This window comes from Providencia sp. JUb39 (assembly GCF_012272845.1).
Lineage (GTDB): Bacteria > Pseudomonadota > Gammaproteobacteria > Enterobacterales > Enterobacteriaceae > Providencia > Providencia lanzhouensis.
On record NZ_JAAWXD020000001.1, the window covers coordinates 2590671 to 2821356 of the forward strand.

The 230686-nt window shown below is 43.1% G+C and carries 223 protein-coding genes and 9 tRNA genes (2 of these 232 only partly in view); 65 read left to right on the plus strand and 167 right to left on the minus strand.

Translation table 11 applies throughout. The features are described from left to right. Both menD and HFU86_RS11995 read right to left on the minus strand, forming a co-directional pair. Positions 1 to 753 carry the 5' end (the start) of a 2-succinyl-5-enolpyruvyl-6-hydroxy-3-cyclohexene-1-carboxylic-acid synthase gene (menD, locus tag HFU86_RS11990; RefSeq protein WP_187129337.1) on the minus strand. Its footprint begins 927 nt before the window's first position, so only the first 753 of its 1680 coding nucleotides appear in the window; the start codon lies at positions 751 to 753; the stop codon falls past the left edge of the window. Positions 754 to 910: 157 nt separating this feature from the next. After that, positions 911 to 2236, minus strand: coding sequence for an isochorismate synthase (locus tag HFU86_RS11995; protein ID WP_187129338.1), 1326 nt, complete (start codon positions 2234 to 2236; stop codon positions 911 to 913). A gap of 716 nt (positions 2237 to 2952) precedes the next feature. Here HFU86_RS11995 and HFU86_RS12000 point away from each other — a divergent pair. Both HFU86_RS12000 and HFU86_RS12005 read left to right on the plus strand, forming a co-directional pair. Next, on the plus strand, positions 2953 to 4164 hold the full coding sequence (locus tag HFU86_RS12000; RefSeq protein WP_108478589.1) for an alpha-xenorhabdolysin family binary toxin subunit A: 1212 nt from the start codon (positions 2953 to 2955) through the stop codon (positions 4162 to 4164). An 11-nt stretch (positions 4165 to 4175) separates the two neighbouring features. Next, entirely contained in the window at positions 4176 to 5186 is a 1011-nt protein-coding gene (locus HFU86_RS12005; RefSeq protein ID WP_132495434.1) for an alpha-xenorhabdolysin family binary toxin subunit B, read from the plus strand. Positions 5187 to 5265: 79 nt separating this feature from the next. Here HFU86_RS12005 and nuoN read toward each other — a convergent pair whose 3' ends face one another. The 14 genes from nuoN to HFU86_RS12075 all read right to left on the minus strand — a co-directional run bounded on the left by nuoN (position 5266) and on the right by HFU86_RS12075 (position 22228). Continuing rightward, entirely contained in the window at positions 5266 to 6777 is a 1512-nt protein-coding gene (nuoN, locus tag HFU86_RS12010) for an NADH-quinone oxidoreductase subunit NuoN (protein WP_132495436.1), read from the minus strand. Positions 6778 to 6786: 9 nt separating this feature from the next. Further along, positions 6787 to 8310 carry an NADH-quinone oxidoreductase subunit M gene (gene nuoM, locus HFU86_RS12015; protein WP_187129339.1) on the minus strand — a complete coding sequence of 508 codons (1524 nt, stop codon included), beginning with the start codon at positions 8308 to 8310 and terminating at the stop codon, positions 6787 to 6789. A 19-nt stretch (positions 8311 to 8329) separates the two neighbouring features. Next, a complete protein-coding gene (gene nuoL, locus HFU86_RS12020) occupies positions 8330 to 10186 on the minus strand; it encodes an NADH-quinone oxidoreductase subunit L (protein WP_036952752.1) in 1857 nt (618 codons plus the stop codon). Continuing rightward, positions 10183 to 10485, minus strand: a complete 303-nt coding sequence (gene nuoK / locus HFU86_RS12025; protein ID WP_006660292.1) for an NADH-quinone oxidoreductase subunit NuoK — start codon at positions 10483 to 10485, stop codon at positions 10183 to 10185. Before nuoK ends, nuoL begins: the two co-directional genes overlap by 4 nt. Beyond that, positions 10482 to 11027 carry an NADH-quinone oxidoreductase subunit J gene (gene nuoJ / locus HFU86_RS12030; RefSeq protein WP_036952750.1) on the minus strand — a complete coding sequence of 182 codons (546 nt, stop codon included), beginning with the start codon at positions 11025 to 11027 and terminating at the stop codon, positions 10482 to 10484. Before nuoJ ends, nuoK begins: the two co-directional genes overlap by 4 nt. A 12-nt stretch (positions 11028 to 11039) precedes the next feature. Next, a complete protein-coding gene (nuoI, locus tag HFU86_RS12035; RefSeq protein ID WP_004259834.1) occupies positions 11040 to 11582 on the minus strand; it encodes an NADH-quinone oxidoreductase subunit NuoI in 543 nt (180 codons plus the stop codon). A 14-nt stretch (positions 11583 to 11596) separates the two neighbouring features. Then, positions 11597 to 12574, minus strand: coding sequence for an NADH-quinone oxidoreductase subunit NuoH (gene nuoH / locus HFU86_RS12040; protein WP_036952747.1), 978 nt, complete (start codon positions 12572 to 12574; stop codon positions 11597 to 11599). Continuing rightward, positions 12574 to 15306 carry an NADH-quinone oxidoreductase subunit NuoG gene (gene nuoG, locus HFU86_RS12045; protein WP_187129340.1) on the minus strand — a complete coding sequence of 911 codons (2733 nt, stop codon included), beginning with the start codon at positions 15304 to 15306 and terminating at the stop codon, positions 12574 to 12576. Before nuoG ends, nuoH begins: the two co-directional genes overlap by 1 nt. Before the next feature lie 88 nt (positions 15307 to 15394). Continuing rightward, positions 15395 to 16756: an NADH-quinone oxidoreductase subunit NuoF gene (gene nuoF, locus HFU86_RS12050; protein ID WP_036952742.1), complete on the minus strand. Its 1362-nt coding sequence runs from the start codon at positions 16754 to 16756 to the stop codon at positions 15395 to 15397. Then, positions 16753 to 17325, minus strand: a complete 573-nt coding sequence (gene nuoE / locus HFU86_RS12055) for an NADH-quinone oxidoreductase subunit NuoE (protein WP_230086728.1) — start codon at positions 17323 to 17325, stop codon at positions 16753 to 16755. Before nuoE ends, nuoF begins: the two co-directional genes overlap by 4 nt. 2 nt (positions 17326 to 17327) lie before the next feature. Next, positions 17328 to 19130 (minus strand): NADH-quinone oxidoreductase subunit C/D, encoded by a 1803-nt coding sequence (nuoC, locus tag HFU86_RS12060; RefSeq protein WP_181477305.1) that lies wholly within the window; start codon positions 19128 to 19130, stop codon positions 17328 to 17330. Positions 19131 to 19204: 74 nt separating this feature from the next. Beyond that, positions 19205 to 19879, minus strand: a complete 675-nt coding sequence (locus HFU86_RS12065; RefSeq protein ID WP_004912254.1) for a NuoB/complex I 20 kDa subunit family protein — start codon at positions 19877 to 19879, stop codon at positions 19205 to 19207. Between the two features lie 18 nt (positions 19880 to 19897). After that, positions 19898 to 20341 carry an NADH-quinone oxidoreductase subunit A gene (locus HFU86_RS12070; RefSeq protein ID WP_036952734.1) on the minus strand — a complete coding sequence of 148 codons (444 nt, stop codon included), beginning with the start codon at positions 20339 to 20341 and terminating at the stop codon, positions 19898 to 19900. Between the two features lie 978 nt (positions 20342 to 21319). Then, on the minus strand, positions 21320 to 22228 hold the full coding sequence (locus HFU86_RS12075; RefSeq protein WP_036952731.1) for a LysR family transcriptional regulator: 909 nt from the start codon (positions 22226 to 22228) through the stop codon (positions 21320 to 21322). An 810-nt stretch (positions 22229 to 23038) separates the two neighbouring features. Here HFU86_RS12075 and HFU86_RS12080 point away from each other — a divergent pair. Further along, positions 23039 to 24253, plus strand: a complete 1215-nt coding sequence (locus HFU86_RS12080) for a pyridoxal phosphate-dependent aminotransferase (protein WP_036952728.1) — start codon at positions 23039 to 23041, stop codon at positions 24251 to 24253. Between the two features lie 778 nt (positions 24254 to 25031). Here the strand turns inward: HFU86_RS12080 and HFU86_RS12085 are convergent. Continuing rightward, the gene (locus tag HFU86_RS12085; protein ID WP_132495442.1) at positions 25032 to 25412 is read right to left on the minus strand and encodes a hypothetical protein; all 381 of its coding nucleotides are present in this window, start codon (positions 25410 to 25412) and stop codon (positions 25032 to 25034) included. Between the two features lie 174 nt (positions 25413 to 25586). On the opposite strand from HFU86_RS12085, the gene yfbR reads away from it, so the two are divergent. After that, complete coding sequence (gene yfbR / locus HFU86_RS12090) at positions 25587 to 26168, plus strand: 5'-deoxynucleotidase (RefSeq protein ID WP_036952723.1); 582 nt, start codon at positions 25587 to 25589, stop codon at positions 26166 to 26168. A 95-nt stretch (positions 26169 to 26263) separates the two neighbouring features. Here yfbR and HFU86_RS12095 read toward each other — a convergent pair whose 3' ends face one another. The 5 genes from HFU86_RS12095 to yfbV all read right to left on the minus strand — a co-directional run bounded on the left by HFU86_RS12095 (position 26264) and on the right by yfbV (position 30612). Further along, a complete protein-coding gene (locus HFU86_RS12095; RefSeq protein WP_051422684.1) occupies positions 26264 to 26683 on the minus strand; it encodes a hypothetical protein in 420 nt (139 codons plus the stop codon). 156 nt (positions 26684 to 26839) lie between these two features. Continuing rightward, positions 26840 to 28669: an SLC13 family permease gene (locus HFU86_RS12100; protein ID WP_187129341.1), complete on the minus strand. Its 1830-nt coding sequence runs from the start codon at positions 28667 to 28669 to the stop codon at positions 26840 to 26842. An 87-nt stretch (positions 28670 to 28756) separates the two neighbouring features. Continuing rightward, positions 28757 to 29431: a sugar phosphatase gene (locus HFU86_RS12105; protein ID WP_132495446.1), complete on the minus strand. Its 675-nt coding sequence runs from the start codon at positions 29429 to 29431 to the stop codon at positions 28757 to 28759. A gap of 69 nt (positions 29432 to 29500) precedes the next feature. Further along, positions 29501 to 29995, minus strand: a complete 495-nt coding sequence (locus HFU86_RS12110) for a YfbU family protein (RefSeq protein ID WP_036952716.1) — start codon at positions 29993 to 29995, stop codon at positions 29501 to 29503. Between the two features lie 161 nt (positions 29996 to 30156). Further along, positions 30157 to 30612 carry a terminus macrodomain insulation protein YfbV gene (yfbV, locus tag HFU86_RS12115; RefSeq protein WP_036952713.1) on the minus strand — a complete coding sequence of 152 codons (456 nt, stop codon included), beginning with the start codon at positions 30610 to 30612 and terminating at the stop codon, positions 30157 to 30159. 636 nt (positions 30613 to 31248) lie between these two features. On the opposite strand from yfbV, the gene ackA reads away from it, so the two are divergent. The 3 genes from ackA (at position 31249) to HFU86_RS12130 (ending at position 35817) form a co-directional block, all read left to right on the plus strand. Then, on the plus strand, positions 31249 to 32451 hold the full coding sequence (gene ackA, locus HFU86_RS12120; protein WP_036952711.1) for an acetate kinase: 1203 nt from the start codon (positions 31249 to 31251) through the stop codon (positions 32449 to 32451). Between the two features lie 81 nt (positions 32452 to 32532). Then, positions 32533 to 34662, plus strand: coding sequence for a phosphate acetyltransferase (gene pta, locus HFU86_RS12125; protein WP_207910770.1), 2130 nt, complete (start codon positions 32533 to 32535; stop codon positions 34660 to 34662). Between the two features lie 138 nt (positions 34663 to 34800). Continuing rightward, positions 34801 to 35817, plus strand: a complete 1017-nt coding sequence (locus HFU86_RS12130) for a hypothetical protein (RefSeq protein WP_255425976.1) — start codon at positions 34801 to 34803, stop codon at positions 35815 to 35817. 157 nt (positions 35818 to 35974) lie between these two features. Here the strand turns inward: HFU86_RS12130 and yfcD are convergent, their stop codons facing one another. After that, positions 35975 to 36517, minus strand: coding sequence for an NUDIX hydrolase YfcD (gene yfcD / locus HFU86_RS12135; protein WP_187129342.1), 543 nt, complete (start codon positions 36515 to 36517; stop codon positions 35975 to 35977). Positions 36518 to 36787: 270 nt separating this feature from the next. Here yfcD and HFU86_RS12140 point away from each other — a divergent pair, with 270 nt between their 5' ends. Next, positions 36788 to 37693, plus strand: coding sequence for a TIGR01777 family oxidoreductase (locus HFU86_RS12140; protein WP_187129343.1), 906 nt, complete (start codon positions 36788 to 36790; stop codon positions 37691 to 37693). Between the two features lie 18 nt (positions 37694 to 37711). Here the strand turns inward: HFU86_RS12140 and HFU86_RS12145 are convergent, their stop codons facing one another. The 13 genes from HFU86_RS12145 to pdxB all read right to left on the minus strand — a co-directional run bounded on the left by HFU86_RS12145 (position 37712) and on the right by pdxB (position 48581). After that, on the minus strand, positions 37712 to 38284 hold the full coding sequence (locus tag HFU86_RS12145) for a UbiX family flavin prenyltransferase (protein WP_187129344.1): 573 nt from the start codon (positions 38282 to 38284) through the stop codon (positions 37712 to 37714). A 140-nt stretch (positions 38285 to 38424) separates the two neighbouring features. Further along, positions 38425 to 38571 (minus strand): hypothetical protein, encoded by a 147-nt coding sequence (locus tag HFU86_RS12150; RefSeq protein WP_187129345.1) that lies wholly within the window; start codon positions 38569 to 38571, stop codon positions 38425 to 38427. A 95-nt stretch (positions 38572 to 38666) separates the two neighbouring features. Beyond that, positions 38667 to 38876 carry a hypothetical protein gene (locus HFU86_RS12155; protein ID WP_187129346.1) on the minus strand — a complete coding sequence of 70 codons (210 nt, stop codon included), beginning with the start codon at positions 38874 to 38876 and terminating at the stop codon, positions 38667 to 38669. A 38-nt stretch (positions 38877 to 38914) separates the two neighbouring features. Next, positions 38915 to 39205 carry a hypothetical protein gene (locus HFU86_RS12160; RefSeq protein WP_132495456.1) on the minus strand — a complete coding sequence of 97 codons (291 nt, stop codon included), beginning with the start codon at positions 39203 to 39205 and terminating at the stop codon, positions 38915 to 38917. A 279-nt stretch (positions 39206 to 39484) separates the two neighbouring features. After that, the gene (gene purF / locus HFU86_RS12165; RefSeq protein WP_036952698.1) at positions 39485 to 41002 is read right to left on the minus strand and encodes an amidophosphoribosyltransferase; all 1518 of its coding nucleotides are present in this window, start codon (positions 41000 to 41002) and stop codon (positions 39485 to 39487) included. Positions 41003 to 41016: 14 nt separating this feature from the next. Continuing rightward, positions 41017 to 41520 carry a colicin V production protein gene (gene cvpA / locus HFU86_RS12170; RefSeq protein ID WP_132495458.1) on the minus strand — a complete coding sequence of 168 codons (504 nt, stop codon included), beginning with the start codon at positions 41518 to 41520 and terminating at the stop codon, positions 41017 to 41019. Between the two features lie 177 nt (positions 41521 to 41697). Further along, positions 41698 to 42402, minus strand: a complete 705-nt coding sequence (gene dedD / locus HFU86_RS12175; protein WP_187129347.1) for a cell division protein DedD — start codon at positions 42400 to 42402, stop codon at positions 41698 to 41700. A gap of 5 nt (positions 42403 to 42407) precedes the next feature. After that, entirely contained in the window at positions 42408 to 43697 is a 1290-nt protein-coding gene (gene folC / locus HFU86_RS12180) for a bifunctional tetrahydrofolate synthase/dihydrofolate synthase (protein ID WP_187129348.1), read from the minus strand. Beyond that, positions 43687 to 44655: an acetyl-CoA carboxylase, carboxyltransferase subunit beta gene (gene accD, locus HFU86_RS12185; RefSeq protein WP_108478580.1), complete on the minus strand. Its 969-nt coding sequence runs from the start codon at positions 44653 to 44655 to the stop codon at positions 43687 to 43689. The genes folC and accD overlap by 11 nt, the downstream gene beginning before the upstream one ends. A gap of 160 nt (positions 44656 to 44815) precedes the next feature. After that, positions 44816 to 45523 (minus strand): DedA family protein, encoded by a 708-nt coding sequence (locus tag HFU86_RS12190; RefSeq protein ID WP_132495464.1) that lies wholly within the window; start codon positions 45521 to 45523, stop codon positions 44816 to 44818. Between the two features lie 35 nt (positions 45524 to 45558). Further along, positions 45559 to 46374, minus strand: coding sequence for a tRNA pseudouridine(38-40) synthase TruA (gene truA / locus HFU86_RS12195; protein ID WP_036952686.1), 816 nt, complete (start codon positions 46372 to 46374; stop codon positions 45559 to 45561). After that, positions 46374 to 47384, minus strand: a complete 1011-nt coding sequence (locus HFU86_RS12200; protein ID WP_187129349.1) for an aspartate-semialdehyde dehydrogenase — start codon at positions 47382 to 47384, stop codon at positions 46374 to 46376. The genes truA and HFU86_RS12200 overlap by 1 nt, the downstream gene beginning before the upstream one ends. Before the next feature lie 72 nt (positions 47385 to 47456). Then, positions 47457 to 48581 (minus strand): 4-phosphoerythronate dehydrogenase PdxB, encoded by a 1125-nt coding sequence (pdxB, locus tag HFU86_RS12205; RefSeq protein ID WP_187129350.1) that lies wholly within the window; start codon positions 48579 to 48581, stop codon positions 47457 to 47459. A 266-nt stretch (positions 48582 to 48847) separates the two neighbouring features. On the opposite strand from pdxB, the gene HFU86_RS20180 reads away from it, so the two are divergent. Next, positions 48848 to 49711: a hypothetical protein gene (locus tag HFU86_RS20180; protein ID WP_336431770.1), complete on the plus strand. Its 864-nt coding sequence runs from the start codon at positions 48848 to 48850 to the stop codon at positions 49709 to 49711. An 11-nt stretch (positions 49712 to 49722) separates the two neighbouring features. On the opposite strand, the gene HFU86_RS12215 is transcribed toward HFU86_RS20180, so the two are convergent. Beyond that, positions 49723 to 50520, minus strand: a complete 798-nt coding sequence (locus tag HFU86_RS12215; protein WP_187129352.1) for an AraC family transcriptional regulator — start codon at positions 50518 to 50520, stop codon at positions 49723 to 49725. 98 nt (positions 50521 to 50618) lie between these two features. Here HFU86_RS12215 and HFU86_RS12220 point away from each other — a divergent pair, with 98 nt between their 5' ends. Further along, positions 50619 to 51539 (plus strand): DMT family transporter, encoded by a 921-nt coding sequence (locus tag HFU86_RS12220; RefSeq protein WP_187129353.1) that lies wholly within the window; start codon positions 50619 to 50621, stop codon positions 51537 to 51539. Positions 51540 to 51630: 91 nt separating this feature from the next. On the opposite strand, the gene HFU86_RS12225 is transcribed toward HFU86_RS12220, so the two are convergent. Further along, the gene (locus tag HFU86_RS12225) at positions 51631 to 53067 is read right to left on the minus strand and encodes a sensor histidine kinase (RefSeq protein WP_036952669.1); all 1437 of its coding nucleotides are present in this window, start codon (positions 53065 to 53067) and stop codon (positions 51631 to 51633) included. Next, positions 53064 to 53732, minus strand: coding sequence for a transcriptional regulator TctD (gene tctD, locus HFU86_RS12230; RefSeq protein ID WP_132495474.1), 669 nt, complete (start codon positions 53730 to 53732; stop codon positions 53064 to 53066). Before tctD ends, HFU86_RS12225 begins: the two co-directional genes overlap by 4 nt. A gap of 374 nt (positions 53733 to 54106) precedes the next feature. Here tctD and HFU86_RS12235 point away from each other — a divergent pair, with 374 nt between their 5' ends. From HFU86_RS12235 to HFU86_RS12245, 3 genes are read left to right on the plus strand one after another with little or no spacing between them, the layout of a single operon-like run. Continuing rightward, positions 54107 to 55081: a Bug family tripartite tricarboxylate transporter substrate binding protein gene (locus tag HFU86_RS12235; RefSeq protein WP_108478573.1), complete on the plus strand. Its 975-nt coding sequence runs from the start codon at positions 54107 to 54109 to the stop codon at positions 55079 to 55081. A gap of 10 nt (positions 55082 to 55091) precedes the next feature. Beyond that, positions 55092 to 55523 (plus strand): tripartite tricarboxylate transporter TctB family protein, encoded by a 432-nt coding sequence (locus HFU86_RS12240; protein ID WP_036952661.1) that lies wholly within the window; start codon positions 55092 to 55094, stop codon positions 55521 to 55523. Between the two features lie 10 nt (positions 55524 to 55533). Then, the gene (locus HFU86_RS12245) at positions 55534 to 57042 is read left to right on the plus strand and encodes a tripartite tricarboxylate transporter permease (protein ID WP_036952658.1); all 1509 of its coding nucleotides are present in this window, start codon (positions 55534 to 55536) and stop codon (positions 57040 to 57042) included. A 103-nt stretch (positions 57043 to 57145) separates the two neighbouring features. On the opposite strand, the gene HFU86_RS12250 is transcribed toward HFU86_RS12245, so the two are convergent. After that, complete coding sequence (locus HFU86_RS12250) at positions 57146 to 57616, minus strand: DMT family transporter (protein WP_132495476.1); 471 nt, start codon at positions 57614 to 57616, stop codon at positions 57146 to 57148. Between the two features lie 102 nt (positions 57617 to 57718). On the opposite strand from HFU86_RS12250, the gene HFU86_RS12255 reads away from it, so the two are divergent. Continuing rightward, a complete protein-coding gene (locus tag HFU86_RS12255) occupies positions 57719 to 58645 on the plus strand; it encodes a LysR family transcriptional regulator (RefSeq protein ID WP_187129354.1) in 927 nt (308 codons plus the stop codon). Between the two features lie 85 nt (positions 58646 to 58730). Here HFU86_RS12255 and HFU86_RS12260 read toward each other — a convergent pair whose 3' ends face one another. From HFU86_RS12260 to fabB, 3 genes are all read right to left on the minus strand, one after another. Beyond that, positions 58731 to 59054, minus strand: coding sequence for a hypothetical protein (locus HFU86_RS12260; protein ID WP_187129355.1), 324 nt, complete (start codon positions 59052 to 59054; stop codon positions 58731 to 58733). Between the two features lie 113 nt (positions 59055 to 59167). Continuing rightward, entirely contained in the window at positions 59168 to 59422 is a 255-nt protein-coding gene (locus HFU86_RS12265; RefSeq protein ID WP_132495480.1) for a hypothetical protein, read from the minus strand. Between the two features lie 164 nt (positions 59423 to 59586). Beyond that, a complete protein-coding gene (gene fabB, locus HFU86_RS12270) occupies positions 59587 to 60798 on the minus strand; it encodes a beta-ketoacyl-ACP synthase I (RefSeq protein ID WP_036952643.1) in 1212 nt (403 codons plus the stop codon). A gap of 201 nt (positions 60799 to 60999) precedes the next feature. Between fabB and mnmC the strand changes: the two genes are divergently transcribed. Next, complete coding sequence (gene mnmC / locus HFU86_RS12275) at positions 61000 to 63030, plus strand: bifunctional tRNA (5-methylaminomethyl-2-thiouridine)(34)-methyltransferase MnmD/FAD-dependent 5-carboxymethylaminomethyl-2-thiouridine(34) oxidoreductase MnmC (RefSeq protein WP_336431771.1); 2031 nt, start codon at positions 61000 to 61002, stop codon at positions 63028 to 63030. Positions 63031 to 63095: 65 nt separating this feature from the next. On the opposite strand, the gene HFU86_RS12280 is transcribed toward mnmC, so the two are convergent. The 11 genes from HFU86_RS12280 to hutI form a co-directional block, all read right to left on the minus strand. Continuing rightward, positions 63096 to 63629, minus strand: a complete 534-nt coding sequence (locus HFU86_RS12280) for a GNAT family N-acetyltransferase (RefSeq protein WP_108478569.1) — start codon at positions 63627 to 63629, stop codon at positions 63096 to 63098. Between the two features lie 4 nt (positions 63630 to 63633). Then, the gene (locus tag HFU86_RS12285; RefSeq protein ID WP_036949376.1) at positions 63634 to 63906 is read right to left on the minus strand and encodes a YfcL family protein; all 273 of its coding nucleotides are present in this window, start codon (positions 63904 to 63906) and stop codon (positions 63634 to 63636) included. A gap of 30 nt (positions 63907 to 63936) precedes the next feature. Next, complete coding sequence (locus HFU86_RS12290; protein ID WP_036949374.1) at positions 63937 to 64485, minus strand: elongation factor P hydroxylase; 549 nt, start codon at positions 64483 to 64485, stop codon at positions 63937 to 63939. A gap of 17 nt (positions 64486 to 64502) precedes the next feature. Beyond that, positions 64503 to 65306 carry a TSUP family transporter gene (locus HFU86_RS12295; protein ID WP_132495486.1) on the minus strand — a complete coding sequence of 268 codons (804 nt, stop codon included), beginning with the start codon at positions 65304 to 65306 and terminating at the stop codon, positions 64503 to 64505. A 176-nt stretch (positions 65307 to 65482) separates the two neighbouring features. After that, positions 65483 to 66571: a chorismate synthase gene (aroC, locus tag HFU86_RS12300; protein ID WP_132495488.1), complete on the minus strand. Its 1089-nt coding sequence runs from the start codon at positions 66569 to 66571 to the stop codon at positions 65483 to 65485. Between the two features lie 116 nt (positions 66572 to 66687). Next, positions 66688 to 67620: a 50S ribosomal protein L3 N(5)-glutamine methyltransferase gene (gene prmB / locus HFU86_RS12305; protein WP_036949367.1), complete on the minus strand. Its 933-nt coding sequence runs from the start codon at positions 67618 to 67620 to the stop codon at positions 66688 to 66690. A gap of 193 nt (positions 67621 to 67813) precedes the next feature. After that, positions 67814 to 69202, minus strand: coding sequence for an amino acid permease (locus HFU86_RS12310; RefSeq protein WP_132495490.1), 1389 nt, complete (start codon positions 69200 to 69202; stop codon positions 67814 to 67816). A gap of 115 nt (positions 69203 to 69317) precedes the next feature. Then, positions 69318 to 70850, minus strand: a complete 1533-nt coding sequence (gene hutH, locus HFU86_RS12315) for a histidine ammonia-lyase (RefSeq protein ID WP_132495492.1) — start codon at positions 70848 to 70850, stop codon at positions 69318 to 69320. Between the two features lie 12 nt (positions 70851 to 70862). Then, positions 70863 to 72542, minus strand: coding sequence for a urocanate hydratase (gene hutU, locus HFU86_RS12320; protein ID WP_132495494.1), 1680 nt, complete (start codon positions 72540 to 72542; stop codon positions 70863 to 70865). Between the two features lie 311 nt (positions 72543 to 72853). Continuing rightward, positions 72854 to 73585, minus strand: a complete 732-nt coding sequence (gene hutC, locus HFU86_RS12325) for a histidine utilization repressor (RefSeq protein WP_187129357.1) — start codon at positions 73583 to 73585, stop codon at positions 72854 to 72856. 172 nt (positions 73586 to 73757) lie between these two features. Next, positions 73758 to 74993 (minus strand): imidazolonepropionase, encoded by a 1236-nt coding sequence (hutI, locus tag HFU86_RS12330; protein ID WP_132495496.1) that lies wholly within the window; start codon positions 74991 to 74993, stop codon positions 73758 to 73760. 279 nt (positions 74994 to 75272) lie between these two features. Here hutI and smrB point away from each other — a divergent pair, with 279 nt between their 5' ends. Next, the gene (gene smrB, locus HFU86_RS12335) at positions 75273 to 75818 is read left to right on the plus strand and encodes an endonuclease SmrB (RefSeq protein ID WP_036949350.1); all 546 of its coding nucleotides are present in this window, start codon (positions 75273 to 75275) and stop codon (positions 75816 to 75818) included. Between the two features lie 42 nt (positions 75819 to 75860). On the opposite strand, the gene sixA is transcribed toward smrB, so the two are convergent. The 4 genes from sixA to HFU86_RS12355 all read right to left on the minus strand — a co-directional run bounded on the left by sixA (position 75861) and on the right by HFU86_RS12355 (position 80671). After that, positions 75861 to 76346, minus strand: coding sequence for a phosphohistidine phosphatase SixA (gene sixA, locus HFU86_RS12340; protein ID WP_132495498.1), 486 nt, complete (start codon positions 76344 to 76346; stop codon positions 75861 to 75863). A 234-nt stretch (positions 76347 to 76580) separates the two neighbouring features. After that, positions 76581 to 78791: a fatty acid oxidation complex subunit alpha FadJ gene (gene fadJ / locus HFU86_RS12345; protein ID WP_187129358.1), complete on the minus strand. Its 2211-nt coding sequence runs from the start codon at positions 78789 to 78791 to the stop codon at positions 76581 to 76583. Then, positions 78791 to 80110, minus strand: coding sequence for an acetyl-CoA C-acyltransferase FadI (gene fadI / locus HFU86_RS12350; RefSeq protein WP_132495502.1), 1320 nt, complete (start codon positions 80108 to 80110; stop codon positions 78791 to 78793). The genes fadJ and fadI overlap by 1 nt, the downstream gene beginning before the upstream one ends. Before the next feature lie 264 nt (positions 80111 to 80374). Then, on the minus strand, positions 80375 to 80671 hold the full coding sequence (locus tag HFU86_RS12355; RefSeq protein WP_132495504.1) for a YfcZ/YiiS family protein: 297 nt from the start codon (positions 80669 to 80671) through the stop codon (positions 80375 to 80377). A gap of 352 nt (positions 80672 to 81023) precedes the next feature. Between HFU86_RS12355 and fadL the strand changes: the two genes are divergently transcribed. Next, positions 81024 to 82307: a long-chain fatty acid transporter FadL gene (gene fadL / locus HFU86_RS12360; RefSeq protein WP_187129359.1), complete on the plus strand. Its 1284-nt coding sequence runs from the start codon at positions 81024 to 81026 to the stop codon at positions 82305 to 82307. A 525-nt stretch (positions 82308 to 82832) separates the two neighbouring features. On the opposite strand, the gene mlaA is transcribed toward fadL, so the two are convergent. After that, positions 82833 to 83582 (minus strand): phospholipid-binding lipoprotein MlaA, encoded by a 750-nt coding sequence (mlaA, locus tag HFU86_RS12365; protein ID WP_132495825.1) that lies wholly within the window; start codon positions 83580 to 83582, stop codon positions 82833 to 82835. Between the two features lie 392 nt (positions 83583 to 83974). Here mlaA and HFU86_RS12370 point away from each other — a divergent pair. Together HFU86_RS12370 and HFU86_RS12375 are read left to right on the plus strand one after the other, a co-directional pair. Beyond that, positions 83975 to 84046, plus strand: a tRNA-Arg gene (locus HFU86_RS12370). 168 nt (positions 84047 to 84214) lie between these two features. Next, entirely contained in the window at positions 84215 to 84535 is a 321-nt protein-coding gene (locus HFU86_RS12375; RefSeq protein WP_255425977.1) for a hypothetical protein, read from the plus strand. Between the two features lie 26 nt (positions 84536 to 84561). On the opposite strand, the gene HFU86_RS12380 is transcribed toward HFU86_RS12375, so the two are convergent. After that, a complete protein-coding gene (locus HFU86_RS12380) occupies positions 84562 to 84978 on the minus strand; it encodes a GNAT family N-acetyltransferase (protein WP_132495510.1) in 417 nt (138 codons plus the stop codon). 209 nt (positions 84979 to 85187) lie between these two features. Here HFU86_RS12380 and HFU86_RS12385 point away from each other — a divergent pair, with 209 nt between their 5' ends. Continuing rightward, positions 85188 to 86423: an SLC13 family permease gene (locus HFU86_RS12385; RefSeq protein WP_108478558.1), complete on the plus strand. Its 1236-nt coding sequence runs from the start codon at positions 85188 to 85190 to the stop codon at positions 86421 to 86423. A 49-nt stretch (positions 86424 to 86472) separates the two neighbouring features. On the opposite strand, the gene HFU86_RS12390 is transcribed toward HFU86_RS12385, so the two are convergent. Next, on the minus strand, positions 86473 to 87210 hold the full coding sequence (locus tag HFU86_RS12390) for a cyclase family protein (protein ID WP_108478557.1): 738 nt from the start codon (positions 87208 to 87210) through the stop codon (positions 86473 to 86475). A 156-nt stretch (positions 87211 to 87366) separates the two neighbouring features. Further along, positions 87367 to 88209 carry a MetQ/NlpA family ABC transporter substrate-binding protein gene (locus tag HFU86_RS12395; protein ID WP_187129361.1) on the minus strand — a complete coding sequence of 281 codons (843 nt, stop codon included), beginning with the start codon at positions 88207 to 88209 and terminating at the stop codon, positions 87367 to 87369. Between the two features lie 242 nt (positions 88210 to 88451). Here HFU86_RS12395 and HFU86_RS12400 point away from each other — a divergent pair, with 242 nt between their 5' ends. The 5 genes from HFU86_RS12400 to HFU86_RS12420 all read left to right on the plus strand — a co-directional run bounded on the left by HFU86_RS12400 (position 88452) and on the right by HFU86_RS12420 (position 94829). After that, entirely contained in the window at positions 88452 to 89585 is a 1134-nt protein-coding gene (locus HFU86_RS12400; protein ID WP_187129362.1) for a CMD domain-containing protein, read from the plus strand. Positions 89586 to 89589: 4 nt separating this feature from the next. Further along, the gene (locus HFU86_RS12405) at positions 89590 to 91050 is read left to right on the plus strand and encodes an FAD/NAD(P)-binding protein (protein WP_187129363.1); all 1461 of its coding nucleotides are present in this window, start codon (positions 89590 to 89592) and stop codon (positions 91048 to 91050) included. Positions 91051 to 91053: 3 nt separating this feature from the next. Continuing rightward, positions 91054 to 92067 (plus strand): methionine ABC transporter ATP-binding protein, encoded by a 1014-nt coding sequence (locus HFU86_RS12410; RefSeq protein WP_187129364.1) that lies wholly within the window; start codon positions 91054 to 91056, stop codon positions 92065 to 92067. Next, positions 92064 to 92732, plus strand: coding sequence for a methionine ABC transporter permease (locus HFU86_RS12415; protein WP_132495518.1), 669 nt, complete (start codon positions 92064 to 92066; stop codon positions 92730 to 92732). The genes HFU86_RS12410 and HFU86_RS12415 overlap by 4 nt, the downstream gene beginning before the upstream one ends. Positions 92733 to 93101: 369 nt before the next feature. Next, positions 93102 to 94829 carry a potassium/proton antiporter gene (locus HFU86_RS12420; protein WP_132495520.1) on the plus strand — a complete coding sequence of 576 codons (1728 nt, stop codon included), beginning with the start codon at positions 93102 to 93104 and terminating at the stop codon, positions 94827 to 94829. 246 nt (positions 94830 to 95075) lie between these two features. Here the strand turns inward: HFU86_RS12420 and HFU86_RS12425 are convergent, their stop codons facing one another. The 7 genes from HFU86_RS12425 to HFU86_RS12455 form a co-directional block, all read right to left on the minus strand. Then, on the minus strand, positions 95076 to 95369 hold the full coding sequence (locus tag HFU86_RS12425; RefSeq protein ID WP_036949379.1) for a helix-turn-helix domain-containing protein: 294 nt from the start codon (positions 95367 to 95369) through the stop codon (positions 95076 to 95078). A gap of 1392 nt (positions 95370 to 96761) precedes the next feature. Next, positions 96762 to 96837: transfer RNA gene (locus tag HFU86_RS12430), tRNA-Val, on the minus strand. A gap of 21 nt (positions 96838 to 96858) precedes the next feature. Continuing rightward, a tRNA-Lys gene (locus HFU86_RS12435) sits at positions 96859 to 96934 on the minus strand. Positions 96935 to 96978: 44 nt separating this feature from the next. After that, positions 96979 to 97054, minus strand: a tRNA-Lys gene (locus HFU86_RS12440). A 41-nt stretch (positions 97055 to 97095) separates the two neighbouring features. Continuing rightward, positions 97096 to 97171: transfer RNA gene (locus tag HFU86_RS12445), tRNA-Val, on the minus strand. A gap of 31 nt (positions 97172 to 97202) precedes the next feature. Continuing rightward, a tRNA-Val gene (locus HFU86_RS12450) sits at positions 97203 to 97278 on the minus strand. A gap of 27 nt (positions 97279 to 97305) precedes the next feature. Further along, positions 97306 to 97381: transfer RNA gene (locus HFU86_RS12455), tRNA-Val, on the minus strand. 355 nt (positions 97382 to 97736) lie between these two features. Between HFU86_RS12455 and gltX the strand changes: the two genes are divergently transcribed. The 4 genes from gltX to HFU86_RS12475 all read left to right on the plus strand — a co-directional run bounded on the left by gltX (position 97737) and on the right by HFU86_RS12475 (position 101105). Then, complete coding sequence (gene gltX, locus HFU86_RS12460) at positions 97737 to 99158, plus strand: glutamate--tRNA ligase (RefSeq protein ID WP_132495522.1); 1422 nt, start codon at positions 97737 to 97739, stop codon at positions 99156 to 99158. Between the two features lie 193 nt (positions 99159 to 99351). Further along, positions 99352 to 99427 (plus strand) — tRNA-Ala (locus HFU86_RS12465). Positions 99428 to 99476: 49 nt separating this feature from the next. Further along, positions 99477 to 99552: transfer RNA gene (locus HFU86_RS12470), tRNA-Ala, on the plus strand. Positions 99553 to 99764: 212 nt separating this feature from the next. Further along, entirely contained in the window at positions 99765 to 101105 is a 1341-nt protein-coding gene (locus tag HFU86_RS12475) for a flavin monoamine oxidase family protein (protein ID WP_132495524.1), read from the plus strand. A gap of 22 nt (positions 101106 to 101127) precedes the next feature. On the opposite strand, the gene HFU86_RS12480 is transcribed toward HFU86_RS12475, so the two are convergent. The 4 genes from HFU86_RS12480 to zipA all read right to left on the minus strand — a co-directional run bounded on the left by HFU86_RS12480 (position 101128) and on the right by zipA (position 105977). Further along, positions 101128 to 101343 carry a DUF3820 family protein gene (locus tag HFU86_RS12480; RefSeq protein WP_108478551.1) on the minus strand — a complete coding sequence of 72 codons (216 nt, stop codon included), beginning with the start codon at positions 101341 to 101343 and terminating at the stop codon, positions 101128 to 101130. Between the two features lie 81 nt (positions 101344 to 101424). Continuing rightward, the gene (locus tag HFU86_RS12485; protein WP_036949543.1) at positions 101425 to 102609 is read right to left on the minus strand and encodes a NupC/NupG family nucleoside CNT transporter; all 1185 of its coding nucleotides are present in this window, start codon (positions 102607 to 102609) and stop codon (positions 101425 to 101427) included. A 242-nt stretch (positions 102610 to 102851) separates the two neighbouring features. Then, entirely contained in the window at positions 102852 to 104888 is a 2037-nt protein-coding gene (ligA, locus tag HFU86_RS12490) for an NAD-dependent DNA ligase LigA (RefSeq protein WP_187129365.1), read from the minus strand. A 45-nt stretch (positions 104889 to 104933) separates the two neighbouring features. Next, complete coding sequence (gene zipA / locus HFU86_RS12495) at positions 104934 to 105977, minus strand: cell division protein ZipA (protein ID WP_187129366.1); 1044 nt, start codon at positions 105975 to 105977, stop codon at positions 104934 to 104936. A gap of 219 nt (positions 105978 to 106196) precedes the next feature. Here zipA and cysZ point away from each other — a divergent pair, with 219 nt between their 5' ends. From cysZ to crr, 5 genes are all read left to right on the plus strand, one after another. After that, complete coding sequence (gene cysZ, locus HFU86_RS12500; protein WP_187129367.1) at positions 106197 to 106961, plus strand: sulfate transporter CysZ; 765 nt, start codon at positions 106197 to 106199, stop codon at positions 106959 to 106961. A gap of 254 nt (positions 106962 to 107215) precedes the next feature. After that, positions 107216 to 108172: a cysteine synthase A gene (gene cysK, locus HFU86_RS12505; RefSeq protein ID WP_132495532.1), complete on the plus strand. Its 957-nt coding sequence runs from the start codon at positions 107216 to 107218 to the stop codon at positions 108170 to 108172. A gap of 355 nt (positions 108173 to 108527) precedes the next feature. Beyond that, positions 108528 to 108785 carry a phosphocarrier protein Hpr gene (ptsH, locus tag HFU86_RS12510; protein ID WP_006658608.1) on the plus strand — a complete coding sequence of 86 codons (258 nt, stop codon included), beginning with the start codon at positions 108528 to 108530 and terminating at the stop codon, positions 108783 to 108785. Between the two features lie 136 nt (positions 108786 to 108921). Then, the gene (ptsI, locus tag HFU86_RS12515; RefSeq protein WP_132495534.1) at positions 108922 to 110649 is read left to right on the plus strand and encodes a phosphoenolpyruvate-protein phosphotransferase PtsI; all 1728 of its coding nucleotides are present in this window, start codon (positions 108922 to 108924) and stop codon (positions 110647 to 110649) included. A gap of 48 nt (positions 110650 to 110697) precedes the next feature. Next, complete coding sequence (crr, locus tag HFU86_RS12520; protein WP_006658610.1) at positions 110698 to 111207, plus strand: PTS glucose transporter subunit IIA; 510 nt, start codon at positions 110698 to 110700, stop codon at positions 111205 to 111207. A gap of 109 nt (positions 111208 to 111316) precedes the next feature. Here the strand turns inward: crr and cysM are convergent, their stop codons facing one another. The 5 genes from cysM to cysP all read right to left on the minus strand — a co-directional run bounded on the left by cysM (position 111317) and on the right by cysP (position 116086). Then, a complete protein-coding gene (cysM, locus tag HFU86_RS12525; RefSeq protein ID WP_187129368.1) occupies positions 111317 to 112201 on the minus strand; it encodes a cysteine synthase CysM in 885 nt (294 codons plus the stop codon). 81 nt (positions 112202 to 112282) lie between these two features. Further along, the gene (cysA, locus tag HFU86_RS12530) at positions 112283 to 113371 is read right to left on the minus strand and encodes a sulfate/thiosulfate ABC transporter ATP-binding protein CysA (RefSeq protein ID WP_187129369.1); all 1089 of its coding nucleotides are present in this window, start codon (positions 113369 to 113371) and stop codon (positions 112283 to 112285) included. 2 nt (positions 113372 to 113373) lie between these two features. Next, complete coding sequence (gene cysW, locus HFU86_RS12535; RefSeq protein ID WP_187129370.1) at positions 113374 to 114234, minus strand: sulfate/thiosulfate ABC transporter permease CysW; 861 nt, start codon at positions 114232 to 114234, stop codon at positions 113374 to 113376. After that, entirely contained in the window at positions 114234 to 115064 is an 831-nt protein-coding gene (cysT, locus tag HFU86_RS12540; protein ID WP_036949525.1) for a sulfate/thiosulfate ABC transporter permease CysT, read from the minus strand. Before cysT ends, cysW begins: the two co-directional genes overlap by 1 nt. Further along, positions 115064 to 116086 carry a thiosulfate ABC transporter substrate-binding protein CysP gene (gene cysP / locus HFU86_RS12545; RefSeq protein WP_187129371.1) on the minus strand — a complete coding sequence of 341 codons (1023 nt, stop codon included), beginning with the start codon at positions 116084 to 116086 and terminating at the stop codon, positions 115064 to 115066. Before cysP ends, cysT begins: the two co-directional genes overlap by 1 nt. Positions 116087 to 116365: 279 nt before the next feature. Between cysP and HFU86_RS12550 the strand changes: the two genes are divergently transcribed. Both HFU86_RS12550 and HFU86_RS12555 read left to right on the plus strand, forming a co-directional pair. Next, positions 116366 to 116551, plus strand: coding sequence for a type II toxin-antitoxin system HicA family toxin (locus tag HFU86_RS12550; protein WP_132495542.1), 186 nt, complete (start codon positions 116366 to 116368; stop codon positions 116549 to 116551). 54 nt (positions 116552 to 116605) lie between these two features. Next, positions 116606 to 117022 carry a type II toxin-antitoxin system HicB family antitoxin gene (locus HFU86_RS12555; protein WP_036949521.1) on the plus strand — a complete coding sequence of 139 codons (417 nt, stop codon included), beginning with the start codon at positions 116606 to 116608 and terminating at the stop codon, positions 117020 to 117022. A 50-nt stretch (positions 117023 to 117072) separates the two neighbouring features. Here HFU86_RS12555 and HFU86_RS12560 read toward each other — a convergent pair whose 3' ends face one another. The 3 genes from HFU86_RS12560 to HFU86_RS12570 form a co-directional block, all read right to left on the minus strand. Beyond that, positions 117073 to 117969 carry a Dyp-type peroxidase gene (locus tag HFU86_RS12560; protein ID WP_036949519.1) on the minus strand — a complete coding sequence of 299 codons (897 nt, stop codon included), beginning with the start codon at positions 117967 to 117969 and terminating at the stop codon, positions 117073 to 117075. Between the two features lie 236 nt (positions 117970 to 118205). Further along, positions 118206 to 118790, minus strand: a complete 585-nt coding sequence (locus HFU86_RS12565; protein WP_036949518.1) for an RpoE-regulated lipoprotein — start codon at positions 118788 to 118790, stop codon at positions 118206 to 118208. 102 nt (positions 118791 to 118892) lie between these two features. Next, entirely contained in the window at positions 118893 to 119324 is a 432-nt protein-coding gene (locus HFU86_RS12570) for a GNAT family acetyltransferase (RefSeq protein ID WP_036949558.1), read from the minus strand. Positions 119325 to 119460: 136 nt separating this feature from the next. On the opposite strand from HFU86_RS12570, the gene hemF reads away from it, so the two are divergent. Continuing rightward, positions 119461 to 120384, plus strand: a complete 924-nt coding sequence (gene hemF, locus HFU86_RS12575) for an oxygen-dependent coproporphyrinogen oxidase (RefSeq protein WP_187129372.1) — start codon at positions 119461 to 119463, stop codon at positions 120382 to 120384. Between the two features lie 149 nt (positions 120385 to 120533). Continuing rightward, complete coding sequence (locus HFU86_RS12580; RefSeq protein WP_132495546.1) at positions 120534 to 121664, plus strand: M4 family metallopeptidase; 1131 nt, start codon at positions 120534 to 120536, stop codon at positions 121662 to 121664. Between the two features lie 171 nt (positions 121665 to 121835). Here the strand turns inward: HFU86_RS12580 and rluF are convergent, their stop codons facing one another. The 22 genes from rluF to trmJ all read right to left on the minus strand — a co-directional run bounded on the left by rluF (position 121836) and on the right by trmJ (position 148790). Further along, positions 121836 to 122714: a 23S rRNA pseudouridine(2604) synthase RluF gene (gene rluF, locus HFU86_RS12585; protein ID WP_187129373.1), complete on the minus strand. Its 879-nt coding sequence runs from the start codon at positions 122712 to 122714 to the stop codon at positions 121836 to 121838. Positions 122715 to 122841: 127 nt separating this feature from the next. Then, positions 122842 to 124320, minus strand: a complete 1479-nt coding sequence (der, locus tag HFU86_RS12590) for a ribosome biogenesis GTPase Der (protein ID WP_036949510.1) — start codon at positions 124318 to 124320, stop codon at positions 122842 to 122844. Positions 124321 to 124449: 129 nt separating this feature from the next. Next, positions 124450 to 125622 (minus strand): outer membrane protein assembly factor BamB, encoded by a 1173-nt coding sequence (gene bamB / locus HFU86_RS12595; RefSeq protein WP_108478542.1) that lies wholly within the window; start codon positions 125620 to 125622, stop codon positions 124450 to 124452. A 21-nt stretch (positions 125623 to 125643) separates the two neighbouring features. Continuing rightward, positions 125644 to 126267, minus strand: coding sequence for a tetratricopeptide repeat protein (locus HFU86_RS12600; protein WP_187129374.1), 624 nt, complete (start codon positions 126265 to 126267; stop codon positions 125644 to 125646). Between the two features lie 10 nt (positions 126268 to 126277). Further along, the gene (gene hisS / locus HFU86_RS12605) at positions 126278 to 127555 is read right to left on the minus strand and encodes a histidine--tRNA ligase (RefSeq protein ID WP_132495550.1); all 1278 of its coding nucleotides are present in this window, start codon (positions 127553 to 127555) and stop codon (positions 126278 to 126280) included. Between the two features lie 213 nt (positions 127556 to 127768). Then, positions 127769 to 128890, minus strand: a complete 1122-nt coding sequence (gene ispG / locus HFU86_RS12610; RefSeq protein ID WP_036949502.1) for a flavodoxin-dependent (E)-4-hydroxy-3-methylbut-2-enyl-diphosphate synthase — start codon at positions 128888 to 128890, stop codon at positions 127769 to 127771. A 178-nt stretch (positions 128891 to 129068) separates the two neighbouring features. Continuing rightward, a complete protein-coding gene (gene rodZ / locus HFU86_RS12615) occupies positions 129069 to 130019 on the minus strand; it encodes a cytoskeleton protein RodZ (protein WP_132495552.1) in 951 nt (316 codons plus the stop codon). A gap of 199 nt (positions 130020 to 130218) precedes the next feature. Continuing rightward, on the minus strand, positions 130219 to 131364 hold the full coding sequence (locus HFU86_RS12620) for a bifunctional tRNA (adenosine(37)-C2)-methyltransferase TrmG/ribosomal RNA large subunit methyltransferase RlmN (protein WP_442959170.1): 1146 nt from the start codon (positions 131362 to 131364) through the stop codon (positions 130219 to 130221). 225 nt (positions 131365 to 131589) lie between these two features. Next, positions 131590 to 132015 (minus strand): nucleoside-diphosphate kinase, encoded by a 426-nt coding sequence (ndk, locus tag HFU86_RS12625; protein WP_036949497.1) that lies wholly within the window; start codon positions 132013 to 132015, stop codon positions 131590 to 131592. A gap of 288 nt (positions 132016 to 132303) precedes the next feature. Continuing rightward, positions 132304 to 134625, minus strand: a complete 2322-nt coding sequence (gene pbpC, locus HFU86_RS12630; RefSeq protein ID WP_132495554.1) for a peptidoglycan glycosyltransferase PbpC — start codon at positions 134623 to 134625, stop codon at positions 132304 to 132306. Between the two features lie 112 nt (positions 134626 to 134737). Beyond that, positions 134738 to 139777 (minus strand): alpha-2-macroglobulin family protein, encoded by a 5040-nt coding sequence (locus tag HFU86_RS12635; RefSeq protein WP_187129376.1) that lies wholly within the window; start codon positions 139775 to 139777, stop codon positions 134738 to 134740. Positions 139778 to 140017: 240 nt separating this feature from the next. Further along, a complete protein-coding gene (locus HFU86_RS12640) occupies positions 140018 to 140470 on the minus strand; it encodes an enhanced serine sensitivity protein SseB C-terminal domain-containing protein (protein WP_036949492.1) in 453 nt (150 codons plus the stop codon). 113 nt (positions 140471 to 140583) lie between these two features. Beyond that, entirely contained in the window at positions 140584 to 141879 is a 1296-nt protein-coding gene (gene pepB / locus HFU86_RS12645) for an aminopeptidase PepB (protein WP_036949490.1), read from the minus strand. A 242-nt stretch (positions 141880 to 142121) separates the two neighbouring features. Next, complete coding sequence (iscX, locus tag HFU86_RS12650; RefSeq protein WP_006661301.1) at positions 142122 to 142322, minus strand: Fe-S cluster assembly protein IscX; 201 nt, start codon at positions 142320 to 142322, stop codon at positions 142122 to 142124. A 7-nt stretch (positions 142323 to 142329) separates the two neighbouring features. Beyond that, positions 142330 to 142662, minus strand: a complete 333-nt coding sequence (fdx, locus tag HFU86_RS12655; RefSeq protein WP_132495558.1) for an ISC system 2Fe-2S type ferredoxin — start codon at positions 142660 to 142662, stop codon at positions 142330 to 142332. 2 nt (positions 142663 to 142664) lie between these two features. Continuing rightward, positions 142665 to 144515, minus strand: coding sequence for a Fe-S protein assembly chaperone HscA (gene hscA, locus HFU86_RS12660; protein ID WP_187129377.1), 1851 nt, complete (start codon positions 144513 to 144515; stop codon positions 142665 to 142667). Between the two features lie 12 nt (positions 144516 to 144527). Beyond that, positions 144528 to 145049 carry a co-chaperone HscB gene (gene hscB, locus HFU86_RS12665; RefSeq protein ID WP_132495562.1) on the minus strand — a complete coding sequence of 174 codons (522 nt, stop codon included), beginning with the start codon at positions 145047 to 145049 and terminating at the stop codon, positions 144528 to 144530. 112 nt (positions 145050 to 145161) lie between these two features. Continuing rightward, positions 145162 to 145485, minus strand: coding sequence for an iron-sulfur cluster assembly protein IscA (gene iscA, locus HFU86_RS12670; RefSeq protein ID WP_036949483.1), 324 nt, complete (start codon positions 145483 to 145485; stop codon positions 145162 to 145164). A gap of 204 nt (positions 145486 to 145689) precedes the next feature. Continuing rightward, entirely contained in the window at positions 145690 to 146076 is a 387-nt protein-coding gene (gene iscU, locus HFU86_RS12675) for a Fe-S cluster assembly scaffold IscU (protein WP_036949481.1), read from the minus strand. A 24-nt stretch (positions 146077 to 146100) separates the two neighbouring features. Then, a complete protein-coding gene (locus HFU86_RS12680; protein WP_036949479.1) occupies positions 146101 to 147315 on the minus strand; it encodes an IscS subfamily cysteine desulfurase in 1215 nt (404 codons plus the stop codon). A gap of 128 nt (positions 147316 to 147443) precedes the next feature. After that, a complete protein-coding gene (gene iscR, locus HFU86_RS12685) occupies positions 147444 to 147941 on the minus strand; it encodes a Fe-S cluster assembly transcriptional regulator IscR (RefSeq protein ID WP_036949477.1) in 498 nt (165 codons plus the stop codon). Between the two features lie 117 nt (positions 147942 to 148058). Beyond that, on the minus strand, positions 148059 to 148790 hold the full coding sequence (gene trmJ, locus HFU86_RS12690; protein WP_132495566.1) for a tRNA (cytosine(32)/uridine(32)-2'-O)-methyltransferase TrmJ: 732 nt from the start codon (positions 148788 to 148790) through the stop codon (positions 148059 to 148061). Positions 148791 to 148914: 124 nt separating this feature from the next. Here trmJ and suhB point away from each other — a divergent pair, with 124 nt between their 5' ends. Then, positions 148915 to 149718: an inositol-1-monophosphatase gene (gene suhB, locus HFU86_RS12695; protein ID WP_132495568.1), complete on the plus strand. Its 804-nt coding sequence runs from the start codon at positions 148915 to 148917 to the stop codon at positions 149716 to 149718. Positions 149719 to 149800: 82 nt separating this feature from the next. On the opposite strand, the gene HFU86_RS12700 is transcribed toward suhB, so the two are convergent. Continuing rightward, positions 149801 to 150952, minus strand: coding sequence for a 3-phenylpropionate MFS transporter (locus HFU86_RS12700; protein ID WP_187129378.1), 1152 nt, complete (start codon positions 150950 to 150952; stop codon positions 149801 to 149803). A 130-nt stretch (positions 150953 to 151082) separates the two neighbouring features. Continuing rightward, the gene (gene glyA, locus HFU86_RS12705) at positions 151083 to 152336 is read right to left on the minus strand and encodes a serine hydroxymethyltransferase (RefSeq protein ID WP_132495572.1); all 1254 of its coding nucleotides are present in this window, start codon (positions 152334 to 152336) and stop codon (positions 151083 to 151085) included. A gap of 350 nt (positions 152337 to 152686) precedes the next feature. Here glyA and hmpA point away from each other — a divergent pair, with 350 nt between their 5' ends. Beyond that, the gene (gene hmpA / locus HFU86_RS12710; RefSeq protein ID WP_187129379.1) at positions 152687 to 153886 is read left to right on the plus strand and encodes an NO-inducible flavohemoprotein; all 1200 of its coding nucleotides are present in this window, start codon (positions 152687 to 152689) and stop codon (positions 153884 to 153886) included. Between the two features lie 186 nt (positions 153887 to 154072). On the opposite strand, the gene glnB is transcribed toward hmpA, so the two are convergent. From glnB to HFU86_RS12735, 5 genes are read right to left on the minus strand one after another with little or no spacing between them, the layout of a single operon-like run. Beyond that, positions 154073 to 154411, minus strand: a complete 339-nt coding sequence (glnB, locus tag HFU86_RS12715; protein ID WP_004921424.1) for a nitrogen regulatory protein P-II — start codon at positions 154409 to 154411, stop codon at positions 154073 to 154075. A gap of 12 nt (positions 154412 to 154423) precedes the next feature. After that, positions 154424 to 156046: an NAD+ synthase gene (locus HFU86_RS12720; RefSeq protein WP_187129380.1), complete on the minus strand. Its 1623-nt coding sequence runs from the start codon at positions 156044 to 156046 to the stop codon at positions 154424 to 154426. Between the two features lie 41 nt (positions 156047 to 156087). After that, positions 156088 to 157428: a two-component system response regulator GlrR gene (gene glrR, locus HFU86_RS12725; protein WP_132495578.1), complete on the minus strand. Its 1341-nt coding sequence runs from the start codon at positions 157426 to 157428 to the stop codon at positions 156088 to 156090. Further along, positions 157425 to 158237: a two-component system QseEF-associated lipoprotein QseG gene (gene qseG / locus HFU86_RS12730; RefSeq protein WP_132495580.1), complete on the minus strand. Its 813-nt coding sequence runs from the start codon at positions 158235 to 158237 to the stop codon at positions 157425 to 157427. The genes glrR and qseG overlap by 4 nt, the downstream gene beginning before the upstream one ends. Positions 158238 to 158239: 2 nt before the next feature. Then, positions 158240 to 159679 (minus strand): sensor histidine kinase, encoded by a 1440-nt coding sequence (locus HFU86_RS12735; protein ID WP_036949462.1) that lies wholly within the window; start codon positions 159677 to 159679, stop codon positions 158240 to 158242. Positions 159680 to 160701: 1022 nt separating this feature from the next. Here HFU86_RS12735 and HFU86_RS12740 point away from each other — a divergent pair. From HFU86_RS12740 to fbpC, 6 genes are all read left to right on the plus strand, one after another. Next, positions 160702 to 161328, plus strand: a complete 627-nt coding sequence (locus HFU86_RS12740; RefSeq protein ID WP_036949460.1) for a response regulator transcription factor — start codon at positions 160702 to 160704, stop codon at positions 161326 to 161328. Positions 161329 to 161375: 47 nt separating this feature from the next. Next, positions 161376 to 162902 (plus strand): MASE1 domain-containing sensor histidine kinase, encoded by a 1527-nt coding sequence (locus tag HFU86_RS12745; RefSeq protein WP_187129381.1) that lies wholly within the window; start codon positions 161376 to 161378, stop codon positions 162900 to 162902. A 106-nt stretch (positions 162903 to 163008) separates the two neighbouring features. Beyond that, positions 163009 to 164334, plus strand: coding sequence for an MFS transporter family glucose-6-phosphate receptor UhpC (gene uhpC / locus HFU86_RS12750; RefSeq protein ID WP_187129382.1), 1326 nt, complete (start codon positions 163009 to 163011; stop codon positions 164332 to 164334). A gap of 27 nt (positions 164335 to 164361) precedes the next feature. Further along, a complete protein-coding gene (locus HFU86_RS12755; protein ID WP_187129383.1) occupies positions 164362 to 165393 on the plus strand; it encodes an ABC transporter substrate-binding protein in 1032 nt (343 codons plus the stop codon). Positions 165394 to 165649: 256 nt separating this feature from the next. Beyond that, positions 165650 to 167728: an ABC transporter permease gene (locus HFU86_RS12760; RefSeq protein ID WP_187129384.1), complete on the plus strand. Its 2079-nt coding sequence runs from the start codon at positions 165650 to 165652 to the stop codon at positions 167726 to 167728. 16 nt (positions 167729 to 167744) lie between these two features. Continuing rightward, positions 167745 to 168785, plus strand: a complete 1041-nt coding sequence (gene fbpC, locus HFU86_RS12765) for a ferric ABC transporter ATP-binding protein (protein WP_187129385.1) — start codon at positions 167745 to 167747, stop codon at positions 168783 to 168785. A gap of 139 nt (positions 168786 to 168924) precedes the next feature. Here fbpC and purL read toward each other — a convergent pair whose 3' ends face one another. Then, positions 168925 to 172812 carry a phosphoribosylformylglycinamidine synthase gene (purL, locus tag HFU86_RS12770; RefSeq protein WP_187129386.1) on the minus strand — a complete coding sequence of 1296 codons (3888 nt, stop codon included), beginning with the start codon at positions 172810 to 172812 and terminating at the stop codon, positions 168925 to 168927. A gap of 268 nt (positions 172813 to 173080) precedes the next feature. On the opposite strand from purL, the gene mltF reads away from it, so the two are divergent. Then, on the plus strand, positions 173081 to 174739 hold the full coding sequence (gene mltF, locus HFU86_RS12775; RefSeq protein WP_187129387.1) for a membrane-bound lytic murein transglycosylase MltF: 1659 nt from the start codon (positions 173081 to 173083) through the stop codon (positions 174737 to 174739). Here mltF and tadA read toward each other — a convergent pair. Continuing rightward, a complete protein-coding gene (gene tadA, locus HFU86_RS12780; RefSeq protein WP_187129388.1) occupies positions 174736 to 175248 on the minus strand; it encodes a tRNA adenosine(34) deaminase TadA in 513 nt (170 codons plus the stop codon). The genes mltF and tadA overlap by 4 nt on opposite strands. Positions 175249 to 175335: 87 nt before the next feature. Beyond that, on the minus strand, positions 175336 to 175983 hold the full coding sequence (gene leuE, locus HFU86_RS12785; protein WP_187129389.1) for a leucine efflux protein LeuE: 648 nt from the start codon (positions 175981 to 175983) through the stop codon (positions 175336 to 175338). Positions 175984 to 176174: 191 nt separating this feature from the next. Here leuE and HFU86_RS12790 point away from each other — a divergent pair, with 191 nt between their 5' ends. From HFU86_RS12790 to HFU86_RS12805, 4 genes are all read left to right on the plus strand, one after another. After that, complete coding sequence (locus HFU86_RS12790) at positions 176175 to 176624, plus strand: XRE family transcriptional regulator (protein WP_108478528.1); 450 nt, start codon at positions 176175 to 176177, stop codon at positions 176622 to 176624. A 519-nt stretch (positions 176625 to 177143) separates the two neighbouring features. Continuing rightward, complete coding sequence (locus HFU86_RS12795; RefSeq protein WP_187129390.1) at positions 177144 to 177389, plus strand: DinI-like family protein; 246 nt, start codon at positions 177144 to 177146, stop codon at positions 177387 to 177389. Continuing rightward, positions 177386 to 177676, plus strand: a complete 291-nt coding sequence (locus tag HFU86_RS12800) for a hypothetical protein (RefSeq protein ID WP_187129391.1) — start codon at positions 177386 to 177388, stop codon at positions 177674 to 177676. The genes HFU86_RS12795 and HFU86_RS12800 overlap by 4 nt, the downstream gene beginning before the upstream one ends. Positions 177677 to 177775: 99 nt before the next feature. After that, a complete protein-coding gene (locus HFU86_RS12805; protein ID WP_187129392.1) occupies positions 177776 to 178843 on the plus strand; it encodes a glycosyltransferase in 1068 nt (355 codons plus the stop codon). Between the two features lie 101 nt (positions 178844 to 178944). Here the strand turns inward: HFU86_RS12805 and HFU86_RS12810 are convergent, their stop codons facing one another. The 30 genes from HFU86_RS12810 to HFU86_RS12955 form a co-directional block, all read right to left on the minus strand. After that, complete coding sequence (locus tag HFU86_RS12810) at positions 178945 to 179400, minus strand: tail fiber assembly protein (RefSeq protein WP_187129393.1); 456 nt, start codon at positions 179398 to 179400, stop codon at positions 178945 to 178947. Then, a complete protein-coding gene (locus HFU86_RS19785) occupies positions 179387 to 180499 on the minus strand; it encodes a hypothetical protein (RefSeq protein ID WP_255425978.1) in 1113 nt (370 codons plus the stop codon). The genes HFU86_RS12810 and HFU86_RS19785 overlap by 14 nt, the downstream gene beginning before the upstream one ends. A gap of 5 nt (positions 180500 to 180504) precedes the next feature. After that, on the minus strand, positions 180505 to 181164 hold the full coding sequence (locus HFU86_RS12820) for a DUF2612 domain-containing protein (RefSeq protein ID WP_187129394.1): 660 nt from the start codon (positions 181162 to 181164) through the stop codon (positions 180505 to 180507). Then, the gene (locus HFU86_RS12825) at positions 181161 to 182348 is read right to left on the minus strand and encodes a baseplate J/gp47 family protein (RefSeq protein WP_187129395.1); all 1188 of its coding nucleotides are present in this window, start codon (positions 182346 to 182348) and stop codon (positions 181161 to 181163) included. The genes HFU86_RS12820 and HFU86_RS12825 overlap by 4 nt, the downstream gene beginning before the upstream one ends. After that, positions 182341 to 182685, minus strand: a complete 345-nt coding sequence (locus HFU86_RS12830; RefSeq protein ID WP_187129396.1) for a hypothetical protein — start codon at positions 182683 to 182685, stop codon at positions 182341 to 182343. The genes HFU86_RS12825 and HFU86_RS12830 overlap by 8 nt, the downstream gene beginning before the upstream one ends. Then, positions 182682 to 183374, minus strand: coding sequence for a Gp138 family membrane-puncturing spike protein (locus HFU86_RS12835; RefSeq protein ID WP_187129397.1), 693 nt, complete (start codon positions 183372 to 183374; stop codon positions 182682 to 182684). Before HFU86_RS12835 ends, HFU86_RS12830 begins: the two co-directional genes overlap by 4 nt. Positions 183375 to 183377: 3 nt before the next feature. Further along, the gene (locus tag HFU86_RS12840; RefSeq protein WP_187129853.1) at positions 183378 to 184193 is read right to left on the minus strand and encodes a baseplate hub protein; all 816 of its coding nucleotides are present in this window, start codon (positions 184191 to 184193) and stop codon (positions 183378 to 183380) included. After that, on the minus strand, positions 184186 to 184479 hold the full coding sequence (locus tag HFU86_RS12845) for a phage baseplate plug family protein (RefSeq protein ID WP_187129398.1): 294 nt from the start codon (positions 184477 to 184479) through the stop codon (positions 184186 to 184188). Before HFU86_RS12845 ends, HFU86_RS12840 begins: the two co-directional genes overlap by 8 nt. Beyond that, a complete protein-coding gene (locus tag HFU86_RS12850; RefSeq protein ID WP_187129399.1) occupies positions 184479 to 185009 on the minus strand; it encodes a phage baseplate protein in 531 nt (176 codons plus the stop codon). Before HFU86_RS12850 ends, HFU86_RS12845 begins: the two co-directional genes overlap by 1 nt. Beyond that, positions 185006 to 187093 (minus strand): hypothetical protein, encoded by a 2088-nt coding sequence (locus HFU86_RS12855; protein WP_187129400.1) that lies wholly within the window; start codon positions 187091 to 187093, stop codon positions 185006 to 185008. The genes HFU86_RS12850 and HFU86_RS12855 overlap by 4 nt, the downstream gene beginning before the upstream one ends. An 82-nt stretch (positions 187094 to 187175) precedes the next feature. Continuing rightward, entirely contained in the window at positions 187176 to 187634 is a 459-nt protein-coding gene (locus HFU86_RS12860) for a hypothetical protein (protein WP_187129401.1), read from the minus strand. 50 nt (positions 187635 to 187684) lie between these two features. Then, positions 187685 to 188137, minus strand: coding sequence for a phage tail fiber protein (locus HFU86_RS12865; protein WP_187129402.1), 453 nt, complete (start codon positions 188135 to 188137; stop codon positions 187685 to 187687). Positions 188138 to 188147: 10 nt separating this feature from the next. Then, positions 188148 to 189635, minus strand: a complete 1488-nt coding sequence (locus HFU86_RS12870) for a DUF3383 domain-containing protein (protein ID WP_187129403.1) — start codon at positions 189633 to 189635, stop codon at positions 188148 to 188150. A gap of 9 nt (positions 189636 to 189644) precedes the next feature. Further along, positions 189645 to 190160 (minus strand): phage gateway protein, encoded by a 516-nt coding sequence (locus tag HFU86_RS12875; protein WP_187129404.1) that lies wholly within the window; start codon positions 190158 to 190160, stop codon positions 189645 to 189647. Continuing rightward, on the minus strand, positions 190150 to 190518 hold the full coding sequence (locus HFU86_RS12880; RefSeq protein ID WP_187129405.1) for a phage collar protein: 369 nt from the start codon (positions 190516 to 190518) through the stop codon (positions 190150 to 190152). Before HFU86_RS12880 ends, HFU86_RS12875 begins: the two co-directional genes overlap by 11 nt. Further along, the gene (locus tag HFU86_RS12885; protein WP_187129406.1) at positions 190518 to 190976 is read right to left on the minus strand and encodes a hypothetical protein; all 459 of its coding nucleotides are present in this window, start codon (positions 190974 to 190976) and stop codon (positions 190518 to 190520) included. Before HFU86_RS12885 ends, HFU86_RS12880 begins: the two co-directional genes overlap by 1 nt. Next, positions 190976 to 191407 (minus strand): DUF4054 domain-containing protein, encoded by a 432-nt coding sequence (locus tag HFU86_RS12890; RefSeq protein WP_187129854.1) that lies wholly within the window; start codon positions 191405 to 191407, stop codon positions 190976 to 190978. Before HFU86_RS12890 ends, HFU86_RS12885 begins: the two co-directional genes overlap by 1 nt. A gap of 2 nt (positions 191408 to 191409) precedes the next feature. Continuing rightward, positions 191410 to 191751: a hypothetical protein gene (locus HFU86_RS20185; protein ID WP_154634582.1), complete on the minus strand. Its 342-nt coding sequence runs from the start codon at positions 191749 to 191751 to the stop codon at positions 191410 to 191412. A 56-nt stretch (positions 191752 to 191807) separates the two neighbouring features. After that, positions 191808 to 192875: a major capsid family protein gene (locus HFU86_RS12900; RefSeq protein ID WP_187129407.1), complete on the minus strand. Its 1068-nt coding sequence runs from the start codon at positions 192873 to 192875 to the stop codon at positions 191808 to 191810. Continuing rightward, the gene (locus tag HFU86_RS12905; protein ID WP_187129408.1) at positions 192875 to 193372 is read right to left on the minus strand and encodes a structural cement protein Gp24; all 498 of its coding nucleotides are present in this window, start codon (positions 193370 to 193372) and stop codon (positions 192875 to 192877) included. Before HFU86_RS12905 ends, HFU86_RS12900 begins: the two co-directional genes overlap by 1 nt. Continuing rightward, complete coding sequence (locus tag HFU86_RS12910) at positions 193372 to 194631, minus strand: DUF2213 domain-containing protein (protein ID WP_187129409.1); 1260 nt, start codon at positions 194629 to 194631, stop codon at positions 193372 to 193374. The genes HFU86_RS12905 and HFU86_RS12910 overlap by 1 nt, the downstream gene beginning before the upstream one ends. Next, complete coding sequence (locus tag HFU86_RS20190) at positions 194628 to 195341, minus strand: phage minor head protein (protein ID WP_187129855.1); 714 nt, start codon at positions 195339 to 195341, stop codon at positions 194628 to 194630. Before HFU86_RS20190 ends, HFU86_RS12910 begins: the two co-directional genes overlap by 4 nt. Before the next feature lie 37 nt (positions 195342 to 195378). After that, positions 195379 to 196881, minus strand: coding sequence for a phage portal protein (locus tag HFU86_RS12920; protein ID WP_187129410.1), 1503 nt, complete (start codon positions 196879 to 196881; stop codon positions 195379 to 195381). 4 nt (positions 196882 to 196885) lie between these two features. After that, entirely contained in the window at positions 196886 to 198283 is a 1398-nt protein-coding gene (gene terL, locus HFU86_RS12925) for a phage terminase large subunit (RefSeq protein ID WP_187129411.1), read from the minus strand. A gap of 198 nt (positions 198284 to 198481) precedes the next feature. Continuing rightward, complete coding sequence (locus HFU86_RS12930) at positions 198482 to 199501, minus strand: terminase small subunit (RefSeq protein WP_187129412.1); 1020 nt, start codon at positions 199499 to 199501, stop codon at positions 198482 to 198484. An 81-nt stretch (positions 199502 to 199582) separates the two neighbouring features. Then, a complete protein-coding gene (locus tag HFU86_RS20195) occupies positions 199583 to 199855 on the minus strand; it encodes a hypothetical protein (RefSeq protein WP_154634574.1) in 273 nt (90 codons plus the stop codon). Between the two features lie 402 nt (positions 199856 to 200257). Next, positions 200258 to 200710 carry a lysis protein gene (locus HFU86_RS12940; RefSeq protein ID WP_187129413.1) on the minus strand — a complete coding sequence of 151 codons (453 nt, stop codon included), beginning with the start codon at positions 200708 to 200710 and terminating at the stop codon, positions 200258 to 200260. 1 nt (position 200711) lies between these two features. After that, positions 200712 to 201194 carry a TIGR02594 family protein gene (locus tag HFU86_RS12945; RefSeq protein WP_187129414.1) on the minus strand — a complete coding sequence of 161 codons (483 nt, stop codon included), beginning with the start codon at positions 201192 to 201194 and terminating at the stop codon, positions 200712 to 200714. Continuing rightward, positions 201191 to 201559, minus strand: a complete 369-nt coding sequence (locus HFU86_RS12950; RefSeq protein WP_006661482.1) for a hypothetical protein — start codon at positions 201557 to 201559, stop codon at positions 201191 to 201193. The genes HFU86_RS12945 and HFU86_RS12950 overlap by 4 nt, the downstream gene beginning before the upstream one ends. Further along, positions 201559 to 201972: a putative holin gene (locus tag HFU86_RS12955; RefSeq protein ID WP_006661481.1), complete on the minus strand. Its 414-nt coding sequence runs from the start codon at positions 201970 to 201972 to the stop codon at positions 201559 to 201561. Before HFU86_RS12955 ends, HFU86_RS12950 begins: the two co-directional genes overlap by 1 nt. Before the next feature lie 146 nt (positions 201973 to 202118). Between HFU86_RS12955 and HFU86_RS12960 the strand changes: the two genes are divergently transcribed. Next, positions 202119 to 202628 (plus strand): hypothetical protein, encoded by a 510-nt coding sequence (locus tag HFU86_RS12960; protein ID WP_187129415.1) that lies wholly within the window; start codon positions 202119 to 202121, stop codon positions 202626 to 202628. A gap of 206 nt (positions 202629 to 202834) precedes the next feature. Here the strand turns inward: HFU86_RS12960 and HFU86_RS12965 are convergent, their stop codons facing one another. From HFU86_RS12965 to HFU86_RS13015, 11 genes are all read right to left on the minus strand, one after another. After that, on the minus strand, positions 202835 to 203386 hold the full coding sequence (locus HFU86_RS12965; RefSeq protein WP_006660872.1) for a DUF1133 family protein: 552 nt from the start codon (positions 203384 to 203386) through the stop codon (positions 202835 to 202837). Between the two features lie 34 nt (positions 203387 to 203420). Beyond that, positions 203421 to 203732 (minus strand): Ref family recombination enhancement nuclease, encoded by a 312-nt coding sequence (locus HFU86_RS12970; protein WP_187129416.1) that lies wholly within the window; start codon positions 203730 to 203732, stop codon positions 203421 to 203423. Between the two features lie 11 nt (positions 203733 to 203743). After that, positions 203744 to 204337 carry a DUF1367 family protein gene (locus HFU86_RS12975; protein ID WP_187129417.1) on the minus strand — a complete coding sequence of 198 codons (594 nt, stop codon included), beginning with the start codon at positions 204335 to 204337 and terminating at the stop codon, positions 203744 to 203746. Positions 204338 to 204515: 178 nt separating this feature from the next. Then, a complete protein-coding gene (locus HFU86_RS12980) occupies positions 204516 to 205544 on the minus strand; it encodes a P63C domain-containing protein (protein WP_108477982.1) in 1029 nt (342 codons plus the stop codon). 185 nt (positions 205545 to 205729) lie between these two features. Beyond that, a complete protein-coding gene (locus HFU86_RS12985; protein ID WP_187129893.1) occupies positions 205730 to 205879 on the minus strand; it encodes a hypothetical protein in 150 nt (49 codons plus the stop codon). 198 nt (positions 205880 to 206077) lie between these two features. Further along, positions 206078 to 207448 carry a replicative DNA helicase gene (locus tag HFU86_RS12990; RefSeq protein WP_187129418.1) on the minus strand — a complete coding sequence of 457 codons (1371 nt, stop codon included), beginning with the start codon at positions 207446 to 207448 and terminating at the stop codon, positions 206078 to 206080. Beyond that, positions 207445 to 208035 carry an ATP-binding protein gene (locus HFU86_RS12995; protein WP_187129419.1) on the minus strand — a complete coding sequence of 197 codons (591 nt, stop codon included), beginning with the start codon at positions 208033 to 208035 and terminating at the stop codon, positions 207445 to 207447. Before HFU86_RS12995 ends, HFU86_RS12990 begins: the two co-directional genes overlap by 4 nt. Then, entirely contained in the window at positions 208028 to 208837 is an 810-nt protein-coding gene (locus HFU86_RS13000) for a helix-turn-helix domain-containing protein (protein WP_187129420.1), read from the minus strand. Before HFU86_RS13000 ends, HFU86_RS12995 begins: the two co-directional genes overlap by 8 nt. A 1-nt stretch (position 208838) precedes the next feature. Next, on the minus strand, positions 208839 to 209063 hold the full coding sequence (locus tag HFU86_RS13005) for a hypothetical protein (protein WP_006814777.1): 225 nt from the start codon (positions 209061 to 209063) through the stop codon (positions 208839 to 208841). A 16-nt stretch (positions 209064 to 209079) separates the two neighbouring features. Then, positions 209080 to 209535 carry a toxin YdaT family protein gene (locus HFU86_RS13010; RefSeq protein ID WP_187129421.1) on the minus strand — a complete coding sequence of 152 codons (456 nt, stop codon included), beginning with the start codon at positions 209533 to 209535 and terminating at the stop codon, positions 209080 to 209082. A 47-nt stretch (positions 209536 to 209582) separates the two neighbouring features. After that, complete coding sequence (locus HFU86_RS13015) at positions 209583 to 209831, minus strand: helix-turn-helix domain-containing protein (protein ID WP_187129422.1); 249 nt, start codon at positions 209829 to 209831, stop codon at positions 209583 to 209585. Between the two features lie 103 nt (positions 209832 to 209934). On the opposite strand from HFU86_RS13015, the gene HFU86_RS13020 reads away from it, so the two are divergent. From HFU86_RS13020 to HFU86_RS13070, 11 genes are all read left to right on the plus strand, one after another. Beyond that, positions 209935 to 210687, plus strand: coding sequence for a LexA family transcriptional regulator (locus HFU86_RS13020; protein WP_187129423.1), 753 nt, complete (start codon positions 209935 to 209937; stop codon positions 210685 to 210687). A 465-nt stretch (positions 210688 to 211152) separates the two neighbouring features. Next, entirely contained in the window at positions 211153 to 211485 is a 333-nt protein-coding gene (locus HFU86_RS13025; protein WP_187129424.1) for a hypothetical protein, read from the plus strand. An 11-nt stretch (positions 211486 to 211496) separates the two neighbouring features. Next, on the plus strand, positions 211497 to 211745 hold the full coding sequence (locus HFU86_RS13030) for a hypothetical protein (protein WP_255425980.1): 249 nt from the start codon (positions 211497 to 211499) through the stop codon (positions 211743 to 211745). 10 nt (positions 211746 to 211755) lie between these two features. Continuing rightward, a complete protein-coding gene (locus tag HFU86_RS13035; protein ID WP_187129426.1) occupies positions 211756 to 212040 on the plus strand; it encodes a hypothetical protein in 285 nt (94 codons plus the stop codon). A 12-nt stretch (positions 212041 to 212052) separates the two neighbouring features. Then, a complete protein-coding gene (locus tag HFU86_RS13040) occupies positions 212053 to 214059 on the plus strand; it encodes a hypothetical protein (protein ID WP_187129427.1) in 2007 nt (668 codons plus the stop codon). Then, positions 214059 to 214559 (plus strand): siphovirus Gp157 family protein, encoded by a 501-nt coding sequence (locus tag HFU86_RS13045; RefSeq protein WP_006660855.1) that lies wholly within the window; start codon positions 214059 to 214061, stop codon positions 214557 to 214559. The genes HFU86_RS13040 and HFU86_RS13045 overlap by 1 nt, the downstream gene beginning before the upstream one ends. Before the next feature lie 44 nt (positions 214560 to 214603). Further along, positions 214604 to 214783, plus strand: coding sequence for a hypothetical protein (locus HFU86_RS13050; RefSeq protein ID WP_006814785.1), 180 nt, complete (start codon positions 214604 to 214606; stop codon positions 214781 to 214783). Positions 214784 to 214808: 25 nt separating this feature from the next. Beyond that, the gene (locus HFU86_RS20200; protein ID WP_006660853.1) at positions 214809 to 215039 is read left to right on the plus strand and encodes a hypothetical protein; all 231 of its coding nucleotides are present in this window, start codon (positions 214809 to 214811) and stop codon (positions 215037 to 215039) included. Further along, positions 215036 to 215629, plus strand: coding sequence for an HNH endonuclease signature motif containing protein (locus HFU86_RS13060; protein ID WP_187129428.1), 594 nt, complete (start codon positions 215036 to 215038; stop codon positions 215627 to 215629). The genes HFU86_RS20200 and HFU86_RS13060 overlap by 4 nt, the downstream gene beginning before the upstream one ends. After that, the gene (locus HFU86_RS13065) at positions 215623 to 215793 is read left to right on the plus strand and encodes a hypothetical protein (RefSeq protein WP_187129429.1); all 171 of its coding nucleotides are present in this window, start codon (positions 215623 to 215625) and stop codon (positions 215791 to 215793) included. The genes HFU86_RS13060 and HFU86_RS13065 overlap by 7 nt, the downstream gene beginning before the upstream one ends. 417 nt (positions 215794 to 216210) lie before the next feature. Next, entirely contained in the window at positions 216211 to 216477 is a 267-nt protein-coding gene (locus HFU86_RS13070; RefSeq protein ID WP_255425981.1) for a hypothetical protein, read from the plus strand. On the opposite strand, the gene HFU86_RS13075 is transcribed toward HFU86_RS13070, so the two are convergent. Further along, complete coding sequence (locus tag HFU86_RS13075; RefSeq protein WP_187129430.1) at positions 216474 to 217874, minus strand: tyrosine-type recombinase/integrase; 1401 nt, start codon at positions 217872 to 217874, stop codon at positions 216474 to 216476. The genes HFU86_RS13070 and HFU86_RS13075 overlap by 4 nt on opposite strands. A gap of 216 nt (positions 217875 to 218090) precedes the next feature. Between HFU86_RS13075 and HFU86_RS13080 the strand changes: the two genes are divergently transcribed. Further along, positions 218091 to 218351: a YfhL family 4Fe-4S dicluster ferredoxin gene (locus tag HFU86_RS13080; RefSeq protein ID WP_187129431.1), complete on the plus strand. Its 261-nt coding sequence runs from the start codon at positions 218091 to 218093 to the stop codon at positions 218349 to 218351. Positions 218352 to 218528: 177 nt separating this feature from the next. Here the strand turns inward: HFU86_RS13080 and acpS are convergent, their stop codons facing one another. The 11 genes from acpS to rpoE form a co-directional block, all read right to left on the minus strand. Continuing rightward, complete coding sequence (acpS, locus tag HFU86_RS13085) at positions 218529 to 218912, minus strand: holo-ACP synthase (protein WP_036949441.1); 384 nt, start codon at positions 218910 to 218912, stop codon at positions 218529 to 218531. After that, positions 218912 to 219643 carry a pyridoxine 5'-phosphate synthase gene (pdxJ, locus tag HFU86_RS13090; RefSeq protein WP_132495600.1) on the minus strand — a complete coding sequence of 244 codons (732 nt, stop codon included), beginning with the start codon at positions 219641 to 219643 and terminating at the stop codon, positions 218912 to 218914. The genes acpS and pdxJ overlap by 1 nt, the downstream gene beginning before the upstream one ends. Before the next feature lie 285 nt (positions 219644 to 219928). Further along, the gene (recO, locus tag HFU86_RS13095) at positions 219929 to 220654 is read right to left on the minus strand and encodes a DNA repair protein RecO (RefSeq protein ID WP_132495602.1); all 726 of its coding nucleotides are present in this window, start codon (positions 220652 to 220654) and stop codon (positions 219929 to 219931) included. 11 nt (positions 220655 to 220665) lie between these two features. After that, the gene (gene era, locus HFU86_RS13100; protein ID WP_036949437.1) at positions 220666 to 221574 is read right to left on the minus strand and encodes a GTPase Era; all 909 of its coding nucleotides are present in this window, start codon (positions 221572 to 221574) and stop codon (positions 220666 to 220668) included. Beyond that, the gene (gene rnc, locus HFU86_RS13105; RefSeq protein WP_036949435.1) at positions 221571 to 222251 is read right to left on the minus strand and encodes a ribonuclease III; all 681 of its coding nucleotides are present in this window, start codon (positions 222249 to 222251) and stop codon (positions 221571 to 221573) included. Before rnc ends, era begins: the two co-directional genes overlap by 4 nt. A 282-nt stretch (positions 222252 to 222533) precedes the next feature. Next, positions 222534 to 223499, minus strand: a complete 966-nt coding sequence (lepB, locus tag HFU86_RS13110) for a signal peptidase I (protein WP_187129432.1) — start codon at positions 223497 to 223499, stop codon at positions 222534 to 222536. Positions 223500 to 223516: 17 nt separating this feature from the next. Further along, on the minus strand, positions 223517 to 225313 hold the full coding sequence (gene lepA, locus HFU86_RS13115) for a translation elongation factor 4 (protein ID WP_132495826.1): 1797 nt from the start codon (positions 225311 to 225313) through the stop codon (positions 223517 to 223519). A gap of 290 nt (positions 225314 to 225603) precedes the next feature. After that, the gene (gene rseC / locus HFU86_RS13120; RefSeq protein ID WP_132495606.1) at positions 225604 to 226068 is read right to left on the minus strand and encodes a SoxR-reducing system protein RseC; all 465 of its coding nucleotides are present in this window, start codon (positions 226066 to 226068) and stop codon (positions 225604 to 225606) included. Between the two features lie 3 nt (positions 226069 to 226071). Next, positions 226072 to 227022, minus strand: coding sequence for a sigma-E factor regulatory protein RseB (gene rseB / locus HFU86_RS13125; RefSeq protein WP_036949430.1), 951 nt, complete (start codon positions 227020 to 227022; stop codon positions 226072 to 226074). Continuing rightward, the gene (gene rseA, locus HFU86_RS13130) at positions 227022 to 227645 is read right to left on the minus strand and encodes an anti-sigma-E factor RseA (RefSeq protein ID WP_187129433.1); all 624 of its coding nucleotides are present in this window, start codon (positions 227643 to 227645) and stop codon (positions 227022 to 227024) included. Before rseA ends, rseB begins: the two co-directional genes overlap by 1 nt. 57 nt (positions 227646 to 227702) lie before the next feature. Then, positions 227703 to 228281, minus strand: coding sequence for an RNA polymerase sigma factor RpoE (rpoE, locus tag HFU86_RS13135; protein WP_006661282.1), 579 nt, complete (start codon positions 228279 to 228281; stop codon positions 227703 to 227705). Positions 228282 to 228712: 431 nt separating this feature from the next. Between rpoE and nadB the strand changes: the two genes are divergently transcribed. Beyond that, complete coding sequence (gene nadB / locus HFU86_RS13140) at positions 228713 to 230314, plus strand: L-aspartate oxidase (protein WP_036949425.1); 1602 nt, start codon at positions 228713 to 228715, stop codon at positions 230312 to 230314. 39 nt (positions 230315 to 230353) lie between these two features. Here the strand turns inward: nadB and trmN are convergent, their stop codons facing one another. After that, positions 230354 to 230686 carry the final stretch of a tRNA(1)(Val) (adenine(37)-N(6))-methyltransferase TrmN gene (gene trmN, locus HFU86_RS13145; RefSeq protein ID WP_187129434.1) on the minus strand. The gene runs 402 nt beyond the window's last position, so 333 of the gene's 735 nt are visible here — the last part of the coding sequence; its start codon lies off the right edge, out of view; the stop codon is at positions 230354 to 230356.

Consider the following 230686-nt stretch of genomic DNA (forward strand, 5'->3'; position numbering starts at 1 on the left):
CACATCACCGATAACTGGCCAGCCCAGTTCTGCCGCCCATTTTGCAACAAGCTCCCCATCACTGCTGCTCATACGCCCTGCGATCACGACCCCTTTTTTCTGACGCCAGAAATACCAGTCAGCCACTAATGCGACAGTATGGGTTAGAGGTTCGCTTAGCCATGGGTGAGACGATTGCCACCAATCACCTAAACTGGCTTGCCACTCAGTTTCCCCTTCAGTTTCACCATACAGAGGTTCAGCAAAAGGACAGTTCACATGGAATGCCCCATGACGCAGCTGATTCATCCCGTTATCTAGCGCAGAAACCAGCCACTTCGCTGAAATATCGCGCGTGGGTCTTGGTAGCATTAAACTTTCGAACGGATGGCTAGCAAAAATATGGGTTTGGCGGATAGCCTGATTGGCACCGCAGTCAATTAATTCTGGCGGTCTGTCTGCCGTGAGGAAAATGACTTTCTCCCCCGTTAATCCAGCTTCTATCAGTGAGGGATAAAGGTTAGCGACTGCCGTCCCTGAGGTGACAATCACGCCAACAGGTTCTCCACTCGCTTTCGCAAGCCCAAGAGCAAGATGACCTAATCCGCGCTCATCAAAGTGCGTATGGCAATGAAGTTTTGCATTATTCACAGCGGCTAACGTTAACGGCGTGGAGCGAGAGCCGGGAGCTATGCAGATATTTTTCATTCCGTGACGGGCTAGCGCCTCAATAATTACCTCAGCCCAACGGAGATTAAATGCTGAATTCGACATAATGTGCTCGGTAACTTATTCATGATGCTGAGTGTAATAGGATTGAGAAAAATTTCTTGATCTCAAAACAATTTTTCATGAACTAATTGAAAATAAAAAAGAAATAACCATTTTGGCTATAGGGTTTTTAGGCTGTTTTTTCATTGTGCTTGGTTTTTCATTGCGTTTTAAGTAAGGATTTCAGCCCAGCCGCTTTGTTTTCAATTTCTTCCCACTCTTGTTCAGGATCTGAACCACTCACAATCCCAGCGCCTGAATAGAGGGATATCTGGGGACCATCAATTTGAGCGCAGCGCAGAGAAACCGCAAATTCACTGCGATTTAAACTGACAAAGCCACCCGTTCCTGCATACCAACCACGAGAAAATGGCTCGTGCTCGGCAAGGAATTCACGAGCAACGCGACGGGGTAAGCCGCATACCGCTGCCGTCGGTTGTAAACGTTGCAAACAATCGCTGTCTGAGGGCGCTAATAGGGTCGCGGCAATGGAGCGATATAAATGTTGGATTTTTCTCAGGCGGATCACCTTCGCGGGGGAAACATCAATACCCGTTACCGCACCTTGTAATTGCTGACAAATATCATCAACCACCACTAAATTTTCATGCTGATTTTTACTGTCTTCCATTAACCATTTGGCATTTTCAGCCGCAATCCCATCATCAACATGGTTAGCAACCGTACCGGCTAGTGCTTCAGAATTAAGTTGAGTGCCTTGGCGCAAGTAAAGACGCTCTGGGGTCGATGACATAAAGCCGGAGTGCGCACTAAACGCCATCATAAAATGGTAGCAATGGTGATTCACTTTTTGGCTAGCAGATAAAAACTCTGCCGCAGTTATGGGCTTAGATAGTGACAATTTGGTTTCCCGTGCCATCACCACTTTCTCCATTTTACCTGCACGCATATCGTGAATTGCCCCAGTGAGTAACGCACACCATTCATCATGATCGGGAATATGCTGCTGCCCAATGATTTGAGTGGATAATGGGGATACGCTATTCGATACCGAATTTAGCTGCTGTAAAAAAGCAATAGCGGCTTGGAGATCCTGAGCACCATCAATATTTAGAGCAACAGTCACCGTTGAGCGCAAGCGGAAGATTTCTAATCGAGGTAGAAAATAGAATGCGGATTCTCGCTTAAGGGTTTCACTGATACCTTCGCCCACACCATTCCAACCATTGAGCCCCCATAATCGCATATCAGGGATTTCAGTATGCTCGGAGATAAATTGCTCAGCATCCGTGATAGCATTAAATGATTTTACTGTGCCTAACGCACTGCATTCCTCTGAGCCAGTACGGTGATACCAATAGAATTGAGGGTAGCTATCTTGGGACGATAACCACGCTAATCCCGGAAACGCCTCTTTTGCATCCATCTTCCACGCTAAGCGGGTATATTCGTTAGGATTGAGTACTAATGTAGACAAATGGGTCAGAATTTCAGCTAATAATTTATCAATTTTTGTTTTTGTCACTTTAGATTCCCACTGCACCATCACAACGACATCGATTTACTTACAATTATTATATATCGCAATGTAATTTATTAATACATTCATTATTAATAGCACAAGATGTTTAAAAAACCGTCAGATAGAAATCAAAAATGATAAGCTTACGGCATGGGAGCATTTTCAAAATCATGTCATATCAAACTGTTAAATAAAGTCTCTCACCCTTCTTATTTGTATAACTCCACTATCAACTTGTGAATGAAATATAAAATTTCAATAATTCACCTTATAAACCATTTTTATTCTTTAATTAATTCTAGATATTGAATCCTAATTAAGATTAATTACTTATTATTTGAAATCATAATATTCAATTTAAGAACTTAGTGATGGCCCTATATCTAAATTTTAAAATTGTAATTTATGTAATAAATGAATATTTAAAACTACAACCAATGAGTTATTTTTTAGCGCTGATTTTCATTTTTTAATATCAACATAAGCCCTGCGTTTCTAGTAGGTTATGAGTTATAAATTTGAACGTTATAAGCTCCTTGTTTATTACTATTAAAAACTTATTTCGATAAAAATTTTGTAGCAACTAGAAATTCATCATCATTAAAATCTTATAACCATTAAAAACGAAACGTAAAACAATACATTAATCATCAAAGCAACAAGATAATTAGCTCTCTAACTTTATCATTCCATCTTATTTAATTAATTGGAAATCCAGAATGAATACTCAGTCTAACTATGACAGAATTATTGAAAAGGAAAACATTGGCGATGCAACATTGGCATTGTTAACCAATCAAGACTCCTTATCCGCAAGATCAGCAGGTATATTCACCCTAGAAGATTTAATTAATATTCACCGACACGTCCAGTTTGCGTTAACCCTTCCTATCAAAGAAATTGATATTTTAAAATGGTTCGGCATTAATGATAAAAATGATTCATTACTACCAGCTAGTGAATTAACTGAGACGATTCTGAGTATTCGTAAACACGCTAACACCTGGGATAACGTTGAACTCAAAGTGAAAGAACAATCCATTGATTTGTCATTAACAAGTCGTAACATCATACAAACTGGTGATCAAATTCTTGAATATATTAATCACATGCCGATTATTCAAAAAATCTCAGATAGCTTAGAGGATTTATCTGAAAGCGATTTAAACCAAATCACCTATCAAAATGACGACCAACAAATTGCCACTGAACTTTTAAGCATTTTGCAGTTAATTAAAGGAGATATAAAACAGCAATCGATTAAAACCATTAAAATTAAAAACACAGTCTCAGATTTTCGTGCTCATATTACCGGTGGATATCTTTCAGACTACACCCATGTAGATTCATTACTCTTCACAATAAAAGGACTATATCAACAATTAGAATCTAACGAGGATCCCAGCAATAACGAGTCATTTTATAAAGAGCTTATCGCCTTTAAGAAAAACGAACTATACCAATTAGAGCAGGAATATAGCCACTTTGTTAAGCTTTGCTTTACAGGTCTTGCGGGGGGCATTATTGGTTTAGTGATTACAGGCAGTATTTTTGGTGTAAAAGCAGAAAATATCCGTGATAGGAAAAATAAATTAATCAAAGAAATCGAAGGAATAAATCATAAGTTACATCAAGAGCAGCTACTACAGAAAACTATCTTTGATATTCAAATTAATTTACAAAAAATTGAAAGTTTATTTAAAGATGCACGTCTAGCTATTGACCACTTAGATTATATGTGGCTCGTAATCCTCACAGAGATTAAACAATCTATTGATATATTTGCAAGGATAAACAATGCAGAAAAACTGATCCGGTTTATCACGCAATTCAAACGTATCATCACATCTTGGACTTCTATTCAAGACTATTCAGTTCATTTGATTAAGCTATTTGATGAGCTACAAATCAATGAAAAAAACTCACAATAAAAGGCGTTAATATGCATGATAACCTCGATTTACCTATGTTACCCTCCATTGATATCTACCAATTAAGGTGTATTTCAAATAGCATTAGCTCTTTTAATAAAAATATTCTTAACTACGACTATATTATTTATGGTCGAATTCAAAAAATCGCAATTAAGATTGAAAGACTCAATGAACTGATTAGAAACTCTGTTCCCATTCTAAAAATCAAACTAAATTATATTATTAAAAATGATGATTATGCATTGCTGACATATGAAAATAATGATGATGATCTATCCGATATTCGCCGAAAAATTGCAATTACAGGCTTTGTCGATGACTTAATGGATGTCAAATTTGAACTTGAAAAGCTTATTTCAAAAACACGCTATACATTAGAATCATTAATAGTTTTTCATCTAAATGAGCCTAACAAACTGAAGCATTCTCAATATACCAAACAAAAAGAGTTTCTCGTTAACTCTAAAAATAGTAAGCAATCTAAGGTTAATGAATTAAATAACAATCTCTCTGTGATCCTCGCAGCAGAAGATATTATATTAAAGCATAAAATTACAGATTTCTTTGACCGATATTTTCAAGGGAAAGAGCTTATTGATTCTATTGATATCCAACCCAATAAAAAAGATATTCTGAAAGCGGCTATTAGTTATATTCGTAATTTATTAACGATGGTGGATGATGGGCTCGAGTTTAGTCAACTTGTTGATGTAAGGATCTATATCAGTGACCAAATTATTGAGGCGCGTGAAGAAATAAATACGATAGATAATAATATATTTCGACTCTCGCAGCTCATGAGCTATGCCAATGATATTAATCAGATAGAAGCCCATAAACAGACCATTATCACTCAAGCCGGCGCTTTAAAATCTTATTGGGAGTCTTGGTGCGGTTTTATGAGTGAAAAAGTCTCAGAGGAGTGTTTGAATTTCGACCAAATTAAAACCGTTAGCCAAATGCTAATGACCTATTTGAACGATATTGAGTACCAATATCAACGACAATTACCGGATTAAAAAAATCCCCGTTACTGTTAAGTAACGGGGATTTTATCGGAACTGACTTGTTGACTAAAACCTAGCTGTTTACTAGAACTTAGCTAAGTGCTGGCAGTGTCGATGTTGCAATATCAATAATCGGTTGTGGCCACAGACCAAACACAATAACCGCTATCGCACACAGCGCTGCAAACACAGTTCCCAACGTCATTTTTTCTGGTCCAGTATAGCGGTCTGCATGTTCTGCATCACGGCTATATAAGCTCGCCATAAAGCGCAAGTAGTAGAACAATCCGAGTGCACTACCTACCACCACAGCCCCTGTCAGCCACCACAATTGTGCGTATACGGCCGAAAGGATGGCATAGAACTTACCAATGAACCCAAGCGTAATAGGAATACCCGCTAGAGATAACATCATTACCGTCATCACCATCGCCAAGACTGGCTTGTGCCAGAATAAGCCGCGGAATGCACTGAAATCATCTTGGTCATCACCACGGTATGGGCTAGAAATTACGCTAACCACACCAAACGCCCCCAAGCTCGCTAACAAATAGCTCACCAGGTAGATAGCAATGGTGACTTGTGCCAATTGAGCATCAACACGCATTGCCACTAACGTAACCAGTAAATACCCCATATGAGCGATAGATGAGTAACCAAGCAGACGCTTCGCACTCTTCTGAGTCAATGCCAGTAAGTTACCAAACAAGATTGACGCAATCGCAATCACACCAACAACCGCTAATAATGTATCTGTTTGTGCGATGCCATCAACATGCGTAATTGGTGCTTCTAAGAAGATGCGAACCAACACCGCAAAGATAGCGATTTTACTGCCTGTTGCTAAGAAAGCGGCAACGGGTGCAGGCGCACCTTGATAAACGTCTGGCGTCCATAATTGGAATGGGAACAACGATAATTTAAAGCCGAAGCCCACAATCATCATACCTAAACCAACTAAAATCAGTGGCGCGTGAATGCTGCTATTCGCTAAACTTTGACCGACGACGCTGAAGCTTAAGCTACCTGATTCTGCGTATAATAAAGCGATACCAAACAGCAGGAATGACGACGCTGCTGCGGATAACACCATATACTTGATACCCGCCTCTAAAGTACGGCTACGTTCAAAGGTATAAGCAACCAGACCAAATAGTGGAATAGAGATCAATTCAATACCGATGAACATCGAAGCCATATGGTTCGACATTCCCAGCAGAACGCCACCCGTCACCGCAATGCTCAATAAGAGGTAAAACTCTTCTTTATTATCATTAAAGCCTTCTAGCCAATGATAAGCAAAAATAGCGGTACCCATACCTGCGATCAGAACCAGTCCTGAGTAGAACAGTGCAAAACCATCAACTAACAGCAATGAAGTCACTGCTCTTGGCAGTAATGCTTCCTCGCCCACTGGTGTAGGAATGGCATAGCCGTTCACCCAAATCAGTGAAACAAATGTCAGGAGAAAGCCAACAACCGTTATTGCGGCACTGGTTAAATGATCTCGCCGCCACGCAATTGACAGCATCACAATCACTGCGGTCAATCCAGAAAGGATTAACGGCAGCATTGCTAACAATTCTAAAGTTGTTATTGTCATGGCGAATTACTACCCTTGTGTTGAAAGTGAAGCAGAATACAGGTTATGCAGTGTTTCCATCGAACCCGCAGACGTATCTAAGATAGGTTGTGGGTAGAAACCAATGATAACCAATAAAGCCGCCAGAACCAGTAAAACACCAAACTCGCGAGCCGTTAGCCCTTTCAGTTCAGTCTCTGATTTCGGCGTTCCGTAGTAAGTCTGCTGCATCATCCATAGTGCATAGATAGAGGCAAACACCACACCAAACACCATAATGCAGGTCACTAATGTGAATTGGTTGAAGCTACCGAAGAAGATCATGAATTCGCCGATAAAGTTACCTGTGCCCGGCATACCTAAGGTTGCTGCGGCAAAGAACAGGGATAAACCCGGTAACCATTTGATGCGCTTCCATAATCCACCCATCATGCGCATATCACGAGTCTGAGTACGTTCGTACAGCTGGCCACTGATAATAATCAGTGCCGCACCCGACAGACCGTTAGTGATCATTTGCACCACAGCACCTTGATAGGCCAGTGTCGATGCTGCATAGATAGCCACGGTCACAAAGCCCATGTGCGATAAGCTACTGTACGCCGCTAAACGTTTAATATCCGTCTGTTTGAATGCTAACCATGCACCGTAGAAGATACTGATCACACCCAGCGTCATTGCCACTGGTGTAAATTGCAGTGAAGCTTCAGGGAACAGTGGCAGTACAAAACGTAATAAACCGTATGCGGCTGTTTTCAGCATGATACCGGAGATATCGACAGAACCCGCCGTTGGCGATTGTTCTTGGGTATCTGCCATCCACCCATGGAATGGCACTAATGGCATTTTTACTGCGAAAGCAATAAAGAAGCCCAGCATCAGCAAGAAGCCCGCCGTACCTGACAACGCACTTTCAGTACCTAGCAACGCGTTATAGTCGAATGTCAGCTCATTGAACGCAATCCAGTGAAGGATAACTAAGCCGATAATCGCCACCAGCATGATCAAACCGCTGACTTGCGTATAGATAAAGAACTTTGTTGCTGCCTTAACATGCTGACGGTTACCTGACCCTTTGTGTCCCCAATTCGCAATCAGGAAGTACATCGGGATCAACATCATCTCCCAGAAGAAGAAGAATAAGAACAGGTCAACCGCCGTGAAGATCCCCATCACACCTGCAATAATCCATAGCAGGTTAAAGTGATAGGCACCTTGGTTCTCTTGCTGCTCGCTCCACGAACTAAGGATTGAAAACGCGCCCATAATGGCAGTTAACACCACCATCAACAGCGATAATCCATCAACCGCTAACGAGAAATTGATACCCAGCGCAGGGATCCATTCCGTTGAGTATGTATTTTGCCACTCTGGAATACCTTGCGGGTTAACCAGCGAATAATCCCCTTGCGCCCAAAATAGTACCGCAAGGATAAGCGTGATCCCCATCGTCCCCAGCGCAACCCAACGAGGTGCGCGGTGACTGAATCGGTCGGCCTGCCAGCTTAGCAGGGCACCGATAAAGGGAATAAGTATTAGCCAATATAATTGCATGGCGCAATGTGTCCCTTAATTAAACCAAAAGCAGCAGAGCAAGAATCAGCACTGCACCCAGCCCCAGAGAGGCAACATACCAACGGATCTGACCGTTTTCACTCACTGCTAGCCCTTTGTTTGCCCAACGTGAAAGATGTGCAGGGATATTCATCAGTGAGTTAATCGGATCGCTTTCGAGTAACCATGCAATTCCTTTGAAAGGTTTTACAAAAATTACATCATACAACCAGTCGAAGCCCCATGCGTGGTACCACCACGTTGAGAAGAAACGACCAATCGCAGTTTTCGCAATCGCATCAACGATAGAGCGTCTAAACAGATAGAGGAACGTCGCAATCAACAGACCTGCGATAGCAAACCCACCCGAGATAGCTTCGATAAACAGTTTACCGTCTTCAGCTTCCATAGGTTTTGCAGGGAATACGCCCTCTAATGGCTGGTGGATCATCGCCCCCACGAAGGTTGCAAGGATTGCCAAAATAGCCAGTGGTACAGTGTGAGTGATGCCTTTAACTTTATGTGCTTTGATTTTAGCTTCACCGTGGAAGACGATGAAAATCATACGGAAGGTGTAAATTGCGGTCATTAATGCACCGATAATACCCGCCCATAACAGCACAGTTTGCCCATCCACTTTCGCGCCCCACAAGATGGCATCTTTACTGTAGAAACCAGAAGTAAACAGTGGCAACGCGGCCAATGCACTACCACCGATTAACATCACAATATAAACGAATGGAATTTGCTTACGCAGCCCACCCATTTTGAAGATGTTTTGCTCGTGATGACACGCGATGATCACCGAACCTGCGGACAGGAACAGTAACGCTTTGAAGAAGGCGTGCGTCATTAAGTGGAAAATTGCCGCATCCCATGCTTGTACGCCCAGAGCCAAGAACATGTAACCAATCTGGCTCATAGTCGAGTAAGCAAGAACACGTTTGATATCCGTTTGAACCAGTGCTGCGAAACCTGCAAACAGCAATGTAACCGCACCCACAACACCCACTAAATGCAGAATGTCTGGGGTTAATAGGAACAGACCATGAGTACGCGCGATTAAGTACACACCCGCAGTAACCATGGTTGCGGCGTGGATCAGTGCAGATACTGGCGTTGGACCCGCCATCGCATCGGCTAACCATGTTTGTAATGGCAGCTGAGCTGATTTACCTACCGCACCACCTAATAACATCAGCGTTGCCCAGTTCAGCATCGATAAGCCTTCTGGAGACAACTGAGTCGCACGTTGTGCCATTTCGCTGAAGTTTAAGGTACCCAATTCGTTGTACAGGATAAACATGCCGATAGCCAAGAACACGTCACCGATACGGGTCACGAAGAAGGCTTTCATTGCCGCTTTACCGTTCTCTGGGTTGGTGTAATAGAAACCAATCAACAGATAACTGCACAGCCCTACCCCTTCCCAACCGAGATACATCAGCATCATGTTATCGGCCAGCACTAATACCACCATGCTCGCGATAAACAGGTTCGTGTAAGTGAAGAAACGTGAGTAACCTTCCTCGCCACGCATATACCAAGAGGCATACACATGAATAAGGAAGCCCACACCCGTTACCACACCTAACATGGTCAGAGAAAGACCATCAAGGGACAGGCTAAATGGGATGGTGAAATTACCCACAGACATCCAAGTCCATAACATTTGTGGGTATGGCTCATATCCACCATTAGCTAAAACAGGTTGGGCTAAAAACTCAGAACCTGCATAAAATGCAACTAGAGCGGCCAGACCCACTGAGCCTGCACCGATAATCGCGGATACATTTTCTGACCAACGACCGCGGGAAAATGCGAGAAGCACAGACCCTAACAGCGGGAACAGAATCGTTAAATAGAGTAAGTTCATTCGCGCATCTCACTGACTTTATCAATGTTCAGGTTTTGACGATGACGATGGAGTTGCAGTAACAACGCCAATCCAATACTCGCCTCCGCTGCCGCCAGAGTGATTGCCAGAATATACATAATCTGACCATCTGGTTGCCCCCAAAAACTGCCCGCGACCACAAAGGCTAATGCCGTTGCGTTCACCATGATTTCCAGTCCGATCAGCATGAAAAGCAGGTTGCGGCGAATAACAAGACAGCTCAGTCCCATTACAAAGATAATTGCCGCTAAAATCAGACCATGTTGAAGAGGTATCATTGTTTCTCCCCCGCATTACGGCTGTTGCTGACAAGATCAGCGCTGTTTTCTGAACGGTCACGACCCACGTGGAAGGCAACAACCAGACCCGCGAGTAATAATAACGATGCTAATTCAACGGCTAAGACGTAAGGACCAAACAAGCTGATACCCACTTCTTTCGCTGTGATAATCACACCTTCCGTTTTTTCTTGGTGAGAAAGGCTGGTGATCCCATACACTAAAATGCCCAGTAAAACGGCAGATAGCACTGCGGGACCAATCCACGTTTTCGGTGTTAACCAAGCGCGCTCTTGTTCTTGTACTGAGCGACCTAAGTTCAACATCATCACCACGAAAACAAACAGAACCATAATGGCGCCAGCGTAAACGATAATCTCCAATGCGCCGGCAAAATACGCACCGAGCGAGAAGAACACCATTGACAGTGCCAATAGAGAAACCACCAGATACAGTAGCGCATGCACTGGATTGGTATTAGTAATCACCCTCAAAGTTGCTAGAACAGCAACTAAACCGGCGATATAAAATGTAAATTCCATGAATATCGCTCCTTACGGCAACAGGTCTTTGACGTTGATAGGTTTCGCTTCGTTATCCGCTTCGCCTTTATCTTTGCCTGCGATCGCCATACCTGATTTACGGTAAAAGTTATAATCAGGATATTTACCCGGTCCTGAAATCAACAGGTCGTTTTTCTCATAAACCAGATCCTGACGACGCCAATCTGCCATTTCGAAATCTGGCGTCAATTGGATTGCCGTAGTTGGACAAGCCTCTTCACACAGACCACAGAAAATGCAGCGAGAGAAGTTCACGCGGAAAAATTCGGGATACCAGCGTCCATCTTCGTGCTCGGCTTTTTGCAGTGAGATACATCCCACTGGGCAAGCAACCGCACACAAGTTACACGCAACACAACGCTCTTCACCGTCAGGATCGCGCGTTAGCACGATGCGCCCACGGTAACGGGGTGGCAGATAAACCGGCTCTTCTGGGTACATTTGCGTTTCCCGTTTATCGAACGCATGTAGACCCACCATCCAAATACTGCGTACTTGGGTGGCGAAACCGACCAATAACTCTTTTAATGTCATGGTTCAATCACCCCTTACTGAGCGTTGTATAAAATCACTGCTGCGGTACCCAGCAGGTTAAGCAGTGTCAGCGGCAGACAAATTTTCCAGCCGAAGGACATTACTTGGTCATAACGTGGGCGCGGTAATGAAGCACGGATCAAGATGAACATCATCATGAAGAAGGCTGTTTTAATCGCAAACCACAGGAAAGCAGGCAGGAATGGACCATGCCAACCACCAAAGAACAGTGTCACAATCAGCGCGGACACGGTCACGATACCGATATATTCACCCACGAAGAACAGACCGAATTTCATACCGGAATATTCCACATGGTAACCGTCGGCAATCTCTTGTTCCGCTTCTGGCTGGTCAAATGGGTGACGGTGACATACCGCAACCCCCGCAATCGCAAACGTGATAAAACCAAAGAATTGTGGGATCACGTTCCACATACCCTCTTGGGAATTCACGATATCGATTAAGTTGAATGAACCCGCTTGCGCGACCACACCCATCAATGACAAGCCTAAGAACACTTCATAACTCACCGTTTGAGCCGATGCACGCATCGCACCCAATAAGGAGTATTTGTTGTTACTTGACCAACCGGCGAACAGTACCGCGTACACCGCCAGACCTGCCATCATCAGGAAGAATAAGATCCCGATATTCAGGTCAGCGACGTGCCAAGTCGGGCTGACTGGCACAATGGCAAATGCTAAGAACAGAGAACAAAATGCGATAACCGGCGCAAGCGTAAAGATTTTCTTATCCGCGAACTCTGGGATCCAGTCCTCTTTAAACAGCATTTTGAACATGTCGGCAATCAGTTGTCCCATTCCAAATGGACCCACACGGTTAGGACCGTAACGGTTCTGGAATAGACCGAGAATACGGCGTTCGCCGAGACTCATGTATGCCCCGCAGGTCACGACAACCAGCAAGATAACAACCGATTTAAGGATGGAAATTAGGACTTCCATCACCGCAGGAGAAATCCAATCCATCATGCGCCCCTCCGCAGATTATTCACTGACACGCCCGCCATTACCGGAGCAATTCCTGGCATACCCAGAGGTAAACCGATTTGACCCACAGCAAGGTGCTGACTAATGCGCACTGGCAGATTAAAGGTTTGACCTGCATGACTAAATTCAGCTTTCACGCCAGCATTTAGACCGAGTGTCGCCGCATCTTGCGCGTTCAACATGATATAAGGCTCTGGCATACGCTGCTGGATAACATCAGAACGTTGTGAGGTTTCATCACTACCAAATAGATGATAGTAAGGCGCCACAACCCACTGTGCTTCGCCGCTTTGGTAAGCCGCAGGAACCTCAGTGAAGTACGCCAATTTGCTTTCTTTCGAATTGAATAAACGCACACCCGGATCACCGAACAGTAAGTGTCCGCCCACCTCTGCTTGGAATTTGTTCCATGCTTGTGGTGAGTTCCAGCCCGGCGCCCATGCAAATGGAATTTGCTGACGTGGTGCTTTCGGTTGGTTATTCCCTTCCATTGAGAACGCAAATGGTGAGTCGATATCTTGCGGTTGACGCGGTTCATGAACCGATTTGTCTGCCAGCATTGCCGTACGACCGCTGTAACGATGCGGTTCACGTGCCAGTTTCTGCCCACGAATGCGGAAAGAGGCTTTCGGTGCCGTATCTCTAATGCCCGCAAATTGTGGCAGAGCTGCCACACACTCTTCGATAACGTGGTCTAATTGCGACCAATCTGCATCACGTTGCTGCGCTTCAGTTTGCAGTGAATGCATCCAGCGCCAGCTTTCGTTCATTACGATGCTGTTATCGTAGTAAGTTGGGTCAAAGACTTGGAAGAAGCGTTGAGCACGACCTTCTTGGTTGATAAGCGTACCGTCTGCTTCAGCAAAACTTGCCGCAGGCAGGACTAATGTCGCTTTATCCATGATGTCCGTGTGCTGGTGGTCTGCCACGATCAGGTGCTTCAATTTCGCTAATGCGCTATTGACAGCATCCACGGTGCTATGACGGTAAAGGTCATTTTCCATCACGATAGCCACATCCGCTTCGTTAGCTTCAATGCGTGAGAATGCATTTTCTAATGGCAATGCGTTCATCATCGCAAGACCAAAGCTGTTGGCATGAGACGCGACATAAGACAGACCGACGTTCGCCCCCTTCGCTTTCAGTGCAAATGCGACGTTAGCTGCGGCTTCGATCATCGCATCACTAGCGCTATGGCTACCACTGATAATCAGAGGTTTTTTCGCACCCGCTAAGGCTTGAGCTACGGTTTCTACTTTCGCTTTCACATCAGCCGGTAAATCATTTACCGCCGGTGCGTCACCGTTGATCAGGTTAGCAATCGCAAAACCGAAACGTGCTTGATCAGCCACTGGCGCACGGTAGTTGTATGCGGCTACATCATCTAAATGCGTGTCATCCACGTTAGTGATAAATAGAGGATACTTAGCGTGTTGACCAATGTTTTGAATCGCTGCGATTTGCCAGTCAGCCACTTTTTGTGCTGCTGCCATTTCACGGGCTTTACCTTTCACCGCTTGGCGAACAGATAATGCCATACGGGCGCCTGTCTGAGTTAAATCTTCACCCAGAACTAACACCGCATCATAACCTTCGATTTCACGCAATGTTGGGGTGTAAACACCGCCGTTTTGCAGGATGTTTTGCATCAACGCTAAGCGGTGCTGTTCATCCTTAGAAATACCAGAGTAGAAGTTTTCAGCACCCACTAAAGCACACAGTGCATAGTTGCTTTCGACGCTAGCACGTGGAGAACCGATACCAATCACTTTCTTCGCTTGATTGATGATCTGCGCACCACTTTGCATTGCTTCAATCGCCGAAACCACCTGCTGTATGCCATCTTTGGTTAACAGCGCTTGGCGAGGACGGTCTTTACGGTTCACGTAACCATAACCAAAGCGACCACGGTCACACAGGAAGTAATGGTTTACAGAACCGTTATAACGGTTTTCAATACGGCGCAGTTCACCATAACGCTCACCTGGGCTGGTGTTACAACCGATGCTGCACTGTTGGCAGATACCCGGTGCAAATTGCATATCCCATTTACGGTTATAGCGTTCTGAGTGCGTTTTGTCGGTGAATACCCCTGTTGGGCACACTTCAACGAGGTTACCGGAAAATTCACTTTCCAGCGTGCCGTCTTCAGTACGACCAAAGTAGACATAGTTATGCGCGCCATACACACCTAAATCGGTGCCATCCGCATAATCTTTGTAGTAACGAACGCAACGGTAACACGCGATACAACGGTTCATTTCATGACTAATGAATGGACCGAGATCTTGGTTTACGTGCGTGCGTTTTGTAAAACGATACTTACGCATAGTATGACCAGTCATCACCGTCATATCTTGTAAGTGGCAGTTACCACCCTCCTCACAGACTGGGCAGTCGTGTGGATGGTTGGTCATCAGCCATTCAACAACACTTTCACGGAATTGTTTGGCTTCTTCATCATCGATTGAGATGTAAGTGCCTTCCGTTGCCGGTGTCATACAAGACATCACGAGACGACCACGAGTGTCATCTGCGTTTTGATACTGCTTCACCGCACACTGGCGGCAAGCGCCAACGCTTCCCAGCGCCGGATGCCAGCAAAAATAAGGAATATCTAGCCCCAACGATAAGCAGGCTTGTAACAGGTTTTCAGACCCGTTTACGTCATATTCTTTGCCGTCTACATATATCGTAGCCATAGTCAGCATGCTTCCCAAAGGCCCGCTTTAGCAGGCGTTAAACATAAATACGTTCTTCGTCAAAAATTCGTTTAGCGGTTGCTCAATCGCTAAATGCTTACCAACGCTGCTTGAGCAGGTTTGGCTGGATCCCGGCAATCTGCACGATGTTGCGCAGATCTTTTTTCGAGATACCCGCTTCGAACTCTCCACGGAAATATTTGATGGCGCTTTGTAATGGCTCAACCGCACCCGGTGCGTGTGCACAGAAGGTTTTGCCTGGTCCTAAGAAACGGCAAAGTTGTTCAAGAGTTTCGATATCCCCTTCTTGACCTTCACCTTTTTCTAATGCCTGTAGAATTTTTACGCTCCAAGGCAGACCATCACGGCACGGTGTACACCAACCACAGGATTCACGCGCGAAGAAGGTTTCTAAGTTACGTACTAAAGAAACCATGTTGATTTCGTTATCGACTGCCATCGCTAGCGCTGTACCTAAACGACTGCCTGCTTTTGCAATATTTTCGAAATCCATCGGTAAATCGAGGTGATCGTTGGTCAGGAAGTCAGTTCCTGCACCACCCGGTTGCCATGCTTTGAGTTTTAATCCATCACGCATACCGCCCGCGTAGTCTTCTAAGACTTCACGTGCCGTTGTACCAAATGGCAGTTCCCACAGACCCGGATTTTTCACGCGTCCAGAAAAGCCCATCAGCTTAGTGCCCGCATCTTTACTTTTGCCCGCGCTTAAATCGATATACCACTGGTCACCATGCTCTAGAATTGCTGGCACGTTACAGATAGTTTCAACGTTATTAACGCAGGTCGGTTTACCCCATGCACCTGAACTTGCAGGGAATGGTGGTTTAGAGCGTGGGTTTGCACGACGACCTTCAAGGGAGTTAATCAATGCGGTTTCTTCACCGCAGATATAACGACCTGCACCGGTATGCACGAATAGCTCAAAATCAAAGCCCGAACCGAGAATATTTTTACCTAATAGACCCGCTGCTTTGGCTTCTTCGATGGCACGACGCAAATGTTTAGCCGCTTCAACATATTCGCCACGTAAGAAGATATAACCACGATACGCTTTCAATGCATAAGCGCCGATGATCATCCCTTCCACTAACAAGTGTGGCAGTTGTTCCATCAATAAACGGTCTTTGTAAGTGCCCGGTTCCATTTCATCCGCATTACATAAGAAGTAACGCAGTTTCATGTTTTCGTCTTTCGGCATTAAGCTCCACTTCAGACCCGTCGAGAACCCTGCACCACCACGACCTTTCAGTCCGGCGTCTTTGACAAGGTTAACCACTTCATCAGGAGCCATGCCTTTAAGGGCACGTTCAACACCTTTGTATCCGTTTTTACTGCGATACTCATCTAACCAGACTGGCTGCGCGTCATCGCGTAGGCGCCAAGTTAATGGATGAGTTTCCGCGGTACGGATCACAGGGTTTGCGGAGAAGTTTGTCATGGATACTGCTCCAGTAGCTTTTGAATATTTTCAGGCTGCACATGACTGTGGGTATCGTCATCGATCATCATCGTTGGACCCTTGTCACAGTTACCTAAGCAACAGGTTGGCAGCAGCGTAAAGCGACCATCAGCGGTGGTTTGACCTGGGCGAATACTCAGCTGTTTAATAATTTCAGCTTCTAAGCCTTGGTAGCCCGTAATATGGCAAACAACGCTGTCGCAATAACGAATAATGTGGCGACCCACTGGTTGACGGAAAATTTGGCTATAGAATGTTGCCACGCCTTCTACGTCACTCGCAGGGATGCCGAGAACTTCTGCGATAGCGTGAATTGCGCCATCTTCGACCCAGCCACGATTTTTTTGCACAATTTTCAGCGCTTCAATTGACGCCGCGCGTGCATCTTCGTAGTGGTGTTTTTCCCCTTCAATTTCCGCACGCTCATGTTCAGTTAACACAAAACCGTGATTAACTTGCGGTTCGAAGGTATTCACCACGTCAGACTGGCTGTTACAGCCGCATTGGCCAGTGCCACATTGACCTTGTTTATCTTGTTCATTATGCATGGTTAGCGATCCACATCCGACATTACAAAATCGATACTACCCAGATAGACAATTAAGTCAGAAACCAAGCTACCTCTGATTGTCGCCGGAATTTGCTGCAAGTGCGCATAACTCGGAGTACGAATACGTGTACGGTAGCTCATGGTGCTGCCGTCACTGGTTAAGTAGTAGCTGTTGATCCCTTTGGTTGCTTCAACCATCTGGAATGATTCGTTAGCTGGCATTACCGGCCCCCAAGACACTTGTAAGAAGTGGTTGATCAGGGTTTCGATATGCTGCAATGTGCGCTCTTTCGGTGGCGGCGTTGTCAGTGGATGGTCAGCTTTAAATGGACCTTCAGGCATATTCTTCAGACACTGCTCAAGAATACGGATACTTTGACGCATCTCTTCCACTTTGATCATTACGCGGTCATAGCAGTCACCGTTATGGGCGATTGGAATGTCGAATTCAAAGTTTTCATAACCTGAATAAGGACGTGCTTTACGTACGTCAAAGTCCACACCCGTTGCACGCAAGCCTGCACCTGTCACACCCCACGCTAATGCCTCTTCCTTGGTGTAAGATGCCACACCAATAGAACGACCTTTCAAAATGGAGTTTTTCAGCGCAGAAGTCACATAGGATTCTAGACGTTTCGGTAACCAGTCTAATAATTCACGCAGTAATTTATCCCAGCCACGCGGTAAATCGTGAGCAACCCCACCGATGCGGAACCAAGCTGGGTGCATACGGAAACCAGTGATTGCTTCAATGACGTTGTACACTTTTTGTCTATCAGTAAACGCAAAGAACACTGGCGTCATCGCACCAACGTCTTGAATATAGGTACTGATATACAGTAGGTGACTGTTGATACGGAACAGTTCAGACATCATCACACGGATAGTTTTTACGCGATCCGGTACTTCGATACCTGCCAGTTTTTCAACCGCAAGAATGTATGGCATTTCATTCACACAACCGCCGAGGTATTCGATACGGTCGGTATAAGGAATGTAGCTATGCCATGACTGACGCTCACCCATTTTTTCCGCACCACGGTGGTGGTAGCCGATGTCGGGAACGCAGTTAACAATCTCTTCGCCATCCAATTGCAGCACGATACGGAATGCACCGTGAGAAGATGGGTGGTTTGGCCCCAAGTTCAGGAACATGAAATCTTCGTTTTCATTTCCGCGATCTAAGCCCCACTCTTCTGGTTTGAAAGTTAATGCTTCCATTTCCAGATCTTGCTTTTGCTTAGTCAGAACAAATGGGTCGAATTCCGTGGCGCGCGCAGGGTAATCTTTGCGCAGCGGGTGACCTTCCCAGCTTGGAGACATCAGCAGGCGACGTAAATTCGGGTGACCTTGGAAGGTGATCCCGAACATGTCCCACACTTCACGCTCATACCAGTTGGCATTTGGGAATAAAGAAACCACTGATGGCACGTTTAAGTCTTTCTCGTTAAGAGCCACTTTCAACATGATATCGCGATTTCGGTCAATGGAAATGATGTGGTAGAACACACTAAAGTCCGCTTCAGGCAGACCTTGGCGATGAATACGCTGGCGTTCATCGACTCCGTGTAAGTCGAACAACATCACATAAGGTTTAGGTAGTTTCTGTAAGAAATCTACAATTTCCAGTAATTGTTCACGGCGTACCCAAACGACTGGCATGCCAGTGCGGGTTGCTTGAACTGAAAAGGCATCCGGGCCAAATTGGTTGCGCAGTTCCAGAAGCACAGGATCATTAATGTGATCTTGTGTCTGCCATTCTGGCTGATTATGACTCGCTTGCGCTATCTGATCTGTCATCATTCTTCACCATAACGCTTGATCAGGTTTATTATTTCGCAACAACATTGCTCTGTTACGCTGTATGGCTAAAAGCCTTAAATTTCGTCAGGGGTACGCAGGTTGGTTACTGCAATACGTTCACCGTGTTTTCTTTCTCTTTCTGACTGCATATTCGCACGATAAACACCCTGATCACCGACAACCCATGAAAGTGGGCGACGTTCTTTGCCGATGGATTCTTGTAACAGAAGGAGAGCCTGCATATAGGCTTCAGGGCGTGGCGGGCAGCCTGGAATGTACACATCCACGGGAATAAATTTGTCGACACCTTGAACAACAGAGTAGATGTCATACATCCCACCGGAGTTCGCACATGAACCCATGGAGATAACCCATTTTGGTTCAAGCATTTGGTCATAAAGGCGCTGGATGACGGGAGCCATTTTGGTAAAACAAGTTCCCGCAACAACCATAAAGTCGGCTTGACGAGGAGAAGCACGCAGTACTTCCGCACCAAAGCGGGCTACGTCATGAACAGCCGTGAACGACGTCACCATTTCTACATAGCAACATGAAAGACCGAAGTTGTATGGCCACAGGGAGTTTTTACGTCCCCAGTTCACCACATCATGAAGTGCATGGGATAATTTCCCCATATACACGCTGTTTTCAACTTGCTGCTCAAGAGGATCAGTAACAATTTCTTGAGTTTGCAGTGGGTAACGGTCGTTCTCACCGTTCGGATCTATGCGGGTGAGCGTATAATCCATTGTATAATGCCTCGCTTTTTACTGCGGATGACGATTGCTGATTTTAATAACTTCACTAGGACCTTTAACTGCGCGACGTGAACGGATTGGAGTCCAATCGAGTGCACCAACGCGGATCAGATAAAATAATCCCGCCAACAATACCAAGATAAAAATAGCGGCTTCGATGAAACCGACCCATCCCGCTTCGCGGATGGCGACAGACCATGCAAATAAGAACATAGCCTCCACATCGAAGATCACGAAAAACATCGCGACCAAGTAAAACTTGGCTGACATACGAAGACGAGCACTACCGACAGAGTCAATACCTGACTCGTAGGGAACATGTTTTGTTCTGGCTTTAGCGCGGCTACCCAAGAAATGACCTGCGGTCAACATGAAAGCGCAAAGACCAATAGCGCCGAGAAGGAATATAGCAAAGCCCCAGTTATGGGCTAACTCTAGGATTGATGTAGACATACTCGTTGCTTACTCATTACTTATGGCACTTAACTGCTCTTTTTATAACACGGCAGTATTGCACCACAATTGCCCAGTTAATCGAGAAGAAAGACTAAAATTGACCTCTAAACTAAAAGATCCCCCAAACTAAAATCAGCCTGACGACTGCTGTTTGGTTTGCCCTTCTCTCACTACATTTTATTTTGCTCAAATGAGACAAAATAACCGTATTTATTACAAATAATTCACACGTCAAAAACATTTGTGAAACAAAAATAACTCATTAACTGCTAAAACGTGTCAGTGTTACTATACACAAATAAACACGCAAAGTAGTCTAACTGATTATTCGCTTTTACTACACTATTATCTCAGGAAAAACCTGTCTTAACAGACGAAAAAATGTGCTTTTTATTTGATCTAACGCACAGATTTATTGAAAAAATACTCAATTTGTTTACATAACATCCGAATTTAATTTAATAAGCGATAACGAATTTTTATTCATCATACCCACTAAGCCACTGACTACTCTCAGCTATTTTATCAATTCAGCAAATAAATTTTGTTAAAAGCGTAACAAATCGTTAACTAACTAATGAATTTCATGTTATGCCATATACATCACAATTATTTCATGCTCTTACGCGTAAATCCATACTCAATAAGTGGTTAATTCGTGTGTTTTGTCACCTATTGAGCAGAAACATTGTTCACTATTTTGTCACCTGAACTTTAAGTAAAATATCGTACTGGCAAAATCCCCTTCTTCCCCTATTAACCACTTAATGAGTATGGTCAGTAAATTTCAGTTAAAAACAATTTGATAACAATATAAATGCGTAAAATAGTCAGGTCGGTTTTAAGGAAGAATATAAATGGAAAAAAAACGGCTGAGCCAGAATTAACTGACTCAGCCGGATAAACATATTTTGATTTATTTGACACTTATCTTTGATAAAAATCCTATTTTATCGATAAGGACAGTTCTCTATCTTATTGAGCGCCGTTCTCAACTTGTTCAGCGACAGAATAAGAGATTTTTTTGTTTTCAATTGCATTAAAAACAGTGAGCACGAAATCTTTTTGCTCATCCGCATTTTTATATAGCCAGTACTGAATATCTGGCAAGCGAGGTAAGCCATCTGACTCACCTAAAACACGCAGATCCGCATTTTGCATTTCCATTGGACGTGCAGTTACTCCAACTTCAGCATTCACCGCTGCGCGAACAGCAGGTAATGATGCAGCTTCATAAGCTACATGCCATGGTAATCCCGCTTCATCTAATGCATGAGTACATAACTTACGGTATGGGTTAGTTTCATCCATTACCACCAATGGGATTGGCTCATTTGGGCGTAACTGAAAATCAGGTGCGCTGTGCCATAAAATCGGGACAGTTCTTAATGCTGTTTTTGGGTGCTGAGGAATACGACTTGTCGTTAATGCTAGATCAATTTCATGATTATCTAACATTGACTCAATAAACTGAGCACGTTTAATTCTCACTTCTACCGCGATGCGTGGAAATACGGAGGCAATACGGTTTAGTAAGAACGGTAATAAGATATCGACTGTATCGTCGGATGCCCCGATACGCAATTCGCCATCTGCATCGTTATAGGTTAAAGATGCGGTGGCATCATCATTAGCGCGTAAAATTTGTCTCGCATAACCGAGTAATTGCAAACCGTGGGCGGTTAACAGCTTATTACGCCCGTGACGTGCAAATAATTCACGACCAACTAATTGCTCTAAACGTTGCATCTGCTGACTAACAGCGGACTGGGTTCGACATACTGCGGCGGCAGCAGCGGCAAAAGTGTTAAGATCAGCCACTGCGACAAATGTGCGTAGTAAATCGAGATCTAAGTTCATTATGGGACGATTGGAATTTATCATCGTACATTCTCTTTATATAATTTTATGATACCTGGTGTTTCTGCTCTCCTCCGTGAGAATCAGCGAGTCTTAAAAATAATCCAACTTTTTGCATTTCTAATCCGTAGATCTGCATTTATTGTATTCAATACTCTATATTGCTATATCTATTTGATAATTAACTTAAACAGCTTAATTATCCAATTAGTGTTTTAAATTTCTATCAATTAAAGCGGGGTTGATTAACGTAAAACTCAATAAGCGCGAAATAATTGAAGAAGACTAAATAGTAACATATTTAATGTAGTTGCAATTATTTTAATGTAAGCTGTTTATGTAACATATGATGTAAATTAACAATTTTATTAATTATCAATACACTAAACATTATAACCACGGTTTCACTAAGAATATTCTCATTAAAATAATCAATATTGCTAACAAAAAAAGTCAAAAAGCACCCAAAATGCCCCGACCAATAGTTAAATTTATTTCTAATTTAATGATTTAAGATGCAAACTTACAGAGTGATACAATTTTTGTTACTTTGTCATTATGCGACTTTTCTGCCATTTTTTTATAACTCATCCACTGACACACTCCAAAACAACGATAATTATCAGAATTAGATTCTGACTTAATTACTATAATTGGAACCATCATCTAACTTATTCAATACTTTAAGATAGCACATATCTGATTTATGTCTAAACCAACCTTTTACACCAAAAATTATCTAGCATCTTCAAAAGCTTCCGAGGGAGGAGTACAGTAGATAGTAACGCCGGAAGTCCCCTATGATTGCTAGCCCGTTAGGGTAACGAGAGAACCATGAATACGATAATGAAATCCAATAAGCTTGATAATGTTTGCTATGACATTCGCGGGCCAGTTTTAAAAGAAGCTAAACGCTTAGAAGAAGAAGGCAATAAAGTCCTAAAACTGAACATTGGTAACCCGGCACCGTTTGGCTTTGAAGCACCTGATGAGATCCTCGTTGATGTCCTGCGCAATCTGCCAAGCTCACAAGGTTACTGTGATTCTAAAGGCTTATATTCTGCGCGTAAGGCAATTGTTCAACACTACCAAGCCCGTGATATCCACGATATGACGGTTGAAGATGTCTATATTGGTAACGGTGTTTCTGAATTAATCGTTCAAGCAATGCAAGCGCTATTAAACAATGGCGATGAAATGCTGGTTCCAGCCCCTGACTATCCACTCTGGACAGCGGCTGTTTCGTTATCGGGCGGTAATGCTGTTCACTATATGTGTGATGAGCAACAAGGCTGGATGCCGGATATTGACGATATCCGCAAGAAAATCAGCCCACGTACCCGCGGGATTGTCATCATCAACCCAAATAACCCAACTGGTGCGGTGTACAGCAAAGAACTATTAATGGAAATTGTCGAGATTGCTCGCCAGCATAGTTTGATTATCTTTGCCGACGAAATTTACGATAAAATTCTGTATGACGATGCGCAGCACCACTCTATCGCAGCATTGGCTCCTGACTTACTGACAGTGACCTTTAACGGGTTATCAAAAACCTACCGTGTCGCAGGTTTCCGCCAAGGTTGGATGGTATTAAATGGTCCGAAAAAGCAGGCCAAAAGTTATATTGAAGGCTTAGAAATGTTAGCCTCCATGCGCTTATGTGCTAACGTGCCAATGCAACACGCTATCCAAACAGCATTAGGTGGCTACCAAAGTATCAGCGAATTTATCCAACCGGGTGGTCGTTTATATGAGCAACGTAATCGTGCATGGGAATTGATTAACCAAATTCCTGGTGTCTCTTGTGTTAAACCACAAGGCGCCCTGTATATGTTCCCGAAAATTGATATTAAACGTTTTAATATCCACGATGACCAAAAAATGATCCTTGACCTGCTACTGCAAGAAAAAGTGCTATTAGTTCAGGGAACTGCATTTAACTGGCCACATCCAGACCATTTCCGTATTGTTACCCTGCCTTATGCAGATGACTTAGAGATGGCAATCACCAAGTTTGGACGCTTCCTTAGCGGATATAAGCAGTAATTAGAGCATTATTAAGATTTTTATGAATAAATAGCTCCTCAGTGGGCTATTTATTTTTGATAGCCTATAAAATAAAATATTACTGTTATAAGTAATTAAAATGACCCATCCTATAATCAAAGTTATCTCACAATACTTTAAATCATTTAAGTGTGATTAATTTCAGGGTGAGCAGGAAAATAGAACAGTCCTAAAAGAACCATTCTATTTATTACATATCATCTCTTAATACGACTATCTTTATCTGATATTTAAATGATAGAAATAAGATAAACTGCCGCAAGAAAAAACAATACTAATATTACAGGGAAGTATTTCATAAAAACCTCGATTAGCTGACAAGTTAGAATAATATCGATGATTATAAATCATTCTTCCCTTATATCAATTAATCGTTTAATAAATTAATTTCCATCTATTTAGGAGTATCTTTATAAGATTGACTGAATTCCTATTTATATATAACAATAAACCCATCCTTGGATTAACCATATGCTACAGCTATTAGAATGTATAAACACCACATATATTTTTTTAGCATAACCATTTATGGGTTAAATCTCTAAAAACCCAAAGCCATTCAAGTTAATATACTCCGCATGACCCTGTTTATTTCTTTTTTCGCCCTACTTTACATTAAGCTTATGGTTAGCCAAATTATGTTTAACGACTGTTAAACCCTCACACTAGACATTTTCAAAGGTAATATATATCAACCTTGTTTCAAATACTTTACCGATGTTTCTCGCAATAGCTATTTGATTGAAAAAAGAAAAACTCAGTAATACATAGACATTTTTGTCGAAAAAGTTCCTGATACTGGGTATGTAACATTTAATTGCTTGTTTTTGCCATCAACGGATAATTTAACTCGCCCTATTTTTTTATCTTCCTCACCAATTGAGCAAAAAAATCCATCAGGCGTAGTATAAGAACCCGACAACGTTACAATATGAACACGCCAGTAATCACTTGTTTGTCCAACATCATGTTGAATAATATATTCAAATGCATTTTCAATCAGTTCATTATTTTGTATACCCCCAAGTGAAATTGAAGCCAATCTAATTGAAGTGTGCTGTAAATTAGCCATCAATATCTCTTCTCCCCAATGGTTTTCAAATGAGGCAATACCACCACTTAGTTTTTCTATGTTCATACATCCTCCTTTTTAGATAGAGTCTCATCATAGCGGTATTTAAGTAACCTTAAACCACTTGTATTTATTAGTTTTTTATAAGAAAAGCCCTCTTAAGCCTGACAAAATAAACTTACCAGCCTCATAAATTTTGAGATATAATTTAGACCATCACCGGATCACTGAAGAGGGATTATGAGTTATTTTTTTGCCCACCTTGCTAGAATGAAACTTATTCATCGCTGGCCACTCATGCGCAATGTGCGTACCGAGAATGTCTCCGAGCATAGCTTACAAGTTGCCATGGTAGCACATGCTCTTGCGGTCATTAAAAACCGCAAATTCGAGGGAAATGTCAACCCTGAAAAAATTGCGCTATTTGCCATGTATCATGATGCCAGTGAAGTCATCACTGGTGACTTGCCAACGCCAATTAAATATCACAATCAGCAAATCGCCCACGAATATAAAAAAATCGAGAAATTTGCCCAACAAAAATTGTTGGATATGCTGCCAGAAGAGTTGCAAGACGATTTTAAATGCTTACTGGTAGAAGATCTGCAATCCGAGGAAGAACATTTTATTGTAAAACAGGCAGATACCTTATGTGCCTATTTAAAATGTTTAGAAGAGCTATCCGCAGGTAATAGCGAATTCAAGTTAGCCAAAAGACGTCTTGAAAAAATGTTAGCGGAGCGCAATAGCCCTGAAATGGAATATTTTATAAAAACGTTTGTACCTAGCTTTACTCTGTCTTTAGATGAAATAAGCAATTAATATATAAGTAGTGGTATGCGATGCCCACTTATATAGTATATTTATTGTTCTACCAATCTAAAAACTTCAAGTCTAAACTCGTCTAACAAAAGAGCTTAATCAACCTTTTCTAATTTTACATTACAACCTATCATTACAGAGAATGCAATATAAAATGTTTTTGCATCCCCATTAATACCCAATATTACAAACTCAGAATCATCAATTGAAATAGTACAACGTAAAGGTTCTTTCGTTTCATAAACCTCTCCACTCTTCGTGACTAATTTTAATGACCAAAAATCATATGAATCTATTTTATTTCGCTCAAATAATATAGTGAACACCTTTTTCAGTTCAGCCTTATTCGGAATGTCATATATTTCTTTTGAAGTTAACAGTTTTTTAGTTATATCAAAATAACCAGAGACAAAGTGAGTTAACACAACATGTGATAAATCCTCCCCCCAATAATTTTCAAAATCGCAATAACCGTAAACAAACTTCTCATTACCCCACGATTCATTTTTACTCATATCATCCGCCTATAATTAATAGATATTGAATTGAGGAGAATATCAACAAAAGATTTATCATTAAAATATATTAAATATTATAAATTTATTATTTTTAATATAAAAAGAGCCCTAATATATAATAGAGCTCTTTATTGATACTATTTTTGTATTTACTTAAAAAGGAAATAAGATAGGAATAACTGCCACACTGATAAACATTACAATTATCGTAAATGGCACGCCGATCTTCAGAAAATCTGCAAATTTATAACCACCGGGACCCAATACCAATGTATTCACAGGGGAAGAAACAGGGGTCATAAACGCAGCGGATGCCGCAATACCAATCACCATCGCAAAAGGTAATGGAGAGACATCCATTTGATGCGCGGCGGCAATCGCAATAGGCGCCATAAGTACCGCAGTAGCCGTATTGGAAATAAATAAGCCTATCGTCGCGCATAAAATAAACAGGCAGACTAGCATCACATGAGGACCTAATCCGCCAGCTACCTTCATTAGTGCATCTACCGCAAGGGCTATCCCCCCGGTTTCTTGTAAAGCGATAGCGAATGGCATCATGCCAACAATCAAAATAATACTCGGCCAATGTATCGATTTGTACGCGCTTTCCATATCAATACAGCGAAATTTTCCCATTAATAAACAGGCAATCAACGCTGCAATAAAGTTAGGGATTTCATTGGTCACCATCATCGCCACCATGAGCGCAAGGCAAAATAACGCATGAGGGGCTTGTGAAGAGGCAGGGGCAACAGCTTCGACTTCGGCGGCTAAGTTCAATACGATAAAATTACGCGGTTTTGTTGATAGAACACGGATCAGCTTCCAGTCTCCAATGACCAGTAAAATATCCCCTAAGCGCAGAGGTTCATCCACCAGCTTTCCATCAAGGGCCTTTCCATCACGGCGGATCCCGACGATGTTTAAACCATATCGGGTACGAAATTTAATCTCTCGTAAACTTTTACCTAGCAATTCCGAGTCCGGGTTCATGGAAACTTCCGCCATCCCCACATCCCTTGATTGCTCGGAAAAATAATCCCCACGCAAAATCATCGGCTCAAGAAGCTGTTCACTGCAAAATTGGCGCAGTTCATCGTCAGTCACTGAAATATCAATTAGCAAAACATCACGCTCACGTAGCTCCGTTCCCCCCGTTGCACTCACCATCACACGGCGAAACTTACGCCAGCGCTCAATCCCCACAACGTTTGCACCATAACGGGAACGCAAATGAAGCTCATCAAGCGTGTGTCCAATCAGTGAAGAACCTTTACGAATCGCTAATCGGCGGGCACGCCCAGCCAGTTTATAATCGCGGATCAAATCACGAAAACTACGTTGATATTTAACAGGTTGTTTATCCGGTTCATTGCTACCCAACCAACGGCGAGTCAGCCACATATAGCCAATACCCGCGACTAAAATAAGAAGTCCTATTGGGGTGATTGAGAAAAATTGAAAGCTGGGTAATCCTTCGCGAACTAATTCACTGTTGACCACCATGTTGGGTGGTGTTGCGACTAATGTCATCATGCCGCTGATTAAGCCAGCAAAGCCCAGCGGCATCATTAATCGACTTGGTGAGGTTTTCATCCGTGCTGCGACACTGAGCACCACCGGAATAAAGATAGCGACCACGCCAGTGGAGCTCATAAATGCACCGAGCCCCGCCACCGTCATCATTAAAAAGACGAGCATTTTACTTTCGCTGCTGCCTGCAACTCGGACGAGCCACTCCCCCATTTGGTAGGCAATTCCGGTACGAACCAGACCATCACCGATGACAAACAGAGCGGCAATCAACAAAACGTTAGGATCCGCAAAACCCGCCGTTGCCTGTTGTAAGGTCAGTGTATCGCTTAATACAAACGCCACAATGACTAATAAGGCAACCACATCCATGCGGACTTTATTGGTAGTAAATAGAACAACCGCGATCAATAGTAGGGTTAGCACCCATAGCAATTCTCCGTTCAAAGTATCCCCTTTCGACGAAAAAAAACAGGCTAAAGATTTTAGTTAGTTAACCATGTTTTTCAGAGGATTTCTTTGATTAGATCTCAATTAGACGTTTTTCGACACGAAAAGCTCAAAATAGCCGTTATCGTCAGGACCTGTCACGGAAATTTGTTCTAATGTACTAATAATCGCAGAGATTTCATCTCTTCTTGGCATGCCTTCTGGATCATGAACCGCAATAACTTGGCAGCCCGCACTTAATGCTGAATGGATCCCCGCTGGCGCATCTTCAAAAGCAATGCACTCTTCAGGAGGCAGTTCGAGGCTTTTCGCCCCTAATTGGAAAGGTTCTGGGTCTGGTTTACCTTTCGAGACTTTTTCAAACGTGACCCAATGTTTAGGTTCAGGTAAACCCGCTGCTGCTCGGCGTCCGTGAGCAATGGGTACTGTACCTGATGTCACAATCGCCCAAGGGGCACCTAATTTATTCAGTAAAGATAACAGTGCTATTGCACCTGGCAGTGCAACAACCCCCTCCATATCTTCACTTTCCATCTTCTCTAACCAACGAAAATGGCTTTGCAGCTCTTCTTCGCTTGCATTAGGTAGGAAATGGCGCAATGTGGTCATTGCAGGTTTTCCATGGATATAGTCGATAATCGCTTGCTTATCTTCACCAATTCTATCGCCGAATAAACACCAACAGCGCTCAACAACAGCGAGTGAATCCGCCAACGTGCCATCGAGATCGAATAAAAAACCTTTTGCTTTTAACTTCACATCAAACCCTTTTTCAGAAAATCGTGCTACCTAATGCAAGACGTAAATGTGTCTACCTAAAAAGATAGGTTAAGCATTGAGAATTTGAGAAACCTCAACCGCTGAAAGGTGATATTGGCGAGGGCAAGCTTGCCAAATTTTCAGCATTCTTAAATATTTATCCCACATTGGTGTTTGTGAGTTAAAGCCATGAGTTCCGCTATCGAAATGGGTATATCGCCCTTCTGTATTAACCATAAAGCGCACATAACTCAGATAACGCGCTTCCGTTGCAGCATCAAAGCCCAAAAACTGCACACGACGGCCATCCACACCATGTTTATCTTCCATGTTGCCGTAAGAAACTTGCAGCGCATGGTACATTTCCATCACTTCAATAACTGTACGACACGTTTGCTCGCTGAGTTCACCAAAATCCCTATCCAGCTCGCGCATTTGTAAACCAAATCCACGCTCAATGATAGTTTGCAGACGGCGGTAACGCTCCGCGTTATCTGGGTCTAACATGGTCATCATTTTATATTGATTGGATAAAATTAAGCGTTCAGCATTGGTCATTTCCATCACAGCTCTCCGTAGATAATTTTCTGCAATCTTCGCATTCAATGTTGATAATGCACAGATTAAATATCACTTTTATTGATCTAAACAGTTATTTTGCGTTAATTACTGTTAAATAAAGGTTTGTTATCAAATCGAATGCTAAATAAGGTTCAATGAACCGTTTAGATATCTTCCATAAAGGTATGATCTAACTGATTGAACGCTTTTTTCAAAAGTTCGGCTAGCGCCATATAGTCAGGCTGCTGCTCAACGGGTGCCATCGCGATTCCCGCTTCGGTAAATTTATCGCGAATTTCATAGAACCAGCTTAATAACCCTGCCGGTAATGGTGTGACGGCACGCTTACCTAACCACCATAATCCTTGCATTGGCAAGCTGCAGGCAAATAATGCCGTTGCGACAGCTGGACCTAACTGCCCGCCTAACGCAATTTGCCAAGCCAGCGTAAATATCGCAATGGGCGGCATAAAGCGGATCCCAAACCGAATCGCTTTATTGATACGTAGTTCAGGAAACAGTGGCGTTAGCTTTTTTTCCATAGGGAAAACCTTCAGATAGTGATTACCTAATCTGAAGCGTTTGAAAAAACCCGGAGGGGTACTCTGCATTGTGCTCATCAATTAATTTCCTACTACCATTAATTTCCTACTGCCATTCATTTTCTGCTGCTATTCATTTCTGGATGTCATCACAAAAACAATATCAATCTATGGCTAGCTTACGTCAAATTGAGCGTGAACGCACACTCAGTTTTTAAGTTAATTTTCACAAATTTAGCTTTAATTAAGCTAACTTAAATGAAACCCGCTATTCTCTTGAATACGTAACTCACCGCTATAACTACACTTTATATGGCATTTATGATTTTAATCAACCAAACGCCCTATTTTTAAAAAAAACGTATAAAATATAAAATAGTTTTAGTAGAATCGACCGTAATTAGAATTACTGCCGAACTATGTTACTTAATAGTTCTCTTTAATAAGTAAACAACAGTGATATATTGGGGTTCTGCGCGTTATTTCAACACGATACTGTGACTTATTTTTCACAGTTATTTAACAGCATCACGTAACGTTTGCGCGAGAAAACCCTGTAAAATCATCGACCCATGTACTTTTTTGCACATATCATGATATCAATCATGAATTGGTCGGATATAAATGCGCTAGGCTCTAGCGAATTACATTTTTCAACTAAGTCTGTGTGTCCTCATAACGGGCTTCACAACATCAACTAAGATAGGTATTTCCATGTCAAGTAAGCTGGTACTGGTTTTAAACTGCGGTAGCTCCTCACTGAAATTTGCAATCATCGATCCGACTAATGGAGATGAATTTCTATCAGGTTTAGCTGAATGTTTTAATTTGCCTGAAGCTCGCATTAAATGGAAAATGGACGGTGAAAAACATGAGGCACCTTTAGGTGCAGGCGCTGCACATAGCGAAGCACTGAACTTCATCGTAAACACAATTCTTGCTGCGAAGCCTGAATTGTCAGCTCAAATTTCCTCTATTGGTCACCGTATTGTTCATGGTGGCGAGAAATTTACTTCTTCTGTTGTTATTGACGATGAAGTTATCGCGGGTATTAAAGCGGCAATCCCATTCGCGCCGTTACATAACCCAGCTCACCTTATTGGTATTGAAGAGGCGAGAAAATCATTCCCTCATCTGATCACCAAAAACGTAGCAGTATTCGATACAGCGTTCCATCAGACCATGCCTGAAGAAGCTTACCTGTATGCACTGCCATACGAATTATATTCCGAGCACAGCATCCGTCGTTATGGTGCGCACGGTACTAGCCATTTCTACGTTTCTCGCGAAGCGGCGAAAAAACTGAACAAGCCAGTTGATGAACTGAACGTTATCACTTGCCATTTAGGTAATGGTGGTTCAGTATCTGCTATCGTTAACGGTAAATGTGTTGATACATCAATGGGTTTAACTCCATTAGAAGGCTTAGTCATGGGAACTCGTAGCGGCGATATCGACCCTGCGATTATTTTCCACTTGCATGATTCATTAGGCATGAGCGTTGACCAAATCAACAAAATGCTGACCAAAGAATCTGGCTTACTGGGCTTAACTGGCGTGACTAGCGACTGCCGTTATGTTGAAGATAACTACGGCACTAAAGCGGATGCAACCCGTGCAATGGATGTGTTCTGCCACCGTTTAGCAAAATATGTTGGTGCGTACAGCGCGCTGATGGAAGGTCGTCTTGATGCAATCATCTTCACTGGTGGTATCGGTGAAAACTCTGCACAAGTGCGTGAAATCACGCTGAAGAAACTGGCAATTCTTGGTTTCGAATATGACCACGAGCGCAACTTAGCAGCACGTTTCGGTAAAGAAGGTGTTATCACCACCGACAACAGCCGCCCGGCACTGGTTATCCCAACCAATGAAGAGTTGGTTATTGCCCAAGATGCTGCACGCTTAACAGCATAAAGACTTTCTTGCCGCCAGCCTTATGCTGGCGGTACTGCTTTAGAGTAACCAAAAAACGAGGTTCCTGTGTCCCGTACAATTATGCTAATTCCTACTGGCACCAGCGTTGGTTTAACCAGCGTTAGTCTGGGTGTCGTCCGCTCAATGGAACAAAAAGGTGTCCAACTGAGCGTGTTTAAACCTATCGCACAACCACGCGTTTCCGGTAATAAAGACCAAACCACCGAAGTTTTACGTTCTCACTCCAGCATCACGACCATTGTTGAGCCTTTAACAATGGAATATGTTGAGTCTCTGCTGACTTCATCGAAGAAAGACATTCTGATGGAAGAGATCGTGGCTCGCTACCACGACCACACCAAAAATGCAGAAGTGATCCTGATCGAAGGTTTAGTCCCAACTCGCAAGCACTCTTTTGCTCAATCATTGAACTACGAAATTGCTAAAACCCTAGGTGCTGAAATTGTCTTTGTTACTGCACCGGGCAATAGCTCAATCCAGCAAATGCAAGAGCGTTTAGAGCTGGTTCGTAACGAATTTGGTGGCCAACGTAATGAAAGCATCATCGGGGTTATCGTTAACAAAGTTAACGCACCCGTTGATGAGCAAGGTCGTACTCGCCCTGACCTGTCTGAAATCTTTGATGATTCAACCAAAGCGACAGTAGCAAATATCGATGCCAAAGCGCTGGAGTGTTTAAATCTGCCCGTTTTAGCGTCAATTCCTTGGAACTTTGACCTGATTGCAACTCGTGCAATCGACATGGCAAAACACTTAAATGCAAAAGTCGTTAACGAAGGTGAAATCAATACTCGCCGCGTAAAATCCGTCACTTTCTGCGCACGTAGCATTCCACACATGCTTGAACATTTCCGCCCAGGTTCATTATTAGTGACCTCAGCGGATCGCCCTGACGTACTGGTATCTGCCTCTTTAGCAGCAATGAACGGCGTAGAAATCGGTGCTATCTTATTAACAGGCGGTTATGATATCGATGCACCTATTCGCAAACTTTGTGAACAAGCATTCGAAACTGGCTTACCTGTGTTTATGGTGAACAGCAACACATGGCAAACTTCGCTGAATCTGCAAAGCTTCAGCCTTGAAGTACCTGCTGATGACCATGAGCGTATCGAGAAAATTCAAAACTACGTAGCTCGCCACATTAGCAGTAACTGGATTGAATCTCTGGTTGCTGATTCTGAGCGCCCTAACCGTCTGTCTCCTCCAGCGTTCCGTTACCAGTTAACTGAACTGGCTCGTAAAGCAGGCAAACGTATCGTCCTGCCTGAAGGTGATGAGCCACGTACCGTTAAAGCAGCATCGATTTGTGCTGAACGTGGTATCGCGACCTGCGTATTGTTAGGTAATCCTGATGATATCCGCCGTGTTGCAGCATCTCAGGGTATCGAATTAGGCGCTGGCATCGAAATCGTTGACCCAATTAAAGTTCGCGAAGAATATGTTGCACGCTTAGTCGAACTGCGTAAGAGCAAGGGCATGACCGAAGTGGTTGCTCGTGAACAATTGGAAGATAACGTTGTTCTGGGCACATTGATGCTGGAAAAAGGCGAAGTGGATGGTCTGGTCTCTGGTGCGGTTCATACCACCGCAAACACCATCCGCCCACCACTACAGTTAATCAAAACTGCGCCAGGTAGCTCATTAGTTTCTTCTGTATTCTTTATGCTGCTGCCAGAGCAAGTATTTGTTTATGGTGACTGTGCGATTAACCCAGATCCAACAGCAGAGCAACTGTCTGAAATCGCAATTCAGTCTGCGGATTCAGCAAAAGCCTTTGGTATCGAGCCTCGCGTTGCGATGATTTCATACTCAACGGGTAATTCTGGTGCGGGTAGCGATGTTGAGAAAGTGCGTGAAGCAACACGTTTAGCGCAAGAAAAACGCCCTGACCTGATGATCGACGGCCCGTTACAGTACGATGCAGCGGTAATGGCAGATGTGGCTAAATCTAAAGCGCCAAACTCACCAGTTGCAGGTAAAGCAACGGTGTTTATCTTCCCAGACTTGAACACTGGTAATACGACCTATAAAGCAGTACAACGTTCTGCTGACTTAGTCTCTATCGGTCCAATGCTGCAAGGTATGCGTAAACCTGTTAACGACTTATCCCGTGGTGCACTGGTAGACGATATTGTTTACACCGTTGCACTGACTGCGATTCAAGCGGTACAAAACGAAAACGCATAATCTTAGTTATTAAGTATTGAGTTAAAAGGTCAATCCAGAAATGGGTTGACCTTTATTTTTTCATCGCTATCTGAAAATAATGTTCCTCCCATTTCATATCATTAACCTCTATATTTTCACAAAAAATTGAGGTTAATTATGATTCTTCCCCATAGAGTTCGTATTAAGTTTGAACAGATAAAACTAACAGATCATTTTAAAAACACCGCTGAGAATGAGTTTTCCCGCAATATAATTGGCATTAAAAATATCCAAGAAGCCGAAAAAGGTGTCTGTTATGGATTAACACATGCTTTCTTATTTTATGCCCATGCAAATGATGAAACGAGATATATAAAAAATCTGGCATACGCATTAAAAAAAGCACATAACCACAAAGAAAATACTCGTCACTATCGCACTTTTTTAAATGATGCTTTCTATCAAATTATTTATAAACAAGCATCAGTTGACTATGCCCTTCACATTGACAACGCCATGAAAAAGTTTGATTTTTCAAATGATAGCAGTGAATTAAAACAAAAAAATATGCTTATTTACATCAGTGAAATCTTTTTTAAAAATAGCGCATTGTTACTCGATAATATAAAAGAAGATGATGCTATCAACTTTAAAAAAGCATTACATCAGCTATATTCTTATGCATATTCCACATCCGCAAACGCCAGGGAGGATATATTAAAAGGAAAAAGCCACTTTGAATGTCATTTAATAAAGCTAACTGCTCGAGAAATTAAGAAAAAATGTTCTAACCTTGTACAAGATGACTTATCACTGAACGGCATTAAACCATTTTTTGAACTGGTTAAAAATCACCAAAAAAAAATCATTAAGTACCAAATAATACAAAAAAATAGCCAATATAATATAAAGTATGATACCTATACGATTATTGATAATAATATAAAATTAAATCCGCAAAATTATATAACCTTCGAGCAATTCAAACAGCGTATTAATAATCGACTACAGCAACAGAAGGATACCATTTGTGATTTTATTACTAGAAATCATGCCATGGGGATCACAATTAAACATATCAACGATAAAGTTATATTCAAGTTCTTTGAACCTAATAAAGGCCTTTATATAACAGAAAATAAAAAAAGTTTTTTAATCTCATTGAAAAAACAATGTCTCAGCAAGCATGCTTAGTGAATGCTCAAAACGAGAAAATCATCGAGATTAATACCTCCTACGCCGATAAACTTCATCAATATCCGCTATCCAATAAAATCAAAGAACCTAAATTTTATAAATCATAAAAATACAAAAGGGCTACTTCGGTAGCCCTTTATTCAATACCCGTGTTTTACTCTGGGCTTGCACAACTAATCGCCTTATCCGCTTCATTATTACGTGTTAACCATAATGAAAGTGCTTTGAGTGAATCTGGCGTGAACTCATCGCAACGAGCAGTAATTTCCTTCGGTGTCAACCAGCTTACTTCCGCGACTTCACTTTCTTGCAAAGCAAAAGGACCGTGGCTCACACAACTAAATAACCCACCCCACACACGGCAAATTTCATTTTCATAGTAGAAAGTGCCATGCTCTGCAAACGGAACGCCAGCAATCCCCAATTCTTCTTCAGCTTCGCGCTTAGCTGATTCAAGAATCTGTTCATCTTGTATCACGACACCGCCCGCCGTGGCATCCAAAAGCCCTGGGTAGAAATCTTTAATGTCTGTTCTTCGCTGCACCAGAATTTTACCCATGCCATCGTGCACCACGATATAGGTCGCGCGGTGGCGTAAGTTTTCTGCACGCATTTGGCTACGAGTTGCTTGCGCTATTACATTATTATCTTCGTCAACGATATCTACCCATTCGACGAATTCGGTCTGTTGTTCCATCCTGAAAACCTTATTTAGCTTGCCCACCAAAATACTTTGATACAAGGTATTCTTTTCGCATATATGTTGCAAGGGATCCTAACCAAATTTGACCTTGCTTTCCATCACAAAAATCAATGCATCTCTTTAAGATACAGTACAAAATTCTTTTTTTTGAAGCGTTAACTGAAACCCAACAATTCCCATTTGCAAATGCTATAGTTATCTTTACAGGGTGGTAAAAATTGGATTATTTAAAGTGTGATAGCGCTTTAAATAGGGGGATAAAAAATGAGAATTCTAATAACAGGCGGAACAGGGTTAATTGGTACCCAACTGGTTCAAACGTTAGTGATGCATTCACATCAGGTCACCGTGTTAAGCCGTTCACCACAAAAAGTATACAGTTTATTTTGTAAAGCCGTTGAATGCTGGACAACCCTTCAAGATAAAACCTCTCTTGATGGCTTTGATGTGGTCATCAACCTTGCCGGTGAACCTATCGCAGAAAAACGTTGGACGGCAGCACAAAAACAGATCCTTTGTGATAGCCGCTGGAAAATTACGCAGCAATTGACGAATTTAATCAAAGCTAGTCAAAACCCGCCGAGCGTATTCCTGTCAGGCTCTGCCGTTGGTTACTATGGCGACCAAGGTCAATCCGTCGTGACGGAAGAAGATCAACCCCATGATGAATTTACCCATCAACTAGCTGCTCGCTGGGAAGCTATCGCCCAAGAAGCACAATCGGATAAAACCCGAGTTTGTTTACTACGTACTGGATTAGTTTTATCCCCTAACGGCGGTTTGCTCGCTAAAATTCTGCCTATTTTTAAAATGGGTGCTGGTGGACCGATTGGTCACGGAAAACAATTTATGCCGTGGATCCATATTAACGATATGGTGAAGGCGATTTTATTCCTAATGGAGACGCCAATCCTCTCCGGCCCATTTAATATGACCTCGCCTTACCCTGTCCATAATGATCAATTTGCCGCCATGATGGGGGATGTCACCAACCGCCCTTCCTTTATCCGCACCCCTGCATTTGCAGTCAGAGGTGTGCTTGGGGAATCCGCGACATTATTACTTGGTGGACAACAAGCCATACCTAAACGTTTAGAAGAGGCGGGCTTTGAATTTGAATTTATTGAGCTGAGAATTGCACTTGAAGATTTGTTAGCACCAAAATCATGATTATTTTAAAAACAGGCACTATTTAGCGCCCTGCCAACGGGTAAATAAATCTTGTTCAAGCTCGATATCAAATTGGTCAAGAACGCGATTAACAGTCTGGTTAACAATATCTTGAATAGATTGAGGCTGGTGATAAAACGCAGGCATTGGGGGCATAATCACCGCTCCCATTTCTGCGGCTTGTACCATCAATTTCAAATGGCCAATATGCAGTGGTGTTTCACGCACGCCCAGCACCAACTTTTTCCCTTCTTTCAAAACGACATCTGCGGCACGGGTAACTAACGTGTCTGTATAGCTGTGAACGATGCCAGAAAGAGTTTTCATGGTACACGGCATGATTACCATACCCACAGTACGAAAAGAGCCTGAGGAGATAGCAGCGGCGATATCGCGGCTATCATAAACATGGTCCGCAAGCTGTTGTACATCTTTAACACTGAATTCTGTTTCCAGTGCTAATGTCTGACGCGCAGCTGCACTCATCACTAGGTGGGTTTCCACATCTTTCACAGGTTTGAGCACTTCCAACAATCGAATTCCATAGATTGCTCCACTCGCGCCTGTTAACCCAATGATCAATTTTTTCATGTTCAGCCCCAATTCACGTAATTTCTTGCATTATATATTAAATATCGTGAAGTAGTGAGTGAGGAACCTTATGTGGCCTTAAGGAAGGTAAAGACAATAAAAATAGAGAGCTGATTTTTCAGTTCTCTATTCTAGACAGATTAGTTCGATTGGGTTGATGCTTTTTTCTGTCCTGCTATTTCAGGAGCTCTAGTCTTAAAATGTTTAGATGTTAAAGCCTTAGCATTAGATAGCACCAATAATCGTAACTCTTCAGTAGTTAACCGTTTAGTTTTACCGTTATTCATATTTAGCCTCTAAAAATAAATATGCATAAACATATTGAATGCAGCAATAGTATTATTGCTCTTACTGTTTAAAATTCAATTAGAAATAATCTAATTCATTGTTCTTCAATGTTTTCTCTGAATAGATTTAACTGAGCCAACTGTAATTCTTCAACAGTTGCATACATTACTAATTCATTTTCTAATAACTTAAAACCAAACTTTTCATAATACGAAATCAATTCTGGATGAGGCTCTATAATATAAACCCCTTTACTATCTGAATATTGTGACAAAAAAAACATCGTAGCCACAATAACAAACATTGTTAGTCGCCCTGATAGCGGATGATGGGGATTATTTCTCACAAACGATTCAATGAGAGAATGTGTAACTCACCATTTTCAGAGGCATAAATACCCAGCATGGCACCATCAATATTAGATTCATCATCTAACCTGATCCCTAGGTGAAAACTACTCTCACCCAGATAATGCGGAAATTTATCTCTCCAATTCAATATTGAGCGTTCATCTCTAGTTAAGGATTCAAAATCATCTTCACAAAGGGCATCGACTTTTAAACCTAATTGAGTGCTATCTATGAATTCTTGCAATAATTCAATCGTTTTAGAAAGATTAGATGTTAATGACAAAGTTCACTCCTAAATCTCGAATTTAATATTCAACATTTAAATACAGAGCAAAACTTTACTCACTGAATAAGCAGTCATCAATAAAGGAAACTTGAACGGAGGGTAATTCAGACTAACTTCATTTTCAGCTTAGTTTTAGATTTAATCCTCTAAATAATTCATGTTGTAGCTAGGCGACAAGTTAGCTAATCCCTAGGAGCATACACAAGTATGTGACTAGGGTTAGCTAATGCAGCCAACAACGCTACAGCGTGAAGTATGACGAGGATTCCCTAACGTTTAGCCTTCGTTGTAAATCTCTAAATCCTCAACATCACTCTGATCTTTCAACTTCAACTCATCATCTTTGCGCAGATTTTCTAGATAGTCTAAATAGCTTTGGTCGATATCTTTGGTCACGTAGATGCCATCAAATACTGAACATTCAAATTCATTGATTTCCGGATTTTCTTCACGAACCGCATCAATGAGGTCGCTGAGATCTTGGAAAATTAGACCATCTGCGCCAATCAGCTTACGAATTTCATCCACTTCTCGACCATGTGCAATCAACTCATTCGCATTTGGCATATCGATTCCGTAGACGTTAGGGAAGCGAACTTCTGGTGCGGCTGAAGCAAAGTAGACATTCTTTGCACCCGCTTCACGAGCCAGTTCAACGATCTGTTCTGATGTGGTACCGCGCACAATAGAGTCATCCACCAGCAGAACGTTTTTATCGCGAAACTCTGCACGGTTAGCATTCAGTTTACGGCGCACGGATTTACGACGTTCTTGTTGCCCAGGCATGATAAAGGTACGTCCAACATAACGGTTTTTCACAAAACCTTGGCGATACGGTTTATCTAGGATATGGGCGATTTCTAACGCGATATCGCATGAGGTTTCAGGGATTGGGATCACCACATCAATATGCAGGTCTTCCCATTCACGAGCAATTTTCGCGCCCAATTTTTGCCCCATACGTAATCTTGCGTTATACACCGAGATTTTATCGATAAACGAATCTTGGCGAGCAAAATAAACATATTCAAAAATACACGGTGTCAACTGCGGGTTCTCTGCACATTGGCGGGTAAATAATTTGCCATCTTCAGTGACATATACCGCTTCGCCTGGTGCAACATCACGTAGGAATTCGAAACCTAAAGTATCGAGTGCCACACTTTCAGAGGCAACCATGTATTCATGTTCGCCAGTCGCTAGAATACGGCGACCAAGGACTAATGGGCGAATACCGTGAGGATCACGGAATGCCACCATCCCGTGACCAATAATCAATGCCACGCAAGCATAGGCACCACGGATTTTTTTGTGCATTGATGCTACAGCACTAAAAATGTTGTCGGGTTCGAGAGGAAAATGATCAAACTTATCTAACTCGTATGCTAATACGTTTAGAAGAATTTCGGAGTCTGACGTGGTATTCACATGGCGACGTGCTGTTTCAAATAGGCTCCGAGCAAGTTCGTGAGCATTTGTCAGGTTACCATTATGTGCAAGGGTTATACCAAAAGGAGAGTTAACGTAAAAAGGCTGGGCTTCAGATGCGCTGGAGCTACCCGCAGTTGGATAACGCACATGCCCAATACCCATCGAGCCTTGAAGGCGCAGCATGTGGCGCGTTTCAAAGACGTCTTTTACTAAACCATTTGCTTTACGCAAACGGATATTGTTTTTACCATCAATAGTCGCAATACCCGCTGCATCTTGCCCACGATGCTGCAGCACCGTTAACGCATCATAAATTGATTGGTTTACCGGTGAAACACCGGCGATACCGACAATACCGCACATTTAGTCTTTCCTCATCAGCCAGACGGAGAGATATTCTCCGGTAGGAAACTTGACGCATTTTGCAGGTAGTCAAAAAACCACCTAATAATATGACTGAACTGCGGAATAAGCTGTGAACGATGCCAATCCTCACTTTGAGGAAGCGGTGTAAATGTATCGAGAAAGAACAACAGCGCCGATACAATTAATACCCCACGCAACGCACCGAAGCAGATCCCCAGTACACGATCTGTACCCGATAATCCGGTTTTTTGCACTAATGAGCTAATCACATAGTTCACCACTGCACCGACGATCAATGTCGCGATAAACAGTGCTGCAATCGCAATACCATTACGAACTAAGACATCTTCAAAGTTCGTAAAGTAGCTCGCTAAGTAAGGATAAAACGTGCTTGCTACGAAGAACGCGCAACCCCAAGTGATTAACGATAATGCCTCACGTACAAATCCACGGATCAGGCTTACCAGTGCCGAGAAGCCAATAATGGCGATAATTGTGTAATCAATCCAGACCATATTTCATTCCAAAATTCGCATTCACGTCAGCGGCGAATGCATTCTAACAGAAAACGAAAACGTTTGCGTAACCATTTTTCATTGAATTTAAAAAAATCAGCGGCGAAAAGAAAAAATCATAATCGCCGCAGTAAGTTACTAAATACCCTTATTTTTTAGGGATAACTGAATGTCAATTTAAGGCTTAAAGGCTTGGATTATCCCTTTTGTACCCGTAATTGTGTTCAGTTCAGGTAAAGCTGACTCAAGCTTCTGCCTTGATGCTTCTGGCCCCACATAAATACGGGTTAATTTGTTGTTCACCGGTTGCGCTGGCACCGTATAAACCTGATACCCAGACAATCTTAGCTTCGCCACAATTTCTTCAACCTTGCTGGCATTATTGAGGGCAATCACTTGCACCACATACGCTTTACCTTGAGGTTCTTGTTTTGGCTCTGGTTTCGGTTCCGGCTTTGGTTCTACCTTAGGCTTAGGCTCAGGTTTTGGCTCTGGCTTAGGCTCCGGTTCTACCCGTGGTTTTTCTGGAGTGACATTAGCTGGAATGGCGCTTCCATTTTGATTCACCACGTTTTGACTATTATTACTTTGATTTGCACTGTTTGCGGCTACAGGAGGCTGCTCACTTTGCTTTTGCTCAGTGATGGCTTCCGATAACATCGCTTCAGAAGTTCCTTCAGAAGAAGCGGTCGATGCGCTGTGTGTAATTGGCGCAATAGACTCTATATCTTCTTCATCACCCGGTTTGGGAATAATCGGAATGGCTGCAAATTCATTTTCATTGTATTTCTTATCGCCATCCAGTAATGCGGGCAATACGATGACCCCTGCGGCGACTAAAACAATGACGCCAGCAAGACGATTTTGGAATTTACTAGCCACTGGCTTTATCCTTCTGTTTTCTCTAATAACATCATGACATGAGCTACGGTATGGAATGACCCACACACCACAATCACATCTTGTGGTCGCGCATCCGCACATGCTTGTTGCCAAGCTGCTTCCACGGAATCAAACTCATGGGCACCGTCAACATGCTGACTAAGCTCAGTCACATCTGCACCACGAAACTCTCTTAGCGGTGCAAGATACCAGTCAGTTACTTGCTGGGATAAACAGGTTAATGTCCCTTGAATATCTTTATCCCCCAGCATTCCCACCACCGCACGAATTCGACGACCTTCTGTCACCGGTAATTGCGCGAGTTTGGAGACTAAATAGCCTGCTGCATGAGGATTATGGGCTACATCCAAAATCATTAACGGGTGTTCGCCAATGATCTGAAAACGTCCCGGTAACTGAGCCGTACTTAAACCTTGGTGAATAGCTTGGTCAGTGATTTTCTGTGCTAGCTGGGCATCAATCTCCATCAAGCAGCTGATCACACCCATCGCGGTTGCTGCATTAGCCAACGGCACATTCGGTAAGGGTAAATTAGCCCATGAACGCTGAGAACTTTCCCAAGACCAATGTTGCCCCTGCTCTTGGTAATACCAATCCTTGCCACGACGAAACAGCATAGTGCCTATTTTATCGGCATAAGCGCCTATAGAAGCCGGCATATCAGGCTCGCCCACCACACCATAATGACCTTGACGGAAAATACCCGCTTTCTCATGACCAATATGCTCGCGGTCAGAACCTAGCCAATCGGTATGATCAAGCGCAATGCTGGTGATTGCCGCAATATCTGCATCCACTACATTGGTTGCATCAAGGCGACCGCCTAACCCTACTTCAAGGATCACAATATCTAACTCAGCTTGCTTAAATAATTGTAGTGCAGCTAAGGTGCCATATTCAAAGTAGGTTAATGAAATATTTCCACGCTGCGCTTCGATAGTCGCAAATGCTTGGCAAAACTCACTTTCAGTAAGCTCTTTACCTTGGATTCGGACGCGTTCCGTGTAGCGTACTAAATGTGGAGAACTGTAGACCCCTACTTTCAAACCCGCAGCCATCAAAATAGATTCAAGTGTATGGCAGGTTGTGCCTTTACCGTTTGTGCCGGTGACAGTGATGACGCGAGGAGCAGGTTGAGTGAGATGCATTTGACGGGCAGCTTGCCCTACTCGTTCCAACCCCATATCAATATTTTGGCTATGCAGGTCAGTGAGATAAGAAAGCCAAGCCTCCAATGGAGACTTGGCTGTAGGAATGATTAGATTACTCATCATCTTTTTTATGTTTAGCGCCTTTTGCTTTATCTGCACCATCGACAGCATCAGCAAGGTCAATTTCCACGTCAACCACTTCAACAACCAGCGCTGGTGCGGTGTTCAGACTTGGTTGGTTGGTTAACATCGCTAGGACATCAGCCAGACGATCACGCATATCTTGACGACGCACGATCATGTCAATTGCCCCTTTTTCCAGCAGGAATTCACTGCGCTGGAAACCTTGAGGTAATTTTTCACGAACGGTTTGTTCGATAACGCGAGGACCCGCGAAGCCAATCAGTGCTTTAGGCTCAGCCACGTTGATATCGCCCAACATTGCTAAACTTGCAGAAACACCACCCATGGTCGGGTCAGTCAGTACAGAAATGTACGGTAAGCCACGTTCTTGCATTTTCGCCAGCGCAGCACTGGTTTTCGCCATTTGCATCAGAGACAGCAGCGCTTCTTGCATACGCGCACCACCACTGGATGAGAAGCAAACTAATGGACAGTTATCTTCCAACGCTTGTTCCACAGCACGGACAAAACGTGCGCCCACAACCGATGCCATTGAACCACCCATAAAGGAAAATTCAAACGCTGCCGCAACAACAGGCATCTCTTTGAGCGTACCTTTCATCACGACGATAGCATCTTTTTCACCCGTCTCTTTCTGGGCGGAGCTAATTCTGTCTTTGTATTTTTTAGAGTCGCGGAATTTGAGCACATCTTTTGGCTCTAATTCGCTACCTAATTCCGTTGTTGAGTTTTCATCAAGGAAAGATTCAAGGCGTTGGCGAGCATGAATTCGCATATGGTGGTCACATTTTGGACACACTTGTAGGTTACGCTCAAGCTCAGCACCGTAGAGGACTTGCCCACAGCTATCACATTTAGTCCAAACACCTTCAGGGATGTTTGCTTTATGGGATGGGGTTGAAGTACCTTTTTTTAAAATTTTCTCAATCCAGCTCATTAATGGACCTTTTTGTCTGATTGCACTCTGACGACACTTCAAATAATACCGCCCCTGAATTTCAGATGGTGGTTATATAAGAAGCATCTATCAGTATGTTATTTTTTGCCATTAAACCACAATGATATCTCACTGTAGATAAAAACTTTTTTCAAACCGATTATTGGTTATCGTTTTTTTGCGTCACCACACTATTTTCTTTTGCCACTGCATTTTTTTCTTTTGCAGCAGCTCGACGGTGGCGAATAATTTCAATGACACCCGGCAGAATCGAAATAAAGATAATCGCGACTATCAGTAATTTCAAATTCTTTTGTACTATCGGTAGATCACCGAATAAATACCCTGCATAGGTAAAGAGTAACACCCATAATAACGCACCTGCCACATTATAAAAGGCAAAATGACGGTAAGACATTTTACCCATACCCGCAACGAAAGGTGCAAAGGTTCTCACGATAGGCACAAAACGCGCCAAGATAATTGCTTTTCCGCCATGTTTTTCATAAAACTGATGGGTTTTATCTAAATAGCTACGACGGAAAATTTTTGAATCTGGGTTTTTAAACAGTTTTTCACCAAAGATACGTCCAATGGTGTAGTTCACTGCATCACCAATAATTGCCGCAATAATCATCAACAATACCATGACGTGTACGTTTAAATCATTACTTGGCAATGCTGCTAACGCACCCGCGACAAATAATAATGAATCCCCGGGAAGGAAAGGCGTAACCACCAACCCCGTCTCACAGAATAGGATCAGGAATAAAATTCCGTAAACCCAAACACCATATTCGGCGACCAATTCCGCAAGATGCACATCAATATGTAAAATAAAATCAATGATAAAACTGATAAACTCCATGGGGTTCCTCATGTGGAGATTTATATTAACGACCTTTACAGCAGCTCATCCGCGAGAAATAGAGGCCCCATCACATTCTGTGGTAGGTCAAATTTTTCAGGATAATCCACGCTCACTAAATACAGTCCTTCCGCTTTGGCTGTCGCCGCCGCTTTCGTTCTATCTTTTAATTCTAGAAGATGTGCCATCCAATCAATGTCTTGATTCCCACAGCCTATCTCCAACAAACTGCCAACAATATTTCTCACCATATGGTGTACAAACGCATTGGCTTTAATATCCACAACCACATAGTTTCCGTGACGCGTTACATTAACGTGCATCACATTACGCCAAGGGCTTTTTGACTGACATTGCACCGCACGAAATGAGGTAAAATCACGCTCCCCCAGCAATGCTTGTGCCGCTTGGTGCATACGCTTTTCATCAAGGGGAAAATGAAAGTGCGTGACACCATTCGATAAAATTGCAGGTCGATAACGGTGATTAAAAATCACATAGCGGTATCGACGTGCAGTTGCACTAAAACGCGCATGAAACTCATCATCCACAGGTTTACACCAGCGAACAGCTATATCATCAGGAAGATGGGTATTTGCCCCCATCGTCCAGGCAGCCTCTTTGCGGTTAGCTGAAGTTTCAAAATGCACCACCTGCCCAGTCGCATGAACACCTGCATCCGTACGTCCTGCACAATTGACAGTGATTGGTTCCGCGGCAATTTTAGACAGGGCAACCTCAAGGCAGCCCTGTACACTTTTCACTTCTTGCTGGCGTTGCCAACCATAATAACGGCTACCGTTATACTCAATTCCGAGGGCAATGCGATGCAACTTTGGAGACTCCGACATTAGTAATACAGCTCCTGAGCCAGTTTTTCTGCTGTCTCAACTGCCATCAGCGCGCCGCCAAAACGAACGTTATCCGCCACTGACCAGAATTGTAAAATTTCCGGTATACCATAGTCGTTACGAATACAGCCAATGCTTAAGAAATCATTACCTGATGCGTCAGTCACTTGAGTTGGATAATCACCCTCTTCTGAGACCTGAATATCATCAAAACGTTCAAATTCTTCACTCGCTTCTTCTGCGCTAACTGGGCGTAGTGTCTCTAAGTGCACCACTTGCGCATTACCATAAAACACAGGTGACTGAATAAAGCTTACGGAGACTGGCAAACCGTCGTCTTGCAGCACTTTACGCACTTGCTCAACTAAACGGCGCTCTTGCACAACACTGCCTTCAGCATCCGCTAATAATGGCAGCATGTTAAAGGCTAATTGCTTAGTAAAACGCCCTTCTTCCGCAGGGATACCATTCAATAAACGTGCGCTTTGACCTGCTAATTCATCAACGGCAGCTTTACCGTACGCTGACATCGATAGCATATTGGTCAGAGTAATACGCCCTACACCAGCCGCATCCACTAATGGTTTGATAGACGTTAGTAGCTGGCTAACATAACTGTCTGCCACCGAAATAATATTACGATTACGATAATCCGCTAATACTTGCGGGTTAACACCCGGTACCACTAACGGTACATCAGGATCTAACGCAAAAACACCGCTGTTATCAATCACAATGCAGCCTTCTTGCGCCGCTAATTCCGCATACTGTGCCGCAGCTTCTTCGCCTGCCGCGAAAAAGGCAATTTGCGCCTGCGACCAATCGAAGTCCGTAACATCTTGCACTTGATAGCTTTTACCGTTGAAGCGAATACTCTCCCCTGCACTGCGCTCACTGGCTAGTAAATAAAGCTCACCAACGGGAAACTCTCTTTCTTGAAGCAGGGAAAGAATGCCTTCGCCCACTGCGCCGGTTGCCCCGAGTAATGCAATATTCCAACCTTCTGTCATGGTTTTTCCTCTAAAAAATCAAAGTGAAACAAGCTGTGATTAGTCGCTTATTTCACCTAAAAGAATCTGTTATTAAATTTTTGCGTTAAAGCCTAATTCGATCAGTAACTGGGCTGTCTCTTGGTTATCGCATTGAACTGTTAACGATGACCATTCACGGCGTTCTTGGTAGTGTTTACGTAATTTATCGAACTCACCGGAAATGCCAGCCACTGCGCGCAACGATGCATCATCACGGCGCACATCATACACGAGATGCACTAATCTTTTGAGCTGGCTTTGCGTTAATTTACCATTGAAATTAATGCAGTCGATATCCGGTTTCGGTAACAGCGATGCCAAAGATACATTCGCAGGCTTACCTAGGAATTCGCAATAAGCTTCAAAGACTTGGGTTGTTCCTCGTGCTTTACCCTCTAAAGTATAGCCTGCAATATGCGGCGTACCGATATCCACATATGCCAGTAATTCTGTATCCAGATCAGGCTCAGGCTCCCACACATCCAATACCACACTCAGCGGTTTACCTTGCTCAAGCAACTGTAATAGCGCTTGGTTGTCCACCACTTCACCACGACTTGCATTCACCAAAATGGTGCCGTCACGTAGATTGGCTAGTCGAGACTCATTCATTAAGTGGAAAGTTGAATATTCGCCCTCCATATTGAGCGGCGTATGGAAGGTTAAAATGTCAGCCTGCTCCAGTAGCGAATCGAATGGAACAAAAACTTCTTGGTCACCTTTATCTGCTCGAGGAGGGTCACATAATACGGTATTCACGCCCCACGCTTGCAGACGTTTATACAAACGCCCTCCCACATTACCAACACCCACTATCCCCACGGTTTTATCGCGCAAATCAAAGTTATCGCGTTCCGCCAGCATCAGTAATGCAGAAAAAACATACTCAACGACAGCAATGGCATTGCACCCTGGCGCTGAAGAAAATCCAATATTGGCCTCGGCAAGCCACTGGGTATCAACATGGTCAAACCCTGCTGTTGCCGTGCCGACGAATTTTACTGGCGTATTGCTCAGTAATGATTTATTCACTTTGGTAATTGAGCGCACCATTAATGCATCTGCATCAGTCAGTTCCTGTTCTGGCACTGGGCGCCCTGGTACTGCTTTAACTTCGCCTAGCTCACTAAATAGTGTTTGAGCATATGGCATGTTTTCATCAACCAAAATTTTCACGGAATTCGTCCCAATAGAATGTGTGTCATGCCCGATTTGGCTGCCACACTATACTCCAAATCGTCGATAGGCTGAATCATTTACATGACAATGCTTTTGGTTGAAATTGATAATCTATTCGGCGACATTTCATTTTTCTTTTTATTAAACAATCTTACAGATGAGTCTGACTATCTAATCTAAAGAATTTCATGTTTAATCAGCAAAACCACATTAAAAGTTATTCATTTTTCAGGAAAGCATTTATTTTGAAAGGCATATTGATTGTGAAAAAAGTATTACTGTCGCTCCCCCTAATGTGTTCGTTTTATGCCTATGCTGGCGACCTAAACTGCTCGACGGACACCATCGCCATCAACAACTTTAATAATTTCGTCTTTGCCCAAGAGCGCCCATTTAACGACTCGTTAAAAGAGATGAATTTACACACCACCAGTCAAGATGATTACATCAACAATACAGTTCAAACGAAGTTTGATGATTGTGGAGCTCTAATCGAGTTAACTAGTCATGAAGTTGTCAAATTCAGCATCCACGACAGTGTATCCGTCAAATCTATTGACATGAGCATGAAAAAAAATGGTCACGGTTGGGATTACAAATCCGCATTTAAACTGTCTGTTATTAATCAAGATAATGTTGAAAAAACTATCTTGCAGCAAAAAATGAACGGGAAGTTTTTCACTGATCAGAATGGAAAAATAACCGAAGCCAAAGATTCTTCTTATACAACGACGCTCGACAAAGAGCGCATGTTAACGAGAGCTGTCACCACTTTTTTAACAGATGATAAGGGAAGATTGTCTGAATCCAACCGAGTCAGTACGCTAGAAAATGATAGTGTGAAAACAGCCTTCCTCTATGATGCGAAAAATCGCTTAGTTCGCATGCAGTCTGACTCAACCGTCAAAGAGTTTACCTATGATGATGATGACAGAATGTTAACCAACAAAACCATTGAAGAATTTTTTACCACCGAAACAACCGCGACCACCTGTAACAGCTGGAATACGTTAGGAAGGTGCACCGACGCGGAAAAAAAGATCACCACATTAATTAAAGATGAACACGGAGGGAAAGATAGCGTGTACAACTACCACGCTAATATCAAATACAATTATGTATATTGATTTTCCCTCTACTATGGGGTCAACTCTTTCATCCGAAACCGGTCTGGAGTGACCCCTGAAATTTGCTGGAACATCGCAATAAATGCAGATGCCGAGCTATACCCCACATCCAAAGCAACTTCATGGACACTTTTACCTTTATCCAATCCAGCCACTGCATGTAAGTAACGTAGTCGCTGGCGCCACTCGCTGAATGACATACTCAGCTCTTGTTGGCAACGGCGAGATAATGTTCGCTCCGAGGTATAAGCCCGCTTTGCCCACTGGGCAAGCGTTGTATTATCCGCAGGATCTTGCTGTAGCTCCGCTAAAATCGGCGCTAACAATTTATCTTTGCTGGTGGGTAAATAGGTATCTTGGCATGGCGAAATAGCAAATTGGTCAATCAATACCTCCCCCAAACGAATATCCTGCTCGGTTTCGGGCTGAACAATGCCCCGTTGATACATATCCGTCATGATCGTATGGAAAATGGGGCTTAATCGCACAACACATGCCTTACTGGCAAGTCGCGGTGTATAAGATTGGGCAAAATCAATAATCCGAAATTTGACACTCTGCTTATTAAAACTCGCATGTTGGGTATTAGCGGGGATCCAGATGCAAAACTCTGGCGGTGCCATATAATGTTTGCCTTCCACTTCCATTTCCATAATCCCGCAGACCACATACAGCAATTGACCAAAGGTATGGGAATGGGATTTGTATTCGGTTTGCTGGTTGATTTGTTCATGACGCAAGGCAATAAATTCAGGCTCAATAATATTGCATTCGTTAATTTGCAGAACATCATTTTTTAAATTATTCATAGGCTGTCTGAAAAGCGTTATCGATTGTCTGAATATCAGTATATATAATATTTCGGACAGATGTATACTCCTGTGACTGATTAGGGAGAACGTTGTTAATGAAATATTTCCTGTTTCCGCTGACCGCGGTTTTATTATGGTCCATAAATGCCATCGTCAACAAAGCCGCTGCAACGGCGATTGACCCTGCTGCCATTTCGTTTTATCGCTGGGCTCTGGCATTTTTAGTCATGACCCCATTTGTTCTGCGCTCGGTACTGCGCCACGCCAAAGTGGTTAAGCAACATTGGTGGCAACTGGCCATCTTAGGTGCTTTGGGGATGATGCTGTATCAAAGTTTGGCTTACTATGCCGCACATACGGTAAGCGCGACATTTATGGGGGTTATGAACTCATTTATTCCGCTATTAACTGTGGTGATCAGTATTTTTGTTTTGAGGGTGATCCCAACCGTTGGGATTGTTGTTGGTTCCGTTCTGTCTCTGTTTGGATTGGCTTGGTTAGTCAGTCAAGGGAACCCAAGTTCATTACTGGATAATGGATTGGGTCAAGGTGAATTGCTGATGATCGTCGCTTCCGCCGCTTATGCCTTGTACGGGGTATTAACTAAGCGTTGGTCTATTCAGCTATCGAGTTGGGATTCACTGTACGTACAAGTCTTCTTTGGGGTTTTATTATTAATTCCAAACTTCTTGATGGCAGATGATGTGAGCCTTAACAGCAATAATATCGGGTTAGTTTTATTCGCAGGGATTGCCGCATCGATTCTGGCTCCAGCAATGTGGATCCAAGGCGTGCTCCGCTTAGGCGCCAATACCACCTCTATCTTTATGAACCTCGCGCCGGTATTTACTGCCATTATCGCGGTATTCACACTTGGGGAAGAGTTAAAGAGTTACCACTTAATTGGGGGCGGAATCGTGTTACTCGGTGTGATGTTAGCTCAACAACTGCGCACCCCGCTCACTCAGCTATTTTCTCGCAAGAAAAAAGCGTTAGAAGAAGAGACTTGCCAGTAAGCCACATTAATAGTTCGATTGATTAAAAGCCCCATAAATCTACTTCAATGTTATGGGGCTTTGTTTATTTTATGTCTAATTGGTTTTACCACTAAGCTTTCTTCGGTGCCCGGCTCGCCTTCAAAGTGATACGTACCAACAGGCCTCCGAGATGCTCACTCTTTAACAGCTGCAATTCTGATCCGTGATAACTGGCGATATCTTTTACAAGCGCCAAACCCAACCCTGAACCTTCCAGCCCTTTGGCATTATTCAAGCGCATGAAGGCTTTTAATGAGCGGTGAATATATTTATTTTCGATACCAGGTCCTGAGTCTTCAATTTCCAACTTGATCATCGACTTATGACTTTCATCTGCAATAATACGTACCGTAACAACTCCCTTCTCTGGGGTATATTTAATCGCATTATCGATTAAGTTCGCACACATTTCCGCCAGCAAAATAGCATCCCCTTTCACCCAACAATGTTCTAGCCCCTCATAGCCTAAATCAATCTGCTTACTTTCGGATTGCCCTAAGCGGGTAAAACAGACTTGCTGAACAATTTCGACCAAATTAACTGCACGATAAAGCCTGATCGCCTCTTTTTCGTGCTCTTTTAAACGGGCAAGCTGCAATAACCGATCAGTTAATACAATGGTGTTATCCAAAGTTTTATTAATCGCCTGCAAACTTTGCTGTTTCTGTTGCTCATCATCGCTATTAAGAGCCACCGAAACTTGAGTTTTTAATACGGCTAACGGGGTTTTTAATTGATGGGAAGCATCTGCACTGAAACGCTCTTGGCGTTTTAACATACGCCTTAATCGCTCCACATAGCGGTTCAATGCATCCACCAGAGGCGAAAGTTCTGACCATGGCAACACATTCGGGATTGGAGTTAGGTCATTCGCGGCACGACCCAACATGAGATTAGAAAGTTTTTTCAACGGTGTTAATAACTTACGTAATAGCAAATACGCCAATATCAGTGTCACAACCACCACAGTACCTTGGCTCATCAAAGCCGAGATCAGCAATTGATTGGCAAAATCTTGCCGAGCATACACCGTTTCAGCGACGCGGATCTCCACCATGCCTTGGATCCCACCTTCATTAATCGGTTGGAAAAAGGTCGCTACGCGAATGGGAAGCCCCATATATTCCGCATCATAAAAGTAGACTAAGGCCGTGTAATGTTGAGAGCGCATCCAGTAAGGGGGGATTGGTGGTAGGTCATCATAGCCAGAAATGGTTTCCCCATGAGGGGCGATGACTTGGTAAAACAGACGGTCATTGTTGTTCAGTTCAAAGCTATCGAGTACCACGTAAGGCACATTCACGGAAAGATGTTCATCCACAACTTGTAATCGCTCCGCCACCGTTCTCGCCGACGCCAGTAATGTCCGGTCATAGGCGAGGTTTGCGGCGTTTTTAGCACTATAATAGTGGGTATAAACGGAGAAACTTCCCAACAAAATGAGGGGGATACCGAAGAAAAGCAGCAACTGATGAAAGAGAGAGCGTGGATGAGAGACTAATTTCATACACTACACTGCTCTAATCGGTATCCCAATCCGCGTAAAGTATTGATATTAATATCTGAACCCGCGAGTTTTTTACGAACTCGATGTACATACAGTTCAATACTTTGTAAATTGGCTTCATCCGACAGTGAGAATACCTGTTCAAATAATTGTGTTTTTGAAACAGGTCGCCCTCTGCGATGAAAAAGTGTATTCAATACCGCGTATTCTCGCGGGGTTAAACCTAGCGGCTCCGCCTTCAGTGAAAAATAACCCTCGTCATGAAAACAGAGATCACCGAAACATTGGTCGCTATTCGCATTCCCTTGGCTACGACGTAATAGCGCGCGCACTCGGGCTTCTAACTCGGCAATATCAAAGGGTTTAGTCAGGTAATCATCCGCCCCTGCATTCAGCCCTTTTACCCGGTCAGCCACATCTGAATTCGCCGTTAATAGCAGCACAGGTGTTTCTTGATGCCGCTTGCGCATCTGGGCTAATACATCCAAACCACTCATCCGTGGCAATGAAACATCCAATACCACCAACGAATAATTTTCAGTTTGTAATAACTGGTCAGCACTATAGCCATCACTGGCAATATCAACAGCAAATCCCGATGCGGTTAAGGCTTTTTGTAACCACAATGACAACTCGTCATGATCTTCAACCAATAACATTCTCATCCGTCGCCCACTCATTATGATTATTTATGCGTATAAGTTGGCACTCTCTCGATTGAATGAAAAGTGTTAAACATGATTTTTACCAAAGCTATCACAACTATCCTTCGTTAACCTGCTGCCATAAATAAAAATTAACATTAAATTAACAAATATAAGAAGGGATAATATAAAACAATCTGATATGTATCACATAAAAATAATTTTGTTTGTTAATGAAAGGTAAATGAAAGGTTCTCAATACAATGATGAGTGGCGAACAAACATCGCCCACAGTTATTTATCTACAAAAACATATTCATCTACAACGGCATATCCATAACGACATAACCAACAACAACCAAGTAACTTAATTATTGTCTAGTGAGGAATGAAGTATGAAGAAGTTCACAATCAATACCTTAGCTGCAGCAATTTTTTTAGTTGGCGTTAACCAAGCAATGGCGTTACCCGAAAGAACCGAATGTATTGCCCCAGCCAAACCTGGCGGTGGCTTTGACTTAACCTGTAAACTCGTTCAAGTCTCCATGCTGGAAACCAAAGAAATCGAAAAACCGATGCGTGTAACTTACATGCCAGGTGGAATTGGTGCCGTTGCCTACAATGCCATTGTGGCTCAACGCCCAGCTGAGCCGGGAACCATCGTCGCATTCTCTGGTGGCTCCTTACTCAACCTTGCACAAGGTAAATTTGGTCGTTACAACGAAAATGATGTTCGCTGGCTAGCGAGTGTTGGCAGTGACTATGGCATGATTGCCGTGCGTGCAGACTCCCCTTATAAAACCTTAGGCGAACTGATGGACGCCTTCAAAAAAGATCCAAACAGCATTGTCTTCGGTGCAGGTGGCTCCATCGGTAGCCAAGATTGGATGAAAACGGCGTTGCTCGCCAAAGCGATCGATTTAGACCCACGAAAAATGCGCTATGTTGCTTTCGAAGGCGGTGGCGAAACACTGACAGCCCTGTTAGGTAACCATATCCAAGTGATCTCCGGTGATATCAGTGAAATGACCCCCTATATCAGTGACGGAAAAATCCGCATCCTTGCGGTATATGCGGATAAACGCCTACCGGATGGGCTCGCTAATATCCCAACCGCTAAAGAGCAAGGCTATGACATAGTTTGGCCAATCATTCGCGGATTTTACATGGGACCAAAAGTGTCCGATGCGGATTACAATCAATGGGTTGAAGCCTTCCAAAAATTACAACAAACCGACGAATTTAAAAAGCAGCGTGAATTACGAGGCTTGTTTGAATACAACTTATCGGGCCCAGAACTGGACGCTTACGTGAAAAAAGAAGTTGAGAACTACCGTGAGCAAGCGCGTTCCTTCGGGTTAGCAAAATAACGGAGTCACCATGAGCCAACGCATATTTGCCATAGTCTGGCTAATACTGTGTGGTATCGGGCTATATATCGGCTGGGGCATCCAAAGTGAGTTTACCTATGAACCACTGGGCCCCCGCCCCTTCCCGATTGCCATACTGTCATTAATGACCCTGTGCGCACTCGCACTCCTGCTGGGTCGCCAAGAAGCGGTTGAATGGCCAAAGCCCTATGTCTTGCGCCGTTTAGTCTTGTTAATCATTGCATTAGTTATTTATGCATGGGCGTTTGAGTGGTTAGGATTTCCATTATCGACCACTTTGTTGACCATCAGCGTTGCCCTGTTATTTGGTGCAACCCCGATAGCCGCCCTGATTTCCGGTCCAATCCTAGGCATTTCCCTATTCTATGCCTTTGACCGATTACTCGATGTGACATTGCCAATCGGCGAGCTTTTTAGCTAAGGAGAAAAGTATGGAAACGTGGATGTATTTATCTCAAGGCTTTGAGGTCGCGCTGATCCCTCAAAACATTATGATTGGGCTGATTGGCTGCTTTATCGGTACCATTGTCGGTATGTTACCGGGTCTTGGCCCAATTAACGGTGTCGCAATTCTATTGCCATTGGCATTTGCACTAAAGTTACCGGCTGAATCTGCCCTAATTTTGTTGGCAACCGTTTATTTAGGCTGTGAGTATGGAGGACGAATTTCCGCCATCCTATTGAACGTTCCCGGTGACGCTGCGGCGATCATGACCACGTTAGATGGTTATCCGATGGCGAAGCAAGGTCAAGGCGGTATCGCGCTCTCGATTTCTGCCGTCAGTTCATTTATCGGTTCCACTATTGCGATTGTTGGGATCATTTTATTTGCACCTTTACTGGCACAATGGTCACTCGCATTTGGTCCTGCTGAATATTTCGCATTGATGGTTTTTGCTATCGCGTGTTTAGGCAGTATGATGAGCCAAAATCCCGTCAAATCGCTACTCGCAGCGTTGATTGGTTTGGCGCTAGCAACTGTCGGTGTCGATGCCAACTCTGGGGAATACCGCTTTACCTTTGACAGCGTTAACCTATCCGATGGCGTCCAGTTTATCGTCGTGGTTATTGGTCTGTTCTCTGTCAGTGAAATATTACTCATGCTAGAAAGCACGGCAACAGGACAAGGATTGATCCGCAAAACGGGTCGAATGTTATTTAGCAAGAAAGAAGCCAAGGCCTGTGCTGGTCCAACGTTACGCTCCTCATTTATTGGCTTTTTTGTGGGGATTTTACCGGGTGCAGGGGCGACTATCGCTAGTGCCATCACCTATATGACAGAGAAAAAAATTGCGGGGGATAAAGGGACATTTGGTGAAGGGGATGTTCGCGGTGTCGCGGCACCTGAAGCCGCCAACAACGCCTCTGCCTGTGGGTCATTTATTCCGATGTTAACCCTCGGTGTTCCGGGTTCAGGCACGACGGCAGTAATGATGGGGGCGCTGACTCTGTATAACATCACCCCAGGTCCAGGCATGTTTACTGAACAACCACATATCGTTTGGGGATTAATTGCTGCACTGCTTATCGCTAACGTCGTGTTGTTGGTAATGAATATTCCGCTCATCGGTTTATTCACTCGTATGCTCACCGTGCCACTGTGGTTCTTAGTCCCTGCCATTGCTTGTGTCTCTGCGGTGGGCGTTTACGCCGTACACAGCACCACTTTTGACCTACTGTTAATGATGGGGCTTGGGGTCTTCGGCTATATCTTGCGGAAGATGAATTTCCCGCTATCTCCGCTGATCCTCGGGTTTGTTTTGGGTGAAATGTTAGAACAAAACCTGCGACGCTCGTTATCTATCAGTAATGGGGATTTTAATATTCTCTGGAGTAGCACTATTTCTAAGAGCTTATTAATTCTGGCGGTGCTGGTTCTGGTGTTACCACCGATTGTGAAGCTTATTCGCAAACGTCGCCATCAAACCGCGCAAGCCTAATTCCAAATTGTACGTTATGACTGTCAGGCTTCGCCCCATGAAAATGGGGCAGGTCTACTGATAAATCCCCCTAGTAAAAATGCATTACTTAGGTGCGATACCATTACTTTCGTGAAAATTGGACGCATAAAACCCCTAGAATCACTAAACCAATACCCACCACTTTCTCAATTGGAATGGGATTTCGATTCATGCCAAACCAGCCAAATTGCTCAATAAGCGCGGAAATAATTAATTGACCCGCAATCACCAAAACAAAGAATGTCGTACTGCCAATCTTAGGGACTAAAATCAAAGCCGAAGTGAGATAGAGCATCCCTGCGATACCACCAAACCAGATCCAGATGGGTTGATTAAATAACTCGGTACTAAAATGGGGTTTTGGTACTTTAAAAATAATTAATAGTGGAATTAACACAATTAAACTGATCACAAGCGATGTCGCGCTCGCCCACAATGGGTGACCTAATTGCCGAGCAAGTATGGCATTACTTGCTGCTTGGATTGGTACAACTGCACCTGCCAATAATGCAACAAAGGCAAGTATGATACTTGTGATTGAAAATGCTGACATCGAAACCTCTTCATTAATATTGACTTAAGTTGATTGGTTGCCATAGTAAAGAGAGATAACGACATTGGAAAATGAACAATTTTATAAGGCACTATTCGTAGGATGAATAACTTAAGAAAATTAGATTTAAATCAACTCGTGACGTTGTCAGTCTTATTACGGGAACGTCATGTCAGCCGAGCGGCAGAAGCTTTACATAAAAGCCAGCCCGCGGTCAGCCATGCATTAAATCAATTGAGAGACATTTTTCAAGACCCATTATTGGTTCGCCGTGAAGGCCAATATCAATTAACCAGCAAAGCTGAGTCTCTTTGTCTCCCATTAAATGAAGCATTAAACCAGTTAGATGGTTTGATTGCCCAAAAACAGTTTTCTCCACTCAGCTGCCAAAGACGCTTTAATATCGCGATGTCCGATTATGGCGCGGCTTTAATTACTGTAAAACTGGTTTCTTATTTACGCAAATATGCACCCAATATTGACCTCAATATCTGGCATTGTAGTCGGGAAGAAATGCAAAATAAATTGCATGAAGGGAGCTTAGATTTAGCATTCGGTATATTTAATACTCTAGATTACTCGTTACGAAATCAAACTGTTTTTACTGATAAATTTGTCAGTCTCGTTGATCATCAGCTCGGTTCACAAGGCAAAATGGATTTAGTTGATTGGCTATCCCATCCCCACATTTTAGTGAGTATGAAGCCTTTTGATGCTAACGAAATAGACCATCAACTCCAATTAATTAACCAACAGCGCCGTGTTGCCGTGACTGTGCCTTACTGGCAAATTGCCCCCCAATTATTAACAGGAACTGACTTGATCCTAACGGTGGCGGAAAAAGCGATACCTCAATCCATGTTAGGCAAGTTTACGTTATTTGCGCCGCCACTACCTCTTCCTGATTTGGATTTCCAAATGGTATGGCACCAACGTAGTGATACTGATAAAGCATTAGAGTGGTTTAGAGGCATTATCGCTGAACAATTAAAAGATGACCGCGAGTTTTATGGCGAAAACGAGGGTTAACAAGGGGCAGGATTTCTACTATCTATCAGAATTTATAAAAAAAGCGAAAGCCTTGGCTCTCACTTTTTTCTTCACTTGACCTATCCTAGATGTCTTGTTTCGGATAGCCCTGCTCACGTAACCATTCGCGACCCACATCAATGGTTGGTGTTTGTACAATAAAGACAAACAAGGCACCGATCATACCGCCTAACAATGCACCGCCTAGAAAACCACCTGAAAAGAAACCAAAGAAAAACAGCATAAAAGCTAATACAGCAGAAAGTAAAACCGCGAGTCCAGTGAGTTTCCAATATTTTGCGCCCATGCGTTTTTTATCTTCTTTTAGGCATTGACGAAATAGGCGTCCTTGCTCTTTTCTCTCTAATCCTGCTAATTCCGGAACACTCTTCGCCGTCCAATACGCCATCTTTTTTACCTTTCTTTTTGATTAAATGCTGTGTCATGCATTTATAAACAATTTGGCAATAAAAGACTCGTGGATAATTCTGATAACCTTAAATAGCGATAAGAAACGACGTGCTACTTAACGTCATTTTTTCCTAATGTGTATAATTTAGTATCATGAAAATCCAGCTCCTCGGCTATCACTTCTTCTGGGATATTTACATTCAGCCTTTGTAGCACCTTTTCTTTATGCAATGGGAATGGCATGTCAACATTACGCACAGTTTTTAGCAACGCACTGAATTTACTGCGAATGTAGTTAACGACTACGGTACCTAAAATCTTAATATCCTGCTTTAAAACCGCCATATTAAATCGAGTTATGTTCATTTTAATTCCTCAACGTGAATGAATATTTGAGTCGATATCATGTCACTATTTTCATTACGGTAATTTAATAAAATGATGATTATGGTGGCGGCAATCATTAAGCCATAAAAAAAGCGAGAGCCTTGGCCCTCGCTTTCTATTTAGTGCATTTCAGTGAATGAAACTTACGCTTTGTATTTGCTCATCACTAACGTTGCGTTAGTACCACCGAAACCGAAGCTGTTAGACATCACTGTGTTCAGCGCTTGCTCAGTTGGTTTGGTGATGATGTTCAAGCCTTTCGCTTTCTCATCTAAATTTTCAACGTTAATGCTTGGTGCGATAAAACCATGCTCTAACATCAGCAAGCTATAAATCGCTTCTTGAACGCCCGCTGCACCTAAAGAGTGACCTGTCATCGCTTTGGTTGCAGAAAGTGCTGGGCAATCATGACCAAACACTTCTTGGATAGCTTCTAACTCTTTAGTATCACCGACTGGCGTTGAAGTACCGTGTGTGTTGATGTAATCGATTTTATCAACACCCTGCATTGCCATTTGCATACAACGCACTGCGCCTTCGCCAGATGGAGCCACCATATCAGCACCGTCTGAAGTTGCGCCGTAGCCAACAACTTCGGCGTAAATGTGTGCGCCACGTGCTAATGCGTGCTCTAACTCTTCAACCACGACGATACCGCCACCGCCTGCAATAACAAAACCATCACGGTCTTGGTCATACGTTCTTGATGCTTTTGATGGAGTTTCGTTGTACTTAGTCGACAGCGCACCCATTGCATCGAACTCACACGTCATTTCCCAGCTCAGTTCTTCACCGCCACCCGCAAACACAACATCTTGTTTACCCAGTTGGATCAGTTCAACCGCGTGACCGATACAGTGCGCAGAAGTTGAACATGCAGAGCTGATTGAGTAGTTAACGCCTTTGATTTTGAACGGTGTTGCTAAGCAAGCAGAAATACCGGAAGCCATTGCACGAGTCACCATATATGGGCCCACACCACGCAGACCTTTTGCACGCATACCGTCAGAACCAGCTACTTGGTTACGTGGGGAACCACCACCAGAGCCAACAACAACACCCGTACGCAGGTTAGACACTTGGTCTTCCGCTAAACCTGAATCTTTAATCGCCTGTTCCATTGACAGGTAAGCATAGACAGAGCAATCACTCATGAAACGGCGGACTTTACGGTCAATCAGACCTTCAGTATCCAGCTTTACATCACCCCAGACATGGCTACGCAGCCCTGCCTCTTTAAATTCTTCTGAGAAAGTGATCCCGGAACGACCTTCCTTCAGAGAAGCCAGTACTTCTTCCTGGTTATTACCAATGCTGGAAACAATACCTAGGCCAGTTATGACTGCACGCTTCATTCGTTACCTCATGTCTATAATTATATGATTACGGGATTACAGGTGTCACTTTAGCTTACACTTGTACGCTGAACAAGTCCGATCAGGGTAAATATTTGTATTTTTTTTATCATGACACAAATAAGGCTTTTATGTGACGGTAGCCTTACAGTGATATCAGCGTTAGAATTTGAATATGATTTTGCAATAACGGGCTTAAACGTGAAAAAGACAGCTGTACAAACCGCTCACCTCAGTTGGAATGAGGAAGGCACACCGATTTCAGAACAGTTTGAAGACATCTATTTTTCTAACCAAAATGGCTTAGAAGAGAGTCGCCATGTGTTTTTGCAGGGAAACCATTTTCCACAGCGATTTCTAACACACCAAGATGAAACTTGTGTGATTGCCGAGACAGGATTTGGTACCGGATTGAATTTTCTCGCTTTATGGCAGGTCTTCAATCAATTCAAAACCGAAAATCCCAATGCAAAATTACAACGATTACATTTTATTAGCTTTGAAAAATACCCGTTATCAAAAGCCGATTTAATCGCCGCGCACCGTTGTTGGCCTGAATTAGCTGAGCTCTCAGAGCAATTGTGTGAACAGTGGCCACCCGCCCTACCCGGTAACCATCGAATTATTTTAGAAAATGGCGCAATCACCCTCGATTTATGGATTGGTGATGTAAATACGCAAGTATCCATACTTAATGACAATTTAAACAACAAGATAGATGCATGGTTTTTAGATGGTTTTGCACCGTCCAAAAATCCGCAGATGTGGAGCGAACAGTTGTTCGCTGCAATGGCAAAATTTGCGCGTAAAGGCGGTACATTTGCCACCTTTACGGTAGCCGGATTTGTCAAACGCGGATTACAACAAGCGGGCTTTACTATCATGAAGACCAAAGGATTTGGTCAAAAGCGTCAAATGCTGACGGGAGTACTAGAAAATAATCTGACTCGCCCGATGGCACCTTGGTTTGCGCGTCAACCCGCATCTCATACTGATGATATCGCGATTATTGGCGGTGGAATTGCCAGCCTCGCCTTAGCCAATTCACTCAAAAAACGCGGGGCGAATGTCACGATTTATTGTCAAGACCAGCATGTCGCGCAAAACGCATCTGGAAACCGTCAAGGCGCAGTCTACCCTCTCTTAACCGGGAACGATAATGCCTTAGAACGCTTTTTTGTCAGTGGTTTCCCGTTTGCAACTCGTTTTTATCAGCAACTTAGTACGCAAGGTATCGAATTTAATGGGCAATGGTGCGGGGTAAGCCAAATGGCGTATAACCCTAAATCCACAAAAAAAATCGATAACATGCTGCAAACTGACTGGCCAGAAGAATTTGCCGTTGGTAAAGATAGGCAACAACTCAGTGAACTTAGTGGTGTGGATGTCAATCATCGAGGTATTTATTACCCTACTGGTGGCTGGATCTGCCCTGCGCAATTATGCGAAAGCTTAGCGCAAAAACTCACTGAAGAAGGCGTTAATTTCCACTTTGGTCTGTCAGTCACCGACTTACAGCACTCAGAGGAAAGCTGGGAACTGACATTCGATAACCAGCAAACTGCCCATCATCAAACCGTGGTGATTGCCAATGGCCACTTACTGAATCAGTTTGAGCAAACGAAAAACTTACCTATCACGCCTGTGCGTGGTCAAGTCAGCCATATCCCAACAAACCCGGCATTGCAGCAATTAAAAACCGTGCTGTGCTTCGAAGGCTATATGACACCAGAAGATGCTACAAACCAGCATCACTGCTTGGGGGCTAGCTACCAACGAGATAATTTGAGCCTTGAATACTCCGAGGAAGAGCAGAAAGAAAATCTGCAAAAGCTGCTCACCAGCCTACCGGATGTGGATTGGGCGTCGCAGGTGGATATCTCCGACCAACAGTCACGCCAAGGGATCCGCTGCGTGATCCGCGACCATATGCCACTACTTGGTAATGTGCCTGACTTCGATGCCCTGATGCAGCAATATGCGAATTTCCCCGAGCAACTTCACCGTCAACAACCTGTTGAACTCTCTCCAGCCTATCCTAATCTGTTTGTGTTCGGAGCATTAGGAGCACGAGGGCTTTCCACTGCACCACTTTGTGCTGAAATCCTCGCCGCTCAAATTTTTGACGAGCCGATGCCTGCCGACGATGACGTGCTTGCCGCATTACATCCAAATCGTTTTTGGGTGAGAAAACTGCTGGCGGGACGTCCAATCACGACGAAAGAGGCGTGAACAAAAGAAGCATAAACGAAAAAGGGCTTCCATTTGGAAGCCCTCAGAACGAAGTAATATTGAGATTAATTCACGCTCAACTGCATGGCACAGCGATCAATGCTTTGAAACCCTGCATCCACTTCGTGTTGCAAGATATCTTGTAATTCGCGCGTCAATTGCGCCTCTTCCATTATCGAAAAACCAAGGCGCTGATAATACGGCGCATTCCACGGAATATCACGAAATGTGGTTAGTGTAACCTGACCAATCTGTTGGGACTGAGCGAACTCAATAACCTGCTGAATAAGCCGCTTACCTAAGCCCTGCCCTTGCGCTGACTGCTGAACTGAAAGCTCCACAATATGCAGGCTATCGCTCAAATGCTCCGCCATAATAAAACCAACAGGCTGATCATGATTATCCACAGCGAGCCACTCTAAGCCATTCGCAATACACTCAATATGGTTTTCTTCCGGTTGAACTTCACCTTGGGCAATCCAATCAAACTTCGAATGCCCAGCAAAAGTCTGCCCCGCAGACGCTTCTACCTCAGGTAAAAATTGGGCATCTTCATGGGTTGCTAATCGAATAGAATACATGCGGTCAATAGAGTCCATAAAACTAACGCACGGTATCTAACAATGTTTTCCACATGCCCAGCACCAAAATTTGGTCTGGCGGGGTCAATTCACCTGCTTTGATGGCGTTTTGGATACTCAGCTCAACGCGCTGATACAGTGCATCAACACTGGTTTCGTTCTCTTCTTCCAGCTCTGCTACAGCAAGGGTTAAGTGACCACGCAGATAGCCACCAGCAAACAGCTCATCATCGCTGGCATGTTCAACCATATCATCAATTTTTGTCAGTATGCGTGTTTCAAAATCCGCAAGCATGCTTAATCCTTACTGTAGTGAGTGATTCTATTAGGCGAAAATATCTTCCGGATAAGGGAACAATTCCGCGCAAAGTGGGGGTGTATTGTAAAACGATTGTAACGCATTAATAAAGCGCAGTGGTCTCTCTGGAATACCTTTTTCAAGGTACTCCATCACTTGACCATGCACTTTGCGCATAAAGGCGATACGGTCAGGTTCAAAATCCCCTTCCAAGTTGTCACAACTCACATTAAATGGGATACCTGTTGCCACACAGAAAAACCAATCCAATGCTTGAGGTTTGATTTCGACCACTTCAAAGTCACACTGAGTTTTTTCATCGCGACCATCTGGGCAGTACCAATAACCGTAATCCACTTGCTGGCGGCGTTTTTCCCCCGCAATGCACCAGTGAGAAATTTCATGGAGTGCACTGGTAAAAAAGCCATGTGCAAACACAATTTGGTTGTATGGTGTGGTGTCATCGGCAGGTAAATAGACAGGCTCATCGTCCCCTTTTACCAATTTGGTATTGTACTCTTCGCCGAAACACTGTTCGAAAATATCAATAAGTTGCTGATAATGATGTTGGGTCATGGAACGCTTAAATTATCTTAAAATAATGTGAGAAACCAAGCTTTAATCTCGTCACCGTGGCTGTCATTTAACAGCTTAATACTCATTAAGAGTGAAATCACGACGATCATCGGCCTGATAAGTTTTTGTCCTTTGGTTAACACTAAGCGAGCGCCAAGTCTCGCACCAACCATTTGGCCGGCAAGCATAACAAAACCGAGTACCCAAAGAACATGACCTCCGATAATAAAAAAGATCAAAGATCCGAAATTGGAGGCGAAATTTAACAATTTAGCATGGGCGGTAGCTTTGGCGAGGTTATACCCTAATAGCAGGACATAAGCGAGCGCTAAAAATGAGCCAGTTCCTGGACCAAATGCCCCATCATAAAAGCCGATACTCATCCCCGCAGCAACCCCAAAGATTGGCATGCTGACGCGCTGAGGTCTATCTTGCACACCCAAAGAGGGTGTGAGTAAGAAATAGAGCCCGACACAGATGACCATTACAGGTAACAGCTGTTTCAAAAATGCGGTATCGATGGATTGAATTAAAATTGCCCCGAGCATTGCCCCTATTATGGTCATGACCACCGGGAAAATTTGCTCTCGCAAATTAATGGCTTTACGTCTTGCAAAATAGAGTGTGGCAGAGAATGAACCGCCAATGGCTTGTAATTTATTGGTCGCCAAGGTTTCGACAGGGGTGATCCCCACAGAAAGCAGCGCAGGAATCGTCAGTAAACCACCGCCCCCAGCGATAGAGTCAATAAAACCAGCAAGTAGAGCGACAAAAAACAGCAGAGCGTAAACTTCAGGCGCAACGGCGGTAAGCCAATCCATTTCACATTCCAGATAAGTAAACTATCACGATGCAGATTTGTTATTTATTGGTTATCTTATTGAAAGTTAAGCAATATCACAGCCCGGATGGATTATAATCGAGGTTTCATCCTAACCTTTAACTCACAGTGGATACCCTTGCCAAGCAAGAATATCCACTGAAAAACGTCAATGACTTATTCGAATGGCGCCATTGCTGGCACAACATCCGCACATTGCCCACGGTGACGCAAAAAGTGATCCATCAGCACAATCGCCATCATGGCTTCCGCGATAGGCACCGCGCGAATGCCCACACAAGGGTCATGGCGACCTTTGGTGATCATCTCAACCTCTTCACCATCACGATTCAAGGTTTTTCCTGAAACGGTAATGCTAGAGGTCGGTTTCATGGCGATATGGGCAATAATCGGCTGGCTGCTGCTAATGCCCCCTAAAATTCCGCCTGCGTGGTTAGATGTAAAACCGTGGCGGGTGATTTCATCGCGGTTTTCACTGCCTTTTAAGCTCACCACACCGAAACCATCGCCAATTTCAACGCCTTTTACTGCATTAATGCTCATCAGCGCATGGGCGATGTCGGCATCTAAGCGGTCAAAAACTGGCTCGCCTAAACCCGCGGGAACGTTCTCAGCCACAACGGTGACTTTTGCACCAATGGAATCCCCCTCTTTTTTCAAGCCACGTAACAGCTCATCAAGGGCATCCAATTTACTTGGATCAGGGCAGAAGAATGGGTTTTCTTCGACAATCGACCAATCTTTAATTTCACACTCTACGCTGCCCATTTGGGTCAGACATGCACGAATTTGAATGCCAAATTTCTCTTGCAAGTATTTCTTGGCAATCGCCCCCGCAGCAACACGCATCGCTGTTTCACGAGCAGATGAACGCCCGCCACCGCGATAATCGCGCAGACCATATTTCTGTTCATATGTGTAATCGGCGTGCCCTGGACGGAACACGTCTTTAATCGCACCATAATCTTGGGAACGTTGATCAGTATTTTCAATTAATAGACCGATACTGGTGCCTGTCGTCACACCGTTAAAAACCCCCGATAGGATTTTCACTTGGTCAGGTTCACGGCGCGCAGTGGTATAGCGCGATGTGCCTGGACGACGGCGGTCTAAATCTATTTGTAAATCTGCTTCGGTCAGTGCTAATCCCGGCGGAACACCGTCAACGATGCAGCCTAATGCTAGCCCGTGTGACTCTCCAAAAGTGGTCACACGAAACAGTTGCCCAATTGAATTTCCAGCCATTCCCTGTTTCCTATTTGCTTGCGATTCTTATACTTGTTAAGAAATATGATGTTATGCGTAATTATTATGTTTTATTTGATTATGCCGAGTAACGCAACTCTTTATTAATTAATATATTAATCAATATAAAGAGCAAAGTGCTCGTGATGTTCCACCAATTGTTCACGGGTTAACATAAATACGCCGTCACCACCAAATTCAAAATCTAGCCAGATAAATGGAATATCTGGATATTGGTCAATCAGATGCACCATGCTGTTACCCACTTCGCACACCAAAATCCCCTCTTCAGTTAAGAAGCGCGGAGCGTTAGCGAGAATGCGGCGAACCAGTTTCAGACCATCGCTACCAGCCGCCAACGCCAGCTCAGGCTCGACACGGAACTCTTGTGGCAGATCGTCCATATCTTCGGCATCCACATACGGCGGATTGGTGACAATCAGGTCATATTTAACGTCTGGCATATCTCTGAATAAATCAGAACGAATTGGGATCACCCGGTGCTCTAAACCATGATTCGCAATGTTTTGCTCCGTCACAGCCAAGACATCCGTAGAGATATCCACGGCATCCACTTCGGCTTCAGGGAATTCATGGGCGCAGGCAATCGCGATGCAGCCACTTCCCGTACACAGGTCGAGGATGGTTTGTGGTTCATCAGATAATAAGCCCACAAAATGGTTGTTAATCAGCTCACCAATTGGCGAACGCGGGATCAGCACTCGCTCATCCACATAGAATTCATGTCCACAGAACCACGAACTGTTAGTCAGATAGGCAACTGGAATACGATCATTGATACGGCGTAATACGCGCTCAATAATGCGGTGACGCTCCGTTGGAGTCAGGCGCGAAGTTAGTAGCTCATCCGGTAAATCCAGCGGTAAATACAGGCTTGGCAAAACTAACTGTAAAGCTTCATCCCATGGGTTATCGGTGCCGTGACCATAATAGATATTGGCAGCATTAAAGCGGCTCATGGTCCAACGTAAAATGTCTTGAATGGTATGAAGTTCTGCGACGGCTTCATCAACGAAGATCTTTTCCAAGAAGGGATTCTCCTGCCTGTGGATTAAAAGGGAAAATTTGAATGGCTAAAGTTTGCCACGAAGTGAAAGACAAATCAGCAGATTAATGTAAGAAAATACGCATATAAGCACTTGTTTGCGCATTTTGGCGCTAAAAATAACCGCGCCCCGGATTTTCATCAAGGGCGCAGTGTTTATCATGATATTAAAAACGTTACGCTAATTCTTCGACTTCTTTCTCGGTTTCTTCCGGTTTTTTCACCCATACCGCGTAAGCAATAGTGAGTAACAACAACCAACCAATCCCCACATACAGCGCAATTCGAGTACTTTCGAAATAACCTAATACACCGAAAATAAACACCATAAAGGCAATTGCAAGGATAGGCGCAACTGGCCACATCGGCACTGGGAATTTCAATTGCTGAACTTGCTCTGGCGTCATCTTACGGCGCATCGCAAATTGTGCCAGTAAAATCATGAACCAGACCCAAATCGTGGCAAACGTGGCAATCGAAGCGATCACTAAGAACACATCTTCAGGGATCAGATAGTTCAGAACCACACCAATAAACAGCACCAGCACCATGACTAACACCGTCATCCATGGCACCCCATTTTTGGTTAACTTAGTGAATGATTTAGGCGCCTGCCCTTCATGAGCCATGCCGTACATCATGCGACCTGCACCAAAAATGTCACTGTTAATTGCCGAGATGGCAGCGGTGATCACCACTACGTTCAAGATATTCGCCGCAGCTGAAATACCTAAGCTATCAAAAATCTGCACAAACGGGCTGCCATTTTGACCAATCTGGTTCCATGGGTAGATGCACATCAGTACAAACAGCGTTAATACGTAAAACAGTAAGATACGTACAGGCACCGCATTAATGGCTTTTGGAATGGTCACTTCTGGGTTTTTGGCTTCGCTCGCCGTGATCCCGATGACTTCGATTCCACCAAAAGCAAACATCACCACCGCAAATGAGGCTATGACCCCGCCTATGCCATTTGGCATAAACCCGCCATGGTCAAATAGGTTTGATACTCCAACCGCATGTTCAGAGGCTTGACCAAAACCAAACATCATAATGGCAGCACCGCCGACGATCATCGCGACAATCGCCCCCACTTTAACTATCGATAACCAAAATTCCATTTCGCCGAATGTTTTTACATGGCACAGGTTAATAGCACCAATAAAGCAGATAATACTGAGTACCCAAATCCACTGAGCCACATCAGGGAACCATAATTTCATATAGACCCCAAATGCCGTGACGTCAGCCAAGCAGACAATTAGCATTTCAAAAACATATGTCCAGCCTGTGAAAAAGCCCGCTCGCGGACCTAAATAGTGGCTAGCATATTGAGAGAATGACCCTGCCAATGGGCTGCGAACCGCCATTTCACCGAGCGCGCGCATCACCATAAAAACAGCCGCGCCCCCAATAATATAAGCCAGTAAAACGGCCGGACCGGCAGTTTCAATGGCTTTGGCTGAACCATAGAATAACCCCGTTCCTATTGCTGAACCGAGGGCCATAAATCGGATGTGGCGCGCAGAAAGCCCACGCGCAAGTTGTGATGTGCTTTGCATGTTGTGTCCTTCGTATTTTTATCAGTCGTTTCGAAGAGAATTCGCAGCCGATACATAGTCGGCTGCTTCTAAAACACTTACTTATAGGAACTATCGGTATATGAACGACAGGTTTTTATAAATGAAAAACCGAGTTTGCTGCAAATAACGTGGCAAGTTTATGTTGATCAATAAGCGAGATAGCTGCCTCGATATCCGGCGCGAAATAACGGTCTTTATCGTAATACGCCACTTTATCACGCAGAGTTTTACGGGCTTTTTCCAGTTTTTCGCTCGATCTTAAGCCATCGCGGAAATCCATTCCCTGACACGCAGATAACCATTCAATGGCTAAAATGCCTGTCACGTTTTTCGCCATTTCCCATAAACGGCGACCAGCTGCTGGTGCCATGGAAACGTGGTCTTCTTGGTTGGCGGATGTTGGTAAGCTATCCACGCTAGATGGATGCGCTAATGCTTTGTTTTCACTGGCTAATGCTGCTGCCGTCACCTGTGCAATCATAAAGCCAGAGTTTACGCCACCATTGTTAACTAAGAATGGCGGTAATTGGGACATGTGCGTGTCCATCAACATCGCAATACGGCGCTCTGATAATGCACCAATTTCGGCTAATGCCAGCGCGATATTGTCCGACGCCATAGCAACTGGCTCCGCATGGAAGTTACCGCCAGAAATAATGTCGCCATTATCGGTAAACACCAGCGGGTTATCAGATACCGCATTAGATTCAATTAAAATCACTTCTGCCGCTTGACGGATTTGCGTTAAACACGCGCCCATCACTTGAGGCTGACAGCGTAATGAATACGGGTCTTGGACTTTCGAACAATTTGCGTGAGATTGGGACAGTTCGCTGGTTGGCGATAACACATCGCGGAACAGCGCAGCCACATCAATTTGACCTTTTTGACCACGAACTTCTTGGACTCGCGCATCAAATGGCTTGCGTGAACCTAATGTCGCTTCCACGCTTAACGCCCCACACACAATGCCGGATAACAGCAGGTTTTCCGCTGCAAACAAGCCTTTTAACGCAAACGCCGTCGAGGTTTGTGTCCCGTTCAATAGCGCTAAGCCTTCTTTAGCTTCCAGAGTTAATGGTTTCAAGCCCGCTTTTTCTAACGCTTTTTTCGCCGGTAGCCATTGGCCTTCAAAGCGCGCCTGCCCTTCACCAATCAGAATTAAGCTCATATGTGCTAGCGGTGCTAAGTCACCCGATGCGCCCACTGACCCTTTTGCAGGAATATACGGGTAGACTTGTGCGTTAACCAGTGCAATCAGCGCTTCAATCACTTCTAAGCGAATGCCTGAGAAACCACGCGCAAGGCTGTTTATCTTTAATACCATAATCAAGCGAACCAGATCATCGTCCAGTGGCTCGCCAACACCAGCCGCATGGGACATCACAATCGAGCGCTGTAAAGATTGCAGATCTTTGCTGGCAATACGAGTGTTAGCAAGTAAACCAAACCCGGTATTGATCCCATACGCGGTTTTATCTTCCGCAATGATTTGATTTACGGTCGCAACGCTTTTGGCGATAACGCTGTGAGCATGTTTATCTAACGTGACGGTCACTGGCTTTTGGAAGACAACGCGTAATTCGTCGAGTGTCATTTTCCCCGGATGGATAGTTAATTTAGTCATCAATGGCACTCCTTAACGTGTTTTTAGCATAGGTAGGTTTAAGTTTTTCTCTTTAGCGCATTCGATAGCGATGTCATAGCCCGCATCCGCATGGCGCATCACCCCTGTCGCTGGATCATTGTGCAGTACGCGAGCAATACGCTCCGCTGCCGCATCTGTACCATCACAGACAATCACCACGCCAGAATGTTGAGAGAAGCCCATTCCAACGCCGCCACCATGGTGTAATGACACCCATGTCGCGCCGCTCGCCGTATTTAATAGCGCGTTGAGTAACGGCCAATCAGACACTGCATCCGAGCCATCTTTCATTGCTTCAGTTTCGCGGTTTGGACTCGCTACTGAGCCTGAATCTAAATGGTCACGGCCAATAACAATCGGCGCAGAGACTTCGCCGCTTCTAACCATTTCATTGAACGCTAAACCTAACTTGGCGCGATCCCCCAAACCAACCCAGCAAATACGCGCTGGTAAGCCTTGGAAACTAATACGCTCACGCGCCATGTCCAGCCAACGATGCAGATGTTTATCGTCTGGCAGTAATTCTTTCACTTTGGCATCTGTTTTATAAATATCTTCAGGATCCCCTGACAGCGCCACCCAACGGAATGGACCAACACCGCGGCAAAATAGTGGACGAATATAGGCTGGAACAAACCCCGGGAAATCGAACGCATGTTCAACGCCCATTTCCAATGCCATTTGACGAATATTGTTACCATAATCGAATGTTGGAATGCCTTGGGCTTGGAAAGCCAACATCGCTTTCACATGTTCCGCCATGGATTTTTTCGCCGCCAACGCAGTGCCTTGTGGGTCTTTCACGCTCTTTTCGCGGTACTCATCCCAGCTCATACCAATCGGCAGATAGCCATTGAGCGGGTCATGAGCACTGGTTTGGTCGGTAACCATGTCAGGCTTAATGCCACGACGAACCATTTCAGGTAAAACTTCAGCCGCGTTAGCACACAGTGCGATAGAAACAGCTTTGCCTTCTGATGTGTACTTTTTAATGCGCGCTAATGCGTCATCCAGATCGGTCGCTTGTTCATCCACATAACGGGTTCTTAAGCGGAAATCGATGCGGCTTTGCTGGCACTCAATATTTAATGAGCAAGCCCCTGCTAACGTTGCCGCTAATGGCTGTGCGCCACCCATCCCACCTAAACCGGCGGTTAATACCCAACGCCCAGTGAGATCACCATTGTAATGTTGGCGTCCCGCTTCAACGAAGGTTTCGTAGGTGCCTTGAACAATTCCTTGGCTACCAATGTAAATCCAGCTTCCTGCGGTCATTTGACCGTACATGGCTAAGCCTTTTGCATCCAACTCGTTGAAATGCTCCCAATTCGCCCAATGTGGTACAAGGTTAGAGTTAGCGATTAATACGCGAGGCGCATTTTCATGGGTTTTGAATACGCCGACAGGCTTCCCTGATTGCACCAGCAGGGTTTCATCGTCATCTAGCTGTTTCAGGGATTCAATAATTTGGTCATAGCATTGCCAGTTACGGGCTGCGCGACCAATCCCACCATAAACCACAAGCTCATGGGGATTTTCTGCCACGTCAGGATCGAGGTTGTTCATCAACATGCGCAGTGGTGCTTCTGTCAGCCAACTTTTAGCTGTTAAGGTTGTTCCACGAGGTGCTCGAATTTCAATATTACGATATTTGTTATTTAACTTTGTCACGAATATACCCTCACTTAGATGCGTGTTTGACTTATTGCGTCTCCTTATAGATATAGTTGTATATACATGTACAATCAATTTATTTTTTAACAATTGTGATGACTAAAACAGACTCTAGTGAAAGATATTATTCATTAAAAACAATGAAATAAAAAAACACCCTTTGATTTTACTGATGTTTTTTTATTCTAAATCTGCCTACCAGATCACATTTAGTTCACAGTTATTTTACATTTATCTTAGGAATGATAGAGGTCAGCACAGCCATAATGGCTGCGCTCATGTCGACGGAATGGTCTTATGTCATACCACTAGGAAGAAAAACTGCCTTTGAGTTTATATCGATGACCGGGAAACAATAACTTCGTACTGGTCACGATATGGCTTTGTGACCATGTTCGGCGGGTAATTTGCAGGCAGGATGCGCCCACATGCACTTGCAAAAGCCGAGCACTGCGGTCATCCGCCTCTACCGCTTCAACAATATGCTCACCCTGAGTCAACGGCGCAACACGGGATAAATAATCGTGGGGAGTGATGGTCAGAAAGTCTTGTTCCAGATAATCCGGTGCTGCCAGCGCATTCACAAAACGATCTTCAATTTGCACAGGAATATCATTCTCCAAATGGACAATCACGGAATGATAAACCGGCGTTTCTGGGGAAATATTTAACTCTTTTGCCAGTGTGACTGATGCACTGACTTTTTCTAACTTGTTAATTTTGCAGCTGTATTGATGATTTCTGGCTAGGATCTCATCTTCAATGCTGTGGATTTCAAACAAAGCGGATTGCCCTTTAGGTTCGGCAACAAAGGTGCCAACCCCTTGAAGACGCACCAATAACCCTTCAGCGGTAAGCTCCCGTAAGGCTCGGTTTGCCGTCATTCGGCTACAATCAAACTGCACAACTAACTCGGCTTCTGAAGGCACACGGTCGTTGGCTTGCCACTCTCCTGCTTGTATTTTTTCAATAATTGACTGCTTAACTTGCAAATACAATGGAACAGGAGTTTTCAGCTTCGGTTTTTTTTCGGCTGTCACGTTTATTTCCAAATAAGTAATGTGTGTGAGTCGTCAACATTGAAAATCAATCAAAATAATTACTGCCTATAGTGGAGATGATATTCTTAGGCCGCAATCAGAACTTTATGAGCAAATAATATTATAACCTGAAAAACAGAAACGCTTTTTCTATTTTAACTAAAATAAACCATTAATTTTTATGGGTGACTTTTCCTTGATAAACACGCTGATTTAATGGATTGCTGCCCTGTTCATAAATCATTTCTACCGGATCTTTGGCATTCCATACCACAAAGTTAGCTTGATAGCCGACGCGTAATTGCCCAAGGCTATGTTCTCGCCCTAATGCTTTTGCTGCATGGCGTGTCACTCCTGCCCAAATTTCTTCAGGGGTTAATCTAAATAATACCGCCGCCATATTCATCACCATACGCAGTGAGGCAAATGGGCTGGTACCTGGATTAAAGTCCGTGGAGATGGCCATAGGTACTTGGTTTTCGCGTAATAATTCAATCGGCGGTAGTTTAGTTTCACGTAAAAAATAGAACGCACCGGGTAATAATACTGCCACAGTTCCACTGCGTTTGAGGGCTTGAATACCTTGAAGGTCTAAGTATTCAATATGGTCGACTGATAGCCCGTTAAATTCTGCCACCAGTTCACTTCCCCCTAAATTAGAGAGTTGCTCCACATGTCCTTTTACTGGAATTCCTAGTTTTTTCGCTGCTAAGAATAATTTCTCGCTTTGTTTAAGAGAAAATCCAACACTTTCACAGAACACGTCCACGGCATCAAATAGCCCTTTTTTCCATAGCTGCGGCATAATTTCATCGCAAATAAGGTCAATATAATCGTCAGCTTTACCTTTATATTCTGGCGGAACTGTATGCGCGGAAAGTAATGTCGAGCTCACGTCGATCGGATAAGCTGCAAATAATCGTTTTGCCACTGACAGTTGTTTCTCTTCATTTACAAGATCTAACCCATAACCCGATTTCATTTCAACAGTGGTGACGCCTTCACGGATCAACGCTTCTAAACGCGGTTTCGACACCTCATATAACCCATCTTCACTCATAGCTCGTGTAGAGCGAACGGTAGAATTGATTCCGCCACCTTGTGCGCTAATTGTTTCATAGGAGACGCCATTCATACGTTGTTCCCACTCTGCGGCTCGGTTACCACCAAACACTAAGTGGGTATGGCAATCAATTAGTCCCGGCGTGATTAAGCGACCTTCAACATCAATGATGTGGCAGCCGTTAGCATCAACTTGGTCGCTTGGGTGAATGGTAATGATCTGCTCACCACGAATGATTAAATCGTGATTTTCCAATAACCCATATGCCGTTCCAAGTTCACTATTCATTGTGGCGATCCGCCCGTTACGCCAGATCACATCATTTGCGTGTGCTTTAAATAACATAAATCATCCCATGGCAGCAGAAGCCCTAATTGGCTTCACATATAAAAGGTACAGATATAAACGTATAGATATGTATATACAATTAGACTACTTATCGGTCTGTTGTCAATGTCTACTCTCGTAAAAGTTATAAATTTGTTACGTAGCGCTAAAAATATTCTATGATAACCGTTCATGGGAAAAATGGGTTACACTACGATCCGTTTTGTGGATCCGTTTTGTGGGTTCTGTTTTGCCCATCCAAGAAAGCATCATTTATTAACAATTGATTTATAAACAATGACTAAAAATAAATTCGCCTTAGAAGACGGCGACATCAATCTCTTTAAAGACGCTATTCAAGGTGCTAAGAAAATTCACCAAGACCAAATAGTGCATGCCCCTATTCGTGCGAAAGTCACTCAACCATCCAGTAAGAAAGTTCAGCAAGAACAAGTGGATGCTTCGTTTTATTTTTCTGATGAATTTCAACCACAGCTAGATAATGAAGGTCCTACTCGTTATTTAAGACCGGATGCCAACCCGTATGAGCTGAAAAAATTACGTCGTGGAGACTATGTGCCGGAGTTATTTCTGGATCTCCATGGATTAACCCAAATGGAAGCGAAACAAGAAATTGGCGCGTTAATTGCAGCCTGTAAGCGGGAAAATGTCCATTGTGCCTGCATTATGCATGGACACGGTAAGCATATTTTGAAGCAGCAAACACCTCTATGGCTTGCCCAACATCCTGATATTGTCGCTTTTCACCAAGCCCCTAAAGAGTGGGGTGGCAATGCTTCGCTGCTATTATTAATTGAAACGACTGAGAGTGCTCGCCGTTAAGCACTCACTTCGTTTAGTTTTCATCCCCAAGGATGCTCAAACTTAAGATTGGGTCAACGAAATCTGCGATGGGCTGAGCATCCATTCTAAGTGACACTTCATCTGCTCAGTATCCACCTCAACGCATGCAATCGTCGATGTTGTAAACATTGGCGGTGCTTCGTGGGGACATAACTCCGAGACCAAATAGCCGACCAGTGGCAGGTGCGAAACCACCAAAACTGCCTTGGCACCACTAAATGCATAATCTCGAATTTGAGAGGCAACCCAATCCGCATTTCCTCCGGGGGTTAGCCCTTCCATGATTTGCGCTTGCGCTGGCAACGATAATTCCTCACGCATCACTTGTAATGTCTGTTCCGCGCGCAAATAGGGGCTCACTAATACGGTATCAATTTGAGGTTGGCGGGCTTTTAGCCATTTCGCCATCAGTACCGAATCATCTTTTCCCTTTTGGGTTAATGGTCTCGCTGAATCACTCGCCGCCTGGATTGCAGCATCACCGTGACGCATAATATAAACTTGCATAATCCACCATCTGTGCCGCAGTCCCACAGGAGAATGCGGGTCTTTTTGTTAAGATAATTATTGTTAAAGATAACCATCAGTTGGGGTGAGGAGAGATTCTGCAACAAACCCGTTGCAAATAAAATGATTTACATTGTTTTTTACTGACATTTTTTGTCATTCAGTCATAAAAAAACCTGATAACCACAGCGTTTAACTGTGGCATCAGGTTGATTAGACAGCGATTATCGCTTATTAAATATCACTATTTTCTTCCGCTGAAGATGCATTTTTTTCATGATCATTCACCGGATAAAACGTGCGGTTAGACTGTGCCATTTCAATCAATAAGTCGCATGGCACAAACTTATCACCATGTTTTTCCGCTAAGTGTTGCAACGTTTCCACGGTTTTACTGAGGCCAAGGCTATCCATATAACGGAAAGGTCCCCCAAAGAATGGCGGGAAACCAATTCCAAATACCGCACCAATATCCCCATCTCGCGCGCTACGGATAATCTTCTCATCTAAACAACGTGCAGCCTCATTGAGCATTAACATAACGCAGCGTTGAGCAATATCCGTTTGGTTCGTTGACGTTGAGGGGTGAATGTTAATCAGTGAATAAATACCCTGGTCAACTTGACGTTTTGTGGATTTTTTCCAGAAAGCCAGCTTACTTTTTGGCTGCCCGTAAACATAAAAACCACGACCGTTTTTCTTCCCTTTACGGTCATCGTTGACCACTTTGTCGAGAGCATCAGGGGCTTTAAAGCGGTTGCCAAAACGTTCAACGAGAATCGGTAAAATTTTGGTTCCAACATCAATACCCACTTCATCAAGTAGATGGAAAGGTCCAACAGGGAAACCAAATTTCACTAATGCCTTATCAATATGGTCAATCGCCTCGCCTTCCACAAGACATTGCGCCGCTTCACACAAATAAGGTGCCAGAATACGGTTCACATAAAAGCCCGCATCATCACCAACGACGATGGCGGTTTTACCTTGGCGCTTAGCAAAGGCAACCGTGGTTGCGATGGTAGTGGCATCCGTTTGCTGATGAGGGATCACTTCCACCAGCGGCATTTTATCCACAGGACTAAAATAGTGCAGCCCAATCACTTTCTCTGGATGAGGGCTGCCTTCCGCAATACGATGGATAGGTAACGAAGAGGTATTTGAGGCAAAAATCGCTTTGCCGTCTGACATTTTTGCGGTTTCTTGCACCATTTTACGTTTCAGTGCCAGATCTTCAAACACAGCCTCCACTACAATGTCTGCTGACTCTAATCCTTGATAGATCAATGTTCCCGAGATTCGAGCCATAATCGCATCCCGCTCCCGAGGCTGTAAGCGCTTTTTACTCACTCGCTGAGAAAGCAGATCCCAGCTATAACGCAGAGCTTGAGCGATACCCTTGTCCGAAATATCTTTAATGCGTACCGGATATTTACCCAATACCGCACTCACATAAGCGATCCCGCCCCCCATCAAGCCACCACCAAGCACACCCACTTGTTTGATAGTTTTTGGTTTAGCGTCCGCCCCAGTTTCATTTTTCAATGCGGTAGAGGCAAAAAATAGGCTACGTAATGCGGCAGATTCTGGTGTCATCGCCAGTTCACCAAACGCTTTGGCTTCTTCGGCGAATCCCGTTTTTAGCCCGCTATTCATACCCGCTTTCACCACCTGAATAATCTTTTCTGGTGCCGGATAGTGTCCTTGGGTTTTACTTAATGTTTTCTCTTTCGCGCTGGAGAAAACTTTATTACGCAATAGCTTGCTACTGAGTAAACGCTGTTGCCAAGGGAGAGGTTTACGTTTTACGCCCCCTTTCTGCGCCAGCTCAACCGCCGTGTCCAGTAGAATCGAAACCGGAACTACGTCATCGATTAATCGCATTTTTAACGCTTGCTTACCTTTTAATTGGCGTCCTGTCAGCATCATGTCTAAGGCATTTGGGATCCCAATTAAACGCGGTAAGCGCTGAGTGCCGCCAGATCCTGGCAGTAACCCTAGCTGCACTTCTGGTAAACCCAGTTTGGTTTTATCGTCATCAGAACAAATGCGCGCATGGCAAGCGAGCGCTAACTCCAAGCCACCACCTAGGCATGCACCGTGGATAGCTGCAATAATCGGCAGCGGATAATTTTCAATCTTATCGAACAGAGTGTGCCCCTGCTTAGATAGCTCACTCGCCTGCTCTTTACTGGTGCAGTTAGCTATCATGCTAATATCTGCTCCTGCGATAAAACTGTCTTTTTTACCGGAGGTGATCACCAAGCCTTTCAGACCAGATGTCGATTGTGCTTGCTGTAAAATGGCATGAAATTGCTGTGCAAACTCCGCCTTTAGGGTGTTCACTTTTTCATTAGGAACATCAATATAAATCACCCCAACATTGCCATTTACTACCTTTAACGTGAATGCAGGTTCTGTGATGACTGCTGAATGTTGCGTCATTATTCTGCCTCCAAAATCATTGCCACACCAAGCCCACCCGCCGCACAAGCGGTAGTTAGCCCAAACCCGCCACCACGTCTACGTAGCTCATTCAATGTTTGAGTCACCATTCTCGCCCCTGTCGCGGCAAAAGGATGACCATAAGCAATAGAACCGCCCAGCACATTAAATTTGTCCATATCAATTTCCCCAATCGCCTTCGACAAGCCAAGCTTTTCCTGGGCAAATTTTTGACTGGCAAACATTTGAATATTGGAGAGTGTTTGAGCTGCGAACGCTTCGTGCATATCAATTAAAGTCAAATCTTGCAGAGAAAGCCCCGCTCTTTGTAAGGCAATAGGTGTGGCATAGGAAGGTCCCAGTAGCATATCTTCCCACACATCAATTGCCGAGAAAGCATAACTTTTGATGTACCCTAACGGGGTATAACCTAATGCTTTTGCTCGAGATTCGGTCATCATCAACACAGCAGCCGCCCCATCCGTTAATGGCGTACTGTTGGCTGCGGTAACGCTACCGTGTTTTCTATCAAACGCAGGTCTGAGTTTCGCATAGGAAGCGAGCACGGAATTTTCACGAACGTTATTATCCTGCGAGAATGCCTGCTTGTAAGGTGGCATATATGCGGTCATGACTTCTTGCTCTAACACGCCGCTTTTCCAAGCTTTGGCAGCCAGCAAATGAGAACGATGGGCTAATTCATCTTGTTGCTCACGGCTAATATGGTAACTTTTCGCCATCTGTTCGGCGGTGTCTCCCATGCGTAACCCAGTGGAGTATTCCGCGACACCTGGTGCAACTGGCGCTAAATCTTTCAGACGCAATTTACTGATAAGCGATAATTTTTGCCCAAATGATTTGGCTTTGCTTAGCGCCAATAGTGTGGCTGCGAGCTTTTTTGATACGCCGATAGGCAGCACAGAGGATGAATCTGCGCCACCCGCGACACCCACGGAGATATCCCCCACCATCATGCTTTGCGCGACATTCACAATCGCTTGAAAGCTGGTCGCACAAGCGCGAGAAACACTGTAAGCATCCGTCGATACGCTCATACCCGTACCCAACACAATTTCTCTCGCAATATTAGGTGCTTCAGGCATTTGAACCACTTGTCCAAAAACCAATTGCTCAATAATCGACGGGTCAATATCACTACGATGCAATAGTTCTGCAACGACGGTTTTGCCTAAATCCACAGCGGGAATATTGAGATAAGCGGTAGATTGCTTAGCAAAAGGCAAACGTAATCCACTAACGATAGCAATCCTTTCTTTTGTGGCATGCTTATTATCGCCATGGTGGGAGAGTTGATTCATGGTCGCTCCTGCTAAAAGAAAAATAAGTAGAATTGTTGTGATTAAATTAAGAGGTCTGACCTGTATCGATTGTTAACATATTCTTCACATTTATCAATCAGCGTCGATAAAAAATGCGAGCTCACACACAAGTTACAATTAATTGGCAATAAAGAGGGGAAATTAGGTAAGTTTTGAGTAATAAAAAACCCATTCACTTCTAAAAATGACGCATCCGCGAAATAATAGAGTTAATGGGCTTTAAAAAGGAATTCAAACGTTTGATTAACGCAAGCCTAATTGGAAAATCAGACTTTCTGCTTCACAGCTAAATGTAAAGTTAGCCGATAACTCTACACCACCCGCAACGGGGTTGATTGAGTGAGCAATTTCACACGGTTCAGACTCAACAGATTTGGCTTTTTCTGTGAGTGTTTTCAGCATCGCTTCAGCTTCTTGCTGAGTCGCAAAAACATGCTGATACGATGCGGTGCAATCTTTATTTTCCAGAACTGTACCCACATCTACACAGCAGCACGCAGCTGTTTCATCCGCGCTACAACGTTTAATCGCATCAGTCATTTTATTCTCCCAATGAACAAACTGTTAAGTAAGTATCATAACGCTGAAAAAGTGCCAAACACTAGTGATATCAAATTTAGTTGCTAATAATTCAATATAAGTTTGATCTAGCTCCTTATATGAGCACTTATTACTCGTTAAGCTCACACAAATGTTGCCATTTTGTTAATTACATCGCATTTTCGAAAAGAAAAATCGCACAAAAACAAAACAACCTTGCAACATCCCCAGTGGTCAGACCTATACTCATTGAACTGGTCTGATTTGTCGTAGAGGCAAGCGACCCTACAATTCAGCGCTTCTTGCGATAGAAGTCGCTTATTTAAATAAAACATACAAGAGGGTTTTGGTCATGAACCAGAAAAACCTATTTGCTCGATCAGCTTTAGCAATCGCAGTGGCTGTTATTTCTTCCAATGCAAGTGCAGCTGGTTTTTTGCTGAATGAATATTCAACCTCAGCCCTAGGACGTGCATTTTCAGGCGCAGGAGCCGTCGGCGACAACGCAAGTGAAGGCAGCCGTAACCCAGCTGCAATGATGTTATTTGATCGACCAACCATGTCTATCGGTGCTGTTTATATCGACCCTACCGTTGATATTAAAGGCCGTACTAGCGATGCATTTACTGCCAATAACATCGCCCCTAACGCCGTTGTACCTAACGCGCACTTTATCTTCCCAATTAATGATAAGTGGGCTGTCGGTACCTCAATGACCACTAACTTTGGTCTTGCTACTGACTTCCATAAAGATTATGCAGCAGGCCCTATCGGTGGAAAAACAGATTTAAAAACCGTTAACTTAAATTTAAGTGGTGCATATCGCATCAATGATAATTTTAGCTTTGGTGTGGGCGCTAACGCTGTTTATGCTGATGCTGAAATTACGCGTCATATGGGCATCGGTGCAGGAGCTGTTCCACCAATGTTTGGTGTTACCCCAAGTACAACTGCAGCATCATTGAAAGGTGATGATTGGGGCTATGGTTGGAATGCTGGCTTACTATATGAAATCAACCAAGATAACCGCTTAAGCTTTACTTACCGTTCAAAAGTAAAAGTGAAATTTGAAGACGGTAAATATTCTAATGACTTGCCTAAACAAATTGGCGGTTTAGGCGGTACTACCGTTAAAGGAACTTTAGATCTCAACTTACCTGATATCTGGGAATTATCCGGTTACCATAAAGTCGATCCTAAGTGGGCGTTGCATTACAGTGTTGCTTATACTGGCTGGAGCACATTTAAAGATTTAACAGCATATAGAAAAAGTGATGGTGGCGTCCTATTCCACAAACCAGAAAACTTTGATGATGCATGGCGCTTAGCATTAGGTACTACCTACTATTATGATGATAATTGGACCTTCCGTACCGGTATCGCATACGATGAAAGCCCTGTGCCATCTAAATACCGTTCAATCTCAATTCCAGACCAAGACCGTTACTGGCTGACTGCAGGTACCACTTACGCATTTAACAAAGATGCCTCTGTGGACTTAGGTATTGCTTATATGCACGGTAAAAAAGTTAATATTAACGAAAAACTAGCAGAAACACCGACTTCACCTGTGATTGCATTCAAATCTGAAGGGTCTGCATGGTTATACGGCGTTAACTTTAACTATACATTCTAATCAGTTATATCTTATCGGGGGAGTTCGCTCCCCTGATATCTCCTTTTCTATCTCTTCCTTTGCCCACTTTCCTTTTATGCTCTTCGCAGAAAAATCATCCTCAAGCCAAATTTTTTCTTGACTTTTTTTTGTACAGATTTATATATTAATTATAGCCCGATGTTATTTTATTGTTAAAAACATTCCCGCGGCTTATTCATGCACTGATTCCAGTCATCGGTATCCACACAACCATTTTGATATCAATTTTTCACTGCAATGCTGCCCTTCATTTTTTTGACATGAAGAAGCAGTAGAGTTGCTCACTAAGCTACTATCTGAGGAAAATCATGGAAAAAACATAGGAGGGCATTATGGGAACATTATTCACTATCAGCTTTGTTAGCGTGTTAGTCGTCAGTGCCGTGATTGACACAGTCATCCAACGAGGAAAACAGGACAATGACTAGCAGTTTATTTATCACTCTCTGATGTCCAAAAAAACATAGAGAGTGATAAACCCCACCAAGTCAATTAGTCGATCAATTAATCAATCGAATCCAGCTCCCCTTCAATGACCGCCGCATTTGGATTATCTGCCGGTTGCAGCGTTCCCCCTCTTGATAAGAAATCATTACGTTGGAAGTAAGCTTCGCGGAACATTAAGTAAGGGTCGGAAGAGCTTTTCAGCAATCCATCCGAATCAAGTAATCTTGCACGGGTTTCAATCCCTTCCAGTGCCCATTTACCCGCAGACATCCAGAAAGTTAAATAACTCAGCATTGGGTAGAGATCGTCCGCTAGATCACCACCTTGCTCACGCAATGTTGCGCTGCCATAACCCGGTAGAACCACATATGGGCCATAACCCACATCATAGTAGCCTAGTGTATTCCCGAAACGCTTTGGCTCTTCTTTGACTAACTGAGGGTTTGCCATGCCAGCAACATCAATTAAGCCACCGATACCAAACACTGAGTTCAAGAAGAAGCGGTTAAAGTGCTTAAAGCCTTGCTCCACTTCTCCACGGAAAAAGCTGTTTAACATGCTGGCTGGTTCTTCAAGGTTGCCAAGAAAGTTACTGAGTCCGTTTCGAGCAGGCATTGGCACGTAATCATTCCAAGCAACGGCTACAGGCCTTAAGACATATGGGTCTAAGACATTATAGTTAAAGTTAAACATTGCTCGGTTAAAGCCTTCTAACGGGTCTGAACGCTGCTGCGTTTCTGGATCAACGCTCGCGCACCCAGCCATTAAAACTCCCGCGAGAAGAACGCTACTTATGCGAAACTTCATCATTCTCTCCATCCTTTATTCCACCTTGCCATGGTGTTTTTATCGTTATTGCTAATCGCTTTATCATAAAAGCAAATAGAAAAACGTGTTAAGCGTTTTGAGTGGTTTAATTGCCATATAGATATAATTATAACCTATTTAATTATCAACTTATCATAAGAAATGAATCCAAATTCCCCCAAACTCCAAGGTCGCTTCAGTAAATGTCATTAATTAGTGCATTAACATAGAGATAGACTTATCTGAAATAATTTTAGGCCGAACCGTCAGATGCTTAAAAAACCAACAAAGAAAAGAATAAAAAAGATAAAAGCAGAGAATTTGGCTGTAACAGCTTGATTCAATGGAGGGTGGCCAGTAAAATGCCAAGCGCTATTACGCAGCATCTCAATGTCCCCTTAGTTAAATGGATATAACGAGCCCCTCCTAAGGGCTAGTTGCAGGTTCGATTCCTGCAGGGGACAGATTCCTGCACTAAGCACTCCCCCCAAGAACTTTCCCAATCTTTCTTCATCCTATTTCGCTTTTACTTCTTCCCCTATAGTATTTTGCTTATATCCCTATTTGATGGACTGACCACGATGCGAACACTTTTTGCCTTATTAATTGGTATTCTTCTGATAGGTTGTACGATGGAAAAATCGCCTTCTGTTGTTATGACAGGGATAACATCAAACCAAGTGATGCAAATAGAAGGAACGCCGGATGACCAAACGAGGCAGGATGGTTATCAGCTAATGGTTTATCATGATAAACAACAACCAAAAACCACAGCAAAAATAACAGACCGCTGGTTTATTTTTAAGAATGGATACTTGTTAGAATATTCTACGCAATATTTAAATTCGTCTAACGCGACAAATACACCATTGAGATTAACTGCAAAACAAATATTATCTCAATGGATAGATAGCCAATCCTTACCAACAAACCCATCAGCTCACATGAAATAAAAGATAAACTGGTGCCATAAAGATTGTTATATTTCTTTAGAAAGATAATGGCGCTGCATGCCTAATTCAGGGAAATTAGGGAGTGAAATTTGTTTCACATAACCCAATTTTTCATAAAATGGCAAAGCTTGGAAACTAAAGGTATCTACCAATGCATTGTGGCAGCCGAGTTTTTTACTCTCTTCTTCTGCGACGTGCATTAATTGGCTACCTAATCCATTCTTACGCATTAACTCATCCACCCACAGATAATCAATACATAACCATCGACCTTTAATAGACGCGAGAAGCCCCCCCTGCATAATCCCATTTTCATCTTTGCTATACACACCAAGTTGCCCAAAATAGCTATTTTGCAAAAAAGATCGGTTGTAGCTTCTTAACCCAGTAAATAATTCTTCTTTATCTTCAGTAGTAATCTCATGTGTAACTATAACTTTCATAACAACCTCATTTTATTTATCGATATTTTTATGATGTAGAAAACATCCCGCCAACAAATTAATTATCGCTTACTGTCCGCATAACATCGTATTACGAATATCCTGGTTAGACATCATTTACTTAATTAAAAACTAAACATTTTTTATCTTGCCTGTAATTTTATTCACCGTAAAATCCCCCCTAATCTTTCAGAAAAAATGTGAATAATATGACGCTTACCATTATTATTTTTGTGTTGGTCTATATCGCCATGGCATTTGGCAAACTACCCGGCTTTAAAGTTGATAGAACGGGCGCCGCCGTCATCGGTGCATTAGCCATGATGGCTATCGACAGCATCACGCCACCTCATGCCTGGAATGCCATTGATTACCGCACTATCGGCATGCTATTTGGTTTGATGGTGGTCTCCGCTTCGTTTGTGGTTTCCGGCTTTTATAGTTGGACTGCCGATCGCGTGGCGATGCTCAAAGTCAGTGCGCCTACACTGCTTGCCGTACTGATCGCCGTTGGCGGATTACTTTCCGCGCTGTTAACCAACGATGTAGTTGTCGTCGCGATGACGCCATTATTGGTCTCCATCACACTATCTCGCGGGCTTAACCCCATTCCGTTTCTGCTTGGATTCTGTTTTGCCGCCAACAACGGTGCAACAGGCTCGCTGATTGGTAGTCCGCAAAATATGATCGCGGCACAGGGGCTAGATATTTCCTTTGTGGGCTTATTACAATCCTCGGCAATACCGGCATTATTATCTTTACCGCTCACCTGGCTGGTATTGGTGTGGTTATATCGCAACCGCTGGTACTTAGCTAAAGAGCCGACTAATACTCCTAAAACGGTCTCTCCTCCAACACCACTCGATACATGGGAAACTGCTAAAGCCGGTGTGATCACACTCGCCGTGATTGTGGCTTTTGTGGTGAGTGATATACCGAAAGAGTTAATCGCATTAACGGCAGCGGGTTTCCTATTACTGAACCGTTCCATTGCGTCTAGCGATATGCTTAAGTTAGTAGATGGGAATTTATTGCTATTAATCATGGGATTATTTGTCGTCAACGCGGCATTTGCTGGAACAGGATTACCACAGCAAATGTTGAATGATTTACGCGCTCATGGTGTTGAACTTAATAACCCATTCATTCTATTTCTAGTCACTGGCGTCCTCAGCACTATTGTCGGAAATAACCCCTCCGTCATGCTGCTGGTGCCTTTTTTAACGCCTGACGGTAACGCTGATGCATTAGGCGCCGCATTAGTCCTTGGCTCTGGTTTTTCCAGTAACTTGTTTGTGTTTGGTAGCTTGGCGGGCATTATTGTTGTGGAACAAGCGGCGGCTTATGGTGTGAAAATTTCATTCTCAGAATTTGCAAAATCTGGTGGAATTGTTGCCGTTCTCTGTATGCTATTAGCCACTGCATGGATTTTATTCGCGTTATAAAGCTAACGCCTTTCTCAGCCTATTTAACTGAGAAAGGCGTTTAGGATTTTCAGGGAAGAATAGCAAATGAGCGCACAGGAAACCCACTCGCATTATTGGGTTTCGCCACAATATTAAAAATCACAGCACCACGAGTCGGTAATTGATCCAAATTCGCCATCAACTCTATTTGGTAAGTATCTTGTTCTAATACGTAATATTCGCCTAATAGCGCGTTATTTTGGCGAAAATCTTTCGCTGCATCAGTATCAAATGTCTCATGCCCAATGGCTTTAATGCCACGCTCTTCAAATAAAAATTTGAGCGCATCCATACCCCACCCCGGGATTTGATTATTACCTTCTGCGTCTTTATTATCCATGGCTTCTTGAGAAGGCCAGCGCTTATGCCAATCTGTGCGTAGTGCTACAAAACTATCCGGTTCGATTCGCCCATGTTCACGCTCGAAAGCTAAAACATCTTCGCGAGAAAATGCAAAATTAGGGTCTTGTGCCGCTCGCTCAGATTGGTTGATAACAATCAGCGGTAAGACTAACTCTTGCAGCTCCAATTCATGTAAAAAGCGTTTTCCTTCAACAAAATGACAAGGCGCGTCAATATGCGTGCCGTATTGCCCAGGAAAGGTAAATTGCTGAGCAAAAAAGCCGTCAGAGTAGCCAAATAATGTTTTAAATTCTGCAGAGTCAAACATAAAGAAATGAGGAGAATCTTTATCAAAGCTGTGCGTTAAATCCACCCATTTTTTGGATTTTAATACCTTTAGTGCATTTAAAACTTCGTTAGCCATCATTTTCCCCTATCTGGTTTTAGTCTTTATCAGACAATTTTATTTTGCTATTTTTATTTATTCTGAATAGGTAATAACCAACTCTATGGCGTTTGTCTATCTTTCTAAACGATCTGTTGCCAATTCTTTCGCTAAATTGGCAACGAGACTCGAATATTATTTAGAATAATTTGCCCACGCAGCTGGCTCAATGAAACCATCATAAAGACGCTGAGAACGAATATAATCTGCATACTCTTTTGATTCAAAAGCCTCTTTTAAATCTTTAGCCCATTGAGTATCGAGATCTTTTTGTAGCACAGAAACCACAACACGATGCTCAAGTGGTGAATTTTCAACAACCAAACCATCCGCAATACGCTGCCCTGCACTCGCCACATAATTACCATTCACTACCACAAAATCCACATCATCCAATAAACGTAAACCTTGCGCGGCATCTGTTTCACGGATATCGAGCTTATATTTTGCTGGTTCAATGTCATTTACGCTAAAGCTGAGCGTACTGACATTCGGTTTGATTTTAATCCAACCCAGTTGCTCTAAAATTCGAGCTCCACGTTCCGCGTTTACAGGGTCATTTGACAGCGCGACAATCATGCCATCTTGCACATCATTCAGCGTTTTGTGTTTATTCGAACGTAAACTCTGCGGTGCGCTTGGTGAATCGGCCAATGCGACCATATTAATGTTATTTTTTTGGTTATACGCTTCCATATAAGCGCGACTTTGGTTTACTGATGCGTCAATTGCCCCTTCTTCAAATGCAGGGTTAATTTGCCTGTTTTGTGAAAACTGACGTAACGTCACTTGGTAACCTTTTTTCTCTAAAATAGGCACAATACCTTTATCGACTTGGTCGATATAATTCCCAACACCGAAGCCAATAGTAATTTGCTTTTTATCTGAGCTGTCTTTTTCTTTATTATCACCACATCCTGCCAATACAATGATTGCGGTTGCCACTAAAGATAAATTTATTATTTTTTGTTTGAACATTTGAAATTCCCTATGGTGATTACTTTTTAATTACTTTCAGTTTTTAATATTGCCAATCGACCGGAGTATAAACAGGATTTATTTAACGTCTTAGATCCGTTCGTTATAACTTAAATAGAAATGAATATAAAAATGAATCAAACCAAAATGGTTATAACGATATAACAAAATGGTAGTTCGAATAATGATGTGATTGATATGTAATGAAGGAGATAAAAAAATTTAAATAAAGTGAGTTATTTATGACAGTGAAATTTGATTTAATTAACAATATTCTTAACCTAACACCAGACTCAGAATTAGCGAAGACCCGCGCAGAAAGACCGATTGCAACAGACAATACTCAAGCTGCTTTTGAGGCTATTTTTTCTGTGCCATCTCAAATATTGCCTCTAAATGTGAAATACTATTTTGCGCTTTCCGTGGCGAAAATTACTGGCTCCATATTACTCTCTAAACATTATGCTGAGTTATTATCATCTCAACCTATTGTCGAAATAACACCTGACATTACACTTGCCGAGAAATATCTGCGAGTATTAACCAGCAATCCAAATCAAGCAGATTACGCTTTAACACAACAATTTATTCAGCAAGGATGGTCTGAGTCCGATATTATTTTATTGGCTCAGTTAATTACCTTTGTCACTTATCAATCCCGCTTAGTCGCTGGCTTGGAATTATTAATTGGACAAAATCCGAATTCAGATAATAAAGCAGACCAACACTTTCCAATTTTGGCAGGAAATTGGAGTCATGCAACGACAACACAATTAGGACGACCATCACCAACCGCCTTTACACAACAGCAATTAGATTGGGAGTCTTGGTTATCTGCTCGAGATGTCAATTCGTTAAGTGACGATGAAACTCAAACACTGAAAAAACATGGACAATTAAATTCTGAATATTTCCTACTGTTAGCTCATCAAAGCGAAATCTTAGCGCTACGTACACAGATAGACCGAGGTATTTTTTATACCTCAGGTGGGCTACCTCGCTGGGAGAGAGAGTTTGCTGCTGCTGCGGTCAGTAAAGTGAATGGCTGCATTTATTGTGCTTCAGTTCATGCGCGCAAAGCTAGCCAGTATGCAAAAGAACATCTCGGTGATGTCGAGAAACTGCTGGCGACGCCCGCAGGAAATGTGCTTGCTGAAGGCTATGAATCGAGGCTTTTAGCTATCGTTTCTCTTGTTGCTTCCCTCTCTACTACGCCTATTCAAGCCTCAGTTGAGCAAATCGATCAACTACGTTCATTAGGGTTAACGGAACTAGAGTTACTCGATTTAATTCAATCCAGTGCATTTTTTTCATGGGCTAATCGCTTAATGCTGACATTGGGAGAACCGTTTGAACTCCCTGAAAATAAGGAGTAATACCATGGATAAGGTCATTGGATTAGCGGCTCTAGAGGCGCAAATAAATCAGGATTTGCAGTATCTTAATTTACCGATTAGCTCATGGTCGTTATCAGATGAAGATCTTGATAAACAACAGATTAATGTCGCCATTATCGGTGCGGGCATGTCGGGAGTAACGGCGGCTTTTGCCTTAAAATTACGGGGAATTAACGCTATCGTTTTTGACCAAGCGCCCTCAGGCAAAGAAGGTCCTTGGCAAACGCCAGCCTTGATGGAAACCTTGCGGTCACCTAAACAGGTTGTCGGTCCTGCTCTTGCATCCCCCTCTTTAACATTCCAAGCCTGGTTTAAAGCTCAATTTGGCGATAATGCGTGGGAAAGTCTCGATAAAATCCCACGTTTACAATGGGGTGAGTACCTACAATGGTTTAAAACCATGACGGCACCCACACTGCTAAATCAGCACCAATTAGTCGATGTTAAATTAATCCCTCAAGGCCGTGAGTTAACGTTTGACACTCCCAATGGGCAGACCTCTTTTGTTGCTCAGCATGTTGTCATTGCAACCGGCATGGAATCATTTAGCGAACCTAACATCCCAGAATTTATGAATAAAATTCCAACTCAATACTGGGAGCATTCATATGCGGGTAGCAACTATGAGAGATTTAACGGGCTAGATATTGGCGTTGTAGGCTACAGTGCGGGGGCTATGGACAGTTCAGCCACTGCATTAGAACATGGTGCTAAGTCTGTTGAGTTATTGATCCGAGCAAAAGAGATGCCCCGAGTAAACCGAGGAAAGGTCGCCGGAAGTGCCGGTTTTACCAATGCCTATGGATATTTTACCGATGCGCAAAAATGGCATTATGCTGACTATGTTTTGAAAGCGAAAACCCCTGCCCCTCATGGTAGTACACTACGAGTTTCTCGCCATCCACATGCTTATTTTAACTTCAATACACAAGTCAATGATGTCACCGTCAAAGAGAAAAAATTGCACGTTTCCACCAACCAAGGGGATTTCTCTTTTGATTACCTCATTTTAGCGACTGGCTACCGACTGAATTGGCAAAAACACAGCCCATTTCATCGCCTAGCACCGTTTATTAAAACGTGGAGAGATGTTTATACCCCACCTAAAGGTGAGGAAAATGATGAACTTGCCGCGCATCCCTATCTTGGTGAACACTTTGAATTGCAAGCAAAATCGGGTTACGAGTTTCCGTTTATCGACCACTTTTATTGCTTCAATTTAAGCGCTTCGCTCAGCATGGGTCCCGTAATTGGCTTGATCCCAGGCACCAATACCGGAGCTGAGCGTTTAGCAGATCATATTGCTGCCAAGTTGTATCTAGCCCATCGGCAACAGCACCTTGAGTTGGTTAAAACCAGTACAGAAAATGAGTTATTAGGTGATGAATGGCAACCTGCCTTACCTCCCGCTCAGCGTGTACAATTGATTGAAAATGTGGAGTAAAGGATGATTGAATTTAACAATGTCCAAAAGATTTACGAAAAAAATGGGCAATCCTTAGTCGCTCTACAAGATATTAATTTGCATATCAATAAAGGTGATATTTTTGGTTTTATTGGTTATAGCGGTGCAGGTAAAAGTTCCTTGATCCGCTTAGTCAATCAATTAGAAAAGCCTACCAGTGGCGCCATCAAGGTCGATCAGCACAATTTGGCAAAGCATACCCCATCGCAAATACGGACACATAAAAAAAGCATCGGAATGATTTTCCAACATTTCAATTTGTTGGAAACCAAGACCGTAGAACAGAATGTTGCTATGCCCCTGGTTTTACTTGGCATTGATAAGCACGAAATTGCCCGTCGCGTAGATAACATTCTTGAATACGTTGAATTAAGCGATAAGAAACACCAATACCCTAACCAGCTTTCTGGTGGGCAAAAACAGCGTGTTGGAATAGCGAGAGCGTTGATTAATAATCCACAAATCTTGCTATGTGATGAGGCAACCTCTGCCTTGGACCCGCAAACGACCGCCTCTATTTTGGCATTACTGCAAAAAATCAATCGTGAGCAGAAAATTACCATTTTATTGGTCACTCATGAAATGGAAGTCATTGAGCAGATTTGTCATCGTGTCGCCGTCATGGAATCCGGTCGCATTGTTGAAGAAGGCACAGTACTTGATATTTTTGCCAATCCTCAACATCCAACCACGCAAAAATTTGTGGGTACTGTGCTCAATGAAAAAATTCCGGAGCGTGTACTCCATCAGCTTGAACATCAAGAGGATGTGTATCGATTAGAATTTTTAGGCAAATCAGCTCAAGAGCCTGTGGTGAATGAACTTATTATAAAAAATATTATTAAAATCAATATACTATTTGCCAACATGAAAGAGATCAACGGCGTCGTTTTAGGCAGTATGTTTGTTCAGATGTTAGGCGATAAACAGCACATTGATGAAGCCGTAGCCTATTTACGCCATCGTGGCGTTGCAGTGAATAAGGGGACAGTATGAGTGAATTTTTTGAAACAGCACTGACAAGTAAACAATTTTTATTGGCCATGTCAGAAACATTCACTATGGTGAGTATTGCACTTGTCCTCGGTTCGCTATTCGGGATCTTATTGGGGATTTTATTAGTTATTACTCGCCCTGAGGGAATTTGGGAAAACAAACGTATTTATCGCGTTATTAACCCTATTATTAATATATTCCGTTCACTACCTTTTATTATTTTATTAGTGGCAATAATCCCATTAACACGCTTTGTGGTAGGAACATCTATTGGCACCACCGCGGCGATAGTCCCTTTAGTTATTTATATTGCGCCATATACGGCAAGATTGGTTGAGAATTCATTGCTCAGTGTCCATTCGGGTATTATTGAAGCTGCCGATGCAATGGGGGCGACCAACTGGCAAATTGTTTGGCACTTTATTCTACCGGAAGCAAAGTCATCATTAATTTTAAGTTTAACGGCTGCCAGTATAACGCTGGTTGGGGCAACGGCGATGGCTGGAGCCGTTGGTGGCGGCGGTGTTGGTGATCTGGCGCTAAATTACGGTTATCAACGCTTTGATAATGTTGCTATGGCAATTACGGTTGTGACCTTGGTGATTATCGTGCAAGGAATACAGTTTATTGGTGACACTTTGGCAAGAAAGGCGCGTTTTCACTAGTTAATATAAAGTCGATGAAATATCTTCATCGACTTTTATTTATTTTTCATACAATTAACCATCTCTTCCCCCCTTTTCAATTCCTACGCAAAAAATATTTACACATAAAAAAGTCGCTATTAACACGAGTTTAATAAAAAAACAGGCTATTTCTAAAAATTAAATTTTAAAAAATGCAGTAAAATACCAATATATTTTAAATGATTCATATATAATCATAATACTATACATCATAATGTTTATTTGACCACTTGAGACCAAAAACGCTATGAAATGTATATTTTAGTCACTTTGATAACATCTTTAGCTACCTCGCGCGCTTTACGATGCATCGTCAGCGTTTTATTAACCTCTAACTGAAAACTGATTATGCCGACTATCGAACAACTTATATTGCTTTCATCCATATTGATTTTACTCGGTATTTTTTCGAGTAAATTGTCTGCAAGACTTGGTTTGCCAATGTTGGTTATGTTTCTCTTTATTGGCATGCTGGCAGGTGAGGATGGCTTAGGGAAAATTACCTTTGATAACGTCAATGTTTCTTATGCTGTCGGCTCTCTCGCCCTTGCTCTCATTCTTTTCGATGGTGGGCTACAAACCTCAGTAAAATCAATTAAGCTAGTCTGGAAACCTGCATTCACCTTAGCTACCGTTGGTGTTTTGATTACTGCGGGTATCACCGGGTTAGCCGCTGCCTATATTTTAGGTATTCCTCTTCTTGAAGGATTGCTTTTAGGCGCCATTGTTGGCTCAACGGATGCCGCCGCCGTATTTTCACTGCTACGCAATGCTGGCATTTACCTAAATGAGCGTTTACAGGCGACATTAGAAATAGAGAGTGCAACCAACGACCCGATGGCCATATTTTTAACCGTTGGACTACTGCAACTGCTAATGAACCCACAAGCCTCTGGCAGTGAATTGGCATTATTATTTGTTAGTCAAATGGGAATTGGTGCTGCTGTAGGGATCGGTGTTGGTTGGATTTCAATAAAGATCATCAACAAAATTAAGTTACTTGCGGCAGGTCTTTATCCTGTTTTAGTGGCGGCTTGTGGTTTATTTTCATTCGGTGTCGCCAGTAACTTAGATGGCAGTGGCTTCTTATCTATTTTTGTCACGGGTGTGGTTATTGGTAATCACTCATTTGTTTTCCAACGAAATACCTTTTTATTTCATGATGGGCTGGCATGGTTAAGTCAAATCATCATGTTCGTTATGTTAGGCTTACTGGTTAACCCTAGCTCGCTGATTGAGGTATGGCAGGAAGGATTGCTCATTGCGTTGGTACTAACCTTTGTTGCAAGACCGCTGGCGGTTGTCCCTGTACTCAAACTATTTCGCTTCACTCGAAATGAGATAGCACTTATCTCCTGGGTTGGACTAAGAGGCTCTGTTCCGATTATTTTGGCTATTTTCCCCTTTATTTTTGGGTTACCGGGAGCAAACCTCATTTTTGATGTTGTTTTCTTCGTGGTACTCATTTCTGCAACGCTACAAGGTTCCACGCTGCCTTACTTTGCTCGCAAGTTAAATCTTATGCAACCACCACCGCTTCTGCCCGCTGCGACATTAGATATTACTGCTGTCGACCAGATTGATGCTGATTTGGTCGAATATACGCTGGGTGAGGACTGCTCTGCGGTCGGGCGGAGGTTATCTCAATTAGCCCTGCCTGACCAAACCGTGATTGCGATGATCACCCGAGAAAAAAGTGTATTGCCACCACGCGGCTCAACAATCTTAATGGCGAATGATCATTTGTTTGTCGTACTAAAACCGCAAAATCGCCTATTCTTAGAAAGATTATTCTCCGAACAAACTTCTTCAGAACCAACCATTATGGAGCTACCTGAATCTGGTTTAAGCTTAAAAGGCACAACGCGATTAAATGAAATTTATGAGTCATATGGGATTTTAATTGAAGTTGATTCCGATAAAACACTCAATCAATTTATTCACGTCAATACTGAAAATGAACCCTCTCAAGGGGATGTGATTAAGCTAGATGGCATACAAATAAAAATTGATGAAATGATCGGCCCACGTATCGTTACTGTTATTTTAGAGCCAGTAAAAATCCAACAGGAATAATATGTTAAAAATAGTGATAATCCATTTTCATTTTTCCACGCTTATTTTCTAATATTGTACGCATAAAAAAATAAAAGCCCCAAAGGGGCTTTTATTTTTGCAAGTACTCTATATAAGAGGGAGTTTAATATATTCAATGACTTTTACTAATTAACTTGAGTTAATTAATTTTATCGTTCTCAATTGAAACAATTTAATTACTGTACTTAATTTGTTTCATTATGAAACGTATACATAGAATAGATATTATACGAGAGAATAAAGTGAGTCGTTAAACCCTTTAGATTCTCTTTCCTCAGACGCGTTGATATCATCCTGGAGAACTTCACTGAAGAACTCACCCATATTTACACCTAGTACCTTTAATACGCGAACTAAGCAATCTATATCAATACGATTCACACCTCGTTCATAACGAAATAGTTGTTGTTCACTGATGTCGATCTCTTTAGCTAATTGGAAAACCGTATAGCCTTGAGCTTTTCTTAAAGACTTAATTTTTTGTCCAACTGCACAAGCGACAGGATATTTTGTATTCATAAACATTCTCGCTTCAATCTATATTAATTGAATAAAAATCAGCAGGTATTTTCTGCCATTTTCATTGTTATTTTATATGTACTATATAGTTCATCGATAAAAACATGGTGATACATCCAACATCACTAAGAGAATGATATACTAGCCTTCTAATTAGTTTCAACTAGTCCAAAAATGACATTGCAACTATGTAACAAAATATTTTTCTCTATACAAACAAGACGAGTTAGCAAATAAATCCTTGGATATCAATGAGTTACACAAATTGATAGCCAGTGAATATCACCGAGTAAACTCAGGTGAAAGAGCACATCGCAAGACAATTCACTAAAAACCAACCACTTTCCCGCCAATAAATCCAAAAATAAAGGAAATAAACAGAATAATTTAACACTGTAACAAAGTTAATCGTTTCACGATAACATTGGTAGTTTTTTGAGTCAAAAACCACATTAAGTGAGCATTTTCTGTAAAAGAAAGTAAAAAATATGTGTTTTACATATATAACTATTTTGCAACATAAAACATCAATAACTTACATTTTTGAACCGCATGCTACAAATTAATTAAACGCTATATTTTTAAAGTAACTTAGTGAATTTAATGCACCTACATACTCAACATAACAAAACATTAACGTTAAGGAAGCCGAACATTCACTTTACTTGATGAATATCACAAAAATATGAACATTACTGATTATCGATAATCTTATTTTAATATTATGAATACATGAACACTCAGAAATTATTGAACTTTAAGATTATCAAAACGTGAATAGCTAGAATTATTCACTAATATACTACTTTGAAGATATTCTTTTACTGTAATATCAATGAAAGTTTTGTTTGTTATTTCTTTAATATCATCTAAGAATATTCTTAATAATTTATTTAATCCAAACCAACATAAGGCTGTTCATGGGTATCGCATAATTTAGTTTCTAACGCAGTTACATTACCGCTATAGTTTTAAATAAAAATTCATTTCAGATAAAACTATTAATGCATTAATCCTTTAACATCTCCATTTAGGTAATTTCACTTAAGGAGTTAACATTCTTTATTTTTATTAACTAGATTTTGATTTTAACAAAATTGAGGTCTATTCAAGGCAAGGAAAAATCTCGTTATCGTTTCATTGAATATATTGATTCATAAAAAAAACAAAAGTTTATATTAATAATATAATGGTCAATATAACGCCATATCCAATCATAATAGGAATAACACTTAATGAGTAATATGAATATTTAAGGCAAAATCAACGAAGGATCATAGTTAGAGAGGATGATGAAAATTTATTGAATGCAACTATACATAAATTGTGTAAAATCAGTAAGTTATTTCTTCGTTAGCGTTTTTAGACAGGCACTTTTTGAGAATGATGAAGTGGTGGGCGATAGCGGGCTCGAACCACTGACCCCCTCCTTGTAAGGGAGGTGCTCTACCAACTGAGCTAATCGCCCACTTCATGACGCTGTACTTGATGGTGGGTCGTGCAGGATTCGAACCTGCGACCAATTGATTAAAAGTCAACTGCTCTACCAACTGAGCTAACGACCCATATTCAAGTATCTGTACTGCTTGAATGACTTACTTCATTTAGATGGTGGGTCGTGCAGGATTCGAACCTGCGACCAATTGATTAAAAGTCAACTGCTCTACCAACTGAGCTAACGACCCATCTATATTCTGAATTGTTTTTAATGCAAGAAAAGATGAAGTGGTGGGCGATAGCGGGCTCGAACCACTGACCCCCTCCTTGTAAGGGAGGTGCTCTACCAACTGAGCTAATCGCCCACTTCATAATAACCACATTGTCATAAATAATTGGTGGGCGATAGCGGGCTCGAACCACTGACCCCCTCCTTGTAAGGGAGGTGCTCTACCAACTGAGCTAATCGCCCAATCATTTATGTTTTCATCGTCAACGGTGGTGGGCGATAGCGGGCTCGAACCACTGACCCCCTCCTTGTAAGGGAGGTGCTCTACCAACTGAGCTAATCGCCCCGTCGTCGATGGAGGTGCATTATAGGGATACTGCGTTCTGAGTCAACGGTTTTTGAATAGATTTTTTCTGTTCGTTGCAAAAATAATCAAGATGTTTTAATTATCACCTAAGAAGTACCCTTTTTAATCAATTAACTACATTATCCTACTAAATTTTATTAGAAAAAAATCATCCGAAGCTCACCAGACTAAAAATTTCAGCGGTTATTTTCCCAATTTGATGATTTTCTTTATCTATATAGAGAGAAGCAGATTGAGGATTCACTACAGGGTGATAGAATAGAGGAACTTTTAGCAATGCTTACGATGAACATAAGCGCATAAGAAACAACGTTTCGCAATTAAGGCAATCTCGATGAGTAAAATCAAAACCCGTTTTGCACCAAGCCCAACTGGCTACTTGCACGTTGGTGGTGCTCGTACCGCCCTGTATTCCTGGTTATATAGTCGCCACAATCAGGGCGAATTTGTCCTGCGTATTGAAGACACCGACTTAGAACGTTCAACTCAGGAAGCTATCGACGCCATTATGGACGGTATGAACTGGTTGAATTTAAATTGGGATGAAGGTCCTTACTATCAAACTAAGCGTTTCGACCGCTACAATGCGGTAATTGATACCATGTTAGAAGCAGGTACCGCTTACCGCTGCTACTGCTCTAAAGAGCGTTTAGAAGCGTTACGCGAAGAACAAATGGCAAAAGGCGAAAAACCTCGCTATGACGGTTGTTGCCGTGACCATGAACATAACCACACTGCGGCAGAACCGCATGTTGTTCGCTTCCGTAACCCACAAGACGGTTCTGTAATTTTCAATGACACCATTCGTGGTCCAATTGAATTTAGCAACCAAGAGCTGGATGACTTAATCATCCGTCGTACCGATGGTTCTCCAACTTACAACTTCTGTGTCGTTATTGATGACTGGGATATGGAAATTACCCACGTCATTCGTGGTGAAGACCATATCAATAACACCCCTCGCCAAATCAATATTCTCAAAGCATTAGGCGCTCCAGTGCCTGAATATGCTCACGTTTCTATGATTTTAGGTGATGATGGTAAAAAACTGTCTAAACGCCATGGCGCTGTTAGCGTTATGCAATATCGCGATGACGGTTACCTGCCACAAGCACTATTAAACTATTTAGTACGCTTAGGCTGGTCACACGGCGACCAAGAGATCTTCTCAATTGAAGAAATGAAAGAATATTTTTCTCTTGATGCTATCAGCAAATCAGCGAGTGCATTCAACACTGAAAAATTACAGTGGCTGAACCATCACTACATCAATACCCTGCCAGCTGAAGAAGTGGCAACCTACCTTGCATGGCATATCGAACAGCAAAATATCGACACCAGCACAGGTCCACAGTTAGTTGAGTTAATCAAATTACTGGGTGAGCGCTGTAAGACACTGAAAGAAATGGCAGAATCTTGCCACTACTTCTATCAGGACTTTGAAGAATTTGATGCTGATGCAGCGAAAAAACACTTACGCCCAGTTGCTCGTCAGCCATTAGAAGTGGTGAAAGACAAATTAATCGCTATTTCCGATTGGACGACTGAGAATGTCCATCAAGCGATTGAAGCGACTGCGGCTGAATTAGACGTGGGTATGGGTAAAGTGGGTATGCCTCTGCGTGTAGCCGTGACTGGTGCAGGCCAATCACCTGGGTTAGATGTTACCGTTCATGCTATCGGTCAGGCTCGTTCTGTAGCTCGTATCGAAAAAGCATTAGCGTTTATCGCAGAACGCGAAGCATCCGCACAATAATTTTCTAAATTAAGAAGCCTTTCTATTTACTGCCTCTTAACTTAAGAGGCAGTTTGCTTTTCAGCTCCCGCATTAAATGGGAATTGATTGCAAAATGTTCTATATTTCAGCAGTTAAACCCGAAAAACATATTAATATATTGACACTCCAATCGAGCTTGAATATGATGCCTCCCGTCCAAAAGATTTTGTTTGGGGCTATAGCTCAGCTGGGAGAGCGCTTGCATGGCATGCAAGAGGTCAGCGGTTCGATCCCGCTTAGCTCCACCATCTAAAAACCAGTTTAGATGGCTGAATTTCATAACAAAAGACTACGTTTGGGGCTATAGCTCAGCTGGGAGAGCGCTTGCATGGCATGCAAGAGGTCAGCGGTTCGATCCCGCTTAGCTCCACCAAACTCTTTCTTATCTCCCTTTAATTCACTCTTTCCTTTTCCAAATTCTATTTGCAGTTTATCTTAATAATTTAGCCTAACTCACTTTCCCCTACTGTACCGTCTATTCACATTTGATTTACTCATATATAATTAGCTTATAATTTTATTTAAATAGAATTATTCAGATGTGTCATCGCACATCGTCCCTATTCCATTTCAACTAGGTGAGTTATGCCACACATAGATGCCGATATCATTGTGATAGGAGCAGGCGTTTCAGGTTTATCAGTCGCAAATCAATTACAGTCACAACCCCCCCAACATAAAAAAGTCCTTATCTTAGAAGCACGCGACCGTCTTGGTGGGCGTATTCATACGCGTGAAATTGATAACCAATTTTATGATTTAGGCGCTTCTTGGATCCACGGTATTACCGACAATCCAATCAGTGCAATCGCACAACAGCACCATATTCAAACCGTTGTTTTCAATTACCAAGACGCTATTTTCTATAAAAAAAATGGCTTGGTTTTGTGTGAGAACGAAAAAGAGGCTTTTGAAGCGGGTCTTGACTATTTAATGGAACAGTTTGAAACCATTTCATCACCCTGCCAATTTAACAATGCAGCCGAAGCGTTAAATAGTTGGTTGCAAAGCCCTGAATTCCACCATTTATTGACAGTAGACCACCATGCAAGTCAATCCCTGTTTGAACAGCTACAAACAGGTTTACATGAGTTTTTTGAAGTTATCGCTGAAGATCCCTGTGCTTGCACATTAGAGACATTATCTCCCTATTTTTTACAACTTGAAGGCTTTTGTGAAGGCGATGAAGTGATCTTCCCTCGCGGATATTCCCAAATTATCGAAACGCTATCAAATGGGCTGGATATTCGCCTTAACCATCCAGTTGAACATATTCATTACTTAGATAATTATGTCACTATCACCACGCTTAATGGACAACAATTCAATGCCCATAAAGTCGTTGTCACCGTACCGCTAGGGGTGTTGAAGAAAAACAAAATTCATTTTACGCCTGCACTGCCTGAAAAAACTCAAGAAGCTATTCATCAGTTAGGTTTCGGTGTATTCAACAAGTTATTTGTCACCTTTGAACAGGCTTTTTGGCGTAAAAATTCACTCAACAACGTCAATAGTATGTATATTCATGAGTCTGATTATTGGCTAAATTTTATGGATGTAAGCGCGATTTACCAAAAACCAACGTTGCTGTTTTTATTTGGTGGGTTGTCCGCAAAATGGCTTGAAGAGTGTGATGAATACGCCGCATGGCATGAACTGCAACAATCGCTCAGTAAGGTATTTGATAATGTACCCGCACCTATACAGCTGATAAAAACCGAGTGGGAAAAAGATATTTACGCTTATGGCTCGTTTAGCTACCCCGCACCTAACTATTCAGCGGATCAAATTGCCCAATTAAAACAGCCTATTGATAACAAAGTTTTCTTTGCAGGAGAACATTTAGCACTATCAGGAGCTGGTACCGTACACGGTGCTTATCAATCGGGTATAGATGCCGCCAACAGCCTGCTTAATACGCTTTAATTATCGATTAAGCCTCTAACCCTTACTTTCGTTTTAGGGGCTTAACAATGCTATCTAGCCCTTCTATCTTCAGCCCAAGAGTTATCTCCATCAATTCCCCTAATCGCCCTGCAGGAAACTCCCCTTTTTTATAAAACCACAGCAAGTATTCCTCAGGAAGATCAATCAGGACACAACCTTTATATTTACCAAATGGCATCGATGTATTGGCTATATCGAGTAAGTCTTGTTTTTCCATTTATCCGCTCTTGTTTTAGATATAAAAAAAACGGCATTCACTGAATGCCGTTTCTCACTGTAACACTTTTTATCGTAATAACTACAGGATTAATCCAACCACCGCAGCAGATAAGAAGCTTACCAGCGTTGAACCGTACAGTAATTTCAGACCAAAACGTGCAACGGTATTACCTTGTTTTTCATCTAACCCTTTAATAGCACCAGCAATAATACCGATGGAAGAGAAGTTAGCGAATGACACTAAGAATACAGATAAGATACCCACAGAGCGGTCAGATAAACCCGATGCTACGGCTTTTAAGCCATCCATTGCCACGAATTCGTTGGTCACCATTTTCACTGCCATGATACCGCCAACTTGTAACGCTTCATTCGCAGGGATACCTAACATCCAAGCAAATGGATAGAACACATAGCCCAGCATAGTTTGGAAGCTAACATTGAAAATAGCAGAGCAGATTCCGTTAACCATCGCAATCAGGGCGATAAAACCAATCAGCATCGCAGAAACGATAATCGCAACTTTAAACCCAGCAAGAATATATTCACCCAGCATTTCGAAGAAGCTTTGACCTTCATGCAGGCTGCGCATTTGGATCTCTTTTTCCCCTTCTGGTGGGTACGGGTTGATCAGCGATAACACCACGAATGTACCAAACATGTTTAAGACCAAAGCGGCAACCACATATTTTGGATCTAACATGGTCATGTATGCACCCACGATGGACATTGAAACGGTAGACATCGCCGTTGCCGCCATGGTGTACATTCTTCTTTCTGACATGCTGCCTAATTGGTCTTTATAGGCAATAAAGTTTTCTGACTGACCCAACAGTAATGAACTTACTGCGTTGAATGACTCAAGTTTACCCATGCCGTTTACTTTCGACAGCACCGTACCGATGATGCGGATAACGAAAGGCAGGACTTTAATGTGCTGTAAAATACCAATCAGTGCAGAGATAAAGATAATTGGACACAATACTTGTAGGAAGAAGAATGCTAAGTTGCCTTCAATCATTCCGCCAAAGATAAATTTGGTTCCTTCTGCCGCATAACCCAATAAATGGGTAAATACGCCAGCAACACCAAGAACGAAAGACTCACCGATACCTGATTTTAAGAACAGGTAAGCGAGTGCAATTTGGATCACAAGTAATTGAATAACATAGCGAGGGCGGATCCCTCTACGGTTACTACTCGCTAAAATAGCGAGAGCGCCGATGATGACGATGGATAAAATAAAGTGCAGGATCGAGGTCATATTTGACTCCAACAAAGTTACGAATCAGTCTATGCGCATATTCTATGTAATAGACAACATTTAAATGAGATTAACGTCACATTAATATGAAAACTGACTCAGCCTATCTTTCAAAAGTCACGACCAGATCACGTTTCACGAGTAACACATTAATAACAACTGTAAAAATGTTAGCCAGAAAATAAGAAATGCCATTATCACGACGGACGATAATGGCATTGCGCATTAAATATAGGTCACGATTAGATATTCAGCAAACGAATTAATTCTTCTTCATCAATGACTTTTATCCCCAATTCTGCCGCTTTCGCTAACTTTGAACCCGCCGCTTCACCGGCAATCACCAGGTCAGTTTTCTTCGATACACTACCCGCGACTTTCGCGCCTAAGGCAATCAATTTATCCTTAGCTTCATCACGAGAAAGCGTTGACATCGATCCAGTAAGTACGATTGTTTTTCCAGCAAATGGGCTATCGATGTCAGCACTGTTAATCACTTTCACTTCAGGCCAGTGGATGTTCGCGATGGTCAGTAAATCATGAATAACTTGGCGATTGTGCTCTTCGCGGAAGAAATGCACCACATGCTTAGCGACCACTTCACCAATATCTTGAACGGTTTTCAGTGATTCTTCATCCGCCGCCATCACCGCATCTAATGATGCATAATGTGCTGCGAGGTTCGCCGCCGTGGCCTCACCGACTTCACGGATCCCTAATGCATAGATAAAGCGAGCTAGTGTAGTTTGTTTGGATTTTTCGAGCGCATCAATGAGTTTTTGTGCAGATTTTGGTCCCATTCGTTCTAGACCGGTTAATTTACCCGCTGATAATTGATAGAGCTGCGCTGCGTTTTTCACATATTCCGCATCGACCAACTGCTCAATAATTTTATCGCCCATCCCATCGACATCCATCGCACGGCGAGAAACAAAGTGTTTCAGCGATTCTTTTAATTGAGCGCCACAGGTTAATCCACCCGTACAGCGAGCCACCGCTTCCCCTTCGATACGCTCAATATCCGAATTACAGACTGGGCAATGGGTTGGGAACAGAATTTCACGACTATCCGCAGGGCGTTTATCCAGTACGACACTCACAATTTGAGGAATAACATCCCCTGCTCGGCGGATCACAACAGTATCCCCAATGCGAACACCCAAACGGTCAATTTCATCCGCGTTATGGAGTGTGGCATTACTCACCACAACACCCGCAACTTGCACTGGCTCTAATCGAGCCACGGGCGTAATCGCCCCTGTGCGCCCCACTTGGAACTCGACATCTTTTAGTAATGTTATTTGCTCTTGAGCTGGGAATTTAAACGCCGTTGCCCAGCGTGGTGCCCGGGAAACAAAACCTAATTCTTCTTGAGTGGCAATATCATTCACTTTAATCACGACACCATCGATATCAAAACCGAGCGTCGGGCGAATTTTTTCAACATGGTGATAGAAATCGAGCACTTGCTGGCAACCAACACGTAGCTGTACATGCTCACTCACTGGCAGCCCCCACGCTTTAAATTGCATCAAACGTTCATAATGGGTATCTGGCAATGTTTTGCCTTCCACCAACCCGACACCATAGCAGTAGAAAGTTAATGGACGTTTAGCGGTAATACGCGGGTCTAACTGGCGAAGAGAACCTGCCGCCGCATTGCGTGGGTTAGCGAAAATCTTACCATCTGTTTTACGCGCTTCTTCGTTCATAGCCTCAAAGCCTTTTTGAGGCATAAAAACTTCACCACGAATTTCAACACGGGCAGGAATATTATCCCCGCGTAAACGCAGTGGAATCGCTTTGATCGTGCGTACGTTAGCCGTAATATTTTCGCCAACAGTACCATCACCACGGGTTGCCGCTTGAACTAACTCACCATTCTCATACAGCAAACTAACGGCTAGACCATCTAATTTGAGTTCGCAGCAAAATGTCAATTCCGTGTGGTTATGCAGTCGATCTTTCACGCGTTTATCAAATGCGAGATAGCTTTCTTCATCAAATACGTTATCTAAAGAGAGCATGGGAATTTCATGGCGAACTGTATCAAATGCGGCTAATGGCGCAGCGCCCACTCGCTGAGTTGGGGAGTCTGTGGTGATCAGTTCTGGATGCTGTGCTTCGAGGCTTTTAAGTTCCTGCATCAACTTGTCATATTCCACATCAGGAATTTCTGGTGCATCCATAACGTGATAGAGGTATTCGTGATGGCGCAATTGTTGTTTTAACGCGTCTATTTTTTGCGTAAGTGCGTCTGGGGTTTGTTTCGTCGTCATGTTTCACCAATAGATATAAAAAACCCCCTGAGTCGGGGGTTTTAATTAACTTAATGTATTTCGAATTCTTGCATGATACACCTCTATTTTTTGAGGTGTCAGTATTTTTCGTTCATCATCCAACACAACACCACCTGCATCTGATGCAATACGTTGTGCCGCTTGGAGCATTAATTTAAAGTTCTGGCTAGCTTCACCATAAGACGGCACCATCATAAAGATAGAGACGCCCGGTGTGGTGAAATCAGACATAGCTTCTGGGTCAAATGACCCTGGTTTCACCATGTTTGCCAGACTAAATAATACTGGACCCGATCCCGCTGGATGAACGTGACGGTGGAAGATATTCATGGCACCGAACTGGAAGCCCGCTTGAAGAATACTTTGCAGTAATGCTTCACCTTCAAGAACCTGCCCGTGATGCGCTGCAACATGCAGTACCAGAACAATTTCTTTTTCACTTGCAACTGCTGCTTTTTCTGCTGGTGCACTTGGTGCTTCGTGCTCGACTTCACTATGAGGTTGAGCCACAGGTTGTACTACTTCTTGATGAACAGAGACTTGTGGTACAGACTCTGGCTGTGCAGAAACATGGATTTTCGGCTCTGTATGAATGCGGACAGGCTCTGAAACATGCTCTTGTAAATCAGCTTCATCCGCCATATTAATCGTCAATTGCTCAGGGGCATGCCGATTATCAACATGTGGAGCAAACACAGGCTCAGAAGCTGTTGGTTTAACTGGCTTTGAAGCAGGCTGTGGTGAGTGCTCCGCAGTTAAATTAAACTCAGGCTCAGCGTCACGTTGAATTGTATGGGGTTGAGAGACAGGCTCAGCACGTGGCTCCTCTTTCACCATATAGATAGGCTGATCTTCAACAGCGGCTTTTTGTACCGGTTGATTTTCAGTAAACAGAGCGGAATCATCATATTCTGATGAATTTTCCTGCGTGTCATTCTTTCTACGTTTTACAGGTCTGTCGCGAAATAACTTAGAGCGCTCTTTACGGCTGGTCCATAAACCATGCAGTAATAAAGCGACAATGGCTATCGCACCTACGACCACTAATATTAGACGCAAATCCTGCATCGCTGCTATCTCTAGTTGATGAATAATGATGCCATCACGGCGGAAACTACCTTAAGATTATTTCTCAATTGCTCTAAGTGCAACCCTCAGAACGATTTTCTTACAAGAAAGAGAATATTCCGCCTTCGTTTGCTGCTTTTTTAAACAAAATTATCACTAGTCAGTGTAATTTCATACCTATATGATACATGCTCACCCGCAAAGGAGATAATAAGAAGTATGACCCAATCGACATTTTCGCCACAAAAAAATCACTCTGGTTTTTATTACTTTTCACAAGGGTGGCGACTAATCACTCGTCCTGGCATTAAGCGTTTTGTTATTTTACCCCTATTAGCAAACATTCTGCTGCTTGGTGGCGCTTTTTGGTGGTTATACAGCAAGCTTGGCGGATGGATTGAGCAGGTAATGAGCTACATCCCTAGCTGGCTACAATGGCTTGACTATCTGATTTGGCCTGTTGCCGTCATTTCTATCTTACTGGTTTTCAGCTATTTCTTTAGCACGATTGCCAATATCATCGCGGCTCCGTTTAACGGCTGGCTATCAGAGCATTTAGAAGCTGAATTGACCGGTAAGCCTGCACCTGATACGGGAATGGCAGAATTGCTAAAAGATGTACCGCGCATGATTAAACGCGAATTTGTGCGAATTGCTTACTATTTGCCGCGAGCCATCGTGTTATTGGTGCTGTTCTTTATTCCCGGTATTGGGCAAACTGTTGCGCCCGTTTTATGGTTCCTGTTCGGCGCTTGGATGATGTCCATCCAATATTGCGATTACCCATTTGATAACCATCGAGTTGGGTTTAACGACATGAAGCAAGCGCTCTCAAAAGACCGAGTGAATAATGTTCAATTTGGTGGTGCCGTCAGCTTATTAATGATGATCCCAATTTTAAATTTAGTCATCATGCCGGTTGCAGTTTGTGGCGCAACCTTAATGTGGGTTGACCGTTATCGCGCTCGTTACGCTCGCTATTAACCCTCATCAAAACTAACGCTTTCTAGGGATATGCAGGTACCTATCTGCATATCCTTCTCCACTGCTCCTACTCTCAAATTCGCCCAATATCAACATTCCATCTTAGTTATAATAATGCAATTTTAAATAACTCATGGTTATATTCTAGCGTTAAATCATATTTGCAATAATCAGATGTTCGAGTATGTTGAATTCATATTCAATTTTGAAAACACACCTAATTCTTGGCTAACCGTTAATTTTAAGGATGTCCCATGAGCAAAATTTATGAAGATAATTCGTTGACCATTGGAAATACTCCATTAGTGCGTTTACAGCATTTTGGCAACGGTAATATTTTGGCAAAAGTGGAATCTCGTAACCCAAGCTTCAGCGTGAAATGCCGTGTGGGCGCAAACATGATTTGGGATGCAGAGAAAAAAGGCATCCTGACAAAAGATAAAGAACTGGTTGAGCCAACAAGTGGAAATACGGGGATTGCCCTCGCCTACGTGGCCGCGGCTCGTGGTTATAAACTAACGCTGACCATGCCAGAAACCATGAGCGTAGAACGCCGTAAACTTCTAAAAGCCCTTGGCGCTAATTTAATCCTGACTGAAGGCGCCAAAGGTATGAAAGGCGCTATTGCGAAAGCGGAAGAAATCGTCAACAGCAACCCAAGTAAGTATCTGCTATTACAGCAATTTAGTAACCCAGCCAACCCAGCCATTCACGAGAAAACGACCGGACCTGAAATATGGAATGATACTGATGGCAACGTGGATGTCGTTGTTTCTGGTGTTGGAACTGGCGGGACTATCACAGGTATTGGACGCTATTTAAAGCAGACAAAAGGGAAAAAAGATGTGGTGATGGTTGCCATTGAACCCGCAACTTCCCCAGTAATCACTCAAGCTCTTGCGGGTGAAGAAATTAAGCCGGGTCCCCATAAAATCCAAGGTATCGGTGCTGGTTTTATCCCTGGCAACTTAGACCTTTCTATTATTGATAAAGTCCTGCAAATTACCGATGACGAAGCAATTTCAACCGCTCGTGAGTTAATGGAAAAAGAAGGTATTCTGGCGGGTATTTCTTCGGGTGCTGCGATTGCGGCAGCCGCTAAACTTGCTGCTCTACCAGAATATAAAGACAAAAATATTGTGGTCATTCTACCGTCTTCGGGCGAACGTTACTTATCTACCGCACTGTTTGCGGATATTAATGCAGAATAATGATTGTTAGGTTAACATTACGTTAAAAAAGCACCAATTAGGTGCTTTTTTTGTGGGTGAGATCATAGATTAGCACGGATTGGGATGATTTATTATCCGGCATTTAGTATTAAACATAGTAATTATTTCACACCTCGAAATTAATCATTTTTTAGTCACTCATCGATTGAATGGCAAAATACCCACTAAAAGCGTTGTGTGAAATTTAAACTAAATAAATGATAATTTGGTTGATACCAAACAAAGTAGAAAACCAAATGAATCGTTGATAATCTAAATTATACGCATGCTCAGCATATTTCATCTACAATAGGCTGTGTCATCATAAAAAACTTAAAATCACTGAGGAAATATTATGTTCCAGCAAGAAGTTACTATTACAGCACCTAACGGTTTACATACTCGTCCTGCGGCTCAATTCGTTAAAGAAGCAAAAGCATTCACTTCAGATATTACTCTGAGTTCAGGCGGCAAATCAGCTAGCGCAAAAAGCCTGTTCAAACTGCAAACATTAGGTTTAACCCAAGGCACCGTAGTCACCATTTCTGCTGAAGGTGAAGATGAACAACAAGCAGTTGAATTTTTAGTTAAACTGATGGGCGAATTAGAATAACGTTTCACTTTGCCATCTTGTTTTAACGTAATAATTCCCTGTCCCTGAATAAATTATTCGGGGACACCTGCTTAATCACTTATATCTACTGTTGTCTCTGCAACATCAAATCTCCTATCAGTAGTAAGGTAATATTATGATTTCAGGAATTTTAGTATCCCCAGGTTTTGCTTTTGGTCAGGCTCTCATCCTCAAAGAAGATCCTATTGTTGTCAGCACCCGTAAAATCACTGACGAGCAAATTGATAAAGAGATCCAAAACTTCATTGATGGACGTAACAAATCAGCTGAGCAGCTTAGCCTTATCAAAGATAAAGCAGAAAAAAATCTTGGTGCGGAAAAAGCTGAGATTTTTGAAGGTCATATCATGCTGCTGGAAGATGAAGAATTAGAGCAAGAAATTGTCTCTCTCATCAAAGGCGATAAAAAAACCGCAGATGCGGCGGTTTACTCAGTCATTGAAGACCAAGCTCAAGCATTAGAAGCATTAGATGACGAATACCTGAAAGAGCGTGCCGCTGACGTACGTGACATTGGCAAACGCCTGCTCAGAAATATTCTTAATATGCCGATTGTGGATTTAAGCGCAATCACCGAAGAAGTTATTTTAGTTGCCCCTGATTTGACTCCATCCGAAACCGCTCAGTTAAACTTAGACAAAGTATTAGGTTTTATCACTGACCTCGGTGGTCGTACTTCCCATACCTCTATCATGGCTCGTTCACTGGAAATTCCTGCGATTGTCGGTACCACCGATGCGACCAGCAAAGTGAAAAGCGGTGATTTTATTGTATTAGATGGCGTGAACAACACCATTTACCTCAATCCATCTGAAAGCGAAATTGATAAGCTGAAAGCCTTCAGAAATGAATATCTACAAGAAAAAGAAGAGCTAGCGAAATTAAAAGATTTACCGGCAATGACCTTAGACGGTCATCAAGTTGAAGTCTGTGCAAACATCGGTACTGTGCGTGATGTCGCAGGTGCTGAGCGTAATGGCGCAGAAGGTGTAGGTCTATACCGCACTGAATTCTTATTTATGGACAGAGACGCTCTGCCAACAGAAGAAGAGCAATTCCAAGCGTATAAAGCTGTAGCAGAAGCCATGGGCAGCCAAGCAGTGATTGTACGTACAATGGATATTGGTGGTGATAAAGACTTACCTTACATGAACTTACCGAAGGAAGAGAACCCATTCCTTGGCTGGCGTGCAATTCGTATTTGTCTTGACCGCAAAGAAATTCTACACTCTCAATTAAGAGCTATTTTAAGGGCGTCTAAATTTGGTAAACTGCGTATCATGTTCCCGATGGTTATTTCTGTCGAAGAAGTTCGAGAACTGAAAGCAGAACTTGAGATGCTTAAAGAGCAGCTACGAGAAGAAGGCAAAGCCTTTGATGAAGCGATTGAAGTCGGTATTATGGTGGAAACGCCAGCTGCGGCAGTCATTGCACATCATTTGGCGAAGGAAGTTGATTTCTTTAGTATTGGGACGAATGATCTCACTCAATACACTTTAGCGGTTGACCGTGGTAATGAGCTGATTTCACACCTTTATAATCCGATGTCTCCAGCCGTCTTGAACTTGATTAAACAAGTGATCGACGCTTCTCACGCGGAAGGTAAATGGACGGGTATGTGTGGTGAATTAGCAGGTGATGAACGTGCGACCTTATTGCTGTTAGGCATGGGGCTGGACGAATTTAGTATGAGCGCAATCTCAATTCCTCGTATCAAAAAGCTTATTCGTAATGCGAATTTTGCAGATACTCAAGCGCTAGCGGAACAAGCACTTGCTCAACCAACAGCCGATGAATTGATGAAACTTGTCGATACCTTTATCCAAGAAAAAACGTTATGCTAACAGCAGCACATTAGTTCGGTCCCATATAAAACGATTAGGAGAAGGTCCATGGGTCTGTTTGACAAACTGAAATCACTAGTTTCGGAAGACAAGAGTAGCAGTGGCAATATTGAAATCATCGCGCCATTATCAGGCGAGATAGTCAATATTGAAGATGTACCAGACGTTGTGTTCGCAGAAAAAATTGTTGGTGACGGTATTGCTATCAAGCCTTCTGGCAACAAAATTGTGGCTCCGGTTGATGGTACAATCGGTAAAATCTTTGAAACTAACCATGCGTTTTCTATTGAATCTGATGATGGTATCGAACTGTTTGTTCACTTCGGTATTGATACTGTTGAACTCAAAGGCGAAGGCTTTAAACGTATCGCAGAAGAAGGTCAATCTGTGAAAAAAGGCGACGTTGTCATTGAGTTTGACTTAGCCCTGTTAGAAGAAAAAGCAAAATCAGTTCTGACTCCAGTTGTTATTTCAAACATGGACGAGATCAAAGAGCTGAATAAATTAAGCGGTACCGTGACTGTGGGTGAAACAGTCATTATGCGTATTAAGAAATAATTGCGCTAAACCTTAAAAAGCAGCTTAATAACAAACCACCAGCGACATTTTTGCCCTGGTGGTTTTTTGTTGGGTTCTATTTTCTAGTCGTTGATTTATCAAAAAACGTTTACTTATCAAAAACACCTGTCGACAAATAGCGATCACCACGGTCACAAATAATCGCCACAATCACCGCATGAGGGTTCTCTTTTGCTACACGCAACGCACCCGCTACCGCTCCGCCCGAACTTACACCACAGAAAATACCTTCACGTTTTGCTAAAGCGCGCATCGTATCTTCAGCTTCTTGCTGATTAATATCGAGTACAGTATCCACTAATTCGCTGTCAAAAATCCCCGGTAAATATTCTGGAGACCAACGGCGAATCCCTGGAATTTGACTCTTTTCAGCGGGTTGTAAGCCCACAATTTCCACATTTTGTGATTGGCTTTTTAAGTAGCGACTCACGCCAGTGATGGTGCCTGTTGTCCCCATACTGGACACAAAATGGGTAATTCGCCCTGCTGTTTGTTGCCAGATCTCGGGTCCTGTAGTTTTAAAATGGGCTAAAGGATTATCAGGGTTATTAAATTGGTCTAAAACCTTCCCTTCGCCTCGCTTAGCCATCTCTTGAGCTAAGTCCCTCGCCCCTTCCATTCCTACTGTCGTACTCACTAAAATAAGTTCTGCACCATAAGCTTGCATAGACGCTTTACGCTCTTGGCTCATGTTATCCGGCATTAACAGCTTCAGTTTGTAACCTTTCACCGCAGCAATCATCGCTAAAGCGATCCCTGTATTGCCACTGGTGGCTTCAATAAGCGTATCTCCCGGTTTGATCTCCCCGCGTTTTTCGGCTTCGTTGATCATCGAAAATGCTGCTCTATCTTTTACTGAACCGGCAGGGTTATTTCCTTCAAGCTTTACCCAGATTTCAGCATCCAAACCTTCCGTTAGACGTTGCAAGCGAACCAACGGCGTATGACCAATAAACTGTTCCAACGTTGACACTGTGTTTTTCCTTATAATAATTTTTTATTGATTGATAATATAATTAACAATTAATTCTAAAATCAATCATCCCTTATTAATCTACGCGCTTTTAGCTAGAGAGGGGAAAAATAATGGCTCTTTACCCTGATAAATTTGTGTTTGTTGGCTGCCGAGATAGTAATTTTCACCCCTTGTAGGAACAGTACGCGCATCCTGCCATACCACGGATAAGGTTTCCTCACTCCAGTCTAAAGGTTGTACCGTTAATTGCCAAAAATGGCCGCGAGGGCCTGATTCAATGATCCTTACTGGCAATTGGTGTTGTTCATCCCTTTCTTTCTGCAAACGAATATCCCAAGGGCGAATAAACACATCAACCTCCCCTTGCTGAGCACTAATCTGCGCGAGTGGGAAGGTAAAGTTCGCTATCTGCAACTGTGAACCGCGGATCTGTCCAGGGATTTTGTTAACCTCCCCCATGAATTCAAGCACAAAACGCGTTTCCGGTGATTGCCAAATTTCATTTGGAGTACCGACTTGTTCAATATGCCCTTGGCTCATCACGACTATGCGATCTGCAACTTCCATCGCTTCCTCTTGGTCATGAGTCACGAATACACTCGTGAATTTCAACTCTTCATGAAGCTGACGCAACCAACGACGTAATTCAATACGCACTTGCGCGTCTAGTGCACCAAACGGTTCGTCTAACAGCAAAATTTGCGGCTCTACCGCTAATGCTCTTGCTAATGCTACCCGCTGTTTTTGTCCTCCAGAAAGCTGAGAAGGAAAACGCTCAGCCAAATGGGCTAATTGCACCATCTCAAGCAGCGCCATTGCTTTTTGCTTAATCGCTGCTTTTGAGGGTCGCTGTTTTCGAGGTAATACCGTCAGACCAAACGCCACATTCTCGAATACCGTCATATGGCGAAATAGCGCATAATGCTGGAACACGAAACCGACATGTCTATCTTTCGCATGAACTTGGCTCACATCTTGACCATGGAAACGTAACGAACCGTGGCTTTGTTGCTCTAGCCCCGCAATAATCCGCAACAAGGTGGTTTTCCCAGAGCCAGATGGCCCCAATAATGCCACCATTTCCCCTGAGCCGATATCCAATGAGATATTGTTCAGCACTGATGTTTTACCAAACAATTTACCAACATGATTAATTTCAATACTCATAATTAATGGACTCCTGACTCAGTTTGCTGCCGACTTAAATGCCATTGCAAAGCACTTTTCACAATCAAGGTAATAATCGCTAATAACGCTAAAATAGCCGCAGCCGTGAACGCACCTACCGTATTGTAATCTTGATGAAGCAACTCAACTTGCAGAGGCAATGTGTAAGTTTCACCACGAATAGCGCCCGATACCACAGACACCGCACCAAATTCGCCAATGGCACGCGCATTGGTTAATACCACGCCATAAAGCAGCGCCCAGCGAATATTCGGCAGAGTGACTCGCCAAAACATTTTCCAACCTGACGCACCCAATAATGTTGCAGCTTCGTCCTCTTGGCTTCCCTGACTTAGCATCAATGGCACTAACTCCCTGACGACAAATGGGCATGTCACAAAAATAGTCACTAACGCCATTCCCGGCCATGAAAACATCACCTGAATATCAAAGCCTTCTAACCAACCACCAAACCAACTATTCGAACCGTAAAAGAGTAAATAGAGTAGCCCAGCCACGACCGGCGAAACCGCAAAAGGAATATCAACTAAGGTCAATAACAACTGGCGCCCTGGAAACTGAAAACGCGTCACCAACCATGCCAACATCACGCCAAAAACCAAGTTAACAGGCACTGTGATCAACGCGATAAGAATCGTTAATCCGATGGCATGGAGCATATCAGGGTTGCTTAAGTTAACGAGGACTTCACCCAACCCCTTTTCAAATGCGGTGATAAAAATCCAGATAATCGGCACCACCAGCAGCAATACCGAGAAAAATAGCCCAATTCCAATAAGAGCCCATTTTCCCCAGTTGATATTTCTGCGTTGAGTGACTGGAAATGGTGAGACTTGTCCCATTAATGCCCTCCTAAGCGTTTACCAAAGCGGCTTTGGATTACATTCACCGTGAATAAAAGAAGCAGTGATACCGCTAAAATTACCGAGGCAATCGCACTAGCGGCAGGGTAATCAAACTGCTGCAATTGGCTGAAAATCATTAAGGAGACCACCTCCGTTTGCCACGCAATGTTTCCGGCGATAAAAATAATCGCCCCAAATTCACCAAGGCTGCGTGTAAAAGATAAAACGGTTCCCGCTATTAGTGCAGGAGAAACTTCAGGTAATACAACACGGCGGAACGTTTGCCAGCGTGTTGCACCTAGCGTTTGTGCAGCTTCTTCGTATTCAGGTCCTAACTCTTCCAGTACAGGCTGAACCGTTCTGACCACAAAAGGAATGCTGGTAAAAGCCATCGCGACGGCGATACCTAACCAAGTATTTACCACTTTGATATCGAACTGATGCAGATACTGTCCATACCAGCCCGATGTGGCAAATAAGGTCGCAAGAGTCAGCCCAGCGACCGCCGTAGGAAGCGCGAAAGGCAAATCCACCAATCCATCTAGGAACAAGCGACCAGGAAAGCGATAACGCGTTAAAATCCATGCCAGCAACATGCCAAAAACCGCATTAAATAGGCTTGCGACCAGAGCCGCCAATAAAGTTACTTTATAAGCAGCAACCACTTGAGGGTAACTGATCACAGCCCAATACTGCTGCCATGTCATATCGGAAAGCTGCACCACGAGAGCGCTTAAAGGCAATAACAAAATCAAACAGACGAAAAACAAGCTGCTGCCTAACGTCAGTCCGAAACCGGGTAAAAACCGCTTTCCTGATTTACGCATTAACGACGACCTTGTTCCATAAGTTGATCAAATTCCCCGCCCGTCGAAAAGTGGTCATTCATCACATTGTTCCAGTTGCCAAATTGTGATTCCACCGTAAACAGCTGAGTTGACGGGAATTTGCTTTTATTCGCTTCCATCACCTGTTTGTCATTCACGCGGTAATTAAAGCGAGTAATAATATTTTGTGCCTCGGGGGTATAGAGGTAATTTAAGTAGGCTTTTGCCGCTTTTTCTGTGCCATTTTTTTGCACATTTTTGTCAATCCACGCGACTGGGAATTCCGCCAAAATATCGACCGGAGGCACAATCACTTCGTAGTCGGATTCGCCATATTGGCTACGGATGTTATTCACTTCAGACTCAAAGCTAATTAAAACATCCCCTAACCCTCGCTCGATAAATGAGGTTGTTGCACCACGACCGCCCGTATCAAACACTTCAACGTTTTTCAGGAATTGCTGCATTTTTTCGCGTGTTTTAGGGCTATCTTTACCATTTTCTTGGTTAAATGCTCCCCATGCGGCAAGGTAAGTATAGCGACCATTTCCCGACGTTTTGGGATTTGGAAATACCAGTTTCACGTCACTGCGTGCAAGGTCGTCCCACGTTTTAATGCCTTTCGGATTGTCCTTACGAACTAAAAACGCCATTGTCGAATAATAAGGGGAGCTATTATTCGGTAAACGCGCTTGCCAATCTGCCGGGATTAATTGCCCCTTATCATGAAGAATTTGCACATCGGTCACTTGGTTAAACGTCACCACATCCGCTTTTAACCCTTGCAAAATGGCCAGCGCTTGCTTTGATGAGCCCGCGTGAGACTGCTTGATTGTCAGTGGATCATTAGGGTTTTTCTGCGCCCACTGTTTTTCAAATTCAGGGTTTAACGCCGCAAATAGCTCTCTTGAAATATCATAGGAACTATTCAGTAATTCAGCCGCCGTCAGGGATGCGCTACTCATTAACGAGAACATCGCCAAACTCGCTAAGCCTGTATTTTTAAAAATTGATTTTTTCATATGATCCCTACTCGTGACTAAACCCAAACATAATCTAAAAAACAATGTATATGTTTTGGTTATAACTTTGTAGTTATCAATCATCTTTTGATATATCAAGTTGGAATAACAAAGAGGTTATAGCAATAAGCCATATAATTCATAGGAAATTTAAGACGTTAATGTAATGAGGAAGGTTCATTTAAGCCTAGAATAAAACGTTAAGAATAAACATGCATACTTGCCAAACCCAATTATAGTGTGTACCGTGTGTATGTCAGTTAACGAGATGGAGGGATCTTGAAAAGTTCGGAGCTGATAAATATGTTAGAAAATAATGGATGGAAATTAGAGCGAGTTAAAGGGAGTCATCACCAATTTTCTCATCCAGACTTTTCAATTGTTATCACAGTCCCGCATCCTCGAAAGGATTTAAAGATAGGTACACTTAATCAAATCCTTAAAGCGGCTAAACTGAAACATTAATTAAAGACGTGCTCTTTTAACACGCTCCGAGCGTTATCTTTATGGAGACAAAACATGCTATACCCAGCCTTTATTGAAATTGATCATGATGGTAGTGCGAGTGGTTGGTTTCCAGATATTGAAGGTTGTACTTTTGCTGGCGACAATATTGAAAATGCTTACACTGATGCAAAATCAGCACTCGATGCCCACTTTGAATTATTAAGTGAAAAAGGGTTTGAAATTCCTGAGCCAAAATCTCAGCAAGAGCATCTAAATCGTACAAAAGATGAATATCAAAATGGTCTTTGGTTATTCGTTGATATCGACATGGATAAATATGATGGACGTGCAGAAAGGATTAATATTACGCTACCTCATCGCTTACTGCATCGTATTGATACGCTAGTTAAAGCCAATCCCGAGTATGGAAGCCGTAGTGGATTCATTGCTGCCGCAGCACGTAAAGAACTCCAAAAAACCGATCAGTAAACACTTTCAAGCTGCCGCTATCTGCGACAGCTTGAATTGTCTCGATAAGATTATAGGGATAATAATCTTTCAATTGATGGCGCGTAATAATAGCTACCAGAAACGGCTTTCGTCATACGCAGCAGATCATCATATTTACCATCAGTTTCACCAAACATGCTCAGTAATTGTTGTTCAATATTATGGATGGTTGCGCAGTAGGCAATAAAGAATAAACCATGTTTACCGCTTGCTGTGCCGTATGGCAGGCTATGGCGCATCACAGAGAGCTCTTCGCCCTCTTCTTCAATCACTACGCGAGAAACGTGAGATGTTTTATTACGTGCATCTTCGTCTAATTCAACGCTATCGTGTTTAGTACGACCAATCATTTTCTCTTGTTCATGCTCAGAGAAGCGAGACCATTTTTTCAGGTCATGCTCATAGCGTTGTACCATGACATAGCTACCACCAATGTCATCGCCTTGATTAATCAACGTCACTTCAGCAATTTCTTCGCCTTGAGGGTTTTCTGTACCATCAATGAAACCGCTTAAATCTCTATCTTCAACCCAACGGAAACCATGAATTTCTTCAACCACTTCAATGGATGAACCAAATGCTTTTAGCGCGGCTTGCGCCAGAGAAAAGTTAATATCATGACGTAATGATTGAATATGAATAAACATATCGCGCTGAGTCGCAGGCGCTAGTCCTTTGCCGAGCGTGCGAAATGGCTTTAATTCTGGTGAAACAGCGGAGTGTCCGAGCTGCTTCCAAACATCTGAACCAAATGCAATCACTGCACCAAGACGATCATCAGGGAATTTTGCTTGTAGTTTGGTTAATTCATCAACAAAAATCTTGCACCCTGATTTCACCTCTTCGAGCGACCCGGTCACCATGGCTTCAATAAAAATACCAAAACGACTATGTTCCTTCAAAATACCACTTTGGGAATGAGACATGCATAAACCCCTTAGAATGAATAAATTACACAAACCTATACTTTAAATTAGTTTATCGCATTAATAATGATTTTCACCTTGTTTTAACGCAAGAGTTGGCCAGTCTAGGAAATATTAGAAGGGTCTGACGAGAGAAAAGAATAAATAGCAATATTATCAGTAGATTATAACCGTAAGTTATTGCCTATTAAATCGAATAACTTACGGCCTTTTGTCCAAAATTTTAGCTAAGTAACTTATTTATGCCAAATAATTTGCGACACTTTCCATGTTTTCAACACTTCATCGGCCGGCATTAAATTCTCAGGACCTTGCCATTTTCCGCTGAATTTATAAACCACTTTGCTACTTTGCGGTGCAACACACAGTACCGTCGGTACATTATCAACCGCTTCCCCTAAAGAACATGATCCGTAGGCCTTCTGGTAAATGTCGCTAAACTCAGTACCAATTTGAGTATCCCATTCAGTGAGCATATCAGGATCATTCACGACAATACGAGATACGGTGCCTTTTTCAGGACCAAAGACTTCGACTTCAACGTCTAAATCTTTCATGGCTTGAAACACCGAAACCATTTCTCCATTTTCAAGCTGCATGCCACCACGTACGGCATAGCGGTCATCAAGTTGATTATTAATCACATCACGCTCCATTGGGGTCAGACTTGTGATTGCCCCCACGCCCGCTTCTGAAATCATCAGAGGGCTATGAAACCATGTGGATGGTGAAAATAGGCTTTTACCAGCACAACCCGATAGCATCACCGCGCCACCAAGTAGAGAAACTTTAAATAGGGTTACGAATACGTTTTGGGACATATCATCCTCTTTAGCGGGTCATATAATGCATACTGAGACCGTCCATTTCATAAAAGATTCACGCTATTTAGCCAAACCTTCAAGAAAATAATCACCGGCAGTTTAGAAATCCACTTCGTGAGTCAATCTTTTTGAATAGATCAAACGCTCAGCTTGCTCTTCTTCATATAACATTTTTTCAAACATGCAGATTGCCGAATCAGACTCTTCGTTGACCAACAATTCGATTCTGCCACAACCACGGGCAATCAATTTTTTCTCTAAACGACTCACTAACGCATTAGCAATACCGCGCCCGCGAAATTCAGGATGTACGGCTAAATACACAGCGGTACCACGAATTCCATCGTAGCCCCCCATAATGGTTCCGACCACTTCACCCGATACCTCGGCGACAAGGAAAAGATCGGCGCCGCACTGTAGTTTACGCTCAATATCTAATTCAGGATCACCTGAAATTTCATTCAATTGACAGCGTTCCCACAGCGTAAGCACCTCTTCATAATCATTTTGGCGAAATATGCGTATTTCCATCATCTTGTCCGTTTGAGCTAAACTGTCTGCCATTATCACTGCTTTTGATACACAATCAATAATCAATATGCCTTTTTTACCTCAACGGGGTATACTTTACCCAATTTATTTCTCCCGACGGTTCTATTAAAAAACAATGAATTACCCAGATATTGAACGCATAAAAGCCTATTTGCAAAGCTTGCAAGATACCATCTGCCAAAAAATCACAGAATTAGATGGCAAAGAAACCTTCCTTGAACAAACTTGGGAACGTGCTGAAGGCGGTGGTGGGCGCAGCCGAGTGTTAACCCACGGCGCGCTTTTTGAACAAGCTGGCGTGAATTTCTCACATATCAAAGGTGAAAAAATGCCTGCTTCAGCGACAGCACATCGCCCTGAGTTAGCAGGACGTAGCTACCAAGCCATGGGCGTTTCATTAGTTATCCACCCTCTCAACCCTTATGTACCGACCACACATGCCAATGTGCGCTTTTTCATTGCTGAAAAAGAAGGCGCCGATCCCGTGTGGTGGTTTGGTGGTGGTTTCGATTTGACCCCCTATTATGGATTTGAAGAGGATGCTGTCCATTGGCATACCGTCGCTAATGAACTTTGTACGCCTTACGGAACAGAGGTTTACCCTAAATACAAGCAGTGGTGTGATGACTATTTCTTCTTAAAACATCGCAATGAGCCTCGTGGCATCGGCGGATTATTTTACGATGACCTTAACCGATGGGACTTTGAGTCTTGTTTTGCATTCACGCAAGATGTCGGCAATGGCTTTTTACAAGCTTATGTACCCATTGTCGAAAAACGTCGAGAAATCCCATGGGGTGAGCGTGAACGCCAATTCCAACTTTATCGTCGCGGACGCTATGTAGAATTTAACCTTGTTTGGGATAGAGGCACACTCTTTGGCTTGCAAAGTGGCGGGCGCACAGAGTCCATTTTGATGTCTATGCCGCCATTAGTACGTTGGGAATATGACTACCATCCAGAAGCCGGTAGCCCAGAAGCTAAGCTGTATACCGACTTTTTGATCACTGGTAAAGATTGGCTCACACACAATAAATAGTACAAACTTCTGTAATTAATCAGATTTCTATCTGCTAGTTTTGATAATAAAAATTAGCAGATATTGATTTAATTGCTTAATTATCATGTAGTTACAATAAAATCACAACCGTTTATGATTCCATTTCGTCAAACAAAATGGAGTTATAAATGAATCAGATACTTGGTCGTTCACTATTATCACCTAGCTTAATCTCTCACTTCTATCAAGAAAGCCAATGCAATGATTTAAAATCAACCTTATTTCATATCAATGACATCATGAGCCGCACTTACACAGAAGAAGATGCGAACTATCAACGTCAATTACTGGCTAGCACTTGTAGCATCGCCGGCGGCACCTACAACCGAGTGATCCGTGATGCCCAACAACGTGTAGAAAATTACACTCACAACCACTCTAGCCTACCTATTTGTCGCCGCGAAGAAATGCCAGCTGATGAGCATATGGCGCATAACGATTTCGCCGTTATTATGCGAGAAGAAGATAAAGTGGCACCGACTGAACCAGCACATCGCGTGTTCGCTGCTATTGGATTGATCCGCTCATTCCTTAAGGAGAAACTCAATATTGATCAAATGTTTGGTTGTGATGCTGATATCAATGCGGTTATCCATTATGACAAAAACTATTCCAATGCATTTTGGAATTCTCAAGCTATTTTCTTTGGGGATGGTGATGGAACTATTTTTGGCCCGTTCTACAACGATATTGACATAATCGCTCACGAACTCGCTCATGGATACATTAGCTCACAAGCTGATTTTGACTATGTCGATCAATCCGGTGCGTTAAATGAATCTGTTGCTGACGTATTAGGCATCATGGTGAAGCAATATGTTCAAAAGCAAACTGCGACACAGTCCAACTGGTTACTGGGCGAAAACTTATTTATTGATAAGAGAAAGGGACCTGCATTACGTTCAATGAAAAATCCGGGTACAGCATACTATTTCACTAAATCAAATAATGACCCACAAGTGGGACATATGGATCAATATCGCGATTTACCTCGCTATGTCGATAATGGCGGTGTGCATATTAACTCAGGTATTCCAAACAAAGCCTTCTATTTACTGGCAACAAAAATAGGTGGTTATTCTTGGGAAATAGCAGGGAAAATCTGGGTTGCAGCGGTGTCAGATCCGAGCGTCTCGAATACGGCGACATTTATTGAATTTGCTCAGGCAACAATTCGTTCAGCAAAAAATCTGTTTGGTGATCAAATTGAATTGGCAACTCGCCAATGCTGGCTAGATGTTGGGTTACGTGTTCAATAAAAATGAAGTGTAATAAGTACTTATTACGCCCTTGTCGGCCCACAAAGAGGCTGACTTTTATCTAAAACTTTGATCGAAAATCATAATAAAAAGGCCAAGTACACATGAGTTTTAGGTCACTCATCCTCAGCCTTTTCTCACTTCAATATCTTTTGCTTCATTCTTGCCCAATTAACGTTTTTTCTTTTTACGTCCTGGCTGGGTAAATTTCTTTTTCGGTGGTTCTGCATTAGCTTTCGGCTTTTTGCTACCCGCACCTTGTTTTTCTACTGCTTTCCCGCTACTGCTACGCGCTTGAGGTTTTGCCGCTTTTTTAGGTTTAACATCGGACTCTGATTTTTCAATCAAATTAAACAACTCGATAAGCTCATCATCGGTTAAGTCGCGCCACTCCCCCACAGGAATGCCCGTGAGCCTCACATTCATAATCCGCACGCGTTCTAACTTCGTAACTTCGTAACCAAAATGTTCGGTCATACGACGAATTTGGCGATTTAACCCCTGAACCAGCGTAATACGGAAAACAAACGGAGCCTCTTTTTTGACTTTACATTTCTTCGTCATGGTACCGAGAATTGGTACCCCCGCGCCCATGCCACGAATAAATTCATCGGTCACAGGCTTGTTCACAGTGACAATGTACTCTTTCTCGTGATCATTACCTGCACGTAAGATTTTATTCACTAAGTCGCCGTGGTTCGTCAGGAAGATCAATCCTTGGGAATCTTTATCTAAACGACCAATAGGGAAAATACGGGTACTGTGATTCACATAGTCCACAATATTATCTTTTTCGCCACTTTCGGTGGTACTGACAATCCCAACAGGCTTATTCAACGCGATCAAGACTAAATCTTCTTCATTGCGCGGTTCAATTAACTGACCATTGACCTTGACCACGTCTCCCGCGGAAACTTGGTCGCCAATGCCTGCACGTTTACCGTTAATGAACACATTGCCTTGCTCGATATAACGATCAGCCTCACGTCTAGAGCAGATACCGCTCTCGCTAATGTATTTATTCAGGCGTGTGGTTGAATTGATTTCCATGGTTTTCCTCAGTCATTAAAACAACTTAAATTTTAGGGCTGTGGCGAGCTAATAAATAATAGTAAAAAGCCGTAACAACCTAATTGGGTTACGGCTTTAGTCTGTTTATCGCGCTAACAGTTGGCGATTAGCGTTTTTTCAAGTGCTGCATCAGACGCTTACGTTTACGTAACTGGGTTGGCGTCAGTTTATTTTTCTTATCTGCATATGGGTTTTCACCCTCTTTAAACAGAATACGAATTGGCGTTCCCATTACATTTAATGAACGACGGAAATAGTTCATTAAATAACGTTTATAGCTATCTGGTAAATCAGAAACTTGGTTACCGTGGATCACAACGATTGGTGGGTTATGACCACCAGCATGCGCGTATTTCATCTTCACGCGGCGACCACGGATCAATGGTGGCTGATGTTCATCTTCCGCCATTTTCATAATACGTGTTAACAGTGCAGTACCAACCCGGCGAGTCGCTGATTCATACGCTTCTTGCACAGATTCAAACAAGTTACCCACGCCGCTACCATGTAGCGCAGAGATAAAGTGAATACGGGCAAAATCTACAAAGCCAAGACGCAGTTCCAGCATATCTTTGACATGCTCGCGATCTTCAGGCTTCATGCCATCCCATTTATTCACTGCAATCACTAATGAACGGCCTGCGTTCAAAATGAATCCTAGTAACGATAAATCTTGGTCAGAGATACCTTCGCGAGCATCGATAACCAGCAAGACCACGTTAGCATCTTCAATCGCTTGCAGCGTTTTGATCACTGAGAATTTCTCTACAGTTTCAGTCACTTTACCGCGCTTACGCACCCCAGCGGTATCGATGAGAATATATTCACGCTCATCACGCTCCATTGGGATATAAATACTGTCACGGGTGGTACCCGGCATATCAAAGACGACCACACGGTCTTCACCGAGAATACGGTTAGTTAGGGTCGATTTGCCCACATTTGGGCGCCCTACTATAGCCAGCTTTATTGGCAATGTACTCGGGTCAAAATCATCTTCTTCGTCTTCGGAGAATTCACCTTCTGCTTCCAGCTCAGCCCAATACGCAGCATTCGCTTCTTCGTCAGTAAGTTCGATTTCTTCGTCTTCAACCTCAATAAAAGGTTTTAAAGAGTGTTCAATTAACTGAGTGACACCACGACCATGAGAGGCAGCAATAGGGTAAATTTCCCCAAGACCCAGTGAATAGAAATCACCAACAACGATATTGGCATCAATACCATCAGTTTTGTTGGCAACTAAATACGTTTTTTTCTTGCGGCTGCGTAAGTGCTTAGCGATGCCTTCATCCGCTGGCATTAAGCCTGCTCTTGCATCTACCATGAAAAGAACAACGTCAGCTTCTTCAATCGCTTGAAGCGACTGAGCCGCCATATGGGTTTCTACACCCTCTTCAGTACCATCGATACCACCAGTGTCGATAATAATAAATTCGTGCCCTTCAACTTCTGCACGACCATATTTACGATCACGGGTCAGACCGGGAAAGTCCGCTACAAGTGCGTCACGGGTACGGGTTAATCGGTTAAATAACGTGGATTTTCCTACGTTTGGACGCCCAACCAGCGCTACGACGGGTATCATTCTTCAGTGCCTCACAACTTTAATTAACTAATAGAATTCTGAGGCTAAACTCAGAAAACAAAAAAACGAAACGGCCCCTGTATTCAGGAACCGTTTATTTTATCGATAAATTGTCTGCTTGTCAGAAAATTAACGTGTTAACAGGTAAACTGTTCCGTTTCTTGTCTGAACCATCAGTTTATCACTCGCAATGACTGGGCGGCTGTGGATCCCTGAACTGTTCAGTTTATTTTGAGCCACAAAGCCACCTGTGCTGGTATCTAACCAGTGCAGATAACCTTCTTTGTCACCCACAACAATATAGCCGTTATAGACTTCTGGCGCAGATAATCCACGGTTTAGTAACTGATCTTGAGTCCATAATGTCACGCCGTCGCTCTTACGAACAGCGAGTACTCGGTCAGTTTGGTCAACTAAATACAGGTTATCGCCCGATAACACCATGTCATTGATGGAGCCTAAATCACGCTTCCATAACATTTGACCAGAACGCATATCCAGCGCTGCTAATGTGCCGTTATAGGCGATTGCGTACACTTTGCCATCATCAATCACAGGCGTCATATCCACATCGTTCAGACGACCAATTTCTGTTGAACTGGTGACTAAAGAGATGCGTTGTTGCCAAATTAATTGACCTTGAGACAGCAGGACGGCACTCACTCGGCCGTTATCACCACCAACGATAGCCGCACCAAATGCAACCGCAGGCGCAGATTCACCGCGTAATGACAGTGATGGGGTATCCATATTCACTGTCCACTTAATCGCGCCTGTCGCTGTATCCAGCGCTTGTAATTGACCATTGCTCGTGTGGATGACCACCATGTCGCCACTCACGACAGGCTTGGACAAGGCTTCGCCTGCCACTTCCACATCCCACAACACTTCACCATTTTCTTTATTTAGCGCGATAACTGTACCACGCTCAGTGCCGATGAAAATTTTGTCATCAGAAATGGTCAAGCCACCAGACAGTAACGCAGATAAATTGGCAGAAAGAAAACCAGTACGTTTTGATAAATCGACAGACCACAGTTCTTTACCGCTATCAAGTTCTAGCGCTTTAACTAAGCCTTTACGATCCGCAGCATAAATTGCTGAGCCATCCCACACAGGAGAAAGTTCAGAATAGAACTGCTCAACACCATTACCGACGGATTTATCCCAAACAATAGAAGGTGTAAATTGATTCTCAACCTGTGGTAATGGCGCCATCACAATAGAATCAGTTTCGCTGGAACAACCGGCAAGTAAAGCTGAAGCAACCAGGCCTACCAAAAGAGTTTTGCGCAACTGCATAGTGTGTCGTTTCCTTTCTTCTTATGAATTAGATACGTTGTTCAATTTCAGAGTCAAAATACCTCTGAGTGATTGAGAACCTTCACTTTCTAACCCCTGAGTGTATGCCGCTTTAGCGCCGGATTTATCACCCTTATGGAGTAAAGCATCCCCACGGACATCCTGTGCCGTAGCTTGCCATGACTTACCTTGGATCTTAGCAACAGAGGCGATAGCAGCATCCGCATTACCGAGTGCAAGTTGGATACGCGCTAAACGCAGGTTAATCACATCTTGCAAATCAGCGGTTTTTGCTTTCGCTAATGCGTCAGTCAGTGCTTTCTCTGCACCTGCTAAATCGCCTTTATCAGCAAAAACTTGCGCCAGTTCCAGCCCAGTCATTGAACTGTAAACGTCGTTAGTTTCTGCTGCAAATTTTTGTGCATCTTGAATGCCTTCAGCTGAACCTGAACGTAACTGAGTATTGACGGCCTCGTATTTTGCTGCACTTTCTTGCAACACATTCGACTTGTGTGATTGCCAATAGTTCCAACCAAATACACCACCAACACCAATAACCAGTCCAACCACTAAAGCAACGCCGTTGTTAGCGAAAAAACGTTTGATCGCCTCAACTTGATCTTGTTCGTTTGTATAGACTTCCACTTGTCTCTCCTTAACCTAACAGCGTGGCGATACGCGATGCCATTAGTTGCTGTGAAATAGTTTCTTGCTCACCAGTACGTAAATCTTTCAACGTTACTTGGCTATTATTGATTTCGTCTTCACCTAAGATCAGAGCAATTTTTGCCCCTTGCTTATCGGCACGCGCGAGCTGCTTCTTAAAGTTACCGCCGCCGTGGTTAGTCATTAAACGCAGAGTTGGCAGTTCATCACGCACTTTTTCTGCAACTAACAATGCAGCTTGTTGGCTATTTTCACCAAAAGAAGCCAGATACACATCGGCAACGGAGGTATCTGCGGTGAACTCTGGGTTCACTTCTTGAACCAGCAGAACCATGCGTTCCATACCCATTGCAAAGCCAACCGCTGGTGTTGCACGACCGCCCAGTTGTTCAACCAGACCATCATAACGACCACCCGCACAGACCGTACCTTGGGAACCTAGCGCAGTTGTCACCCACTCAAATACAGTGCGGTTATAGTAATCTAAACCACGCACCAAGCGTTGGTTAACACGGTATTTAATGCCCGCGTTATCTAATAATTTGCACAGACCATCAAAGTGTTCGCGAGATTCCGCATCCAGATAATCAAACAGCGCTGGCGCATCATTTAATAATGCTTGAACGTCTTGGTTTTTAGAATCCAGTACACGCAGAGGATTGCTGTACATACGACGTTTGCAATCTTCATCCAGTTTATCTTTGTGCTGTTCAAGAAAAGCGACTAACGCATCACGGTAGTTTGCACGAGCTTCTAGTGAACCGATTGAGTTGAGTTCCAGCGTGACATGCTCGCTGATCCCGAGTGCACGCCACCAGCGCGCAGTCATTAAGATCACTTCCGCATCAATATCAGGACCTGCCAGACCAAACACCTCAGCACCTAGCTGATGGAATTGGCGATAGCGACCTTTCTGTGGACGCTCATAACGGAACATTGGCCCTAAATACCATAAGCGCTGTTCCTGATTGTACAGCAAACCATGCTCAATACCGGCACGGACGCAACCTGCGGTATTTTCTGGGCGCAGTGTGAGGCTCTCTTCGTTACGGTCGTTGAAGGTATACATCTCTTTTTCAACAACGTCAGTCACTTCACCAATCGCTCGTTTAAATAACGGGGTCTGCTCTACAATCGGGGTTCGAATTTCGCTAAAACCATAACCCTGTAAAATATTCTTCAATGTTGCTTCGATTTTTTGCCACACTCGAGTATCTGCTGGCAAGTAGTCATTCATGCCTCGGATGGCTTGGATATTTTTTCCCACTTTATTTCTCTATTTTCAGAATTACATAAGGTCGATTATAAGAGCGAAATGTCATCAGGTTCAATCAACAAACTGCAAAACCACCGTGGAATCGGGAATTATCTGTTGATTTTGGTCGCTATGGCGTAATTTTAAGAAAAAATGACCGCGATTAACACTGCTAATCACGGTGATAAATAAAAAACTGACTCATGATGAGCCAGTTTCTAAATATTATTTATCTATCTGATTAACATTTATTCGCATGCTTTCGTCTAGCATTGCCGCTTTGGCTCGAATTTTCGCTTCTAGCTGATCAATAATGTTGTCATTATCAAAGCGCTCTTTTTGACGAATACCATCTTCGTAAAATCCGCTCTTGGTTTTCGCACCCGCGACACCCAATGTAGACACTTCAGCTTCACCCGGACCGTTCACTACACAACCGATGATAGACACATCCATTGGCGTGATAATGTCTTCAAGTCGCTGCTCTAACGCGTTCACCGTGCCAATCACGTCAAACTCTTGGCGTGAACATGTTGGGCAAGCAATAAAGTTGATACCACGGGAACGAATACGCAGTGACTTCAGAATATCAAAGCCTACTTTCACTTCTTCAACAGGATCGGCAGCAAGCGAAATTCGCAGTGTATCCCCGATACCTTCAGAGAGCAGCATACCTAAACCGATAGCTGACTTCACAGAACCTGAGCGCGCACCGCCCGCTTCAGTAATGCCTAGATGAAGTGGTTGGTCAATTTTTTGAGCGAGCAGACGATATGAGCCCACAGCAAGGAATACATCAGAGGCTTTCACACTGACTTTAAATTGATCAAAGTTCAATCTATCCAAAATATCCACATGGCGCATGGCTGATTCAACCAACGCTTCTGGTGTCGGTTCACCATATTTTTCTTGAATATCTTTTTCCAGCGAGCCGCCATTCACCCCAATTCGAATAGGAATATTGTAATGACGAGCGCAGTCAACCACTTGGCGAATTCGTTCTTCACTACCGATATTTCCCGGGTTGATACGCAAGCAATCAACACCATATTCTGCCACTTTTAAGGCAATACGGTAGTCAAAGTGAATATCAGCGACCAGAGGGACATCAACTTGCTGTTTGATTAATTTAAAGGCTTCTGCGGCATCCATCGTGGGTACTGATACGCGCACAATATCTACCCCAACACGTTCAAGGGCTTTAATTTGGCGAACAGTGGCTTCGACATCGGTTGTACGGGTATTGGTCATTGATTGAACAGCGATAGGTGCGCCGTCGCCAACAGGAACATTACCGACATAAATACGGGTGGATTTGCGTCTTTTGATTGGTGATTCGTTATGCATTTTTGTTTAATTCTCCGAACATCCATGTGCTCATTTTAATACCATGGCGCTCTTTAATATCATGGCATAGTGTATGGTCATTGCTTTAACGCGCCCCACTATACACAAGAAAGCAAACTATAAACTATCACAAAGAGTGTTTTAGGATATAGTTTGCTTCTTTAATTTCGTAATATTTTTATGCTTCTGGCAACTTAAATTTCGCGGAACGTTTCGCTTTGATAAAGCGGCTTAAATCAACGTTTTTACCTTGGAATTGCACCGTCACATTGGCTGGCGCACCGATATTTAAACGGTAAGGTTGTGCGCCATCAAGTTCTAATTTGTCGCCGTTATTTTTCATGCCGCTAAATAAAACTTTATTGTTTGCGTCACGAATTTCTAACCAACATTGACCAGAGAAACTTAACGTTAAACCATTACCTGTTGCGGCTGGCATATCCGTTGTTTGAGAAGCATCTGCTTGTGCTCTGTCTACTGAAGGTGTTGTTTGAGGCGCATTTGGCAGCGGGATCGTTCTCACCCCTTCTGCATCGGTATTCGTTGCTGTTTGGGTGTCGGTCAATACAGGTGCAGGGTCGACCAGAGGATCGGTTTGCACAGCACTATTGTCAGTCGCAAGTGGCATATCAACCGCAACATTGTTCACGGGTTCGCTGGAATCTTGTTGAACCAATACTTCATTTTGGTTCGCCATGGTTAACAGGTCTTTCTGTTGAGCATTATGGTCTTGCCACCACCAAATACCCACCATGGCGATAAGCACAATAACGATCAGCCACGTCAATTTCATTAGCCAACCTTCACGTTTTTTACGCTTTTTGCCTAATGAGTAGCTGTGCATTGGAGAAACATTGGGAGACTGTGCGGGAACATCACTTTTTAAGAATGTGGCAAGATCGTTTTCAGGAATTCCGACCATTCGTGCATACAGACGAATATAACCACGTAAAAACGTTGGCTCTACGCCCGCAGGATGAATATCTTGTTCTATTTCCTTTACCGTACTCACTTTAAGACACAGTCGCTCCGCAACCGCTTCTTGCGTTAGTCCCATACGCTCGCGAGCGCGGGATAATAATTGCCCTACAGTGATAGAAGTTTGTTCGGTATTATTTTCGATAGTCATTAGCTGGCAACACTATTTCCAAGTTTAATAAATATAAAGCAGATTTCACGCTACTTTACCCGTCTGAGTACGTCATAGTTTCCAACAACAATAGAGAAGATATGCCGCTTTAATTATTGTAGGCGAACCAGGGCGTTTTGCCTAACCATAAAACGCCCTGAATTATAACCTAACTCACTGATTAGATATTATCTATATATCAGACTGATTTTACCTGGATAGGTTCCCCAGCGAGGCGTTTTTTCAAGGTACGTTTCGTCCTATCAATAACATCCCCTGCTAGTTGCCCACATGCAGCATCAATATCATCACCACGAGTCTTGCGAACTATAGTCGTAAAACCGTATTCCATCAATACCTTAGAGAATCTATCAATTCGGCTGTTGGAACTGCGACCATATGGCGCTCCTGGGAACGGGTTCCATGGGATCAAGTTGATTTTGCTTGGTGTGTTTTTCAAACATTCCGCGAGTTGGTGAGCTTGTTCAACACTATCGTTAATATGATCAAGCATCACATATTCAACCGTGACACGTCCCGCATTCGCATTGGATTTCGTTAAATAACGATTCACGCTAGCTAAGAATGTTTCGATATTATATTTCTTATTGATTGGTACGATATCATTACGCACATCGTCCGTTGGCGCATGCAGAGAAATAGCCAGCGCGACATCAATCATATCGCCTAATTTATCCAGTGCAGGAACAACGCCTGAAGTGGAAATTGTTACGCGGCGTTTTGACAGGCCGAAACCAAAATCATCTAACATGATTTCCATCGCAGGAACCACGTTATTTAAGTTTAATAACGGCTCCCCCATCCCCATCATCACCACGTTGGTGATAGGACGGCGACCGCTAGACTTCAACGAACCGATGATTTTAGCCGCACGCCAAACCTGTCCGATGATTTCGGAAACACGCAAGTTACGGTTAAAACCTTGCTGCGCGGTAGAACAGAATTTACATTCCAGTGCACAGCCAACTTGAGAAGAGACACACAGTGTTGCGCGATCAGCTTCAGGGATATACACCGTTTCAACCAGTTGATCACCGACTTTGATAGCCCACTTAATCGTGCCATCGGATGAACGTTGTTCATCAGCCACTTCAGGTGCTCGGATCTCAGCGACTTCGGTTAATTTCGCGCGCAGCACCTTGTTGATATCGGTCATTAGTTCGAAATCATCGTAGCAATAGTGGTAAATCCACTTCATCACTTGGTCTGCACGGAATGGTTTTTCGCCGAGCTCAGCAAAAAATTCGCGCATCTGCTTGCGGTTTAAATCGAGCAGGTTAATTTTTTGACCGCTTTTTTCTGGCTGCCCATTTTTTTCTGGCATAGCAGATACAGCAGAAGGAGTTGCACATTGTGCATTGGTAGTCATATCAGACATTGAGTTTGCCTCGTTATTACACTTTCGGCAGTGCGAAAAGCACGACGTAAATTGGGATTGCGATTAGTCGGGACGACTAAAAAATAAATCACCCTGTTAACGCGATGATTAACAGGGCGACATATTGTACAAATATTATAACAATAATGCTAATGCATTATTGAAAACGCCTTAGCGTGGGCAGATTTCGTCAGCAGTGAAGAAATATGCGATTTCACGTGCAGCAGACTCTTCTGAATCAGAACCGTGAGTTGCGTTTTCAGTGAAGCTGTCTGCGTAGTCAGCACGTAAAGTACCTGCTAATGCGTTGTCTGGGTTAGTTGCGCCCATCAGGTCACGGTGACGTTGGATTGCGTTTTCGCCTTCTAACACTTGTAACATGATTGGACCAGAAGTCATGAATTCAACCAGACCATCAAAGAAAGGACGACCTTTGTGCTCAGCGTAGAAGCCTTCAGCTTGTTCACGAGTCAGGTGCATCATTTTAGCAGCAACGATTTTGAAGCCTGCGCTTTCAAAACGGTTGTAAATTGCACCGATGACGTTTTTCTTAACTGCGTTTGGTTTGATGATAGAAAATGTACGTTGAACAGCCATAAATAACCTCTTAGCGATTGACTTGACTTTTACTCTTTATTCTCTGCTTTGTTTCTCTTATTTAACCCAATGTTTCCACTAGAATTTCAAGAGGGGCATATGAAGAACCAAGAATATGTGCCTGTTGTAGTTTTTTATATTGTTTCTATTCCTGATGTTAGGAAGCAGAAAAATAGGGCGTTGATTATAGGGGCTTGGATTACAATTTCCTACAGTCACATCAACATTTTGTTAATCTTTTCATAGCAAAAAATGCTAGATTTTTAATTAAGTCGTCGTTTTATGCTATTACTTCACCTTAAAGTTGATAGCGGTGACCTGTCCGCTCATATCTAAGACAGATATTTGGTAGTTTCCACTTTTTTCGAGCGTCAGCAAAATTGCCCCATTTTGCTCGGTATTGTTCACTTGCTCGCCGTTTAAAAACCACCATTTTTGCCCTTGTCCACCTTGAGTGAGTAAACGTAGGTCTAAACTGGTTTTTCCGGGTAAACGTTGGAGAACCTCCCCTTCGCGGATACCTGAAATTAATAATGGTGGCATTTCAAGATTTAACGGCGGACAAACGGCATCCGGCTTAGGCAGTCGATTTATTCGTTTTTCACTTGCAGGCAACCACGACTCTACGGTAATCGGCCATAAATGGATCTCTTTTTCTTGGGCATTTGGGCAATCTGGCGCAACTTGTAGCCCCTGCTCATTCACCCATACTTTTTGTCTGAGTCCAAGAGAGGATTCTTGATCCCGTGCCATTAGCGTTGGTGGGATCGTATTGTCTAAAATCCAGCTCAAACGGCGCTGGCGACAATTACTATCTTCTTTCAGTAATGAGGTTCCTCCCGGCCAGCAGATCACGGCTTGGCTAACGCTCGCAGGTCTTGAATCTTTGGGGAGCACTTCGCGAGATTGATAAATTCGCGTCAGCAGCATGTTATTCACTTGGTTCATAATTGGAATCGCTGTGGCGTAGCCAAGCTGCCCTGCAACTGGCGTTGCATCAGGACGTCCAACCCAAACACCAATCGTATAACGTGGGTTCACACCAATAGCCCAAGCATCGCGGTATCCGTAACTAGTCCCTGTTTTCCATGCAAGATTTGGCTGTCCCGATAAATTAGCATCAGGGACTGGGCGGGCTTCTCCTGCCATAATCCGGCGAACAATCCACGCGGCCCCCGGAGACATTAACTTGCGGTCGCGGATAACATCTGTCGGTCGATAACGCAGTGGAGAAACTTCTCCTTGGCGAGCAAATGCACTGTAAGCTGACACTAAGTCTTCCATTCGTGCCGCCGTTCCCCCGAGGATCAACGACAAGTTAGGTTCTCCGCCAACTGGAAAACGCAGTTCTGTGCCCACATTACGTAATTGCGCCGCAAAACGCTTACTGCCATAGACATCCAGCAGTTGCACAACGGGCAAGTTTAATGAGCGCACCAACGCATCACTCACACTGACAGGGCCATTAAAGCCGCTATCAAAGTTACCGGGACGATAATCATTAAATCGACGAGGCACATCCTGCAACAGTGATTCGGCGTGGATCAAACCATCATCCATTGCCAGCGCATATAAAAATGGCTTGAGTGTTGAGCCCGGTGAGCGCCACGCACTGATCATATCCACATGACCAAAGCGACTATCATCCTGAAAATCAATCGACCCGATATACGCTTTCACGCTCATATCCGTGTGATCAACCACCAGCAATCCTAGAGAAGTTTGCTTAGGTAATTGGTTTTTCCAGTTCATCGCCATATCTTCAAGCTGCTTTTGCAGGCTAGCATCAATGGTGGTTTCCACGATGGATTCTTGGGAATCTTTGATCATCCGACGCGCCAGTAATGGTGCTAAATGCGGATTTTTACGTGGGGCAAGCCAGATTTGCTCTTGCTTGATTTCATTGACTTTTTCAGTGCTCCAAACTTGGTATTCAGCCAGTCTGTCGAGTACTTTATCTCGTGCTGCTTGCGCCCGTTCTGGGTATCTATCAGGTCTTAAACGGCTTGGCGCTTGTGGTAAAACCGCAAACAATGCCGCTTCACTTGCGGTCAATTTTGCAGGGGATTTATTCAAATAGACCCAGCTGGCAGCACCTATGCCCTCAATCGTACCCCCATAAGGCGCTCGGTTAAGATACATTTCGAGGATTTCATCTTTAGAATAGTGATATTCCAGCTGTGCAGTACGCCATAACTGTTTGAGTTTGCCACCAAACGTGCGCTCATGTGGGTCAATCAGCCTTGCCACCTGCATTGAGATGGTACTGCCCCCAGAGACAATGCGTCCTGAGCTCACTAACTGCCCTGCCGCACGCATTAACGAAAATGGGTTAACCCCTGGATGCTGGTAAAAATGGCGATCTTCATAGGTTAATAACGCGTCAATATATTCTGGCGAAACCTCGTCCAACTTAACAGGGAAACGCCAAATACCTTCTTTATCGGCAAAACGCCATAACGGAGTCCCATCCCCCGCGACGACCGTGCGTGCCATTTCAATCTGCTTGATTGGCAAAGGCCAAATTTTATCTGCTGCTAAAAAGGCCAGTGGCAATACCACGACCAAAACCAGTAGCGTCCATCCAATGCGACGTAGCCATCTCTTCATTCGTCAATATACCGAGAGTTATTATTTGTTTTTATGATACTAAAAAAAGAGGGAAACACACGCTTCCCTCTTTATCTTCATCTAATTCAATGATTCTCTAATTTAATATGAATTAACGAACCACTTCCAACTGACCATCGGAGTAACCTGTTGCACGCCATTCTGGCACGTACATGGATTCCACCTGTGGCACTGGTTTGTTATACACACCCGGCGTAACCGCGCGAGCTAAATAAACCAATGTGGTTGGACGATATTGCTGAACTTCCACTGCCGCCACAAAACGGTCATCACGGTATTCCATATGACGAATTTGCGACTGCTGCATGTCATCAATCATCTCTTGCAGATTTGGTGCAGATTCACTGAGGTTAGCGCTGCTATTGGCCAAGTTTTGGTTTTCCAACTCTAAGCCCGCAGGTAATAAATCCACCACCAATGCATCAGGAACAGTTTGGTTGGCATTCACTTCCAACTTCACCACCACCATTTCGCCGCTTCTTAATCTATCGATTGAAATACGGTTGCCTTTCATATCGTAGTAACTGCGTTTGATATCCAGCACATTTGAATATGGCTTCGGTGAACGCATCGGATAGCCGACAACATTCAAACGAGTATACAGTGTGCTGGTACCGCTGTTTTCAACACTATAACCATTCACTAGCTGTTGTTTCGTTAAGAATTCACTTACTGGTTTCTCTGAAACCAATGGTGGCTCTTGACCATTCACTAGCGCTTTCCATGGTGTTTCTGTCTCATTGGCATAGAAACGACCGGCTAAGTACAGGGCATTGCTCTCTTGAGTCGAGAAATACTTCTGTGAAGTCAGGTTGTTAGATAGCGTTTGCAGTTTCTGATCTCGGGATTTTGGCATCAAGTTATATTCATTCAGTAATGCCACGATCATCGCATCATCACGGATAGCTGAGCCGTAATCACCAATACTGCTGTAACGTGCGCTCTGTTTCTTCATACCATCAATAATGGCACTTTCACCACGCGCTTTATCACCCATCAGGTTTAATGCCACACCCAGTTGAACTAACGCTAAACCGCTGGTCGCATTGTTAGCTTGACCATAGATTTGACGCAGTGCCCCTAATGGCGCTTTTTGCTGAGTTGCTAGCACTAAGCCCGCATAGGCTTGGATCGCAAAACGGGATGCGTCTGGCTGATCCGTGTATGGATAACTCACTTGGCTACCATCTTGCAGGTAACTTAACAGGCGTGCGTTAGCATTATTCAATGCACTTTGCGGTACAGAGAAACCACGTTGGTTCGCTTTGTTTAAGAAATCCGTCGCATACGCTGTTAACCAATACTCTTCACGCCCCATTTTATCCCATAGAGAGAAGCTACCGTCATCACGCTGCATGCTTAGTAAGTGTGGGATCCCTAACTCAATCGCTTTATGGCGATCTGCGTCAGTTTGTGAATTAATACCCAGTTTTTGCAGTTCAGCTTGTGTCGAGAACAGTGACGGATACAGCCCGCTCACGGTTTGTTCTAAACAACCGTACGGATATGCAAACAGCTCACGAATATAGCGTGCAATTTGCAGCGGTGGACGGCTCGTTAACAGCACTTGCCCTTCCAGTGTATCTTGCTGTAAATAAGCAAAATCATTGGTTGGTAATGACCAAATTTCACCCGGCTCAATCGCGGTAGCAAATGCCACAGTTTCAGCCGGTTGTGCTGGACGCACACCCACTTTCCAACTGTTTTTGTACTCTTTCTCCGCTTCCCCTTCGACTTTTACGCCGTTGATGGTCATAGAGACTTCACCTTCACCAAAGCCATAATCAGCACTGACTGGCAGCGTCACTGTCGTACGCTTGCCTTTGGTCAGTTCGATATCACGAGTTGCTGCGCCGTCTAATTTCACCATGCCTGACGCTTTGAATGTCACAGTCACATTCTGCGTGTTGTCGGTCATGTTAGTAAGATCTAGCGCGAAGTAAGATTTATCGCCACTCGCCATAAAGCGAGGCATCGACATTTGCGTTACTAATGGTGCCGCAACAACGACCTTACTGTCTGCATGACCAAAATCTTTTTGGTTCCATGCTTGCGCCATTAAGCGTAATTCGCCATTAAAATCAGGAATTGCCAGTGTAATTTCACCTTCGCCATTTTTATCTAAAATGACTGGTTGCGCTTGTTCCGCAATGATTTGCACCTCTGTCAGAGGCTTCATACCACCACGTTCTAGTGCAGCATCTTCACCATCCCCACCAAAGCGCAGGTTGGCTAACTTGCCTTGACCTTCAATTAAGTGACCATACACATCATATTGGTCAACGCTGTAGCGCTTACGACCAAAGAAGGCATCGTATGGGTCTGGAGTTTTGAAATCGGTGATATTGAGGACGCCCGTATCCACCGCAGACAGCAACACGTTCACTTTTTCAGGCAGTGGCTTGCCATCTTGAGCAGTAGCTTTGATCTTCACTTTCAGATCTTCATTTGGACGCATTTTTGTCGGTGCGTTCAGCGCCAATGAGATCTTACGATTTTCATCGGCTAGCGGCAGATGTAATACCCCAACGGCGCGTTTAACGGTCGCTTCTTTGGAGTCATCTCCAGGGCGAACAACCACCGCAGAGATATATAAATCATGGCGTGCCCACTCTTTATTCACCGGCACTTCCACATCTAACCCGCCAGCTGGAACATCAATTTCCTGCCACCATAATGGCGCGCTGCTCGATTCAAGCAGAATGTAACCTTTACCTGCTTTTGGCGCTTCGATACGGACTTTGGCTTTTTCACCCGGTAAGTAAGCTGGCTTGTTCAAGCTTAATTTCACTTGGTCAGGGCGAACGGAACCGCTGCCTCCAGTATTATCTTGCCAAGAGAAGCCTGCCCAGAATTGAATGCTGCTGACTAACTCATTTTCAGGATTGGTAATTTCTAAACGGAATGAGCCCCAATCCACTGGGAATGAGATCTTCGCGGTGCCATCTTTGGCGATAGAAATATTTTCATTCGCCACCACGAGATCTTTCTGATCGTAGTTAGAAACCCAACCACCGCTTTCTGACCAGCTCCAGTAGTAATCGCGACGCTCATACACTAAACGCGCAGTCAGGTTTTCCGCTGCTAGTTTGTGCCCTGCCATATCTGACATGACAATTTCAAACTCAGCTAATGAATTTTCATCGACGTTATAACGCTTCGCGTAGCGGTCTGTACGGTAATCGTAGATCTCTTTTTTCTCAAAGAGAGGACGAATACCCACTAATTTTTTCGCTGGCCAAATCGCTTGCTCAGCGCGGCGAGTCACAGGACGACCGCCTGCCTCTAATAAGCTAGCTTGCAGAACAGCCGTAATTGGAGAGCGTGTTGATTCCCAGTTGCTTTGCGGCAAGGAGATCACCGTTTCACCGCTACCATCTAACGTTAAGTCAAACTCATCCAGTTTACGCGGTAGACCTTCTTCATTCGTCGCACCGAATTCAAAGCCTGGCAATTTCGCAACCGCTTCACGATTAGCTTTCAGCAACACTTGACCTTGCAACTGGTTATCCGCTGCTGGGGCGCCGTAGAGGTAACGACCTTTAATGTCAAAGTCAACGGGCTGCGAACTTAATACCGGCTTCTCACTGCCTGTAATATCCAGCGCCATACGCTCTGGCATAAAATCTTCAACATTGAATTTGTAATAACGTTGTGGTGAGCCATCACCTAAATCAAAACGCAGTGACCAGCCACCCGTTTCAGCATTTTTCGGGATCTCTAGCTGATACTGATACAAACCATCTTGCTTCTCATCCCCTTGCCATACAAAGCTCTTGTAGACCTGACCATCCGTCTTTAAAACATCCACTTTGACTGGCTGAGACTTCACAGGCTGACCATCACCATCACGCAGTAAACCATTCACTAGCAGTAATTCGCCCGGACGATATAAATCGCGAGGACCGAACACAAAGAACTGTTTTGCATAGCCTGAAGGACCTGAAATATCAAACTCAGACAAGTCTAATGCGGGTTGAGTCAAGTCAATCATACTGGTTTGCCCTTCGTGGGTTGCCAGTAATAATTTGCCGCCAGCCAGTTTGTCTAACTGAGCATGACCGTCACCATCAGTCGTGCCTTTGGTCACTAATTGACCTTTCTCATCCAAAATCCGCAGCTCGACGCCTTTAATCGCCGAACCTTTGGCTAATGATTGGGTGAAAATATCCACACGATCATGGTAGCTATGTAATGACACGCCGATATCACTAAGCGTAAAGACTGTCGCAGGGAATTGGTAACTGTAGCTACCCGCTTTTTGCATGATCGCTAAATAAACGCCATCTTGTTGCAACTCTTTGATGTCTTTTAATGGCAACAAAATGGATTGGCGGGTGTTTTTATCTGGGTTTAAATCGAAACGCCCTGTGTAGGCTAATTCGACTTTGTCGAGGAATTCATCGGAATACCAATATTCATAGTTACTGCGGTATTGCCACATCGCGAGGAATTGCGGTAATTGTTTTTCATCGACACGGAAGAAATTTACGTCGATTTTATCCACGTTCAGTGCGATGACTGGTAAGCCTTGGGCAACTTTGCTTGGCAGTAAAGAGCCTTTACTTGCGAACCCAACGGTTGGAATAATTTGCGCCGTTTGGAATTTCTTCTCAAAGCTGTTGTTGATGGTGCGTTCGTTGACCGCTTTCACTCCCGGATTAACCGAAAGGTTTAATTCTTTAGATGGCGGTAAATGGCGAAAACGTAATTCCATCTGGTTATCAGATAACTCCCAATCTCCATCCAGCTTACCTGATTTCACATCCACCAGATTCAAATACTGACCAAAGTTTTGATTTGGTTGTAAAGGCACCGAGAATGTCACGACCATGGCGCTTGCACCATCTAGCTGCAATTCCGAGGCATCCAAAATTTCCAGATCTTTCCCGGCATATTTCTTCACTAACTCGTCATTGGAAAGCTTAGGCGCAGCCTGTTTTTGTTCTGCAACGGGCGCCGTTTTGGTACTCGTTTCTGCCGCTGAGGTTGAGACATTACTCTCTTTTTTCGTAGTATCGTCAGTATTATCGCAGCCCGCTAATGCCATAACGGACGCTAAGGCTAATGCTACATAACGCTTTTTCGTTTTTAGACCCGCCAATGAAGTCCAACTTGATTGTTGTTTCATTACCGCCCCATCCCTTATTAAGTTAATTTATTATGTTCATGAAGCTCAAGAAAATCCTTGAACTTAAATACGTTGCGATGATTGAGCTTAGTGTGTAATCCGCAATAATAAGTATGCGCATTAATTGAATGCATAATTTAACAGAATGTAACACCAACACCTATCAGACAAAACGGAAAAAACAGCATGAAAGAATAAAGACGCGGAGAAGTCCGGTCTTTATTTTAAGTAAGGAGAGAATTAGGTATTTTTGATGGGAATACTGTCGCGCAAGAAGCTGCCTAAGCGGCGTTGATAAAATGGCGCAACGTGCTGGGTAATAAAGTGGCTTAACCCTTTTTCGTCTTCGTTAACGATGCAAAAATCAATGGATTCATCCTCATCGATATATTCGCATGCAGTTGCACCCGCTTCTTGAATAATTTCATCGATATTTTCTGCGCCTGGGACAAATTCCAACGCTATCATCAAAATATCATCAAATTGTTCATCTTCTGCTTCTTGGACCGAAACAATAAACGCGCGTCGTACGACTTTATGTTGTTTAAAAAATTCACTGAGCGCCGCTGTCAATTCTTCAGGTTCTTGTTCGAGAACGCTTAATTTTAATGAAGATCCTTCTGGCACCGTGAGTTCAGTAAACTGAACATCGGATTGCGAGTCTGTTGTTAGGTTTTGGGATTGTTGCGTCATTCAATATCCTCTACAACCAAAAATAATATCGTCTAAATTCAAAAGCCATTCATGTTAAAGAAAAAATCGCAGGCTGCATTGACTGCACCACTGCGATTTCATTATAACGCGAATTATTTTGATTTTTTGAGAAGTAAGTTAGCTAATGTTCTCACACCAATACCGGTTGCCCCTTCAGCCCATAAGCTCACTGGCGATTTACGGTAAGTTGCTGAACAATCGATATGTACCCAGTTTTGACGATAATTTTCAACAAAGTGAGACAAGAAGGCTGCCGCAGTGCTTGCACCCGCAGTATGCGAAGGCGCTGCAATATTGTTCAGGTCAGCAAAACCAGAAGGCAGTTGTTGACGGTGGAATTCAGCTAATGGTAAGCGCCAGAATAACTCGAACTCTTCATCTGATGCTGACATTAATTCTGCCACTAATTTGTCATCAAAGCTCAGTACCGAGTGGTAGTCATTACCCACAGCTGTTTTCGCAGCCCCAGTTAAGGTTGCCGCATCGATTAATAACGTTGGTTTCTCTTTGCTTGCATCAATTAAACCATCCGCTAAGACTAAACGCCCTTCCGCGTCTGTGTTCATAATTTCAACAGATTTGCCATTACGATAACGGATAATATCCCCTAATTTAAAGGCATTGCCGCTAACCATGTTGTCTGCGATACACAGGAATAATTTTACGCGTTTGTTTAAACCACGCGTGATCGCCAGCGCTAAAGAACCTACTAATGTTGCTGCGCCGCCCATATCTGCTTTCATTGAGTTCATTGAAGCAGATGGCTTAATGCTATAACCCCCTGAATCGAAGGTAATGCCTTTACCGACTAAACAGGCGAATACAGGCGCTTTCTCATCTTTACCTGGGTTGTAATCCAATGCCAGCAATACTGGAGGACGGCTAGACCCACGACCCACAGTATGAATACCTGCATAACCTTGCTCTAATAGGTCATCGCCTTTGACAATGCGGTAGCTGATATCTTGAGCGCCTACTTTGCACAGTAAATCGATTGAACGTTGAGCCAGTTGCTCTGGACCTAATTCTTCTGCTGGCGCATTGATAATATCGCGAACCCAATCAATGGTATTAATGCGCTGTTCTAATTCTTTGCGATCCGCTTCTTGCAATGCTGGCCATTCGATAGTTCTCGCCCCTTTTGGTGCGCGGAAACCTTGCCAAAATGCCCAACTTTTTTCTAAGTCCCAACCTTCGCCTGTTAATGAAACATTGCGAATGCCTTGGCTATCTAACTTACGACCAGCACTTTGTACAGCACACAGCTTACCCGGATGCTTAAGGTGGATAGTCATGCCTTTATCGTTTGAACTTAATAGAGCGCCTTCACCCCAGCATGGTGCCGCAGCTTCGCATGTAATCATGACTGGCATAATTTGTTTGGTCATTATTCTTCTCACTTTATCCACTAAGTTGATTATTGCGGGATCTTGAATTTAGCTTATCACTTTCTGCTATCAATCTTTGCTAATTCGCCAACTATACCCTAAAAATGGCAACGTTATTGAGTTTAGTTTCTATCAGACTAATAGGTTCTTTTGAATCATTTTAATTTCTTATGCGGTCTGTTACAGACGAAAAAAAACCGGATGCAACCTATTCAGCGCTATCCGGTTTTTATCCACGAAACTTATTCGTACTCGTCCAGCCAGACTAATAGAATAGCTTCGAGGATTTTTTCGTTAGATTTTTGCGGGTCATCCTCAAAATCCTCTAAGTCGCAGATCCATTGATGCATATCCGTAAAGCGCACGGTTTTTGGGTCTGTATCCGGGTAAGCATCATAGAGCGCTTCACCGATTTCACGACTGTTTGTCCACTTTAGGCTCATAGCTAACTCATTCTCTAGCATGGTTGATAGTATATTTCGGAAGATCGACAACGAGGTCTTCATCCGCAACACGTGCTTGACAGCTTAAACGGCTTTCTGGCTCTAGGCCCCAGGCTTTGTCTAGCATGTCATCTTCGAGTTCGCTGCTTTCTTCGAGAGAGTCAAAGCCTTCACGAACGATGCAGTGACAGGTTGTACATGCACAGGATTTTTCGCAGGCATGGTCGATTTCAATTCCATTGCGCAGTGCTACGTCTAAAATAGATTCGCCCTCTTGCGCTTCGACTACAGCACCTTCCGGACATAACGTACTATGAGGTAAAAAAACGATTTTAGGCATAATTATATCTCATCCACAGAATGGCCTGACAGCGCCTGACGAATAGATGCATCCATTCGGCGAGCGGCAAATTCTTGGGATTTCTTATCCAGTTGTTTAATTGCATTTTCAATAACAGTAGGGTCTGTACCTTCTACTGCTTGGATTAACTCATTGACCGCATTATCAATTTCTGACTCTTCGGTTGGAGTCAGTAAATGTGCATCTTGCTCTAATGCGCTCGTTAAACTTTCAAGCACTCTTGCCGCTTCAACTTTTTGCTCCGCTAGGCGGCGCGCATTTAAATCATCTTGCGCGTTAGTCATTGAATCTTTAATCATGGTTGAAATTTCGGTGTCAGTTAAACCGTAGGATGGCTTAACTTGAATCGATGCGGCAACACCCGTGGATTTTTCCATGGCACTCACACTGAGTAAACCATCTGCATCCACTTGGAATGTGACACGAATATGTGCGCCACCTGCCGCCATTGGCGGAATGTTACGCAGCGTAAAGCGCGCTAATGAACGGCAATCCGAAACCATTTCACGCTCACCTTGTACAACGTGAACGCTCATGGCGGTTTGTCCATCTTTGAATGTTGTGAACTCTTGCGCACGGGCGACAGGGATGGTGGTATTTCGTGGGATCACTTTTTCCACCAAACCACCCATGGTTTCCAAACCTAATGATAGCGGGATAACATCCAATAGCAGCATGTCGCTGTCTGGCTTATTACCCACTAAAATATCTGCTTGAATTGCAGCGCCGATAGCCACGACTTTATCTGGGTCGATGGAGGTTAATGGTGTACGACCAAAAAACTCACCCACTTTTTCACGAACTAATGGTACGCGAGTCGAACCACCGACCATCACCACATTTAAGACGTCATCATTTTCTACGCCAGCATCTTTTAAGGCACGGCGACATGCCATTAATGTGCGTTTAATATGGGTTTCAATCAGCGATTCAAACGTTTCACGGCTCACTGTACCCTGCCAATTTGGCAAAGTGATTGTCGCGGAATCAGCGTCACTTAATGCGATTTTTGTTTCGGTGGCAATGTTCAATAATTGGCGCGTTAAATGGTGATCACCCTGAATGGAAAGCCCCGCTTGCTGTGCAATCCATTGCGCTAATACGTGGTCAAAATCATCGCCACCTAACGCTGTATCACCACCTGTTGCCAACACTTCAAAGACACCGCGGCTCAGGCGTAAAATCGACACGTCAAATGTGCCGCCACCTAAATCATAAACGGCGATAACCCCTTCTTGACCGGAATCTAAGCCATAAGCAATCGCGGCGGCAGTAGGTTCATTCAGTAAACGCAAAACATGTAAGCCCGCCAAACGAGCTGCATCTTTGGTTCCTTGACGCTGGGCATCGTCGAAGTAAGCTGGAACCGTGATCACCACGCCATCCATTTCACCGCCAAGAGTTTGCTCTGCACGCTTTGCCAACGTTTTTAAAATGTCAGCAGAAACTTGGATTGGATCCACTTGCCCTGCGGCCGTTTGAATAAATGGCAAACCATTTTCGCTAGCAGTTAGCTGATACGGTAAATCCGGGTAACGTTTTTGAATATCTGCTAATGAACGCCCCATCATGCGTTTCACCGAAATCACGGTGTTGACAGGATCTTGTTCGGATAACTGTTTCGCTTCCCAACCCACAATGCGGTTATCTGCTTGATAATTGACTACAGAAGGAAGCAAATAGCGCCCTTTTTCATCGGGCAATGCAGCAGCTTCGCCACTACGAACAGTGGCAATCAGAGAGTGTGTTGTACCAAGATCGATTCCTGCCGCCAACTTGCGTTGGTGCGGCGCAGCGGTCATTCCTGGTTCGCTAATTTGTAATAAAGACATAATCGTTTTCTCTTAAAAGTCGTCTAGTAACCGTTCTTCGAGTTGCTCAGCTTGTTGCTGTAACTTATCGAGAAAACGCAATTTTCGGACGGTATCAGCGGCTTTTTCCCACTGCATCGCATCGAGTTCTGAAACCATCAAGGCGCTGCGCGTCTGCTGCATTTGTTTGACATTTTTCATAAAGACAGACACCCGTTCAAGGGCTTGCGGGCTATTTTCGATGTTATCTAACTCTTCGCGTAATTCGAGTTGCTCCATCAGAAATGCGGTGTCATGCATGGTATGTTGTTCGTTATTTATATCAAAACCATGTAATAACAGCATATATTCCGCGCGTTTCAGCGGATGACGAAGGGATTGATATGCCGCATTGATAGTTGCAGCATGTTGGAGTGCTTGCATTTTTTCCTGTTCTGAACAGGTTGCAAAGCGATCGGGATGATATTGTCGCTGTAATTCTTGAAAGCGATGTGTGAGTTGCTCACTGTCAATCGCGTAATTAGGGGTTAGCCCAAAAAGAGTAAAGTAATCCATAAGTGCTCAGTTTCTCGAACCGGGTACCAATGTAGCTAAGCTTAGCTAAAGATCATGTGGTCATTAACGCCACGTTAGTTACATTGGTCAAAGTCATGCTCATTTGAAGACATTATACGTGAAAACTTTCACCGCATCCGCATTCACTGTTAACGTTAGGGTTATTAAATTTAAACCCTTCGTTTAAGCCTTCTTTTACGAAATCCAGCTCAGTGCCGTCTAAATAAACCATGCTTTTGCCATCGACGATGACTTTAACACCTTTGTCTTCAAAAACGGTGTCTTCTTCATTAATTACATCAGCGAATTCAAGCACGTATGCCATTCCCGAGCAACCTGAAGTTCTTACACCCAAACGCAAGCCTTCGCCTTTACCACGATTATTCAAAAACGATTGAATTCGTTGCGCTGCACTTTCAGTAAGAGAAATCGACATTGCAAACCTCACTTTAGAAACAAACAAGGCAGATGCTAGAAATTATTAGCATCCGCCTTCAAATCATCGGTACAACTCATTATATTTAAAGTTGCATAATAAATACATCTTTAATTAATTTGAGTTTAACTATCAGTCGTGGGCTGTCTATTTTTGTTGTTTATATGGTCTAAGGTACAGCCCTTATTTACTGATATTTATCTATTATTTGCCTTGGCGTTTGCTTTTGTAATCAGCAATAGCAGCTTTGATTGCATCTTCAGCCAGAATTGAGCAGTGAATTTTCACTGGCGGTAATTCTAACTCTTCTGCGATCGCTGTATTTTTGATTGACTCAGCTTCGTCTAAGCTTTTGCCCTTCATCCACTCAGTTACCAGTGAACTTGATGCAATTGCAGAGCCGCAACCATAGGTTTTAAAGCGTGCATCTTCGATGATGCCGTCATCATTTACTTTGATTTGTAACTTCATAACGTCACCACAAGCAGGTGCACCTACCATACCGCTACCCACGCTTGGATCATTGTTATCAAATGAACCGACGTTACGTGGATTTTCATAATGATCGATAACTTTTTCGCTGTAAGCCATTTTTAAACTCCTGAAACTGTCTGATTAATGGTGAGACCATTCGATGCTGTTGAGATCTACGCCTGCTTTAAACATATCCCATAAAGGAGACAGCTCACGTAAGTGGCCGATCGCACCATGAATTTGTTTAATTGCATAGTCAATTTCTTCTTCAGTCGTAAAGCGACCGAAAGAGAAGCGAATTGAGCTATGAGCCAGTTCGTCATTCATACCTAAAGCACGCAGCACGTATGAAGGTTCTAAGCTTGCAGAAGTACATGCTGAACCAGAGGAAACTGCTAAATCTTTCAGCGACATCATTAATGACTCACCTTCAACATAGTTGAAGCTGACGTTCAGAATGTGCGGCGCACCATTTTCTAAGTCACCGTTCAGGTAAACTTCTTCGATATCTTTAATGCCGTTCCATAAACGTAAGCGCAAACCACGCAGGCGTTCAGATTCTTGAGCCATTTCTTCTTTAGCGATACGGTAAGCTTCGCCCATGCCCACGATTTGGTGAACAGGTAAAGTCCCTGAACGCATACCACGTTCATGACCACCACCGTGCTGCTGTGCTTCCAAACGAATACGTGGTTTACGACGAACATACAGTGCGCCAATACCCATTGGTCCGTACAGTTTGTGTGCAGAGAATGACATCAGGTCAACTTTTAACGTTGACAGGTCGATAGGTAATTTACCAACACTTTGAGTGGCATCAACGTGGAATACGATACCACGGCTACGGCATAATTCGCCGATTGTAGCGATGTCCTGAACAATACCGATTTCGTTATTCACGTGCATGATTGACACTAAAATGGTGTCTTCACGCATTGCCGCTTCTAACTCTTTCAGGTCAATTAAACCGTTGCTTTGAGGTGCTAAGTAAGTCACTTCAAAACCTTCACGCTCTAATTGACGGCATGTATCCAGAACTGCTTTATGTTCTGTCTTACAAGTGATGACGTGCTTGCCTTTTTTCTGATAGAACTGGGCAGCACCTTTGATAGCTAAGTTATCAGATTCTGTTGCACCTGATGTGAAGACGATTTCACGAGGATCAGCATTCACTAATTCAGCGATTTGATTACGAGCAATATCTACCGCCTCTTCAGCTTGCCAGCCGAAACGGTGTGAACGAGATGCTGGGTTACCAAAATTCCCATCCATTGTTAGACATTGCATCATTTTTTCAGCAACGCGCGGATCGACAGGCGTAGTTGCTGAATAATCTAGATAAATCGGTAATTTCATTGCTCACATACTCCAAAGGACAAGACAACTTTGCCTTTAATTTTTTAATGATCCCAATGGTGCAAGCCGCTATAGGTTGGGCTTTTTCACCATTTGGTGATCGACTGCAATTTATAATCTATTTTATATTAGGCACGAACATTGATAATGGATTCTGGCGTAATGCCGTTCGGCATTGTTTTGCGCTTTTCATTATCTTGCCTATCAGCAACATCCAGAACTTCTTGGTTCTTAACCAGCTCATCTAGGCTGATGCTACTGAGAAAACTGGTGATTCTGTCACTTAGGTCACGCCATAATGCGTGAGTTAAACAACGGTCGCCATTTTGACAACCTTCTTTATTACCCTGACAACGGGTTGCATCTACGGATTCATCGACTGCAGCAATTACTTCAGCAACAAAAATTTGGTCAGCATCACGCCCAAGCAGATAACCGCCACCAGGACCGCGAACACTAGAAACTAAATCGTTTTTACGTAAACGAGAGAAGAGTTGCTCAAGATAAGAGAGGGAAATTCCCTGACGTTCAGAAATGTCAGCTAAAGGTACTGGACCTGTCTGAGAGTGTAACGCGACATCTAGCATCGCAGTTACTGCGTAACGCCCTTTGGAAGTGAGTCTCATAACATAAATACTCCGTGGTAAAATATGCAGCAATTGTGACATACCTGAGTAATTTGGTCAACTATTTACCTGACTAATTTACTCAAGTATTATGCTCACTTTACCACGGCATTAACCTCATTTTTTCGCCCATTTTTCCATTGATGTCAAAATGCCGCGAAGAATGTGCAACTCTTGGGTTTCAACATGGGCACGGGTAAATAAACGTCGCAGTTTATTCATAATTAACCCTGGATGCGCCTTGCGAATAAAGCCCGATTCATTCAATACGCTTTCAAGATGAACATAAAAACGTTCTAAATCTTCAGCCGGTGGGTATTCTACCTCATCATCGGTCGATGTTTGCGTATTTTTTTCAGCAATTGCCAAATGCGCCATGCGGATCTCGTAGCTAACTAATTGAACCGCCATTGCCAAATTCAACGAACCATATTCTGGATTCGTCGGAATATACAAATGGTAATTACATTTTTGCAATTCTTCATTGGTTAAACCGACGCGCTCACGACCAAAAACAATCGCGACGGGTGATTCTTTTGATTGTTCAACAGATTTCACTCCACATTCACGAGGCTCGACCATTGGCCAAGAAAGTGTACGAGAACGTGCGCTGGTACCAATGACTAATTTGCACCCTTCTAATGCTTCATCGAGAGATTTTACGATTTTTGCATTACCAATGACATCACTTGCTCCCGCGGATAACGCAATAGCATGGGAATCAGGTTCGACGAGTGGATTAACTAGATAGAGATTTGAAAGCCCCATAGTTTTCATTGCGCGAGCGGTTGAGCCCATATTGCCAGTGTGTGAGGTTTCAACAAGAACGATACGAATATTTTCTAGCATGGTTTATACGTTGTCATGAAAAATTAATCGCAAGAGTCTAACACAAAATTGCTTATTGTGACGAACATCTATATACTTTGCGTCTCTTGATTTTCGTTCTTTAACATCCCAGTGGAAAATACCCATGCATCCGATGCTTAACATCGCCATACGTGCTGCACGTAAGGCTGGTAATTACATAGCTAAAAACTATGAAGATCCTCAGAACGTAACAGTAACCCAAAAGGGTGCTAACGACTTCGTCACTAACGTTGACCGTGACGCTGAACAAATCATCGTTGATATTATTCGTAAATCTTACCCTGACCACACTATCATCACTGAAGAAAGTGGTGAGTTATTAGGTAAAGATGATGATATTCAATGGGTAATCGATCCACTGGATGGCACTACCAACTTCACAAAACGTTTCCCTCACTTCTCAGTTTCTATCGCTGTACGCGTAAAAGGTCGTACAGAGGTTGCTGCTGTCTATGACCCAATGCGTAACGAATTATTTACTGCGGTACGTGGTCAAGGCGCTCAAATGAACGGCTACCGTTTACGTATGGCTGAGAAGCGCGACCTTGAAGGTGCAGTTGTCGCAACTGGCTTCCCATTCAAACACAAGCAACACGCTCCTATCTACATGAACATCATGGGCAAAATGTTTGACCAATGTGCAGATTTCCGTCGCACAGGTTCAGCTGCTCTGGATTTATGTTACGTGGCGGCAGGCCGTGTGGATGCATACTTCGAAATCGGTTTAAAACCATGGGATTTCTTAGGCGGCGAACTAATCATGCGTGAAGCTGGCGGGATCATGACTGACTTCGTAGGTGGTCATAACTATTTAGCATCGGGTAACTTAGTCGCAGGTAGCCCACGCGTTGTTCGCGATATTCTAGCTGCAATGAAAGATGAATTATCTGAAGCATTAAAACGTTAATTTAACCCTCGTTAAATTTGCTAAAAAGGGCGCTAGTGAAAACTAAGCGCCCTTTTTATTATTGCGTTACGGTAACACCAGTCTAAGATTGCGCCGTCACTTTTGGTCGAATAAACAGCGCAGGAACAGCCAAGAGCGCCATCAAATAAAACACAACGCCATGTTGGTCAGGCATACGTTCATAAATATAACCGACCATAATCGTGATCACCGCAAGCCCTCCCCCAGTAGCTAATGCAGAATAAGCGCCTTGCAGCGGAATGATTTCATTTTCTTTACGCGCACTAATAAAGCGCATTGCCGCTAAGTGGCAAACAGTAAAGGTTCCGCTATGTAAGATTTGAACAATAATTAAAACTGGTAATGCGGTAAATGCCCCCATCATTCCCCAGCGGACAATCCCACAAACAGCGGATAATAAGAGTAAATTACGTGCGCTCCAACGCCGGAATAATCGATGGCTCAGCATAAAGACGATCACTTCTGCCACTACACCCAGTGACCATAAATTACCGATCACTAAATCGGAATAACCCGCTTCTTTCCAGAACAGTGAAGCAAATCCATAATACGCAGCATGGGCACCTTGCAATAACGTTACACAGATTAAAAACAACAGCACGTTTTTATCGGCAATCAGCTGTTTGAAGGAGACCTTATTTGCGCCATCTATTTTTGCCACACCCGCGGGCATAATTGCCGGTTTTAGCATCGCCCCCAATAATAGGGCGGCACAGCTGATCACCAGCGCCACCATGATAGAGGTATGTCCCCACACGCCAGCGAAATAGCCCATCGACGATGAGCCAATAATAAAGGCGATGGAGCCCCAAACACGGATTTTGCCATAATCAAAAGTAAACTGTTTTTGCCATGTTCCTGCCAGTGAATCCCCTAATGGCACCATAGGCGCAAAAAAGAGGTTAAACCCTATCATGACAAACATCAGCCACGCCCAATGGGAGCCGAACGAAAATCCAATGGAAAAAATAAGGGAAAGCGCCGCCAGTAATCGTAATGCATTGATCAGCTTGGAAGGCTCTTTGACTTGGGGGGTGATAAACATAGCACCGAGAAAACGCGCCGCAAGCCCGATACCTAACAACAGCCCTATCATTTCTGCATCTATTCCCTCACCTTGTAGCCACACTGACCAAAATGGTAAGAAAATACTGTAGGCAAAAAAGTAGGTAAAATAATCAATCGCTAGCCAACGCGTTGATGGAATAACCATCACTCCTCCCTTATTTTCATATCACCCTCTCTATGAAGGGGTTTACAACTGACAACAAAAAACCCGCTTTTACAAAGTGTAGAAGCGGGTTTATCGTGCTAATTCAGCTTACTTTATGGGCATATCGCCATTATGCATAAACTGGGTATTTTTTGCAGATAGCTAATACTTTCTGTTTAACAGCTTCAATGGTCGCTTCGTCATTGAGGTTATCCAGAATATCACACATCCAGCCAGCTAGCTCGCGTGCATCTGCTTCATTGAAGCCACGACGTGTAATTGCAGGAGAACCGATACGCACACCAGAAGTCACAAATGGGCTCTTCGGATCGTTAGGTACGCTGTTTTTGTTTACCGTAATATTTGCGCGACCCAGTGCAGCGTCAGCGTCTTTACCTGTAATATCTTTGTCAACTAAGTCAACCAAGAACAGATGGTTTTCAGTACCGCCAGATACTACTTTAAAGCCACGTTTTTGGAAAACTTCAACCATTGCTTTCGCATTTTTAGCGACTTGCTGTTGGTAAGTTTTGAACGCTGGCTCCATCGCTTCTTTCAGTGCTACCGCTTTACCTGCGATAACATGCATCAGAGGACCGCCTTGTGAACCAGGGAATACCGCAGAGTTCAGACGCTTGTACAGCTCTTCGTCGCCACCTTTAGCTAAAATCAGACCACCACGTGGACCCGCTAAAGTTTTGTGCGTTGTTGTAGTAACGACGTGAGCATGTGGAACCGGGTTAGGATAAACACCCGCCGCCACCAGACCCGCAACGTGAGCCATATCAACGAACAGGTAAGCTCCGATGCTGTCTGCGATTTCACGCATTTTAGCCCAATCAACCACACCAGAATATGCGGAGAAGCCGCCGATGATCATTTTAGGTTGATGTTTTTTCGCTTGAGTCGCGATATCGTCGTAATCGATTTTACCGCTTTCATCGATACCGTAAGGAACGATGTTATACAGTTTACCGGAGAAGTTTACTGGGGAACCGTGAGTTAAGTGGCCACCGTGTGCAAGGTTCATACCTAATACTGTGTCACCTGGTTGCAGCAGCGCCATATAGACGGCAGCGTTAGCTTGTGAACCTGAGTGTGGCTGTACGTTTGCGTAGTCAGCACCAAATAACTCTTTTGCGCGGTCGATAGCTAATTGCTCAACCACATCAACGAATTCACAACCACCATAATAACGTTTAGTTGGATAACCTTCCGCATACTTATTGGTCAGCTGAGAGCCTTGAGCCTGCATAACTCGTGGGCTGGTATAGTTTTCAGAAGCAATTAATTCAATGTGTTCTTCTTGACGTTGTACTTCTTTTTCCATTGCTTCCCACAGTTGTGGGTCGTAATCTGCAATATTCATTTCACGCTTTAACATTCGCTTCTCCTGCCTCAGCAATTCAATAAGGTAACAATCAATTCAACTTAATGACTGACAGTGTAAACTCTTTTTCGTCGTTGAGATAGCCCCTAAGAAAAAATATACGCAAACGATTGCATTAATTTTTTTGCTTTCAGATACCTTTAAACAACACAAAATATAATAGCGCACATTTCAATAATACCGAGACGAATATCTAACTTTGCTAGCTACCTCTAATTTTGCGGTGAATTCCCCCACTTTTTGATGCGTTAATTATTTACATTTCCCGCTAAATATTATAAGTTGCATACAAAATGCATGTTTATAAATTCATAATATTATGAAAATAATTCAGGAGTACCTGTATGCTTGATCAACAAACTATCGCCACAATTAAATCCACCATCCCTGCCATCGCAGCAACTGGTCCTAAATTAACCGCTCACTTTTATGACAGAATGTTTAAACAACATCCTGAACTGAAAGATATTTTCAATATGAGAAATCAAACGAATGGCGATCAGCGTGAAGCCTTATTTAACGCCATTTGCGCCTATGCCGTCCATATTGAAACCCCTGAAGCATTAATTGGTGCAGTGGAAAAAATTGCGCAAAAACATGCCAGCTTAAATATCAAACCAGAGCATTACCCGATTGTTGGGGAAAATCTGCTCGCTGCGATTGATGAGCTACTGAGCCCAGGTCAGGAAGTGTTGGACGCATGGGGAAGAGCTTATGGCGTACTGGCGGATATTTTCATTAACCGTGAAAACGCGATCTACCATGAAAATGCGGAAAAATCTGGCGGATGGGAAGGCTTACGTGAATTTAAAGTCACTAAAAAACAGCCTCAAAGTGCCGTTATCACCAGTTTTGAACTCACTCCGGTAGATGGTAAAGCTGTGGCCGATTATCGTCCAGGGCAATATATTACTGTGTACTTGAATGAAAATAGTTTTGAAAATCAAGAGATTCGCCAGTATTCACTCACTACTGCGCCAAATGGGAAAACCTACCGTATAGCGGTGAAACGTGAAGAGCAAGGTATCGTTTCAGGCTTCTTGCATCAAAATCTCAATGAAGGCGATATTGTTCGTTTAGCGCCACCTTGCGGTGACTTTTACCTTGATGTCGAACCGAAAACGCCAGTAACTTTAATTTCTGCTGGCGTCGGTTTAACACCAATGCTTAGCATGCTTAACCACCTCACTATGCACCAACATCAAGCACCTGTGAATTGGCTACATGCTGCTGAAAATGGGGATGTACACGCTTTTAATCAAGAAGTTAGCCAGTTGATGTCACAACATACCCAAGGTCATTCAGCAGTCTGGTTTAATCAGCCAGCACCACAAGATCAACAGGGTGAAGATTACCAATACCGTGGATTACTGGATTTAACGCAAGTCAAAGAGAAAGTGCTTCAGCCAAATATGCAATTCTATTTCTGCGGACCTGTTGGCTTTATGCAGCATGTTGGAAAACAGCTAATTGAAATGGGTGTTGTAGCCGATAACATTCATTATGAGTGTTTTGGTCCTCATAAAGTATTACCGTTAAATTAATTGCAGTTATTCATTATAGTGAATTGTTTTTAAAGCTTTAGTTATAAATAATTTTTAATTTTTGCGGTAACGGATTCGCATATAAATATATCATCATCCCATGTAAGATATATTTATCCCGTTACCGCATTTTTCATTCTAGCTAACTTGCTAGCCCAAAAGCTAACCCGCCAACTAAAACAAAAACTAAATCGCTTCTTCGTCCTGCTCACCCGTACGAATACGAATGACGCGAGCAACGTCATACACAAAGATTTTTCCATCACCGATTTTGCCGGTTTGCGCCGTTTGCATAATGGTTTCTACACAGCTTTCTACAATATCGTCCGGCACAACGATTTCAATTTTTACCTTTGGTAAAAAATCCACCATATATTCTGCACCGCGATACAGTTCAGTGTGACCTTTTTGGCGACCAAAACCTTTAACTTCAGTCACAGTCATACCGGTGATCCCCACTTCGGCTAACGCTTCGCGCACATCATCAAGTTTGAATGGCTTTATAATTGCATCAATTTTTTTCATTTTCAGTTCCTGTTATGACCAGTTTTTGCGGCCAAAACCTGAGGTAATCGGATAACGACGATCTTTACCGAAATTACGCATTGTGATCCGCGGTCCAACAGGAGCCTGACGGCGTTTATATTCGTTAATATCGACAAGACGCACAACTTTGCGAACAATTTCTCTATCAAATCCGAGCTTGATTAGGTCAGCCACAGATAAATCTTTTTCTACATAACCGTCTAAGATGGCATCTAACACATCGTATTGCGGTAAACTATCTTGGTCTAATTGCCCTGGAGCCAGCTCCGCTGAAGGTGGTCTATCAATCACGCGCTGCGGAATTGCCGGCGATATTGTATTACGATATTTAGCCAGTTCAAAGACTAGCGTTTTTGGCACATCTTTCAGGACATCAAAGCCCCCTGCCATATCGCCATACAACGTTGAATACCCAACTGCAGATTCACTTTTATTGCTAGTCGTCAGCACTAAACGGCGGCGCTTATTGGACATCGCCATTAAGATCACGGCGCGACAACGGGCTTGTAAATTCTCTTCCGTGGTATCCGGTTGAGTTCCTTCAAACATCGGCTGCAATTGTGCCATAAAGGCATCAAACATCGGTTCGATGGAAACAATATCAAACTCAACACCCAGTAATTCCGCCTGCTCTTTAGCATCATGAATGCTCATTTCAGAGGTGTAACGGAATGGCATCATGACCGCTTGAACGCGATCTTTACCGATAGCATCCGCCGCAATCGCCACAGTTAATCCTGAATCTATCCCGCCAGATAATCCTAAAATCGCGCCATTAAAGCCATTTTTGTTGATGTAATCGCGGGTTGCTAGAACTAATGCTTGATACACCTGCGCGATTTGAGACGCTTCAGGTTGCTTCGGCTGCTCAGTCACTAGTTTTACATCTTCAAAGGTGACTGTTGCCACTTGCTCTGCAAATTCAGCCATTTGATAGACTTGCTTGCCTTTATTTGCCAGTACTTTCGAGCCGCCATCAAACACGAGTTCGTCCTGTCCACCCACTTGGTTAAGATAAACAATCGGCAAACCGGTACGCTGAGCATGTTCCACCAGCAGGTCACTGCGAATGTGTTCTTTATTTAAATCATATGGTGAGGCATTGATGGTAAGCACTAATTCAGCCCCCGCCCCTTTCACCGCATCAATCGGCTCGTCATACCAAATATCTTCGCAAATCAATAAACCGAGCTGATAACCTTTGAATTCCACCACGCACGTTTTTTCCGCCGCCGTAAAGTAACGAGGCTCATCAAAAACGCCATAATTAGGCAGTTCTTGCTTAAAGTAACGGGCTAATAGCTTGCCTTGGTAGAAAAATGATAATGCGTTATAAATTTCATTCTCTTCGTACCACGGATGACCCACGATAATCCCGCATTGGCCGCTAGCTTGCTGTAAACGTTTTAATTGTGCGGTGCACCGCTCTTCAAAATCGTGGCGGAAGAGTAAATCTTCAGGGGAGTACCCTGTTAGAGCCAACTCAGAAAACATGACGATATCAGTATGTTCAGCCTGTTCTTCAACAGTTTGCAACATACGATCGCAGTTGCCTTCGATGTCGCCAACCAGCCAGTTAAGTTGTGCCAGTGAGATATTAAGCTTACGGCTCATAACGTGTTTGTTCTCCCTTAATCCTTTAGGCTATAAAGGTTTTATTCTTTAAAATCATTCGCTTCTAAATCGTGACGCCCAAGTAATTTATAAAACTCGGTACGGTTGCGTCCCGCCATGCGCGCAGCTTGGGTCACGTTGCCTTTGGTCATCTGCAATAGCTTACGCAGATAATTTAATTCGAATTGGTTACGCGCCTCAACAAAAGTCGGTAGCGCCGTATTTTCTCCTTCCAGCGCTTGGCTAACGAGAGCTTCGCTGATCACTGGAGAGGTCGTCAATGCGACACACTGCTCAATCACGTTCACTAACTGACGCACGTTTCCGGGCCAGCTTGCGGTCATCAAGCACTTCATCGCATCACTCGAAAAACTACGAACAAATGGTTTATGGCGGCTCGCAGCTTCACGTAATAAATGATTAGCTAATAATGGGATATCTTCCGCGCGTTCATTCAATGCAGGGATCCGCAGGTTCACTACATTCAAGCGATAATAGAGATCCTCACGGAACTCGTTTTTTTCCATCGCTTTCGGTAGGTTACGGTGGGTCGCAGAAATAATGCGGACATCAATATCTAAATCGCGGTTGCTACCTAGCGGGCGAACCTTACGTTCTTGCAAAACACGCAGTAATTTGACTTGCAGCGGCATTGGCATATCACCAATTTCGTCTAAAAAGAGCGTTCCACCGCTGGCAGCAAAAAATAGCCCTTCACGGCTACTGACTGCACCGGTAAACGCACCTTTAGCATGCCCAAACAGTTCAGACTCAAGTAATTGTTCAGGTAATGCGCCACAGTTAATTGCGATAAACGGTTTATGAGCACGTGGGCTCACTTTATGAATCGCTTGCGCTAATACTTCTTTACCCGTACCACTTTGCCCATTAATCAGCACGCTCACATCCGATTGAGCCACCATATGAGCCTGTTCAAGCAAACGGATCATTAGCGGGCTACGCGTGACAATGCCAGCGCTCCACTCTTCATCACTAATCGGTGTGGAGGATAATGCTAATGCTTCATCAATGGCTTTATAAAGCGCGTCTTTATCAACGGGTTTGGTTAAGAAACTAAATACCCCGCGCTGCGTTGCCGCAACCGCATCAGGAATCGAACCATGAGCAGTGAGAATAATCACCGGAAGATTAGGATGGGCTTTTTGCACTTCATCAAACAGCGCCATGCCATCCATTTCATCCATTCGTAAATCACTAATCACGAGATCGATTTTTTCTTTCTGGAGTAATTTTAGTGCTTCAGGTCCACTTTCCGCTGTAGAGACTTTAAAACCTTCACTACTCAAACGCATACCAAGCAGTTTTAGCAGGCTAGGGTCATCATCCACCAAAAGTAAGTTAGCTGACTTACGACCGGTCATTGTGCTTTATTCTCCGAGGAATTCTGTTCGGCTGAAGCTGGCTTCGTTTCTGTTGGCGCAGCAACAGCGGCTTCATCTTCTTTTTCAACTTCATTCGCATTTTTCTTGCGAGAAGAGAGCTGGCGCTCAATATCCGTTAAGTTTTCTAACTTGCGGGAAGTATTATTAAGCTCAAAACGCAACTTGGCATTATCTTCTTTTAGGCGGTCAAGCTTTGCATCCATCTCTTGCTGCATACGTTTATAACGTGCATTCGCATCTGCAAGGTTGATCGCTTGAACCTGCTGTTCGCGCCACAATTGCAATAATGGGCGAATTGGCGTTGGGAAGCTCAAACTATAGGTGTTGATGCTATCGAGCATTTGGCGACGTTCAGCGATTGTAGGCTCCGCTGAACCTAATAGAATGTTTTTAGTAAATGAAGTAGACCAATCATTCACTTCAATCTTTTTCGCTTCAGCACGCGCTTTGTCAGCATCCATTCTGTCCACACAGCCCATCATGCGTAACCAATAGAGGGCATTTTCCTGTGAGACAGGCTCTTGATTTTCCCAAATTGATTCGCAAGAAGCATAACGGTAATCCGTGGTTTTCACTTCTGGGATAACAACTTTAGCTAGAGTTTCTAATGGTGATTGACCGTTCTTCGCCACACACCCTGTTAAAATGAGCGAGAATAGAATTATTCCCAAAGGAGTACCAACGCGGGAAGACTTAATACTTGTCCCACGGCGAATTGAGATTGTTTTTGTCTTCGACAGTACTGCATTACACAATACCACCAAGAAATCTGTAGACCTGTTTTGCATTATTATTCGTTCTCTGCGGTTAAAGGCAGTTCAATTCGGAAGCAAACATCCGCTGATTTATGTGGCACTAATGATAATTCACCACCCATCTGCTTAATACAATCTTGCGCGATGCTAAGCCCTAACCCACTTCCTTTGACGGCGCCTTTTCTTTGGAGGCTGCCTTGATAGAAAGGTTCAAAAATCATATTTTGCTCAGACTCAGGGATAGGCGTGCCCGTATTGGCAACCTCAATGAGTAATTTATTCCCTGTTCTGCGACTTGAGATCCAAATATTACCTGATTCGCCACCATAGTGCACCGCATTGGAGTAGATATTATCAATAACCCTTCCGAGTAAGGTCGGTTCTGCAAGGCAACTATCCACTTTTAAGCGAATATCAGTGGTAATATCTTTCGCTCTTGCGGGTAAATTATGTGCATTAACAATATCTTCAATAAGCTTTTTCAAATCGACTTGCTGGGCAACGGGCGGCTCATCGACTAATTTCCGATTATAGTCAAGAAGCTGTTCAATAAGTTGCTGAAGATGCTTACTGCTCTGATCAAGAATATCAACCACCTCTTTTTGCGAGCTAGTTAACGGGCCTGCAACCTCATCTGCCAATAATTCCGTTCCTTCTCGCATACTGGCTAATGGCGTTTTCAGCTCATGGGAAATATGACGTAAAAACTCATGGCGCTGGGATTCTAACCAAGCCAACCGCTCACTTAACCATATAATTCGCTGAGCAATGATCCTCAGCTCTCTTGGGCCTTTAAAGCGGTCAGTATCATTTTCCAGAGTCAGTCCCGTTCCTAAACGATTAATCATACGCTCAATGATTTTAACCGGACCGATAATCATACGAGTAAATAAGGTCACCAACAGCGCGCTCAGCAAGAAGAGGATCAGTGTTTGCCAACCAAATAATTGTCCTTTATTGGCAATGGCTTTTTGAAGCTGTTCACCGCGGCTAAAAATCACCTCTCGAGTTTGCTGAACGACAGCCGTATTTTGCGCGGAGAATTGCTCTAACACTTTGGTCGTGGCTTCCATCGGCTCATTATTTTCACAACTAATCGCTTTTAGCTTTTGCAGCCCAGTAAAGAGCCCCAGCACTTCAGGAGTCTCTGGCAAAATAGTTTTTTGACGTTCCAGCATCTGTTCATAATCAGCAAACTGCTTTTGATACTGCGTCTGTAAGGCTTTATCTTGCAATACACAATACTGGCGATAACTGCGCTCCATTTCCAGTGCGAGGCTACTCATCGCTTCACTGCGTCGAGCATCAAGCAGGGTAGTTTTATTGATATCTGCCGCTTGGTTGCTCAATTGTTCTAGACTTTGATAAGCCTGATAAGCCAATACCAATAATGGCAAAAGGACTAACCAAAAGGCCATCACTACTAGCTGCCGCAATGAGCGCGGAAAAAGGCGCAATTTACTCAACGCATTCATCTCTTACCTATTTATATGTAATTCAATGGTAGCAGAACTCCCGTTAATCCGAAAAGTGCTGTTTACATTGATGATAGATAAACCAATAGACAGATAGATAGCAATGAACATGCCAAGAAAGTGAATTAAACGTGAATGATTTCAGATAAATAGATTAAATATACTATGATTGAATGGAAGGATTAATTCGATAGAAAGGATAAACTTGATAGAAAGGAATATTGATGCCCCATAAATGGGAAGGCGGAGGGAAGAATTGCTTCTCACCTCCGCCAGCGATACTCGGCATTACGCTTGAATGTCGATTTTTTTCATATGATTATGTCTTTCATTAAAGATAATCATATAGGTGGTGCCTCACTCCACGTGTCGCCCTGTGTTTGATAAAGCTCGAAAGCGAATATCGATGATTTGGACGGTAGGCACCTTACTTTGGCATCATTCGGGTTTTATGTGGTATGTTCCCATTTGCTAGGTTTCCCCAAGCTTGGACCTACATAAGCAATTGAATGAGCAACTGATAGATATTATGCACAACCCGTGCCAACTTTTCAATGAAATTTTTATCTGACTGATTTTTATATAAATTTATTTTCTTACTTGTTCATATCATTTTTGAATTGATATGAGTGATAAAAAATACCACTAACTCACCATGAATCTGTCTCCAATTTAAGACAGTGAATTCCATCATTTTTAAATCACTTGTTTATCAATAAGATAAATGTCTCCTTTTGGAGACACTAGCAAACCCTATTTGTCGCGAATAGTAGACACTCCAGAAAATTTACCTATCTTCTATTATTTATATTCTCTTTAAATCTATCTATTTAACGTTGAATGGCCGGTATATATCGATTCTTGAAGCCCAAATAAAATATTGCCATCCTATTTATTATCGCTATGATCCTGCGCGTTTCATTTCTGATGTACGTCAGAATTTTATGTTATTCCGCTAGCTTATCCATCCCTATATTGATATAAGACTGGCAAATGGTCTCCTACTTACTATTGACATTACAATGATAAAAATAGCCCTTATTGATGACCATATTGTTGTTCGCTCCGGTTTTGCTCAATTACTAACGTTAGAACCTGACATTAGTATTGTGGGGCAATATGCGAGTGCGCAAGAAGCATGGCCACACCTAATTAGCCTCGATATTGACGTGGCAATTATGGATATTTCAATGCCTGATGAGAGCGGTTTACAACTGCTAACCCGTTTACGTAAAAAAAAGCCCGACTTTCGTACTATTATTTTAAGCATCTATGACACCCCTGCTTTCGTACAAAGTGCGCTCGATGCAGGCGCCAGCGCCTATCTCACCAAATGCTGTGGACCTGAAGAATTAGTCCAGGCGGTACGTTCTGTTTACCAAGGTGGATGCTACCTGTGTGCTGATGCAATGCGAGCCTTACGCCAAACGCCGCAGCAAAAACAAGGCGTTCAAGAGCTCACTAACCGTGAGCGCGAAGTCTTTGATTTACTGGTCGCAGGTCTCAGTGTGAAAGTCATTGCGGAACAATTAAACCTCAGCCATAAAACAGTGCATGTACATCGCGCGAATGTTCTCGGAAAATTGCAATGCGAAAACACCATTGATTTAGTGCACTACGCCTTAGAACACAACATTATTTCTCGATAGACAGACTTTCTTTCCAGTAAGGTAACGCCCTCACAAGGTAAATAGTAATGAACAAAGCGGCTCGTTTAGGATTACAGTCTCTATTCCTATTATTTACCTACTCACTGATTTGGGTGGGATTATGGATCATCGGCTTTTATCTTAGCCAAAATAGCTTCCAAGCCACCCTATTTCTACCGCAAGCCTTACGCCTCACCTTGATGATCTTATTATGGCGACGCTACTGGCCAACCGTTTTACTCGCTGAAGGCCTCCTGACCTACTGGCTTGCAGAAGAACAATTACTCACTCAACCTATCTTGCTGTTATCCCCAATATTGAGCCTGCTGGTTGCGATGGTTATCCAAAATATTTGGTGGCGATATACACTTTATTGGCAACGACTTATTTTGTTATTGGCAGGCGTCGCCGCCAACAGCATACTCAATGCCTTGCTGTTTGGGCTGTTATCTCAATATTCCATTAGCCAATTATTCTTAACGACATTTACAGGCGGAATTCTCCTCTCCCCCTTTGTTTATCTTATCTATGAATACTTGCACGAGCAGCACTATCATATGCTGCTTGACTACGGAACCACGGATAAGCAATTACGTACTTCATTGATTATTTGGTGTTTTCTCTTCTGCCTCGTCGGCTTAAGTGCCCAAATTTTCTTTGCCCCAGAAATTGAGCAACTGATTGTTTTATTAGTTTTTATTCCCAACATTTTCATGGCATATCGTTATGGTTGGCAAGGCGGCGTGTTATCCGCATTACTTGGAAGCTTAATCATCACCTTTGCAAGACAGTTCCAAGGCGCCTTTGATGATCTCCAAGAGCTACAACTCTTTTTAAGCTCTCAAGCCCTGATCGGCATCGGGTTAGGTATTGCTATCAGCCGCCAAAAGCAACTCTCAAGTAACTTACAACGCTACCGCCAGCGATTAGAAGAAGAGCTTCACGCCCGTCGAGACTTGATGCGCCAACTCGTGCACACCGAAGAAGATGTGAAGAAAGATATCGCCCGTGAGCTTCATGATGAAATTGGACAAAACATTACCGCGATCCAAATCCAATCAATGCTGGTGAAGAAAACAGCTGCTAACGATTTAAGCTATAACGCTGCTAGCCAAATCAACGAATTGGCACTACAGATCCACCAAGCCACCCGCCATCTGTTGCGCCAATTACGCCCGCCCGTGCTCGATGAAATGTCCCTCGAAAACGCACTCACCCATTTAATCGGTGAATTTGCTTTCAAAGAAAACAATATTCAATGTGACTTTCATTACGGATTAACTGAAACTCCAGCCAATGAAACGGTGTTATTCACCCTTTACCGTTTGGTTCAAGAGCTACTGAACAATATCAGTAAGCACGCCAAAGCCACAAAAATCCACATCTCACTAAATCAACAAGGTGACTCGATACAGCTAATTGTTGATGATAATGGTGTGGGCATTCCTTTTAGCAAACGCACATCAGGCTTTGGTTTGCGTGGAATTGAGGAGCGAGTCAGAGCCTTAGGTGGCGACTGGACGCTAACAACCCAAAGTGGTACCAAAATAATTGTTAACTTGCCCACATTTTGAAATGAAATAGTGAAAAACTAGGAATAATTCTTAGCCTCCTAATACCTTATCTCATCCTTTTATTTAAAAACTTCATTACATTCTGCCAAACGGGAGAAACACAATCATGACGGGTACAAGCAAACTGGATCTGGATAACAATTACCGTTTCTGGCGTCGCCGCCTGATGTTTTCCATGATCATCGGTTATGCCGCTTTTTACCTTACCCGTAAAAGCTTTAATTTTGTGATGCCCGTTATGCAGGCGGAACTGTTTTTAGACAAAAGTGATATTGGTTGGATCGCCTCAGCATTTTACCTTGCGTATGGTCTATCCAAGTTTATATCCGGTATTTTCCATGACATTACAGGCTACCGCTGGTTTATGGGGGTTGGTCTCGTAATGACAGGGATCCTCAATATCATTTTTGCCTACTGTTTATCGTTCCCTGCACTGTTAGTTGTTTGGACATTAAACGGATTTTTCCAAGGCTGGGGTTGGCCGCCCTGTGCTCGCATTCTCACTCATTGGTACTCACGTAATGAACGGGGCTTTTGGTGGGGACTGTGGAATATCTCCATCAATCTTGGGGGAATGGCACTACCACTGTTAACGGCACTGTTGGCGACCCATTACAGTTGGCAAATGGCGCTGATCGTTCCTGGAATTATTGGGGTTATTTTAGGATTATGGCTATGTCGCCAGCTTCGAGGTACACCCAAAGAAGAACATTTACCCACTGTGGGGCAATGGCGACATGATGCATTAGAGTTACGCCAAGAGCAGCTTTCTCCCCCGCAATCCATGTGGGTGATTTTAAAACAAACTATTGTGTTTAACCCAATGATTTGGCTGCTCGGTTTTACCTACATTTTGGTTTATCTCATCCGTATTGGGATAAACGATTGGGGAAATTTATGGCTAACCGAAACACACGGAAGCAATTTATTAAGCGCCAATGCCACGTTAGCTCTGTTTGAATTAGGTGGTTTATTAGGCGCTCTGTGCGCGGGTTGGGGTTCCGACCTCCTGTTTCGAGGACAACGCGCACCGATGATTTTGCTGTTTTCCTTAGGCCTATTCGTTTCTGTGAATGCCCTATGGTTAATACCAATTCATCACTACGGGCTATTAGCTGCATGCTTCTTAGCCAACGGTTTCTTTGTATTTGGACCACAGATGTTAGTCGGTCTAGCTGCTACAGAATATTGTCATAAAAAGGCAGCTGGAACGGTAACTGGTTATCTTGGATTGTACGCTTATCTAGGGGCTGCAATCGCAGGATGGCCGCTCTCTCAAGTGATTGCCAATTATGGTTGGTCAGGGATGTTTACCTTACTCGCCAGTGCAGCTGCTTTGATGGGGCTACTACTGATGCCTCTTTTAATTGCCAATGTCAGTAAAAGAGAGCATTTAGCCGGTGCAGTTTCACCGACACATAATAATAGTTAATCCGAAAACGTGAATAAAGGACTGACAATGAAACTTAAGACTCTCTCTACACTTGTTGCAGCAGGTTTATCCCTTGCCGCTATTACGACCACTGCAAATGCAGCTGGCCGTTTAGTGGTTTACTGTAGTGCCACCAACGCGATGTGTGAAGCGGAAACGCAAGCATTCGCCAAGAAATACGACGTTAAAACCACGTTCGTTCGCAACGGTTCAGGCAGTACTTTAGCAAAAATCGAAGCTGAAAAACGTAACCCACAAGCAGACGTCTGGTATGGCGGAACCTTAGATCCACATTCACAAGCAGGTGAAATGGATCTGCTAGAGCCGTACAAATCCCCTAACCTGTCTCAAATCATGCCGCAATTCCAAGATCCAGCTAAACGCAAAGGCAACTACTCTTCTGCGGTTTATATCGGTATCTTAGGTTTTGGTGTGAATAAAGATCGTTTAAAAGAGAAAGGCTTACCAATTCCTACTTGCTGGAAAGATCTGACTAAGCCTGAATATAAAGGCGAAATTCAAATTGCAGATCCACAAAGTTCAGGTACTGCTTACACTGCATTGGCAACCTTTGACCAACTTTGGGGTAACGAGCAAGCTTTTGATTACCTGAAAAAACTGAACTCTAACATCTCCCAATACACCAAATCAGGTATTGCCCCAGCACGTAACGCGGCTCGCGGCGAATCTGCTATCGGTATCGGCTTCCTGCATGACTACTCTTTAGAAGTTGAAAATGGTGCACCATTGGAGTTAATCACGCCATGTGAAGGGACAGGCTATGAAATCGGCGGGATCAGTATTCTGAAAAACGCACGTAACATGGACAACGCAAAACTGTTCGTAGATTTCGTTCTGTCTAAAGAAGCCCAAGAACTGAGCTGGAAACAAGGCCAGTCTTACCAAATTCTGACCAACACCACCGCAGAGTCTTCTCCACTGTCTCTGAAACTCAAAGACTTAAATTTAATCAACTACGATATGGATAAATACGGCGATGCTGAAGTCCGTAAGAATCTGATCAACAAGTGGGTTACTGAAGTTAAAATGAGTAAATAAGATGTTGGGTGCGGCGCCTGTCGCCGCACTTTACCTGATTGACTCACGTATGATTCGCGAACTTCGCGATTTAGTGTATTAGCTACTTACTATAAAAAATGATGCCAAATAAAAGAGTGTCTGCGCTACGCAGACAGCTCCAGTCTGGCTCACTCATTAGAACGATAATATTAATTAAGTTTAAAATTATTTTCGTTATAAATCATAATATTAAATTAATGATTAACTCAATAATAATAAACTTAGGGGAAAAACAATGCCTCAGACCTTAACCCTAACAGCCTCGAAGAAAAAGGACGGTATCTTCCTTTGGATTCTGATAGCTTGGCTGGGCTTCGCTCTGCTACCCTCATGGAGCCTCGACTACGGCTTATTCGACTCAACGCAAGATGAGATCTTAGCTGCCTATGGCTGGAGCAGTGTCAATATTAGTTGGCTATGGTATTTATTGCCTTCTATTTTACTGTTAAGACCAATCACGCCAGCCGATCGTAATCAAAAATCCCGTCACTATTTTGATATCGCGGTTGCCGCCATCACGGCAATTCTCGTGATTATTACTGCTTATTTAGAGGGTAAGGGATTAGGCTATTCCGCCATCACCTTATTTATCGCCCTTGGTATGATAATGACCCACGCCTTGACTCGTTTAGAGTGGCTGGGTGGCGACCAATTTGTTATTGGCTCCCTTATCACCGTCGTCGCACTGATTGCACTATTTATCATCTTTCCCAGTGTGGCAATTTTTATTCCAATGTTTACTGATGGGAACGGAGATTTTGCACCATTTGCATTTGTGGCTATTTTAACCCAGTCACATATTGTTCAGGTCATCATCAACTCCATATTCCTCTCATTAGCCGTGGGTGTTGGATGTACCTTCTTTGGTTTAATCCTGGCAATTTACACCACCCGAATTGCTAAGCGTTCCGCGATTATTGGTCGCGTATTCTCGATTTTACCGATTGTGACCCCGCCGTTTGTTGTCGGTTTAGGCGTCACCTTAATGATGGGTCGCTCAGGCTATATTACTGAGTTTTTAGCTACCTATATGGGGCTAGAAAATACTAACTGGTTATACGGCTTTACCGGTATTTGGTTAGCACAAGTTCTCGCGTTCACCCCGATGTCCTTTATGATCCTTGATGGTGCGATTAAAACTATCCATCCATCATTGGAAGAAGCGTCATACACCTTGCGCGCTAACCGCTACCAGACATTCTTCAACGTGTTTATGCCACTGTTGAAACCGGCACTGGCGAACGCCTTTTTAATCGTGATTGTGCAATCCCTTGCCGACTTCAGTAACCCATTAGTATTAGGGGGTAACTTCGACGTTCTGGCGACACAAATCTATTTCTATATCACCGGTTCCCAGCTTGATTACCAAGCGGCCAGTACGTTAGGCGCTTCCTTACTTGTCTTCTCATTGCTGGTTTTCTGCGTGCAATACATGTGGATTGGTAAACGTTCTTACGTCACCGTTTCCGGTAAGTCTTACCGTGGCGATGTTCAACCGCTGCCAGTTTCTCTTGTTGCAACGGTGACAACAATTCTCGGTATTTGGGTCGCGTTTAACGTCTTACTGTACGGCAGCATCTTCTACGGAAGCTTCACGGTGAACTGGGGTGTGGACTACACCTTAACACTGGACAACTTTATCAAACTGTTTGGTCAAGGTTTTGATGATGGTGCATGGCCGTCACTGTTAGACACCCTGTTATATGCGGGTATCGCTGCGCCAATCACCGCGATTTTAGGTCTGCTTATCGCGTATATAGTGGTTCGCCAAGATTTCCGTGGAAAGAAAACCATCGAATTTTCCACCATGTTGTGCTTTGCCGTACCGGGTACTGTGGCTGGGGTTTCTTACATCCTCGCCTTTAACGATACACCGTTCTATTTAACGGGTACCGCGGCGATTGTGATTATCTCCATGACCATGCGTAACGTACCAGTCGGTATTCGTGCTGGTATCGCAGGATTGGGGCAAATTGACAAATCGTTAGATGAGGCTTCCCTCAGCTTACGTGCAGGTTCAATGCGGACAATTTTCCATATCCTGCTGCCATTATTACGCCCTGCGATTTTATCTGCGCTGATCTACAGCTTTGTCCGTGCGATCACCACCGTAAGCGCTATTGTATTCTTGGTAACACCAGACACCCGCGTTGCGACAGCGTATATCTTGAACCGTGTTGAAGATGGTGAATACGGTGTGGCGATTGCTTACGGTTCTATTCTGATCGTGGTCATGCTCGCGATTATCTTCTTATTTGACTATTTAATTGGCGAAGCCCGTGTTTCACGTTCCAAAGCCAAAAATGCACAGTAATCATGGAGTCACTGACATGACACAGAAAAGTTTCGTTGAATTAAAAAATATAACTAAGCGCTTTGGCGACAATACGGTCATTGACGATTTAAGCCTTTCCATCCCACAAGGGAGCATGGTCACCCTATTAGGACCATCTGGCTGCGGTAAAACCACCGTACTGCGCTTAGTCGCTGGTTTAGAAAAGCCTACTGAAGGGCGTATGTTTATCGATGGCGAAGATGTCACCGACCGCTCTATTCAACAGCGCGATATTTGTATGGTCTTCCAATCCTATGCCCTCTTCCCGCATATGTCGTTAGGGGATAACGTGGGATATGGATTGAAAATGCTTGGCTTGCCGAAGGCTGAAATAAAAAAACGTGTAGAAGAAGCGCTGGAGCTGGTGGACTTAGCGGGCTTTGCAGACCGTTTCGTTGACCAAATTTCCGGTGGACAGCAGCAGCGTGTTGCATTAGCACGTGCCTTGATTTTAAAACCAAAGGTACTGTTATTTGATGAGCCATTAAGTAACTTGGATGCTAACTTACGCCGTAGCATGCGTGAAAAAATCCGTGAACTGCAACAGCAATTTAATATTACCTCACTGTACGTGACCCACGACCAGAGTGAAGCTTTTGCGGTTTCGGATATGGTTCTGGTAATGAACAAAGGTAAAATCATGCAGTTAGGTTCACCTCAAGAACTGTACCGCCAACCTGCTTCCAAGTTTATGGCGAGCTTTATGGGTGATGCGAACATTTTCCCTGCTACACTCAGCAGCGATTCCGTGGATATCTTTAATTACCGTTTACCGCGCCCTGCGCTGTTTGCAACAGATAAAACTCAAGTCACTGTCGGTGTTCGCCCTGAAGCCATCACATTAAGCAAACAAGGTGAAGATAGCCAACGCTGTACTATCACTCATGTGGCTTATATGGGACAGCAATATGAGGTCACGGTAGATTGGCACGGCCAATCAATGCTATTACAGATCAATGCGACTCAATTGCAACCGTCTGTGGGTGAAGATCTTTACCTGCAAATCCACCCATACGGGATGTTTATTTTAGAGTAAAGATTTTCTATTTTAGACGCAGCTTAACCGCCCGATTGGGCGGTTTTTTTATGGATAACAGATAAAAAAACACCCTATAAATCAGGAGATCTATAGGGTGTTTAGTTTTTAGCGCTAAATTAAAACAGACGTTTTAATCTCAGCCTAATTGTTTACGTGCATTACGGAAAATGCGCATCCATGGGCTATCTTCACCCCAGTTTTCTGGGTGCCAAGAGTTGCTTACCGTACGGAATACACGCTCAGGGTGCGGCATCATAATCGTCGCGCGACCGTCCGTTGATGTCACTGCCGTAATCCCATTCACAGAACCATTCGGGTTCGCTGGGTATTGCTCAGTCACTTGACCGTAATTATTCACAAAACGCATTGCCACCAGCGCGTTATTTTCTAACTGCGTTAAATGAGCTGGCGCACGAGTTTCTACTTGGCCTTCACCGTGAGAAACCGCAATCGGCATACGTGATCCCGCCATATCTTGCAGCAGTAATGATGGGCTATTTGCAATTTCAACTAAGCTGAAGCGTGCTTCAAAACGCTCTGAACGGTTACGTACAAAACGTGGCCAATATTCAGCGCCAGGGATCAGGTCATGCAAGTTAGACATCATCTGACAACCATTACATACACCTAATGATAAGGTGTCTGGACGATTGAAGAAGGTAGCAAACTCATCACGAACACGGTTATTGAACAGAATGGACTTCGCCCAACCTTCACCAGCGCCTAATACGTCACCGTATGAGAAACCACCGCATGCCACTAATGCTTTGAACTGCTCCAGAGACAAGTTGCCCGCCAGTAAATCACTCATGTGAACGTCGATAGCATCAAAGCCTGCACGATCCCATGCCGCTGCCATTTCAACGTGGGAGTTAACCCCTTGCTCACGCAGTACTGCCACTTTAGGGCGAACACCCGATGCGATATACGGAGCAGCAATATCCTCTGCGATATCGTAAGTCAGCTTCACATTCAGACCTGGGTCTTGATTGTCTTTCTTCGCGTCATGCTCTTGATCTGCGCACTCTTCGTTATCACGTAAGCGCTGCATCTGCCATGTAGTTTCAGCCCAGCACTCACGTAGAGCACTACGAGAACCATTGTAAACGACAGTATCACGGCTATTAATAATCACCGCATCGTCATGAGTTGCAGAACCAAGATAGTGAACACAACCTGCCAAGCCAGCATCGGCAAAACACTGCTCTACATATTGGCGATCGGCGCCTTGGATTTGGATCACTGCGCCCAGCTCTTCATTAAACAGTGCCGCTAAGGTGTCTTCATCAAATGAACTGATATCCACGTTAATACCGCAATGACCCGCAAATGCCATTTCCACTAACGTGACAAACAGCCCGCCATCAGAACGGTCATGGTAAGCCAGTAGTTTTTGCTCAGATAACAGTTTTTGGATGGTATTAAAGAAGCCTAACAACAGCGCTGGGTCACGAACATCTGGCGCTTTATTACCTAATTGACGGTAAACTTGCGCCAATGCAGTGCCACCAAGCGCATTGTGACCTTGACCAAGGTCGATTAATAACAAGCCGTTATCTACCGTGGTTTTCAGCTCTGGCGTCACCGTTAGACGAACATCTTCAACGCGACCAAATGCACTAATAATCAATGATAATGGTGACGTCATTTCACGCTCTTCACCATTTTGCTGCCAGCGAGTCTTCATTGACATTGAGTCTTTACCCACTGGGATTGTCAGACCTAATGCCGGACACAACTCTTCACCGACTGCTTTAACTGCTTCGTACAAACCTGCGTCTTCCCCAGGGTGACCCGCTGCAGACATCCAGTTAGCAGATAGCTTCACGCGCTTAAGGTCTTGTACATAAGAGCATGCTAAGTTAGTTAGTGCTTCACCCACTGCCATACGCGCAGAAGCGGCAAAATCCAATAGTGCCACAGGCGTTCTTTCGCCAATAGACATTGATTCACCATAATAGCTATCCAAACTTGCGGTTGTCACCGCGCAGTCAGCGACTGGGATTTGCCATGGACCAACCATTTGGTCTCGAGCAACCATACCCGTTACAGTACGGTCACCAATAGTGATTAAGAACGTTTTCTCGGCAACAGCAGGTAAATGCAGAACACGCTTAACAGCTTCAGTTAAATCGATAGCGGTTCTATCCAGTGATTCAGGCTCAGCTTTCAGGGTCGTCACATCACGCAGCATTTTCGGCGTTTTGCCAAGTAGCACATCCAGTGGCATATCGATTGGTTGGTTATCAAAATGCTCATCATTAAGGGTTAAATGACGCTCTTCCGTTGCTTCACCGATCACAGCAAACGGCGCGCGTTCACGCTCACAAATTTCAGTGAATAATGCCAGTTGTTCTGGAGCAACCGCCATCACATAGCGCTCTTGGGATTCGTTACACCACACTTCCAGTGGGCTCATTCCTGGTTCATCATTAAGAATTTTACGCAGTTCAAAACGACCGCCACGACCGCCATCGCTCACCAGTTCAGGCATTGCGTTGGATAATCCCCCCGCACCAACATCATGGATAAACAGAATTGGGTTTTTATCACCTAGCTGCCAGCATTTGTCGATCACTTCTTGGCAACGACGCTCCATTTCGGCGTTATCACGTTGAACAGAAGCAAAATCAAGATCCGCCGCAGATTGACCGGATGTCATGGATGATGCAGCCCCGCCCCCTAAACCGATATTCATCGAAGGGCCACCCAAAACGATGAGCTTAGCGCCAACGGTAATTTCACCTTTTTGAACGTGATCCGCACGGATGTTACCAATACCGCCCGCTAACATAATTGGCTTATGGTAACCACGTAATTCTTCACCATTGTGGCTATTCACTTTCTCTTCATAGGTACGGAAATAACCTAATAATGCGGGACGCCCAAATTCGTTGTTAAATGCCGCCCCGCCTAAAGGACCTTCCGTCATAATATCGAGTGCGGTCACAATACGTTCAGGCTTGCCGAAATCTTCTTCCCAAGGTTGTTCAAAACCCGGAATACGTAAGTTTGAAACGGAGAAGCCCACTAAACCTGCTTTTGGTTTTGCACCGCGACCTGTTGCGCCTTCATCTCGAATTTCACCACCAGAACCAGTTGCAGCCCCCGGCCATGGAGAGATTGCCGTTGGGTGGTTGTGGGTTTCCACTTTCATCAAAATATGTGCATCTTCTTGATGGTAACGATAAGTACGTCCATCTGGCTCAGGGAAGAAACGACCTACAGAGGAACCTTCCATTACTGCCGCATTATCTTTATAAGCAGACAAGACGTGATCTGGCGTTTTTTCAAAGGTATTTTTGATCATTTTAAACAGGGATTTTGGCTGTGTTTCCCCGTCAATAATCCAATCCGCATTGAAAATTTTATGGCGGCAATGTTCTGAGTTTGCTTGTGCAAACATATATAGCTCAACATCCGTTGGGTTACGTTTTAACCCTGTGAATGCCTCTAATAGATAATCAATTTCATCGTCAGCTAACGCTAAGCCCATCTCTTTGTTCGCTGTGTCTAGTGCTTGGCGTCCGCCAGCGATGATATCAATCACTTTCATTGGGGCAGGCTGTTGCTGAATAAATAGTGCCTCAGCTTGTTCAAAAGAGGCAAAGACCGTTTCCATCATTCGGTCATGTAACAGGCTGATAACCAAATCCCACTGCTCGCTTGTCAGTGAATCGGCTTGAATATAGTAGGCAACGCCGCGTTCAATACGTTTAACCTGTGTTAGGCCACAGTTATGTGCGATATCCGTTGCTTTAGAAGACCAAGGAGAGATAGTTCCTGGGCGTGGGGTGACTAAAATCAGTTTTCCAAATGGCTCATGCTCTGCCAGAGAAGGACCATATTTTAATAAACTACTCAGTTTACCTTGCTCACTGCCACTTAATGGGGCTGATAGCTCAGCAAAATGCATATATTCAGCATAGATATCCGTTACTGGGAGCTGTTTTTCAGCAAACAGCGCCAAAAGGCGGGTAATACGAAATGCTGATAGTGCCGGTGAGCCACGCAAAATTTCCATAGTCTTAAATTCTCTCTTTTAAACGCCAGCCCTGATCACGAAAGCAGGGAAACCGGAGTCCATTATAGAGCAATGTTCATCAATACGAAACCGTTTGCGTGACTAAAAATAGAGCGATTAGTTAAATATTAATATGTGCTAAATACGATAATATTAGTTGCACCGATCATCATTGTTAGAGCAAAATACGAAACCACTGGATTTATAACCATGATTAAACAGTTTTTATTAAGCGCACAACACCAGCTCCTGCACGAGAAATAATTATTTGAATAACCTAAAAGTTAACTATTTTATTATCGTGGTCATCGCTTTACTTGCCACCATGATCATTGGCTTCAATGTCCGATGGTCTAATACGCAAAACACCCAAGTCGACAAAATTATCTCTCGGGGTGAGTTACGTATTAGCGCAGTAAGTTCACCACTCATTTATATTGATGAGCAGCGTCAGCTACGTGGCTTTGACTACGAGCTTGCTCAAGGCTTTGCCACGTACCTAGGTATTAAACTCAAAATTATTATTCGCCCGACTATTGAACAGATTTTCGAAGATCTCGATAACGACGATGCCGACATCGCTGTGGCGGGGCTGCTGTATAATAAAGACCGTTTGGAGACAATGAAAACGGGTCCAAGCTATTTGAGTGTTACTCAGCAATTGGTTTACCGTAAAGGCACTACGCGCCCAAAAACCTTTAATGACCTGAAAGGGAAATTAATGGTTATCGCGGGGAGCACTCATGCAAGCACGTTAAAAGCACTCTCAGCGCAATATCCTAATCTTAAGTGGGAAGAAAGCAGCGACTATACACCAAGTCAATTATTAGAAATGGTGGCCGAAGGTGAAATTGATTACACCCTTGAGGATTCTATTGCGGTCTCTTTGCAGCAACGTATTCATCCTAAAGTCGCCGTGGCATTTGATTTGCGCGATGACCATGCCATTACATGGTATTTAAGCCGCCAACATGACAATAGCCTAGATGCCGCCCTGCTCGATTTTTTTAATCTCAGCAATCAGAACGATCTTCTTGCTCGCTTGATTGAAAAGCATTTCAGTCATGTGGAATCCTTCGATTATTTCGATACCATAACGTTTATTAGCGCCATTAATAATAAACTGCCGGATTATCAACCTCTCTTTGAGAAATATGCTGAGACCGTTGAGAGCATCGATTGGAAATTACTTGCTGCAATAGCTTGGCAAGAATCTCACTGGAATCCTCTTGCAACCTCACCGACTGGTGTTCGTGGGATCATGATGCTCACCAAACCAACGGCAGCAACTATGGGAATTGAAGACAGGTTAGATCCAGAGGGGAGCATTAAAGGTGGAGCTGCATATTTAGCCTATATTATGAAACGCTTACCCGATTCTATCGCTGAAGATGATCGTATTTGGTTTACCCTTGCTGCCTATAATATGGGTTATGGACATATGCTGGATGTGCGAAAACTAACGCAAAGACTTGGTGGTAATCCTGACCGCTGGCTTGATGTTAAAGCAAATTTACCCTTGCTAACTCAGCAAAAATATTATTCCCAGCTCACTTATGGTTATGCCCGAGGACACGAAGCTTATCGCTATGTAGAAAATATTCGTCGCTATCATCAAAGCTTAGCGGGTTATTTGCAAAGTCAGGAGAAAAAGCAGAAAACACTCGAAATTGCCAAGAAATCTCACGTTTACGTTGTAGTGCCAAATGAGAACTCGCCGCTTTCATCTTATGTGATGCCTGATGTGGTGTCAGCAAAAGTGGAGATCACGCCCAAAGCGTCAGCAAATCTCGGTGTGTTTAATGCCAAGGAAAATACTCGTGCACCAAACGACTCTCTAGGGAAATATATTCTGGCAAAACCAACACGTTCGAGTTCCATCGATAATAACGTAGCCCTACAAAAGGAAACGTCAATTGAAGACTAGCTTTCGGGATTTTGAGCCTGCTTTTCTTGACGTCTCTGCTCTTTAATTTGTGCTCTGCGCATTCTAAAAAAATCGCTGAGCATGGATGAGCAAGTTTCTTCAAGTACACCACTCGTCACTTCAACATAGTGGTTTAAACCTGGCTGCGACATGATATTAATGAAGGAGCCACATGCCCCCGTTTTAAAATCGTTCGCGCCATACACCACTCGACCGATGCGGCTATGGATCATCGCCCCTGCACACATAATGCAAGGTTCTAAAGTGACATACAGCGTTGTGCCTAATAAACGGTAATTCTGTAGTGCTGTGCCCGCTTTTTGTAAGGTAATAATTTCGGCATGGGCGGTAGGATCGTGATTTTCAATGGAGTGGTTCCAGCCTTCTGCTATTAGTTGGTTATCTTTGACCAGTAACGCACCGACAGGAATTTCCCCTGCATCTTGAGCTTTTTTTGCTAGCTCAAGAGCTTGAGCCATCCAATACTCGTCGATTTCTAATTGCGTCACTCTAGCCTCTCATTCATCCACACTCGAAAAGTTGATTATTACGAAATGTTAAAGTGACTGCAAATTGAATCTGATATTAATCAACAACTAATTACTAAAAATGGCAAGTTTTGCTGCGAATCCCATAAAGAATGCACCGACAGTGCAATTTCCCAATTTCGCCAAAATCTGCTTTTCCCGTAAAAAGCGCGCTATCAAGTAGCCACTGAATATCAATAAGCTTAGATACAAGAAGCTAACCATTTCTAATATAACCGCTAATACCATGTACGGCACCCAAGCATGGCTATAATTGAAGTCGATAAATTGAATAAAGAAAGAGATATAGAACAAAATCGCTTTCGGATTCGTTAAGCTAAGTACCAACGCGCGAGTGAAGTAATTTTCTTTTCTTACTTCAATCTGCTCAACCCCTGCTGATAACGATTTTTTCTGCCAAAAAGTTGCATATAGGATTTTGCACCCTAGGTACAAAAGATAAGCTGCCCCTAAGTATCTTACGATGGTAAACAGCGTTGGAGAGGCTTTGATCACCGAGGCAACACCAATGAATGAAAGAAAAATCAGTATTGCATCGCCAGTGAAAACACCGATTGCGGCGCGATATCCTGCGTTAGTCCCACATGAAGTACTTGATTTTAATACATACAGTGAGTTTGGACCGGGAACAATGATGATAAGCACCAACCCCGCTAAGTAAGTCCAAAAATTCAATACCCCTAGATTTTCAAACATGACCACTTCCTAATTGTTTTTTCTTATTACTATCACAGTTGGGATCCATTGTGAATATTCTACTTTTATTAATTTTTAAATCATTTGAATATATAAAACGAACTAATAATTAACATTATTTTTAAAATCTCTCTCATTAAATATGATTAACCCGCACTTAAGTTTTCATAATTTAAATAAGAGGAATAAACATGGCTTTTATTAGAAGAACCGTGCAATCAAGTATCTTTGAAGAGTTTTACCCAACAACGCTTGCATTCAGCGCTGCTAAGAAAAATTACTTCTTAGGGCATTCAAAAGATAAATCTTACATGATCTATAACATGACAGATGCCGGCAAAATTGAACCTACCGTTGTCGTACAAAAAGGTAAATTAAAAACCTATCTGCAAAATATTCAAGCTTTCTACGATCCAACACAGAACAAACAATATCTGTACGGTTATAATCTCGATGAGAAAGTTATCGATGTTTATCAAATCGCTGATAATGCCAGCATCGTGCTAATGTATTCTGAGGAGTTCAACGTTGAAGACTCTATAAAATCAGCGACCTTCTTCATCATTAATGGTGTACTGTGCTTCTATACGCAATCTGATAAAACTAAGAGCTGGTATATCTATAACTTAATTAATTATTAATTTAATATTTTCTATTAATTGCTTTATTCCATAAGAGCTTAAATTAAGCTCTTATTCTATTTGTATAAATAGAGCCTTTTTATATTATTAATTCGACTTTATTTACAAACTATCCACTTTAAATAATACTTAGAACTTTCAATTATTCTGCTTGTTTATCACTGTTTTTTAGTTGGTCATCTCCGTTCACTCGCACATAATTCAGTGTCTAATTGATTTACTTCAGTGTAAAATGACGTTCGAAGACGTATACTACTGGTTTAAATCTGATATAACTAATTGAAATGGCACTATTAATTACTAAAAAATGCATTAACTGCGATATGTGATTCATAGTCTTATATTTCATTTAAAATCAATTAGATAAAACCAAGTGTTACTCATTGTGTTTCAGAGTTTTTGTGTTGCTTCCTCATGATTTGATCTTCTATAACACAAAACCACCTTTCCCTTATTGCAATCTATAAATTTACTGTATATAAATACTGTATAAATAAACAGTGAAATAAGGTTGTATATATGCCGCGTATAGAGATCCTCTTTGATAAAGAATCAAAGCAAAAGCCTAACGATAGAACCCGTGATGCCCTGCAAGAGCAAATCATAAAAAGAATTGGTGAGCGATTTGGTCCATTGAGTTTACGTGTCGCCATGAGTTCGTCACAGTCACTGACTATCAGTGGAACTAAAACAGATGACGAGAAAGAAGAGATAGGTCAAATTTTGGAAGAGATCTGGCAAGATGATTCGTGGGTACCGGCATGAAAAAAGACGAGTATGTAGAACTTGAAGCTGATAACGCAGAATTCATTCCAAAGCTAGAAAAAGCTCAGTTGTCTATCGATAACCCGCCCGGCTTTGTGTTCATGAAATTTGTATTTTCTGATCCTATGTTCAATGAGGAAACTCGAGAAATGCAAAATATAGAAAGGGAGCCAGTGCAATCATTTATGACAGAAAGTGTCGCTAAAGATTTACTAACCCAATTGGAACGGCATTTTTACGGTAACTCAAAAGCAGAAAAAATTGAGTCTAAAAAATACCTAATGTGATGAAAAGCCGCGATATGCGGCTTTATTCTTTCCGTGAATATCGTCATTTGATAACATAGATATATCAATGACACTCGAAGTGATGTTACAGGCATCTTTATGAAAAAAATTCTTATCGTAGGCAAAGAGGTTTCTGGCTTTGGTGGTATGGAAACTGTATTTACAACAACATACGATGAATTGAGCAAAGAAAAATACGATGTCTCATTTGTTTTTTTTAATGAGCTAAATTCTAATTCTGTTGTAAATGATGATTGGTTATGCGGCAGACGTTATAGCCGAATTACATCGATTATAAAAAATAAGAAGATAAAAAGGCTACACATGGCGCTGAAGTTTGGTTTCTTATTAAAAAAATACAAGCCTGACTATATTATCGCCTATGACCCCATTGGTTGCTTTATATCTCGATATGCGATGAACTTTTCATTTATTAACATTCCATTGTTTTCTTGGACGCATTTTTCAATCAAGCATACCTACAAAAGCAAGTATTTACTCTTGGCGGATAAGCATCTATCAATCTGCGATGAAATAACAAGGCAATTTATAAACCTAGGAGTTAATAGCGATGATACTTACACAATCTATAACCCAATAAAACGGCAAAACAACACAATATCACGTCCTGACAGTGCATCTTTCATTTATGTTGGTCGCATTATGTTCGAAGGTCAGAAAAATATAAGCGAATTATTTAAGGCTTTGTCAAATTTAAAAGGTGATTGGAAGCTTCACATGATTGGCTCAGGTGAACATGACGACATTGATAAATTAAAAAAACTCTCACGAGAAGACTCTTTCGATGACAGAGTTGTTTGGCATGGCTGGCAAACCAATCCGTGGCAATACATAGAAGAAAATATAAAATTAGTTACCTCGCTTGTCATTACTTCTAACTATGAAGGGTTTGGTATGGTAATCGCAGAAGCAAATAGTTACGGTATTTATGCTATCAGTTCAAATTGTCCAACAGGACCATCAGACATAATAACACCAAAAATTAATGGTGATTTATATCAATGTGGAGACATTAGTTCTCTTACTGGAAAATTACAGTCACTTATTGATAACCCCAATTTACCAGATAGCTCAGACATTAAATTATCGGTTGAAAATTTTTATCTGGAAAATTATGTAGCAAATTTGGAAAATATCCTCCAATAATCTTTACTAGAAAAACCAATAGCAATAATAACAGTCTGCTATTGGTTTATACTATTAAATGTAAAGACTATGTTATACTTGAGATGAATTGTGTATTTCCTCTATCTGATTATAGAAATACGGTACTCCCTTAATTCTTTTAATTTTTCAATTTCCTTTTCAGTAGCAATTCCTATATCAACAGCATCTTGAAGCGTGTCAATAATGTTTGATGTCTCAAAGAGTAACTGTTTTTTATTTAATTCAACATGCGCACGCTCAAAATCACCGATTGATTGATACTCATATAGCTTTCCATCTTTAATCTTATGAATATCAATATTGACATGAGTATTAGCATCAAGCTCACATATATATGCACCGTCGGGATAAAGCATTGAGACATCATGATGCATTGAAATAATGAATCCATTGTCATCATACAAAACCTTCAATGAGTTATTTGCGAAATTTGATTGCTGTTTGTACCAATCCCCATCGATATTACGCAAATAAATAACATTAGAATAATGATCTTCTTCTGGGATATATCGTTCAAACTTTTTAGTTAGTGACATTTACCCACACTCCATTAACCAATATTTGCAAAGTAGCAGTTCTTATACGGTCACACCAGACATCTCCTGGCCCTCCATTTTTGTTCCTCATACCAACGATAAATTGGTTAGCTGGAGATGCAGACCAGCCACTATATCCCATTGCGGTTTCAGTATAAGCTGAGATCCTGAAGCTTTTACTGTTAAGGGTACCTCCAATTTTACTGTCAACTTCTGGCTTACTGTATGTTTCTGATTTAGTGTAACTATCTCCCTTTAATGCATAATTCCCCGTAGGTTGATAATTACCCTTCGGTTGATAGCGCCCATCTCCTTCAGCCTTGGTGTAGCACTCTCCTTTTAATGCATAGTTTCCAGCTGGGGCGTAGCTGCCTTTAGGCTGATACTTACCATCAGATTCTGCTTTTGAGTAACTATATCCTGCTACTTGATAGCTTCCTTTGGGTTGAAATCGTCCATCTTCTTCCGATTTAGTGTAGCTATCACCTTTTAATGCATAGTTCCCTGAAGGCTGGTAACTACCTTTTGGCTGGTATCGCCCATCTCCTTCAGTTTTAGTGTAACTCTCACCTTTCAGGGCATAATTACCTGCAGGTTGATAATTGCCTTTAGGCTGGAAATTAGTATCAGATTCTTGCTTAGAGTAGCTATATCCCGAAGGTAGATAATTACCCAATGGCTGGAATCGTTTATCCGATTCTGTCTTGTTGTAAACGTTGATATCACTGGCAGTTAAGTCAGCTTTTAATTCAACCCATTGAGCGCCAGCAACCGGCTCTACTTCGTTATTTTCAATCTTAGACTGCCATACTTTGTTTTTATGATAAACAATGACTCGAATCGGATAAGGCTTACCTTCTTCAGCCCATTTAGGAAAACCGTAATTTTGAATTTCGCCAACCGCTTCAGTGATATCGTGAAATATGCTGTTCATTTTTTCACGTTCGATATCCTTAGCTGCAGGATCTGAAACTTGGTCACGCTCGTAGTCATATCCATAGCCTTGCGTGTAAGACACTGCGCCATCGGCTTGCACGTCATTGGGAATAGAAGTTCGATCCCCTTGTGTTGCAAAGGGGACTTTAAAAATTTTAGTCATTGTGTTTATGCTCCGAAATTACTGCTCAGGAAGTTTTTGCGGAATTTTCCGTGACCGAAAGATTGTTTCGTCACAATACGATATTTGACGCCAACACCCGATGGGCGAGGCATGAGGTCGAAGTTTTCTAATAGAAGTCGCAGGCGTTCGTCAGGGTTGTAGTTGAAGACGTAATACATGTAAGTCATGTCTAGCGGATCTAACACAAAAACTTTGCTGTCTTCTTGCCAGAAAAATCGACGCAGAAACTCATTAATGTTGGTCACTGTTGGGCTTTGAGTGAGATTGAAATAACGCATGCGGATAATCAGCCGCTTTTGCTCCACCGTCAGTGACAACGTGTAATCTGAATTACGTCGAAAGTTAGCTTTGAAATTGGCTTTCTTTTTGCCAAAACCAAATCCTACTTTCGTTTTATCACTCGGAGGAACATCAATCCCTAACGGTACATCGAGGATGCGTGACCAGATGTTGAGCCCAAACTCATTCGCCGTATCGATATTAAAAACATCGCGGTACCAGTTACGCCAAAACTGTACTGTCGACTTATCAAAATAAGCAGATTTGTAACCGGCTAATGCTTTTAAATTATCAGCATCTTCATATTGCCAAAGAATGGCTTTTAATAAATCCGAATGAAAATCAAATGATTGTACTGATTTCATACGATCACCACTTGTACAGCACTACCCTTGATTCTAGCCACTTCATTGAGTTTGATAATGTAATTATCAGAAGACCAGGCTTTACCATCCGTTGATAGCTCAACGCGGGTAATAAATATCCGAGGTTCGACAGTATTGATCCCCGCTGAAATTTCAAAGGGAGAAACATCACGCCCAACCACTAAACCACCATCCCCTTCTACATCACCATTCGCCCAAGACTCGACCGCTTTGGGTATAATAGTCTGCGCATCCACCGTGGCTTTTTTTACCGTTACCCGGCAAAACAACACAATTTCTTTTGCCCTATCAAATTTCACGGGGTACGTCTGACCGCTAATTTTCTCCAGTACCTCAACTTCTTCACTGCCGTTAAAGGCCGCGCCGAGTGTTTTTGTTCTCAGTAAGGATTGAGCAATCTGATTCTTATCGCCGCCCTCAACACAAACGTAAACGCTATGAGGCACCAAGGTGATCCCGTCGATAATGACTGGCGTATCGCCATAGTTCTCCCTGAATGCCAAAGAACGCACGCCTTCCAACTCATAGAGTGCTGATGTAATCGCCTCTCCGACACTCACCGTATTTTTTGCCAGTGTTTGTTTACGTCTGCGTCGGGCATGCAAATCAGACTCTTCAGTTCGCCCTAACGTCGCAGAGGTCGGGTTATTCACTGTTTCCCAGCCAAGCACTGAACTGGCCACTTTATCAAGCTGTCCAACACCACATTCAATTGCACCAGTCTCAAGGGAGCGCATATCGCCTGTAGCGGTGCCATCTTTGCCAAGAATTAATACCTTTGTCGTTTCAAAGATATCGCCACTTCGCGTCGTTGCCTGTGAACCTTTAGGGATAATAGTACCGACGACACCGCTAAACTTAACCTGCGTTAGAAATGAGTGCGTCGCATCAAAACGTTGTCCACCCATCAGAGCCCAAATCGCATCAAGAAAAATACCACTGGCTAAATCGGGGTTAATCTGATTAGCTAATTCGGCATTGTTGCGCGCAACAGCATCCCGGTTCTCCACTTCCATGGTGATCAGAGCACCTTGCGGGGTTTCAGGGTTAACATCTAAATCCTGACCAAACACGCTTCTGTATTCGTTTTCGACATCATCACGCAATGTGCTTGTGTCAGGAACGACAACCCCCTGTGAGGTAATAAATTGATAATCAGCCATTAAGCGTTATCTCCCCATAAATCGTTTGGATCACTGCAGTGTATTTCAGCGTGTTATCTGCGATTAATGCCGAGAATGACACGACCGATATCACATCATCCAGCTCACGCATACGGTCACGGAACGCAGATTCAAACAGCGGAATATCAGCTTGCCGTCCAAATGTGGTTTTCCAATACGGAATACCCAAGTCCAACTTATGCAGCATCTCTCCACGTAGTGCCTTCGCGTAATGTTCACAACGTTTTTCTGATGCCCGTTCACCATTCACAATCGACAAATTTCCATCATTGCCAATGTGGATGTCGTTATTACTGTTGACGTTAAATGTCCTCATACGGGTTCTCCTGTATTACTGTCACCTCTTTGGACTTTGTCATGTTTATGTGTAGACCCGATATCTTTGCCGTTGTGCTTCATCGTGCCGCCATTTGAGTCACTGTTACCATTAACCTCATGATTACCATTGATAATCACATTGCCGTTAAACTCATTTTCTGGGGCATTAGAGATAAATTTTGGTGCATCTAAAACCGCCTTATCTTCATGCAATGATAAGCACACAGAGCCATCCATAGATTGGATCACTAAAGCATCGGCATTTTTCCCGTCTATCAGCCAGCCTTTGAGTGTGTCGGGGTAAAACATGGCATCACTGAAAGCATGCAAACGCGCGGTATTGGGTTCATCTTCTAACCCGCCGCGCTGGAAAACTAAACTGACGTCTCGGTCATTGGCTTTGAGCCAACCGAAATCCCCCGGCTTAATCGGCATTCGGATAAAAAATCCACCGCCACCAAAACGGAAAACAGGGATATTCGGTACCGCAGCTCGCCCCATTTTTTGCCCTTCCGTGGAAACCATCATGACTAAGGGTTTGATGACAGCTCGATTGGTGGCATCGTCATAACTCACCACCGTCGCCGGAAGCATGTCATCGATGTTCATCAGGAAATTACGAAATGCGGCTGAGAGCTGCCCTGCCAAGCTGCCTTCGCTAGCAATATCACTGTTGGGTTGGTTCATGGTTTAGACTCGTTTGCAGGTCGCTTGATAGAAGAATGGATCATCGTGAGAAGCAATATCGAACTTGAGTTGCTCGATAATATAATCACCGTTTAAAGCAGGATTAAACTTACTCTCAAGGCGCAACATGCCACCCAGTGACGACTCGGCATCGATGAGATAAGTGACATCAACACCTTTTTCAGTCGCTTTTGGGATGCCTACCATGCCGGATTTTTGGTTAAGAATACGCAAGCGACCACTTAGAGCCTTATCCTGGTCTTTGACATACAACACATCATCGTCAATAAACGCTTTGACCTTGCCAGCTTCTTGAAGTTTTTCGACTTGCTTGAGCGTCGATCCGCAAAAATACCAATTGGCAATGTTCTTATCCGTCGCCTGAAAGTCGAGTTTCACATGACAATCTTGGGCGATATTCTTTGCAATATCACTCAGCTTGCTTATTGCCGAACCAGAGGTAGATACCATTTCTCGCGCTGTCGCATTGTTAGTTTTAGCTTTCAATGTCAGCGTGACATCCGGTGGGGATGCTATTTCAGCACTGACAATATCGCCAACATAAATCCGAAATACTCCGGTACTGGCGCGACCAGCTTCAACAATTAACCGGTGCGGCGTTTTACTTTTTGCATATGGACTGGTTTCCGTTAACAGCATATTGCGTGTATCCGCATTTAAACCGTCAATGTTGACTGTACACTCATTCTGTAATGGGTTGGCATACTTGGTTCCATTGGCTTTTATTCGCAAGCCTTCATACCACTGCAGACGACCATTTACTTCTATGCCAACTCTAATACGACGTAAATCAATCATCAGCACCCCACCACACCAAATATTGAGACTTCCCAAATTGCTCCCACCACGGCAACTCGTCATTATCTGTGATAAACGCAAAATTGCCGGTACCGGATAAATAGCGATAGGGGATTAGAGGTTGATTGGGCATGACGCGGATACCTTGAATTAAGGTTATGTCATTGCGCTTGATATCGCAGAACATGACGCTACGAGCGACTTTTATAGTGAGCTCCCACTCGTCATCGCCAAGGCTTACCCTCAATCGTTGGTTAGGGACTGTATTTAATGGGATCTCTTGCATTACCATCCCCCTAGTGTAAATTCGCCATCAGCAACCTTAGCGGCAGCCGATTTTTTCTTCTTCTCCGGCACCGTAGAAGTTTGAACTTTACCGCGGTTCACAGTGCTTGATTGCTCTTTTTTGGCAACCTTGCGAGGCGGTAAGTAACCATATTCCGGCTCTACCGTTCGCCACTCAGTGAAACGTAATGACAACTTAATCGCGTCTGCCATTTCAGGAATTTCATCATGATAGAAATTCACTAGCAACATAGGTTGATAGGTTTTAACGCGCGTCTGAATGCCAACTAACTGGTGCTTGTCATACGCTTGCTGCATAAGCTCAAATGCATTTTTCATCTCACCCGCGAGAATTAAATCCATGCCAATTTCAACCGGTTGAACAACGATATGATCACTACGCGTCTCACCTGATTCAACAGCGAATTGCGTCGCTTTATGTTCGTCACGGACATTAATTTGGATAGGGTTTGCACTCTCAAATAGTGTCGTAAAATTATCTACGTTGAATATTTTAACTTCGGTGATCATTTGCCCCACCCTGTGCTATTTTGATGCCCCAAATCTTGTAGCTGTGATTGAAGCGCATCTTTTGTGCCATTAGCCATACCTTGCGCATCAGTCGCTTGTGTTTCAACCTTGATTTCACCAATTGAAAGGTTGGTTTCGTTGGTTGTACTGGATTGATTACTGATAGCTTGGCTAGTGACGGGGTTCATTGGATTAGTCGACATGCCTGTGATTTGCTGGTTTAACCCTTGCACCAGTAAGGCCGTATCTTCTTCCGACAGTTTTGGCGTTTCAGGGATCTTGTGTTCGATTGTTCCATCTGCAGAGACTTTACGCTCAACTGTCTGAGTCATTTCTGCATCTTCAAAACCAAACCACCCTTTAACTGTACTCCAGCCATTTTTAATCGCGTCCAGCCCGTCATTGATCCAGCCGAGATATTGCTGTATTTGCGCCCACAACCATTTAAAAATACCGACGACAGCATCCGATACGGTGTTAAAGACACCCTTGAAATCATTCCCCCAACTGACAATTGCGTTGATACTTACCACTAACCAGTCAATAAACTGATTTAACGCATCGTTCATCGTGTTATAAGCATCGACGACAATATCCGCAACGAACTTCACCGCAACCATCAGATACTCAAACAGAATTTTAAACGTTTGCCAGAGCCGTAGAATGACCTCTTTTAATTCAGGATATTCATCAAGAATACGGCCGATCATCGAGTCGTTACCGTCGATAAAATTCATGATGTCGTCATAGACGAAAGCAAATGCAGCTGCTAACAATGCGATAACCGCAATAATTGCCAGTATGGGCCATGTTGCGGCTAGTGTTGCTGCGGCGGCAGATAACATTGGAGGGATATAATAAAGAGCGATGGCTGAACCAATCGCAATAAAGAACCCCGTTATTAGTCCTTTGTTATCACTGCAAAACTTAACAAAAGATTGCACCCACGATAGAACCGCTGTTAATGCTGGGAGTGCTGCATTCATAACACTCATCATGACACTACTGAATACGGTTTTTAGACCACCTGTAACCTCTTTATACTTTTGAGATTGTAGGGCCAGCTCTTTGGTGACAACGCCATTTTCTTTTTGTTTTTTCGTTAACGCTTCGAGCTCTTGGCGACCCTTTAATATTGATTCAACAATTTTGTTGTCGGTGATCCCGACTTCTTTAATCCTAAATATCGCCTCCTCTTTGCTCATACCTTGAACCGCATCGGATAAGCGGTATAAGCCTTCCATCGCATTAATGGAGTCGCCTTTTACGTCTTTTAAGCTGATTTTTAAGCTTTTAAATACATCCGCTTTACCCGACGAGGTATCTTGTAACGCTTCACCAATGCTTTCAGACATATCCATGAGCGAGTCGCGCGCGCCTTGTGCATCCCCCCCCATGGCTGTAATTACTTTTCCGAACGCATCTACGTCTTCAACTGGCAGATTCATCGCATCTGCAGACTGCGATAAGATATTCACTTCTTCAGCGGTAGATTGGATAAAAGAGGCCACACCGCCAATTGTTAAACCCAAACCCACCATGCCGGCCATTTTGACTAAAAAACCAGACAGTGACTGAGAGGCCTTTCCGTATTGTGTCGCGACGTTATCTGCAGATTTTGAGAGCTGATAGTTTTTATTGGCTAGTTTTTCGGCTTCATTCGCTGCCTTCCCCGTGACCATATTATGACCAGACAACGTACCCTCTGCACGCTGAATATTTGACTCAAGAGCTCGAATACCATTAGCTAGCTTTTTATTACTTTCGGCAGATAACACATTTGATTGCTGCAGTGATTTTGCATAATCAAGATAGTGTTTCATCTCATCGAGATACGCGGACATTTCCTCCTTAGGCGCATCGAGATTAATATCCACTTTTGCACTATCCGCACCAGCTTGAAGCGAGGATGCAACTTGAGAAAGAAATCCAGTGAGTGAAGTGATCCCCCCTTTGGCATTCTCGCTTACCAGTTTCATGTCCGCGATAATGTCATCAGTAGAGCGCTGGACTTTCTCAAACGCACTGTCTGCTTGCTTTGTGTCAAACTCAAAAACCTGAACAAAGGTATCCATTAATGACATTATCTATCCTTTGAAGCCGCTAGGGCTTCGTTGTAGCGATTAATGATAGCGATTTCCCACAAGTCCATCGCTTCTTCTAAATCTATTGAGGTTTTGAGCTCTGAGAGGGTGGCGAGGTCTTCGCTGAGGATGACTGCAAAGAACCCATCAGCGTTTTTATAATCGACGGGAGTGAACCGCTTACCTTGCTGAGCAGGTAATGGAGGAAGCCTGAGTTCCCGTCGCCCCCGAAAAAACTGGTGTTATATTTCAGCATTTCCAGTTCTAAGCGGATCAACGATTCACCATCCGGCACGTGGTTATCAATCAAGGTTTGCGTTTTGAGTGGAATTTCATCCCCATCAACCACAACACAGACATACGCCATCATTTTCAACATAGCTTCTTTACTGACTTCGTAATCACCAATTTTTGGTGCGTTAGACAGTGGGTATTTAGCCAAAATTTCACGCCCGACGGTTGCCGGTAGTCGGCTAATTACAAATAGCTTTTCGTCACCATCAACGTCTTTGATAGCGACTTCTTTAGGTTTAATTAACATGATGTGAACCTATAAAAAAGGCGGGGAGCCCCGCCATAGTTGGAAGTGAATTAACGGACTCGCGTGCTGTCGAAGTCTTGGAAAACAAAAGTGTATTGTTTAGCCTTCAGTTTTCCAGCAGATGCCGCTGAGTTGCCACGGCTACCATTGGTGATTTTGCCGTTACGTGCAGTAACAGTAGAACCATCCCCGTAAGATGCCACCATAGTGATCATGTCACCGGCATGACGACGCCCTTTTTTCGCCGTGTTTGCTTCGAGCAAAATAGACAGGTTTTGGTCTTCTTCACTACCGGCTAAAACATTAATTGTCACCGTCTGCGGCGTCGGTGTTGACCAGCTCACCAAATTACCGTTGATGTCCATACCTGTCTGTGCGATATCGACCGCAGGCAAATCTAAAGGGTCAGCATCATCAGCAAATGTAGTAATTAAAATCCCTGCAGGGAATGTTTTTGAAGCTTGGATAGTTAACCCCAAGCCCGTTGCAGAAAGATCGTTCATTATCGATTCCTTATACTAAATTGTGTGAGCCTTCGACTTTACGAACCCAGTCACCCTTGCCATAAATCAGGACATACTTCATGACGTACTCCGGCAAGCCACTCTCGCCGGTGCTCTCGACGATTTGAGCGTTGTACCAGTAGCCCTTGTCTTGCACGTCATGCCACGCGAGATCATCACCAGACGCATCAGCAATCGCCAGTTTTTGAACTTCGGTGATTGGCTTGCCGGCTAAAATCGTACCGTTGTCCAGTGCTTTGGTTACAGCGCCAGCAATCACCATGAGTGCGCGAGCTTCACCGTCTTTATTCGCCGGAACACCACGCGTAGCGAGTAACACACTAAACCATTGCTGAGCGATATAAGCTTTTAGCCATTGCTCGTTAGCATGAACACTCATATCGAGTGGATTCGATGAACCACCGCACAAGAACCCGCGCTGATAAAAGCGAATTTGTGAACCGGCAACGGCGGTTTCGCCGTAGTAGTTCACTCGTGATTTATCGTAGAGGTTAGCATCCTGGTCAGTCGTGACCTGCGCAGGGAACGTAATACCAAACTGACGGAACATGTAGTTCGTCGTTGCGTTTGTGCGGTCATAATCTGTCGCGGCCATAATTGCCATTGGGAGCGCTTGAACGTAATAGAGGGTTTCTGTTTTAAGATTAAGCCCCACAGAGGCGGTACTGATTAATGCTGCGCTAAAATCTTCAACCTTACTTTTGCCTACACTCAGGTGAAGCTGGTACTTCACGTTCTCACCAGCAACGTATTGAGCCAACGGCACAGCGTGTTCTAATGACATTTCATCTAAGAATGTCGCGCTACCAAAGGAGTCAGAGACTTGTTCAGCCACAATGAAAGCTTCGAGTGGCGTCTGTGCCGGGTTGCCTTCGGATGTGGTACCGGATGATAATCCCATCGCATTCGACAGAACAGAGTAAGCGACACCGATAGAGGCGCGTTCCTGAACGCCACCACTTAACTCAAAGCAACTATTCAGGGAATTAAACGTCAAATAGCTGTTTGAGAACTGAGGCTCAGGCTCTGCATTCAGTTTCGCTTGGATCATCGATGCAATATCGGCATACGATTTCACCTCAGACAAATCCAAGTCTTTGTAATCTTTGGTGATAGCACCGATAGTGACAGACAAGGTACCATCCGCAATCATTTTTAAATCCGCTAATGCCGCTGCTTTAGTACCGAACAGTGTAGGTGCTCGCCCTACTGGTTCATAAGACGCGATTTGCAGCGCTTTTGGCTTGCTCACTGGAGCGGGGCTAACATAGCTGAAATACTGACGGGCAAAGTGCGCTTCCGGCGAATCCGCGCCCAGCAATTCATCAACTTGACCACTGGCAAACTCTAAAACTTTACCGGCGGGAATTTTGGGATTGGTGGAAAATAAGCGACCGATTAATTTACGCATCGGAACAGCAGACGCGCCAATAACCGCCGATGCGATATCAACGTATCGATTTTGTTTAATTGGCATAGTAAAACCTTATATGCGGTGAATGTCAGGATATAGCGCACTAACAGCCGCTGTATCCGGAAGTAATGTCCTGGTGAATGAAACGGTAAGGTCGAACGAGGGGTTTTGTTCGTAGTTGCCATGATCATTAAGAAAATAAGGTCTACGAATTGTACTTGCACGTTGAATGCCAACACCTTGCTTTCTTAATGCTTCAATAAATGGCAAAGAGTTGGTAATCATTCTGACAATAGCGGTAATGTCTCCCGCCGTATAACGCCCTAAATCGGTGATTAGGGCTTGAAACTGGTATGTCTTTTCAGATAACTGGCTTTCTTGGTGATTCGATTTTTCACCTTGAACGTTATATTTTCTCCCCTGCCAACCGTGACCATGCTCATCAATGGGGAAAAATATGACCATGTTTTCTTCGCGGCCTTGTTTGGTTGATTGAAAACCCGCTTTTACGGGGATATCAATTCCTGCCTCTTTGAGTTGAAAAAGAAGCTGTTTACGAATGGCGATATCGACATCGTTATCCGTCATAAGTACCCACCTCAATACAAATCACTGATTTCCAGCCGTCCTGCTCATACCAGTCCGCATCACCCATCACATCGTATTTCTTGCCATTAAAAACAAGATAATCCGGTGAGGCACCGCGCTGAATACCTTTGATATCATGGGAAGTATAAAAGCGGCGATAAACTTGGTTTGAATCGAAGCCCATTGATTGAGCATCTTGGGTATCGACGGCTTGCCAACTACCACGAATATCAACCGGCTCATGATATTGGTTTTGGTCATGCCCTAAATCATCGGGGTCACGGCTTTTGAAGCGAAACCACAGGGCTTTTTGCTGAGGAATATAGCGCGAAGCAATGCGGTGCAAATTACCAAACATTATTTTTCCTCCACCACAAAAGCCACCGCATTTAACATCTGCCCAGTATCAACTAGTGGCTTATTCGTCGATTTGCCTTTGCTATGTCGCCGCGCACGAGCCTTTACCGTTGCATCATCTAATGCGGGTGTTGTTACTGCTTTGATTGCTAATTTCACATCACTAGCCGCTTTTGCGCCCACTTGAGTTAGCCCATCAGTGACTGTGATATTTCCCTTTGCAGCTGCTTTAGCGGCACGAAAGATTAACGAACCATACTCTGATTTTTTATCACTCATCGTAGGGCGAAAAAACGAGCGAGGAGGAATACCGCCTTCGGGATAACCTAATTCCTGAATAGCAGCAACATACGCAATGGGCGTACCGTCAGGGTATTTGGAATGATCAAAGAAGCCGACTTTAAGCTGTTTCTTGGCTAACTCATCGTAAACCGCTTTTAACTGGGCTAATTTCGTCATTAACGCAACCGCCCTCCTCGCGTGAATAGCCCACCAACGCCACGAAATGCCGAGCGCTCACCCGCACCACCAAAGTATTGAGGTACGCTACAGCGTTTAATTAGCGCTAAGAACTGCTGCCCGTAGGTGGTCATTTTGAACCAGTGCGACCAATCGGAACCGGCAGGGGGCGCAGAATATGACACGCTGATTTTGTCCATAGTAACACTGGTGACAACACCCGTTGGCGCGGCACCTTCTGCAATTTGTTGATTCAAATCCAGCATATGAGCAACAACCAACATCCACAATTCATTGGTACAGACACCACGGCAAGGCGAGAAATAATTCAACGCAGATTGGGCGATAACATAAATGTCATCATCAGGCACCCCGTTGAACTGTGGACGGAGCACACGAAATGATTGAAGGGGAAATGTGCTCGCCTCCATCATCATTTACCCTTTTTGTTGGTTTTCGGGACTTCCTGCTTAGCCGCTTCCAGTGATTCAGGTGTTTCAGGTGCTGAGTTGTCACTGGCTTCCATATTTGTGGCCACTTTATCTGGATCTTCTTTGCGATTTTCCACACTGATAAACCCGTTTTCTTTATGCAACTGAAATACATGATTATCTTTAAGTTGCGCGTATTGTTCATCACTAATTTCCGTGACACGCCCACGCGGGGTATACATGTGCTTAGTCATGATGTTGGCTTGACCTGCAATAAACACCTTGCCGTCTTTAACGGAGTAATTTTGGTCGTTTGATAATGTGCAATAAACGTAGAGAGACATGGCTTTCTCCAATAAAAAAGCCCTCAAATGAGGGCGTAAAAAAGGAAGTGGTTAAGTTAGATGCCCGTTAGACGGGTGATCGCCCAAGGGCGCGTGACAAAGACACCGGCTGTTGCATTAGTCGCATCCTCTAAATAACCTTTAATCTGAGCTTGTGAACCCAGTAATTGGTACTTAACCGGCACGACTTGCAAGATTGTCGCGCTGGTTGCGGTTGAGCCATCATCTACAGTGTCAGCGAACATATACGCCACATCAGCCCCACCATTCGCGCCGACAAACTCAGGCGAAAACACAAAGCGCATGTTTGGATAGTTCTCTTTCACCCACTGATACACGGTCTCACCACGCGCCACTGGGTTAGCGACATTTAGTGCTGAACGGTAGCCCAACGGCAATGTTAAGGTGATATTGATATCATCTTTGATAATACCGCCAGAGCTAATTTCAATGCGTGAGAACATGTCCGTAATATCTTTGGTGATATCCACAAACGTACCGCCTTTCCACTTTTTCGATGCGGTTTCATAAGCCGGTAAATTAGGCTCATTTAACAGACCGAAAACACGGGTTTCAGGAGCATTAAAACCGTAATAACCGATGCGCTCACGACCTTGCTCTAAGGACTCAGCCACCGCATTACGTTTCTCTGCCGCTGATTCAAACCCTGCAGCAGACTGGCGAGCTTCCTCTAACTTACCGACTTGGAAGCCTTGTTCAAAACGGACGATGCCGCGACGCTCTTGGTCTTGAATGTAAGATGCTAACGGCACGTTGGTATGATCACCGTAGAGCTCAGCTTTACCAGTTGGTGTTGCTACGTTTAAGATGATTTCTTCATCGTGCCATTCACCGGCATTCAATACACCGGTAATTTCATCCAGCACTCGAACGCGAGTTGCAGTACGAATCAGACCAGGGAGAACGTGCTGTAACATCTCGCGCTGAATTAGCCCGCCTTGCACTGCTGCGCCGCTAATTGCGGAGTCCATTGCAGCCAGTCCACCAAAGCCGATTTTGTCTAACTCTTCGTATGTCCACTTCTGAGCGGGATTGATATTAAGCTGTCCTTTTTCTTTAACTTTACGACCGGACATATAAAACTTTTGCTTGCTAACTGGCATTATTCACCTTCCTTTACTGCCACTGGGTATGGAATTTCAGTTAAGCGAATAACGCTCAAATGGGCTGATTCGCTGGATTCAACGTGACGACTAACAAAACCAATCACGCGGTCACCAGCTGCTGGAGCAAGCTTGGAGGAAAGTGAGCCATCCGTTTCATCAAAGACAACTGGCGCATTGATCTTACCTACCCCCTCTTCGAGTTCGACATAGACTTCGCCCATTGCTAAAAACTCACCTTGCGTACCGTTACGTGCATAACCTACTTCAACACGATATGCTTTCGGGTTAATCATGATCCCAGCAAATGCGCCATCACCTCCAACTTGAACAGACTCAACGGAATCATCTTTGTAAGTGAAAGCGCGACCGAAAATGTTTTCTTTCTCATCTTTTGAACTGAGAATTGCCGCTACTGCGCGAATCGGGCCTGCATGGCTGATTTCACCCACCACGCCAGACGTTAAGCCATGCGCCACTGATTTAGGAATTGCCATTATTTAGCTCCCCATTTATCCATAATTGATTGATTGCTAACCGCAGAGTCCATCGTTGCCGTGGCTTTCTGAGAATCCGGTACGCGCCCCTGCATCCATGCATCTAAAGCAATAGATTCATTGCCCTTACCGCATTGGATGCCTAATTTATTAACGCCATACTCCGCCACTTGCTGCTTAGTCATAGTTGCATGGTCGAAAACGCCAATGAACGGGGTAAGCTTATGCGCTAATGAATCACGCTCACCGATTTGCTTTAACAGCGTACCAGTGTCCATTGTTGGCTTTGATGCTTCCAAGCGCTTAATCTTGCGCTTTAAAGATGCAATCTCGTCCATCGTACCGATGCCGCTTTTTAAGCGCTTAATGCGGCGATTTAAGCTATCAGTTGTTGCTTGGTCGAGATGCTCTTTGGCTTCTTCGATAGCTTCAACAGCGGTTTCAATCGCAACCTCAGCAGCTTCTACGGCTTCAGGTGCACCCGTTGAGGCTTCTTCCGCTGCAACTTCGGCAGCTGCTACGGCTTCTTCCGCTTTTTGCTCTTCTTCCGGATCAGCATCAGTGGATTTTTTTTCTTCTTCCGGATCTTCGTCGGTTGAAGGTTTAGTTTGTGCAATCACCTCTGCAATAATGCTTTTCAGCGCAGTGACTTGCTCCGCTGTAAACGCACCTTCATCAGCGGTTTGCTTCTCTTTGTTTTCTTCTTCGTTCATGCGAATAAGTTCCTTTGTGTCGATAGTGATAACGAGGTGATCTTGCACAGCGACGTCAGGGCCGGTTCGCCCTTCATCCACTAATGCGAGGTGATTGCCACGTATGTGGCGCTGAACAACTTCATACGCTTCCCCTTCATACACACCGGGGCTGTCGAAGTCATACTTGCTGCGGTAGCCGGGTGAAAGGTCGATTTTGCCGCTGTCGATATTGCTAAGTGCGACATCAGAAAAGATTTTGATATTGGCTCTAAGATACGGTGGGTCAAAATACACGTTCTCACCAATAACACCTTGAATGCCTTTCTTCTCCGCAGGGGTGGCATATTTACCCAGCATTTCATGCTCAATAATGAACGGGGTTAACTTGAAAGAGTTGATAGTTTCTTCGCTGGCCAGTTCTTCCGGCGGACGCAATACGCGATAGATTTTATCGGGTACCGGCGCACCAATTTCCGCTCCCAAATAATCAAAAACCCCAACTTTAGAGATGGGGTTGTCTTTTACTTCGAGCCAGCCGTTGTTGTCATAGGTTCGTTTTGTCATGTCTCCTCACCAAAATCGATAACTGGCGTCATAAAACATTTACATTCGCGCAATTGCCCGGGCAATCCTCGCTCACCGGTTTTTTCATCAATCACCGGTGGGTTATCTAGATCGAACTCTTCTCCATTTAGATGCAGATGTAATGCTCTTGGCTCTGCGCTTCCTCCCGAGTGGTTCCAGATGGCTTTACGAATACCCACTGATTTCATGCGTTCATAGTTTGCCGCAGTCGTGATTTTTCGCGTTTGGTCAACAGCGATAACATTCGCTCGTCTTTCCGTGACATTGCCAGTGTGCCTGATTACATCCAATAAGGTTTTCGCACCCTCACCGCCTTGTGAGATAGAGCGCAACGCCGCACTTTCGATACGCTGATGAAATTGAGTAGGAATGGATTTAATCAAAGAGACATTTTCAGCTGTTGCAGCAATTATTTTGTCTTTTAACGCTTCGGGCATCGCGGGTGTTTTAATTGTGATGCCGCCTGAAAGCTGCTTGAGGGAGTCGTCTAAATTACGTTGAGCACCGATATCCACTTGAGAAACAAACTTATCAGCCATGGTGCTCGATTGCGTAGTAAAGATTTTATCCCACTTGCGTTTTAACCGGTTGAGCCAAATACGCGTTTGACTCGCGATACTGGCGTCCATCGTGGCGCCGTCAAAATCATCACTCAGCTCACTAAATACTTTTACATAGTCTTTAATCATTGAACTAATTAAACGCGACATGTCACGTTGATAACGGCTAGATGGTGCTGCTGAGTACTGTAGGGGCTTGCCCTTCAATACTGCTTGGCGGGAGGTTGCCCACTTCGCCTTTTTCGTTCGGACTCGTATTCTCCTCGACATAATCGTCCTCGTTTACATCAATGCCGTAATAGCTAGACTCTTTATCGGCTGCGAGTTTTTTACGAATATCTAACCCATCAATCGCGCCAGTAGCCGCTAGAGCCGCATCAGTCTGAGCTGATTTCAACTCAATATCTGCACTCTCTGCTGCCGTTGGGCTATCGAGTGGCGCCCACGTGACCGATATTTCAGTCAGCGGTAGATCTTCGCTACGCATCAACATGTCGTAATGGCGCTGTAAAAGTTCGTCTAAGTCGTTTGATTGGACGCTTTCTAGCTCTTCACGGTAGTTCGATTCTTCATACTCACCCGTGGCATTAAAACCTTTTGGTGTAGTACCTAGTAACTTAGTAGCGGGTACATTTGCTGCCGCAGCCACCAGCTGGTATTGCGTCATAATGGTGGCATCTAAATCCGCTAGCGAGGTATCGAACTGCTGAGCTACATCGTCCTTACCCATCATTTGCACGCCGTAGTTATCGCGCATTTCCATGAAATACATAATGTTTTCTTGGATTGTGTTCTTATCAGCACCTTCAGGGTCTGCCATGCCAATGGTTAATAACCGCTTAGTCATCGCCAGTTGTGGCGCTTCATTGGCTGTGCGTTCTGATGCATAGACACGCTCATAAATACGCTCTGGTACCGAAACGCCGAAATAGTTATACAGCGGCTTTAGCACATTAGGCACAGGAAACGGCACAAACTTAACAAAGTGCGACTTATGGTATTTACGTCCACCAATGACATAATACGTCGGCTCGTAGAAATCCATACTTGCCGGGTCTTGAATGTTGGAGTCGGTTAAATCAGGCGTCACCCATTGTGGGTCAATTTGCTTAATCCCCTTGTACATCCCCTTGGTCACACCATCGAGATTAAACGGGTTTTCATACCACTCTTTAGGGTTTGAGGTTTCCACCACGAATAGAGCCAATCGGCCACCGTACACGCGGCCAAAGTGAATTAGCTCCTTTAGTTGATGTTGTATGCGATACTTTTTATCGCGCTTGCGTAGCTTCTTGCTAATGGCACTGTCATCGTCATTATCGCAATCAACAACATAGCCCTGACGGATAGCATCACGAGCAGGCATGTTGCAGGCCTTATCAACTAGCCAATGCTTCGCAATAATGGCGCACATATTGTTGCCAATAAACATTTGCGAGGCATACCAAGCCGCCTGTGACTCGGGAACGCCATAAACTTGCTCACCTTTGAATGACGGCACGGAAGTGTCAATACTGTCCATCCCCACACCGTTAATCACTGGCTGAGGCAAGTCTAACCCGTTAAATCCATTCTCTCTTGCTAATGCAGGGTACAAATCTGTGGTAAATGCTGACCGCTTAGGCGGTGCAATCTGCTCTGCAATTTTTCGCCTTTTAAACGGCCACATAGAATTACCTCTTGGTTGTAAAGAAACCGCCTTTTTTCTTCTGGTATAAATCACGCAGCGCCTGTGTCATCGCATCCACCGTATCGTCATGACCAGCGAATGGGAACGTGGTAATTTCCTCCACGGTTTCCACTATCCACGGCGCAATATCTTTGTGCGGTAACCACACGTTGCCTGCCTCCCATTCAGCAGTGCAGGCGTGGGCGCGCGCGATTTTGCTACCATCAGGCTCAACAGGAATTAAGCCCGACACGGTCGATTTAAGGGAGTCGATAACTGCAGGGCCATTGGCTTTGTCTTCCACCAACTTACGGCGCCCTTCAGGGAATTTTTCAGCTAGCAGCTTTACGGCATCCTTAGTTTGAGTAAAGCTCATGCGTTTTCGGATTTGATAGAGCAAATAGGCATTAGCATCTTTCTTGCCCCAAACCTGCCCAACTACATAGTCGGTACCGTCGCTATCTTTAAAAGTCATATCCCAACTATGAATAACCTTGTCGAATTTTTCAGGCAGGTCTTTAGGTAAGTAATAGCGAACAAACTCTTCGTGGAAGATTTGACCATCACCCGGCTTAGGTTTTTGTTGATACATGGCTGACCAGAAGTAATCTCCAAGGATTGCTTTGGTTTCCAGTAGTTTGTCAATTGGGTGTAATTCTGGTACCAGCGCTTCCCCTTGCTCGTTGATAGCAGGAAATGCGAGCACCTTAGTTTCAGGTGCTTTATCTTTTAATTGACCAGATAAGTCATCCGTCGCCCAGCGGGTCGCCATGATGATCTCACCACTGTTTTTTGATAAGCGGGTCTTAAAGGTCGATACGTACCAGTTCCAAATCGATTTTTTAACCGTCGGGCTAAGTGCTTCTTTCGAGTTTTTTATTGGGTCATCGATAATACCTAGATCAACTTTCTTACCCGTTAATGGCCCACCCACACCGGCACATACATAGCTGCCTTTGTGATTGGCAATGCCGAACTCGTCCGAATTGCGTTTAACAGCAATACCATTCTCGGGCTTATTGCCTAACCAACTATTCGGAAACAATGCACGATATTCAGCCGACATCATGATCCGCTGAACATCGGTATTCATATCACCGGCTAAATCAGAGGAATACGACAACGCCCCAACGCGCATGTTGGGGTATTTACCAAAGAAGTAGGCTGGAAGATAACGCGAAACAATATCAGACTTACCATGTTGCGGTGGTGCGCCTAATATTAGCTTAGGGCGCTTACCTGCCATCATATCAATCAAGAACTGGTCGAGCGCATCACATACCGTTTGAGAGAAATGGCTCGTGATGTATTCAGGGTTTATATACTGAATGAATTCATGCAAACTACGGCGTGCTATCTCCCTTTCGATCTCTTCATCAAATAAGCTGAAATCGATATCCATAGCCACACCTAAAATGTAAGAAATAGCCCCTTCACTTCAAAATGACAGTGAAATGGGAAATGAGTTTTTGATAACAAATTAGCAACAAATAAAAAGCCCAAATTCAAAAAGAAGACTTAGGCTTTTATCGGTTTAGAGTGACATTTTAATTGAGTTGAAAAGTCGCAGGGCATGTAAGCACCATTATGTTAAATAAGATCAATTTTTCGATTTTTTCCTCAACTGCATAAGCTGCTCAAAACTTAAGTGGCTTAGATCGATTCCTGTTGATTGAATAGGCCCACCATCCGCACCAGTTACTTCAGTTCTGTTTTTCAGCATGCCTAAATGCTGGGCAACCATTTTAAGCGCATCATCTTGATTACGAGTGATCACCTCGACGCCAAACTTACCCTCTTTCACGCCGGCGAATAAACGACGAGCTGCGCCGGCTAAATCGCGCGTATCATGAAAATGCGCACGACCAATACCCGCGCCATTACATCTAGGGCAATCAGGGTTAGGGTCTAACGTGTCATCGTAACCGTAACCACCAACATCTTTTGGAGGCGGTTTATTTGCCGCCGTGGCTTTTTTCACGGCATCTTCATATTCGACCGCATCACGCCACTGGTAATTGAAGCCAAAGCCCCAACAGTGACGACAACACAGCCGGCGATATTCTGTCAGCTCGTTAACGTCTGCTGTCGCAATATCCCACCACATTTTTAACACGGCATCTTGGGTGATTTGAGTTCTACGCTCCCTATCCGCTAGTGCGTCTGTAATTGCGCGATTGACCTTAGCATTTCTGTACATCCGACTGGCGCCAACATATGCAGTATTACCTTCGCCATTTCCGCCGGCTCGCTTATATGCAGCAGTCCTATTTAAATCGACAAGGTACTCATTGACGAATCTGAACTGCATATCGTTAAGCCCGTAATTGCGCAGGTTAAACGTACTTTCATCATCGTACGCGCTATCTTGTTCTCTACTCTGCGCAGTTGGTATTGCGCTATTACATATAGGCTCTTTTGCGCATTCTTTTTCGTGCGCAGTGCGCAATTTCTTGTGCGCAGTTTTTTGCGCAGATTGCGCAGCCGGCTTTTTAATATATCGCCGTGCTGTTGCGTAATTAAGTCCCTGGTCTTCGCAAAACTCTTTAGGGGATATTCCTGATTTAGCATGGTCAGACAGGAACTGTTTTTGTAGCTCGCTCCAATCCGGCTTAGCCATAATATTTTCCTCATAACAAATTAAAAAACTCACCGTAGTGAGCTTTGTGATTTGCAATAAAACCCCGTACTAAGCGAGGTGTTATCTAAACAAAAAATATAGGACCGGTATCAATAGTACAACAGAGCATACCCTGTACCAGATTATCTTTGTTGCTATTTCTTTCTTTATCTTCCTTGCCTGCACATCATCGCTAGACTCTTTAATTTCGTTTTTGTGAGATTCTAATACCTCCCCTTTTACTTGCTCACTTTTTTCTAGCATCTTATGACTTCCTATTGCCATCTTTATAACTACAAACAATATAATTATTGGTATCGCAAGAAGAGCCATAACATCGAACCATGAAATCATTAGTTACCCCCTTTTTTGAGAGATACTAACACTAGCTAAATATAATGAATAACGCATATTTGACTTATGTATAAGAAAGGGGATGTTCATCAAAGCTCTAATCTGACCATCTGCTTGAGATTACTACCTTTTTCAGATTGTGGTCATTCATGATTAACGTATAGTGACGTCACATTCATGAACTATTATTCTCTACTTTGCCCCGATATCTGGGGCATTTCTTTGTTGTTCAATTTCCCGAATTGCTTTCTTAAAGCTCTGTTAGATATCTTCCATATTTAAACTTGCCACACTTTGCACATCGCCATTCACTACGCTTTCCATTCAGGTATTTGATTTCATCGCCGAATATTTGACGTTTTAAAATATATTCGTGCTTGCAAAATATCTTTTTGAATACGCTCATTGTGAACACTCCGTTCTAATGTAATCTTGCAAGCCAAGTATCATTTGTTTGGATTCAGCGATTCGTTGTCTGAGTAACCAATAATTTCCGATAGCGGAGTCAGTAGGTCTGGCGGCTGTTCCATCATCCAAGCTGGAGGTGGAATCGGTTTCGGCTTTCGGACAACTGGCTCTGATGTACACCCGCTCAGGATTGCGCTCAGCAGCAATACGCAACTGGTCAATTTCAGCTTTTGCATTTGTGAGTTCCGTTGTGTGTTTGGTGTCGAGTTCGTAAAGAGAGTCGATGCGCTTTTGGTAGTCCACATTTATGGCTATTTGCTCTGAAAGTTGGCTATTAAGTTGCTCATTTTCATTGGTGAGCTTTTGGTTTTTACTAACTTCCCAATTAAGCAAACCACCCAGAACAATAACGCCGATTAACGCTATCGCGGTCGCTTTCCAGTTCATATCATGACTCTTTCACTGACAGCGCAGCATCACCGATTGGCAGCGGTCGGGTATCGATTTCCACGCCTTCTGGATAACAGTAACCAGTTACACGGTCCGTCTTAAACGCTTTGATGTTAACAGCATCGGATTGATTACCGCCCAATACCAGTAATGAGCCTGATTCTGTTTTGCCAACAACGAAACCGACATGACCACCACCATCACGAGAGAAAGTTACAACACACCCATATTTAGGTTCGGATAATTTCATACCGTAATTCAGGTATGAACGAGATGAGTCAGAGCGAGTCGAACGAATACCAGCACGCTCTAACATGGCATTGACGAAGCCAGCACACCAAGGAACTTCACGAGCCGTGCCAACTAAGCCGCGCAACTTACTATCAATCCACATCTGGTCGACTGCTTTTGAGCCTGAATCGGTATGTTCAGATACACCAATTTCTTTTCTGGCTTCAAGGAGCCATTTAGGTTCTGTCATTTCTTCACCTTAAAAGTAAATGGTCGCATCATCAGCAACCCGATTGATTTAACTTTTTCTATAAGTTTGCTGATAACAACAATAGACATAATGTTGCCACCGGCAGAGAAAATAACGAGGAAGATAACACCATCAAAAAGCACATCTGATGGTGCAGAAATACGATCACCAACTAAGGTCTCGTATATTTGATAAACCCAGCAAATAAACAGAGCGGTACCAACAATAGAGTCACGATGTTTTGCATACCGACAAAGGAATACCGTTACCGCAGACGCCAGCAAAAGAAAAATATCGACTGTTTCAAGTGGGTGACTGTCTACCCAGAGCGAAATGCTATTTAAGTAATTAAGGACGGCACTCATTAGCTACCTCCTTTATTTCGCCAATCTTTAATGGCTTGCGTGACACTGCTGAAGTTTTTATCTATCGAGGTAAAGACCCGGCTAAATAGCTTTTTGAGGTTATCTCTATTTGCAGCAAGAACGAGGACCGGGATAAGCAATGCCGAAATAACAATTGCCATTATTTTGGGGCTAATATCCCAACTCCATATCTGCGAAATAACATCAGAAGCCTCTTTAGCAATAAGGATCCCCGCGCCAAGAGCTAAAATGAAATGAAGTATCTTTCGCCGGTTATTATCTCTGGATGCAATGACTGAGGCTGATGCTCCGATAATAGCTCCCAGCACGACGCCATAGTCGGCACCAATAAGGAACCCACCCATAGCACCGCCACCAGCAGCACCGAGGGTTATCCCTATTGATGTGCTCATAAATAATTTGTTCTCTATGGAATTTAGATAATAAAAAAGCCACGCATTGCGCAGCTTAGAATAAGTGCCAGTTGAGCGACTGGCAGCGCTTTACCTTATCTGATATTGTTAAATCGCCAAACGTAACAATTCAAAAGGGAAAGTATATGATTGATTCAAACCTAACTCAGGTCCCATCAGTACCCTCTCTAGGAAACATCAAAAAAATAAAAGCTGATATAAATAATTATAAGAAATCTATCAAAGATATGAAGGATAATATGTTAAAACCATCCGTATCTTTGTGGGTTATATTTGCTGCGTCCACTTTTAGTGGAATCCCTGACGATACATTAAAAATAATAGCTTATATATTGGGGTTTTATTTTTATTATAAAGTAGTCAAAACAGGTGATTCGGCTCTAATCAAAAAACCCAAATATGACAATATTCAAAATATAAAAAAATCATTACTTTCTGAAATAAATTTATTGCCAGATGGAAAGTGCAAGAAAAGGATGCTGAAATGCACTAAACGCATTCAGAAAAAGCATGAGAACTTTTTTGAGAAAAATCCCAAGTCATGGTTTGGAATCAAAAGAACTCCTTTAGTCTTCGTTGCATCATATATTTTCTATGTTACTTGTTTTTTAGACTCTATTTATATTTTGATTTAATTAGTAAATTGTTTTTCAGAATGCTATCAGGTCCTTTCTGAAACAAGGTTCATTCAACTTTGATTACAACTTCATGTCATTATTTGCCCCTGAAAGCAAAAAACCCCGCACAATGGCGAGGTTTTTAATTCCTTTACTGCTTTGCGTGTATAGCTTCGCGCAGCGTATACCAAAATATTAACTTCATTGTTCAAAAAGTCAATGATTTATTCAGAATAATGATAACCCCGATCAAATTCATCACACATTGGTCGATAAAGCATAAATTCAGCAATAGACAACCAAGCCTTAATTCGCCTTCTACACGTTGATAATGATATAGATGGCTTACTCTCATGTAATTCAAGAGCTAGTGCATAATATGATTTTTTGTATATATAATGCTGCTTCAAGACATTTAACAATCCTTGATCATGTGCAAAAACAGCGCTTATTACCTTATCCATTTTCCCACCTTCGGTATCACTGCAGAACCACATATTGCTAAGTGTTTTCTTATCCTGGTACTCTTCCAAAAAAAGCTGCAAGGTTTCCTCTGATAGTCCTTCTTTTTTCATTCTTTGCATTGCATCTTTAAGGGCTTTCTTTGTAATTTTCGGTTCTGTTAATAATCGCTGAAAAATACCTGCAGCTTTAGGGGATTTGCTAAACGCAGACCAACAACCCCACATTGTTAATCTCCCACGGATCCACGTACTCTCTAATGTGCGCAATCTTAAATGTTCACCACTCTTGCCGCTTGTCTCTGGATATATCATGTTAATACCTCAACTTCTTTATTTATCAATATTGCTAGACGCGACAAGCGCGTAATGCCATTACTTCAATTTTGGTTTGCTCGAGCAACTCTACTTCCGTACCGTGAATTTCTTGCCATGATTTAGGCGCTGCATGAAATCCAGTGTCATAGCTGGCGCGGTGGTGAGGTGGACATAACGGTAAAACATCTTTGTGGCTAGCTCGTTGAGCCATGCCCTGCCCCGTTCTCACGTGATGAATTTCTGCGAGACTTGCCCCGTACCCCATATTGCGACAGCAAATACAGCCGAGTTCCGCTACATCTGATAGCCATTGTTTATCTTCTTTGGTCTTTGATTTGGTCATTGGTTTTGCCTCTAGGTAAAATCTAATAACTGAGCCGCAACATTTTCAGCAGCTTCTTGGGTAGGAAATTTACGGAATAGAATGAAGTTCCAGAGTACATCGAGTGTGGCTTTGTAGAGTTCGCCAAAGGCTAGGTCATCCATTTTGGCAAAGCTGATTGATTTAGCGACGCGGCGTAAGCTGCCATCCGGCATCTCAAAGGTTTCATAGTGACCAGATTGCTCTACTACCCAATAACGGAAAGCATCAAAGGATTTAGCCGCTGATATATTGTGGGCGCGTTTCTGTGCTATATCATCGAGATAAACATCTGCAGCTGATTGGAGGGCATCATCATTATCGGTGTAGTGAGCGAGGAATTTAACGTAACTACATACTAGCTCTTTTTCTTCAGGTGAAATGGTACCGCCGGTTGGTTCCCAGTATTCATATCCGAGGTTAAGCAATGCGAAGTATTTACGGTGGAATCGTGGGTTTCGTGCTTTCTTAAAATCAGCATAAAGCACATCACCACATTTGATTTTTGAATGCAAAAAATCTCTCGCAGCGGGATTAGCCGGTACAAGAGTGTCGTTAGACATTTTGATAAAGCCATGCTGTGCCATACTTTTTCTCTCAGTAGACACAGCAAGTGTTTAGAATTGGGTGTTCAGACCAATACCTTATTTTAGAGACTATTCAAAATAAAATCTATGTACTTATGTCATTATCTCGTTTGTAATGAATTTAATTTTGCATAAAAAGCATCAAGGGAACAGACGTAAACTCACTATTATTAAATGATTAATCCAGTGATGTATCATTCAGTTCTAGCTCAAATGTTCCACCTTTCCGTGGCATCACTTGATCGACCATTTTAATAAAACGGTTCCAGCCATATCCATTAGCGATCGCTAAACGTTGAACCATTATTAAAGAATGTAAGTGCTGGGATAGCATAGGATTACCAACATCATCTGTAAGCCATTGGTGCATTTTGTTTTTTCGCTGACCATTTGATTGTTTAGGTGTTTTTCTTTCAAGCTCTTGAAGAATAGAATCCCCAAGGCGTTCATATACAAGGTCTCTAGTATAATGAGCAACCACACTAAATCGATTTTTGCTCATCCCGCACCAAGGCCAATTTCTTAATTTATAAATATTCTCATAAAACTCATCTGGGAATTTTTTTGCCCAAGCAGCAAGCTCTTTACTTATGATTTTATCAAGATATGCTTGTAACGCGTCCTTAGGACGAATTTCTTGGTAGCCAGTGGCTTCATCGACTAATGCTATAATCCCGACTTTCGCAAGTGACCGAACCAAAATTTCAGCTTTTTGCGCTGTATCCATCTGGTTAGCCTTTAATGCTCCATCCTGACGGGCTTTTAGATAAACATCACAAACTAGCGGCAAAATTGAAGCGTCATAGCCCTCCAGCTCAACACCTGAATTATCTAAATAACGCTCACGTCTGATCACCTCCATAATATCTTGATTTATATATGGAACTAAGTTCGCAGCATCCATGAAAGCGGGGAGTATGATCTCACCATCAAGTGTAGCCCTGACGCCACGGCTGGGACGACCTAGAGCCTTAAACACCGATGACTGAGAAATTATACGTTTCCCATTATTAAGTACAGCTACTTCCAGTTCAGTATCGTTGATCCTTAAAATTCCCTCAAATTGAGCTGCTGGTAAATTTTTTTGGATTCTTTCCCAACGTTTTTTGGCTGCATTTTGAGCGACTTTTTTCCTCTCATCTGCAGTCAATTTATCAGCTCGAGCTTTACCGCCTTTAGCTTGGGGTGATTCATCTTTAATGGTCATATGGAAATCCTTGGATGTTTAATATAACTATTATCATCTCTTAACCACATTTCAGCAAGCAATATTTATAATTATGCTTGCTTACTTTATCCAACATCTCGCATTAATATGACTATAAGATTTGATGTTATACTGAATAATATAATAATTAGATCAAGTCGATGCCTATTCAATAGATACTAAAACTAAATGACTAACTTCAGTTCATTCCAACCTCTTGTTAACCAACACTCACTATCACCATCTAAACAGCATTCCGTTATTGGTACCCGTTCACCACATTTACCACAACAACGGTTATGCGGTAATCCATCAGGTAAATATTTACCTGACATAATCACCTCGGCTTTTGAGGTTTCGGCTCGGGTTGATAAGGTGCCTTGGTTCTTGCCCTTGCGGCAGAATTAAAGCGTTCAATGTGGCACGGAGAATGGTCTAAACCATCATCTGGCAATATAGGGTGATTACTCCGGACGAGTGATTCGCCGGTGATTGGGTCTTTAATTGTCATTTGGTCTGCCTCTTTTGATCTTTTAAAATGCTTTTTCCGCATAGCGCCTTGATTTAGTGCTTTGAGATTGTTGTTGCATTTTGGACACTTCAGCCGCTGTAATTTGGTCGGTTGGCATGTAGTGGCCTTTTTTAAACTCTTGATAAATAGTGCCCGTTTCACCATGACGGTTTTTATCAATAATAACTTCTGCGTAATTTTTAGCAGGGCTATTGGGGTTATAAACAACATCACGATAAGTAAATAAAATATAATCTGCGTCTTGCTCTAAACTGCCTGAATCTCGTAAGTCTGCTGCTACCGGTCGGCGTTGGTTTAATGGCCGTTTATCAACATCACGTGAGAGCTGGCTTAGTGCGATTGTTGGTGTGTGTAGTCGCTTGGCTAACCCTTTTAGCCCCGCTGAAATTGCCGCTATAGCGAGGTCGTTACGTTCTGCTTTTGGCTTTTTAATTAAACCTAAGTAATCAACAAAAACCCCTTTCAAATTGGGATATTGTCGCTTATGGTTTTCGCTAATTGCGCATATTTGCTCAACGGTTAAATTGTTTGCATCTATGATGTGAATATCTCGATCCATCAAATGAGCTAGCCCTGAACTTAACCGAGCCCAATCTTCATCATGTAATTGCGCTTTTCTCAATGTTGATACTGATAATTGGGATGAACCGGCAATCATACGCTCAGCGATTTGCTGATTAGCCATTTCCATGGAAAACAACAAAACACCGCCGCCATCCCGAGTCATACCCTCTATCATGGTTAGCGCTAATTCAGTTTTACCCATTCCTGGTCTACCGCCGATAAATACCAAATCAGTTGGGTTGAAGCCCCCGATTTTGTCATCTAAGGCCTCTATTCCTGTTTTGATCATACCACTAACATCTTCACCCAAATTTCTGCGCTCGAGGACTTCGACATATCCTTCAATCAGTGTATTTAGATGAACGGGTAACAAGTTTTGGCTACCGGCAGTGAGCTGACCAATCTGATTGGCAAACTGGTTAATCAACTCTTCTGCTTGCTCATGATTACCTGCCTCAGTGATAACGGTCTGATATTTAGCGATCAGCTGAATGACTTGGCGAACACGGAAGTAACTATGAACTTTGGATGCGTACCCTTTCAGATTAGCTTTCCACACCGGTGATTTGGCAAGCTCCAGTAAATTGGCTAGATCGCCCTTATCACCTAAAGCATCCGCAATAAAAAACGGGTCAATTAACGAACTTGTTAGCGCTTGTTTTTTTATCTCTCGATAAACACGCTGATAATAACTTGAGCTAAATGCCTCTTCGGGTAATGTAGCCAATACCTCATAAGCATCTTGAGAAGCACCACCAGCAAGAAAGCCACTGATTACAGCTCCTTCTAAATCGCGCTCATCCATCATGAATGATTACCTCTGCGGTATGTTGGCCAATTGAATGTCAGTACGGTACCGCCCTGTAATAATCGGTCTACTACGCGTTCGCCAAGCATTTCTTCCAACTCATTCAACGGTAAATTGCTAACTAAAATAGTCGGCAATAAATACTCATACCGATCATTAATCACTTCGAACAAAATATTTCGTTCTGAGTCAGTGCCGTACTGGACACCGATTTCATCAATTATCAACAGGTCGGGATCACAATATTTTGCTAACACATCCAGTTCACTAAATTCTGAATTTCCTGACCATGTTCTACGAAATGCGCGAATGATACGTGCCGCTGTAGTGATAAATACCGATTCTTGCAAATCTACGGCGATCTCACGGGCGATCGCTACTGCAAGATGGGTTTTACCAGTCCCGGGCATTCCGCACAGTACAAGTCCCTCTCCTGCGTTTTTTCTGTCATCCCACGTTTCTACGTACTGCTTGCAAATCATGAGATTGTGTTTAGCCGGTTGCGTGGCAGCTTTGAATGTTTCAAATGTCTCATCAGCAAAGCGCGGGGGAATATTCACACTAACCAATAAATCTTGTTCAGGCATTTTTACCTCCCACAAACCAGTGCGGATCCTGAGATTCATAGTGCTTGTCTCCAAACCCAGTGTGAGAATTAGGTTTGCTAACCTTAGCTATGGTTTTCTCTGGAAATATCCCCTGCCAACCATTGGCAATCGAATTACAAATCACAGCATTAGCATCGCTACAGCCAGACAGTTTCTTAGCCAGTTGTTTGCATGTTGTTTCTGTCAGCGGTTTCCTGATTTCTTTTCGGAAATTAATCCAATCCTGCCAAACCTCCTCACTCACGTTTTCTGGTTTAGCAAGTAATGGATTGAATTTTACTTTTTTCTCTCCCTTTTCCCCCTTGGGGGTAAGGGGGTATTTATTAGGTTCAATGATAGGTTCATTGACTGGTTCAAAAGAGTGACTGGTTCTGGTGTCATCTGACGGCATAGGGGGTCTGCTTTCTGGCGGCATAGCTATGCTTTTTGACGGCATAGGGCTATCACCATTTGATATAGCTATGCTTTTTGGTGGCATAGGGGCTATGCTTTTTGACGACATAGGGTTAGATAAATCTAAATAGTAAATATTAGAGGTATTTCCTTTCCCATTGTTAATACCTAGTCTATTTTCTTTTACCAATAGCCCCATATCGATTAATGCTTCAATGTGTGTACGAACCGCACTTTTACTACACTCGCAGTGTTCAGCGATATGTTGATAAGAAGGCCAGCACTCCCCCTTATCATTTGCATTGTCAGCCAGTTTTATTAATACGAGTTTGCGTAGTGGGTTTCCCACCTTAATTGACATGGCTTTAGCCATTAATGTCATGCTCATTTCATACTCCCAACGCTTTAGCTATATCACGGCAGGCGTTCTGGTACTGTTCCGGCGTGAGTTTCTTTGAAAGCAGCTTTTGTTTTTGTTGTTCGTACTGCTCCCAAACACTCAGCGCAGCCGCTCTTCTACCCTCGAAAACGTCTTCGATTTTCTCTCTGTCCGCTGGCTCTCCGTTCAACAAAAAACCATTGCGATAGGTTATCTTCTCAATTGTTCTTAGCATTGGTCTTGCCTCTGAATTAGTGCACGCTGGTCGGGCGTGGTATTGCTTTAAGCGCATTAACTGCATTATTAATCTGGCGTGACATGTCACGACCCTCTAGTAAAATTTCTGTCATTGCTTCAGCAAAACGCTGTATTGCAATTGACGTTAGATAATTCATCGTGTCGCCACGAACCCTAGCCAGCCTTGTGGCTGGTAATGCAATTTCAATCGCCGGCATCAACTCGGCAAACTTTCTGATCGATGCGTTAGAATCACCGCGCAACCAACGAAATATCTGCTGTCGATTGTTATTAATCGCTTTCCAATCTGCATGACCGTACTCATCTTCAATCACATGCAAGCGCCCGTTAGTTTTATCTCTAACTAGTCGCATATATGCACGACTGATTTCTATTGCTACATGTTCCTGACCTGTTTCTGCTGCCCAGTCCTCAACCTCGGTGCGGACAATGTTGATATCAAAGTTCATACGCTGCGTCTCCTGTCGCTAAAAATTGATTATGAATAATCAGTTTTTTAACTTGATACCTGAAATACTTGGGTTTCATTTGGCAACCCATCAAAGGGGTTAGGATAATCAATTGGGTTTAACTCATGGGGAGTGACTAACCAATTTGTCTTGGAGGCCCATTCAATGGCTTTTCTCCCTCTTGGGACGTAGTTTCCAGCGATTACTTGACTAACAAAACCCTGAGTAACGCCAACCATTCGAGCAAACTCGGATTGGCTAATCTTCTGATTTTTTAAATATAAACTTAGCTTCATCTGCATTCTCCTTTTGAATGTCAATGATATTAGCAATGCTAATTTAATAAATCAATAGCAATGCTATTAGAAAAATATTAGCAATACAAATAAACTAACGCTTATGACTAGAAAAATATCTGATGTCGACAAGAATGCCGCTCATAACCTAAAAACGATTTGGGAGGCAAAAAGAGATGCTCTCGGCTTAACACAAGAGAAAGCTGCGGAGGCTTTAGGCTTTTCCACGCAAGGTGCTGTAAGTCAATATCTTAACGGAAGAACTGCATTGAATACCGATACAACCCTAAAGTTTGCTGCTCTTCTGCAAGTACCTCCAGAAGATATAAACCCTGAATTAAAGGCTCTTCTAGACTATGTTCGTTCTAATAAACAAACTAGTGTTGCAGAGCATTCCCCTTTAATTGCCCGCAATGAGCACAATACTCTGAGGCTACTTGATGTCTACGCAAAAGCTGGGCCTAGTGGGTTCATGAATAATGAGTTTCCAGACACCATAAGATCAATCGAATTTTCGTCAGAGAAGGTATTTGAATTGTTTGGTCGTAAAAGTCTCAAGGGTATAGAAATGATTAATATCAGTGGTGATAGTATGTCCCCTGCAATCAATCCTAGAGATGTTGTTTTTGTTGATACTCACAATGAATACTTTGATGGTGATGGTGTTTATGTGTTTAGCTTTGAAAATGCCTTATTTATAAAAAGATTACAAAGAGTTAAAGGAAAAAAATTAGCTGTCAAATCTGATAATTCTGCATATGAAACGTTTTATATTGAAGAGTCAGAAATGCATGACCTTAAAATTATTGGTAAAGTCATAAAATCTCTCCCAATCAAAATGATTGATTTTGCTTAGTAAAATCAATTAATTAAATAAAGCCGTATATATATGCGGTTTTTTTTCGCCCAAAATAATTAGCAATGCTATTGACATAAAAAAATAGCATTGCTAATATTCACTCCATCAAGACAAACAACACAGCAAGTGTTTAGTCAGGTGTTCAAACCAAATTTAGTTTTGCTGTTATGTCGGAGGAGAACCAAAGCTCTCATCGCGACCTTTCATGATTACCACGACATGACAGCTAATTTTTGCAGTACCAGGGAATTTAATTAATTACCGACCAAAGCTACAAGGCAAGACCTGACAGCTCGGAAAGACGGGCATTGATTTACAGACGTAAAAAAACCCACCGAAGTGGGTTCCTTTACCTCGGGTCGCCGACCAAAGCTAACCGAGAGTTCTACTAGCGCGACCAAACGCTAGAAGAGGCAAGACCAATGATAAATCACTGATCACCACTATTTTAAAGGAGCTGCTATGAAAGCACAACCTAAAACCCTAAGTGTCAAAATCTACATCCACGCACAAAAGCAATTTGATGGTTCATACAAATACTGCCCTTCTACGTGCAAGTTCGATATCGAGTCTGGTTTAGGCTTTGTCATTGCTGAGCATACTACTGATATTCCCTTCACTGCTCCGTCAAGTACTGAGCTAGTTCAATTAGAGATTGATTCACTCAAAGCCGAGCAAAACAAAATAATTGCTGATGCGCAGGTGAAATCGAGCTTACTTGAAGACCAGATTCAGATGCTGCTTTGTTTAGAAGGCAAGCCCATTTCTAAAATTGACGAAGAAATCCCTTACTAATGGTGAATAAGATGGATCCTATTACTCAAGCAATTGATGCCATTTTAGATGCAGAGTTATCAGTTATTGAACACGCAAATAACAGTGAAATCGTTTCTGGAACTCAACATATTTCTATCATTGGAGGTAAGCGGAAGGTTGAATATTACCCATCAACTGGAACGGCATGTTCCAACCCAGTTAAAGGTCAGTATAGCCGCATTGTTATTAAAAAAGCTGGCGTCAAAAGAGCCATCGAACTCGCAAAATCTGGAAAATAGAGGGCAAACTATGAAGTGTTCCTTATGCAAAAAAGAATTAGAAGATAACGAAGCTTATGAATATAGAGGCTTCATTTCCTGCGGAGATCACTTTGATGAGGTTATCGGACGCGTTGACAGAAAACGACAAAATATTATCACTCAATACGATTCAATGTCTCGTCCCTTAAAAGGGTTGGACATTAGACCTGATAACCCTATAGGTAAAGCTAATCGTGAACTTCTTAAGGGAAGTATTGAGGTTAGCAGCAAAGAAACCTACCTAGAAAATGAATACCGTAACGGAATTTTATAAGAGGCAAGACCAATGAAAACTTTTATCTGTGTATTTGAGCCAACGACCGAGGCTCGCACTAATGGCGCGGTACCATTAACTATCGCTCTCGATGCTGCAAATGCAAAACTAGCTGCTGCAACAGCCATGGTTAAGTTATCAGAAGTGTATCCAGACGCTATGGATAACTTCAACACTGACGAACCTATCGTTTGTGAAGATGCCATGGGTTCACCTCGCCCACCGGTTGGTCAATTTGATGAAACATTTGCAATAGAAAATGAATTCGACGGTACTTGCTGGAAGCCGGCAAAATTAGAAGAGTTTAGCAAAATAAATACGACTATTCGTATCGCTGCAATCTTGTTGTTTGGTAAAACCCAGTTTACTCGCACTGATGTAAGCAAAGCCATTAGCTTTATGAATGAAAGTTCAGAGCAACCAAAAATCCGTAATATCGCTCAAGGCTTGGGAAGAATAAAAGCTCTCGATTCTATGGATGCTGAACAAACATCTGAAATTGCCCATGCTGTTTTTGAATATACTGATGATAATGTTTCTGTCATCGATGCAATCGGATTAGGTAACAGTTGGTTAGTTGAAGATCCTAAACCTGAAGATGTTACTACTAAAACAGCAATTGAAGAAGAACCTGTACTTAAACGTGACTATGCCACACTTGATATGGAGGTTGCCCTTGCATTAATTGGTGATGTTGATTTTGATGCTATCCGTAGTGCTGATATCCGTAAAGCTAAAGAATTAATGGCAGCTGAAGATAAAGCATGGAAACGTTTATCAATGGACTTGCGCACATTCCCTAGCGTTCTCGATATACCGCGCGAAAACATCTTTGCATTAGTGACTGAGGCACGAGAGAAGCCTGAATTATTTGATGATGCCAATGCCCGTAAAGCGTTTATAGATGCAAAGCTTGGTACCGAAAATCCAAAAGTAACCTCCTTAGGTAATGGTCGTTTTTCAGTTGATAACTTAGGTACCAAACCGGCTAATGATGAAGACCCCAAAGAGCCCGTTACCAAAGAAAAAACCAGACGCGGCAGCAAGAAAAAAGAAACACCGGCTAAAGCGGAAAAAGAACCTGAAACCGTTGCCGTTGAAACTAAAGAAACGCAGGTAGTTACTAAACCAATTCCCGCTGTCGCTGCTGAGCAAGATGATTTTGAACATCGTGCAACAGTTATCGATGAAGTGCTCGAAGGCAATAACGACCACCTCAGCATTTGGAAGCGCGTACAGCGCACTGACGCACGATTTACCAAGCCTTTAGAGGGTATGGGATTTACTGGTACCAGCATTAACAGCACTTACATGTTTATGCGTGCGACTGAAATCTTTGGCCCTATTGGTGAAGGCTGGGGATATGAAGTTATCGAAGAGAAGTTCATTGATGGAAAGCCACTCCTAGAACCTGTCCTCGATGAACGTAATAAGCAAGTGGCCACTAAATTTTTACGTGATGCTGATGGCTCATTATTTTGTGAACAGAACCATTCGCTCAAGATCAAGTTCTGGTACACCATCGAATGTGAAACACGCGGTGAGTTTGAAAGTTATGGCGCCACGCCTTATCGCTACCAAACGAACTACGGAATTAAAGTCGATGGTGAGGCAATTAAAAAATCACTCACTGATGCAATTAAAAAAGCCTTATCAATGCTTGGATTTAGTTCTGATGTGTTTATGGGTATGCACGATAACCCTGAATATGTTGCAAGTAATAAGCTCGAGTATGAAATCAAAGCAGCGACAGACAATGCTGAAGATACAACTCGCGTTCGTAAAGAGTTAGATGAGAAATTCTCTCGACACACTGAGACTATGCGCAGTGCTGTCACCGCAAACGAATTACGTGGTATTACTTCAACCCTTACCCGTGAAATCTCAACCCACGCTAAATTAGCTAAACAACGTGGTGATACTGAATATGAAAGATATTTAAACGGTCGTTTACGCCGGTTAAATGAAATTGAAAAAGAGTGTTTAGACCAACTTAATCAGAAAGAAGAGGCAATCTAATGACCAAGACAACTGCTATTGCAATGGCTGCTGACTACAGCAAATTACAACAACTCGTCGAAACTGGTGAGTTTACCGCGGAAGATATCGCCGATACGTTAGTAGGCATCGAAGGTGAGCTAGGCGATAAGCTTGATGCAATTATGCTTCATGCCCGTAATTTAGAAGGTCAAGCCAAAACATTGGATGAAGAATCCAAACGTCTGGCAGACCGTAAAAAGTCATTCGAAAATCAGGTTAAGAGCCTGAAAAAATATGCCTTGGATTGCTTGTTAACTTCGGGCTTGGACAAGTTGAAAACAACTAAAAATACATTCACGGCTCGCGCCGGTGTTGTTCGAGTCATCATTGATAATGAAGATGCACTGCCTAATGAGTTAGTCGATGTTCAAACCATTACGGCACCCGACAAAAAAGCCATTAAAGAGGCTATCGAAAACGGCATCGACGTTCCCGGTGCTCACTTAGAAACTGGTGACCGTTCATTGATGGTTCGTTAATACCTATAGCGCCCATTACTGGGCGCATTATCAGGAGAGACATTATGGCTATGAAACTTGAAGTGATTATTACTCACGATGAAGCAAGCAATAAGTGCAGCGTAGAGTGGTCTACAGATACAACTGAGCATGTGACAACCCAAGAAGAACATACGCTATCAATGGTAAAAAAAGCAGTTTTACTGCAACTAGGCTACCCAACATCATCGGTAATTATTCACTAACGTGACATGTCACGGTGTATTTATTATGAAAAATAACCTAGAAGATTTACATAACTACTTGTTCATGCAATTGGAAAGACTGTCTGATGAAGATCTTAAAGGGGAAGAGCTTAAAGAGGAAATTGGACGCGCAAAGGCTTTATCCGCAGTTGCATCGCAGATTGTCAATAATGGCCAGTTGGCGATTAGTGTTAAGCGTATGGCTAGTGAAGGACGTATTAAAGACGCCCCTAATTATCTGGAAGTTAAAAAATGAGCCGATTTTCTTATAACGAAGAAATGCGTGACTGGATGCGTAAAAACTACCTATTATCGCTCCCTCAACTCACCATTAACTTTAATAGCCAGTTTGGTACCACTCGCTCAAAAGACATGATCAATGGGTTACGTAAAAGCCTTAAATTGAAAACTGGTAGGTCTGGAGTGTTTATTAAAGGTCATATACCCGCCAATAAAGGTATTAAGGGTTTAAAGGGGGCAAATTCAGGATCTTTTAAAAAGAATCATATTCCTCATAACCGCCATGAAATTGGCGCAGAAGTCATAGCTACAACTGGATATATCAAAGTAAAAATAGGCTTACCGAGCAAGTGGAAATTTAAACATATTTTGCTATGGGAAAAGAGTAACGGAAAGATACCCAAAGGTCATGTTATCAAATTCATAGATGGCAACCCATTAAACTGCACCATTGAGAATTTAATGATGATCACTAAACCAGAGCATGGAGTAATGAACCGCTTCTTTTCTGGTGTATCAGCTGAATATAAACCGGCTATCTTGCAATTGGCTAAAATTAAAATTGCAATTAGAAGCATAGAAATTAAGAGGCAAGACCAATGTTAAAACATTTTCACAGTAATCAGCAGCCAACCGTTAAATTGACCATGCCAGACGGCTCTGTAGGTTTTATAACAACGAGTGTCCGCTGCTATATCGTTTATGACTTCCCCAAAGACATCAAGATTGAGCCAGTAAAAGAGCCTCAACCTAAAGGGAAAACATCATGATGTATGCTTTGTTCCTGTTAATTTGCAGCGGCGCTGATTGCTTGTATAAACCATATGGCTACACGTATCCTGATGAGCAAAACTGCCTGATTGATAAAGACACTCTGACCCAGCAAGGTATTTTGTCCGAGTGCTACCCGGTTGAAGCGATCATACGGGCCAGTAATTGATTAAGCTTAATCAGTTTTATTCTTTAGTAATAATTAATATGGCGGTTTATTCGATAATGAGTGACCGCCATGAAACAACCACAACTAACCCCTTGGGAACCCGAGGAGCAACTATTAACTGAATTCGATATTAAGTTAGGCAAGTTAGCTGCAAGTGTAAAAAACAGACCATGCGCCGCAGCTGAAATAAAACATGCTTGTAATACCGCTGATCAAATTATTTCATCAATAATGAGGCAAGACCAAGATGGCAACAGAAAGCGCTTGCGTAGAACGCAAAACAAAAAAAGAAGAGATGAATGCCCCTAAGAAAAAATACCATGACGACGACTTATTAAGTATTCAAGAAGTATGTGTTCTTATAGGAGGTATTAGCCCTAAAACTTTGGCTGATTGGAATAACAATCATCGACATAAAGAAATACTCGCACCTATTTGTTTTACCGAAAAAGTTGTTAGATACGAGTATAAAAACGTTAAAGCATTCATCGAAAAATGCCGAAAAGTTTACTAACCCATCTTTCTACGTAATAGCGCTACTTGAGTCAAAATACTATTTTCATGGGCCTCAAAAGCCTGACGCTTTAGCGCTATTTCTTCCTGCAGTATTTCATCAGAAAAATCATAATGCTCAGCCATCGGATCTTCGCTTTTGTCAGAATGATGCAGACATAAAATGCTTATCTCTTTTGTGTCTGAACGCGAGTAGCCTCTCTGTCGCATTTGAGCAATGACGTTACTTTTGAAGAATTTTCGACACATCGTATTAAATGCCCCTGACTTCCCCTTTACCGTTCCTTCATGCACAACGCCTTTCACTGCTCCTTCAGGGCTATATGTTTTCACCAGTTTATCCAAGGAACGCTTGGAAAATGGCAGCAGAGGATCCCTAGGTTGTAGAAATACATATTCACGGTTGCAATTAACTGCAGACTCTCGCCACGATAGTTGCTCCTCGAGTAAAGTTTTCATAGCTTTCGTAATCGGAAACTTGAATTCTTTCTGCGTTTTCATTGCCCCACGCATACCTATTAACCCAGCTGGGTATGTAATCTCAAGCTTATCAAGATCAACATAGTCCCAGCGTAAATTTGCAATATTTATCGGTCTAACGCCGGTCAAAATCATATATCTGACTGCATTTTTTTGGTGTACTGAAGTGCATGATGCTACGTTAATCCAAAGTGTGGCTATCGATTCTATATCAGTATAGCGTTTGGTTGGTAATGGCTTCTGCACGCGCGAAGAAACATAATCATCAGGGATACTCGCTGCTATATTTATTCCATTACAATAAATCGGCGCCGCAAATTTCCAAAGCCGGCGCAACTCTGCAAATAATTCTAGAGCCTGATTATTGGATTTTGTCTGTATCCATGAATCAATGATCTCAATTAGCCGCGGGTACTTTATATCGCTAAAAACTTCTCTGGCGCCAAAGGATTCTTTTATTTGTTTTGTTCTACAGCAATATGTCGCATAGCTATTTTCGCTAAGCTTTGCTCTGGAAACTTTGCCGGCTAAATCCTTTTCGTAGGCGTCTATTAGTTGATGGACTGACTCTGCTCTTAACCCTTGCTCTGCTAATAATTGAGCTTTTTCTCTTGCGATGGGTAATGATAGTTCTGGCCACTCCCCTAATTTTTGACCTTTGACTTCCATATGCTTGGGGAATTCTGCGTATACTGTTACCTTGCCGGCTTTGCTAAAATCAATACGTAAGTAATGCTCTTTCTCGTATTTAGATCGACGTGGCTTGTTGATGTGTTTTAAAATGATTTTTGCGGCAGTAACACAGATTCTCATGTGTGTACTTGTGTAGGGTGGCTTGCATGACTCCCAACGCTGTAATGCGTCGGTATATTCATCAGAATTAGTGTTATCGGGCTTTTGTGTTGCTACTTTTGACATTGGAATACCTCGTCATATCAACACATTAAATTAAAAGCTCACACATTAGGTATTTTTAGAGCTGTAAAATAGGTATGTGTTGCTATTTTGTGTTACGAATCTAGGTTTCTCAATGTAAAACATACTGTATAAAAATACAATAGCCGGACGAAAGTAACGAATACGGATAAAACCTAAGTTACTGATTATTAACTTTATTAAACGTAAATTATTGATATGTCTTTATTAATTACTAAACGCTGTATTAATTGCGATATGTGTGAACCTGAATGTCCAAATGATGCGATCTTCATGGGGGCGGAAATCTATGAAATAGATTCAAACCTGTGTACTGAATGCGTTGGGCACTATGATAAACCCACTTGCCAATCAGTTTGCCCTATCACTAATACAATTATTACAGATCCTGAACATATTGAATCCCAGGAACAGCTTTGGGATAAATTTGTCATGATCCATCACGCCGATAAAATCTAATTTAACAAAGATGCGGAACAGGCTTGTTGAAACGACGATGGTTGAACTCTGCGTTATTTAGCTTTGTTTTACTAAAAACCCATCCGTTGAAGTGCTCTTTCATTAAAAGACTTTTCCATTGAGCTACTATTTCATTGAAACATTGCCGACTACAGATAAGCCGGCAATGAATAATGACTACAGACTTTCAATAATCACCGTTGCAGCCGCATAGTGTCGTTCATCAGTAATTGAAACATGAAAATGCGTGGCTTTTAAGCTATTGGCTAATTTTAACGCTTCACCGCTCAGTGACAGTAATGGCTTGCCTAGCTCATCGTTTGTGACTTCAAACTGATTAAACGCCAAACCATTACGGATGCCCGTACCTAATGCCTTAGCCGCCGCTTCTTTCACTGCAAATCGCTTAGCAAGAAAACGCGCAGGCTTAGTTTGTTGCTGGTATTGCGCATATTCATGCTCTGTTAAAATACGCTTCGCTAAGCTATCTGCGGAGCGCTCGATAACAGATTCAATACGCGTAATCTCAACAATATCTGTACCTAAACCTACAATAGCCATTATTTACGTGCTTCTGTGAGTAAGTTTTTCATGTCAGACACCGCTTGAGCTAAACCGCTAAACAGCGCACGTCCAATAATCGCGTGACCGATATTCAGCTCATAAATTTCAGGCAGCGCTGCGATACGTTGAACATTATGGTAAGTCAGTCCATGCCCCGCATTCACTTTAATACCTTTACCTGCAGCATAACTTACGCCATCACGAATACGGCGGAACTCAAGCTCTTGCTCTTGTTCAGTTTTGGCATCCGCATATGCGCCTGTGTGAATTTCAATAAATGGCGCTCCACACTCTTGAGCTGCATCAATTTGTTCATGATCCGCATCGATAAATAAAGAAACTAAAATACCTGCTTCGGTCAGCCGTTTTACTGCGGATGCGACTTTTTGTTTTTGCCCTGCGACATCAAGTCCGCCTTCAGTGGTCACTTCCTCGCGCTTTTCAGGAACCAAACAGCAATAAGTCGGCTTAATACGACAAGCAATGTCAATCATCTCATCTGTGACTGCCATTTCAAGGTTCATACGCGTTTGAATGGTTTGGTTGAGCAGTTCAACGTCTCTATCGGTAATATGACGGCGATCTTCACGTAAATGGATAGTGATCCCGTCGGCTCCAGCTTGCTCAGCAACAAATGCCGCTTGAACAGGGTCAGGATATTGTGTTCCTCTTGCATTTCTAACAGTTGCAATGTGGTCAATGTTAACGCCCAATAACAGCTCAGCCATGTTTAACTCCCTATGAATAAACAGTCACTTATTTCTTGTCTGCCATATCCTACTGCAATTTATGGGATTGGGGGAAAAAATATCTCTTTCTTCCTTACTGATTCCAAACTAATAATAATATTTCATCAATTACATTCATTTTTTGGGAAGCGCCTCGAAGAAAGTAAATAGCACAAAAAATTTGTCTCGCTCACCTGCCGTTTTATGGTTACAACAGTTTGGATGACAGCCATTTGCAATTACAACAGATAAAAAATAGCGCCATAAAACAAAATCAAATAATTGCTACGACTTAGCCATGTTCTGAGAAGGGATAGTAAATTGCCTGAAAAGTTCACGGCTTTTAAGAGGTTTACCACCTAGGTAAGGTTTTAGTGCCATGCGGGTAAACCGTTTAGCAGCTTTTAAGGTGTCGGCATCTGGGAATTCTCGGTCGGCTAACGCTCTTAATTGCTTCCCCGTGAACGTGAGTTGGTCAACAACTAGGCTGCCGATAAACCCTTTTTCTTCACGGTAACGGTAGGTCATGGTGTCTGAAACTGGCTCACCACTGCCCGCACAATGTAAAAAATCTACGCCATAACCGAGATAAGACAGCAAAGCGAGCTCGAACTGGCGTAACGCAGATTCAGGCGTGCGTTCACTCCCGGCTAAAACTTGCAAACAATTGAGGTAATCAAAAAATAGAGATGAATAAGGTGTACCGAACTCAATAACCCGAGCGGTAAGTTCATTAAGGTATAAACCACTATATAAAACAGTGCCACTGAGAGGGAGAGCAAGAGAGACAGGGTCAGCATTGATGAGAGTTTTGATCTCACCTTTGCCACTCCAACGGATCAACAAAGGTGTAAAAGGCTGTAAACAGCCTCTTAATGGTGAGCGGTTGCGTCTCGCACCCTTTGCTAACAAACGAATTTTACCTTCCCCTTCCGTGAAAAAGTCAATTAATAGACTTGTTTCACTGTAAGGACGGGAATGGAGCACAAACGCGCGTTGCCAACCACTCACGGCGTCACCGATTATTTTAAATCGTCAACATAGCCCAGACTGCGCAGTGCTCTTTCGTCATCTGCCCAACCGGATTTAACTTTAACCCAAAGCTCTAAGTGAACTTTCGTTTCAAACAGGCGTTCCATATCAATACGAGCTTCTGTACCAATGGTTTTCAGCTTGCTACCTTTATTACCGATAACCATTTTTTTCTGGCCTTCACGCTCAACTAAAATCAGACCGTTGATATGGTAGCCGCCTTTATCCATCTCTTTAAACTGTTCAATTTCAACAGTCACAGAGTACGGTAACTCGTCACCTAAGAAACGCATCAGTTTTTCACGGATAATTTCAGAAGCCATAAAACGCTGAGAGCGGTCTGTAATATAGTCTTCAGGGAAGTGGTGAATAGCTTCAGGGATATGCTGTTTCACAATCTTCGCGATGGTATCAACGCCAGTGCCTTTTTCTGCACTGATTGGTACGACATCCAGGAAATTCATTTTTTGGCTGATCATACCGATGTGTGGCAGTAAGCTGGTTTTATCCACCACATTATCAATTTTGTTGATCGCCAAAATAACTGGGCAACGTAAGCTAGATAGCTTGTTCAGCACCATTTCATCATCTGGTGTCCAGTGGGTACCTTCAACCACAAAAATAACCAATTCAACATCGCCAATGGAGCTAGATGCTGCGCGGTTCATCAAACGGTTAATCGCTCTTTTTTCTTCGATGTGAAGACCTGGGGTATCAACATAGATAATTTGGTAATTATCTTCTGTGTGGATCCCCATAATACGGTGGCGAGTTGTCTGAGGCTTTCTCGATGTGATCGAGACTTTTTGCCCCAGTAACTGGTTTAACAGTGTTGATTTCCCAACATTTGGTCGTCCAACTATGGCAACAAAACCACAGTGGGATTGTAATTCACTCATTCAATCTCCAAGATTTTCAATGCTTGTTCTGCTGCGGCTTGCTCCGCTTTACGACGGCTTGAACCTATGCCGTTAATCGGCTCTTCAATGCCGCTCACTTGGCAATGGATCGTAAATTCTTGATCATGAGCTTCACCTTTCACATGTACCACTAAATAGTTTGGCAGTGGAAGATGACGCCCTTGCAGATATTCTTGTAGCCGCGTTTTCGGGTCTTTTTGTTTATCACCCGGACTAATTTCATCCAATCTTACTTTGTACCATGCCAGAATGATCTCTTCGATAGTTTGAATATTACTGTCGAGGAAAATCCCACCAATTAAGGCTTCAACGGTATCAGCTAAGATTGATTCTCGGCGGAAACCGCCACTTTTTAATTCACCCGGTCCTAAACGTAAACATTCACCGAGTTCAAATTCACGGGCAATTTCCGCCAGTGTATTTCCACGCACTAACGTTGCGCGCATACGGCTCATATCACCTTCATCCACCTTAGGAAAACGATGATAGAGATCGTTAGCAATCACAAAACTGAGAATTGAATCACCCAAAAATTCCAGTCTTTCATTATGTTTGCTGCTAGCACTTCTATGAGTTAATGCCTGAATTAATAAATCATTTTGCTGGAATGTATATCCCAGCTTACGCTGTAATTTTTCTAACAAAGAGGGGTTCATGTGCGCCCAACCATTCTACGTTTAATAAAAAAGCACACGCAACAGACCTGTATAATCAGCTATTTTACAAAACTGTTGCGTTTGCACTGACTTCCGTCGACCATCACTCGTAAGCAATTGATATTCGAAAAATAACTTTTATGAATTATCGGAATTTAACGAGGATAGTTAATAATTAGGAAGTCAATAATGTTTAAAACAACATTATTGTACACTGGGTAAAATAATAATGCTTATGATAATGCGAGTTTTCTAATGAAAACCCGCATTGTCTGAAATGAATTATAGAGGACCAATTCGGCTAAAGCGAATACCTGTAGGCCATTCGTTCTCTTGTTTATCTAAACTTAACCAAATAAACACTGCACGCCCCACTAAATTTTGCTCAGGAACAAAGCCCCACATACGGCTATCAGAACTGTTGTCTCTATTATCACCCATCATAAAATAGTGTTTCTCAGGCACAATCCACTCATTAAGTGGTAAACCTGGTTGTACATATTTTGATTGAGTAATGTAGTTATTAATCGTCAAAATTTGGTGCGTAACGGTATCTAATTTCTCACTTCGACCATATTGACGCAGTGAGTTATTCGGTAACGCTTGGTCTATTGGGATTTGATAATTACCATATTGATTATCAACCACAGAGCTATTTTCAAATACCATTGTCCATTCACTTGGCTCTAATGGGCCATAAGTGACTGGCAATTTTTCTGTGCATTTATTGTCTGCGCAGTTAGGGTAAATGGTCAGCTCTTTCGCTTCTGGGTTATAAATGATTTTATCCCCCGGCAAACCAATAACGCGTTTCACGAAGTCTACATTTGGCTCTTTCGGATATTTAAATACCGCGATATCTCCACGATTAGGCTTACCCGTTTCGATTAATGTGGTTTGAGTAATAGGATCTTTCAATCCATAAGAAAACTTCTCAACCAGCATAAAATCACCAACTAAAAGCGTTGGCATCATCGAACCTGATGGGATTTGGAACGGCTCGTAAATAAACGAACGAACAACCAAAACAATGGCTAACACAGGAAAAATTGAGGTTCCCGTTTCCAGCCACGACGGACGACGAACCGCTTTCGCAAGTTCATCTTCGTTCATTGAGCCGTTTGTTACTTCCCGCAATTTTTTAAGTTTCGCTTTACGTGCTGGCGCAAACTTAAATTTATCTAAGCACCAAATAATCCCTGTCACCAGAGTAGCCAGTGTGAGGATCAGGGCAAATGTGTTAGCCATTAAGACTCCTTGTAAACTTAGCTGTCTTTACCAACGTGCAATATAGCAAGGAACGCTTCTTGTGGGAGTTCAACGTTACCCACTTGCTTCATACGTTTCTTACCGTCCTTTTGCTTCTGTAACAGTTTCTTCTTACGGCTAACGTCACCGCCATAACATTTGGCAAGAACGTTTTTGCGCAGCTGTTTCACTGTAGAACGAGCAATAATGTGGTTACCAATTGCTGCTTGGATAGCAATATCAAACTGTTGACGTGGAATAAGCTCTTTCATTTTTTCCACCAGCTCACGTCCGCGGTACTGCGAGTTGCCACGGTGAGTGATCAGCGCTAAAGCATCGACACGTTCGTTGTTGATTAACACATCCACACGCACCATGTCTGACGTTTGGAAACGCTTGAATGAATAATCTAAAGAAGCATAACCACGAGAGGTTGATTTTAAACGGTCAAAGAAATCCAGCACCACTTCTGACATCGGAATTTCGTAGGTCAGAGAAACCTGATTTCCGTGGTAAACCATGTTGGTTTGTACACCACGTTTTTCAATACACAGAGTGATAACGTTACCTAAATACTCTTTAGGCATCAGCATATGGCACTCAGCGATAGGCTCTCTTAACTCTTCGATGTTATTCAGCGGTGGTAATTTCGACGGACTATCCACATAAACAATCTCGCCATTAGTTTGCTGAACTTCATAAACTACCGTTGGTGCCGTGGTGATCAGGTCAAGATCGTATTCGCGTTCTAAACGCTCTTGAATGATTTCCATGTGCAGTAAGCCAAGGAAACCACAACGGAAACCGAATCCTAATGCTGTTGACGTTTCTGGTTCATAGAACAAAGAAGCATCGTTCAGGCTTAATTTACCCAATGCATCACGGAAAGCTTCATAATCATCTGAGCTAACAGGGAACAGACCCGCATAGACTTGAGGTTTAACTTTTTTGAAGCCTGGTAATGCTTTATCTGCTGGGTTACGAGCACCAGTTAAAGTATCCCCGACTGGTGCGCCAGTGATGTCTTTAATCGCACACACTAACCAGCCTACTTCACCGCAGTTAAGCACATCACGGTCAACTTGTTTTGGTGTGAAAATACCGAGGCGATCCGCGTTATACACATTGCCCGTACTCATCACTTTAACTTTGTCACCTTTTTTCAATGTTCCGCTTTTAATACGGATCAGAGAAACAACGCCTAAATAGTTATCGAACCAAGAGTCGATAATTAGCGCTTGTAACGGTGCATCGCCATCACCTTCTGGCGGTGGGATTTCTTTTACTAAACGTTCGATAACATCTTGAACGCCGATACCGGTTTTCGCAGAGCAACGAACGGCATCATGGGCATCAAGGCCCACAATGTCTTCAATCTCATCAGCAACACGCTCAGGATCAGCGGCTGGTAAGTCAATCTTGTTAAGGACTGGAACGACTTCCAAGTCCATTTCAATTGCGGTATAGCAGTTCGCTAAGGTTTGAGCTTCAACACCTTGCCCTGCATCCACAACTAATAATGCGCCTTCACACGCCGCCAATGAACGAGAAACTTCATAGGAGAAGTCCACGTGTCCTGGAGTGTCGATAAAGTTCAGTTGGTAAGTTTCACCATCCGCCGCTTTATAATCGAGCGTTACGCTCTGTGCTTTAATGGTGATACCACGTTCACGTTCCAGATCCATAGAGTCTAAAACCTGAGCCGCCATTTCACGGTCAGTTAAGCCACCACAGATTTGAATAATACGATCTGACAACGTAGATTTTCCGTGGTCGATATGTGCAATGATCGAAAAGTTTCTAATGTTTTTGATTTTCAAGGTAATATCTTCTTTTAAATTGCCTTACAAAATCAGTTTTGAGCAAATTTTGCCACAAAACTAAAATGCTATGATTATCACAAGATTGCTAATTAGCAGCATTTTACATACAAGAACCCACTAACACAAAGATTCAATGTAAAACAACTGTAAACTAGCCAAAGTTGAATGAGTTACTTATTTCATTTTTCTTCATTTTTGAACGACTAAAAACAAAATCGCCTGTAGCAAAAAGCTTATGTTGTAAAAGCTTAGCTACAGGCGACGATGTGAGACAATGGCATTCAACAATGTGTTTGAATGCTAATTTCGCCGGGGGGCAGCCCTATTTGTAAAACGATAGGCTGAAAATCGATTTTATTGCGCCAACGTGAAGCCATTCCTCGTGCGCTGAAAAAGCCAGCAAACCCACCGAAAATGCCCGCTAATGCGACCCATACCTGCTCAAACTCAGCTATTTGAGCCAATGCGGCAAATATAAACAATCCAACTAATGGCGTTAAATAGACTAACATAGCAGAACGTAGCAAGCTTCCTTCAGGAATACCTACTTCAATTTTTTGTCCAACAACCAAAGGTTGTTCAACTTCAATTTCCAATTCGTGCTCTGTGTTAGGTCCTATTTTGTTTAAAGCATATGAACCACAAGCTGCACGAGCGCTGCAACTTCCACATCCTGCCGAAGAGCCATAACGCAATAACGCTCGTCCTTTCTGCCACCTAACCACCGTTGCCCATTCTTTTACCATGATTTACTCCCGAAACTGAATGCTACTCGCAATTAACTGGGATGTTGATAGCGGTAACTCCCCTATTATCGTAATCACATTTTGCTTTTGAGTCATGGTGTAAATTGTGCGGCGACCATTTTGTAGCGGCTGATCAAGTAAAGGACCTTTCGATGTTTTTGTCACATTAACCGAAAAGGTGAATAACCCATCGCTGAACATCGCTGTTTCAATGATGTCATCATCGCTCAATTTTCGCGTAGAGCGAGAGACTTCCTCAAAGCCTGGAGGCAGCATTCCTACCCGCCATTTAAATGATGGGTTTTCATTTTTTGGCGATACCAATAATGGCGGTAAATTCACATTGCTGAGAGATTTCAATGAGTCTTGTACATTTTTGCTATCTAAGACAGTCGAAATCACCCGAAACTGTTCCAGCGTTTGATTATTGTTGTCGAGCAAATCAACACGCAGTGGCAACTTAGTTTCTTCATCGATTAGTAGCACATAATTAAATCGAGAATTATCTTTTGAAATAATACGGATGACTAATGCGGGTCTATCACCAATATGCGTACGGCCAGCATCAATAAAATTATAATAAGGCTGAATTTTTTGGTAATCAGCAAAAAGTACTGTAGGTAAGTTATCAATGATATGTTCGCCATTCAGGCTAAACGCATCGAATCCCGGTTCAAAATAACTAATTCGGTTGCCGTTTTGTACTATTTCTCGGCGAGATGAATCCATTTGGATCATTTGAGAAATAGGAACACCATTGATAATCGCATGGCGATAGCGCACTGGAACGATATTTTGCGGATTGAATGTCATAAACGACATTTCATATGACAGGTTCTGGGCAGCCGTTCCCATTTCTTTGAAAAGAACATCGGCATCCGTAGATGATGCCGACGCTTGATTAGATATAATCAGGCTGCCCGTCAGGCAGAGGACGGATAACCACTTATTCATTATTGCAGTTTAACCCCTGCTGATGCGGTATTTTTATCACTGTCTTGATGTGGCTGATTCAGCATCGAACGTCTTTCAATTTCATACTGTTGCAGCATGGCATTGATACGTTGATTTTGTTGTTCGATTTGCTGAGATTGTTGTTCAGTACCAAACAATTGGCTATCTGAAATATTTAAGCTAACTGGCGCGCCACGTCCGACAGGAACAGTATTAAATACAGGATCATCCACAGTAGAATCAACGCTATTGCTTTGATTGTATTGTTGAACACCCACAATTACAGCGAGTGATACACATGCAGCCACACCGATTTGCGTAATTTGGCTAGCCCATGGACGAATTTTGTTCCAAAACGGGAAACCACTCCAGTTTGCAGGTTCTGGTTGTGATTCAACAACTGCTTGAGGATTAATTCGCACCGGTTCATTTTCCAGCGCTGCCGCAACTTTACTTGCAATATCAAAATGAATGACATCGCCTGTATCATTACGCAGAGTATCACGAACAAGATGATAGCTCTCCCAACGTTGCTTTAACGTTGAATCACATGAAATGGTGTTAATAAGTTCTAAATCTAGAGCTTCACCATCCATCATTGCGGAAAGTTTCTCTCTTTGCATGCCCAATTACCTTCAGTTAATTGCTCACAGTTAAATGGTAACTCGCGACCCAACCAATTAATGTTGTTGGATCAACGGCTGAACTTTTTCATCAATTGCTTCCCTTGCTCTAAAGATCCGCGATCGAACGGTACCTACAGGGCAATCCATCACTTCGGCTATCTCTTCGTAGCTTAAGCCATCAAGTTCACGTAGCGTGATTGCCATTCGAAGATCTTCTGGCAGTGACTCAATAGTACGGAAAACAACTCGCTTTAATTCATCAGACAACATTAAGTTCTCTGGGTTCGAAATTTCTTTTAATGCGCCGGCTGATTCGAAGTTTTCTGCGTCGCTTGCTTCCAGATCTGACGCGGGAGGACGTCTATCTTGCGCGACTAAGTAATTCTTTGCCGTGTTGACAGCAATTCGATAAAGCCAAGTATAAAAGGCACTGTCGCCACGGAACGAGCCGATTGCACGATAAGCCTTAATAAACGACTCTTGTGCAACATCAGGCACATCCGCTTGCGGTACATAACGAGAAACGAGACTTGCAACCTTATGCTGGTATTTAATCACCAGTAAATTGAAAGCTTGTTGATCGCCTTTTTGTACTTTCTCAACCAATATTTGGTCTGTCAGCTGCTCGCTCATTCCAGGAACCATCTCCTGAACACAGATTGATAATGACTTAACTTGTTCATCTTCTCCCTTCCTTAAGCAAGCCTAACTTCGAGTAATAAAAACTGATGAAGTTCAATTTATTCCAAAAATAATCGAAAATAATTTCAAAAAATGGGATCGATGTTTCTTAATCGATCTCATTGATCCTTGTGAGCACTACCTAATAGTATACACAAAACAGGCATATCTACGGCATGATTACGTGGAATTTATTCATTCACATTGGCACTTTTCATTTAGCCAATGGTTTTTTCCAAAATAAATGATGATTTTCCAAATAAACTAAAGTGTAGCTAAATAATATAGTTCTTTAAGAACTCAAAATGCGATTAATACATAGTCACAGGCAGCTCGATAGGCTAACATAAAATTCTCTATAGAAACACAACACACAAACACTTATGAACGCATCCACACAGCATGACACTGATATTTTAATCATTGGAAGTGGTGTCGCAGGATTATCAGCCGCACTCCGGCTTGCACCCTTTCATCAAGTTACTATTCTCAGCAAAAGCACCCTCAGTGATGGTGCATCTTATTACGCTCAGGGCGGAATAGCCGCCGTTTTCGATGACACCGACAGCATAGAATCCCATGTTAATGACACGCTTGTGGCTGGCGCGGGGATCTGCGAAAAGAGCGCCGTAGAGTTTATTGCATCAAACGCCAAACATTGTGTTCAATGGCTGATTGACCAAGGGGTTTTATTTGATACCGAAGTCAACGAAACAGGGGAAACTCAGTATCACCTCACCCGAGAAGGCGGACACAGTCATCGCCGTATTTTGCATCACGCAGATGCCACCGGAAAAGAGGTTGAAACCACCCTTGTTAATCTTGCTTTCGAACACCCGAATATCCAGATCAAAGAACGCTACAATGCGGTTGATCTGATCCTCGAAGATAAAACCCAACAAAATACCCGCTCCCGTATTGTCGGTGCCTATGTTTGGAATCGCCAAAAAGAGCAAGTCGAAACTATACGAGCAAAAACTATCGTCTTAGCCACAGGTGGTGCTGCGAAGGTTTATCAATACACCACCAACCCTGATATCTCATCCGGTGATGGTATTGCCATGGCATGGCGGGCAGGCTGCCGCGTAGCTAATTTGGAATTTAACCAGTTTCATCCAACCTGTTTATTCCACCCTCAAGCACGTAATTTCCTACTCACCGAAGCTTTACGAGGTGAAGGCGCTCACTTAAAACGCCCTGATGGTAGCCGATTCATGCCAGATTATGACGCTCGTTGTGAATTAGCACCGCGGGATATTGTCGCCAGAGCTATCGACCATGAAATGAAACGCCTCGGGGCAGACTGCATGTATCTGGACATCAGCCACAAATCCCCTGAGTTTATTCAGCACCACTTCCCCACCATTTATGCCAAATTGCTCACCTTAGGTTTAGATTTAACCCAAGAGCCGATCCCGATAGTTCCCGCAGCACACTATACCTGCGGCGGCGTTGTTGTTGACCCGACAGGCATGACAGATGTGCCGAATCTTTATGCTATTGGTGAAGTGAGTTATACCGGGCTACATGGTGCCAATCGCATGGCGTCCAACTCATTACTTGAATGTCTAGTTTATGGGTGGGCAGCCGCAGAAAATATCATCAAAACGATCAACCAGATCCCTGAGGTTTCTGAACTTCCTGAATGGGATGAAAGCCGAGTCCATAACTCTGACGAACAAGTTGTCATTCAGCATAACTGGCATGAGTTACGCTTATTTATGTGGGATTACATGGGGATAGTAAGAACCACAAAACGCCTTGAACGCGCTTTGCGTCGTATTCATTTACTTCAACAAGAAATTAATGATTACTATGCTAATTTCCGCATCTCCAATAACTTACTGGAACTGCGCAATTTAGTCCAAGTTGCAGAACTAATGGTGCGCTGCGCCTTAGAACGTAAAGAGAGCCGCGGTTTGCACTATACCTTAGACTACCCTGAGCTTTTACCCGATTCTGGTCCAACCGTTTTAACCCGCTAATATTCACCGCCTATCTGTGCATTAGCCGCAGATAGGCTTTTAATACTTAAGATAAAATGGCTGGATCAACGAGATAAACTCATCCGTATAGCTATCATCTGGTTGTTTCAATGTTAAAGACGAAATAACCGGTTCCGTCATCTTAATCGTCAACCCTAATAGCATCCGATGATATGGTGTATGTGCTTTATCCTGAACTTGCGCGCGATAGGCTAAATTCCAACCACTCTCCATTGCCATCGATTCGACTTTCTGCCCTACTTCATAAGGCAATACCAAACAAAAAATACCGTCTAGTGCCAAGCATCGTTTAGCGCTATCTAATAATACTTGGTGAGTCAGTGTTCCGGTATAGCGAGCTTGGTCTCGTTT

What these genes read in the sequence shown, in the direction of transcription:
- HFU86_RS12000 (WP_108478589.1), top strand. Translation starts at nt 2,953, where the DNA reads ATGAATACTCAGTCTAACTATGACAGAATTATTGAAAAGGAAAACATT.
- HFU86_RS12005 (WP_132495434.1), top strand. Translation starts at nt 4,176, where the DNA reads ATGCATGATAACCTCGATTTACCTATGTTACCCTCCATTGATATCTAC.
- nuoN (WP_132495436.1), bottom strand. Translation starts at nt 6,777, where the DNA reads ATGACAATAACAACTTTAGAATTGTTAGCAATGCTGCCGTTAATCCTT.
- nuoM (WP_187129339.1), bottom strand. Translation starts at nt 8,310, where the DNA reads ATGCAATTATATTGGCTAATACTTATTCCCTTTATCGGTGCCCTGCTA.
- nuoL (WP_036952752.1), bottom strand. Translation starts at nt 10,186, where the DNA reads ATGAACTTACTCTATTTAACGATTCTGTTCCCGCTGTTAGGGTCTGTG.
- nuoK (WP_006660292.1), bottom strand. Translation starts at nt 10,485, where the DNA reads ATGATACCTCTTCAACATGGTCTGATTTTAGCGGCAATTATCTTTGTA.
- nuoJ (WP_036952750.1), bottom strand. Translation starts at nt 11,027, where the DNA reads ATGGAATTTACATTTTATATCGCCGGTTTAGTTGCTGTTCTAGCAACT.
- nuoI (WP_004259834.1), bottom strand. Translation starts at nt 11,582, where the DNA reads ATGACATTAAAAGAGTTATTGGTCGGTTTCGCCACCCAAGTACGCAGT.
- nuoH (WP_036952747.1), bottom strand. Translation starts at nt 12,574, where the DNA reads ATGGATTGGATTTCTCCTGCGGTGATGGAAGTCCTAATTTCCATCCTT.
- nuoG (WP_187129340.1), bottom strand. Translation starts at nt 15,306, where the DNA reads ATGCTGACTATGGCTACGATATATGTAGACGGCAAAGAATATGACGTA.
- nuoF (WP_036952742.1), bottom strand. Translation starts at nt 16,756, where the DNA reads ATGACAAACTTCTCCGCAAACCCTGTGATCCGTACCGCGGAAACTCAT.
- nuoE (WP_230086728.1), bottom strand. Translation starts at nt 17,325, where the DNA reads ATGCATAATGAACAAGATAAACAAGGTCAATGTGGCACTGGCCAATGC.
- nuoC (WP_181477305.1), bottom strand. Translation starts at nt 19,130, where the DNA reads ATGATGACAGATCAGATAGCGCAAGCGAGTCATAATCAGCCAGAATGG.
- HFU86_RS12065 (WP_004912254.1), bottom strand. Translation starts at nt 19,879, where the DNA reads ATGGATTATACGCTCACCCGCATAGATCCGAACGGTGAGAACGACCGT.
- HFU86_RS12070 (WP_036952734.1), bottom strand. Translation starts at nt 20,341, where the DNA reads ATGTCTACATCAATCCTAGAGTTAGCCCATAACTGGGGCTTTGCTATA.
- HFU86_RS12075 (WP_036952731.1), bottom strand. Translation starts at nt 22,228, where the DNA reads ATGATAAATTCCAATCGTCCCATAATGAACTTAGATCTCGATTTACTA.
- HFU86_RS12080 (WP_036952728.1), top strand. Translation starts at nt 23,039, where the DNA reads ATGAATACGATAATGAAATCCAATAAGCTTGATAATGTTTGCTATGAC.
- HFU86_RS12085 (WP_132495442.1), bottom strand. Translation starts at nt 25,412, where the DNA reads ATGAACATAGAAAAACTAAGTGGTGGTATTGCCTCATTTGAAAACCAT.
- yfbR (WP_036952723.1), top strand. Translation starts at nt 25,587, where the DNA reads ATGAGTTATTTTTTTGCCCACCTTGCTAGAATGAAACTTATTCATCGC.
- HFU86_RS12095 (WP_051422684.1), bottom strand. Translation starts at nt 26,683, where the DNA reads ATGAGTAAAAATGAATCGTGGGGTAATGAGAAGTTTGTTTACGGTTAT.
- HFU86_RS12110 (WP_036952716.1), bottom strand. Translation starts at nt 29,995, where the DNA reads ATGGAAATGACCAATGCTGAACGCTTAATTTTATCCAATCAATATAAA.
- yfbV (WP_036952713.1), bottom strand. Translation starts at nt 30,612, where the DNA reads ATGAGCACAATGCAGAGTACCCCTCCGGGTTTTTTCAAACGCTTCAGA.
- ackA (WP_036952711.1), top strand. Translation starts at nt 31,249, where the DNA reads ATGTCAAGTAAGCTGGTACTGGTTTTAAACTGCGGTAGCTCCTCACTG.
- pta (WP_207910770.1), top strand. Translation starts at nt 32,533, where the DNA reads ATGCTAATTCCTACTGGCACCAGCGTTGGTTTAACCAGCGTTAGTCTG.
- HFU86_RS12130 (WP_255425976.1), top strand. Translation starts at nt 34,801, where the DNA reads ATGATTCTTCCCCATAGAGTTCGTATTAAGTTTGAACAGATAAAACTA.
- yfcD (WP_187129342.1), bottom strand. Translation starts at nt 36,517, where the DNA reads ATGGAACAACAGACCGAATTCGTCGAATGGGTAGATATCGTTGACGAA.
- HFU86_RS12140 (WP_187129343.1), top strand. Translation starts at nt 36,788, where the DNA reads ATGAGAATTCTAATAACAGGCGGAACAGGGTTAATTGGTACCCAACTG.
- HFU86_RS12145 (WP_187129344.1), bottom strand. Translation starts at nt 38,284, where the DNA reads ATGAAAAAATTGATCATTGGGTTAACAGGCGCGAGTGGAGCAATCTAT.
- HFU86_RS12150 (WP_187129345.1), bottom strand. Translation starts at nt 38,571, where the DNA reads ATGAATAACGGTAAAACTAAACGGTTAACTACTGAAGAGTTACGATTA.
- HFU86_RS12155 (WP_187129346.1), bottom strand. Translation starts at nt 38,876, where the DNA reads ATGTTTGTTATTGTGGCTACGATGTTTTTTTTGTCACAATATTCAGAT.
- purF (WP_036952698.1), bottom strand. Translation starts at nt 41,002, where the DNA reads ATGTGCGGTATTGTCGGTATCGCCGGTGTTTCACCGGTAAACCAATCA.
- cvpA (WP_132495458.1), bottom strand. Translation starts at nt 41,520, where the DNA reads ATGGTCTGGATTGATTACACAATTATCGCCATTATTGGCTTCTCGGCA.
- folC (WP_187129348.1), bottom strand. Translation starts at nt 43,697, where the DNA reads ATGATGAGTAATCTAATCATTCCTACAGCCAAGTCTCCATTGGAGGCT.
- accD (WP_108478580.1), bottom strand. Translation starts at nt 44,655, where the DNA reads ATGAGCTGGATTGAGAAAATTTTAAAAAAAGGTACTTCAACCCCATCC.
- HFU86_RS12190 (WP_132495464.1), bottom strand. Translation starts at nt 45,523, where the DNA reads ATGGAGTTTATCAGTTTTATCATTGATTTTATTTTACATATTGATGTG.
- truA (WP_036952686.1), bottom strand. Translation starts at nt 46,374, where the DNA reads ATGTCGGAGTCTCCAAAGTTGCATCGCATTGCCCTCGGAATTGAGTAT.
- HFU86_RS12200 (WP_187129349.1), bottom strand. Translation starts at nt 47,384, where the DNA reads ATGACAGAAGGTTGGAATATTGCATTACTCGGGGCAACCGGCGCAGTG.
- HFU86_RS12215 (WP_187129352.1), bottom strand. Translation starts at nt 50,520, where the DNA reads ATGAATAATTTAAAAAATGATGTTCTGCAAATTAACGAATGCAATATT.
- HFU86_RS12220 (WP_187129353.1), top strand. Translation starts at nt 50,619, where the DNA reads ATGAAATATTTCCTGTTTCCGCTGACCGCGGTTTTATTATGGTCCATA.
- HFU86_RS12225 (WP_036952669.1), bottom strand. Translation starts at nt 53,067, where the DNA reads ATGAAATTAGTCTCTCATCCACGCTCTCTCTTTCATCAGTTGCTGCTT.
- tctD (WP_132495474.1), bottom strand. Translation starts at nt 53,732, where the DNA reads ATGAGAATGTTATTGGTTGAAGATCATGACGAGTTGTCATTGTGGTTA.
- HFU86_RS12235 (WP_108478573.1), top strand. Translation starts at nt 54,107, where the DNA reads ATGAAGAAGTTCACAATCAATACCTTAGCTGCAGCAATTTTTTTAGTT.
- HFU86_RS12240 (WP_036952661.1), top strand. Translation starts at nt 55,092, where the DNA reads ATGAGCCAACGCATATTTGCCATAGTCTGGCTAATACTGTGTGGTATC.
- HFU86_RS12245 (WP_036952658.1), top strand. Translation starts at nt 55,534, where the DNA reads ATGGAAACGTGGATGTATTTATCTCAAGGCTTTGAGGTCGCGCTGATC.
- HFU86_RS12250 (WP_132495476.1), bottom strand. Translation starts at nt 57,616, where the DNA reads ATGTCAGCATTTTCAATCACAAGTATCATACTTGCCTTTGTTGCATTA.
- HFU86_RS12255 (WP_187129354.1), top strand. Translation starts at nt 57,719, where the DNA reads ATGAATAACTTAAGAAAATTAGATTTAAATCAACTCGTGACGTTGTCA.
- HFU86_RS12260 (WP_187129355.1), bottom strand. Translation starts at nt 59,054, where the DNA reads ATGGCGTATTGGACGGCGAAGAGTGTTCCGGAATTAGCAGGATTAGAG.
- HFU86_RS12265 (WP_132495480.1), bottom strand. Translation starts at nt 59,422, where the DNA reads ATGAACATAACTCGATTTAATATGGCGGTTTTAAAGCAGGATATTAAG.
- fabB (WP_036952643.1), bottom strand. Translation starts at nt 60,798, where the DNA reads ATGAAGCGTGCAGTCATAACTGGCCTAGGTATTGTTTCCAGCATTGGT.
- HFU86_RS12280 (WP_108478569.1), bottom strand. Translation starts at nt 63,629, where the DNA reads ATGGACTCTATTGACCGCATGTATTCTATTCGATTAGCAACCCATGAA.
- HFU86_RS12285 (WP_036949376.1), bottom strand. Translation starts at nt 63,906, where the DNA reads ATGCTTGCGGATTTTGAAACACGCATACTGACAAAAATTGATGATATG.
- HFU86_RS12290 (WP_036949374.1), bottom strand. Translation starts at nt 64,485, where the DNA reads ATGACCCAACATCATTATCAGCAACTTATTGATATTTTCGAACAGTGT.
- HFU86_RS12295 (WP_132495486.1), bottom strand. Translation starts at nt 65,306, where the DNA reads ATGGATTGGCTTACCGCCGTTGCGCCTGAAGTTTACGCTCTGCTGTTT.
- aroC (WP_132495488.1), bottom strand. Translation starts at nt 66,571, where the DNA reads ATGGCTGGAAATTCAATTGGGCAACTGTTTCGTGTGACCACTTTTGGA.
- HFU86_RS12310 (WP_132495490.1), bottom strand. Translation starts at nt 69,202, where the DNA reads ATGCAAAGCACATCACAACTTGCGCGTGGGCTTTCTGCGCGCCACATC.
- hutH (WP_132495492.1), bottom strand. Translation starts at nt 70,850, where the DNA reads ATGACTAAATTAACTATCCATCCGGGGAAAATGACACTCGACGAATTA.
- hutI (WP_132495496.1), bottom strand. Translation starts at nt 74,993, where the DNA reads ATGTTATTTAAAGCACACGCAAATGATGTGATCTGGCGTAACGGGCGG.
- smrB (WP_036949350.1), top strand. Translation starts at nt 75,273, where the DNA reads ATGACTAAAAATAAATTCGCCTTAGAAGACGGCGACATCAATCTCTTT.
- sixA (WP_132495498.1), bottom strand. Translation starts at nt 76,346, where the DNA reads ATGCAAGTTTATATTATGCGTCACGGTGATGCTGCAATCCAGGCGGCG.
- fadJ (WP_187129358.1), bottom strand. Translation starts at nt 78,791, where the DNA reads ATGACGCAACATTCAGCAGTCATCACAGAACCTGCATTCACGTTAAAG.
- fadI (WP_132495502.1), bottom strand. Translation starts at nt 80,110, where the DNA reads ATGAATCAACTCTCCCACCATGGCGATAATAAGCATGCCACAAAAGAA.
- HFU86_RS12355 (WP_132495504.1), bottom strand. Translation starts at nt 80,671, where the DNA reads ATGACTGATGCGATTAAACGTTGTAGCGCGGATGAAACAGCTGCGTGC.
- fadL (WP_187129359.1), top strand. Translation starts at nt 81,024, where the DNA reads ATGAACCAGAAAAACCTATTTGCTCGATCAGCTTTAGCAATCGCAGTG.
- mlaA (WP_132495825.1), bottom strand. Translation starts at nt 83,582, where the DNA reads ATGAAGTTTCGCATAAGTAGCGTTCTTCTCGCGGGAGTTTTAATGGCT.
- HFU86_RS12375 (WP_255425977.1), top strand. Translation starts at nt 84,215, where the DNA reads ATGGAAAAATCGCCTTCTGTTGTTATGACAGGGATAACATCAAACCAA.
- HFU86_RS12380 (WP_132495510.1), bottom strand. Translation starts at nt 84,978, where the DNA reads ATGAAAGTTATAGTTACACATGAGATTACTACTGAAGATAAAGAAGAA.
- HFU86_RS12385 (WP_108478558.1), top strand. Translation starts at nt 85,188, where the DNA reads ATGACGCTTACCATTATTATTTTTGTGTTGGTCTATATCGCCATGGCA.
- HFU86_RS12390 (WP_108478557.1), bottom strand. Translation starts at nt 87,210, where the DNA reads ATGGCTAACGAAGTTTTAAATGCACTAAAGGTATTAAAATCCAAAAAA.
- HFU86_RS12395 (WP_187129361.1), bottom strand. Translation starts at nt 88,209, where the DNA reads ATGTTCAAACAAAAAATAATAAATTTATCTTTAGTGGCAACCGCAATC.
- HFU86_RS12400 (WP_187129362.1), top strand. Translation starts at nt 88,452, where the DNA reads ATGACAGTGAAATTTGATTTAATTAACAATATTCTTAACCTAACACCA.
- HFU86_RS12405 (WP_187129363.1), top strand. Translation starts at nt 89,590, where the DNA reads ATGGATAAGGTCATTGGATTAGCGGCTCTAGAGGCGCAAATAAATCAG.
- HFU86_RS12410 (WP_187129364.1), top strand. Translation starts at nt 91,054, where the DNA reads ATGATTGAATTTAACAATGTCCAAAAGATTTACGAAAAAAATGGGCAA.
- HFU86_RS12415 (WP_132495518.1), top strand. Translation starts at nt 92,064, where the DNA reads ATGAGTGAATTTTTTGAAACAGCACTGACAAGTAAACAATTTTTATTG.
- HFU86_RS12420 (WP_132495520.1), top strand. Translation starts at nt 93,102, where the DNA reads ATGCCGACTATCGAACAACTTATATTGCTTTCATCCATATTGATTTTA.
- HFU86_RS12425 (WP_036949379.1), bottom strand. Translation starts at nt 95,369, where the DNA reads ATGAATACAAAATATCCTGTCGCTTGTGCAGTTGGACAAAAAATTAAG.
- gltX (WP_132495522.1), top strand. Translation starts at nt 97,737, where the DNA reads ATGAGTAAAATCAAAACCCGTTTTGCACCAAGCCCAACTGGCTACTTG.
- HFU86_RS12475 (WP_132495524.1), top strand. Translation starts at nt 99,765, where the DNA reads ATGCCACACATAGATGCCGATATCATTGTGATAGGAGCAGGCGTTTCA.
- HFU86_RS12480 (WP_108478551.1), bottom strand. Translation starts at nt 101,343, where the DNA reads ATGGAAAAACAAGACTTACTCGATATAGCCAATACATCGATGCCATTT.
- HFU86_RS12485 (WP_036949543.1), bottom strand. Translation starts at nt 102,609, where the DNA reads ATGACCTCGATCCTGCACTTTATTTTATCCATCGTCATCATCGGCGCT.
- ligA (WP_187129365.1), bottom strand. Translation starts at nt 104,888, where the DNA reads ATGACGACGAAACAAACCCCAGACGCACTTACGCAAAAAATAGACGCG.
- zipA (WP_187129366.1), bottom strand. Translation starts at nt 105,977, where the DNA reads ATGCAGGATTTGCGTCTAATATTAGTGGTCGTAGGTGCGATAGCCATT.
- cysZ (WP_187129367.1), top strand. Translation starts at nt 106,197, where the DNA reads ATGACCCAATCGACATTTTCGCCACAAAAAAATCACTCTGGTTTTTAT.
- cysK (WP_132495532.1), top strand. Translation starts at nt 107,216, where the DNA reads ATGAGCAAAATTTATGAAGATAATTCGTTGACCATTGGAAATACTCCA.
- ptsH (WP_006658608.1), top strand. Translation starts at nt 108,528, where the DNA reads ATGTTCCAGCAAGAAGTTACTATTACAGCACCTAACGGTTTACATACT.
- ptsI (WP_132495534.1), top strand. Translation starts at nt 108,922, where the DNA reads ATGATTTCAGGAATTTTAGTATCCCCAGGTTTTGCTTTTGGTCAGGCT.
- crr (WP_006658610.1), top strand. Translation starts at nt 110,698, where the DNA reads ATGGGTCTGTTTGACAAACTGAAATCACTAGTTTCGGAAGACAAGAGT.
- cysA (WP_187129369.1), bottom strand. Translation starts at nt 113,371, where the DNA reads ATGAGTATTGAAATTAATCATGTTGGTAAATTGTTTGGTAAAACATCA.
- cysW (WP_187129370.1), bottom strand. Translation starts at nt 114,234, where the DNA reads ATGGGACAAGTCTCACCATTTCCAGTCACTCAACGCAGAAATATCAAC.
- cysT (WP_036949525.1), bottom strand. Translation starts at nt 115,064, where the DNA reads ATGCGTAAATCAGGAAAGCGGTTTTTACCCGGTTTCGGACTGACGTTA.
- cysP (WP_187129371.1), bottom strand. Translation starts at nt 116,086, where the DNA reads ATGAAAAAATCAATTTTTAAAAATACAGGCTTAGCGAGTTTGGCGATG.
- HFU86_RS12555 (WP_036949521.1), top strand. Translation starts at nt 116,606, where the DNA reads ATGCTATACCCAGCCTTTATTGAAATTGATCATGATGGTAGTGCGAGT.
- HFU86_RS12560 (WP_036949519.1), bottom strand. Translation starts at nt 117,969, where the DNA reads ATGTCTCATTCCCAAAGTGGTATTTTGAAGGAACATAGTCGTTTTGGT.
- HFU86_RS12565 (WP_036949518.1), bottom strand. Translation starts at nt 118,790, where the DNA reads ATGTCCCAAAACGTATTCGTAACCCTATTTAAAGTTTCTCTACTTGGT.
- HFU86_RS12570 (WP_036949558.1), bottom strand. Translation starts at nt 119,324, where the DNA reads ATGGAAATACGCATATTTCGCCAAAATGATTATGAAGAGGTGCTTACG.
- hemF (WP_187129372.1), top strand. Translation starts at nt 119,461, where the DNA reads ATGAATTACCCAGATATTGAACGCATAAAAGCCTATTTGCAAAGCTTG.
- HFU86_RS12580 (WP_132495546.1), top strand. Translation starts at nt 120,534, where the DNA reads ATGAATCAGATACTTGGTCGTTCACTATTATCACCTAGCTTAATCTCT.
- rluF (WP_187129373.1), bottom strand. Translation starts at nt 122,714, where the DNA reads ATGGAAATCAATTCAACCACACGCCTGAATAAATACATTAGCGAGAGC.
- der (WP_036949510.1), bottom strand. Translation starts at nt 124,320, where the DNA reads ATGATACCCGTCGTAGCGCTGGTTGGGCGTCCAAACGTAGGAAAATCC.
- bamB (WP_108478542.1), bottom strand. Translation starts at nt 125,622, where the DNA reads ATGCAGTTGCGCAAAACTCTTTTGGTAGGCCTGGTTGCTTCAGCTTTA.
- ispG (WP_036949502.1), bottom strand. Translation starts at nt 128,890, where the DNA reads ATGCATAACGAATCACCAATCAAAAGACGCAAATCCACCCGTATTTAT.
- rodZ (WP_132495552.1), bottom strand. Translation starts at nt 130,019, where the DNA reads ATGACTATCGAAAATAATACCGAACAAACTTCTATCACTGTAGGGCAA.
- HFU86_RS12620 (WP_442959170.1), bottom strand. Translation starts at nt 131,364, where the DNA reads ATGCCAGAAAAAAATGGGCAGCCAGAAAAAAGCGGTCAAAAAATTAAC.
- ndk (WP_036949497.1), bottom strand. Translation starts at nt 132,015, where the DNA reads ATGGCTGTTCAACGTACATTTTCTATCATCAAACCAAACGCAGTTAAG.
- pbpC (WP_132495554.1), bottom strand. Translation starts at nt 134,625, where the DNA reads ATGAAGAGATGGCTACGTCGCATTGGATGGACGCTACTGGTTTTGGTC.
- HFU86_RS12635 (WP_187129376.1), bottom strand. Translation starts at nt 139,777, where the DNA reads ATGAAACAACAATCAAGTTGGACTTCATTGGCGGGTCTAAAAACGAAA.
- HFU86_RS12640 (WP_036949492.1), bottom strand. Translation starts at nt 140,470, where the DNA reads ATGACGCAACAATCCCAAAACCTAACAACAGACTCGCAATCCGATGTT.
- pepB (WP_036949490.1), bottom strand. Translation starts at nt 141,879, where the DNA reads ATGACCAAACAAATTATGCCAGTCATGATTACATGCGAAGCTGCGGCA.
- iscX (WP_006661301.1), bottom strand. Translation starts at nt 142,322, where the DNA reads ATGAGCCTAAAGTGGACAAACAGTCGTGAAATCGGTGAAGCGCTCTAT.
- fdx (WP_132495558.1), bottom strand. Translation starts at nt 142,662, where the DNA reads ATGCCTAAAATCGTTTTTTTACCTCATAGTACGTTATGTCCGGAAGGT.
- hscA (WP_187129377.1), bottom strand. Translation starts at nt 144,515, where the DNA reads ATGTCTTTATTACAAATTAGCGAACCAGGAATGACCGCTGCGCCGCAC.
- hscB (WP_132495562.1), bottom strand. Translation starts at nt 145,049, where the DNA reads ATGGATTACTTTACTCTTTTTGGGCTAACCCCTAATTACGCGATTGAC.
- iscA (WP_036949483.1), bottom strand. Translation starts at nt 145,485, where the DNA reads ATGTCGATTTCTCTTACTGAAAGTGCAGCGCAACGAATTCAATCGTTT.
- iscU (WP_036949481.1), bottom strand. Translation starts at nt 146,076, where the DNA reads ATGGCTTACAGCGAAAAAGTTATCGATCATTATGAAAATCCACGTAAC.
- HFU86_RS12680 (WP_036949479.1), bottom strand. Translation starts at nt 147,315, where the DNA reads ATGAAATTACCGATTTATCTAGATTATTCAGCAACTACGCCTGTCGAT.
- iscR (WP_036949477.1), bottom strand. Translation starts at nt 147,941, where the DNA reads ATGAGACTCACTTCCAAAGGGCGTTACGCAGTAACTGCGATGCTAGAT.
- trmJ (WP_132495566.1), bottom strand. Translation starts at nt 148,790, where the DNA reads ATGCTAGAAAATATTCGTATCGTTCTTGTTGAAACCTCACACACTGGC.
- suhB (WP_132495568.1), top strand. Translation starts at nt 148,915, where the DNA reads ATGCATCCGATGCTTAACATCGCCATACGTGCTGCACGTAAGGCTGGT.
- HFU86_RS12700 (WP_187129378.1), bottom strand. Translation starts at nt 150,952, where the DNA reads ATGGTTATTCCATCAACGCGTTGGCTAGCGATTGATTATTTTACCTAC.
- glyA (WP_132495572.1), bottom strand. Translation starts at nt 152,336, where the DNA reads ATGTTAAAGCGTGAAATGAATATTGCAGATTACGACCCACAACTGTGG.
- hmpA (WP_187129379.1), top strand. Translation starts at nt 152,687, where the DNA reads ATGCTTGATCAACAAACTATCGCCACAATTAAATCCACCATCCCTGCC.
- glnB (WP_004921424.1), bottom strand. Translation starts at nt 154,411, where the DNA reads ATGAAAAAAATTGATGCAATTATAAAGCCATTCAAACTTGATGATGTG.
- HFU86_RS12720 (WP_187129380.1), bottom strand. Translation starts at nt 156,046, where the DNA reads ATGAGCCGTAAGCTTAATATCTCACTGGCACAACTTAACTGGCTGGTT.
- glrR (WP_132495578.1), bottom strand. Translation starts at nt 157,428, where the DNA reads ATGACCGGTCGTAAGTCAGCTAACTTACTTTTGGTGGATGATGACCCT.
- qseG (WP_132495580.1), bottom strand. Translation starts at nt 158,237, where the DNA reads ATGCAAAACAGGTCTACAGATTTCTTGGTGGTATTGTGTAATGCAGTA.
- HFU86_RS12735 (WP_036949462.1), bottom strand. Translation starts at nt 159,679, where the DNA reads ATGAATGCGTTGAGTAAATTGCGCCTTTTTCCGCGCTCATTGCGGCAG.
- HFU86_RS12740 (WP_036949460.1), top strand. Translation starts at nt 160,702, where the DNA reads ATGATAAAAATAGCCCTTATTGATGACCATATTGTTGTTCGCTCCGGT.
- HFU86_RS12745 (WP_187129381.1), top strand. Translation starts at nt 161,376, where the DNA reads ATGAACAAAGCGGCTCGTTTAGGATTACAGTCTCTATTCCTATTATTT.
- uhpC (WP_187129382.1), top strand. Translation starts at nt 163,009, where the DNA reads ATGACGGGTACAAGCAAACTGGATCTGGATAACAATTACCGTTTCTGG.
- HFU86_RS12755 (WP_187129383.1), top strand. Translation starts at nt 164,362, where the DNA reads ATGAAACTTAAGACTCTCTCTACACTTGTTGCAGCAGGTTTATCCCTT.
- HFU86_RS12760 (WP_187129384.1), top strand. Translation starts at nt 165,650, where the DNA reads ATGCCTCAGACCTTAACCCTAACAGCCTCGAAGAAAAAGGACGGTATC.
- fbpC (WP_187129385.1), top strand. Translation starts at nt 167,745, where the DNA reads ATGACACAGAAAAGTTTCGTTGAATTAAAAAATATAACTAAGCGCTTT.
- purL (WP_187129386.1), bottom strand. Translation starts at nt 172,812, where the DNA reads ATGGAAATTTTGCGTGGCTCACCGGCACTATCAGCATTTCGTATTACC.
- leuE (WP_187129389.1), bottom strand. Translation starts at nt 175,983, where the DNA reads ATGTTTGAAAATCTAGGGGTATTGAATTTTTGGACTTACTTAGCGGGG.
- HFU86_RS12790 (WP_108478528.1), top strand. Translation starts at nt 176,175, where the DNA reads ATGGCTTTTATTAGAAGAACCGTGCAATCAAGTATCTTTGAAGAGTTT.
- HFU86_RS12795 (WP_187129390.1), top strand. Translation starts at nt 177,144, where the DNA reads ATGCCGCGTATAGAGATCCTCTTTGATAAAGAATCAAAGCAAAAGCCT.
- HFU86_RS12800 (WP_187129391.1), top strand. Translation starts at nt 177,386, where the DNA reads ATGAAAAAAGACGAGTATGTAGAACTTGAAGCTGATAACGCAGAATTC.
- HFU86_RS12805 (WP_187129392.1), top strand. Translation starts at nt 177,776, where the DNA reads ATGAAAAAAATTCTTATCGTAGGCAAAGAGGTTTCTGGCTTTGGTGGT.
- HFU86_RS12810 (WP_187129393.1), bottom strand. Translation starts at nt 179,400, where the DNA reads ATGTCACTAACTAAAAAGTTTGAACGATATATCCCAGAAGAAGATCAT.
- HFU86_RS19785 (WP_255425978.1), bottom strand. Translation starts at nt 180,499, where the DNA reads ATGACTAAAATTTTTAAAGTCCCCTTTGCAACACAAGGGGATCGAACT.
- HFU86_RS12820 (WP_187129394.1), bottom strand. Translation starts at nt 181,164, where the DNA reads ATGAAATCAGTACAATCATTTGATTTTCATTCGGATTTATTAAAAGCC.
- HFU86_RS12825 (WP_187129395.1), bottom strand. Translation starts at nt 182,348, where the DNA reads ATGGCTGATTATCAATTTATTACCTCACAGGGGGTTGTCGTTCCTGAC.
- HFU86_RS12830 (WP_187129396.1), bottom strand. Translation starts at nt 182,685, where the DNA reads ATGAGGACATTTAACGTCAACAGTAATAACGACATCCACATTGGCAAT.
- HFU86_RS12835 (WP_187129397.1), bottom strand. Translation starts at nt 183,374, where the DNA reads ATGAACCAACCCAACAGTGATATTGCTAGCGAAGGCAGCTTGGCAGGG.
- HFU86_RS12840 (WP_187129853.1), bottom strand. Translation starts at nt 184,193, where the DNA reads ATGATTGATTTACGTCGTATTAGAGTTGGCATAGAAGTAAATGGTCGT.
- HFU86_RS12845 (WP_187129398.1), bottom strand. Translation starts at nt 184,479, where the DNA reads ATGCAAGAGATCCCATTAAATACAGTCCCTAACCAACGATTGAGGGTA.
- HFU86_RS12850 (WP_187129399.1), bottom strand. Translation starts at nt 185,009, where the DNA reads ATGATCACCGAAGTTAAAATATTCAACGTAGATAATTTTACGACACTA.
- HFU86_RS12855 (WP_187129400.1), bottom strand. Translation starts at nt 187,093, where the DNA reads ATGTCATTAATGGATACCTTTGTTCAGGTTTTTGAGTTTGACACAAAG.
- HFU86_RS12860 (WP_187129401.1), bottom strand. Translation starts at nt 187,634, where the DNA reads ATGTTAATTAAACCTAAAGAAGTCGCTATCAAAGACGTTGATGGTGAC.
- HFU86_RS12865 (WP_187129402.1), bottom strand. Translation starts at nt 188,137, where the DNA reads ATGAACGATCTTTCTGCAACGGGCTTGGGGTTAACTATCCAAGCTTCA.
- HFU86_RS12870 (WP_187129403.1), bottom strand. Translation starts at nt 189,635, where the DNA reads ATGCCAATTAAACAAAATCGATACGTTGATATCGCATCGGCGGTTATT.
- HFU86_RS12875 (WP_187129404.1), bottom strand. Translation starts at nt 190,160, where the DNA reads ATGACGGATAACGATGTCGATATCGCCATTCGTAAACAGCTTCTTTTT.
- HFU86_RS12880 (WP_187129405.1), bottom strand. Translation starts at nt 190,518, where the DNA reads ATGTTTGGTAATTTGCACCGCATTGCTTCGCGCTATATTCCTCAGCAA.
- HFU86_RS12885 (WP_187129406.1), bottom strand. Translation starts at nt 190,976, where the DNA reads ATGACGAAATTAGCCCAGTTAAAAGCGGTTTACGATGAGTTAGCCAAG.
- HFU86_RS12890 (WP_187129854.1), bottom strand. Translation starts at nt 191,407, where the DNA reads ATGGAGGCGAGCACATTTCCCCTTCAATCATTTCGTGTGCTCCGTCCA.
- HFU86_RS20185 (WP_154634582.1), bottom strand. Translation starts at nt 191,751, where the DNA reads ATGTCTCTCTACGTTTATTGCACATTATCAAACGACCAAAATTACTCC.
- HFU86_RS12900 (WP_187129407.1), bottom strand. Translation starts at nt 192,875, where the DNA reads ATGCCAGTTAGCAAGCAAAAGTTTTATATGTCCGGTCGTAAAGTTAAA.
- HFU86_RS12905 (WP_187129408.1), bottom strand. Translation starts at nt 193,372, where the DNA reads ATGGCAATTCCTAAATCAGTGGCGCATGGCTTAACGTCTGGCGTGGTG.
- HFU86_RS12910 (WP_187129409.1), bottom strand. Translation starts at nt 194,631, where the DNA reads ATGACAAAACGAACCTATGACAACAACGGCTGGCTCGAAGTAAAAGAC.
- HFU86_RS20190 (WP_187129855.1), bottom strand. Translation starts at nt 195,341, where the DNA reads ATGATTAAAGACTATGTAAAAGTATTTAGTGAGCTGAGTGATGATTTT.
- HFU86_RS12920 (WP_187129410.1), bottom strand. Translation starts at nt 196,881, where the DNA reads ATGTGGCCGTTTAAAAGGCGAAAAATTGCAGAGCAGATTGCACCGCCT.
- terL (WP_187129411.1), bottom strand. Translation starts at nt 198,283, where the DNA reads ATGGATATCGATTTCAGCTTATTTGATGAAGAGATCGAAAGGGAGATA.
- HFU86_RS12930 (WP_187129412.1), bottom strand. Translation starts at nt 199,501, where the DNA reads ATGGCTAAGCCGGATTGGAGCGAGCTACAAAAACAGTTCCTGTCTGAC.
- HFU86_RS20195 (WP_154634574.1), bottom strand. Translation starts at nt 199,855, where the DNA reads ATGATTTCATGGTTCGATGTTATGGCTCTTCTTGCGATACCAATAATT.
- HFU86_RS12940 (WP_187129413.1), bottom strand. Translation starts at nt 200,710, where the DNA reads ATGAACTGGAAAGCGACCGCGATAGCGTTAATCGGCGTTATTGTTCTG.
- HFU86_RS12945 (WP_187129414.1), bottom strand. Translation starts at nt 201,194, where the DNA reads ATGACAGAACCTAAATGGCTCCTTGAAGCCAGAAAAGAAATTGGTGTA.
- HFU86_RS12950 (WP_006661482.1), bottom strand. Translation starts at nt 201,559, where the DNA reads ATGAGTGCCGTCCTTAATTACTTAAATAGCATTTCGCTCTGGGTAGAC.
- HFU86_RS12955 (WP_006661481.1), bottom strand. Translation starts at nt 201,972, where the DNA reads ATGAGCACATCAATAGGGATAACCCTCGGTGCTGCTGGTGGCGGTGCT.
- HFU86_RS12960 (WP_187129415.1), top strand. Translation starts at nt 202,119, where the DNA reads ATGATTGATTCAAACCTAACTCAGGTCCCATCAGTACCCTCTCTAGGA.
- HFU86_RS12965 (WP_006660872.1), bottom strand. Translation starts at nt 203,386, where the DNA reads ATGATATATCCAGAGACAAGCGGCAAGAGTGGTGAACATTTAAGATTG.
- HFU86_RS12970 (WP_187129416.1), bottom strand. Translation starts at nt 203,732, where the DNA reads ATGACCAAATCAAAGACCAAAGAAGATAAACAATGGCTATCAGATGTA.
- HFU86_RS12975 (WP_187129417.1), bottom strand. Translation starts at nt 204,337, where the DNA reads ATGGCACAGCATGGCTTTATCAAAATGTCTAACGACACTCTTGTACCG.
- HFU86_RS12980 (WP_108477982.1), bottom strand. Translation starts at nt 205,544, where the DNA reads ATGACCATTAAAGATGAATCACCCCAAGCTAAAGGCGGTAAAGCTCGA.
- HFU86_RS12985 (WP_187129893.1), bottom strand. Translation starts at nt 205,879, where the DNA reads ATGTCAGGTAAATATTTACCTGATGGATTACCGCATAACCGTTGTTGT.
- HFU86_RS12990 (WP_187129418.1), bottom strand. Translation starts at nt 207,448, where the DNA reads ATGATGGATGAGCGCGATTTAGAAGGAGCTGTAATCAGTGGCTTTCTT.
- HFU86_RS12995 (WP_187129419.1), bottom strand. Translation starts at nt 208,035, where the DNA reads ATGCCTGAACAAGATTTATTGGTTAGTGTGAATATTCCCCCGCGCTTT.
- HFU86_RS13000 (WP_187129420.1), bottom strand. Translation starts at nt 208,837, where the DNA reads ATGAGCATGACATTAATGGCTAAAGCCATGTCAATTAAGGTGGGAAAC.
- HFU86_RS13005 (WP_006814777.1), bottom strand. Translation starts at nt 209,063, where the DNA reads ATGCTAAGAACAATTGAGAAGATAACCTATCGCAATGGTTTTTTGTTG.
- HFU86_RS13010 (WP_187129421.1), bottom strand. Translation starts at nt 209,535, where the DNA reads ATGAACTTTGATATCAACATTGTCCGCACCGAGGTTGAGGACTGGGCA.
- HFU86_RS13015 (WP_187129422.1), bottom strand. Translation starts at nt 209,831, where the DNA reads ATGAAGCTAAGTTTATATTTAAAAAATCAGAAGATTAGCCAATCCGAG.
- HFU86_RS13020 (WP_187129423.1), top strand. Translation starts at nt 209,935, where the DNA reads ATGACTAGAAAAATATCTGATGTCGACAAGAATGCCGCTCATAACCTA.
- HFU86_RS13025 (WP_187129424.1), top strand. Translation starts at nt 211,153, where the DNA reads ATGAAAGCACAACCTAAAACCCTAAGTGTCAAAATCTACATCCACGCA.
- HFU86_RS13030 (WP_255425980.1), top strand. Translation starts at nt 211,497, where the DNA reads ATGGATCCTATTACTCAAGCAATTGATGCCATTTTAGATGCAGAGTTA.
- HFU86_RS13035 (WP_187129426.1), top strand. Translation starts at nt 211,756, where the DNA reads ATGAAGTGTTCCTTATGCAAAAAAGAATTAGAAGATAACGAAGCTTAT.
- HFU86_RS13040 (WP_187129427.1), top strand. Translation starts at nt 212,053, where the DNA reads ATGAAAACTTTTATCTGTGTATTTGAGCCAACGACCGAGGCTCGCACT.
- HFU86_RS13045 (WP_006660855.1), top strand. Translation starts at nt 214,059, where the DNA reads ATGACCAAGACAACTGCTATTGCAATGGCTGCTGACTACAGCAAATTA.
- HFU86_RS13050 (WP_006814785.1), top strand. Translation starts at nt 214,604, where the DNA reads ATGGCTATGAAACTTGAAGTGATTATTACTCACGATGAAGCAAGCAAT.
- HFU86_RS20200 (WP_006660853.1), top strand. Translation starts at nt 214,809, where the DNA reads ATGAAAAATAACCTAGAAGATTTACATAACTACTTGTTCATGCAATTG.
- HFU86_RS13060 (WP_187129428.1), top strand. Translation starts at nt 215,036, where the DNA reads ATGAGCCGATTTTCTTATAACGAAGAAATGCGTGACTGGATGCGTAAA.
- HFU86_RS13065 (WP_187129429.1), top strand. Translation starts at nt 215,623, where the DNA reads ATGTTAAAACATTTTCACAGTAATCAGCAGCCAACCGTTAAATTGACC.
- HFU86_RS13070 (WP_255425981.1), top strand. Translation starts at nt 216,211, where the DNA reads ATGGCAACAGAAAGCGCTTGCGTAGAACGCAAAACAAAAAAAGAAGAG.
- HFU86_RS13075 (WP_187129430.1), bottom strand. Translation starts at nt 217,874, where the DNA reads ATGTCAAAAGTAGCAACACAAAAGCCCGATAACACTAATTCTGATGAA.
- HFU86_RS13080 (WP_187129431.1), top strand. Translation starts at nt 218,091, where the DNA reads ATGTCTTTATTAATTACTAAACGCTGTATTAATTGCGATATGTGTGAA.
- acpS (WP_036949441.1), bottom strand. Translation starts at nt 218,912, where the DNA reads ATGGCTATTGTAGGTTTAGGTACAGATATTGTTGAGATTACGCGTATT.
- pdxJ (WP_132495600.1), bottom strand. Translation starts at nt 219,643, where the DNA reads ATGGCTGAGCTGTTATTGGGCGTTAACATTGACCACATTGCAACTGTT.
- era (WP_036949437.1), bottom strand. Translation starts at nt 221,574, where the DNA reads ATGAGTGAATTACAATCCCACTGTGGTTTTGTTGCCATAGTTGGACGA.
- rnc (WP_036949435.1), bottom strand. Translation starts at nt 222,251, where the DNA reads ATGAACCCCTCTTTGTTAGAAAAATTACAGCGTAAGCTGGGATATACA.
- lepB (WP_187129432.1), bottom strand. Translation starts at nt 223,499, where the DNA reads ATGGCTAACACATTTGCCCTGATCCTCACACTGGCTACTCTGGTGACA.
- rseC (WP_132495606.1), bottom strand. Translation starts at nt 226,068, where the DNA reads ATGGTAAAAGAATGGGCAACGGTGGTTAGGTGGCAGAAAGGACGAGCG.
- rseB (WP_036949430.1), bottom strand. Translation starts at nt 227,022, where the DNA reads ATGAATAAGTGGTTATCCGTCCTCTGCCTGACGGGCAGCCTGATTATA.
- rseA (WP_187129433.1), bottom strand. Translation starts at nt 227,645, where the DNA reads ATGCAAAGAGAGAAACTTTCCGCAATGATGGATGGTGAAGCTCTAGAT.
- rpoE (WP_006661282.1), bottom strand. Translation starts at nt 228,281, where the DNA reads ATGAGCGAGCAGCTGACAGACCAAATATTGGTTGAGAAAGTACAAAAA.
- nadB (WP_036949425.1), top strand. Translation starts at nt 228,713, where the DNA reads ATGAACGCATCCACACAGCATGACACTGATATTTTAATCATTGGAAGT.